Consider the following 230686-nt stretch of genomic DNA (forward strand, 5'->3'; position numbering starts at 1 on the left):
AATTACTGGGAATGTTACTGATGAGAATAAGGTTCCTTTATTCAATGTAACTGTTCAAATTAAAGGGACTAGAAAGGGAGTTCTAACAGATTTCGATGGTAATTATAGTATTAAAGGTCTTATGACTAATGATGTGTTAATTTTTTCTAGTATGGGATTTGAAACACAAAGTATAAAGGTAGGTGACAAAAAAGTGATAAATGTTGTTTTAAAAGAGTCTGATAATGAGTTAGATGAAATAGTTGTAACAGGCAAGAAAATAGTTAATACAGGATATCAAGTTCTTTCAAAGGCAAAATCTATAGGTTCTTTTGAATCTGTAGGAGCCGAATTAATAGAAACTAAATTTCAAACAAATATTTTAGAAAGAATAGAAGGGACTATAAGCGGGTTATCTTTATATCGAGGTACTCCCGTAATTAGAGGGGTTTCCACACTTTATGGAGAAGATTATCCTTTAATTGTTTTAGATGGCGTGATTTATGAAGGCGATTTAGAATCTATTAATCCTAGCGATATAGAGAATGTTTCGGTTTTAAAAGATGCTACAGCGGCTTCGATTTACGGTGTTAGAGCTGCAAATGGAGTTATTGTGGTAACTACTAAGCAAGATGTTGTTGGTAAGCCAAGATTTAGCTATAGATCATCATATCAAATAGAGCCACTACCAAGTCGATCATATCAAAACTTAATGTCATCTGCCGAATTTGTTGATTATCAGTTAGCAATCTGGAATACCATAGCTGCTCATAATACCCCAGAACAAATGTATGATTTAAGAAAAGATATAACGTTAGCTATGGATGAAGTTAATACATTATTGTTTGATAATTTGGGGGGAGGTATTTCAGACGAGTATTTAAATTCTGAGTTAAATAGACTTAGGGGGCAAGATGGATATGATCAAGTTGTAGATGAGTTATTAACTTCAAAATATACACAACAACATAACTTTTCATTAAGAGGTGGAACTGAAGCCCATCGATATGCAGTATCTCTTAATTATACAAGTAATGGTTCTTTTGAAATTGATAGGCCTAGTGAAAGAATAGGGCTTAACGTAAAAAATTATTTTAAATTAAACGATCGGTTTAAGTTTGATCTGTCTATTTTAGGTAGTTATAATTATTCAGATAATTATACGGGTATTACTGGTCTTAATTTAATAGGTTCCTCAAGACTTCCTTATGAAGTGCTTAGAGATGAAGATGGAAATCCAGCGGAGTGGAATCACATTAAGAGTGATTGGGAGATTCAAAGACTTATTGGATCAGGTTTATTAGATCAATCGTATTATCCTTTGAACCAATTGGAGGAAAGTAGAACACAAGTTAAAAGACCTTCTATTGTTATAAATTTCGGAGCAAATATTAAGCTTTCAGAAGCATTGAGTTTAGATTTAAGGGGGCAACAAGAGATTGGTAAAACCCGTAGTACAAGGTATTCTTCAGGAAATTCTTATACTGTTCGTAATATGATAAACGATGCTGCTCAAATAGTAGATGTGGTTGTTGGGGGTGTAACTGATCCTGTTTTAGAGGATCCAATTACTGGTGTCAAAACTGGAGGTGAAATTATTCATAATGTCCCTATTGGAGGTCAAGTTTCAGAATCATTTACAGATAGGAGTTCATATACTTTACGGGCGCAACTTAACTATAATAAGTCATTTAATCAAAAACATGATGTAAGCTTTCTTCTTGGTGGAGAAAGAAGACAAGTAGTTACTGATGGCTATGGATTTACACGTTATGGTTATGATCCTGATAATTTAACTTTTGTTGCTGTAGATGAAGCTAAGATGAGTTTACGGATTACTGATACAGAAGCTGTTCTAAACAATTTTCTTTTACCATCACAAGCTTCTTACACAAATTCAATTGATAGATATGTATCTGTTTACGGAAATGCTTCCTACATGTTTGATGATAAATTAGGACTTAATGTAAGTGCAAGAATAGACGAGTCTAATTTATTTGGTAAAAACCCTAAATATGCATATCGTCCGCTTTGGTCTTTTGGTGCAAACTACATCATAGACACACAACCTGTGTCATGGCTTGATAGATTAAAAATTAGAGCTACCTATGGGATAAGCGGTAATGTTTTTGATAACAGTGGACCAGATGCTTTGGCAACAGCTTCTGATATTCCTAATGATGCGGGAGAAGACTATGCTAGTATAAGTTCTCCGCCAGTTGAAGAGTTGAGATGGGAACAAACTTTTATAACTAATCTAGCTATAGATTATGAGTTGTTTTCTAAGAAATTAAGAGGTACTATTGAACTTTATGATAGAAGTACCAAAGACGCTGTTGCACGTGTAGACGCAGATCCTATTTTAGGTTGGACTAATGTTCCTAAAAATTATGCCTCATTAAACAATAGAGGTATTGAATTAAGTTTTAATACACAATTTATAAATACTCAGGACTTTGGATGGAGTGGTAATTTAATTCTTAATTATAATAGAAATAAAGTTACAGAGTATATTGATGAACAAGGTGTAGATCCATATGATTATCTTTCCGATAATCAATTAAGAGAGGGTCAAGAGTTAAATACACTTTATTCGCTTCGCTATGCTGGCTTAAACGAGAATGGGGCTCCATTACTTTATAAAGCAGATGGTACTATTACAGACAGTTATCTTGAGTTAGAATTGGAAGATTTGATAGATGAAGGAACTTATGATCCTCCATATCATGCAGCATTCACTAATAATATAACGTATAAACAATTTAATCTTTCTTTTCTTTTTATTTATTATGGAGGACATGTTCAGAGAGATGTAGCTGCAGGGCATTATCCATCATATAAATATCCCTGGTCATTAACTCGTAATGTAGATAGGATACATTTAAATTATTGGAAAGAGCCAGGTGATGAGGCGGATATATATACGGCACCAGCAATTAATTGGGATAGCTCAGGCAGTGATGGTCATGTTCCAAGTGATCAAAGAAATATATGGACCTATGCAGATATACATGTTCAAAAGGCAGATTACGTTAAGCTAAGAAATATATCTTTAGCCTATAATGCACCTAAAGCAATCTTAGAAAAAATTAATTTTTCTAATTTGAGATTAACTTTTGATGTTCGTAACCCTTTTCTCTGGACAAATAACAGAAATAATCTAGACCCTGAAGCTTGGTCTGAAGATGGTAGTAGAGGAACTGGGGTTATGCCAACATATACTTTTGCAATTAATTTTAATTTTTAAAAATAATGAAACATATTTATAAAATAGTATTAGCATTACTAATTATTTTAAATTTCTATTCTTGTGATGACTTCTTAGAGGTAAAACCAAAAGGAGAATTTATACCTAGAAATCATGAAGATTTTGTACTTCTATTGAGTGATCCAAGTCTTGTAAATCAGTTCGATATGGGCAATGTTAATCTTTTTACGGATGATTTAGAAAAATCATCTGAGCCATATATGCCAATTGGTCTTAGCTTTTTTAATCTCTCAGATTATGGTGTAAATTATTATTATTTTAACTCTGGACCTACATATCTAGATGATGAAGATGATGCTTTTTTTATAGCATCTTATGAACAAATTTACACCTATGATTATGTGGCAAGCGAGGTAATGGAAGTTACAGATGCATCTGAAGAAGATAAATTAGCGGTTAGAGCAGAAGCCTTATTTGGTAGAGCATACACTTTTTTCAAATTAATAAACCTTTATGCAGTAGCCTACGATTCTGATACAGCTAGTACAGATTATGGTGTGCCTCTAATTTTAGAAAGTAATATTTATGCAGAATATGGTAGGAATACTGTAGAAGAAGTTTATAATCAAATAATTAAGGATTTGTTAGAAGCTAGTACTTATCTTCCCGTAACTGCCTCAAGTAATTTACACCCAACAAAAGCTTCTGGTTATTTACTGTTAGCTAAGGTATATTTATTTATGAGGCAATTTGATAATGCACTTACTTATGCAAATTTAGCTTTAGATAATAAAGAAAATTTTGAATTGCAAGATTTAAAAAATTACAGTGCTGGTTTTGGTACGGAGGATAGAATTACGAACACAAATACTGGATTAGTAATGGAAGATATATATGATATATCAGAAAACATGTATATCAAAATATCGCTTAATAATTTTGAAGGAGAGGCTTTAGCAACAGAAGAGTTAGTAGATGTGTATGAAAAAGATTTACCAACTGGTTCAATAGATAAACGTAGAGATTTGTATTTTGATACTGATTGGTCGGAATATGAACAATTTGATAAAGTTTATCTTTTTGGTAGGACTATTTTTTCTAACTTTGTGAGAAGAAATGCAGGAATGTTGTTACCAGACCTATATCTTATTTTAGCGGAAGCAGAAGCTAGAGTTGGTAGTAAAGATAAAGCCATGGAGTATATAAACTATCTTAGAGATTATAGAATTACCGACAATGTGGCATTAACAGCTGCAACGAATGACGAAGCTTTATTAATGGTTTTAGAAGAAAGAAGAAGAGAGCTTTCTTTTCTTTCTGATTTTAGGTTTGTGGATCTTAAAAGGCTTAATAAAGAACCTCAATTTGCTAAAACAATAACTCATACTATCGAAGGTGTAGATTACACATTACCACCAAACGATTTAAGGTATGTTTTACCTCTTGCTAATACTGTTATAGATTTTAATCCAGATATGCCTCAATATGATAGGTAAATAAAGGATTTTATACTGACTATCACTCTTGGTAAACCCTAGGGTGATAGTTAGTTTTATACCCAATCAAGTTAAGCGCAGATTTTGTCTTTGAAGGCAGAAACTGCATTTTTTATTTTACCACAACCATAACTAAAAAAAAGCAATTCTAACCTCTCCAAAGGAGAGGTTAATTGGAAACCCCGACCCAAGGGTCGGAGAATTTTTAGATTAAACATGAACAACATGAAAAAGACAAAAACTATAACTATAATTCTATTAATAGCATTATTGTTTTCTTGTAATCAAAAAACACCTCAGTACACAATTAATGGAATTTTTAAAGACGGCATAGGGGAGTTACTTATTTTAGAGGATGTTTCAGATAAATATTCAATTAAAACTATAGACTCTATGCGTGTTGATGCTAATGGGAATTTTTCATTTAGCGGGCCTTCATTTGGAGAAATAAAAGAAGTTAGATTATCCATAGCAGGAACTAGATTTAAAGACGAGATACTTATTGAGGATACCATTGTTAATGTAAATATTATACAAAAAGTCATTACAGAAAAATATACGAAGTCTATTTTTAAAGTAGAAAGAAGCAAAGAAGATGCCTTATATGCTAAACTTAAAGCTAATTATAAAGAAAGAAGAAATATATGGGGAGGAAAAACAAACAAGCTAGTAGTAGCGAATAAGAAGGAGGAAATTGGTGATGAAGAGTTGGCAAAAGCATGTGAAAAATTAGACGTAGATTTTATTACCGAGATGTTAGATACGCTATCCAATTATCCAAATAATTATGCAACTGCTTTTTATATAAAAAATTATATGTTAGGCTATGATCCGTTACCATCGGTTGAAGAAGCATTCAGTAATTTGACTGATAATATAAAGAACTCAAAAGAAGCAACACCAATAACATCACGTTTAGAAGTCATAAAAAGATCATTTGTAGGAGGTACCCCTGATGATTTTTCCATTCCTTCATTAGATGGAGGAGAAACTAGTTTGTATCAATACAGAGGTAAAGTATTGTTGATAGATTGTTGGGCAACTTGGTGTGGCCCCTGTATTAAGGAAATGCCACATATAGGAGAAATATACAATGAATTTCATCCTAAAGGTTTAGAAGTTTTAGGAATATCTTATGATAGAAAGGAAACTAAATGGCGTAATTTTTTAAAGAAAAATGAGTATGTTGTTTGGGATCAGGCTTCATCATTAAAAGAATGGAATTGTCCTTCAGCAAAAGTATTCGCAGTAAATACAATACCAGAAACTATTTTAATAGATAAAAATGGGGTAATTGTTGCTAGAGGCCTTAAAGGCGATAAACTTAAAACAAAAATTAAAGAAATACTTGCTGTAGAGTAATTTATACTTTCGAGAAATGTAATTATGATTTTATAAAATTCTTTAGTCCTTGTTTCATCACAATTTTAGTACCCAGTTAATGATATTAAAAAAGAATAAGGAATGCACTTTTTACAAAACAGTTATTTAAAATAAAATTATTACGTCGTGCATGTAGATAATCATAAAATTTTATTTTGAAAAGTCTTTGTTTGGAGAAATAAAGAAAATCTAAGTCACCAGTTTATACATAAGTAAATACAATTAACACATATTTTATTATTCCATCAAATGAAAAAAACAATATTAAGTTTAGCATTAGTTTTAAGTCTAATTGCTTGTAAAAAAGAAACTCCAGTAGACTATGCTTTATTTTCTGCTAAAATTGAAAATTATAAATCTAGACAAATAACTTTAACCAAAGTAGAGTCTCTTAAAAAGAAAATTTTGAGAGATACTAATGGTGTTTTCTTAGATACTATTAAGAATAACGAAGGGCTTTATTTGCTCAAAGCAGGTAAAAACAGTGTTAATATTTATTTGAATAACGGAAATGATATTAATCTTACAGCCGATTCTAAAGATTTTAATAATTCTCTTAAAATTTCAGGGAAAGGTGCGGGAACTACAAATTATCTACTGTTAAAAAATAAAACAAAAATACAGAAAGCAGATGAAGAAGCATTATACGTATTAGAGGAGGGCGAATTTAAAAATAAAGTCAAAAATATAAGCACTTTATTAAATACTGCATTAGACACTATGGAGGGGATAGACCCTGCCTTTAAAGCGTTAGAAAAACGTAAAAACAATTATAACTACTTGTTAGAGTTATCAAAATATGCAACAGGTAAACATCTTTATTGGACTAAAAAGAACGACTATGAGCCATCAGAAGGTTTTTTAGCAGAATTAAAGACCTTAGATGTAAATAATGAAGCAGATTTTATGAGTTTTAATACATATAAACAGCTAGTTACAGCGCACTATATTGATGAAATTAAAGATTTATCTAAAAAAGACTCAATTTCCTTTATGCTTGCAAAGCTTAAAATACATGGAGCTATTCCAAATAAAACCATTAAAAATGAATTGATATTTACTGGAGCTGAATATGGAATGAGGAAAGCAGATGATGTTGAAGCATATTACCAAATATTTATGAAAGCATCAACAAATGCAGAAAACAATGCTAAAATCACTAAAGTTTACAATGAGTTAAAGGTAATAAGTAAAGGACAACCCTCTCCAAAATTCGCAAATTATGAAAAGCATTCAGGAGGTACTTTGTCATTAGACGATCTTAAAGGACAATATGTTTATATAGATGTTTGGGCAACTTGGTGTGTGCCTTGTATTAAAGAAATACCAGATTTAAAGCGTGTTGAAAAAGCGTATCATGGAAAGAATATCGTTTTTTTAAGTATATCCATAGATGAAGCTAAAAATCACGATAAGTGGAAAACCATGGTTAAAAATAAAGATCTAGGAGGAATTCAGGTCATTGCAGATAAAGGAGGGAAATCTCAATTCCTCGAAGACTATTTTATTTCTTCTATTCCACGTTTTATATTATTAGATCCAGAAGGGAAAATAGTATCTAGTAAAGCACCACGCCCTTCAAACCCAGAATTAATAGATTTATTTAATGAGTTAAATATTTAAATGAATACGCTGTGCATTTCTAAATAGCTAATGCATTAAAAAACAAACATTTAACTCATTTAAATAAAACAGAAAAATAACTAAAATGAAAAATACAATATTAAGTTTAGGGTTGCTTTTAGGTTTCATAGGATGTTCAAAAAAAGCCCCTGTCGATTATGCAATATTAACAGGTAAAATTGAAAACCTTGATGCTAAAGAAATAATATTAGTAAAATCAGATCAATCTTTTAAAAAGGAAATTCCTGTAGTAAATGGGGTTTTCTCCGATACAATTAAGGCTAATCCAGGACTTTACTTACTTAGCGTTGGTGAACATACTAGAAAAGTATATTTAGACAACGGGAGTCATGTAAACCTTATAACAGACGCTAAAGATTTTAATAATTCTCTTAAGATTTCTGGTAAAGGTGCAGAGACCTCTAATTATATGCTTTATAAGAATAAAATGATTTCTGAACGGAAAGGAAAAGGCATGGATATTTACACGTTGGAAGAGCCTGACTTTAAAAGTAAATTTAAAGAAATACACCAAACCTTAGATGCTAAATTAGATACTTGTCAAGGCATTTCTTCAGAATTTAAAACTCTAGAAAAGCGTAACCTTAATTACGAATATTTAAATGAATTAGAGCGTTATGCTGGTGGTTATCATAGACAATGGGCTAAAAAAAGAGGTTATAAACCTTCCGAAGACTTTTTAGCAGAATTAGAAGGTGTGGATTTGGATAATGGAGTTGATTTCCAATTCTCTAGTGCCTATAAAGAGATGGTAAACCGTCATTACAACAAACAAATATATGCTTTGGGTAGAGCTGGTACTCTTGAATATGGTCTTCAAGCGGTTACAGTATATGCTACCATTCCCAATCAAACAATTAAGAATGAGCTTATTTTTAAAAAGGCAGAATACGATTTATATCAAACCAAAGATTTTGAAAAATTTTATGAGCTTTTTATAAATGCATCAACAAATGAAGAAAACAATGCTAAAATCACCAAAATTTATAATGAATTTAAAAAACTAAATAAAGGGCAACCTTCTCCTAAATTCACAAATTATGAAAAACATTCAGGTGGCACCATATCTTTAGACGACCTTAAAGGGAAATATATTTATATAGATGTTTGGGCCACTTGGTGTGTACCATGTATTAAAGAAATACCAGATTTAAAGCGTATAGAAAAAGCCTATCATGGTAAAAATATAAGCTTCTTGAGTATTTCTGTAGATAAATCCAAAGACCATGATAAGTGGAAAAAAATGGTGGTAGATAAAGACCTTGGAGGTATCCAAGTAATTGCAGATAATGGCTTTAAATCACAATTCATATCAGATTATATTATTAAATCTATTCCACGTTTTATATTGATAGATCCAAATGGTGCAATCGTTAACCAAAATGCACCAAAACCATCAGATCCTAAATTAATAAATTTATTTAATGAGTTAGGTATTTAAAATAATTTATGAACACTATTTAGAATTTAGCTTTTTAGGAATAGTGTTTGTTACATAATAAAAAGCCATTATAAATAATATTAAACACAATAGGTAATCAATAAAATGAAGCATAGAGCAAATATTTTCGTCATTATAAAAACTAGTATCCTTTTCATTTTTCTTTTTTTAAGTCAAGCGCATCTAAATGCACAGCATAAGAATAAAAAACTAGATGAGTTAGAGAGTCAAATTCAGAAAACATATAAAAAAGTATTAAAAAGTACAGTTGCTATAAATAATAATGCAACAGGTGTTTTAATTTCTGAGGATGGATATATTTTAACCGCAGCACACGTTGTTTTAGGTGTTAGAAAAGAACAGAGCAGTATTACTATGAATGATGGCTCTACATATAACGCTATCCATTTAGGGAAAGATGAAAAAGGAGATTATGCACTTATGAAAATAGTAGAGAAAGGGTCTTGGGAATATCTAGAGTTAGGATCATCTTCAGATTTAGGAAATGATGAAGCATGTTTAATGTTTGGGCATTCTAGTGGCCTTAAATCAGATAGACCAGCTTTGATGCGAATAGGTTTTTATAAGGGAACGAAGGCATTGGGATACTTACAAACAACTTGTATTATGATGCCTGGAGATTCGGGTGGCCCTTTGGTAGATTTAAATGGTAAAGTAATAGGTGTTTGTAGTCATATTGATCGCTCAATGGAAAAAAATTTTTATGCCCCTATTGATCCTGTAAAAGAAAATTGGACAAAGTTAATTAACGGAGAAATGTTTAATGAAAAAGCGCCAAGAGAACCTCAATTTCCTAAAGATAATGAAACTATCTCTGCGTCTAACATAAGTAAACCATTTTCCTTAGAAGGCGGTAAAACAGCTGTAATTAATAGTATTGCCAAATCGGCAAAAAACCTACACAAATCAGTTGTAAAGATAAAAAGTCTTGTAGATAACACCGAGATAGTAACGTACGGAACTATTATAAATTCCAAAGGCTATATTGTAGCGAAAGCCTCAGAGTTAAATAAAGAAGGTCTAAGCTGCGAGCAGTATAATGGAGTAATTAGTCCAGCAACCATAATAGGTATTGATGCTTCTAATGATTTGGCAGTACTTCAAATACAATCGAAAAATTTAGCAGCTATTAATATTCCTAAAAACATAGATACTAGTGTTGGAAAACTAATAGGATCAGCAAGTTTTAATGAAGATATAAAATACTCAGGAGTTATTAGTGCACCCGTAAGACAGATATTACCAGAACCTCCTTCGCATGGTTTTTTAGGAGCATCAGTTACATTTTCAAATAAAATTTTTGTACTTTATGACAATGGAGCCGCAAAGTTAGCAGGGTTAAAAAGAGGAGACATCATTATTAAATTTGATGATACAAAAATTGAAAACAGCAACGATCGTATTTCATTTTTAGAAACAACCCAAGTGAATCAAAAAGTAAAGGTTACCGTTTTAAGAGAAGGAAAAGAAGAAAAAGTACAAGTTACCTTGTTAAAAGAGAACGCAAAAAGAATAAGAAATAGACATATTGCGTATGATATTGATATTAGCGAGCGAAAGCATGATTTTGCACAAGCATTTACTCACGATATGCCAATAGAGGTTTATGAAAGTGGAACACCAGTAGTAGATATTAATGGAGATGTTATAGGGATAAATATAGCTAAAGAAAATAGAACGAGTTCTTTTGCAGTTCCAATAGATGTTGTTTTACAAACAGTAAAGGATATAAAATAATTTAATTAACAGATAGAGATTGTTGCTAGAGATCTTAAAAGCGATGAACTTGAAGCAAAAATTAAAGAACTACTTTCTGTAGAATAATATATAATATAAAAAATATAGCTATCGTTTTATTAATAGTATTATTGTTTTCATCTAACCAAAAACCCCATTAATAGTATAATGGGGTTTTTGAAGATAGAATAAGAAAGCTATTAATTCACATTTCTTACACATCTCACAAAATTATATACATAACGAACATCACCTTGGGGGCCAAAATTATCAGGAAAATCAGCAATGTTACCAGATTTTGGGTCGTTACGCTGTGCTCCTGCTCCATGAACATCCAATAGTGAATTGTTCATGACACCCTGAGCTTTTCCAAAACAGAAATAAACAGCATCGGTATAAGGGTTAGGTCCGTCTTGTAAAGGGGAACTTGTCCAATAATAACCATATTGTCCCGAATTACCATCTGTATCGATAATTGGCGTACATGAAAACAAGGGATCAATGGCAGGTGAAGAAGAGGTTGAAGGACTTCGCGTATAATCAACAATACTTTGTAACTCTTTTGCATTAGGCATTCTCCAGTCACTATAATTTCCAAGCGTAAGTGATTCTGCGTAGTCTAGTGCATTTTCCCAGTCGTATGTACTGCCATTATCAGCCTGTTGCCACATTAACCCTGTTGCATTATCTGTAATTGTTCCATCTCCATTATCTTTAAAGTTATTTTCACCATAAGATTCGTTACCTCTCACCATTCTAAAATACATTGTGTTAGGAGATCCGTCTGCTGGCTTGTATTTAGGATACCCTTTTAATCTACCATCAACAAAATTATAACCAAAAATGGCTTCATCTCCATTCATTATAAGCCCTACATAATGTGTTTTAGACCATGTTTGTCCATCTATTTCTCTTTCGCCTATAGAAGTGTTTCCAATGGGTTGTTCGAAATATGCTGTATCAATGAACATATCTACAGAATCATCACCAAAGCATCGCCCTGTAAAATAAGCTAATGAATAAAGCTCTTTTATTGTAGGTATCCTCCAGTCTGTATATTCACCTAAATTTATAGTTTCTACTAATGCCACAGCGTCATCATATGAAATTTTGTCCCCCATATCTTGTTGCCACATTAACCCTGTTACATTATCGGTTACTGTACCATCACCATTATCAGTATAGGAAGGTTGGTTTCCTGAGTAAGTAGCATCTTGGCCATAAAAAGCATCACCTATGTTTGGTTCTGTAATTATGGCATCATTATTATAAAACTCAGAAACATCTGTATCCACAATAGGATAAGGTAGATTGGTTACAACTTCTTCTTCTTGCACTTCACCATCAGCATCATTTTCACAAGAGAAAATTAAAAAAACAGCAACTAAACTTATTGAAATTTTTATACATTTAAAATCCATAATTTTTTTCTTTTATTTTTTAGGCTAAACACAGTTTAAAGGTCTTCAATAGATGCGTTTAATAAAAGTAGTATCAATGGAATCCATCATTCAATCAATGAAATTCTAATTGAAAAAATTATTGCTTATAAAGTTTTTAAAATCTTCTTGGTAGGTATCACTTACCACTATAAATTCTTTTCTGCTGTAAATGATCCTGTTGCGTTCTACGGTAACAATATGATTAAGGTTTACAATAAAAGAACGGTGAATACGCATGAAGTTTTCTTTAGGTAACACTTCCTCAATGTTTTTAAGTCGAAGCAATGTTTTTACGGGTTCACCATTTACCAAATTCAAACAGACGTATTCCTTTTGCGCTTCAATGTATTTTAGGTCATTAAAATTTATTCGGATATGCTGCTGACCTGATTTGATAAACAAAAAATCATCTTTCTTTTTTACCTCTGTATTAAGAAGTTTATCTTTATTTATAACATCTGCTGCTTTATTTGATGCCGATAAAAAATCTACGTATTCAATAGGTTTTAGTAAATAATCCACGGCATTAACTTTGTATCCTTCTATGGCATATTGGCTATAGGCTGTCGTAAAAATAATTTTAGGAGGATTTTCAAGCGTTTTAGCAAGTTCTATTCCACTTAAGTCGGACATATGAATATCTAGAAATAACAAATCAACGGGGTTTTCTTTCAGGAAGTCATTTATTTCTAATGCGTTTGTAAATTTCCCTTTAAGTTGAAGAAAGGATGTTTGGTCAATATAGGAAACAATCTGCCTAAGCGCCAGAGGTTCATCGTCTACAGCTATACATGTTATCATATTGGAATCTTTATAGTTGAACTAAATACATTTTCATTCTCTGTGCAGGTAAACACGTAGTTATCGTTATAAAGCAATTTAAGTCGCTTTTTAGTATTTTCTATCCCTATTCCAGAGTTTTTAGCTGTTTTAAACTTTGCATGTAAACTATTCTGAATGGTAAATTTGAGCTCGTTTTGATGAATCAATAAATTGATATAAACAAATGATTTATGCTCATAACTTATTCCATATTTAAAGGCATTTTCAAGAATATTTGTGAACAACAATGGTGGAATTAAAATATTGGGTGGGTTTTCGGGCAGCTCCAATTTAATAGTTACCTCTTCGCAAAAACGTAGTTTCATAAGTTCAACATAACTTTTTATGAATTTAATTTCTTTGGTTAACGGTATGGATTTTTCATTAGATTCATACAATAGATGGCGCATTAATATAGACAGTTTTGCAATGGAACGTTTGGCCTCTATAGTATCAAAATCAATTAATGAATGAATATTGTTTAATGTATTCATTAAAAAATGCGGACTCACTTGATTTCTTAAAAAAGCAAGCTCGTTTTTAATATTTTCTTTTTCTACTTCTGCTTTTTGTCGTTGCGTTTGTGCCCATTGTACCGAAAGTTTCATTCCAGTATCAAAACCAACCAATAGAATGGATAATAGAATCAAATTTACATAGGGAGGGTAAGTACCTATATGTGTTTGGCCTCCTGCCCCACCTTGTTGCACAACTGCTTTGTTAGCATCGGGAAATTGAAGTAGCGCCTGCCTATGTTGGGAAACTATTTTTTGGGGTACTAGTTGTTGACGTATTGTAATAGAACCCAACACTGTTAATGCGATGACTATAGTCACAGATACGATGTGAAGAAAATATCTTTTTTTAAATAAAAAAACACGAATTAAAATGAATCTGTTTGCACAAAAAACAATTAATAATGGCAAGTAATCTACCCATACATTAAATACAACATTCCAATGGATAGCAACGCTATTAATCCATTGAAAAAATGGAGGTAAAATAAATAACAGTATCCAAAATAATGAAATAAAAATAGACTCAAAAAACTTTGAACTTTGTTTATTTAAGAATTTTTCATTCATAATTTACATAGCTTTATTAGTCCACGTTTATTACGTGACAGGAAAACTCAATTATGGGAAGTCAGTCTGTAAGACGCATTCAAAATTGTAAGTTGAACCTGCCTTTGCCAGTCCAGAAGTTTAATACCTTTTATTTTTAAACCCAATTAACAGTAAAACAAAAGTGCTATTTCTATTATTAGTATTCAAGTATTATCAATAGAATTTTGGTTTCAGTCAACCAAAACCTGAAAAGTTGTAGTATTTTATCAGATAAAACAAACCACCTCGATGCAAGCATACAAGGTATTCAATAGGACATATTATTAACTATCTTTAGAGAATTAGACTAGGTTTTTTCTCAAGGTTCTTCAGGCACCAAAGAAGCATTTTTAAGATTCTCTTAATTTGTTCTATTACGAAATTGCGTAGCTGTTATTCCCGTATTACGCTTAAAAAACTGATTAAAATTAGCGACTTCATTAAAATTTAATGCATAAGCTATTTCAGCTACAGATTTATCCATTTGGTGTAAAAGTGTTTTTGCATACAACATCTTATAATCAATAATAATTTTCTGCGCACTCTTACCTGTTGCTTTTTTTACACATTCGGTGAGATATATAGGACTTATATTCATCTGCGAAGCATATTCGTTTACAGATAAAAAATGATTATTACCTGAAAGGATTAGCTGTTCAAATTTTGACATCATAGTATCAAACCTGTTGGTGGTAACCATACCTTTATTGTTTTGGGTAGAACGCTTTACCTTATAAAGTAAGATCATAAGTAAAGACCTAACTATCTCAAGATTATGTAACTCTGTACTTCTTGACTCTTGATATAATTCTTGAGCAATACTTAGTATACCCTTAAAATCATTTTCTGATAGTTGATAAAGGGGCATCGTATGAATTTTAAAAAAAGGAAATTCATTTTGGAGTCCATAAGATTGACTTAAACTGGTAAAAATGGAGGCGTTAAAATAAATAATATAACCGTAATCATCATTAGGCGGTACTTCACTATAGTTAATTATTTGAAAAGGGGAAACAATAGCCAAACTGTTTTTCATCTCCTTAAGGGTTTGATTACCAATTTGAATATTGATTGTACTCCGTTGCAAAATAGCTATCTCAAAGAAATCTCGCTTATGAGGTCCCCAAAACTTTTTATCAGGCTCAACAAACGCCATATGTTTAGCTATTCTTCTAATATAAAAACTATTAGAATAATCATTAGCAAATTCCGTACTGTTTAAAAAATAGGTATTTATATCCTTAAATACTTTCATACTATTAATTCTTGAGTAGCATGTCCAAAAATACAAAAACTTAAATAATAATCTTTTTTGCACAAATAGTAATTCAAATTTTTGTTTTTAACCCATATACCTTTGTATTCATAAAAGTGAATAAAATAGTAAATGAATAATCTGGTACATAAATCTCGTAGCATATTTCTTTTCTTAAAATCTAAGAAAGAAGCTGCTTCGCTTCAAATTAGCACCAATACAGAAGGCTATTCTCTTAAAGATGATTCTGTATTAAAACTACTTTTTGCTTTTGTAGGCCCTGCTGTTTTGGGACTTCTAATCAATGCACTTTACAATTTAGTAGATCGCATATTTGTTGGTCAATTTGTTGGTGCAAACGGATTGTCGGCAGTGACCATGGTTTTTCCTGTCACACTTTTTCAGTTTGGATTCATACTACTTTTTGGTAGTGGATCAGGTATTTTAATTGCTAAATATTTGGGTGAAGAAAGAACTGGCAAAGCAGAAGATGCACTTGGTAATGCTATTGCTGGGCTTTTAATAACGATAGTAATTTTTACTACCATGGGCTTATTCTTTTATAAACCTTTATTGGTTGCTTTTGGTGCTCAAGGAACACTTTTAAATTTATCTGTAGAGTATCTTGTAATTATCATTATGGGGTTTCCTCTTAGTTTTTTCCTCGCCTTAGAATTTACATGCCGTGCAGAAGGCAACCCTCGTTTTCCAGCAAAACTCATCCTATTATCATCCATAATCAATGTTTGTTTAGATTATGTGTTCATGAAAATATTTAATATGGGCATAAGTGGAGCTGCACTAGCAACAATAATTGCTCAATCTGTCAATGCCATACTTTTAATACGGTATTACTTAAGTGGTAAAAGCCTCGTGAAAATAGTATGGAAAAAAATCAAACTCAAAAAACATATTATACTACCCATTCTTTCTGTTGGTTTTGCTCCTTTTATTATGGACATTGCTATAAGCTTACAGAACGTATTCGCTAATAGCCTACTGCTTCAATCTGGAGGAACAGATGGAGTTGCAGCAATGGGGATCATTTTCGGGATTAACGTTTTTTTTATGATGACAGCACTTGGTACAGGCGACGGTATACAACCTGTGATAAGTTACAATTTTGGGGCAAAGCGATATGATCGCGCAGTAAAAACTTTGAAATACGCGTTAAAAATGGTATTTTTAATTGCTCTATCTGGAGTTGCGATTCTGGAATTATTCCCCACTTCAATGATTCGTGTTTTTATTGATGACAATGAAAACATCACAACTATCACTAAAATAGCGATACAAATATTCGCCATATCAATTCCTTTTTATATGGTACAAATAGTGATGACACGTTACTTTCAGGCGTTGCAAAAAAACAAAATTGCAACATTTTTGGCGCTACTGCGTCCCGTTTTGTTTGCCCCTATTGCACTCATATTAACTAAAATTTACGGCTTAATCGGTATATGGATAGCCTTTGTTATTAGTGATGGTTTAGCAGCTCTTATCTCATTCTTACTAGTTAAAAAATATTCAATCAAGAAATTAATAACACGCAATACAATTAACAGTAATAAACAATTACATATATGAAAATTAGAACAATTAACTTAGATATCTTGGGTGTTGGACTATTTATTGGTCTACTATCCATTTCTTGTAATACGAATAAAGCTCCTAATAGAATCGAAACTATTGCCGAATATAAGGTGTTAAAACTAGCTCCAGAGACGATAGAACTTTATGATGAATTCCCAGCAACTATTGAAGGCGTTGAGAATATTGAAATTAGACCTAAAATTGAAGGTTTTATAGAAAAAGTCCTAGTTGATGAAGGCGAATATGTAGAAAAGGGGCGTTTGCTCTTTGTATTAAATGCACCGCAGTACGAACAAGAGGTACGCAATACACAAGCTGCCATTAGTAGTGCGAAAGCAGAAGTAAGTTCTGCTCAGCTAGATGTGGAAAAGGCAAAACCCTTGGTAGAAAAAGAAATTATAAGCAGTTTTGAGCTTACCTCGGCGGAAAATACAGTAACAGCTAAAAAAGCAGCATTAGAGCAAGCACAAGCTAATTTGGCAAATGCTAAAACCAATTACAATTATACACGTATTACCGCCCCAGTTTCTGGTTTTATAGGAACACTACCATACAAATTAGGTAGTTTGGTAAGCAGTAGTACTGCAGATCCATTAACAACAGTATCTAATATTAAAAAAGTGTATGCCTATTTTTCTATTAATGAAAAAACGCATCTTGAATTCGCTCGAAAAAACCAAGGCACCAGTTCACAGGAACGTATGAACAACTCGCCCGAAGTTTCCCTTTTATTACCTGACTATACCTTGTTCAATCAAACAGGTAAAATACAGACTATAAGCGGACAGGTAGATGAAGAGACGGGTTCGTTTAATGTTCGTGCTGTTTTTGACAACCCAGATAATTTACTTAGAACTGGTAATAGTGCTACCATACGAATTCCCAGAACTATAGAAAATGCGTTGCAGATACCACAATCTGCTACCTATGAAATTCAAGGACATGTGTATACCTACGTAGTAGATAGTCTATCACAAGCAAAATCTACTAAAATAACAGTAACACCTTCTACTTCGGGTCAAGCATATATTGTAACCAATGGACTAAAAGCAAATGACGAGGTCATTATTGAAGGAGTCAATACACTGTCTAGCGGAAAAGAAATTAAGCCTGTTCCAGTGAATGCTATCGATGTAGAAGCTTTACAAGTTACTACTAAAAATACAACAAGCTCCAATTAACAAGAAACCATAGCGTTATGTTTAAAAAATTCATAAAAAGACCAGTGCTTTCCTCGGTAATTTCTATCATCATTTTGATTTTAGGAGTTATAGGAATCACAACCTTACCGATATCTCAATATCCAGATATTGCGCCACCAACAGTACAAGTTTCTGCTTCTTATGATGGAGCCAATGCGGAAGCCGTACTAAATAGTGTTATCGTTCCTCTTGAAGAAGCCATTAATGGTGTGAACGGAATGACCTATATGACGTCTACTGCCAGTAGTGGGGCTGCAAGTATTACGGTGTATTTTGAATTAGGCACCGACCCTGATATTGCTGCAGTAAATGTTCAAAACAGTGTTTCAAGTGCATCAAATTTATTGCCTTCTGAAGTAACACAATCTGGTGTAACTACAAAAAAGCAACAAAGTAGTAATGTACTTATTATTGGTATTTACAGTGAGAATGATGATTATGATGAAGAATTTATGCAGAATTATGCTAACATCAACATCATTCCTGTACTTAAAAGAATTAATGGAGTAGGAAGTGCAAATACTTTTGGAGCTAGAGATTATAGTATGCGTATTTGGCTAAAAGCCAATGTTATGGCAAATTATGGTTTGGTTCCTTCAGATATAAGTCTTGCACTTGCAGATCAAAACCTTGAAGCCGCACCTGGAGAATTAGGGCTGCAAGGCGATCAGGCATATCAATACACTTTAAAGTATAAAGGAAAATTACAAAACGCTTCTGAGTTTGAAGATATTATTGTAAAAACAACAGAAAGTGGTCGTATTTTACGATTAAAAGATATAGCAAGAGTACAGCTAGGTTCACAATCTTATAGCACTTCTACATTAGTGAATGGATACCCAGGAGTTGGTATTGCAATAGCACAATCTGCTGGTTCTAATGCTCAAGAAGTCGTTGAAAACGCCATAGCAACCTTGGAAGCAGCATCTGTTAATTTCCCAGAGGGAATTAAATATGTAGAAATGCTAAACGCCAATGATTTTTTGGATGCCTCAATTTCCAAAGTGATCTCCACACTTATAGAAGCGTTTCTATTAGTATTTCTCGTGGTTTTTATTTTTCTTCAAGATTGGCGCTCCACTTTAATTCCTGCAATTTCAGTGCCAGTAGCCATTGTAGGAACCTTCTTTTTCTTAAGCTTATTCGGCTTTACCATAAACTTATTAACGCTTTTCGCCTTAATGCTTGCTATTGGGATTGTGGTTGATGATGCCATTGTGGTGGTAGAAGCGGTTCATGCCAAACTGGATTCTGGATACAAATCAACGCGAAAAGCTAGTTTGGATGCCATGAGTGAAATTTCTGGAGCCATCATATCCATTACTTTAGTCATGTCGGCAGTATTTATACCCGTAACATTTATTAGCGGATCTTCGGGCGTATTCTATCAACAATTTGGAATAACACTTGCTATTGCTATTATTTTATCGGCTATAAACGCATTAACGTTAAGTCCTGCATTGTGTGCATTATTGTTAAAACCTCATGATGAAGCTCATACTAAAAAGGGATTTGTACAGCGTTTTTATGTAGCATTTAATACAGGTTTTGAGAAGACAACTTTAAAATATAAAAAATCGATTTCATTCCTTATCCGTAAAAAAGCAATTGCCATTGGTGTACTCTCTGTTTTTATTGGAATGTTCGTTTACCTAATGAATACAACAGCAACTGGTTTTGTACCAGACGAGGATCAAGGTGTTATTATGGCTAATATTAGCCTACCAGCTGCCGCATCTTTAGAAAGAACCGCTGAAGTTGTTGAACAAATACAAGAATTAGTGGAAGATATTCCAGAAGTAAGTGCAGTATTTACATCTACTGGTAGTGGTCTTATAAGTGGTTCTGGGTCTAATTATGCTACGGTTATACTAAAATTGAAAGATTGGGGAGAAAGATCAGGTGATGGACAAGACGCACAATCTATCATCAAACAATTATTTGGTAAAACGGCACAGATTAAAGATGCTAGTATCATCTTTTTTACTCCGCCTACCATATCGGGTTTTGGTATTAGTAATGGATTTCAATTGCAGCTACAAGATCAAAGTGGAGGAACAGTGGATGAACTATATAAAGTGAGTCAAGATTTTGTTTCAGCCCTAAGCAAAAGACCTGAAATACAATATGCCTCCACAACTTTAGATCCAACTTTCCCACAATACGAGGTAGAAGTCGATGTTGCTAAAACCAAACTGGCAGGCTTAGATGTTGAAGGTATTCTAAGTGTTATGCAAGGATATTTAAGTGGTGTGTACGCTTCCAGTTTTAACAAATTTGGAAAGCAGTACCGTGTAATATACCAAGCTGAAGCGAATTTTAGAGCGAATTTGGAAAGTTTAAATGCTATTAAAGTAAAAAACAGCAATGGTATTATGGCTCCTATAACAGAGTTCGTAACGCTTAAAAGAGTTTATGGAGCACAGAGTATAACGCGATTTAATCTATTTACATCAGCTAGTATAAATGGAGCTCCCAATGATGGTTATAGTTCTGGTGATGCTATTAACGCTATTAAAGAAGTTGCCACAGAAACATTACCAACAGGCTATGGTTACGAATACTCGGGCATGACTCGAGAAGAGATTTCAGCAGGTAGCCAAACTGTATATATTTTTATGCTGTGTTTTATTTTTATCTACTTTTTATTAAGTGCACAATATGAAAGCTTCATCCTACCATTTTCTGTTTTATTAGCTGTTCCCGCAGGGCTTTCAGGGGTGTTGATTTTTGCAAATTTATTTGGTATTAGCAATAACATTTATATACAAATCACACTAGTAATGCTCATTGGATTACTCGCCAAAAATGCCATTTTAATTGTAGAGTTTGCTATACAAAGAAGGCGTGAAGGCGAAACCATTGTACAGTCGGCAATAGACGGCGCCATTGCCAGGTTCAGACCTATTTTAATGACTTCATTCGCTTTTATTTTCGGATTATTACCATTGATGATTGCAACAGGTGCTGGCGCTACAGGAAATAGAGCTATTGGTACTGGGGCAATTGGTGGTATGCTCATAGGAACCATCTTGGGAGTCTTAGTTATTCCGGTTCTTTATATCATTTTCCAGACGCTTCAAGAGAAAATAGTGGGCATACCAAATGATGATTGGGGAGAAGATGAAGAATTACCATTGAATAAATAAAAAACTAGATATGAAATATAGAACTTTAAAATATATCATTCCCATTACATTGCCCCTGCTAATGCTGAATTCATGTGGTGTGATAAACAAAAGATATGTAACTCCAGATGCAAAATTTTCTGAGAGTTATAGAGATACTGTAGTGCAGGATACTACTTCTATGGCTACTTTACATTGGAAAGAAATAATTTCTGATAGTATCTTACAGGAATTAATCAAAGAAGGATTGCAAAACAATCTTGATTTGAAGACAGCCTTGGAAAACATAAATCAAGCCCAAGCTAGTTTGGTACAAGCTAAATTATCTTTTTTACCTAGTTTGGAAGGAAGCGCTCAAGTAAGTAAATCAAAAACGTCACAAGCATTATTGAATTCTGGTAGCGTAAATGGTACAAATATAAATACGACTTCATATCTGGGTCAGTTAAGTAGTAGTTGGGAGATTGATGTATGGGGTAAATTGCGCAGTAACAAACGATCTGTTTTAGCATCATTCTTAAAAACGGAAGCAGCAACGAGAGCTGTAGAAACACAACTGATTTCAGATATTGCTGTTGCATACTATAATTTGTTGGCACTTGATGCGCAATTGGAAATTACCAAGGAAACGCTTCAAAATCGAATAGGAGATCAAGAAACTATGAAACTTCTTAAAGAGTCTGCCATAGTAGATGGTGCTGCTGTTGTACAAAGCGAGTCAAGTAGATACGAAATAGAAGCTAGTATACCAGATATTGAATTAAGTATTTTACAAGAAGAGAATGCACTTTCTATTTTGTTAGGTAGGGTTCCTGGTGCTATAGAAAGATCATCGCTAGAGAAACAAACAGCCTATGCCGATTTAAAAATTGGTCTTCCAGCTTCTCTTCTAAGAAACCGGCCAGATATTCAGGAAGCGGAAATGGCTTTTAGAACTGCTTTTGAGGATGTAAATTTGGCAAAAACCTATTTCTATCCGTCACTTACAATTACAGCTAATGGAGGTCTTTCATCTTTATCATTAACCAATTTTTTTGATAATTCTGTATTCTATAATTTAGTTGGTGGTCTCACCCAACCCATTTTTGCAAATGGAGAAAATAAAGCCCGATTAAAAATTAATAAATCATTACAACAACAAGCTTTTTATAATTATAAAGCAACTTGGTTAGATGCTGGCGGAGAAATTTCGAATGCACTTTTCCTTTACAAGAAAGCTAAAGAAAAACAGGAAGCAAGAGCGTATCAAATTTCGGCTTTAGAAAAATCAGTTGAATTTACCGAAACGCTTCTGGAATATTCCTCTACCACCAATTATACTGATGTGCTTACCACTAAGAACAATCTATTATCTGCACAATTGAATGGTGTTAGTGACAAGCAACAGGAATTGCAGGCCGTGGTTCAACTTTACCGTGCTCTTGGAGGAGGATGGTTAAATTAGCTATAGATAAACACATGCCTTGACCAGCTTAGTTAAGGCATATCTAGCTAGAAGAAAACCTATCAATAATATGCTAACCCCAATACAAATGCATCAACAAAATACTTTAAAAACCTAAACGATATAAAGCTAAAAAACCTAAACAATAAAGTTATTGTTCAGGTTTAATTATTTATTTTTAACCCTTTAATAATCTGTATCGATTATTTAGGGCTTGACAATTTAATATGTTACTAAAAAAGTAAGTTATAATGCTTTTACTTTTTTACAATTCTTAACGTTTTAGAACTAGATTGAGTTTTAACCTGTGCAAGGTAAACACCTGTCGCTAAATCACTAATATCGTAATTCTCTTCTGTATTAAATGTTTTTAATAAACGTCCTGTGATATTATATAATTTTACATTTTCAATGTTTTTATTAGAATTTAATTGAAAACTGTTTGTTACAGGGTTAGGATAAGCAGAAATTGTTGCTACTTGAGTGTCAATATCATTTGTAGATAAAAACGAGTCTCCTTTAACTTCGACACTGTAAAATCTAAGACGGGTAACAGAAGCACCATTCGTAAGAAATTCATTAACGGTAATTGTAACATCAGTTTCTGTTGTTGATAAAGGAATAACTGTAGTATAATCAAAATATTTATCAACATTGGCAACATCACCATCAGTTCCTGAATCATCATTAAAAGTAAAAGCGAAATCAGCTTGCCCTGCTACAGAAATCACTCCACTTCCAATACTAGCAGCACCTTTTCTATATCTAAATGTTAAGGTTGCATTTACGTTATTAGCATCTGTTTTTATTTTAAAACTCTCACTAATAGTACTTGGGTTTGTTACTTCCTCACCATAACCAAAAAACTGCCCTCCTTGACTAAAATCAGAACCTGAAAGCGCATAAACCATAGCGGTATTACCAAATGAAAAGGTTTCGCTGTCTGTTGCAGTACCAGTAAAAGTCAATGTGTTTGATTGCGCTGAAGCAATAAAAATTGCTGCTAAAAATGCAAATGTAAAAAGTAATTGGTTTTTCATAATTTAAAAGTTTAGATTTAATAACTATTACAAAATTATCTAAGTTTACTAGTTTGAAATTGCTTAAATCGATCAATGATTTGCTCTTTTCTGTTTTATAACACATAAAACATTTGTTTATAATGATTTATGTTTTTTTTCACTGAGAACCATAACTGTATTTTACCTCTCCCAGAACTGCCTTTTTTGGCAGTTCTGACCTCTCCAAAGGAGAGGTGACATCGGAAACCCCGATGCGGAGCGTCGAGGAATTCTTTAGATTAAAATTACATTTATTTTCTTACAAAACAAGTTATATTTTACTTTTTAACAAAACGAATATTCTTATTTTTATCGTTTTCAAATGTAAGTTTAACAATAAAAACACCACTTTTTAGATTAGATATATCGTATTGGTTTTGGTTTTTAGAAAACGACATAATTTCTTTACCTAGTATATTAAAGACGGTCGCAGATTTTATTTTTTTAGATAAGCTAAATGTATTATTTACGGGGTTAGGGTATAAAGTAATAGTTTCATAAAAACCATCTGAAGTATCATCTAAAGATAATATGGTTTCATCTTTCCAATTATAAATGGTTTCTTTGGTTTCAATATTTACCCAGAGATCTAAATTTTCAAAAGAACGCTCGTATACATAGCCGTTTTTAGTTGGGTCACCTAAAGGTTCTCCTAAAAAGTAATGAAATTCATCTATAAAACTTGTATTCCATAAATCAGAACTAGAACTTGCTGCATTTACACCTGTAGTATAGCTAAAATAAGCATGCTCCTCTACAATTATTAAAAAAACAGCCAAAGGAAATTTTACATGTTCTTTTGCATAGGCTAATAACTCATCATTATCTGTTGGTTCTTCTTCTTCCGTACTATAGCTTGGGTTGGTTTGTAAATTAATCATTTTACCTTTATGTAGTGCTTCTCTCATTAATTGAATAGACAAAGCAATTGCATTGGCGTCTGATTGATTTTTACTTGGAAAATCCCAGCGTTCTAAATAAGAACCATCCATAATTTCCATAAGTGCTCTAACACCACCCGAACGTTCATTTCTTAGCGTGTTTCCAACAAGTAATTTGTTAGACGGTAATTTATCATTTAAATCACTCAACATGCTAACGTAATTATTTATTGGATTTCCGTTTACATCATATAAATCTCCATTGTTATCTGGGTTTATAATTTTATCTACAAAAACACCATCTATAACGTCCAAATTAGCCATATCTACACAAGTATCAATCCACCAATTCCTCATGTCTTCTATATCATGATTGTACCAATAATATAAATCTTTAAAAAGATAAATTTCGCCATTTTCATAAGTGCTCCAATTAGTAGCATTGGTATTATATTCTATATTAGCTTCGTAATTAAAGTAATTTATGTATGTGTTGTAATAAAATAAGGTTGTTAAATTAGGGTTTAAGGCTTTAATTCTAGTTGCTGCATTTTCTATACCATCTTCAATATATTCAAAACCTTGTTGGTTGGCTTTTTCTAACATGACTAATTGATAATTGTTTGCAATACTTGTAACATCATCTTCTGAAAAAGCATTTTTATTTCTTACAGCTACCCACCGTGGAATTTTATTCCATGAGAATTTTGGTAATGTTGTCTTGGGTTCTGTTTGTACTGGATAATCATGGTATAATGAGGGACCTTTCTCAAAGGTAGAATAATCGGTGACATCCCATATAGTGTCATTAGGTCCTTTTATTTCAATATAGAATGTTAATGATGAAATTGCAAAATCACGTGTTATAGTAGTAGGACTCCCCGCCCCTGTTACAGAAAACGAACTATCTGTACTTAAAGGAGAAATACTTTGATTATAATCCATCTCGAAAGACTTTAAATTATTACCAAAACCAAAAATCATAGTATGGTCTCGACCACCGTTTGGCTCAATTAAGTTAACAACAGAAAAGCCTATGCTATGGGTAAAATCTAAGTTAATTCCGTTAACAGTTAAATTTTCAATGTTATAAACTAATGATTCGCCTGCATCAATATCAAAATCCCCAGAAACTCCCCAGGTATTACCAATTAATGTTATGTCTGATTGAGTTCCGTAATCTGTAACAGAAGACATATTGGGTTCTGTGTTGTAATTGTATGTTGCTCCTACGTATCCTTTTATCCTTAAGTTAAATGAAACCTGATCATTAATACCATTATTATCAAAATCATCTCCTATATATGCAATAGAATATACTAAATCGTCACCATTTGAAGATTGAGAACAAGTGATATTACCAGATGAATAATTTTGATTTACAAATCCATTATTAATTGAAATATCTTCATCAACTTGGTCTAAACCTCCTGCATTAGGATTTAATACAACCCATAAATTAGAAGTTTGAGCATAAGAATATTGATTTAAGAGAAACAATAAATTAATAAAAACTAATTTTAAACAACTAAGTAGTTTTTGTTTCATGGTTGGTTGTTTTCAGAAGATGAAGAGTTTAATAAAGATTTATAATATTTTCAATACTATTTTATCATTCAATTTTGAAACGTAAAAAGGTGCTAATAAAATTAGCACCTTAGTAACTAATAATGATTATTTTTTCTTTTTCTTAGCTGCCTCTAAGATCTCTTTACCACGTTTTTCCCCAAAAGCTTTGATTACGCTTTTTGTAAATTCTTTACGGTTTGCTTTTGCTTTTGCTTTAAATGCATCAGGATCACTTTCTTTTAATCCTTTTGGAAAATTAGCACGGTCTTGTAATTTTGCTTTTTGTAATTCAAAATATGTGGCTTTTTCGCTTTCACTTAATTTAATTGTAGTTTCTAATTTTTCGACAGCCTTAGTCGCTCTTTTTTCTATTTTCATTTCTGATTTAGACTGAGCCAAAGCAGATACACTTATTAATAGACCTACAATTACTGTTAATGCACTTTTTTTCATTTTTATTAATTTAAATTATACATTTTTATCTCATATTTAAGGGATAGAGAATTTTAACCACTATACAAATTAACCGTTATTTGAGCTTAAATACTTTCTCATTTTCATCATTGTTTTGCTCTAATTATTCTTTAGGCACTTTTATTACTATTCGCTCATTTAACCGAAAAGAATTCCTCAAAACTTACTACGGGGTTATTCATTCTTTGATACAGAAGATACTTTATCGATGCTATAGCTTGAGAAGATTTAAACTATTAATATTGATAAGATACTAGAAATTTTCTAAACTATTGAAATGTATATACTTGTTATAATTTACTTTATTCTTACGAAGGGTCTAGGCTTGCCCTATGGTCTGTTCTTAGCGATTATTTTTGAGCCTTTAAAATTTATAAATATCATTTAGGCTTCAATATTTGTGGGTACGCCGTAGCTTCTGGTTGGCAGGTTTCACGAATTCACAGGAATTCAGTTTTACTATATTTCGCGAAGCAGACTTCAGTCTGCCAAAACGAACCTATGGACTTCCAGTTCATAATAGTTTAGTTATTTGAAAAGGGCTTTTTTAAAAACTCTGAAGGCGAAACACCATGTAGTTTTTTAAATGAAGTAGAGAAATAAGAACTGGATTCGATACCTATTTGGTACATAACTTGCGCAACATTAAAGCCTTCATTACTTTTTAGAAGCTCGGCGGCACGTTGTAACCTATAATTTCTTAAATATACATTAGGTACTTGACCTGTAAGTTGTTTTAACCTTCTGTAAAAATGCGAAGTACTTAACCCTGAATCTCTAGACAACTCTTCAACTCCAAAAGAGGAGTCGGATAAGTTTTTTTCTATAACTTGAATAATGTTCGCTATGAATGCTTCATCTTTTTTTGATAACTCTAAATTTTTATTCTCCCCCTTAGGAAGCAAGCTATTCTTAGCGAAGTATTCTTTTATTTGTACGTTAGATTCAATTAATTTGTTAATTCGTAATTCTAAATGTTTTAAAGAAAAGGGCTTACTTATATAATCATCTGCTCCATATTCTAAACCTTTTATCAGATTATCATTATCTCCCAAAGCGGTTAATAATAAAACAGGAATATGGCAACTTTCTGGTGCCGATTTTATTTTTTCACAAAGCTCATAGCCATCCATTTCTGGCATCATAACATCGCTTACTATTAAATCGGGTTCTTTTAATTTAATTTTATCAAACGCTTCAACACCATTATTTGCAATAAGAATATTATACTTTACTGAAAGTTCAGCCATCAAGAAATTCTGAATATCTACCTCATTTTCCACAACAAGAACAGTATATTCTTTTTGTTCTTCAGTATCTGATGATAAAGGATTCAATTCATTTACTGTGTGCGATAATGGTACCCAATCTTTAATATATGATTTTTCAGTTAATGAGGCGTTATCTAATAAAGAATCTCCAATCTGTTTAGATGGTATTTTTACAGAAAAACGTGTTTCAATACCAGGCGTGCTTTTGGCCGAAATTTCACCTCCAAGTAAATCAGCAAGTGATTTACAAAAAGATAAGCCTATGCCACCACCACTTATATCTCCGTCTTTACTTCCTAATTGGTAAAAACGTTCAAAAATATTGATTAAATTTTCTTGAGGGATTCCTTTTCCTGTGTCTACAACATCTATATTAATTATTTTTTCATCAGAAATAACAGAGATACCTGCTTCAATACTAATGTTGCCTTGTGCTGGTGTATTTTTAAAAGAATTAGAAAGTAAATTAAAAATAATACGTTCAACTTTTTCAACATCTAATATGATTTCTTCGTTGGGTTCTGTTATTTTATAAAAGAAATTAATATGTTTCTCTAATGCAAAATCTTCAAATGCTTCTGTTGTAGGGTAAATAAAATCTCCTAAAGTGCATTTTGTTAAATTTAAATTAACATGCCCTTGTTCTGCTTGCCTAAAGGTTATTAATTGATCTGCTAAACTTAAAAGCCGTTTAGTGTTCTTTTCAATTATATTTAAATATTTAACGTTTTTGGTATCTGAATTACTTGCTATAATACGTTCTAAAGGGCCAGAAATTAAGGTTAAAGGTGTTCTGAATTCATGAGACAAATTTGTGAAATATCTAAATTTACCTTGGTTGATGGTTTTTATTCTTTCTTTATCCATTTTTTCATAGATAAGCCCCTGTTTTAATCGTTCGTGTTGCACAAAATAAATGACTACTCCTATGCAAATTGATACAATTAAAATAAGAAAAAGTAAATAACTCCACCATGTACTATACCAAGGAGGTAAAATTTCAAGATACAGTTTTTTGTCTGTTGTACTCCAAATACCATCACCATTGGCAGCTTTTATTCTAAATACATAATCACCCGCAGAAAGATTGGTGTAAGTTACTGTAGTTTTTCCAGTTGGTTTTTCTATCCAGTTATCATTAAACCCTTCTAATTTATAAGCTACTTTGTTTTTGGAAGGTTCAGAAGTGTGTTTTACAGCTAAGTTAAAAGAAATAATGTTTTGATTTTGACTTATAGCTATACGCTCAGTTTCTGATATTGACTTTTCAAGTATGGTCTTATTGCTTATCTTTTCATTGATCTTTACAGGCTTATTATCAATTAATAAAGATGTTATCAATATTTCAGGAGGTTGTGTATTTAACTTAATGTTTTCTGGTTTAAATATGGTTACACCGTTTAAGCCTCCAAAATAAAAATAACCTGATTTTCCATTAAAGTAACAATCTTGTCTAAAATTATTTTGAGCCAAACCATCTCTTACATCAAAAACATTTATATTATAATCGTTTATATTAAATTTAACCAACCCCATATCGGTACTTAGCCATAGGTGGGACTTGTCTTCTTGTAAAATACCATAAATGGCGTCGTCTGGTAGAATATCATTTTTCCTGAAATATTCAATTTTAGTAGGCGTGCCTTCTTCGTTTAATGTCATTTTATTTAAACCACCTCCAAAGGTGCCTATCCACAAATGATTGTTTTCTTTATGGAGTGAGAATATATTATCGTAACTTAATTTTACTTCATCAATATTATTGGTGGTATACTGTTGTTTTATTATTAATTTGTTTTGTTGAAAAAAAGCTTTTAGAAGCCCCTTATTTGTTCCAATCCAAAACGAGTTACCATGATCTTTAACTATAGCTTGTATACGACCTCTCTCTAAATTAAAATCTGATTTTACTTGTAAAACTGGAGCGTCACTATTTTTTATTTCTTCCCAAGGATTTTCTACTACTATGATATGATTACCCGCAAAGAGCATCTTTTTATTATCAATTTGAATAATATTACGAAAATGCTCGCTTTCTGTATTTTGAAAAGCAACTTTTTTAAATTTATTATTTAAAGGGTTATATATGGTTAATGTATTATCAGAACCAAACCATATAAAGCCTTTGTCATCCTCATAAATACAACGAATAATATCGTCATTAAGCAATTCTAAGTTCGAATCTAAATCTTCAAACTGTAATTTACGAATGTTCTTATTTTTTATGGTGGTTTTACTTCTAAATAAATGAGAATTAAAACCAGATAACCAAAGGTAACCTCGGCTATCTTCTAATATTGATGTTATTAAATTATCTGATATTGAAGAACTATCATAAGGATTATTTGAATAATTAATAAATGGTTTTTGAGTTAAGTCTAATTTGTTAATACCACCTTGTGCAGTACCAATCCATAATACATTAAAATTGTCTTGATACAAGGTGTTAATTAAGTTACTGCTTATGCTTAATTCGTTTTTTTGATCAAAAGCATAATGCTCAAATGTGTTTTGATCTTGATTATATTTATATAAACCATCACCTTTTGTTCCTATCCATACCATTCCATAATGATCTTCAAAAATAGAAATGATTTTTTGGGGTACAGTTTGTTTTTTTAAATCGTTAAAAGACTCTATTATGTGGAGTCTTTTTTTATCAAAAGTTACTTTATACAATCCATAGTGAGTACCAATCCAAAATATATTATTTATGAGTGAAATTGTAGTTATTGGAATATTTTTAAATTCGTCAAAGCTATAAGGATTTTGAGCTTCATCGTTTAAGGATATACTTTTTAAGCCAGTTAAAGTTCCTAAAATTAATGTCTTTTCATCTTTAAAAAAGAATGAATTAATAGAAGGTCTTTCAGAATCGTTTTTCAATACGTTTTTTGATACTTTAAAAACCCCATTTTCAATATCTGTTAATTTACAGGAATACAAATGATTTCCTCCAGAAAACCAAATTTGCCCTAAAGGCCCAGATTTTATATGGTTTACTACAATTTTTTTTGATAATGGTACTGTATAAAAACGCTCTAGCCATGGAATATAAACATTAACTCCTAAATTTGTGCCAATCCATAATACGCCTTGTTCATCTTTGAAAAGTGAAGAGATAAAGTTGCTAGATAAATTACCATCAGTCTTAGATTGCGTTGTATATGTTTTAAATTCATACCCATCATATCTAATCAATCCGTTGGGAGTACCATACCATAAAAAACCATATCGGTCTTGTTCTATAGCGTTTATAGTATTTTGATTAAATCCTTCTTTATTTGAAAATCGCTTAAAATTTTGAGCATTTAAAAAGAATGAACTAAATAAACCAGAACTTAACAAAATTATGAATAAAGCAAATTTGATATCTTTTAGTCCTTTTATCATAAAGTTGAGAGTTTAATTTTTCTTAGTAAGAATTTAATAAAATAGGTGAAATGAGATTTATTTAACTATATAAAAACGATTCTAATTTTTCGACCATTTTTGCTACGGCAGAAAAAAGGAACACATTGATAAATATCAGTAATAGCAATAACTAAAATTCTTTGATCTCCACTTAGAGACTGTTTAAGTTTTGTTTTTGGAATTAGTTTGAGTGGGTTACATTCTCTTTCAAGACAAAATAAACTAAAGGATAAAATTTAAACAGTTTCTAACTATAAATATAATTGATTAGTATCAACAAAGTTATTAATTTTTTTTAAACTCCCTCCCTTGTTCTACTAAAAGCAACACAAAACTTGATGAAATATATTTTTTTAAATGGCCTTATAATCGTTTGCCTCAAAATCGTTGATGGTATTATAATCGGGCTTCTTTTGTTCATTAAACCATATAAAATGAATGCTCTATAATAGTGCTTGTTCTATTTTTCTAGAAGAATAGTACAGAAATAAGACTGCTTTTTCATCTTATTAATAGTATCTAGTTTCTATTTAATTTACTATTGATTTTTATAACCTTGCATTAATTAAGCAATAGAATGAATAAATAGAGAAAGACAAACATGTGGGATTTCATGAAATTTACAAATAAATAAAGAATCATGAAATTTAAAATTTTGGTATTATTATGTATTATCTTTTTTTCTGTTTCCTGTAAAAAAGACTTATCAATAAAAGAGTCTGCTTTCAGTAAATCCCATGTTACAGGAGATTATATTCTTGATGCACCAGATAATTGGTGGCACTGGGGTATTGCTCCTATTTATGATACTTCTAATAAATTACATGTGTTTATGTCCGCTATTCCAAATGATGGCAGTTGGATAAAAGATAGTAAAATAGTTCACTATACAGCGAAGTCTCCAGAAGGACCTTATACATTTGTTGATACGACTTTTACAAGTAAAACCCATACGTATCATAACCCACAAGTATCTCGAGTAAATAATACTTATGTTCTCGTGTATTTATTGAAAAACAGAGAAACACCAAATATCAATCAAGAAATAGGAATAGCGACATCTAAGTCTTTGGATGGTCCATGGACAGAAAGCCCACACAACCCTATTATCAAAGCATCAGGAAAACAAGGTGATGGTTCAAACATTTTACATGCCTCCAACCCTACTTTCATAAAAGACAAAAACGGAAAATTCAGGATTTATTATAAATCAATAACAGATGCTTATGGTTCTGAAAGACACCGCGAAATTTCTTTAGCATTAAGCGATAATATTGAAGGGCCTTATAAAAATTATGAAAACAATCCTTTAATTAGTTATGCAGATAAAGGTTTGGACATAGAAGACTGTTATGCTTTTCTATACAAAGGCTTTTATTATATGATTGTAGAAGATAGAAAAGGAGTTAAAGATATGCTAGAGGGAAAAAGAAACGATAAGAATAAACCAGGAGGTTGGAGACCTGGACTTATTTATAAATCTGAAGATGGAATATATTGGGGAAAACCAGAAGTTGGTTATAAAACAAATGAACAATATTTTGGAGATAAACTGGCAAGAACAGAGCGCCCACACATTTTATGGAAAAATGGAGAACCCGAATATCTTTTTCTAGCCTGTCATGATGAAGATCCATCAGCAGGTTTTTTTGTTAAAATTGAAGGATGGACTCCAAATTAAGAATAATGAATTTAAAAATGCTAAAAATTAACACGATAAGTTTATTACTGGTTCTGCTTTTGTTTCCTCTTGTTTTAATGACAAAAAAAGCCTAATGTTGTCCATCCAGCTTATTCTATCTATATCGAAAAATTATAATCAGCTTAAAAACATTATTTAAAAATTAATGTTCTAATGTAGAACTTAAAAAGCATAAAAAACTACAATAAACTTTCTAAAAAAATATAATACATTATCGATACTATGCATGTGAAAATATAATGACAAATTAAAGAGCATGCAGATACTAAATGCGGTAAGAAATTGTTAATAAAAACTCATTATGAATAAAATAGCTTTATTACTTATAATACTTGTTGTTATAGGTTGTAATACTTCAAAAAAGGCAAATGTGAATACCCCAGAAAGATCGCCAAATATCATTTTCATTTTAGCAGATGATTTAGGATATGGAGATGTTTCAAGTTATAACGAAAATTCTAAAATAACTACGGTTAATATAGATAAACTAGCTTCAGAAGGTGTTATGTTTACAGATGCGCATACCAGTAGCGCTGTATGTACTCCTACACGATATGGTATATTAACTGGGCGTTACAATTGGCGTTCAACATTAAAAAAAGGCGTGTTAGGTGGCTACTCAAAAGCATTAATTACACCAAATCGTACTACGATAGGTAAATTTCTAAAAAATGAAGGATATCGTACAGCTTACATAGGGAAATGGCACCTTGGTTGGGACTGGACTTTTGTAGACAAAGATTCTATGGATCAAGCTAAATTGAATGCTAAACCTAAAATAGATTATTCCATTCCAGTTAAAAATGGTCCAAATACTCGGGGATTTGATTATAGTTATGGTTTTAATGGATCATTAGACATGGCACCTTATGTATGGGTTGAAAACGCTAAAGCAACTATGGTTCCTACTAAGGTTACGCAAAACACAGGACAAGCTATGTGGAGAAAAGGGCCAACTTCTAACGATTTTGACCACGAGCAAGTATTACCAGATATTACCAAAAAGACAGTGAGTTTTATAAATGGGCATGCTAAAAACAATCAACCGTTTTTTGTTTATATGCCATTACCAGCACCACATACGCCTATATTGCCAACAGAAGAGTTTAAAGGTAAAAGTGGATTAGAAAACCCGTATGGAGACTTTGTGATTATGGTTGATTGGGTTGTAGGTGAAATAATGAAATCATTAGAAGAACAAGGCATTGCAGATAATACCCTATTAATATTTACCAGCGATAATGGCTGCTCTAATCAAGCAGATTATGAACAATTGGCAACCAAAGGACACGACCCCAGTTACATATTTCGTGGGCATAAAGCTGATATTTTTGAAGGCGGTCACCGTGTGCCATATGTAGTGCGTTGGCCTTCTAAGGTAAAACCTAGCAAGTCTAATCAACTAGTTTGTACCACAGATCTTTTCGCTACTGTTGCTGATATGCTTAATGTGCCGCTTAAAAATAATTTTGCTGAAGATAGTTATAGTTTTTTGTCAGCATTAGGCATTAAATCTAGCTTGCCAAAAAGAGAAAGTATTGTTCACCATTCCATCAACGGTTCTTTTGCTTATCGTAAAGGAGATTACAAAGCTATTTTTTGCCCAGGTTCTGGTGGTTGGAGTTTTCCTAGACCAAATGATAAAGCTATTAATAGTTTACCTAAATTTCAATTATATAATTTAGGTAATGATATTGGAGAAGAGCATAATTTACAAGATAAGCAACCTGAATTATTAGAACTATATAGAAAAGAACTTTCACAAATTGTTTCAAACGGTAGAAGTACTGAAGGAGAAAAACAAAAAAATGATGGCCCAGAAATGTGGCCTGAGCTAAGTTGGATGAATGATGAAGAGTAGAGTTCTAATTTTTTCAGTTCATTTATATAACCATTATAACAAAAAATAAAAGCAAACATTAATTATGAAACTAAACAAGTTTAAAAGTAAATTGATTTTAGAAAACGTAAATAAATCAATATGTTATAACTTATTTTTAATTTTACCTCTCATGCTTTTCTCCTGTAAAGAAAAACAAGAGAAAGTAGTAACAGAAAATAAGAAACCAAATATTGTATTTGTTATTACTGACGACCAGGGTTATGGTGATTTAGGGCATACAGGTAATACAATTATTAAAACGCCTGCCATAGATAAATTTGCTGCTGAATCCATAAGCTTAACAAACTACCATGTAGGAACTACCTGTGCGCCAACCAGAGCAGGGCTATTAACAGGAAGAAATTGTAATAGAAATGGCGTTTGGCATACTATTATGGGAGCTTCTATGTTAAACCGAGAAGAAACAACCATAGCTAATGTGTTACAAAGTAATGGCTATAAAACAGGTATGTTTGGCAAATGGCACTTAGGAGATAATAGTCCTTTTAAACCACATCAAAGAGGTTTTGATGAAGCATTTTATCATGGCGGCGGCGGTGTAGGACAAACTCCAGACTATTGGAATAATGATTATTTTGACGATTCTTATTTTAGAAACGGCATTCCAGAGAAAAAAGAAGGCTATTGTACAGATATATGGTTTGATGAAGCTTTAAGCTTTATAGAAGCTAAAAAAGATGACCCTTTCTTTTGTTACTTAAGTTTAAATGCCCCACACGGTCCTTACAACCTTCCAGAAGAATATTATAATTTATATAAAGACGAAACACGTATTCAAGAAACTCAAAAACGTTTTTATGGTATGATCACCAATATTGATGACAATTTTTCAAAGTTGTTGAATAAATTGGAAACTTTAGGAATAGCCGAAAACACAATAGTAATTTTTACTACCGATAACGGTACAGCGCGGGGTTATAAAGTCAATGATAAAACAAATGAGGTCTTTGGATACAACGCTGGCATGCGTGGAACAAAAGGCAGTCATTATGATGGAGGACATAGAGTACCATTTATTATTAGATGGCCTGATGGCGGATTAACAGGAGGCAAAAGTCTTGACGGCTTATTAGCGCATGTAGATTTATTACCAACTTTAACAAAATTTACAGGACAAACGCATACCATAACTAAAACAATGGATGGTACCGATGTTAGTGACTACCTTTTAGGCAAGCGTGAAGCTCCAAAAAGATTTTTAGTGACTGATACACAAAGAGTGCCATGGCCTATAAAAGGAAGAAACAGTTGTGTTATGGAAGATAACTGGCGTTTAAATAATGGAAAAGAGCTTTATAATGTAGCAAATGACCCAGGACAAACAATTAATCTCGCTGATAAACATCCAGAAAAAGTAGTAGAAATGAATGCTTTTTATGAGAGCTGGTGGGAAGACGTTATTAAAGAAACCAAATTTTCTGTTATAGATTTAGGAGTAGACGCTATAGATGTGATTACTTGTCATGATGCGAGAACTATAGATTATTATCCACCATGGAATCAGCAATTAATACGTGTAGGAAAACCTATGGAGCCAGCCCCGTTTACTGTTAATTTTGTTAAGGCTGGAACTTATAAATTTCATTTAAGAAGATGGCCCTCAGAGAGTGGATTGGCTCTTAGTGCTGAGTTGAAAAATGGGAAATCAGCAACTTCGCATACAGAAGAAATTGTTGATGGAAAATCTCTTAAATTTAAAAAGGCCTATTTAAAAGTAGGTGATAAGAATATAGAATCTGATGTAGATAATAGTGCGGAAGCTACTATACTAGAAATGGAAGTTGCTCAAGGAAAAACAGAACTTTTAGCTTATTTTGATATGGAAGATGGCACACCTTGTAATGCTTTTTATATCGATGTTGAAAAAGTAAATTAGGGATTTTAATAAAAACCTGTGTTCGACGTAAGGAAAATGAGGTTGTTTTTATAAAATACTGTTTACAATATATATATATAAAGTAAATTTTTAGATATCTGAAACATATTCAAATCTATTAGTTTCAAGCTAAAAACTAATAAACATACCATCTTCTTCCTTAAATTATCATAAACTAGCTCTTGACACAAAAGAAGGTCTGTCTTTTATGTCAAGAGCTAATTTTCAGTTGTAAAAAGTCTAGCTTAATCTTTTAATAATTTTAACGTTTTTTTACTACCATTCTCATACATCACTTGTAATATGTATAAACCTGTTTCTAGATTTGATATATCTATATTCTTATACTCATTACTAAATTCGTATGTTTTTACTCCATGCAGACTATATAAAACACCTGATTTAACTTCTCTTGAAAGGTTAAAAACATCTTTCACTGGATTCGGATATAAATTAATCCCTTGAGAATTATCTTTTACATTGTCAATTCCTAAAACTTCCGATACATGGAATGTAATTTCATAAACTCTAAACTTTGGAATTAAATTATCAGAATTACTAAGTGCGGTAATAACGTATTCCATTGACTCAGGTACACTTGTAAATGCAACTGGATTATTGAAATCAAATTCTGCATTAGCAGAGGTAGATTCACTTGAGTAATTATAACTTTTAGTCTCATCACCAATAGTAATATTAAAAGATATATCATCATTTACTTGTGACCTCACTCTAAAGGTAATTTTATCACACACAACTGATGCATTATTCATTGATTTCACAAGAAATTTAGCACCGCTACCTAATGCTCTAGATTGTAGATAACTCGTTTTTACTGATGTATCCCCTATTAATTCTAAATAATTATCTGAAGGATTGAAAGCTTGTTCTGGATCAGTATTCAAATGTATCTGAGTAACAGGAATCGTCACAACCTCTTCTGATATAATTAAAAAATTATTCTCATCTATTAACGTAAACACAACGGTAGTAGCGCCTTCTGGAACATTTGCTGTAATAATATTTCCGTTGATGGCAGCTGTAGATTCAAACCATTCATCACCGCTCTCTTCACTTTTTTGATAAAGAAAATATGCTGTATCTATTGCAGCTTGACCTGAATTAGCGGTAACTGTACTTGTTACTGTATTTGTGTCTTGGTCAAAAATTGTGGAAGTTATTGAAGGTACGGCATCTTGGTTCTCCAATGGAGCACCAGAACCTGTATAATTTGGATTCCATTGGGGGTATCTAGCATTATTATCTACCAAAAAAGTTTCTAACTTAGAAATTAATTCATTTTTAATACTTTCAGAAACACTATTTATCACATTTGTAGCCTCTTCTATATCATTATTGCTTCCGTCTATATTATACAACTGATAAAGCTCATAAGAGCCGTCTATATGGTTTTTATATAATTTATACTCATTACTTCTAATAGACGATTGCATTTGGGTATCTTTATTGTGCGGGAAATGCCAAAAAAGATCTGTTCTTTCATTTCCTTCAGTATCTTCAACAATTGTAGATGTCCCTTTTAAAATTGGCGATAAATCAGCTCCAGCTAAAGCATCAGAAACACTCGTATCTACACTTGTATCTGTTAAAGATAAAATTGTAGGAAAAAAATCTAACTGCGAAACAACGTTATCATAATGCCCCACAATAACATCAGGACCAGTAATAACTAAAGGCGTACGAACGCCACCTTCTTGGGCATATTTCTTTCCTTTATTTAAAGGAAAATTATCTGTAATAATTTCACCACTATTGACCTCTGCACCACCATTATCAGACGAAAAGATGATATAGGTTGTTTCAAATAATTTTTTCCCAGGATTTCTTGGGTCGTCAGTTGTTTTTAAATAATCTACAATTTTTCCTAAACTCCAATCTAACGAAGCAACCATAGCTCCATAATAAGGGTTTGTTTGTCCTGGTGTAGTAATAGCCTCATCTATTGTAGGCACAGGGATTCCTAATTTATTACAATAATAAGTCAATAATGCCAAATCTCTAGTTTGTATTGGTGTATGAACCAACCATGTTGCCATATATAAAAAGAAAGGCTCAGATTTATTAGCTTCTAAAAATGTTAATGCATTTTCTGTAACTGCGTCATACGGTCTGCCGTCTGCATCAATTCTATAAGGGTCATCTACAGCATCTGTTGCATAACCAGTAGTTCTATCTCCCATACCAGAAGCAATACCTCTTCCAGTAAACTGAAAATCAAACCCTTGATCAATAGCCTCAGGAAATGTATTATGGTTAGCTGCCATGTGCCATTTACCAACATGACCAGACTTATAACCTTGCGCATCCAGTGCTTCGGCAATGGTAACTTCTTCAACTTGTAATCTTCCAGGAAAAAAAGGGTGAATCAACTTATTCGCATTGTTATTACTATTCACTTTAGGTATCTCTCCTCCAGCAACATGGGTCATTTTAGTTTGCGTAGTATGATGTCCGCTCATCATCGCTGTTCTAGATGGAGCGCAAGTTGGTGCAGGAGAATATGCTTGTGAAAAATTAGCTCCTTCTGCTGCTAAACTTAACATGTTAGGAGTTTCCCAAGGAACAACTGCGCCTTCATCATTCAATTGAGTATCTTGCCACCCCAAATCATCGGCATAAAAAATTATTATATTTGGTTTAACTACATCTTGACCATACGTCTTTGGTAAAAAAAATATACTAAATAAACAAAGCAGGATAATGTTTCTCATCATTAAATTATTTTTAAGCAAAGATAAATTCTATAGAAAGTTAAACTTGTCTGTATTCAACCAAAAAGTTACTTATATCAACTAATAAAGAATTTCTTGAACCAACTATCTTCGAGACAGAGTCATAGAGGTATTTCGCTGGTTTCATACCCAATCAAGTTGCCCATAAGGTTTTGACCTAAAAAGGTCAAAAACCAAAATTCTGTATTTTACCTCTCCCAGAACTGCCTTTTTTGGCAGTTCTGACCTCTCCAAAGGCGAGGCGACATCGGAAACCCCGACGCAGAACCTCGAGAAATTCTTTAGATTAAATAAATGACTTAAATAAGCAATAATAAAGTCTGAATAAGCAACAGTATTACATATAAAAATAGGACTTTAGCTACATTATTAATCTACTTAAATTATAAAATTATGTTAAAATTGAAAATCGCTTTTTTATTTCTGCCCCTCTTTTTCTTTGTAAACAAAATTCAAGCACAGTATCTCTGGTACGAAACAGGAACTGAGAATATTTTATTTACAGGAGAAAGCTCAGGCTCATTAAACAAAAACAAAGTAAATCCAGATATTAATGGAGTAAATACGAATATCAAAAGTTCTAAATTTGTTAGAAATGCTTCAATAAGCAAAGGTTTTACTTATTTTAAATTATACCAACCCATAGAAACTGCTACAACTTATACAGTTTCTTTAAAAGGGTATATAGATGTTACTACGTCAAACTTACCATCAAGCCCTAAACGTCTACGAGTATATTTAAAAAATACGATTACTGGAGATTTAAAATACAAACAAATAAATTTCACCAAAGGTCAAGAATGGGAAGATTTTTCTTTTGTTTTTAACCCTAGTGATTTCACTTCAAGCGGATTAGGAAGTGGCGGTTATAATCAAATGTATATTGGTTATGGAAATGGAATATCTTCAAATTCAAAAACGAGCTATTACATCGATCAAATTTACGGTACAACAAAACAAACACCAATCAATGCTATTGCAGAGTCACTTCAAGGATCTTGGGGAGGTCGTTTGTATGTAAGAGGTGGTGAAGATTTAGATGACTATGTTGATAATAAAGGGTATGATTATGTAGCAGGAGCACAAGAGATAGTAAGTAACTACCCTACTATGGGACATGTAATTACCAATGCTACCAATAATGCAAATGCACAATTATGGACCTTAAGAACAAACCCTAATGTGGATGCGGTAATGGGAGCTGCAAATTCTATTATAGATGAAGAATTTGTACCTAGCTTAGCTAACGAACAAATTATTATTGATGTAATTACTGAATTTAAAAATGCTAATAAAAAAGTAATTTTATATTTAAATGGACAAAGTCCTGGAAATAGAGCCACAGCAGCTGGAGCTGTAGCGTGGAATAATTATGTAGATACTTATTTTTCTGGAGATGGGCATGCCGCATGGATGGATTTATGTGAAGGTTACATAAAACGTTTTAAAGAGCTAGGAGTAGATGGCTACTGGTTAGATTCTTTTGGGACTTACAATGTAAATAAAAGCTTAGGAGCTAATGATGTTCCAAGTACTGATGCTGAAAAAAACGAATTTGTACAAATGATTCGTAATGTAGATCCATCAATTGCCATTACAACTAACTTTGAAAAAGACTTTTTCGAAGATGGAAATGGTAACCGTATAGAGGTTGATACAGATGGGGTTGAAGATAATGACGAAAGTGATTATAGAATTATAAAGATGACAGCCACAGACCCTTGGTCAGACTTCACAGCAGGACATATTACACCTTTAGCACAAGGCGCACCACCTAATTCTTGGGCATATGAAGAATTTACAGTTACAGATATTGAAGCATCACCAATAGCATCTTATGATGATACCAAACAAACGGTAAAGCATTTGTTTTTACCTATAAGAGAAAGATGGTCTAGTGAAAAAACTGATTTAATGTTTGATGGGGAACAGGCATATCGATTTGCAAAGAGAATTACGGATGCAGGAGGGTCTGTCACTTTTTCTAATACAACAGACGATGGTACTATAACGCCAGATGAGATAGCTGTTTTGAACTATGTAGATCAACAATTTGCGGCTAATGCTGCTGCAACACCATATGTTCGTCCTTTAGGAGCTTTTCTTGTTGGTGAAGCGCAAACTTATCCATGGTATGAGAATGAAGATGAAACTATTACAGATTACATCGCTGTAGAAAGTTCATCTGATGGTACAACTACTGAAGATTTTTCTAATCCTTTTAAAACAGGAATTAATACTAGTGATACAGTTACAAAATTTGTAAGAGATGGAGGGACAACAGCTAGAATATACTTTGATTTACCAAATCCAATTACAGACCTTTCATCGCTTAAAATATCTTTGGATGCCTTTATAAATCATGGCAACCCAACTGCTAAAGATTTTAAGATTCGAGTTTTTCTTCTAAATACAACTTTAAATACAAGAATTTATAAGCAAATAAGTTTATCTGCAGCAAAAACTTGGGAGAACTTAGAGTTTGACTTTAGTGCTCATGGCACATATCCCGATGGATATGATCAAATGGCAATAGGATTTGCGAATGGAGATGCTTCTGGAACAACCAAAATCTATTATGTTGATAATGTAAAGGGATCAATCAACCAATTCCTTATTGCGACTACAGCAAAAAAAGAATCTATAAAAAGTACTAACCTTATTTCTATTGGTGAATCCCAGATTGAACAGAACGATTCACCATTAAAAATATATCCAAACCCTGTAACTAATTCTTTTGAAATGTCTAAAGAATTTAAATCTGTATCTATCTATACAATAACAGGTAAAAAAATATTAGAATTTTCTGGAGATCAAAGTAGTTTTGATGTTTCGAATCTTAGTGCTGGATTTTATGTTCTTAAAGCTAATGATAGTAAAGGGAACCCACATATACTTAAGTTTATAAAAAAATAGATTATTTCAAGGACTAATAGTCGAAATTTATTTTATTAGATCTAACCTAAATTAGACGTAAAAATATTTGTTTTTTGTCTAATTTAGGTTATTCACATATAATGAAGTTAATCAAGTTCTGAAACAAGGGTTTTACATTTTGCTCTGAACTTAGTTAAAATAGCCTCATAATTGATATTCCCTACCAAATTATTTTGTTCTTTAGGGTCTTTTAAAACATCAAACAACTCTTCATAAATAGGTGCTTCATTAATAGTTATAGATTGATTAGGAACGTATTTGTTTCTGTCATTTTCTTTACTAAAAGAACGAATGTATTTAAATTGCTTACTACGCACAGCTTCTTGCCTAGGGTAGCCTTGATCTGTAAATAGGTTTTCTAAAAAGATTTCATTTCTCCATTTTATATTCTTTCCTTCAATTAAAGACATTACACTTTTTCCTTGATAAGATTCTGGAACAGCGACACCACACATTTCTAAAATGGTTGCAGGAATATCTTGACCAACTACCAATTCGTTTATCACTTTCCCTTTTGTTTTGTCAGTGAAAAAAGGAGAATAAACTATCATAGGAACATGAACCGATTCATCGTACAAAATAGTTTTCCCTCCCAATCCATGTTCGCCTAAAAACAAGCCATTGTCTGATGTAAACACAATAATGGTATTTTCATCTTCGCCAATGTCTTTTAAAAACGCACGCAAATTCCCAACCATTAAATCTATGGCATGAACAGCGCGAGTCATTTTTAGTTTTTCATTTAATAATTTACCTTTATTTGAGGTCACATAATATTTCATTAAATCTGGCGTGGCATACACATTCTCAGGCAAACTAATATCTTGAGGATATCCATCAGGCAATCCAATTTTATGTTTTACATCGTCGTATCCTGTTTTGTAATACTCTGGATCTGTTGGTTTTGAACCCATACCACCAATACTAGAAGCATGCGGAAGATTTAAATTAATCCAAGCTGAAAAAGGCTTGTTAGGATCTCGCTTCTTAATTTGATTTTTAATAGATGAATCTGCATTTTCGTAGAAATAATCATAGGTATCATCTTGTGTTAAATAAGCTTTAGTAGCCTCCAACATGCCTTCTATTTGTGTTTTGTTTTTAAGGTTGGCAAACTGTTTGTGTTTTTTTGCAGGATAAAATCCTAAATGTCCGTCTCCATAATAACAAAAATCTGTGTTTTCTCTTAAAGGTGTATTCTTTTTGTCTCCAATTTTGGTATGGTGTTTCCCTATAAATGCCGTTGAATATCCCGCTTCTTTTAAAAGTACTTGCCAACTTTTTTTATACGTTTTCTCAGAAATTATATTTTTAGAAATGTAATTAAAACCGATTTTATTTTTTCTTTCCCACTGCGCTGTAAAGATATTTGCTCTACTAGGTCCGCAAATAGGACTTGTAATATATGCGTTGTTAAAAAACGCGCCTTCTTTGGCTAATTGATCAATATTTGGCGTTTGTGTTACAGGATCTCCTGTCATACCCAAAGAATTGAACCTTTGATCATCAGAAAAAATAAAAATTATATTAGGTTTCTTTTCTTGTTTTTGAGTAGAACATGATGTAAAAAAAGCGAGTATAAATATACTGTATAGAATTGTTTTCATAATATGTTAATTAGAGCTGTAATAGGTATGCCCTGGTAATCGTTTTGTTTTTTCACCGAATCCAAATAGGTTTTGTTCTTCTTTTGTTTTTGGTAATTCTATAATTGTTAAGTCTGTTTTCTTTAAAGATTTTGAGGTAATAATAACAGATTCATCTTTCTTTAAATCAATATTATATAATCCATCTTCTTCTTTTATGTCAAGGTATTTTCCGTTGATATAAAATTTTGGCTTTTCAAAATCGACTTGTACGTTACATGTATTTCCTTTTAAACTTTTTATAGATATAAATTCGGTGTTTCCTTTTACTTTTTTAGCACTTACCAAAAATGCGCCTTGTGTTCTTAAATTATGAAATGAAACATCTTCCCACAGTTTTGGACTTGCAGGAAATACATTTATTTTCCCGCCCCAACTTTGTAGCATCATATCATGCAAACTCGTTGCAAATGATAAAGGGCTTTCAATAACTGGATTGATTTTACCTTCCGAATACATAGTTGTTGATGAAATATTTTCGTGTTTGATTAAAAAATCAAGATAATAATACGCCTTTTCCGCATCGCCTAAACTAGCATACATAGAAGATGCCCCTGTAGCTGTATAACCTGTTACGGGCATGGCTTTAATTTTTTTACCACTATTAAATGTAACATCTAACCAATGATCTAGAGACCTGCGCAATAGTTTTTTATCTGCTTCATTTTCTGGTGTAATTACCATTAAAGGGTAAAAAGCCAGTAGATGTGAATAATGACGATGTGGATTAGAAAAAGGAATATCTTTTCCAATTCTAAGTCCGTTTTCATCTATTTGAAAATCAACTAAATTGTCTAGTAAATGTTTCCATTCTTTTAATAAGGGATCATTTAAATTATGTTGCTTATCAATATCTATTAATGTTTGACAACTCCAACGGATTAATGCCAAGGTAAAATTAATATCTTGACCATGTCCTGGTTTATACTCAGGAGACCAACTGTATTTAATATGAATTTTGCCATCATCAGCATCTACAGGATTGTCTTTAATATAATTTAAATAACTATTGACTGTCTTTTTTAAGATAGGGAACAATTTATCTCGCATTCTAATCTCATCCTCATCAAATTTACAATGCAACCAATAATCATGCAACATCCATGTTAACATATCTGGTACTTTCCCTCCATTATATGCTATTAAATCTTGTGGCAACAAAGCTGCTACGGCTGCACTATTCTTCCAATGTTTTGGTACATTTCCTTCTAAGTTTTCAGTGTATTTATCAATGTTATTTGGTAAAGATTCTCCAATAGACATTCTGTTTGCAGTTAAATGTGTCCAATAGATTAATTGCACATTCAAATCACCCCAAACCATTGGCCAAAAGGTTCTATTATACCAAGGTCCCATTAAATCTAAAATAGGGCCATTTCCTCTAGAGGCAGCCCCAAGTTTATACATTTGTATCCAATAGAATGATTCTTTTTCGGCATCGTTAATAGTTAAAAAACTCAAAGGATAATAGTCATGCCACCATGTTTGATGAGAAGAAACAAACCTGTTTTCTTTGATGAGCTTCTCCCCTGTTTTTAAATTCTCAGTAACTATTTCTAATGAATTATGTTCTGGATACGTGTGATGAACACTTGCTATTAATTGTTGTTTTCCTGAAGGGCTCCCTAATATCTTCCAACCTGTTGTTGTTTCTCCCCTATTATCAAATAAAGGTTGATAACAGAAATTATAACCATCTTTTTTGCTAAGCGTTGGTTGTGGTGGCATTTCTAAAGTAGTAGCTCTCATTTTATCCCAAGTACCGCCTTTTGGACCACCCCCACTTTTTAAAACTTCATAAACTGGTGGTATAGGATCTTCGGCATGCCAGGTAATTTCTACTTTTTCGTCTGTTGTATCTGTTTCAAAAAAAATAACATCTTTTGTACTATGCGTAAAACCTTTAATTTTATAGGTTCCTTTAGATGTGGTCACAACACCTGTTAATTCTGCATTCCATAAATCTAAGCGCATATTAACTCCTGTTATTTTTCCTTTTGATTTCAAGTTGAAATAACCAAGTGGTAACCTGCTTCGTTTAATCCAAAGCATTTCTTCAGCTTTTGTTTTCGCTTCTCTATGATCATAATAATCATGCCTTCCTATATAAAGCGATATAACATTACTTTCTGATTCCTCTGCTTGATAAAATAAAAAACCAATATTCCCATTACCTGTATATGGTGCTGTTTGCCATTTGTCTGGAACAATATCCCAAAGCATATCGTGTTTGGATAAAAAGGACTCGTAATCTACTTTAAAATCAATATGTTTTTCTTGTGAAAAAAAAGAAGTCGAAAAGAAAACAAAACAACAAAAAATAAGTGCTTTTATATTATACATAATTATTTAATATTTGATATTGCTGTAGATTTTTTTGATACAAAATAATCTACAGTGGTTTTAATTATTGACTCTCGAGTTGGGTTAATATTTGCCTCTACTTTTCTCCAGTTATGCCCCGCATTTTTTACAATCAAAACTATAACAGGTGCACCAATCTCTTTTGCCTTTTCTTCCATATAATAAGCGTGTTTTACAGGAATAGTGGTGTCTTTATCCCCTTGTATCATTAATAATGGAGCGCTGTCTTTAGTTAGATAGTTAATAGGACTCATTTCTCTATAAAAAGCCAATTGATCTTTTTTGTTAGTATTTGACGGTAAAATTCTAGGTCCAAATCTATCTTTAAATTTTTCTCTATCATCATGATTAAATAAGCTCGTCTTTTCAAAATCACAGGGACCATACCAAGAAACTCCAGCAACCATTTTATAAGTATAATCTTTTAATTTAGGATCTCCTTTTAAGCTTTCTGGTGAGCTTAACAATAACATTTGTGATATTTGACCTCCAGCAGAATCACCAAAAGAGTAAAAACGATTTTTATCAATTCCTAATTCTTTACTGTTTTTAGACAAATAACGCAATCCATCTTTACAATCAATAACACAGTCTCTCATTGCTGTACTTCCTTCTTTTTTCCATAATCTGTAACTAACAGATACTACACAAAACCCTTTCTCTAACAATGCCGTATGTACAACCTTAAAAGAAGCATTGGCAGCTCCATGTCTACTACCTTGTGCCCATCCACCACCATGTGTGTATATGACCACAGGTAATTTTTCATCTTTTTTTCTGTTTTTAGGATAGTAAATGTCTAAATACAAATCTTGCTCTTTAGTTTCTTTATACAAAACGTTTAGTTTTCTTTCTCCTCCAACGTTTAAATAAGGGGGTTCAAACTTAGCGACTAATTCCTCATAAGTAATTTTATCATCTTTATTGATATCATATTTTTTAGCACGTTTCCATTGTTTGCTATCTTCACTTTTTAAAAATACTCCATCGTTATTTCTGTCTAGTGATTTCCATTTCTTTTTTATAAATTCTCCTCTATATAATCCGTTCGATTGGTCATCCGTTGTGTATTGAGAAATTCCTTTAAAACAAATCAACATTATAAATAATAATACTATTGCTTTTAATTGTTTACACATAATTATCTGTTTATATATTCTTTTATAACCTATTTATTATAACCTATGGGCATTTCTGCATCAACCATAATTTGCCATTTTTTTAAATCTTTAGCTAATTCTTGTGCTTTTTCAGTATGGGTTTCAAATAAATTGTGCTCCTCCGCAATATCTTCCTCTAGGTTGTATAAATACTCCTTTTGCGTGTCAAAACCAACAATGTATTTCCATTTTCCTTTACGAATGGCTGCTCCCATAGAAAGTCCTTCTCGTCTGTAATGCGGAAAATGCCAATAAAGCGTTCTTTCTGATGTATCCTTTTTTCCTTGTATTAAAGGCAATATACTTTCTCCTTCCAGTTTTGAATATTTATTTGCATTACCTCCTGCCAATTCAACAAACGTTGGAAAAAAATCAACACTTGTAACAGGTGTATTACAAACACTTCCTGGTTTTACTTTTCCTAGCCAATTTACAATCAAAGGCACTCGTATTCCCCCTTCATTTAAGGTTCCTTTTTTACCTTTTAAAGGAGGATTTCCAAAAAGTCCTCCATTATCAGAATAAAAAATAACGATGGTGTTCTCTAATAATTTTAGTTCTTCTAACTTATCCATCACCTTTCCAACGTTTTCATCTAATTGATCTATCATGGCAAAATATCTATTTCCATCATACTTTTTAATGGTTTCCTCTGGTGCTACCAAAGGTTTATGAACCGTATAAGTCGCTAAGTTCAAGAAGAAAGGTTTTTCTTTGTTTTGTTCTATAAAATTTACAGCTTCGTCTCCCAATCTATCCGTTAAATATTCTCCTTTAAGTCCATCTGTTATGGTTCCATTATTATAAGGAGAAAAATAACGAGCGGGTTGACCATAAGCACAACCTCCAATATTTACATCAAAGCCTTGTTTATCAGGATTAAAATTAGCATCAACAATTCCATCTTTTGTATTTCTGGAACCTCCGCCACCTAAATGCCATTTACCAATATATCCTGTTGTATAACCTTGTGTTTTTAAAGCTTCAGCAACAGTTATTTCTTCTGATGGTAAGTGATCTAAAAAGAAAGCTTCTTTTAACTTTTTGTTTTTGTTCTGTTTTGATGCATATTTCTCCATGCCTATTCCTGGAATATGACAGGTGATTTTTACTGCCGCAGGAGATTTGCCTGTAACAAGACTTCCTCTAGTAGGAGAACATACAGGTGCAGCCGTATAAGCATCTGTAAAAGTCATGCCACTTTTAGTCAACTTGTTAATGTTTGGTGTTTTTATTCCTTTTTTCTGATTCATATACTCCACATCAGAATACCCTAAGTCATCCACAACAATAAAAACGATATTAGGTTTATTTTTGGGTGGTTCCGAATGGATAGAAGCACAGGCAATAAAAAGTAAAACGACAATTAAAATTTTAAAACGGAAAAAGTATTTTATCATTTATATATAAATTCCAGGTATTTTAACTACATGTAATGATTCAAAAATAGGCAACTTAAAGAAAGTATGTTTTCTCATTTCAACCATTAATTTGCTAGTATCAACACTTTATTACCTAAAAAATTACCTAAAAAAAATGCTTCCAAAGATTTGGAAGCATTGAGTTATTATTTCGTTATCTAAGACAGTATTTATACAGTGTCTTAGATTATATAAATATTATTCTACAACAATTTCAAAACGCTGTAAATATGTAAGCCCTATTTTTACTCTAGTCATATTAATCCCCCAATCAGGAATTTTTGTATCTGGATTTCCATTTTCTAAATGTGGGCGATACAAACCAAGCGCCATTGGCGTGTTTTCTAAACTTATCCCCGAGGCAAGCCATAGGGGATACTTCGGCTCCGCTCAGCACAGGTTTTCGCCAGTTTCATTTTGCCTTTATAGAGGCAAAAATCGAGTTTTTTTATTTTGCCTCACCCAGAACTGCCTTTTTTTGCAGTTCTGACCTCTCCAAAGGAGAGGTTAATTGGAAACCCCGACCCAAGGATCGGAGAATTTTTAGATTAAAAATACAAACGCTATTGCCATTCCTATACCCAATTTTGTTTTGTTCATCTTAACAAATATTATTAATTGTTGTTGAATATGCTTTCTATTTCGGAAATTGAAACGCCTAGTGTTTTCTGAGAAATTTTAGATAACGCTTCTGGAGTGCCTTCAAAATGACAAGTGGTTTGAATATGAGTTCCTTGCTCTCCTACTTTTAAATTTAATGCTGGAGAAGATGTTTCTAACTCATAAAAAGGGCCTAATGGTTTTTCACCTGGAGCTGGCACACCATCATTATATGAATTCACGACATCACCTAAATAAGGTTCTTTTTGAATTTCCCATTTTGAGTTTACATAATCTGTAATATTATTGGGTTTGTTATATTTTACAATGGTAAGCGTTTGACTACCTGCATCGTAAGATCCTAAAACATTTTTTGCTCGTTTTGGTGACAGACCGATTTTACTTCTATGTTCTCCATCTCCACTAAAATAAATCACGTCGTCTTTTACAATTAAACGCTCCGCAGGGACTTTCCCAAAATAATCATCATTTACTGGCACACCCAACTCTAACTCTTCACCGGAAATATAAGGAATTACAATAGTCATTTCTGGCGATGGATTGAACATTCCTAAAAGCCAGATAGATAATAAACCTGTTTCTTTTACCCAATCTTTGTCTCCTAAATTTGTTAATGAATTAATGGTTTGATATGCCACAACATTTATTTCGGATGTTGCATCTAAACCAAGTTCTTGTAAGACTTCTTGGGTTTCTAACACTTTAACATCACGCTCAATATTAAAATTAAACCTAAAACCTGAATAGTTTTTTAACGACGCTTTTTTAGAAAAAGTAACTGCACTTTTTGATGACTTTTCTACATCAAAAGATTCCAAGTCTATCAATTTTGGTGTATACCAATTGTCTAAAGTAAACTCACTTCCTTTTTTAAAAAATATGGAATATTGCCCGCCTTCTGGCCCTAACCAAAAACGCTCTTCGCCTCCAAAAACATTAATATGATCAAGGGTGTCTTTAGAGCTAAAAAGTTCTTTATTAATCCAACCGTAGCTTCTACCATCTAACCCCTTGGAACTTGTTGTCATTACTCTTCCTTGTAATGCTGGAGAAATAGCAACTTTAGCATTACCCGAAAAATTAGTTAACTCTATAATTTCTGTATGCTTTTTCATAAAGCTTACATCATCAGCATAAGTGCTATAATCCTTAATAGTATCCATCATTTTATCTGCTTGTTTTTTTTCTGTATTCTTTTTGCAACCAATAGTGATTAGTCCTAAACCAAAAATGGCTACAATTAAAAACTTAATCTGTGTTTTTTTCAAATTTATTTATTATTTTTAGTGATACTTCACTTTGTTACGTTTACAATCTCTATCTAATCTTTTCTTAAAATTTTTATTCTGGCCTTATCCACATACAATGACCTCCTCCCGCTGCCATTTTTGCTTTTACAACGGCTCCTTTTTTAATTTTTTCTGTCCTTATCTGATAAGTTTCTGGACTTTTTATTCCATGAGTTTCTTTTGTGTCCTCGTAATAAGTTACTAAGTACGATTTATTTTCCTCCAAAAAGCTTAATTCTATATCAAGAACTCTTGCGTCTTCGTTCGTAACCGAACCTACAAACCATGTTTCTCCATACCTTCTAGCTGTAGAGATATATGTACTCATTTTACTATCTAAAACTTTACTTTCGTCCCATTTTCCAACGGGCAATTTTTGAATAAACTCAAACAGATCTGCTTTTTTTTCATAAGCTTCTGGAGCATCTGGCAAACATATTACACCACTATAAATAATTAAAGATCTTGCTACTTCTGAAACTACTGTTGAAAAATAAGTGTTTGGCCTCCTGGGCCCCTTTTTTCTCAATCCACTATTAATGCCTTCTAAATCAAAATTTCCATTATTCATATCTAACGGCCCTTGAATGGCATTTATCAACGCCATTTTAATAAAAGTCCTGGGAGTAAACGCCTTTCTAGCATCTTGTTGTGCATGACAATACTCCTTAGTTATAGCATTAGGAAATGTCCTTTCTATTCCCGTAAAAGGAACTGGATTGTCATGAAAATTTACTAGTAAGTGATTCTTTGAACTTTGCTGAATAGCATCACTTGTAAACGATACTTTGGCTCCCATAAAACCGTATTTGATACCACTCATTCCTAACGACTCAAAGTAAGCGTACAAATTCTCATCGCCAAACAAACCTTTTTTCCTATCATAGTACAGCATCAATTTTACTCCTTTTTCCTTTGCGTATGACGATACTTTTTCAAGATCTAATTTTTCTGTTATTTCAAAATGACCTGTTGTAACTTTTGTAAACCAATGATCATCAATTAAAAAGTATTCAATTCCTTTTTCTGCTGCAAAATCAATAAAACGGATGTAACTTTCTGTGTTAATACCGTATGTAAAACCATCAGCTGTTTTATAACCATGAACTCTCCAATCCCAAAGCATCTTTCCAGGTCGAATCCAAGTAGGATCATCTATCTGGGATGGTGTAGCCAAATTAAGAGGTACTGTATTTGTAACTAAATCTCCAATATTTTCATTGATTAATACAACTCGCCATGGTGTTGTTATAGGCTTTCCATTAAGCGTTGCTTTGTTGCTAGACTCAAGTCTCTTTTGAACTCTATTAATATTAAAATTTATTACACCAAACTCGGGTGCGGAATATAAATCTGATTCTAACAACGATAAATGAGACGTTTGAGATTTTTCTACAACGATAGGCATAACAAGTTTTCGTTCCTTTTTTGCTGCAAGCAAATGATTCATAGACAATGGTCCTAACGGTTCATTTTCTTTATTAGGACTATAAAATAGGTCTGAACTGCTCAAATTGTATTCACAATAAAAATCGGCTTCCGTACCTTCTTTGTATTTTTCAATTTTGTATCTAAGCCCAATACCATCTTCATATACACGTACAAATAATTTAGTTTTTGCTCCTTCTAAATCTACATCAAGAACAAGCTCATTATAATGGTTTTTGATTTCACTAAATTGTCCCCAAACTGGTTTCCATGTTTTATTTTCAGAATTTAAAGACGATCTTTTTATTCGACTTTTTGTATTGGGTAATATTGATACTTTGGATGCATTTATAAGTGCTTTTCCATTCTTAAACAGAGCATAGGTTATGTATCCATTCTTATTTGTTATTTCAACTGTCAATTTTCCGTCTGGAGAATTTACTACGAAATTAGAATTGTCTTTAGCACAAGCACTAAAAATTAAAAAAATATTTATAAATAATAAACTGTATTTTACTTTGAAACGTTTTATCGTATCTTTCTTTAACATAAAAATTTTGATCCTAATAAATGAAAAATAAAATGTGCTACTTTGTTTCAAAAATAAGCTACTCTAATAAATTATACTTACTCATTTCAATCATTATGTTGCTAATACTATGGTAATATTGAACTTTTAATTCCACAACCAAAAATTATTATCATGAAATATCACTACTCATTAAGATGCATATAAACAGTGTTTATCAACTCAGTAATACAATAGATAAGGTCAATATCTTTTCTTGTTTACAAATAAACTTTACAGAAAACACAATTTGGAATAAAAGGGAATGGGCTATATACTTTAACCTAGGTACTAAAGCATAAAAAAAGCTCCAATAAAATATTGAAGCTTTTTATAGAAACTATTTCTGTTTAATTTAGAGCAAAAAAGTTATTATAATGTATTACTATTTTTAATAGCAAGTGATAAACTTATTATTTAAATTTTAAACTCGTAAATATAACTTCTATCGTTATTGTATACAATAACCTTATAATTACCCTCTTCTTTTTCATAAAAACTGTATAACCTATCTACAATTCCAGTATTTTTTGTTGTTTCTGAGTATTTTACAGTTTCTGAATAAACAATTAAATCGTCAAAATACAAATCAATTTTCATTGGTTTTTTATCAAAAGAAATTCTAGAAATAATTAAAACATTTTCTTCATTTCTCATTACTGGCTTAAAAACCACGTTTCTAGATTCTTTTTTGAAAATTACTTTATGGTCTTTAACTTCAATAGCCTTTACAATGATTTCATAATCTTTGTTTAATTCTGCCGTATATTTACCATCTTTTAAAGCAGATAAATCGAAGGCATTACTCATATCTCCTTCCTTATAAATTATCTTTGAATGAAGCTGAACTCCGTGCTCATCTTTAATTATTAGTTTATCTCCTCTATTTACATTAGTAAATACTGCTCTTTCTTTTTTGGTAGTTGCAATTCTATTAAAATCTTTGTCATTGTTTGCGTAGTTAAATAATGTTCCTAACATAAATACTACTAATACTAACTTTTTGTTTGTTTTCATAATATAAACTTTTTAAGATTTATACTACAAAGTTATGATAGAAACTTAACTTTAAAAACAACACAATTGACATATTTATATTCTATTTTACCCATTAAATCAAAGTTAACTTAATGTTAAGTTAAAATAACATATATTTAAACTAATAATACACAGGTTTTATTTTATGAACTTATAAAAAGACTTATTTATAAGCTCCTCAGCCTTATCCATTTTTATGTTGCTACTTGGCTTTATTTCTGTTTAAACAATCAGGAAATTATCAATTCTATAATGGACTTTGTATAAAATACGGATTGATCAATATCATACCATATAGAAATATCTTTTGTTAAAGGCTGTATCATTTTATTCATATTTAAAGAGCAATTTAAATTCTGAGAGATTCCAGATAAAGAGCTACACAGTATAAATACAAATGCAATTTTTAATAAAAGCTTATATCTTTTTTCATCAGATTAGTCTTTAATAAACAAAAACATTTTTTCCTTTTGTTGTCTCCATACTTTGATGACATGTTTTCCTTTATTCATAGAATTTAAACTCTTAAGAAAAGTTTGTTCATTTGTTATTTTAATCGTATCAATTTCTAAAACGACATCGTCTACTTTAAATCCCATTTTAGCCAAACCACTATTTTTAGGTACAGATACAAGTAAAGCTCCGTATTTTTGAAACATTCCTGTTGCAGATAATTCTGCTTCAGTTTTTAATGTTTTAATTTTTCCACCCATTATTTTTTTAAATTTTGTATTAACAAAAACATTAGGGCTTTGTTCTTTTGGAAGGAAAATGGATGGCTTCAGAGCCAATTTTTTTAATTTATCAGAAGTAACTCCAAATTTAGTCATGTCGAAGTTTTTAAATCCTAATTTTAGTGCATCTGATTTCTCTGTTACAGAAAAGTCCCCTAATTCAAGGGCATTAAAAAATGCATTTCCATACAAACTTTCGGCATCGTCTTTTGTTTGCTCTTGTACACCATAAGCAGGTACAGTGCTATTAACATTAGGGTTGTGAACAAAATTATAATTTCTACTTCCTCCCCAAAGCGTAGGGTTACTGGCTTTATAAACCGTACTTCCCCATAGAATGTTTCTTTCAAAAACATCATAAGTTGGTTTCGGATAGGGTACATTACAAGTATATCCTTTTGTAAGAATAATGTTGTTGGTAACAATTCTATGGTACCCTTCTCTTGTCTTGATACCTCCAGATAAACACAGATTGTTGTAAATTTTATAGTTGGTTGATCCGTCATCTAAATCAATATCCCAACCATGATCGCATTGCATTCTATTGTTTCTGATTGTTGTTGTTTGGTAAGCATCCCATAAAGGAAGGTTAGGGTATTTATCTAGTTGATGGCTAATCATAGCTTTTCCATTTTCATCTCTTAAATTAGGTCCGGACGGACTACAACGATACCAAAAACGATCTCTACCCCATGAGTTAAATGCACCATGATCGTGGGTTTCTAAAACGGTTTCAAAACAATCATTGTATTCAATAATATGTCCACCCCAAGTTCCATCACAAATATTAATTGCCGCTCTTGGGGTATGACTAATCGTATTATGCCTAACGGTAATTCTAGATGACATAGAGATGTTGATTCCTGAAGCTTGTTTTTCAAAACGACCACAACGCATCATAAGATTTCCTTCTACAAGGCAATCTACTGGATAGTCAATTGATTTTGGGCCTATTACAGTGTCTATTTCATCTAAAGGAGTAGAAAGATGATGAAAATTAAATAGTGGATTACGAACCGCTGCAAAAGAACCTACAAAATTTACATCTGTAGAACCATTGTCTAAAAATAGATTTTCCCTGATGGTGACGTTACGATTATAACTATCCATAAAAACAGCATTACCACCTAATTTTTGAAATGAACAATCTTGAATTATAATATTTTCTGCACCACGAATATGGATGGCTCCTCCACGGTACACACACCAATCACTTCTAAGTAATGGTTCAACAGTTTCTATTAAAGTACGATCTGTACCCGTAAAATGAAGGTTTCTAAACTGAATGTTTTTAACAGGTTTAACTGTCTCATAATTTTTAACGATGGTCTCTTTGAGTCCATTACCACTTTTAAGAATAACCATTTCTTGTACAGGTTTTTTGTAGGTACCATAAACCTGAATAAGATGTTTTATTTGTAGTACTGCTTCAACTTTTACATTTTTCAATTGAATTCCTTTTTTAGGCATGTAATACAACCACCCCTCTTTCGTATTGTGATACCATTCTCCAGTAGTATCTAATTCCTCAAAAACATTCTCTATCATACGATATTCTTTATGAGGAGGGGCAAATCGATTGTTTTGCCAACCACCTTTGTAGATGAGTTTACCCTCTTTATCTTTTCCAGAAACAAAATAATGTTGACTTCCCCAAAGCCCTCTATGCATTCCATTTAGAATGGCTCCTTCTGGATTTTTCCATGCTGCTGCTTTTTCTTGACTCCAAGCATCTGGAGCACATCCTGTAAAAGGAACTGTTCCCGCTTTTTTACCTCTAAAAGAACTATTACTATTGGTAGTTATAAATCCTGAGTTAAAATTTGGGTATCGAGCCATATGCTGTCTTTTGTCATTTACAAACAATTGGTCAATGGCTTTTAAGTTTTTAACATTCGTTCGGTAGATACCGTCTTTATATATTTCCCATTTAGAAGTAATAAGTTGCGCTCCAGTAATGGTCACTTTTTCATTTTTAGCAGCATGGTAAACCACTGGAAATTTTTCACTACCACCATCTTCAATAGAAATGTTTAAAGGAGTCGTTAATCTGTAAGTACCTTGATGAATAATAATGGAACAAGGTTCTTTCCCTATAAGTCCACTAGCTTTTAGTTTATCTATAGCTGTTTGTATATTACGTAATGGTTGTGTTTCTGTTCCTTTGTTTGCATCAGAACCATTGGTGGCTACATGAATATCAATTGCATAAGTTGAGATAGTACATAATAGCATTACGACTAAGCTCTTAGTTCGTTTAAAAATCATATTTTATATAAAAATTGTTTATAATTATTATTGTTTTACATCGTAAAATAGTTTTCACGAAGTACTTAGATACCTATCTTCTTATTTGGAATAATTGTCTTTTTAGAAAAATTAAAATCATTGATTTAGTGACTTGGCCAATTCAATACTTCTCCTTTTTTTAGGTGAATTACTTTGCTTAATGTTTCTCCATCATAAACTCTTAAGCTACTATTTGTTTTGGCTGTTATACTAGCTTTTACTAATTGCATTTCTTTCCACTCTAAATCTACTTCAAGACCACCTCTAGCTCTAAGTCCTATAACGCTACCTTTAGGCCAAGCAGAAGGCAATGCTGGTAATAAATGTAGTATATACGGAGCTTTAGTTAAATCTTTAGAAGGCACAACGGGTAAAAAGTGATTTGGATTTTTTGAATCTGCTTTATAAGCAACATAAGCAGCTTCTTCTATGGTCGAAGCCTTATTGTCTGTACTTCTTAAGTGACTCTGCAATAACATTTCACAAACTCCTGCTGTACCACCAAAGTTTCCATCTATTTGAAAAGGCGGGTGAAAATCAAACAAGTTTTTATAGGCGCGTTGAGACGTTAAATACTCATAAAACTGATGCGATTTATCTCCATTGTGTAATCTTGCCCAGAAACACGTTTTCCAACCAGTACTCCACCCTGTAGATTCATCTCCTCTATGTTTCATCGTTACCAAAGCAGCTTTTGTAATTTCCTTTGTGGTAATAGGTGAAAAATCACGACCAGGATGTAAGGCTATTAAGTGAGAAATGTGTCTATGTTTATTTCTAGGATCATCCCAATCTTCTGGCCACTCTTGTAATTGACCGTGTTGTCCTATCTTTTGAGGACATAATTTAGGTATAATTGATTTCAGTTTTTTTCTAAATTTCTTATCAACGCCTAATTTCTCACCTGCTTCTATACAATCTGTAAACAAATTAAGAACCAATTGTTGATCCCATGAAGCACCATATGTTTGTTTATTGTTTTTACCATGTAGTTTTTTCAAATAAACGTTCTCTGGAGACCAAGTAGGATAAACAACCAAAGTTCCATCCTCCCATGGGGCAAGAAATTCTGTGTAAAATTCAGCCGCTCCCTTTAGTATAGGGTATATTTCTTTAAGATATTCAATGTCTTGATTAAAAGCATAATGCTCAAAAAGATTTTGCGTTAACCATGCACCAGATTGTTGTGTTCTTCTACCATGATCCATTGGGGCAGTAATACCAAATGCATTTGTAATATGACTCACACTCCATCCTTTATCTACTCCATAGGTTTCTCGTGCTGTATGTTTTCCAGATTCTGCTATAATTTTTGAAAGACTAAGGTATGGAGAAAAAGAACCTGGCAAGTTAGCTGTTTCTACCATCCAATAGTTCATGGCTAAATTAATGTCTAAATGATAGTCGCTATTCCACATGGGTTTAAGGTATGGGTTCCATATTCCTTGTAAGTTTGAAGGAACAGGAGCTGTACGAGAACATGCTGTTTGTAAATACCTGGCGTAGTTAAAATATAGGTTCTCTAATTCTAAGCTTCCTCCTTTAGCTAATAATTCATCTGTAGGTAAACCAGATGATTTAGTTTGTAAATCTAATTGACAAGCTTGTTCTAATACACTGTAATCATCAATATGATCTTGTCTTACTTTTGAATAACCATCTGATACTGCTTTGTCAATAGTATTTTTAGTATCGCCCTTATGATCTCTTCCTTTAAAATTAGGGTAAGAAGAAAGATAATCTGTATATCCCGTTAAATAAATATAAACTTCGTTTGTATTAGAAATGTGAAGTGAATTGTCAACAGTTTCAACTTTTCCTTTACCAGCATCTATAGATATCGTTTGCGAAAAATAACTTTTCTCATTGGCCAATGCAACTTCTCCTAAAAGATCAATTTTATTGTCAGCAACATTCAGGTTTTTAACATTGTGAGCTGTAGTAGTATTGATATTAAGATCTAACATGCCGTTTTCAGCAGTGTATTTCATCACAATAACATCATGTGGATGACTACAAAAATACTCTCTGGTATATTTTGTATTTCCTACATTGTAACTTACACTAGCAACGGCATTCTTTAAATTAATCTCTCTGTTGTAGTTTTGAATTTCTTCTGGCTTGTGTCCAGTTTTAATATTTACATTCGTAAAACTAGCATAGTTACCAAGCTTTAGTGGACTTGTTAAATACTTAGTCCCCATACCCTCCATACTTTCTTCACCATTTCCATATTTTCCGGCTCTATAGGCTTCTCTAACTTTTTCAAGGTTTTTTCCACCATCGATTCTGGTTCCAGATTGAGCTACTTCATCCAACCCTCTATTAGACTTTGCCCATAATGTAATTTCGTTTACAACAATTAATTCATTTTCAATTCCTCCAGAAAACATAGCTCCAAGTCTACCATTTCCAATGGGTAAGGCTGTTTGTAGAAAACCACTTTCTTTTTTACCTCTTCTGTTAAGATCATTTTCTGCTGGTGCTTTGTAAAAGAGCCTGTCTTGAGCATTAATATTCGAGATTATTAAAACAAGAAAAAAGAAAAAAACTATTTTATTTAGGTTCTTCATTTTATAGGGGTATTTCAGATAATAGTATATTAAGACTAACTAATTTTCATAAAAAAAATAAAAATACTAGCTACTAGTTATTCGTCAAATTTAAATTAAATCAACCAAGTATATTTTCTCATTTCGACCATACATTTGCTAGTTTTAGTGACAAATACCCCTCAAAATTCCTTCGTTAACAATAATAAAATTTATTTTACTATTAAATATCTTATTAAAATCAGCAAACATATGGTCGAAATGAGATAGGGGCTTTTGTACATTTATTCTATTTTTAATAAAAAAATTAATTTTAATTATTTACCCCATGAAAAACTACATTCTTTCCTTTGTAATATTCTTTACAATACAGTCTTTTAATGCTCAAAATAGTAAGGTCATTGATTTTGAATTTAAAGATATTAGTGGAATTGGAAAAGAGGAAGGGGTTATGAGAAGAGACCCTAGTGATGTTATTAAAATTGATAATTTATACTACGTGTGGTATAGTAAAGGTAAAATAGCAACAGGCTATGACGCTACTATTTGGTATGCCACTTCTAAAGATGGATATGATTGGGAAGAACAAGGAATTGCTTTGGACAAAGGGAAAGAAGGTACTTGGGAAGGCGCAAGCGTTTTTACTCCAAATATTTTAATTGCAAAAAAGAAGTATTACCTTTTTTATACAGGGGTATCAAAACCGTATAAAAAAGGAACCAAAGGATATAGACCAGATTCAAAAATTGGTGTAGCCGTTGCTAAATCTCCTAATGGTCCATGGAAAAGATGTAAAGACAATCCTGTGATTTTTAATGGTAAGAATAAAGAAGATTTTGATAGTCACTTAATAGATGATGCATGTTTAATTACACGTGATGGAAAGTATTATCTATATTACAAAGGGAGACAATTAGGAAAATCTCCTAAATTCACCCAAATGGGAGTAGCTATTGCAGATAAACCCCAAGGTCCATACGTTAAGTATGAAAACAACCCCGTAATTAAAGGAAATCATGAGGTAGTTGTTTATCCTTTAGGAAAAGGCGTTGGAGCCATGATTGGAAAAGTAGGTCCTGAAAACATTGTAAGGAGTTTACAATATTCTGAAGATGGATTTAATTTTTCTAAAACGCATAGTGTAATTACTCCTCCTCATGCTGCAGGATTATACAGACCTGAAGCTTTTACAGATAGCGGTAAAGGAGAACTATTTGAATGGGGAGTACAAATAGGAAAAGGAAAAAAAGGAACTTTACCTTTTATTCAACGTGTTAACAGAGTAGATGTAGAATAACATAAACATTGTTTTTGTTTCAAAAAAAAGACTAAGAATTTAATGTGAATTTTTGGTCTATAGATTTAATTTACCGACTTATCCTTCAAAGTAAAAATCATCTAAACTTTTATTTTTGTTAAAATGAAAAAATTAAAATTAATTGTTTCAGTTGTTTTTCTGGGACTTTGTGTATCTACTTATGCGCAGCAGGCTAATAATAGACCAAATGTGATAGTTATTAATGCTGATGATTTGGGTTACGGAGATTTAAGCTGTTATGGTGCAACAAAAATCCATACGCCTAATATAGATAAACTTGCAAGCGAAGGAAAGCTATTTACAGATGCGCATTCGGCTTCGGCAGTATGTACGCCATCTCGTTATGCTTTGCTAACAGGCCAGTACCCTATAAGAGGAAATGCTGGTAAAGGTGTTTGGGGACCTGCGCCTCCCACATCTGAATTGATAATAGACACAGAACAATTAACTATTGGAGATGTGTTTAAAAATAGTGGTTATGCTACTTCGGTTATAGGGAAATGGCACTTAGGTTTTGGAAAAGGAGAAAATAAATGGGATAAACCTTTGAGTCCAGGTCCTAATGATTTAGGTTTTGATTACTATTATGGAGTGCCTATTGTAAATAGTTCATCACCTTATGTTTATGTTGAAGATGATCATGTTGTAGGAGCGGATCCTAATGATCCTTTAGTTTATGTTGGTAAAGGGAAAGAAGAATTGGTTACGCCAATTACTCCTATTCCTGAAAAAGCATCTCAAAGATCTCCTAATAGATTTAGTGGAGCTAAAGCAGCTCATAAATTGTATAATGATTATACTGTCGGAAAAGTATTGGCAGGAAAAGCTGTTGATTGGATAACTGAAAAAACAACGGCTAAAAACAAAAAACCTTTCTTTATGTATATGGCCACTACACATATACATCATCCTTTTACTCCAGGGAAAAATTTTCAAGGAAAAAGTGATGCAGAGCTTTACGGAGATTTTGTTCAAGAATTAGACTGGATGGTTGGAAAAGTACTGTCAGCTCTAGAAAAACAAGGGGTAGCTGATAATACCTTAGTGATTTTTACAAGTGACAATGGGGCTATGATGAATTCAGGAGGACGTAATGCTGTAAGGGCTGGACATAAAATTAATGGTGATTTGCTAGGTTTTAAGTTTGGAGTTTGGGAAGGTGGACACCGTGTGCCTTTTATTGCCAAATGGCCAGGAAAAATAAAACCGGGTACAGTTTCTGATCAGTTGATTTGTAATGTAGATATGTTGGCAACTTTTATGGCGTTAACAGGTCAGTCTCAAGATAAATTAGAGCATTCAGATAGTGTAAATGTGTTACCTGCTTTAGTGGGGAGCCCGAAAGAGAATATTAGAAAAGAATTATTGTTGGCTCCAAGAAAAGAAAAACATTTGTCTTTAAGGAAAGGAAAATGGATGTATATTCCTGCTAAAGGTAGTGGTGGATTTACAGGTCATAAGCCTAAGCAGCATGCTTGGGGTGGTCCTGCAGCAGTTGCGTTAGTTGGTGGCGTGAATAGTGATATTGAAAATGGAAAAATAAAAGAAGATGCTCCTGTGGCGCAACTTTATAATTTAGAAGAAGATAAATATCAAACTACCAATGTTTACAATGAATTTCCTGAGGTGGTGAAAGAAATGGCAGCTGCATTAGAAGCATATAAACATTAGAATTAATACTGAAATTGTATAGAAGGCACATCTGTAAGATTTTTAAGAAATTAGAAATCTTACAGATGTTTTTTTAAAGTTAAGTGTGTATTGAATTGTCCTGAAATAAGCTGACCTTTTTTTAGGTGTTTAAAAAGGTTAAAAATTTCAGTTTCTTTTCTCCAATTAAAATCTAATGTTTTACAAATACACTCTTCAACTACTACTTTTATATTGTTTTTGTGAGCTTTATTTGAATTAATTTGCAAACGTGACCTCCACTTTATCTAAAATGGGTTTTGACTCATTTTCTGTTGTATCTTTAATTTTAACTTCAAACTGGAAGCCATATCCTTCTGGAAGACTTGAGAGATCTAGCTCTGCTGGTACTTTTCCAATTTGCTTTGCAAAGCCTTCTATATAATCATACTCCTCCTTGACTATTTGCCAATCACTCCATTGGTTAATTGCACCATCGTTGTTAGTATCTACTCCCAAGCGCACTTCTACCGTTTCAACCCATGGCCCAGGACTAATGTAATCGAATTTTGTTTGCGTTAATAGATAAAACTGATCTTCAGCAAACATAATGTCAGGGTCAGGATGTCCTTGACCAATGTTACCACAGAAAGTAAAAGGTTTATTGATATCAGTTGAAGTAAACCAAGCAACACTCATGCTTTTCTTACCATGCCCACCGATAGGATCAAAATCTGCAAATAAATAATACTGTCCTCCAACTGAAATCGATGCCCAATCACCATAAGCATTCTGTTCTGGTTCATGAATTTCGTATTGACCATAAGCACGTGTTTGACCAGCTTTAACTCGATGCTGAGGGACATCTACCTTAGCTGTTTTACCCGGAAATCTATCTGGTGCTTCTTTATACCAGTGCGGATGTACATATTCGGCAAATTTTCCTGTAGGTTTGGTACGTTCATCAACAGGAGGGGCTAACGTTTTAAAATCTCCCATACCATGACTACTAACAGCATGTACCGCTAAAGGCGAATCCCAAGCATGTGTAGATGCGTCAATAGGGGACCAATCTTCTACAATTAAATGAAAATTACCCTCTAAATCTCGAATAACAGCACAATCGGAACCATGAGTAGGGTCATTAAACACCATACCCATATTTTTCCCGGGAATACCATCGGTTAAATCCTCATCAATATAAAGATGAGGGTCTTGGTCGTTTGGAAAATCATAATACAAATATAACTTATCATCAACATATTCTGCTGTGGTTACCCAAGTAGAAAATTTTTCTGATACTGGACCATGGTGTACCCAATGAATCATATCTTTACTTTGCCATGCATGATAACCTCTTAAACTCGGTTTTAAACCTCCTGGTGCATCAAACTGGTTTTTAAAAGGTGTAGTTTTAAGGGGAATATCAAATCCTTCTAGTACTACATCTTCACTTCGAAATTTTTTATCTTTACTCTTTGCGTATCGACCAAACATCCAATAATTTCCATCTCCCAATTGCAAAGCAACTGGTGCATCACCAAGATTGGAAGGCCCAATATTCTTAACGGGGTTCCAGTTTAACCACTCTGGAGATTGCGAAAAGGTAATGGACTTTGCTGAACGCTTATCTGGAAACTGCTTTATAATACTTTTAAAAGTAGCATTCTTACTCGTTGGTACTATTCTTCCTTTGCTAATATTTATATTGGATTGGTTAGCAATATTAACTTCCCAATCGTTCTGAGACGCAATGACCCAAATACTTGATACTGCAACAGACTGTTTTTTTGAAGCACATGAACTGCTAATAAAGCCTATAACCATTGAGGTTAATATATATAATAATTTTTTCATTATTTAGAGTGTTTTGTTTTCCATTTTCTACTTTTTAAAACCTATTATTCAATACTCAAGGTAACTTCAACTTGAAGGTTTTCGTTTGATAATTTCTAACAGCAATTATGTTTATACTTTTACCACTATGAATATTCAATTGTTTTTTGAAATCTGAGATATTTAGCACCTTTTCTTTATTTACAGCTTGTATAGTCCACTCTTCCGCTAAACCTGCTTTAAGCAAAACCTTCCCTTTTTTTTTATCAATAGATTTAATAAAACAGCCAAAATTATAACCTCCTGAGGCATCTATTAAATCAGGATCATCGGCAATGTCAACCATTACGGCACCAAGAATTTCTTCAATAACAGCCTTTTTATCAATTTTACTTTTACCTATACTGTACTTTCCATCGATTAAAGTTTGATACCAACTTGGATATAATACATTTTCTACTTCCGTGAACACTGCTTTTTGCGTATAATCTATCGGATTACCTTGAGCATCAAAGGAGCGTGCTTTAATATTTGTTGATTTAGTTAAAGTTATAGATCCTGAATAAATAGGCGAATGCATTGTTGGTTCCAATCCATCAAGGGTGTAATGCAAGCTACCTCCATCTTTCATTCGAGCATCAGGTTTTAGAGTTACCTGAACTTTTTCAGAAAAATCACCTCCAAATGGTAAAATACGAGTCATTTGGTGCCCAAACTCATTCATCGGAAAATTGACAAAACCTAGCTTGAGTGCTGGGGAATTATCCAATACGCTGTAATCTCCATTTTCAGGGTCTTTAAATAAAGGTCTGGCAATCTTTGAATTTGTATCATAACCTTGTGCCTGCCAAGCTTTCATATCTTTTCTTTTAATAATATTGGGGTTATCTGGGAAATTCACATTCCAATACAAATTATGGTCATAATTGTTACTCCATTTGTAATCTTTTGGTAGACGAATTGGGCGAGCAAATTCTGCAGTGGGCTCTCCTTTTCCAGGAATTGCCCCTGCAACAACAAAGATGTTTTTATAAACCTCATCAAATGATTGTTTAGGCCATACATGCCAACCCAAGGGCACTGCACTTACGGTAATATTATTATAAACTTTTCTATACATACCATCGCGGAGCTTAATGGTTGACCCCAAGTTTAGGTTGTTGTAAATCTCGTAGTTAGAAGAACCATCATCTAAATCTATTGTCCAATTTCCAGCGCTAATCGATTTTCGAAAATTAGCAATCCGATTGTTACGAAGAATCGTCACATCAATCGCATCCAATTTTGTATATTCATTAATGTAGTCTTTTGAAGAGCCACCTCCACCAAGCCATTGTCGCTCGCGACCCCATGAATTAAACGGACCATGTTCCCCTGTTTCACGCACAGTTTCCCAAATGTCACAATACTCAATAATGTGTCCTCCCCAAGTACCATCGTTGATACATATACCTGCACGTGGACAATTGTAAATGGTATTATGTGAAACTTTTATTTTATGGCTCATGGATATATATACTCCTGCTACTTGTTTGCCAAAATCTCCAAAATCATGCATAATATTGTTTTCTACAATACAATTTTTCGGGTAGTCAGGTGATTTTGGACCAGGTTTCAAATCCATATTTTTGCGCATTTCGTTCCAGTCTTTCCCGTCAATTTCACGGTCATCCCAAGTCTGATAAAAACGAACTGACGATGGTGAGCCAACAAAGCAAACCGGACTTTCTCCTATATGTACAAACCGACAGTTTCTAACCGCATTGTTTCGATTGTAAGCACTCATAAATACACCATTCCCGCCCAAGTATTCAAAGTTGCAATCTTCAATGGTGCAATTTTCAGCGCCTTCTAAAAAAATAGCACCTCCTCTATGAATGGCCCAATCACCTCGAGCAAGAGGTTCATACTCTTCCATAAATGTAAGTCTTGACTGAGAGAAGTTGATTCCTTTAATAGAAATGTGCTTCACTGGTTTTTCTGATGTTCCTTTTAGTTGAATTAAATCTTTTAGAATAGGGACTTCGAAAGTTGACAGACTAAGGTTTATTTCTGTCTTAGGATAAAAATACAGTTGACTGGTTTCCTCATCAAGAAACCATTCTCCTGGGGAGTCCAACTCTTCAAAAATATTTTCGATATAAAACAAAGAAGCTTTTTTACCTGCTCCTCCAATTCCAAATCTTCGTTGCAATTGCCATCCCCCTTCATCAAGTGTAATTTTGCTATTCTTATCATCTCTGTCTTTTATTCGATACTGCATATTCCCCCAATTATGACTTTGGAAAGCATGCACAATTCCGATTTCAGGATGTTTCCATTCTTTTTTGCTAAATAACTTAGGGTTATAGGTAAACCATGAGTCATACCTTTTATTAGTCCCTCCAGTTACTTGTTGATACCCCTTTCCTTCCCGCAATGGATTTTGATAATCATAATTAGGAAATCGTGCACGTACTTGTCTTTCTTCGTTTACAAAAAGCTGGTCAAATTGAAGCTTATCAGGAACTTGGGTTACATAAATTCCATTTTTATACTCCTTCCATTTTAAATCATGTAAAAGAATAGAACCTTTAATTTTAACATTTGCTCCAGACAAGGATGAAATCGTAAATGGGTTTTCAGTGGTTCCAGAAAAAGATGCATCTAATAACAGGGTCTCTGAGAGGTAGTAGGTTCCTTCGCTCAACCAAATCATTACAGGTTCTTTACCTATTAAGTTTTTTATTTTAGAAACAGCTCTTTCTACAGTCGCATAAGGCAATTCTTTTGTTCCAGGATTTATATCACTACCATTAGGAGAAACGTACACCTCTTTGGAATAACCAACATAACTTGTAAATAAAAGCATTATACATGACAGAAATAACCCCAATCGAGATACCATCATTGAATTTTCTTTTTTCATTTTATTCTTATTTTTTAATGATTAATTTAACTTGTTTTAATGCTTAACATGAATATCTTCAAAAGGGGGCAATCTTTGATCTGATCCAACGATATTTACATCTCCTAATTCTTTTCTTATACGTTCAGCTTCTAATAGTAATTCTTCTACAATTCCTGGATTTTTTTTAGACACATCTTTTAATTCGCCCATATCGTGATCCAAATCGATCAATAAAGGGTTCTTTAGTGTTTGCATACCTTTACAAGACAATGTCTTTAAAGCTCTTCCATTAAAAGGTTTTCCTATCTGTTTTTTAGACCAATAAGGTTGATCGTCTAAAGTTCGTGGTAAATGTAATTTCCATGGTCCTTTTCTAACAGCTTGTAAATTAATTCCGTTGTAGTAATAAATAAACTCGTGAGGTGTTTCACCTTTTCCTGTTTCTAAGATAGAAGTGATATTTTTTCCATCAATAACTCTGTCTTTTGGGATTTTTGCCCCTGCAATGTTTGCAATGGTAGGGAATAAATCCATTGAAGATAATGACGTATGATTAATACCTGTTGCAAATTTACCTTTCCATTTGATAATGGCAGGAATACGAAAACCACCTTCCATAGTCGTGTATTTCCCTCCGTTTAAAGGACCAGCAGATCCTCCAGCATTACAAATGGCAGGTCCATTATCAGATAAAAATATAACGATCGTGTTTTCGTCGTAACCATTTTCAGAAAGGAAATTCGTGAATTTACCAACATAGTGATCTAGTTCTTGAACATAATCTCCATAAGGTCCTCCTTTAGAAGATTTTTTAAAAGCATTACTTGGTAAAATAGGAGTATGCACAGCGTTGTATGCTAAATATAGAAAAAATGGCTTTTTCTTATTTGACTTTACAAACTCTATAGCTTCATTTGTATAGCTTTCTAAAAGAGTTTCGTAAGTTACTGTTTCGTTTACTACAGTTTTATTCTTATACAGTTTTTTTAATGCTGAAGATTTACTATTCCAGTTGGATTGTAACCCGAAAAATTCATCAAAACCATGATCCATTGGGTGAGAGCCTTTCATAAAACCTAAATGCCATTTCCCAATACACATGGTTGAATATCCCGTTTTTTTAAGTGTGGTTGCTAAGGTGATTTCCTCAAGATCTAAGCCGTAGTTTTCGTGTTTTGGTCCAGTATGACGAGCTACAGGAAATCCGTTTCTTACCGGGTAACGACCTGTCAATAATGCAGCTCTTGATGGACTACATACCGAAGAAGCAACTTGAAAATCAGTAAATTTAGTTCCTTCCTTGGCTAATTTATCGATATATGGCGTATTTACGTCTTGTGCACCATAACAACTTAAATCTCCATACCCCAAGTCATCAGCAAAAAGGATAACTACGTTTGGTTGTTTTTGAGCTTGTGCTTGTGCTTGTGTTCCTATAAAAAAACATAAAAACATACTGATTGTAAAAAAAATAGATACACTACTTTTTAATTTAATGAAAGATCGCATTTTTTATTTTTTTTAATATTTATAAGGTATAATTGTGTCTCTAAAACAGACAAAACCAATTTGTTAATTAATACTTTATTTAGATAATATTTTAGGGTTTTCAACAATTCCTGCTGGCCTAATATTCTTTGCAAGATTTTTTTCAAAATCTGCAATATAACCTCTCATTTCTTTTACTAAGTTGGGATGTTGTTCTATAACATTTATTTTTTCGCCTATATCGTTATTCAAATTATATAATGCAGGGGCTTTTCTACCTTTTATACGTAATTTCCATTTTCCATATCTTACGGCTTCTAACGTATTTTTTTTATGATAAAAGAATACTTTGTGTGGACTTTTATTAGCACCCTGTAAAACAGGCATAATATCTTTGCCATCAATAACCCTATCTTTTGGAAGTGAGGCTCCAGCCAGTTTAGCAAAGGTTGGAAATAAGTCCATAGCGGTCATTACCTCATCATTTACAGATTCTGCAGGAATTTTGTCTGGCCATCTAACCACCGTTGGCATACGCATTCCGCCTTCATAAGTTTGTCCTTTTCTACCTTTTAAAGGTTTTGCGCTACCTACCATAGGACCATTATCTGAAGTAAAAATAACAAAGGTATTATTGTCTATTCCATTTGTTTTTAATGCCTCTAAAATCTCTCCTACAGACCAATCTATTTCTGCAATTGTTTGCGGATATATTTTATCTCTCGTTTTGTAATCTATCCCTTCTTCACCTTTTAAAACATCTATAACGTCTTTAGGTGCTGATCTCATAAATTTAGGCGAAGCTAGTAATGGTCTATGCGGACTCGTGTGAGGAAGATATATGAAAAATGGGTTTTCTTTGTTTTTTTCAATAAACTGTACGGCTCTTTTTGTGATTTTTTGATTTAAATAATCTGGATCTGGGTCTGTTTCAACAACAGTTTCTCCATCCAATACGGGTAGCAATGGAAAATTATGTTTCTTTTGATTTTGATGATAAGGCGCAATGTCATGACTGTATGGAATGCCATAAAATTCATCAAAACCTTGTCTCATAGGTAAAAACTCTAACTGATCTCCCAAATGCCATTTACCAAACATTCCCGTTTTGTAACCAACTTCTTTTAATACTTCGGCTATGGTAATCTCTTCAGGATTTAGTCCTACAGAATCTCCTGCAAGTAATACTCTGCTGGCCATACCTACTCTTTTGGGATAACTCCCTGTCATTAATGCAGCTCTAGAAGGTGTACAAACAGCTGCCGCTACATAAAAACTAGTTAGTTTAGCTCCTTCGGCAGCCATGGCATCAATTTTTGGTGTCTCTACATGGTTTCCTCCAAAACAACTTAAATCTGCATAACCTTGGTCATCTGTAAAAATGATGATAAAATTTGGCTTTTTCTGTTGTGCGCAGCTGGAAAAAAAGGATAGTCCAAAAACTAAACAGATACAAATCTCTAGAATTAAATTTAACCTTTTTGTCAAAACTTATTTGTTTTTATTAATGTTTTCTTTTTTTATAAACTGTATAATCCACAGCATCTAAAGATGTCATTGGATCATTGTTTTTATCCATTTTAGCTTCTAATGAATTAGTCATTTCGTCTAATTTGTCACTATAATCTGGATTATTAGCCAAATCATTAATTTCTAACTCGTCTTCTAAAAGATTAAAAAGCTTTTTCTTCTTAATTTTTGGGTAAACAATTAATTTCCATTGATCTTTTATTAGCATTCTTTGAGTTCCCATATATGCGCCAAAAATGGTTTCATAATTCTTTTTTGTTCTATTTTGCATTAATGGCAATACACTTTTAAACGCTACATAGTCTGGTTTTTTAATAGATGCCAATTCTAATGAAGTGGCCATGGCGTCTTGAATATAAATAGGAGTATCTAATTTTTTATTCGCTTTTATGCCTGGTCCGGAAATTATAAAAGGTGCACGCATAGAATGCTCATACATGTTTTGCTTACCAACCAAACCATGATGCCCAACAGCCAAACCATGATCTGAAGTGAAAATAATATAGGTATTATCTGCTTTACCTGATTTTTCAAGCGCATCTAAAATGCGACCAATTTGAGCATCCATATAAGTAATACTAGCATAATATTCTTGTCTGTGTACTTTTATTGCGTACGGTGTTCTAGGAAATGGAGCTAACTTTTCATCTCTAATTTTTGGGACAGCTTTACCTCCCATATCTGGATATAAGTCTTGATAGTTTTCGGGAAGTTTGATGCTATCTAAAACATATTTATCAACATACTCTTTTGGTGCTTGCCTAGGATCATGTGGGGCATTAAATGCCAAATACATAAAAAATGGGGCTTCATCATTTTTTGCTCTTTCAATATACTCAACACCATCATCTGCCAATACTTCACTCCAATGTTTTCCTCCTTTCCAAAAACCACCATTTTCTTTATCCCAAGGATACCAAGCTATATCTGGATTTTCGCCTTTTATTGGTCTATTGTAGGCTGTTTTTACGGTTTTTGGCATACCTTTTTTTATGTTTTTTACAACATCAAACACTGAATCTACAGGCATTGGCACGTGCCATTTACCTGATATATATGTTGTATAACCTGCTTCAGACATCAATTCTGGCCAAGACAATTGCTCTTTGTTTTTAACTTTAACAACAGCTTTTTGAGCTTGCCATAATGAAGAACCACTTATCATCATAGATCTGCTTGCCACACAAACTGCTCCTGACCAAGCTCCCTGATTATATGCATGGGTAAAAGTTGTACCATTTTTGGTTAACTTATCTAAATTGGGTGTTTCTACAATGGTTTGTCCGTTTTCACCTATGGTTTCAAAAGATTGATCATCTGAAAAAATAAATAGAATATTCGGTTTTTCTGTTTGACCATAGCCAATGATACCTATGACTAACAATACAAGGTTTAGTATATTTTTCATTTTAAATTATTCTTTAAACGCAAAACTTGCCTGAGGCCATTCATTTGTAATAGCATCATTTTTTTGAATTTCTCCAGGTGTGCTTCTACCTTCTCGGATATATTTGATTAATAAATCTTTTAATTCCTTGGTCTTTTCTGGAAATTTATTCGCAACGTTATTTTCTTCTTTGATATCATCCCTTAGGTTGAATAGTATTTCTTCAGGTAAATTTTCTTTATGTGTTTTTGTTTTTCCTGAAGCCATAATGCCTGAGTTTGGTGATACAATTAATTTCCAATCTCCTTTTCTAATGGCAAAAACACCGTACTTGTCGTGATGAATAGTTGCGTTTCTTAAATACGTTCCTTCATTTGTTAATAATGGCAACATGCTAAAACTATCTTCAGCTTCATTAGCTTTAAAATCATAACTTATGATGTCTGCACATGTTGCGATGAAGTCTGTAGTACATATCGTTGCATCTGAAACTGAATTTGGTTTAATTTTCCCTGGCCATTTCACTAAAAAAGGCACACGATGACCACCTTCTAAATAGCTTCCTTTATAACCACTATAAATATAACTTGGGTTATGTTTTTTCTTTTTTAGCGTTTTTAAATCGTTTGTGGTAGCATACCCATTATCACTTGTAAAAACAATCAAAGTATTATCATCTATACCCTGTTCTTTTAAGGTTTCAAAAATAGTACCCATTAAATCATCTATCATGATTACAAAATCGGCATACGGACTCTTTATTTCGCTTTTCCCTTTCCATGGGGCTATTGGTAATACTGGATTATGCGGTGAAGGCAAAGGGATGTACATAAAAAATGGTTGCTCTTTGTTTGCATTTTCATTTATAAATGAAATAGATTTTTTCACAATGGTTGGCAGGACTTGTTCGTGTTTAAAATCGTCTGCAACATCTCCTTTTATCCAGCTACTAAACGGGTATTCTTTTCTATTTCTTTCTGTTTTTTTTGTTGGAACCATAGTTGCCTTATCATTTTCTATATAGACAAATGGTGGCATATTTAAAGATGCTGAAATCATGAATGAATAATCAAAACCCATGTCTAGTGGTCCGAACTTTAAAGATTGGCTGTAATCAATATCCCTGAAACTTAAGCGATCTGATCTTCCTGAATAGTGCTCAAACTCTGGACTATTGTTTTTCATTGACCAGTTTAAGCCTAAATGCCATTTACCTATACTCGCCGTTTTATACCCATTATCTTTTAACATTTGCGCAACGGTTAATCGGCTTTTCTGAATTAAACTTGGTGAGTTTCCCCATGTCACAAATTCTTTTAATGGTGTTCGCCAATTGTAACGTCCTGTTAAAATGCCGTATCGCGTTGGTGTACATACAGCAGATGATGTATGCGCATCTGAAAACTTTATACCTTCTTGTCCCATTTTATCTAAATGAGGTGTTGGTATTTTGCTGTTTTCATTATAAATACTTAAATCACCAATACCTAAATCATCAGCTAGAATGTATATAATGTTCGGCTGTTTTTGTGCATACATGGCATTGCAAACAAAAAGAATCGTTAATACTTTAAAATAGCAATTTTTCATGTTTTTTATTTTTTGAAACTAGCTTCAACTACAAAACCGTTTTTGTTACTTTTTACGCCGTCTAATTTTACTTCAAGACCGTTTTTGGTCTGTTTCCATTCTACTTTTTTATTGCTCCCTAGTACCCTAACTGCTACGATATCGCCTTTTGTTTTATCTAAAGAATGAATTAAAATTTTATTCGCTGCTGCAACAAGTGATATGGCATATACTTTATTGTTCTTTGCAGTAAACCAAAAATCGCTATTAGTAAAACTTCTTTTAAACCCTTTTGAAGCTCTATGGCCTGTGCCATCTAAAAGCGTTTCTTCTTCTCCTTCATTGGCAATAATCCAACGTGAGGTACCATAAATCGCTTCTCCATTAGTAGCAATCCATTCGCCCATTTCTAAAAGTCCTTTTGAACTTGCTTCTGGCACGTGTCCTGTTCCATCAGGCCCTATATTTAATAAATAATTCCCACCTTTTGATATGATATCTACAAAATAATACAACAACTCTTTGGTGCTTTTCCAATCATGATCATACACTTTATATCCCCAAGAATTATTGGTTGTTCCACAGGTTTCCCAATATTTATCTAACTTTTCTTTTGCTGATGGAATTTTATTATCGCCTGCATCTAAATAATCGCCGAACTCCCAACCTACTCTTCTGTTTACCAATATATTTGGGTTTGCATTGTAAACCATTTTGTAAAATTTAAAAGATTGTTCTTCGGTAGTAAATCCTTCACCATCAAACCATATTAAACGCAACTTTGGCAATAAAGCAATTAGCTCTTTAATTTGAGGGTAACTTTTAGATTCGTAATATTCGGCGTGTGTATTCGGACTTGGATCCCATAAATTTTTACCTGAAGGGTGCGTATAAATCCCTAAAGAGTCATTTATTTTTTTAACGTTTGCATAGTTACCATCACCCCCATCGTTCCAATCGTTTCCATGAGAATAATAGACTCCAAAATCCAGTCCTTCATTTAAACAAGCCTGATATAGTTCCTTTACAGCATCTGCTTTATAAGGTGTTGCATCTATCATATCATATTCCGAACTTTCTGAATCAAACAAGGCAAAACCATCGTGATGTTTAGAAGTAATCACTACATATTTCATTCCAGATGCTTTGGCTAATTTGGCAATATTCTGCGCAAAAGATTTATCTGGATTGAAGGTTTTAGCAAGCTTAGCATATTCTTCTCTTGGTATTTGAAAGGCATGCATAAGCCATTCTGCAACTTTGGGTCCTGGATGAGGCGAATCATTTATTTTAGTGCCTTTCCACATACCTCCAGCCTGAGAATATAAACCCCAATGAATAAACATGCCAAATTTTGCTTCTTTAAAACGTTTTAGTGCTTCTTTTTTCTCATCAGATTGATTCATTTTTAACCATTCTTGATGATATTTACCAGAGCTAATGGGATTTTTATAATAAGGTATAATTCTTATGGTTTTAAAATCAGCACCTGTTTTTATTGAAATTGTATGTTTTTCTGTATTTACAAACTTAAATTTTTTGCTTAGTTCTGAAACTGCCTGATTTGAATTGATCTTATAACTTTTGGTCAAAGATTCCTCAAACTCTTGTTCGTTAACTTTTACTTTTACCAAGTTTTCTTCAATCGAAACGCCATTGTTTAAAACTACTTGAAGAACATATTCAACTGAATGTTTTACACTAAAACTCCAAGAAAAAGTATTTTCTTTCTTTAGTGCATCTTTTTTATTTAGTATAATCCAATTATCTGTTTGGTCATATTGTGCTTCATTTAATAAAGGGAACTCAATCCTTTCTTTACAAGAGATTGATATTAAAAAAATAGCGAATACAATAATAGTATATCCTCCTAATTTATTTTTAAACATATACAGTACTATTTAATTTGTTTTTTAATCCTTTTGAGGTTCCCATTCAGGAATGCCTTGCGCTTTTAACTGCTTGCTATACCGTAAATGCAAAGGTTGCTGTTTTACTCTTTTACGGTTTTCATTCACCATATAAGACAATGAGTTTTCCCACCATGTAGTATACGATTCTTGAAATGCTTCAATAACCTTAGGATAATCTACGGCTAGGTTCTTTTTTTCTCCTGGGTCGTTTTCAATATCATACAGCTCTTTGTTGTTTACATACCGCCACTTTTGATTTCTTACTGCTACTTTGTTAAATTTTGCTTCATCAACAAGTCCAGATTTCCATCTACCACAATGCGTAAACAGATTTCTATCTTTCCATTCCGTTTCTTTACTTTCTAATAAAGGCAATAATGAACGCCCTTCTAAAGTTTGCATTTTTTTAGGCAACTCTGCACCTGCCAACTCAATAAAAGTTTTATATAAATCTACATGGGCCGTAAGTTTATCTATATCTTTCCCTTCAGTTAAAACACCTTTCCAATAAAAAAATAAAGGCACGTGATTTCCGCCCTCATTGGGTGAATTTTTCCCTCCTTTTAAGCCCGCATTGTAATGCTTTACTTTTTTACCATTTAAAGTGCCTCTTAAATGCGTTCCTCCATTATCTGTAGTAAAAATAACAAGCGTGTTTTCTAATGCATCCCACTCGTTTAGCTTGCTCATCAATTTTCCAAAGTTGTCATCAATGTTTTCAATCATTCCATACCTCCCTGCAGTACCTTCATCGTAACCTAAATCTAAAAAGCGCTTTTTGTAAGATTCTGGAGCAATTAAAGGGGCGTGTGGTGCATTTAATGACAGATAAGTAAAGAATGGTTTCTTAGTGTTTACCTGATTTTTTGTCCAAGCCAATGCGGCATCGAAAAATATATCGGTACAAAACCCTTTTGTTTTCACAATGGTTTCATTGTGTAACAAAACATTATCAAAATATAAGTTTTCTTCATTTGGTGGAAAGTCTCCTAATTTTACCTGACCAATCCCTCCTGCTCCGTGCATTAATACTTCATTAAAACCTCTGTTTTGAGGTAAATATTCGTCTGCATCTCCTAAATGCCATTTACCAAAAAGACCTGTTTTGTAACCTGCAGACTGCAATGCTTCTGGAAGTGTGTACACATTTAACGCCATTCTTTCACGCTCTAAAATTGTGTGAGTTACTCCCGATTTAAATTCATGAGCTCCACTCATTAATGCAGCCCTTGTTGGAGCGCAAGTAGGACTTACATGATACTCCGTAGAACGTGTCGATTTTTGATAAAAAGCATCAATATTAGGGGTTTTTACTACTTTATTTCCCATGCAAGACAAATCTCCCATACCTTGGTCGTCTGTCATCACAAAAATGATGTTTGGTTTGCTGTCTTTTAGATTATCTAAACTTATTTGTGCTTGTGTCATTTGTAAAAAACACAATGCAGACCACAAACAAAGACCCGTATGAAAAATTTTATTCACGATTTATCTTTAATTGATTTCATGCAATTTTCCCTTAACCAGATACCTATTTTCATCAATTAAGATAAAAATATATTCTTTTGCTTCTTTTGGAATTGTAAACGTGTAACCTAGTTTATTTGCACTCGCTTTTACTGGTACTTCATAATATGTAGATTTCACTTTTCTCACCTTCTTCTTTGCTGTATTTTCATCTGAAATTTTTACAATCGCATAGCTTTCTATAATTTCAGATTTTCCTTTCTCCAATTGAATAGAAGCTTTCCCTGATTTTTTATCAAAAGAATCGCCAACCACAACAGGAAGAGAAGATTCATTTTTAGATTTTAATGGATTTTTATAAGGCAACTTCGCATCGTAATCCTTCAAGTATTTTTCTAATCTTGAGGCTAAATCTTTGACAATTTCTGGCTCTTGTTCAGCAATATTAAACTGTTCTTCTAAATCAGCTCTCTTTCCATCTTTATATAAACGATACAATTCATAGTTACCTGAAATAAAATTCTTGTATAATTTATAATCTCCAGCTCTTATAGCAGACTGTTTTTTCTCATCATCGCCATAAGGGAAATGCCACCATAAATCTTCTCTAGGTTTACCATTACTATACTTAACCTCTTTTTCATTGTTCATTAACACATTAGAAATATCTAATCCATCTAAATCAGAACTATATTTAGCAGGTATTTTGCTATTTGTAAGATTTAAAATTGTTGGAAAAAAGTCTAATTGATTGATTAAAGCATCATGCGTTTTTCCTTTAGAAATATTAGGTCCTGTAACTAGCATTGGCACTCTAATTCCGCCTTCTTCAGAATACTTTTTACCCTTATCTAAAGGTGCATTGTCTGACATGATTTCACGTCCACGCTTTTCTGCTCCGCCATTATCCGAGGAAAAGAAAATGTATGTAGTTTCATATAATTTTTTACCTGGATTTCTTGGATCATCCGTTTTCTTTAGCAAATCTACCACACGCCCTAAACTCCAATCTAAAGTGGTTACCATTGCACCAAAATAAGGATTGGTTTGCCCTCCTGTACGTATTGGAATATCTTCTTTAGGAAACTCTACACCTAATTTATCACAGTAGTATTGTAGTAGTTCTTTGTTTTTTGTGTGAATTGGATAATGTACCATCCAATGTGCCAGATACAAGAAAAAAGGTTCTTCTTTACTGTTTTTGATAAACTCTAATGCATTTTCTGTAACCTCATCCTTTGGATATGAAATCCCTTCAGGAGATTCTTTTGTAAAAGGAAAATACTTCTCTTTACTTAATCTATATTTATCATTTTTTGCATTTGTCGCAAAATAATTCACACGATTTTTTACTCCTTTAGGACCTTGATGTGCGCCTCTAGATTCGTGTGCAAAATCAAAACCTTGATTTGATGAACTCTGAATTTGAAGACTTCCTGCATGCCACTTACCTACATGCCCCGTTTTATAACCATTCATTTTTAGCGCCTCAGCAATGGTAAAATGCTCTGGCATTAATCCGCCAGGTAAAAAAGGATGTGTATAGCTTGAAGATTTTTTAAATTTAGGGATTCCTCCTCCAGATACATTTGTTACGCCTGTTTTTGCAGGATGCAATCCTGATAAAATAGAACATCTGGAAGGTGCACAAGTAGGCGCTGGAGAATACCCGTTTGTAAAATTCACAGCCTCTTGTGCCAATTTTGTAATGTTTGGTGTATCCCAAGCACAAGGGGCATCTAAATCATTTAATTGTATGTCCTGCCAACCCAAATCATCTGCATAAAATATAATAACATTGGGTTTTATTAATTCTCCTTTTTTCTGACTATGTATATAGTTAGAAGAAAATAATGCAAGAAATGCTATGGTTAAAATTGTTCTATTAGTTTTCATCATATTATTTTTAAATATAGATGTGATACTGTTATTTTAATAAAAACAGTATCACAACCAAAGCCCTCTCTTTTAATTTGTTTCGTGAAATTCACTTTTTACCATGAATCTATTTTCATCAATCAAAATAATTCCATACTGTGTTGCTTCATTAGGAACTGTTAAAGTAAATTCTAATTTATCTTTACTAGATTCAACAGGTAAGCTTTCGTACTGCCCTTTTATTTTTCTTGGTTTCCCGTTTTTCTTCTTTTTTGCATTTAAGTTTTGGTAACACACAAGAGCATAAGCTTCTATTACTTTAGATTTTCCCGCTTCCAGTTTTACTGTATATTTTTTAGACTTTTTGTTAAAAGAATCAGAAACTATTGTTGGAATTGTAGTTGCTTTTGCTTTTTCTGAAGCGTCTTTAACTCTTGAAAGATCTTTATAAGGATACTTAGCATTATAATCCTTTAAATACGTTTCTAATCTTGTAGATAAATCTTTAACAATTTCAGGAGCGCTTTTTGCGATATCGTGCTTTTCTTCTAAATCTGCTCTTTCCCCATTTTTATACAAACGGTACAATTCATAGTTCCCTTTAACATGATTTTTATACAATTTGTAATCTCCACGTCTTATTGCTGATTGCATTTGACGGTCTTGATTATGCGGGAAATGCCACCATAAATCTTCTCTTACTTCACCTTTATTGTTTTTAATATCTTCATCATTATTATGTAATACGCCCGAAATATTTAATCCATCTAAGTCTGAACTATATTTAGCAGGTATTTTACTATTGGTAAGACTTAGAATAGTTGGAAAAAAGTCTAGCTGATTCACTAAACCATCATATGTTTTACCTTTTGGAATGTTTGGTCCCGAAATTAGCAAAGGCACTCTAACCCCTCCTTCTTGAGCATATTTTTTTCCTTCGTCTAAAGGAAAATTATCTGTAACAATATCTCCATGTGCTTTTTCTACACCTCCGTTATCAGAAGAGAAAAAGATATAAGTAGTCTCGTATAATTTTTTTCCGGGATTTCTAGGGTCATCCGTTTTCTTTAACAAATCTACCACACGCCCTAAACTCCAGTCTAAAGTAGTTACCATAGAGCCATAAAAAGGGTTTGTTTGTCCGCCAGTCTTAATTGGAATATTTTCTTTTGGAAATTCTATTCCCAGTTTATCGCAATAATATTGTAATAATTCACGGTTTTTAGTGTGAATTGGAGCGTGTACCAACCAGTGCGCTAAATATAAAAAGAAAGGTTCGCTTTTACTTTCATTAATAAACTTCAATGCATTTTCTGTTACATCATCATATGGATAAGAAATTCCTTCTGGAGATTCTTTTGTGAATGGAGGGTATTTTTCATCACTCAAACGATATGCATCATTTTTTTTATGCGTTGCAAATTTTGTTAAACGATTACCTGGATGTTTAGGTCCTTGATGTGCTCCTCTAGATTCGTGAGCAAAATCAAAACCTTGATTTGTTGATTTCTGATGTTTTAAACTTCCAACATGCCACTTACCTACATGGCCTGTTTTATAGCCATTTATTTTTAAAGCTTCTGCAATAGTAAAGCGTTCAGGGTTTATACCTTCTGGAAAAAAGGGTGTTATATAACTTGAACGTCCTAGTGCTTGCGGTAGCTTTCCTCCTGCAACATGTGTAACTCCTGTTTTTGTTGGGTGTAATCCAGTTAACAAAGAACATCTAGAAGGTGCGCAGGTAGGCGCAGGAGAATATCCGTTTGTAAAGTTTAAAGCCTCTTTTGCTAATTTTGAAATATTAGGGGTTTCCCAAGGACTTGGTTCATCTAAATTGTTGATTTCTGTATCCTGCCAACCCAAATCATCTACATAAAAAATGATGATATTTGGCTGAATAGTATTTCCTTTTTTCTGCCCCTGAACTGGAATAGAAAAAAGGGATACTGATAAAAGTATCATTAAAAAAGAGTGTAGTGTTTTCATTTATATAATTGCTTTTTTTATTAAAGTTTTATTTCCAATTTAATTGAGCTGTTTTATTTTTAATATCTAAAACAACATCTAAATGTTCAAAAGATCTGGTATAAACATAACCGTCTTTTTTAGCATCCCCTTTTGGAGCTCCTAATTTTTTCTCATACTGCGGAAATGTTTTCATCCATACAGCAGATCTATTAGTAGCGTATCCATCATGAGGATATACATAGCTATATTTTTCAGCACAAACTAGAAAAATGGCCAACAGATAATCTAAACGCTTTGCAAAATTATCTTTCTTACTCAGTTTCTTTCTTACATCATCAATACCAGTTTCTGCATTTTTTAAGGCTTTACCCAAACCTAGAGACATGGCGATTATATTTCCTTCTCTAGCTGATTTTTGCACAGCTTCAATCCCTTTTGCTAGATAATCTTCATAAGTCATACCAAAGTTTTCATGTTCAAAACCTTCAATATAAGATCCGTCAAAATATTTTAAATAACTTCTACCAACATCTTTAAAATTAGGTCGAACTCTTAAAATATTAGCGAGTAAAATATTATCTTTTCCATACCTCGTATTTAAATCTTTCATCATTGTTAAGTAACCAGCCTCAACTTGTTTTTGTTTCTCATTACCTACTCTATTACCGAAAAACCCTGGAGCTAACACCTTTATATTTGCATCCATAAACACGCCATCTATATATGGACTGCTTGTTATCTCCCCAACATGATCTAACCAATGCGAACGAACGTAATCTTTTGAAATGTCAAAAAAGCCTGTTTTTTTATTTGGCATTACAGCTTTTTCCCCGCTTGAGTTTACCAAATATGCATCAGGATGCTTCTGAAAAAAATATCTATCAGCTTTATATCCAGCCCAGTTAATTACAACGTTTTTATAATACAATATTTTTGTGTCTGGATTTAATTTTTTCACCGCTTTAGCGGCAACAAGAGTTCCATCCTCTGTAGAACCATAAGTCTTACTACCTGTTGTTTTTTCGAAAGTAATTAACGGATGTTTGGCCAAAAACTTAAGTTCTTCCTTTGTAAAGGAAGTGCTTTTACGAAGATGCATATACAAAGGCATAGTATCCCAAGAGAACTCAGGTAAATTGTTTTTTACTTTAGAAGCATCTATTCCTTGTGCTTTACAAGAATTTAAAGTAACTACAAATAGTAATACTAATAAATATCTAAAATTCATTTTACTCAACAAGTGTTTAATCATTATTTTTTCTTTTAATTTCGTTCCTTTACAACTATTCTAAAACAAATAGCAGGCTGATTTAATTTGTTTTCAAAATCATATTTAATCGTTAGTCCTTCTTCATTTTGGTTCCAATTAATTTTTTGCTTACTTCCTAACAGCTCTATCCTCTCTATATTTCTTTGTAATATACCTTCTTTTTTTAAGGTCTTAATTAAAATATCTTCTGTTGGAGGCGCTAAAACAAAAGCATAAAGGTTACCTTCTTTTGCAGTAAAACGAATATCCTTTGCAGAGTAATTTTTTAAATTCTCGCCTGTTCGCTTTGTTACAATTTCTAAAGGCCCTTCTCCATAAATCTTCCATGGGCGTGTTCCGTAGATGCCTTCACCATTAATTTTTATCCAATTACCAAATGACGTTAACATATTGGCTTGAAATTTAGGCAAGCTACCATCTCCTTTAAGTGCTACGTTCATCATTACCACGCCATTTTTACTAATGGCATCCACAGCATTACCTATCAATACAGGAACACTCATTTTTGTTTTGGATTGTTTTCTATAAAACCAACTTCCAGATAAATCTGTTGCCCACATCCAAGGGTGGTTTTGAGACTCCCCAAACATACCTCTTTCTAAATTATAGGTAAATGCTGCTTTATTTTGTTTGGCATTTTTAAAAGAAAGTACCGTTGTTTGTTTACCATTATTTTCTTTTAAATCTTTATTTAAAAAGTCAGAGAACAGTTTTACTCCCAAACCATCACCCATTTTTATTGTTGGATAAGGTGAGTCGTTATTAAACATATCTGGATCGTACTTTTCTATGAGTTCCCAACATCTTTTATACCAATGTTCATTCCAACTTTTCTGACTACTGAATTTTCTATCATCATAATCCATATTAAACAACTCCCATTCTAGGGTGTTTGGTTTTTGATATTTTCTTGCCGTTCTAAAGAAACGAGGCGACCAATATAAATGTGTAGAAACACCAAATTTCAAATTGTATTTAATTGCGGCATCTTTCCATTCTTGAATAACATCCCTCTTAGGCCCCATATCAACCGAATTCCATGAAAAAAAAGAATCATACAAATCAAAATTATCATGATGTGTTGCTACTGGCATAATAAAGTTAGCTCCACAATCCTTAAAAAACTTCACTAATCCTTCTGGATTCCATTTTTCAGCTTTAAAACCTGGAACAAATTTTTCATAACCAAAACCTTCTACCGCTCCATAAGTTTTAACATGCCAATCTACTAATTCTCTATTCATCTTAGCCTGAGCAGCATTATCACGGTCTAAAGGTCCATACATTCTTCTTCCATAATGAGAACCATCATGCGGTCTGTTTTCGTCAATTGAAGAAGGTATTCCCCAATGCATCCACACGCCTATTTTCCCATCTTGAAACCATTCTGGAACTTGATAGTTTTCTGCCATAGACTCCCAGTTAGGATCGATTTCTTTGTATCCAATTAACTTTTCTTTTTTTTGTCCAAAACAAATTATTGTCAAAACAAACAAAAAACTAGTCATAAAGAATTTAAACTTACACATACTAATGGGTTAAATTATGCGATGTAAAATTAGCTTTTAACTACAGAAACTTTTTTCTCTTATTAATCAAAAACATGCTCTAATTAATCAATACAACATATATCTTTATAAAAAAACATATTCAATTCATCATTAAACCCTGAAGAATGGACAGCAAATATAAATCATGGACAAATCTAACCAGCCACACATAAACAACTAAAAAACAGCAATTTAAACTTTAAAAAACTAATAATCATTGCGTATATAAAAGAATTATTTCTACGTAAAATCAATATCTCACCTATCTATCTACATACAAAACAACATTAAATTTTTATAAAAGATGCGCCCCCTTCTTTGTTTGATTGAAATGAGAAAGTATTAAAGCGAAATGAGCAAATCGTTTTCTATTAGTTAACGCATATTTGTATCAACAAAACTAACTAACAAATAAGTCATGAAAAAAAACAATTCTAAAATCTTAACACTATTATTTTTGCTGCAATGCTTTATTGGTTTTGCACAAGAGCAAACAATAACAGGTAAGATTACTGATGAAAACAAGATGCCCTTGCCTGGCGTAAGTGTTATTGTAAAAGGCACTAATAATGGTACAACATCTAATTTTGATGGTGAATATACCATACAATTAAAAAATGACAGCAGTACGTTAGTTTTTTCTTATGTAGGTTATGAGGTAGTAGAGAAAACTACTTCGGGAAAAACCCGCATTAATATCCAAATGAAAGTTGATTCTGAATCTTTAGACGAAATACTACTTGTAGGAATACGTGGTGCACAAAGAAGTGCTGTAAAGCTAAAAAGAGAAGCTAAAAATGTTATTGAGGTTATTACACCAGAAGATGTTGGAAGTTTTTCAGATAGCAATGTAGCAGATGCTTTGCAAAGAGTTCCAAGTGTACAAATAGAAAGGAATGTTGATGATGCAGCTGGGGATAGAGTATCAATTAGAGGTTTGGGACCACAATTTGTTAGAGTTACAATGAATGGACGTGTCCCTATTTCTGGAGGTAATGAAGGAAAATCAGATTTCCGAAAGTTTAACTTAAACGTTATTCCTACCGAAATTATTTCTCGTGCCAAAATTCATATGACATCTCAGGCCAAACATACTTCAACATCTCTTGGAGGAACCGTAGATTTTGAAACAATGAAGCCGTTAGATAAAAAGTACAAAAAAGGGAAAAATTATTTTGGTAGTATAAATGTAAGAACAACTACTGATAGTGAATTCAAAGATATAGAATCAGCTTATAAAAATTCACCTAATTATAGAGTTTCTGCAGCCTTTGGAGGCAAGATAAAAGATAATTTAGGTATTATAGTTTCAGTAATTAATTCTGATGAAGCGTATGCAAAACAATCGGCTGCATTTAGAGGATATCGCTTTGTAGATTTACGAGAAGACACAAATAATGATGGGACTTTTGATGTTGCAGATGGAGACCAACTTTACGAAGATATCTTAACCCCTGCAACTATTAATAATGTTTATATGAACGGTGTTAGAAAACGTCTTGCAGGAGCTACGGCAATTCAATGGAAAGTAAACGATAAATTAGAGTTTATAGCTGATTATGTTCTAACAAAATTAAATAGTGATTCAGATAGACAAATGTTTCAGATAAGTTTAGCTCCTGGGGGTGCTAATGGAATATTAGGCGCTAATAACTTTTTTAGTCCAGGTAGTTTAGACCTTAACGGGAATAATTTGTTACATATTAATGGAGCAGGTTCTCAATTAAACAGAGCTAATATTCAAAATAAAAATCAATTTTATGATAATCATGCTACCAATAATATTGCTGGGTTACGAACAAAGATTAAAGCCTCAGATAGATTAAAAATTGATATAGACATGGCTTATTCTAATCTAAGTTTCTTCCAAAACCTAACTCAAATAACAACAAGATTAGATGGCAGAGATTATGATAAAAACGCTTTTGGTATCGACCTTAGAGGAGAACTCCCCCAATATGGAATCCCAGAAGAGGCTTTTGATTCATCATTATTTACGCTTCGACCTACAGCAAAAAGGCTTATAAACACTAAGGGCGACAATTATGCATCTAAATTAGATTTTGAGTATAAGCTAAGTAAAAACACAGACTTATTTTTTGGTGCTAGAGTAGCAACAACTGAATTTGAGGCTAGAGAAGCTAGCTTAAATTTTAGTGATTATACAGATGAACAAGAAGCATCAGTTTTTGAACTTATAGGAAACAACTTAACTCCAGACGATTTTATGTACGGAGATATTGGTTTATCGCAATGGCTTCATACACCAGGACGAGAAGTTCTAGCCTTAACACCTGAGTATGCAGCCTTGGATGGAGGAAGCGCTTTTGATTTTGACACACCTTTAGAAGATGTAGTGTCTGACGAGGGTAACCTAAACTTAAGTAGAGCAAGATCTTATGGAGCCAAAGAAACATCGTATGCTAACTATATGCAAATTGATACAAAAATTAGAGTATTCAATATTCCTACATACTTAAATTTTGGTGTGAGAGCAATTAGAACAGATAATACATCATGGGGATTTTCGGCAGTAAATCAATTTGATCCTCTTGATGAAGATGATGTTAGAGATGAAGAAGTAGATGGGGCGTTATTCCATAAGGTAAAAAACTCCAGGTGGGATGCATTACCTAGTTTTACTGCCAATTTTAACTTAAAAGATAATATTATATACCGTTGGAGTGTTTCCAGAGGAATTGCAAGACCAGCTTATAGAAATTCAATACCAAGAAATTCTATCCGATATATAAATCCAGATTCTGAAATATTCAATCCCAATTCCCCAGATTATGTGGCTGATTTAGGTTCTAGTACAATAAGAGGAACTATTACAACAGGAAATCCTTTTATAAAACCTTATACTGCTTGGATGTTTGATAACACACTAGGAATATATACTAAGAATGGAGGTTCTTTTACTGGAAGTGTTTTTTATAAAAGACTTGTAGATTATATAGGAAGGGTAACATTAATTAATCAAGCATACCCAGGAGAAGAAGAATTAGGGATAGCATTACCTGCTGGTCAAGAAGATTTATTGTTTGATATCTCTAAGACTACAAATATAACAAATGCTCAACTTTATGGTTTTTCAATAGGATTTAATCAACATTTTACATTTTTACCAGGTTTTGCAAGTGGGTTTGGTTTAAGAGCTAATTACTCTTATGTAGGAAGTAATTTTGACGATGCTTTAGGAGATGCAACCAATGGTCTTCCTGGTTCATCGAAACATAGTTTTAATAGCGTTCTGTATTATCAAAAACATGGTATCTCTTTTAGATTTGCTGTTGCACATAGAAGTAATTATTTAAGTAATTTAGGAGGTATAGGTAATACTCGAGCAGACGAAGCTCATTATACTGAAGGAACTACTAGATTTGGCTTAAACTTGCAATACAAAATCTCAAAAGCATTATCTATAAATGCTGGAGTTAGTGACATTACGGGAGAAGATAACCGAAGATATATTGGGGATGACACCAACAACCTAAACTCTTATTATAGAAATAATCCTAATTGGAAATTTGGTTTGAGATACAAACTTTAATCTAGTAAAGATAGTATTACTTATTCTTAAGAGTCATTAATCAATAAATTTCAAAATGACTCTTAAGAATAAATAATTGACATGATAAAAATATTGACTTTTCAAAAATTTTAAAAATTAGTAATAGTACGCATATGTTCAACAAAAGATGTTTTATTTTTTCCATTTTAGCAATACTTGTTTGTAGTATAAACATACATTCTCAGGCTAAAAAGGAAAAAGGAATGGAAGAAATGTGGGGTGAAACGAAAGTTTCGGTAGACGCTCTAAAAAATGGAAAAGGAAAATTCTTTGATGAGAGTAATTTCGGGATGTTTATCCATTGGGGACTATTTTCCAATCTAGGAGGCGTTTGGAATAATAAAACGTATTACGGTATTGGAGAATGGATTATGAACCCAAGAATGGCTGGTATTCCTGTTGAAGACTATAAACAAATAGCCAAAGATTTTAATCCTACCGAGTTTGACGCTAAAAAAATAGCTCAATTAGCTAAGGATGCTGGAATGAAATATATAATCATAACAAGTAAGCATCATGAAGGTTTTGCTATGTTTGACTCAAAAGTAAGTGATTTTGATATTGTAGATGCTACCCCTTTTGGAAGAGACCCTATGCATGAATTATCAAACGCTTGTCATGAATTAGGTTTAGGCTTTGGATTCTATTATTCACACAATCAAGATTGGACAACCCCTGGAGGTACAAGAGGACCAAAATTAGACAAAAACGGAAAAACAGCTTCTTTTAAAGATTATTTCTACAATAAGTGCAAACCTCAAGTTAAAGAAATTTGTACCAACTATGGCGATATAGATTTTGTTTGGTTTGATACGCCTGGAGATATGAAAAAAAAGTATGTGGTAGAACTAGCAGCTATGGTAAGAGAACTACAACCTAAAGCTATGATGTGTAGCCGTGTTGGATACGGTTTAGGCGATTATGCAAGTGTTGGTGATATGGAGGTGCCTACAAAACGTATACAAGGTTTATGGGAGACTTGTGATACTAATAACGATTCATGGTCTTATGCTTGGTACGATAATAATTTTAAAAGTCCAAAGGTTATAATTTCTCGATTAGTTGAAACCGTTGCAAGAGGTGGGTCTTACTTATTTAATGTCGGCCCAAATAATATGGGAACGGTACCAGAAATTGGAGCAGAATTTTTGAGAGAATCTGGAAAATGGCTGCAAAAATATCCGCAAGTCGTTTACGATGCGGGGCCTTCTCCTTGGGATTATAAGCTACCATGGGGCGATGTTACTACAAAAGAGAACTCCATGTATTTAGCAGTTTCAGAGTGGCCTACCGATGGAAAACTGTATTTACCAGGATTAAAAACAGACATACAATCTGCTAAACTATTGAATCCAGAAGGAAAAAGTAAATCCATTACATTTAAACAAGAAAAAGATAAATGGGTTGTGTTTGATATTCCTTATAGAGCACCAGAGAAATTGATTTCAATTATCGAATTAAAATTCAAAGATGGTAAAACAGTCGTGGTTAACGATGATGAATTAGGTGTTTATCCAAATAGTGAAACTGAATTAATTACAGAATTTGGCGAAGTAACAAACGCGGAACAAAAGAACCTGCGTTGGATGGAAAAATTTGGAGAATGGAAACATGCAAACCAGGTAGGTAATTGGGAAGAAAACAGTTCTGTGAAATGGAACGTTGATGTTCAAAAAGCTGGATATTATTATGCAAATCTTTGTTATGCTGGTACTGGAAGATTGGTTTGGAAAATAGCTACAAATGATGGTGTTACCATTCAAAACCAACAAGCTGCAACCGAGAAATACGTAAGCTACAATATGGGACTCTTAGAATTTAAAAAACCAGGTAAACATACAATTTCTGTATCATTAGTTGAAGGAGACAAAGTGAGTTCAAGTTTAAAATCGTTAATATTGACTCCTATGGATAATTAATAACCCCATGCAAAATCGATCAATCATTTATTATATTCATGTCTTAGTATTTTTAATTTGTTATCAATCTATTGGGCAAACAAATAAAAAGTATCCTAAATTTAGTTGGGATAAAGTGCCTATAGCATTTCATTTTGGAAAAAAAGGTAGTTTAACTAATAGTGAAGCTAAATTTATTACCTCTCATTCAAACTTTATTGTCTTGGAGAAAGGACATGGATTACCTCAATATAAAAACACTGAAACAGGGATTGAGGAAACTGCAAAAAAGTTAAAAAAACTGAATCCCAATATAAAAGTTATTTTCTATTGGAATGCCTTTTTAGATTACCCTATGTATGAAGCTCATAATGTTTATGAAAATCATCCAGAATGGTGGTTAAAAACAAAGGATGATGCATATGACCTAAAAAATGGAAACATCAGACGTTATGACCTTTCTAATCCAGAAGTTCGAAAATGGTGGATAGAAACAGCAAAAAAAGAAATTTTAAATGGCTCAACTGATGGGGTTTTTATGGATGCTTTTATTCAAGTAGCTAGTAAAGCTAATATAAAGCTTTGGGGTCAAGAAAAGTACGATGCTATTCAACAAGGTTTAAAAGATTTAATTAAGGAAACAAGAACAGCATTAGGCAGCGATAAACTTATTGTTTATAATGGTATTCGCTCTATCCCAAATAATAACACAGGAAATAACTTCCCAGACCATACAGATGCCGTAATGATTGAACATTTTGGCATCCTGAAAAGTAACTCTAAAGAAAGTATGTTACAAGATATACAAGAAATGGAGAAAGCTGGAAAAACTGGTAAAATAGTAGTCTTTAAAGGATGGCCTGCTGAATATACTTGGATGGACAAAGATTTTATGGCAAAATCTTTAAAAGAAAAACAAAAGATTTCTAAAGAAAATATAACATTTCCCTTGGCTTCTTTTTTAGCTGGTGCTCAAGAAAATTCATATTTCATATATAATTGGGGATATCGTTTTAAACATGGTGCTACAAATTGGTATCCCGAATTTGATAAACCTTTAGGGAAGCCTTTACATGATATGAAAGTTAATGGTTGGCAATTAACACGAGATTTTGAACATGCTTCTATTTGGGTTGATTTGGAAACTAAAGACGCCAAAATCGATTGGAAACAACCTTAATACAGTAAAAAAATCAAACTAATATTTTAATAAAGAATTTCTTGAAACCAACTATTCTCGGCAGAGCTATAGAAGTATTTCGCTGGTTTCATACCCAATCAAGTTGCCCACAAGGTTTTGACCTAAAAAGGTCAAAAACCAAAATTCTGTATTTTTCCTCTCCCAGAACTGCCAAAAAAGGTAGTTCTGACCTCTCCAAAAGAGACATCGGAAACCCCGACGCAGAGTCGAGCAATTCTTTAGATTTAAGTTAAAGAAATACAAATTCAATAACGAAACCTCTCCTGCAGGAAGTTCATAGTTTCGTTTTGGCAGACTAAAAAGTCTGCTTCGTTAAATATGGTAAAACTGAGTTGGTGTGAATTCGTGAAATTCGTGTCAAAAATTTTTAGAAGCTAAACGCGAAATGCACTAAAATACATCTTTTTAACTCCAAGTTGAGGCTAATAAAAGGTATTAAACTTTTAGAGCAAGCCCTAAACCCAATAATAAATAATAGGAATCGACTCAAGAGTCGAGGTATTAAACTAACTCTGCTTTTTAGTTTTCTAATATGGGTATGAAATTTAGAGTTCCTTTCTTTCTTTTGAGAATAATTTTTTATTTGGTTTTTCAGGTAGCGTTTTTTTCCACTCCTTTATTTTATTTTTTAGATCAGTAACTACAAGAACATTCCCTTCTTTAAGATCGTTTTTCTCATAAGTATCAGTTACAATATCATATAACTCTACATAGCTTAAATCATGATTAGCTACCAACTTCCACCTTTGGTCTACAATAGCATAAGACGCCCAATGATCTGAATTTTCTTTGTTTACAGACCGACTAGCGCCTATTTTCCAAAAAAGAGGTTTTATACGCAACGGATAAGGTTCTCCAAAAAGCGTAGAGACTTGACTAATTCCATCTGGTTTATACGTTTCAGGTAATTTTACACCTGCTATTTCACAAAATGTAGGAAGTAAATCTACTGCAGACATAAGAGACACATTATCAACAACTCCAGCTTTTATTTTCCCAGGCCAACGCGCTATAAACGGTACGCCTATACCGCCTTCAAAAAGAGCTGCCTTATACCCTTTTCTTCCTCCTGTGATGCCTTTGGAACCAGCAATATTGTAACCAACACCAGTCGCTGTATCAAGGTATGTTTTTAGTTCAGTGACTGTAGTAGATCTTGCAGGTCCATTATCTGAACTAAAAATAACTAAGGTATTATCAGTCAAGTTTAAACGATCTAGTGCATCCAAAACCTGCCCAATTCTATCATCAGCATGCGATAAAACAGATGCATAAATATTATCAGCTTCATTTAAATCTGGAAAACGCCATTGGTATTTTGGTACGACATGGTGTGGTGTATGCGGTTCATGAACCCACAGATTAATAAAAAATGGTTTATTTTCCTTATTGCTTTTTTCTATGAAAGCCACTGTGTTATCAGCATCTTTATAGTAAGGCATTTGTTCTCCAGAACAATTAAATGCGCCATAAGTATCATAACCATATCTATCTGGAGTAGGCGAATCTAAAACCATATTGTTAGAAATGTGCCACTTGCCAAAATGAGCCGTATTATAACCATTTTGTTGTAGCAACCTGGGTAATAACGTTATATCATAATCTAACCAATCGGGCATATTTCGTTTAGCATTACTTGATACCCATGCAAAATGCCCATCAATATTATGTCTTGCGGGAAATTGCCCTGTTATTACGCCTACCCTGCTTGGCGAACAAACACCACTCGCAACCGTAAATCTTTGAAAATCGGTGCCTTCTTTTACAAGTCTATCAATATTTGGAGTTTTCACATAAGGATGACCATGTGCACTTAAATCTCCCCACCCCCAATCATCTGCAAAGATGAAAACAATATTAGGTTTTGTTGCTTCAATAGGTTCTGGTTTTTTATCTATTGTTTCACAACTTGAGTTGGTTATCAAACATGCAAAACATAAAACATAAAATTTAAAGACTTTCATAAAAAAATAATATTGAGTTTAGCTGGTATTTTGATCGTAAAAATATTTTATATTTAGTATAATTTATTGCTTAAATAAGTTCTTTTGTTTCTCTTATCTACTTTTTAGTATAATATATTTCCAGCATATTAAAAAACTATACAAAAAGAACTCTTCTCCATAGCCAATTCCGACAGCTGAAGAAAATGTAGAATATTGGCCTCTCGGTATTCCAAAATCAATCACAAGATTTAAAAAATTTACACGCCAAACTTTTTCTGTTACAATAGTATTTTTTTTAGAGGTCTTACAGGATATTAGAATAAAACATCGTTGGGAAACTATAGATCAGGAATTTCTCCCTTTTTTCGGTTGTGATAAATATTTTTCAAATTTATTGAGGACTATCCTTCTTTATTGAGTTTACTCTAACACGTCATTTCATCCACTTAAGATTTTTTTATCGGGTATCGACCTGACAAAACTTATTAACTATTGATAATACGAGAACTATATATAGAACTCATCTTAAATTTTTCTAATTACTATAATTAGCTAAGTACTTATTTAAGACACCCATTACTATTATTAAAAATAAAACACTTATAAAAAAGAGCGGCATCTGGACTATTTTCTTAGAAGAAAAATCATTTATTAATATTCCTTTATTGGGGAATTCTGAAATCACATTGATTATATTTATTGTTTTTCCTTTATCTATGTTTAACTCGACTTTTTCATCTTTTAATTTTTTTATCTGATCGAATAGTTCAATTTCTGATATTTGCTCAATTTTGTTATCTGTCAAATTAATATTGGTAGTTCCTCCTTCTAGTTTTTGAGCTTCTAATATTTTAATCTCTTTGTAAAATGATTGTAAATTCTTGATTTCTCTTTGCAGATCTCTTATCATGGTATCTTTAACTATTATATTATCATCATAAATTTTTTTCTGCAACTTGAAGTATTCATTATTCTGTACAGCAGTAACAATTACTTTTTCACATTGTTTAGCAGCTTCAGGTTTCGTTGCTTCTATTTGGATTTCGTGAAATTCTGCATTAATATCATTAAATTTTTTTAGGTAGTCTTGGTAATCTATTTCCTTTAGTGTTATAGAGTCTAGATTTTCAATAAACTTGCTAAATTGTTTCATTTTTTGTATTTCATCTGAAAATGCAGCTATTTCTATATGCTTTACACTTTTTGCTATCTCTAAAGGAATATTTAACACCTCTGCTAGCTCCTTACTTTCTTGTTGTTTTGCCAGTTGATTATAAAACTCTATGTAACTATACATTTGTTTCACACTATTAAAATTAGGATGAATAACCATAGTGGATTTATATAGCGGTACCGCTATATAATCCATATAGGCGCCAACCCCAATCCCCAAAAAAAGTGCTAATAAAAACTTAAAAAAGTGATCTCTAAAGAACAGAAGAAAAAGTATAAAAAGATGGAATATTGTTTTTAAAATAATAGCGATGCGTTTAAAAAAAACATTTATTGTATTGCCTATAAGTTTGAATAATTGGCCTAAATCGATTTCTTCCGAAGTATTAGTGTTTTCTTTTATATTCATAGTAAATTGTTGAAATATTATATTATTTTTTTATATATACGTTGATGAGATTCTTCACCTTGTTACCATTGATGTTTTTTATAAATACTTAATTTATAATCGATTGTCATTCAGAGAACAGCGAAGAATCTTTATAATTAATCTCTAAAGATTCTTCAGTCGTACCTCCTACCATTGACGTTATTTTTTAAGACGTTGTTTTTCATAACTTTAAAAATATTCGATCATGTGGATTCCTGCCTTCGCAGGAATGACAAAAAAACTACTAACCTGACCATACTCTATAACGTCATTTCCTCCACTTGATATTTTTTTTATCTCAGGTCTCTGAATGACACCCCTATTACGTCATTTCATCCGCTAGTTAAAATTTTTAACACAAATCTCTGAATGACATATTTAAATTTGATTTCACAAATTGCTTCGTTTCTCTGGCAATGACGGTTCTTTTGTTTTTTTAGCAATTCTCCTCTGCCCTTCCTAAATCATTAATTTGATTTTACTACAGAATTTATATAGAGGTTGATATATGGATTCTTCACTGCATTCAAACAGCTTTTCTATTATACAGCATTTTCAAACTATTGACACTCACCTGCCAGATTCTAGGGCATTCTACTCATTGATGATATATTACTTTATTCCGTGCTCACCATGACATAGATAGTACTATTGCTCCATTTTCTTGTAAAAGCGGATTGTTGGTAATGAGTCCTTTTTTATAGCCGTTAGAATCTCCATAAAACTGATCTTTCTGGTCTTCCCTGAAGTCTGTCCATAGTCTTAGACCTATGTGAAATTGGGTTTTAGAATAAAATTTTGACAGTCTCATATCGAAACCTAAAGCTCCACCAACCATAGGAAAGGGGTTTGTTTCTCTCCAAATCAACCCCATCCGAAACCCACTATAGTACCTCACTACATTATTATTAAACAAATTAAAATTAATGCCTATTGTACCTATTAAATCTGTGTAAGCTACCTCAAACCCGTTGTATGTTGAAGCCCCTATAGACGCATAGCCCCAGTGCATAATTTTTTGAATTTCGCCCCCTATCTGGAATCCATTATCGGTAATTGTTGGATCTATAAATACACTTACTTGCGTATAATCTTTATCTATAAATTGAGCATTAGCTATTGTGCTAACTATTACTAATAATAATACTATTCTTTTTTTAAAATTCGTCATCTATCTCTTTTAATCTGATGTCTTCTATTAAGTCTAATCGTTTCATTCCTATCCTTTTTATTTATTACACTCATGTTTATAGCACTAGTAATCTTAGGATTATTAACATTAATACTATTTGTAAGCTTATCATCATTATGAAAAGATAGTCAACACTTTTTTTATTTTTCATATTTTGTTTCTCTGATAGTTGGTTACCTATTATATATTCTTTATAATTCCTATTTTTTTCATTTCTTGAGTTAGGTTCAATTACCGCACAGTAAAACATTATTACCAGTATAATACCTACTAATATTCGTGTTATTTCTATAATCATTTTTTTGAAAATTTTGCTACTAAATTTCTTTTAGAAGCTATTTAAAAGTTTCTAGTTCTTTTTTTGCTCATAATTTAACAACTTACATTTTCAAGTTCATAATCAATTAGGATAGTTGTGATCTTTTCTATTTTTATTAAAAATCCCACGAATTAGATCACTTTATAGAATGCTTATCACAGCAAAAAACAAAACGTTATTTCTTATCTTATTACTTTTTTTATGAAATAAAGGAATAATGCAATTATAGCTCACAACTGTAAACAAGGATAGCATCAGCATCATGATTACTAGAGAGCATAACGTTTTTATTTTTGGTGTTTTTATTTCATTTAATAAAGTATTTCTATCTTTTTTTTCATGGTTATTGTTATCCTCACGTTAACTCACGCTAGCTATACATAAACCTCCAACAATAAGGGTGATTATTATATTTCTGATAATTTTCATATTAAAAAAAAATTAATCTTATTGTTTTTCTGTTTGCATTATGTTTCCTTTTAATTACGCAGACTATACGTACTACCTACTCATTTTTTTTGACTTCTTCTTTTAGACAATTCCAACGAATTGAATTTTTCAGGTTAAACAGCGGCACCGCATCTAAAATGTCGAGTTTGTATTTATTTGCTATTACTGGCCGAAAATTATTTAAGCCTTTTATATGCATCTTATTACCTACCACCTTAAAAATCTTGTCTACATTTATGATTACCGATCTATTAACCCTTAAAAAATTATTTGGTAAAATTTCTAGCATTGACTGTAGTGTTTCTCTTATTAAATGTTTACCGTTACTTAAATAAATGGTGATATAATTACGGTCGCTCTCTAGACATAACACCTCTTTTAAATCGAATTTGATTAATGAATATCCTTCCTTTAAAAAAAAAGTCCCGTTATTATATCTCAATCCATTCTTTCTTTCTGAAGTCATACTCACCATACTATCTTGCGATCCCATCAGAACATTATTATTTTCACTACTACCGATGAGTTTATCAAAATCTACAAAGGGTCTAAAAAACATCCGATATAAATCAATCTCCATTTGGCCCTTTTGAGTTTCGATATTTTGTGAAATATTACTGTAAAAGATTATCTTAAATTTATATTGATGAAATAAATGATAGCATAACATATCGTCTCTAAACATCTCAAAAAAGCAATAATCAATCAGTATAAAATCGTATTCATTATTCTGTTCAGACATCCACAAATCTTCCCAACTAAAAAAGACTTCACGTCTACGCACCCCACTTTTTCTTAAATCGTCCAACAGCGATATACAGTCTGACTTCTTTTTGGTTAAAATTGCTACTCTATCTTTCATTAAAGTTTTTTTTAATACTTACCTCATCATTTTTAATAGCCATTTATACACGTTGCTCTAGCGATATTTTGCCCTACTTCAAAACCAATAAGCGTGTCGCTAGTTAGGGTTTTCGTTTGGCTTTTAACCGAAATACCTCACCCAACTAGATCCTTTATATTAAATCAAGACACGCCATTTTAAGTGAATTGCTATTAATTAATTTGTTTACAAAATTATCTTCATTGTATGTTATAAAACATAGATAATAGTCCATTTATCATGGATAATTTATTCTCTGGTTTTTATTTTAAGACTATTGACCTTTAACTTTATTAAGCACATCTCATCTATAACTCTCTCACCGTAATCGATTTATTTACTAAATGCCAATAACTACTAATCAATCAAACCGAAAATCTAATTTTTAAAATTTAATTATGCTGCTACATTTTTTACTCTATCACTGTTTTTAAATTTTATTTTTTATGTATTGATTTAAGTATTTTTTTAATTGATCATGACTATAATCAGACTTATTAGCCCGAATATAATGGTGCATATTTGTACAAACACCACCAAATACAACAGGGGTAATAATGTTATTTTAACTAGTTTTTCAGAAGCTTTAAAGAAAGCCATTGGTATGTCATTTTTTTTCATATTTGTTTTAGGTAATTATTATATTTTACTCATGAGAAATTTGTACTACTTAATTATTATTACTGTACTATTTGGGTGGTATATAGGCTGCTCTCTAAATGGCCCCAAAAACCTTAATCATTACTTGATTTTATCTTACTTATTTAAACCTACATTTATAAATAAGACAATATTGGAGCAACCTATACTCTCATTACCACCCACCCTAGTTTCTATATATTTGTGTTTATTTGCCTCCATATATTGAGACTGTCTTTATATTTATAAACACGTACATAATTTATAGCTGGTGTTTGTTTATTATTACCTCTATTTTTTTCATAGGCTCCTATGAGTATGATAGTACCATTACCCGACAAGCTTATATTATTAAACCCAGATACATCATACCCTGTTGTTTTACCATCTATATCTGCGCCTTTCTGAATCCAGGTATTAGATCTATTTTGATAAGCACGTACATAACTATATCTTACGCCTTTATCATTGTTCATATATGCTCCTATAGCCACAGTAGAGCCGTCACTAGACAAACTGACATTCCATCCTGAAAAATTACCAACTGATTCACCAACAATAGCATCACCTATTTGTAACCAGTTTCCTGACACATTTTTATATACACTTACATAGCCGGATGATCTTCCTCCTTGATGAGCGCCTATGGCTAGAACAGTCCCATTGTTAGACAAACTCACACTTGCCCCGAAATAATCTTTTGTTGCTTTACCATTTATATTTTGCCCTACCTGAGTCCAGACTCCTGACCTATTTTTATAAACACGTACATGCCCAGATTTTGTACCGTTACCGCTGTTGAGAACAGCACCTATAGCCACAATAGCACCATCACCAGATAAACTCACACTATAACCTGACCAATTTCCCTCTGCTTCGCCATCTATATCTGCACCTACTTGTTTCCAAACTCCCGAATTATTTTTGTAAACACGTACATGCCCCGAATTTTTACCGTTATGACCATGGTTACGCTTAGCTCCTATAGCCACCGTAGTGCCATCATTAGACAAGCTTACACTGTAGCCAAACCAATCTCCTACCTTTTCTCCATTGATATCTGCACCTACTTGACTCCAAACTCCTGAATTATTTTTGTAAACACGTACATGCCCAGATTTTGTACCGTTATCATTAGCATCATGAACTCCTATAGCCAAAGTTTTACTGTCATCAGACCAACTCATGCTATAACTTGACAAATTACTTATTGCCTCGTTGGTATTAACGCTTATTTGAGCTTGACCATAACTAGCTAAACTTAACAGCCCAAAAAGGATTGCTTGTATATTTCTTAATTGTATCAATTTCTTTTTCGGTTATAATTTCAAAGCGAAGATTCATCCTATTTGGCAGCTCTTCTAAAAAAAGTGCTGAAGCATGTTAAAATAGGGACTAAAAAGAGGTTTTATGGGACTTGCTGGAACTGTTTTAACACGTGTATTTAACTTGTTTTGTGTGTTATAAAATTCATTTTGCATTTGAATTAATGAAAAATGAGTGGTTTTGCTGTGGTTTTTAATTTAGCCATGATACTGACTATCCATACATAGATTGCCACAGTCGTTCCTACTTCGCAATGACGTATGCTAGTCGTGTTTATACTTGTATTTATTTATAAAAAATGTTCTATGCATAAGTTATAGATATCCATTCCTAGATCCTTCAATTTGCAACAAATTTGCACTGTAACAAAAATTTAAAAACATGAAAACAGTAATATTATGAAACGTACAAAAAAAGAAACCATTGGATTATTGGTAACCATGAAAGCTAAACCCAGTAAAGAAAAAGAAGTTAAAGATTTTTTACTTAGTGGATTAGCGCTAGTAAGTAACGAACTTCAAACGGTGTCTTGGTTTGCCTTTAGGATAAACGAAAGCTCTTTTGGCATATATGATACTTTTGAAGTAGAAGCAGGTAAACAAGCCCATTTAAAAGGCGACGTTGCAAAAGCTTTATTAGCACATGCTGATAATTTATTGGAAAGCTTTGATGTGAACGTGAGTATTAAACCCGTTAATATCATTGCTTCTCATCATAAACCTGGGACACAAAACAAAGGATTATTGGTTATTATAAACGCTAAAGCAGGTAAATCGCAGATGTAGAAAATTTTCTTCAAGTAGGTAAGCAATTGGTAAGTGATAAACCAGAAACCTTATCGTGGTATGCCATTAAGCTAGATAACACAAAGTACGCTATATTTGATACTTTTGCGGAAGCTACTGGTAGAGATGCACACTTAACAGGAAAAATAGCAGCGGCTCTTTTGGAAAAAGCTCCTGCTATTCTAAAAGATTTTGAAGCCTCAGCTATTCAAAACATAGATATTTTGGCATCAAAATAAAATTAATTAAAGTATGATGGCTCTAGTTTAAATTAGCGTTGTTCTTTGAGTCGCTTATATAGTAAGACCTTTCGAAGGTTGAAACTAAATTAAAGTCACAAGTTTTTAAATTTAGGGCTATTAAAAGTATAAAACTGAATTTATCATAGCACAATTAAACTAGAGCCAGTATGATTAAAAAGACGCTTCTTAATTGATGCTCCTTTTTTGATATACGGATCTATAACTAACTACAAAAGATTAGCTTGTGATTTTTCTAGTTTAGCGAAACCAACTGTTTTTCTATAAATATCTGGTGAAACGCCTACTTTCTTTTTAAAAAATCGGCTAAAATAAAACTCATCTTCATACCCTAAAAACGTGGCTATTTGTTTTACAGGTTTTGAGGTTAAATAAAGCTCTCGCTTTGCAGCAATAATAATTCTATTAGTTATTAAACATGTAAGGGTTAGGTTTAGATATTTTTTAACCATTTTTGCTAAAGTTTTAGAACTTACGCATAACATATCTGCGTATTCTTGTGGTGCGTGTAGCTTGGAATAATTACCTTCAATAGCATCTACTAAATTTTGCAAGACTTCTGATTGTCTATCTGCAAATTTTAGTACGGTATCTTTATCAAATTTCTTTTTCTGTCTCACAGATTCAATAAGAAACACTTTTAAAAAAGCAACTAGCACTTCATGTTGTGCAATAGAATCTTTATCCATTTCCCTTAAAATTTGATCTATGAGATTAAAAAACAATGCTTCTTCTGAGAGTTTAAAATAAGGTAAGCCATGAAAATTACCAAACAGCACGCCTTCTGTTTCAATTTCATTTTGATGGCGGTATGTACAAAAAAAATCGGGATGGAAATTTAATATAAAACCCGAGCACTCCCCTTTTGAGGTTATCATAAAAGGTTGATAAGGGGATAAACAAATCATATGATTTGCTTCGAGCTGATACTCTGAAAAGTCTACTTTTAAATTAAAGCTATTACTGCATAACAGAATAATAGAGTAGTAATTTTTTCGTTGTAAATGATCAAACTGGTTTAGATTATTGAATCGTTCTAATCTAAATGCTAATTCATTATTTTGTTTATTAATAATAATTTGGGCCATGGTTATTTACTTTCTGGGAATTTTAGGTTTTTTTAAGCTGTAATCTACTTTTACTTTAGTTCTTGTTGGGGTGTCTTTTAATTTTCCCATTTCCTGCTAAGTTATTAGAGAGGGTTTTAGAAATTTTAGACGCAGCATTTAAACAATGCTATTTACTCAACGTTAAATATAAGGCAAAATTTCAATAATTGTGTTAAATTCTTACTCTCAAAACTATTTCTAATATGTATTGTAAAACATGGATCATTTTCCATGGATAATTTTTACTAAGTCGTTGTTTTGAGTTTTAATATAGGTGGAAATCTAAAGAGGTAATAATTGATATCGTCAACCTTAAAGTGTCTGCTTCTTAAAAGTGACATGATGACGAGTAAGCTACCTCGATGCAAGCATACAAAGCATTCAATAGGACATGTTTTTTTTAGATCTGAAGCAGCTTCGAGGGATTAAACCTTAACTAACCCTTATTTTTTAAAATTATGCGATTCTCAAGATAGTCTCACATTTCTCCTTATTTAATAAATAGCTGTATTCGATTTTCATCTGAAAGGCTAATAAAACCAAATAAACTTTGAGTTCTTTTTCTTTATCACTCACTCCTATAGAAAATAGAATGTCCATGATTTTTTCGGAAAATATTGACGCTTCCTTTTTGATATCGGCAGTCATAAAATCCTCCCTATTAAGCAATTGTAAATTAAAAGCTCTTCTATAAGCATTGTACAAATTATTAACAGAGAGCTTATTTAAAATTAATCGCTCCATCTCTGTTTGCTCTCTTTTACTATTAAACTGTAATTCCTTAGCTATATCCTCCTTATCTAGACCTTTATATGTTAGACGTAAACAATTTAATTCTTTATCATTGAATAATTTTACTGTATGAGCTTGTATCATTTTAAAGTAATTTTTATTTTTTTTAGTGAACGCGTTATAGAGTTATCAAAATCAAATAAAATATCCTTAGGAAGTTTATATCTAGAAGGTTTGCTTTTAAAATCATTAACTATTTTTGATGCATAATCTAGTGCTATTTCTTTTATGGCTGGATCGATATAATCTCGTTCCTCTAAAATTCCAAGTTCAAATGCTTTTTGAATTAAAACAACCCAATCTTTAGTCTTAAATTTCTTTTTTAAAATCCTTTTTATATAGTCTAAATCTTTCTCTTCCATTTCAAGGAAATTTGAAATGTATTGATCATCATAATTAAGAACAAATAATCTCAAAAAATACCTTTCATTATTTGATAATTCAATACTGCTATTCTCATTTATTAATTCAATTGTGCTACACTCCATATTTTTTTTATCTTAATATTTTACTAATTCCATTATAAAATCAACATCTAACACTTTCACAATCGTAATTTTCTCTTATTATGAATATGCTCTAGCATGTATTTATCTCTTTAAATTTTGGTGTTAATTCTATATAAATCACCTTTACTATTTGTAGGCAATTCCTTTTTACAATTATTACAACTATATTCTTTTACATAAGACCTTACGTCTCGAGATACTTTGTAATCATGTCCAGATATCTTGCAATACATATTTCTCATTTTGTTTGTAACTTGTTTTCTTAAGGAGAGACTGTCAAAATATTTGAACTAAACCATGACTAGTTAAATTCACTAATCCTATAAAGTTATATTTCCTTCATATTTTTTTTAACTTAGGTTTACTAGCGTCAAAGGTTGATTCTTTATATAAATTATTCTAAAAAAAGTGCTAAACCAGATTTAAAGTGGGACGAATTGGTGTGTTTAGAGGATTTTGAAAAAACATTTTCTAGCTATTGGGGCTCTTTTTACCCTTAAAAGATTAAAGTCAATGTAATGTACCAGGTGTTTGGAACGGGTTTATTTGGATTCCTGCTCCTGTCCACAGAAGGGTAGATTCAGGGGAATAATACAGTTATGGAGAAGCTCAATTGGTATATACCTCTAAAATGAAGGTGTTACCGCCTCAAGCATTCGTTCAAGATTATTAAGTTAAGAAGTTTTCAAACACAGTACCTGTTATATACATACCTGTTTTCTTTGTAGAAAGTTGTCCATTTATTTTTCAACTGGTAGGATAAGTGCCTCACCGGTCATTTTGATTGGGCCGATTTGAGTCTCACACTTTACAAACCAATTACCATCGGGCAATTGCTTTACCCCATTAACCCAGAACCTTTGAACCAAATTCTTCTCTTCCTTCACTAATTCTGGTAAACGAATATTAAAATTGGTGGGCCATATTTTAAATCTTTCATCACCCGGAGAATATTCAATGTTTTTGTAATAACAAAAATAAACATAGAGCAGCTTTTGACACTGAATTAATGGCGATAAAAAGATAAGATGGCTAGGACTGTTTATCATATCCGTGTAGTACTCTCGCGAAAACTCAACTTCAATATAGTTTTTAGCGCACCGGTATTCTTTAATAAATAATTTTTCACGAACATTCTTCTCTGGCATAATATTGAATGACAAATCATTAATGCTATCTTCCTTAATGACTTTTTCAAACGTTTCAGGTATTTCTCTCATTATTTTGCCTTTTTATGTTAACCCTATTTTTATAAGGATTAATAATCGTTGTGATTTTTTTTAATTATTTACTCCCCACCCCAATATTACTTTAATCGTGTAAGCCTATACATAGACCATTCTCTATTTTTCATGGACATTTTTTCTGATTAGATCTTTTTTAACAAAAAAAAACCCAAATAGGTACTGCTACTTATTTAGATTCTTATTGTACTAGTAAATTAAAATATACTATTTTTTTATAATTTTTTTAGTTTGAATTTCTCCATCGGTACTTTCTATTTTTAAAATATACATGCCAGAAGGTAAACTGCTCGCATCTAACTGGCTGCTAGTGGTACTACTTACTAATTCTTTTCCTAATGTACTATAAAGTTTGGCGTGTTTTAATTCTACACCAGATGTTGTAATAATATTTAATATATTGGTTACAGGATTAGGGCTTACACTTACAGCATCACTAAACACCTTATTATTAACAGATAAATTGCAATTAGAAACAAAAGCAGAACCTGGAGACCCCTTAAAACATCCACTAAACCAAGCCGATGAATCACTAAGATCTTGCGTATATTGATCTAACTCTAATGTTCGTCCCGTATCATCTTCATTCAATGGCCAAGGGGCATCATCAGAATATTCAACTTCTACTACCAATTCATCATCGGCATTGTATAATCTAATGGCGTCATCGGAGCCCAGTCCAAAATCAAAATCTCCCACCATATTGGTGACAGATGGATAATTTTCAATAAACTGTTCTGTATATCTGGCTACAACTAAATAGCCATCTGGCTGGATTTCAACTTGAGATTCAAAATCATAGCGATGGTCATCATCTGAATCTAAAAAATACCAGCCATCTAAATTTATTGTACTTGACGTTCCATTATATATTTCAAACCAATCTGTTGTCTCAAAATCGTCACCATCTTTATAGTTTATTTCAGTTATAGTCACCTCTGTGAATGGTTCTGAAGACATTTCAAATTCTGCTATAAAACTTACTTCGGCAGATGCCCCTAAATCAACAGTGAAATCACTTTTGGTCTGGTCTGTAATCAAATCATTGGCTTGCCATCTAACAAATTGATAACCAGGGTTTGGAATCGCCTCAATGGTAATTGGGACATCACTAAAATAATCACCATCCCAAGGATAGCTTTCTGGTGATATAGTGCTAATCTTAATGGTTCCATATCCTACAACGTCCAGATTCACCTCAACATCATTATTTAAACTGTAATGATCTCTTAAGTGTTCACGAAGATAAGTTTCTCTGGTGCTAAGCTCATTATTAAAATCTTCATGATTAGACTGGAATTTAGATACATCTCCACCATTCCATCTTTCATAATAAGCTGGAATTTCTGGCCATGCTTCATCAAACATCTCAGTTTCTATTTTATCTAATTCCTCATAAGCATAACTTGTATTCATTAAATCGCACAGGCGATTAATAAAATGATGTTTATAATCATCATTTTGCATCAACATGTACCAGTAACCTGATGCATGCCACTGAGTTCCTAGGTTATTCATATATTCTATTTGGTCAAAGTCAGGACGGGTATCTAATCCATAAGGTGAATTAACGTTGGTTGGCAAAAATGACCATTCTAAATCTATTAAGGCAAATTGCCAACGCATATCTGAACCTACACATCTCCAGGCTTTCATGTTATTTTGTGGCCAATCTTTATTGGTCATCCAAGTTTGAGCTGCCATATAATCGGTGTAATTATCCAGATCGAGAAATTCTCCAACGTCTTCTAAATAAGTAGCACTTGAAGTATCCATTGCTAAAAACTTGTTATAATCCTCAAAAAAGGGCTCTACAGAGCCTTCATTTGCCAAGACTGTTTGTGGTTGATTAAAAGCACTGATGCCTACCAGATCCAATGAATCTGTATCCATGTTATAATTACTTTCTAAATAATCGGCGTTTATTTTTTCTCGTCCCTCATACATACCATAATACTCACCATTAATAAATACAACAATAGGGCGGTATTCTGAGTAGAAATTATTTGTACCTTCTCCCATGCCTCTTACCTGGGCAGCATCCTTGTAAAGTAAATCTAAATATCGATTACTGCCATTTCTCAGGTAAAGTGATGCATAATTATCGCGATTGGGGCGATTGGGGTGAAAACTATATTCTAAATCACCATCTCCATAAATACCGTTTCCTGGTTCTATACGAAAAGACGTCTGAGGTTCATGTCTACTTCCACCGAAGCCTCCATCTACTTGGATGCCTGCTTTTTGCTGAAATGCCAGTGTTCCATCTGGCTCAAAGTACTCGATGTAGCAAGGCTTGTTCCATGACTCCCAGAAATTGGTAAAAATCCCGTCATCATCATCAAATAAGTTACTGTTATCGGTCGTTACAGATAAAACTGGAACCGAAAAAGTTTCATTGATAATATAAGTATTCGTATTTACGGGACTGGGCAATTTATCTACAGTACTAAATGCTCTTGCATTGATAGTTGTTGAGTTTGTTAGTGTTATAGGTGTACCATTGTATAGTGGTGATGTTATAGTAGGTTCAGAACCATCTAATGTATATCTTACTTGGTCAACAGTACTTGATGTACTGGTAATGGATACGTTGAGTGTACTAGTATGGTATCCAGCAGGCATGCTAAACAAAGGCATTTCTTCGTACCCATCCAAATAAGCTGTGGCATTGTTGTTAGTAGTTCCGGGTGTTGCACCTTCAAAAAATGCCAGTCCATCTATGCCATCTTTTTCTCTTCCAACAGAGAAATTTAATGTTTGGATATCTACCGCCATAAAGTCAATCAATTCCTGAGAATCATTATATAAATAAACAATTTCTCCTTCGCTAGAAATCTTAAAATTAGTATGTAATTCTGTATCTCCATCAATACCGACCCATACTGGAGACTCCGAAAAATAAGTATTATCACCATTAAAGGAAAATGAGAGATATGGGGAAAGACTTAAATCTGAGGATATATCTGATATATTATGTACTTCAATAGAGAATACATTTTCGCCCTCTTGTAACGCAGAGGCAAATATATTGGGATCAATTACAAATCCCTCTGGGTTTTCTCCATTCGGCACAACTGCCTCATGAGTATCTGTGGCCGTACTGTTCCAAGTAGGTGTACCTGCTACATTGCTTCTACAAATTTCAATACCGTTAATATAAGCAACAAATCCATCATCATAATCCACATGACATATTCCTGAAACTAATGCATTTAAATTGGTAACTATAAAGTGTTTTCTTACATAAGTAACTAAAGTTCCTGTAGGTAAAATTGTAGTATCATCGTCATCACCATATCCAAACCCTGCCGAACCTGTACTCCAAGACGAAGCATCAAAGGCTAATGTATTCCAATTGGCTGGAACATTCGCATCTGGAATAATATAGCTAAAAATATCTGATGGAAGTATAGCCGATTCCCATTTTGATCCATGCTCTATAGTTCTATCCTTCCCTGAAGCAAATATCAATACATGAGATTTTGGTGCCATCTCTAAATCGGGAAAAACCCACTTGGTAACTTTAGAGTTATTATCTGTAATAGACCAATCTTTAATATTTACGGTATTTTCGCCTGAATTGAATAATTCAATCCAATCTTCATTTTCATTGTCCTCATCAAATATTTGATCTAAATTTTTATTGGATGCTTCATTAATTAGTATTTGAGAATTTCCAAGAAAACCAAGTGATATAAAAAAAGCCAATGCACTGGTTTTAATTTTACTCAAATTAAAAAAACTGGTCAATTTAAGGTTAAATGTCATATGTGTTGTTTTAAGAAACTATTGAATGTAATAGCTTTAAATAGTTTTCTAGATTAATAATTAGTAGAAGTATCGTTTTTTACACAAAAAAAACTAAAAAAAGTGCTTAAAGCTCTCAAAATTGGGACGAGAAAAGGGTTAAGTGTTATTATGACATTAGAAACCTACAAATTTTAATAAAAAATTTCTTGAAACCAACTATCCTCGAGGCAGGCCCGAGGCAGAGCCTCGAGGAATTCTTTTTGATTAAAATTGAAAAGGACTTAATACCATTTCCGACCTAAAATGACCCATTAAAATTTGCTCTTTTTCGCTTATACTTCAACATAAAATGTAGTCGTAACTAAGGCTATGATGACTGCATTTTCTTTTTTGCCTAAACAAAAAATAACTGCTTTTTATTTGAGTCGTTCTAAATCAGAACTGATATAAGAACTGTGTTTTTACCGATAATTTTCAAAAAAACCCAAACCGTGTTTTAGTTTGGGTTTTATAGAAAGCAAGCTTGTTTGTGTTATGAAACAAAAAAACAATTAAAATAACACTAAACAAGTCATTGCTTAACTATTTTTTTTATGGCTATTTGACCTTCTGTATTTTCTATTTTTAAAATATACAATCCGGAAGGTAAGTTGTTAGTATCTATACTGGTACTCGTAGTGCTTAATACTTGTTTACCTATTATAGAATAAACTGATGCGCTTTTTAACTCAAAACCAGCAGGACCATTAATAGTTAATAAACTCCTTACCGGATTAGGGCTTACATTTATAGCGCTACTAAACACCTCATTATCAACAGATAGCGCTGGACATTCTGTAACTTCTGTTCCATTAATGGTCCAGCCTTTAGCAACAAGATTACTTACGGCAGTTGCCGCTGAATCATCATAATCACCAACGTTGAGAATAAAGTTGGTTCCAGTTCCAAATGCTGTATTTCCATTATTTCCCCACCCTATAAGCGTGTTGGTATAGTCTGACTCTTTTCTATATCCTTTATAATAACTATGGATGCATTGGTACTTTTTCGATTCTTTATGATTTCCTCTATCATACGCTTCCAAAAACGGTCTGAGGACAAAAATGATTATATGTTAAGCCTTTCATGTGGCTTATCTAAATATAGGTTCTATTGTTCTATAATAAAAACGTGTGTTGTTTGTTACCAATGGATAGTTTTTAATCATCTCCTTTAGATATAATATAGAGATGATTGTTTTTTTGTTTTTTACCTAAATTTTGAAGAATTAAGGTTGAAGAATTAAAACTTAATTTTAACTATTTTGTCTAAACTATAAAATAAAAAGTGTTGATATGTATTATTACTATTATAATATGATATAAGTTCTAGTAATGTCTTACTATTTTCATCTTCTCCTAAATATCGGGATTTAATAGCATCTGAACTTATGATGTTATCTTCCTCTAATAACGCTTTATGGCATTGGAGTAGTTTACCATACACTTGGTCTAATTTCCTTGCAAAATTTTCTAAACTTATTTGCGACGGAATCCTTTATTTTAATGGTTGCAAATCGCTCTTTTTCGTATCCTTCATTCATATTTAGCATATATATATATATATATATATTGATTTTACTGGGATAAAGAACTTTTTTAGTAAAAAACCCGTTTCTCCCTATTCTTTTAATTTTGCTGTAATTAATTGTGATGTAAGACATGAACGGTTTTATCAGTGCTATGGGTTTGAAAAAATAAATAGTACTGAAAATATATATTTGGATCAAATCTTGAAACCTAAATCTTCAACGTTTAAAATGTTCCGCGCTCTAACTTCTTGAAATCAGATTCTCTTTTAAAAACACAGCTCTTTATATTTAATGTGACAAAACCCATGAGCTACGCTTACCCTTTTTTGTTTTCAATGGCATCAGCATTCCAAGATAATGAATAATCCTCATCTTTGAACAATTCCCCCAATCCTTTGAACTGTTTAAGCCGTAACACTTCATCTGCATCCATACCCAATGCCTCCATAATATTTGCAGAAGTCAACCCTTCGTCGGATAATATTTTTACGACCTCGCTTATTTCCGCAATCTGATGCCGTCCCCGAGCCCTATTATGCCGAATAGTAGCTATTATCCCTTCATAATCGGGTATCTCCAATATAACCACAGGTACTCTACGGTTCAATCTGTCCTTCAACTCCTTACTTCTTTTAATAAGCGTCCAACGGTGGTAACCATCTATCAAGATATAGCCTTGTTCCTTTTCAGCAGAAACCACCAAAGGCAAAGTTATTCCGTGATCGAGCATAGAACGGAGCAACAATCGCTTTTCTGGAGCAGCCATTTTATTGGGATTGTAGGAGTTTGGTGAAATAGCCTTTATGGGTACCCATACCACTTTCGAAACAGGTTCTTTATAACCACGGAACATCTCTAGCACATCGTCTATGAGCCCCTCCTTCTTTGCTTCAGGAATGGCACGGGTTTTACGAAGAAGCTTTAAAATATCTTGCTCTATACTCTTATTCTTATTCATTAAGCTGTCTTTTTTGCATATAAGGTTTCATAGGTTTTTTTAGTTTGGCAAAAGCCCAAACTACGGCACCACCAATCGTTTTTGATGATACACTTACATATTCTTCTCCAAGATGGAAGCTTTCCTTTATTTTCTAATTTTAAGTTCCCCTGATCTGGAACGAGATCTATAGAAAACCCATTATTTCCCCACCATCTAAGAAAAGATTTTATTTTCCCTTCATAATGATTTCTACTGATTTCAGGCATGGATTCCAACAAAATATAAGTGTATTTTTTCCATGTTAGTCCCTCTGGCAAGACCACTTTGATTCGACCAAGAACAGCAGTATTACTGTAGACTGCTCCAAAATTAACGCCATGGACTCGTGCCACAACCTTACTCCATGTTTCTGGCTCTATCTGATGATAATACGCCAAGCTTTGTCGTTGATCATCACCATAGGGCTGGCAAATACGCATTTTGTGAATGGACATGCCACATAAATAAAAATAATCGTAGAGTTTATTGTATTTTAATTTTTCCTTACCGACATAACGCCAGATATCTTCGGTTCGCCAATCATAGATAGGGTAAGAGAATATCAAGTTTTCTGAAGCTTTACTCGCCCAATTTTTTCCACACCAACCATTGGTCGTTACCGAAAAAAAACGGCTTAAACTTTCATCAGACCGAATTCCTAGTAAACAGGTACATAGTTCTCCGTCGGAAAACCAATTGCCCCATTGATACACAAAGTCCTCAAATTCCATCCCAAAGCGAAAAAAAGGATAATACGCAACGTCTGATATGACCTGTGGGTGTTGTGGCATAGGGCGAATCCACACTTCCGATTGTTCTGGATCCCAACAGCGCCAGTGGGGTTGAAAAACACTAACAGAATTCCGAAGATTCAAAGGAAGACAAACCCAATGCAGGTTAATTTTTTCAGAATCAAGGCCAATCGCTTCTATATGCTTTATGGTCGTATCATATTGTCCCTCCAAATCAACAAACAAGACATCTAATGGTAATCGGTTTTCAGATTCGGCTATTTCCAAAGCCAAATGCAACATAACCGTACTATCCTTCCCACCACTAAAGGCCAAATACAACTTTGGAATGGTATTAAAAATATCCAGTATACGGTTTTTAGCGGCGGTATAGACATTCTCCTCTAAATAGTTTTTAGGCATTTTTTAATTTATTAATGTTTAAAAGGATTCTTAAGTTTATTCTGGTATTTGTTGTAAAAAACCATGTAACGATTAAATTTTTGACCTAATGGTCGCAGCAATTACAATACACTATACCTATAGATGCTAGTGTTGAGTTCAACTATGTAGTAACCGTAAATCCAAATCCTGCTACATCTTGACCATAACTGGCAAACCCACTACTCTTAAAAGGAATTAGTAAATTACAATTCTTTTATATATTGCTTTAAGTAAAGTAAAACTATAAATAAAAAACACCCAATAATAAGTGCTTAAGTCTTAAAAAAATGGGATGTAAGATGATATTTTTGGGATATTGAAAACGAAAAGGTTCTGTCGCATTAATTCATTTATAACTTTTTTTAATAAAAAAACCAAATAGGTACTGCTACCCATTTGGATTCTTATTCTACTAGTAAATAAAATATACTATTTTTTATTATTTTTTTAGTTTGAATTTCTCCATCGGTACTTTCTATTTCTAAAATATACATCCCAGAAGGTAAACTGCTCGCATCTAACTGGCTGCTAGTGGTACTTACTAATTCTTTTCCTACTATACTATAAAGTTTGGTGTGTTTTAATTCTACACCAGATGCTGTAATAGTATTTAATATATTGGTTACAGGATTGGAGCTTACACTTATAGTGTTACTAAATACCTCATCATTAATAGATAGAAAGTAATAGTCAGTAAAATCTATTATCCCACCTACCCAATTAGAGGTATCACCAGTATCACCAATTGCTGATAAGGCGAAATTTTGTAATTCACCATGATAATTATTTCTAGAGTAATCAAGCAATGTGGCTTCATATGGATTGGCTTGATTGGCATTACCATGGTTAAAAGGATAATACGCTAATAATTCGTTATAATTATCTTCATTAGCTGTTAGTTTTGTATGCGCTTGAGCTTGAATTTCCTCTTCCCCTTTTGCATAATTCCAAATTCTGAACTCGTCTAAAGCACCTAAAAACCTTTATTTTCCGTCTTCTTTACTGACGAATCTCCAAGCTCCTAAGGTAAGATATGAAGTATTAGGAGATCTGTCAAAACTAAATAAGTTTGCTTGATGTGTACCTTGATTGAATGTAATATTAGTATGGTTTCGATATTTTATTTTGATCAGAACTGGATAATGGAAGGATAGAATAAAACAGTTACTGCACTAGGAGGATATCCTTCAGTCGTCTATAAAACAAATTTTGTAAGTGATCTATTTAGTTATTACTTAGAATTGGGTCGGTTAATTCATCCACAGGCGTAATCTTGGATTGTTTTTTTGAATTAATAAGGTTAAACTTCAATATCACTTCATGATTTCCTCCGCTATAGTCTTTTACTGCTGTTATCGAACTATCATAGGCGTAGCCTGCCCGCACCGAATCTGTTATCTTAAAAAACACCAATCCACTTATAGATTCTTTTAACCTATGGCTAATTCCAAACTCCAATGTATTATTCATATTCAATGTCCCACTTATATCCATCGACAAAGGAACACCACTCACCATTCTGGTTAATACAGAGGGGGTAAAAATCATATCATTCTTTAAAGAAAAATGGTACCCTGCACCTGCATAAAAATGTAATTTATCTGTAGCCTCTGTTGCTATTCCCGATTCTTTTTCATATCGATTGGTTTTTAAAATCGCTGGAGCCGATACATTTACATAAAAATTGTCTCCCCTCAAATAGGCGCCAATCCCTATATTTGGGTTGAATTCGCTTATATTCTCGGTAAAGAGCGGATCGTTCTCAACTCCTGCCCTGGTCAAGTCTACCTGTACTAAAGAACCGCCCAATGCCTTAATCCCTAAAAAAAGATCTAGCGTTTCTGTTACCGGTACTTTATAAGAAAAATCAATAGTAACATCTATTTCTTTTAGTACAAACACACTACTATTAACAATTGAAAAACCCAGTCCAATTTTTTCGTTTATTGGTACACCCGCTGAAAAACTCTGGATTTCGGGCCCGCCTTCTAAACCTGCCCACTGGCTTCTAAAGTTGGATGTGAATTCTGGTGTTTCTCCAACCCCTGCATAGGCAGGGTTAATAACATTCATATTATAATTATACAGGGTATAGGTTACATCTTGTTGTGCACGTACCTGTATGTAGCTCATTGAGATTACGATAAAACAATATAATTTAATTTTTTTCATTTTATTATTTTTTATGAAAGCGGTTTTAACCAAAACCGCTTTCAGATAATGGAATGGATAATTTGTTCTGGAATTATGTGGTATTTTTTATTTGAAAAACACAAAGGATTAATAATTGATATATATCCATCCTCTTTTAGGAGCTATTCCCGATTCGTTTAAATTTATGATATACAGATAGGCCCCAACAGGCAATTTTTTAATGCTATTGCTGGTTTTATTGGAGACCCCATTCCAGTCATTTCGATAACCATTGGCTTCATACACTGGTTCTCCCCATTGGTTGAATACCTGAACGGTATTGCTTGGATAATCCGCTATGTTTTCTACCACCCAAGTATCCCCGATGCCATCTCCGTTAGGGGAGAAACCACCTGGTGCTACAACCTCGGTACCTCTAGCTGTTATCGTAACTATAGCTGTTCCTGTTGCTGGGTCCCCTGCAGTATTGATTACCGTAAGTGTTACGGCTACATTGCCCAGTTCTGAGAAGGTCATAATATCCAAGAACATGCTGTCAATACCGCCACAAGCATCAAAAGAGCCATTGTCTATCTCTTGAGCAGAAATGGTCGCTTGCCCATTGGCATCTAATGCTACGGTAATATCTTGAGTTACCACCGTTGGCCCTACAACATCTTCTACGGTTACCTGGGCTGTTGCCGTATCTGAGTTATTATTTTCGTCTGTAACAGTAAGCGTAATGGTTACAGGCGTGCCCACATCGGCACAGCTAAAATCTGTTCTGTCTAAACTTAAAGTAACATTGTTACAGCCAGCTCCGGAACCATTATCGATATCATCAGCGGTAATAGATGCAAATCCATTAGCATCTAACTCCACAGTAATGTCCTGGGCAACGGCGAAGACCATACAGGCCCCGCCCTCCGTTACATTGACCGTCCACTCCTGTTCGGTGGTGGTGTCCCCCGCGGTCACCGTGTAGTTTACCGTATTGGTAAAGTTCTGGGCAACACCGCTTTCCGGATCGATGCCAGAGCCATCGGGAATGGTGATCGTGGGCACAAGTCCGTCCAGGTCTGTGCCATAGGGCATTATGATATTTATGGTATGGGCAACATAGTCGATCTCCGAATCCATAATCTGCCCGTTAAGGGTGAAGGAAAGGATATCCGTTGGTCTGACCACCGTTACCGTAAGGGCCGCACTGGCCACATTGCCAAGGGCATCTCTCACGTACAGGGTCTCTGTATTGTCCCCCAAATGGTCAAGGGTATACTCCTTGGTCGTTACAATACTTTCGGCTTCAAAAGCTTCAAAACTGTATTCCAGCTCTCCTTCTTCGCTGCAGTTGTCCACGGCGCTATAGTCCAGATCATCCAAGTTGAGCGTGCCCGTGCCCCCTTCCAGGTATACGGTGTGATCGGTCACGGTGAGCTCCGGGGCCAGGTCGTCCCCCAGGGCATCTCCTTCAAACGTCCAACTATAGGTATCAATCAGCACTTGTCTGTGGGCATCCCCCTCACAGTCATATATCAAATTTTCCGCGCCCAGCGTAATGTCCGTGGGGGTATTGCTTGCATCGGCCCATCCTTCCAAGGTGGCCCCATAGTTCGTTGCCGACATCCCGCTCAAGTCCAACATCAACTCCATATTGGTCACCTGGCCTATGTCCCAACTGCCCAGATCTTGGTCAAAGGCTGTGGCATTGTAGAACATGCCGGACATGTCCGTTACATTGCCCATCCTTTCCGCCCAATCGCTCAGATCCTGATTGAAGATCGTACGTATATTATCATTGGGTCCGGCGATATTAAATATTTCAGTGCCACTAACTAGAACTAATGTCGCATTGGCAAACATGCCCTTCATGGTGGTGACCTTGCTGACATCCCAGTTACTGATGTCCCGGTTAAAGGCACTGGCTCCCTGAAACATAAAATACATGCTTTGGACGTTCCCCACGTTCCAATCGCTGATGTCCCCATTAAAGGACGGGGTATTGTGGAACATGAAACGCATTGTTTCCACATTGCCTGTCTTCCACTTGTCCATGTTCTCCCCTGTAAAGAACAACGCATTCTGGAACATGCCCCTCATGTTGGTGACTCTGCCCACATCCCAATCACCAATGTCCGTATTGAACTTAATGGCTCCAGCGAACATAAAAATCATTTGTTTCACTTCGGCCGTCTTTTCCGCCCAGTCGCCGATGCCGCCACCTGTAAAGGCACTCGCACCATCGAACATGGCCCCCATATCGGTAACGTTGCTTACGTCCCAATCGCCGATGTAGTCAGGGTTGAAATTAGTGGCCCCATAAAACATGTGGGACATACTGTTGACATTGCTCATATCCCAGCTGTTGAAATCGGTCTCTGTCCCGGTGAGTGATTGAGCCCTATTGAACATGGAACTCATATCGGTGACATTTGCCAAATTGGGGGCATCCTTGGCCGTTACGTTCATCTTGGAGCACCCTTTAAAGGCATTCGCCATGCTTTCCCATTCTATAAAGCCCCACTGCTCTACGGTACGTATTTTCTCTATGTTTGCATCATTTGCGTTGTTAAAATAAATGGCTGGAAAATCGCCACTAATGGTAACGGTATAGGTGCCTGCACTCTGATAAGTATGGGTGGCGGCGGCATTTTCAGTGGTGCTGTTGCCATCTCCCCAATCTACGGTATAGTTGTAAGTATAACTACCATCAATAGGTATGATAATCTCTAAACCTGTTGTTTCATCAACCTCCCAAGTAGTAATGAAAGAGCCTTGTGGCAGGGTAGTATAATCTTCAGTTTCTACAAAATTAGAAGTTTCACCATCTAACTCAAAACCCACCAATGTACCGTTATGATTATTCCCTGACGCATCCACTACCTGAGTTATTAAGGTGTTATCTCCACCAGCTACACCTTCGTCAAAAGGATAATAAGCCAATAAGTTACCAAAGTTGTTTTCGCTACCATCTAATTTTGAGATCATCTGCCCTCGAATCTCATTTTGAGTTTTTGCATAGTTCCAAACTCTTAACTCATCCATGGCACCTGGAAAATAATGCTGATAGGCGCCACTAAAAATTTTAAATGCACCTATTGTAAAGTAATCGGTCACAAAATCGCTAGTATCTAAACCCTTTACGCTATATGCCTCAACTCCATCAACATATAAAAATATATTATTATCGGTTGAGTCATCACCAGGATATGCTTTCCTAACAAAGGCAACATGATGCCATGTATCATTATTCATGGTCGTGTTCGCTGGAGCATGATGATCTGTCCAACCTTGAACTGGATCCCATTCTGCGTATAGAAGTCGTCCTTTTTCAATATTAAACTCATATGAATATTTATCTGCATCACCAGCCGCATCATTAGCCCAACTTGCTATAGCTAACCTACCACCTAATTCTGGGAATTTCACCCATACCTCTAAGGTAAATTCATTATTTCCATTAGGTAAAGAAAAATGGTCTCCTATTATATAAGAAAAATGGTCTCCTATTATATATGGGACTTGATTAAAATGTAAAGCGTTGTCGTTTTGAGCTACAACAGATATACATACTAAGGCTAAGAGAAGTATGTATAATTTCTTTAAATAGTTCTTTTGTTTCATAGATTTAAAGTGTTTTTATTAAAGTCTAATATCATCAATCAACAACATTAAATCATATATTATAGTTATTTTAAAAATTGTGCTTAACTCTATTAAATGAGGGATGAATTTATAGATGTAAGGGATTTTATTAAACTGGTTCTGGTGGTTGTGAGAGGGAATTCGCCTCATGAGGTGGTGATTATTTGGGCTTGCGTTTCTGTTTTTCTGCAGGTATTTTTTGGGCTACGCGCTAGTGCGGGACGCTCTGTAACCGCACAGAAATGACAAGGAGGAGATTACTATTAGCGGTTCGGGATGGCACTGGGTTACCCGTAGGACCCATAGGCATATGCTTATACCATTTCCAACCTAAAATTACTCATTAAAATTTGCTCTTTTTCGCTTATACTTCAAAATAAAATGTAATCGTAACTAAGGCTATGATGACTGCATTTTCTTTTTTGCCTAAACAAAAAATAGCTGCTTTTTATTGATATCAACTGTAGTTAAAACTATGTACTTTAGTGCATTTTGCTTTTAGTTTCTAAAAATTTTAGACACGAACTAGCCTGCCGGCTGGCAAGTTTCGCGAATTCACACGAATTCAGTTTTACCATATTTCACGAAGTAGACTTTCTGTCTGCCAAAACGAACCTATGGACTTCCAGTCCATAATTTGAGCCATTCTAAATGAGAACTGGTAACAGATGCTTTAAAAAAAATCAATCAATTACAAAATATAATCAATATTGAAAATAAACGTTTTATATGTATATTATTGGAATTATAATGACCTCAAAGTCGGGAGACTTTGCGAAGCGGGGTTTTTATTTTTCCCACATTTATAAAAATAATCTAATTTATAGTTATACTTGATCATCTTTCAAAAGACTATCAAGATTATCATTAAATTGGTTTTTCTGGAAAAAAGTCTTTTATAGAACAATCAAATATTTTGGCAATTTCATTTAGAATGGAAATATTGTATTTTGCTTTTTTTGAAGGGGCTTCAATATGGGCTATATATGAACTGTTTTTACCTAATTTGTTTGATAGTTCCTCTTGAGTAATATTACGAGCTTCCCTCTCTTCTCTAACTTGGAAAATTACATATTTCTCTATTTCTAATAAGTTATCTTTCGACATATACAAATTCAGTCATTTTTTTCAAACTTATCAATGGACTATATACCATTATTTATTTTAATTTTATATATTTGAGCAAGAATTACATTAATAATGTAATTTTGCGATTCTTCAAATCAAAATATTGAAGCATTCGCTTTGAATTTCGTCTTAGAAAACTGGTAATTTTAAAGGAACGAAATGATAAGTAATATGCTCACGTCTATCTATGGGCGTGGGCTCACTTATTGTTCCTCGGTATACCAGTACCTCTAAGGCAGTAAGCTGAGTTCCACGCCTTTTTGTTTCCACTCATTAAGGCCTTAATGGAGTGTTATCTCATTTTTAAGGAAACTTAAACGCTGTAAAATATTATAAAACAAGCATTTATAACTTTAAATAGTTATATGCCATTTTTTATTTAAAGTGGACTTGTGATGAGCAATCACAAGGATAAAGGAAAATCTAAAAAAACCGAATCCATGGAAAAAAACAATGTTAATGATTCTCGCGAAATTTTGATTTTAACGCACAATGCCCTTTCAAATTCCCTTACGCTAATAATTAATCAAACATCCCTTAAAGAAAACGTAAAAAAACATTGTAAACTGGGCTTGAAAATATTTGGAATTCTTTTAGCAGATTTAAAATACCATACGGGTACTCATTTATTAATGGAGAAAGAATTTGATCTATTCTTTGCTCGCTTTCCTGCCAAATACCATAACGAAAAAAGAGACAACAGAAAATGGATTTGTGTTTATACTGTAGCGAAACATATAGAATCTTGTATTAAAGCTAATGCGATTGTAAACACCCCAGAGAATAAACCCGAAAACACCTTAATTTAAAATTATGAGCGAGAAGAAAAAGGAGTTTAATAATAAGAGTTATAAACAGTTTTTCGAGAGTTTATATCCACAATTATGTGTGTTTGGGTACAAGTACCTCAATGATTTGGATACCTCAAAAGACTTCGTTCAGGAGGTTTTTGTTAAAGTATGGGAAGATAACATTGCTTTTAAAAATGAAAACCATGCCATAGGTTTTTTTTATTTAGCTGTTAAAAATAAATGTATCAATTATTTAAAAAGTAAACAGTATAAAGTAACAGAACGTTATGAGCTTACAAATCTGGAAGCTTTTGAAACAGAAGATTCTTATATGCCTGAAGCCGTCGTTATAGAAACCACAGCTGTTATAGATAAAGCCATTAGTAAGCTGCCAGAAAAGGCGGCTCAGGTTATTAGATTGAGTATCGAAGACTATACCAATAATGAGATAGCAGATGAGTTATCTATATCCATCAATACGGTCAAGGATCATAAAAAAGTAGCTTATCGAAAATTAAGAGACTTTCTTGGCTTTTTAAATATGAGTTAAAGTATTATTACCAAACTACCAAAAAACGACTCAAAGATGGATAAGATTGCCTTTTTTATGCATCTTGTGTTTAGTTGAGACCGGAGACCAAAAAAATTCTCAAGCGGATATAACGACGTAATGTCTCCTCGAGCATTATCGAAATATAAAATGTATTTTATATTGAAGATACCTAGCGAAGCTTAACGAAATGCTTTTAAAAACTAAGGTTTATAAGGTCTTCGACTACGCTCAGACTGACATTTTAGTCTTAACTTAATGCCATTGTCCGGCAGGCGGGCGCTCAGTATTAACTAAAGTCGAGAGGTTTTTTAAAAGGTCTCGACTTTAGCTTGTCTTGAACACAGGTCGCTCCAAGGAGACTTATCAAAAAAAACCAAACCAGTGCTTGTTGGGCACCTGTTTGGATTTTTGTTGTAAGAACAATACGGATGTTATACCTATTCTAAGTTTGTTTTAATTTAAAATTGGTATTATTCTTTTATAATTTTTTTGGTTTGAATTTTCCCATCGGTGCTTTCTACTTTTACTATATACATTCCAGTTGGTAAACTACTGGCATCTATTTTGTTATTAAAAGAGCTCAATAATGCTTTCCCTAATAGGTTATAAACTTTGGCTTCTTTTAATTGAAAACCAGATGGTGTTACAATACTTAATGTATTTACCACGGGGTTGGGGCTTATGCGTATGGTTTCATTAAATAATAATTCATTATCAAGACTACTATCAATAACTGTAGCAACATCAACATTTGTTTTAGTTTTGGTAGCTTTTCCTGTGCCACAATTGGTACTAAAACTTGCGGTAGCATCTATATTATTTGCCCAGTTGGCGTTGCTATAAGCCACATTATCCACTTGTATACAGCTTAAATTGGGGTTGTCTGTGCCTATAAAATAATTCAAATTCGTATTATTACCATTGGCTACATTTAAGTATGTTAAATCATTACCATAACAATATAAACTTGTTAAAGCAGTGTTGTTTGATACATCCAAGCTTGTTAGATCATTATTATAACAATATAAAGTTGTTAAAGCTGTATTGGCAGAGACATCTAAACTTGTTAAAGCATTATTGTGACAGTGTAACTGTCTTAAAGCTGTATTGGCAGAGACATCTAAACTTGTTAAAGCATTATTGTGACACAGTAAAAATATTAAAGCTGTATTGGCAGAGACATCTAAACTTGTTAAAGCAGTACTGTAACAATCTAACCTTGTTAAAGCTGTATTAGCAGAGACATCTAAACTTGTTAAAGCATTATTGTTACACAGTAAACTTTTTAAAGCTGTATTTGCAGAGACATCTAAACTTGTTAAAGCATTATTGTAACAAAATAAATATTGTAAATATGTATTAGCAGAGACATCTAAACTTGTTAAAGCATTATTGTGACACAGTAAAAATGTTAAAGCTGTATTTGCAGAGACATCTAAACTTGTTAAAGCATTATTGTCACAATATAACCTTGTTAAAGCTGTATTAGCAGAGACATCTAAACTTGTTAAAGAATTGCCACCGCAACTTAAAAATGTTAAAGCTGTATTGGCAGAGACATCTAAACTTGTTAAAGCATTATCGTAACAATATAAACTTGTTAAAGCTGTATTAGCAGAGACATCTAAACTTGTTAAATTATTGCTATAACACTGTAATTCTTCAAGAGCCAAATTGCTGGCAACCTCTAAGCTGATTAAATTATTGTAATTGCAATATAAACGTGTAATATTAACAAAAGCCTCAATACCTGTTAGATCTGCTATGTTTTTAGATGAAACATCCATTGTTCCTGTAAAAGCGGCCGCTTCATTATAACTTATTTCTGTATCGTTATTGGGGTTTATGGCTGTGTTGGACAGCAAAGCGTTTTTAAAATTGACATCGGGGATGTACACTATAGGAGAACAATCGGTACTAAAACTTGCGGTGGTATCTATATCATTTGCCCAGTTGGCGTTGCTATAGGTAACATCGTCCACTTGTATACAGCTTAAATTAGGGTTGTTTTCTGCGGTAAAAGTTATTAAATTAGTATTATTGCCATTGGCAACGTTTAAACTTGTTAAAGCATTATTGGAACAATATAAACTTGTTAAAGCTGTATTTGCAGAGACATCTAAACTTGTTAAAGCATTATCGTAACATATTAACCTTGTTAAAGCTGTATTGGCAGAGACATCTAAACTTGTTAAATTATTGCTATTACACCGTAATTCTTCAAGAGCCAAATTGTTGGCAACCTCTAAGCTGGTTAAATTATTGTAATTGCAATATAAACGTGTAATATTAACAAAAGCCTCAATACCTGTTAAATCTGCTATGTTATTAAATGAAACATCCATTGTTCCTGTAAAAGCGACCGCTTCATTATAACTTATTTCTGTATCGTTATTGGTGTTTACGGCTGTGTTGGACAGCAAAGCGTTTTTAAAATTGACATCGGGGATGTACACTATAGGAGAACAATCGGTACTAAAACTTGCGGTGGTATCTATATCATTTGCCCAATTGGTGTTGCTATAGGTAACATCGTCCACTTGTATACAGCTTAAATTAGGGTTGTTTTCTGCGGTAAAAGTTATTAAATTAGTATTATTGCCATTGGCAACGTTTAAACTTGTTAAAGCATTATCGTCACAATATAAACCTCTTAAAGCTGTATTGGCAGAGACATCTAAACTTGTTAAAGCATTATCGTCACAATATAACCTTGTTAAAGCTGTATTAGCAGAGACATCTAAACTTGTTAAAGCATTATTGTCACAATATAAAGTTGTTAAAGCTGTATTAGCAGAGACATCTAAACTTGTTAAAGCATTACCGTCACAATATAACCTTGTTAAAGCTGTATTAGCAGAGACATCTAAACTTGTTAAAGCATTATCGTAACAAAATAACCATGTTAAAGCTGTATTAGCAGAGACATCTAAACTTGTTAAAGCATTACCGTCACAATATAAATATATTAAAGCTGTATTAGCAGAGACATCTAAACTTGTTAAAGCATTACCGTCACAATATAAATCTCCTAAATATGTATTAGCAGAGACATCTAAACTTGTTAAAGCATTATCGTAACAATATAACAATGTTAAAGCTGTATTAGCAGAGACATCTAAACTTGTTAAAGCATTATCGTCACAATATAAATATATTAAAGCTGTATTTTCAGATACATCTAAACTTGTTAAAGCATTGTCTCTACAATTTAAACCTGTAATATTAACAAAAGCCTCAATACCTGTTAAATCTGCTATGTTATTAAATGAAACATCCATTGTTCCTGTAAAAGCGGCCGCTTCATTATAACTTATTTCTGTATCGTTATTGGTGTCTACGGCTGTGTTGGACAGCAAAGCGTTTTTAAAATTGACATCGGGGATGTACACTATAGGAGAACAATCGGTACTAAAACTTGCGGTGGTATCTATATCATTTGCCCAATTGGTGTTGCTATAGGTAACATCGTCCACTTGTATACAGCTTAAATTAGGGTTGTTTTCTGCGGTAAAAGTTATTAAATTAGTATTATTGCCATTGGCAACGTTTAAACTTGTTAAAGCATTATCGTCACAATATAAACCTCTTAAAGCTGTATTGGCAGAGACATCTAAACTTGTTAAATTATTGTTACCACAATATAAACTTGTTAAAGCTGTATTAGCAGAGACATCTAAACTTGTTAAAGCATTAGAGTTACAACCTAATTCTGTTAAAGCTGTATTAGCAGAGACATCTAAACTTGTTAAAGCATTAGAGTTACAACCTAATTCTGTTAAAGCTGTATTAGCAGAGACATCTAAACTTGTTAAATCATTACCGTAACACTGTAAACTTATTAAAGCTGTATTAGCAGAGACATCTAAACTTGTTAAATTATTAATCCAACAATCTAAACTTGTTAAAGCTGTATTAGCAGAGACATCTAAACTTGTTAAATCATTACCGTAACACTGTAAACTTATTAAAGCTGTATTAGCAGAGACATCTAAACTTGTTAAAGGATTAATCCAACACTGTAAACTTATTAAAGCTGTATTAGCAGAGACATCTAAACTTGTTAAAGCATTATTGGAACAATATAACCTTGTTAAAGCTGTATTAGCAGAGACATCTAAACTTGTTAAAGGATTATTGGAACAATATAACCTTGTTAAAGCTGTATTAGCAGAGACATCTAAACTTGTTAAAGCATTGTCTCTACAATATAAATGTGTAATATTAACAAAAGCCTCAATACCTGTTAGATCTGCTATGCCTTTACGTGAAACATCCATTGTTCCTGTAAAAGCGGCCGCTTCATTATAACTTATTTCAGTATCGTTATCGGTGTTTATGGTTGTGTTGGACAGCAAAGCGTTTTTAAAATTGACATCGGGAATGTTTACATAATTTGGACCTATAGCTTGTGCATTGGTGTGTGCAGCACTTACTATAAATAGCAAAAATAACAAAGAGGCATTTTTAATGCCTTTTTTTAAGGTTTGCGCTGGAACCGCTCTGGGAGAATAATTTTTTTTCATTCTTTTGTTTTGAAATGGTTAGCTTCTAAAGTGCATTGTTTATATAAATTTTCATAATATAAGTGCTGTAATTGGCTAAATATGGGATGAAAAAAGGGAAAATGGGGATTATAGAAATTGGGTTTAACGATGTGCATTGTTAATGAAGAGCCTATCACAACAGTTCTAGAAGATACTTGATTGCCTAAAGAGCTGTTCCTAAAATGGTTTTCTGGAACGTTTCTGGTTAGGTTATCTCTTATCTGTTTCTTGGCCTTACCTATTATTAGTAAAAATAGATACTCGGAGAAGTTATTATAATACCTAAACTAACAAAGGGTGCTTCTTAATAGAGTTTAGATTTTAAGTTTAGTACTTTATGGTGAAATGTCCAATAATTTTATGCCCATCAATAGTTATTTCATACCAATAATCATCCTCAAAATCACTCTCCTCCTGCTCTGGTTCAAATTGTTGTTCAAAATAAAGAATGCAATATGGTTCATTATTGGTAAAGTCTGACTCTTTTCTATATACTTTATAATAACTATGGATGCATTGGTACTTTTTCGATTCTTTATGATTTCCTCTATCATACGCTTCCAAAAACGGTCTGAGGGCAAAAATGATTATATGTTAAGCCTTTCATGTGGCTTATCTAAATATAGGTTCTATTGTTCTATAATAAAAACGTGTGTTGTTACCAATTGGTTGAATTGTTGAATTGGTTTTAACTAAACCACTCCTATGGACTGGAAGTCCATAGGTTCGTTTTGGCAGACTGAAAGTCTGCTTCGTGAAATATGGTAAAACTGAATTCGTGTGAATTCGTGAAACCTGCCAGCCGGCAGCTACGGTGTACCCACATCTTTTAAAGAAGGTTTCTATTTTATTATTTACTTTTAGTTCACAAATCTTATTTGATAAATAGGAGTTCATGAATCTTCGATTTCTTTGCTCGTCCAAAGAAAAGTAACAAACCTGCCTGCCGGCAGGCAGGAGAAAAGACGCCCCTTCGAAGGAATTTCTTCTCTCGCTGCGCTTAAGAAAAACCAAGAACAAAATTTCGCGCCGCCCCATCACAGCATCCAAGGCTATGCTCCTGGGTTTCGAAATTTTGTTCTTTATTCTTACGAAGGGTCTGGGCTTGCCCTATGGTCTGTTCTTAACGATTATTTTTGAGCCTTTAAAATTCCTACTCCAATATTTGTGGGTACACCGTAGCAGCCGGCAGGCTGGTTCGTGTCTAAAATTTTTAGAAGCTAAAAGCGACATGCAATAAAGTACATAGTTTTAACTCCATTTGAGACCAATAAAAGGGATCTAAAAAATACAGTTTTTTAAAGTATCCGTTTTAAAAGCTATTAACCGAGAACTATTGAAAAGGTACTTAAATACTATCTTTCGTTTATTAATTTTCAATAAAAAAACCCAAACCGTATTTTACACGAGTTTGGGTTTTATAGCAAGCAATAAGTGGTTATTTATTATGAAACAACTTTAATATTTAATTTATAACACTTAAGTATTATTGCTTAACAATTTTTTTAGTAGCTATTAGCCCTTCTATATTTTCAATTTTTAAAACATACAATCCGGTAGATAATTTGCTAGCATTTATTGTTGTACTGGTAGAGGTTAATACTTCTTTACCTAAAATGGTATACAGCGTAGCTTCTTTTAGCTCAAAACCAGCAGGCCCATTAATAGTTAACGTATTAGTTACTGGGTTATTTACACTTATGGAGCTACTAAATACCTCATCAATAGATGCCGTTGCACATGAACCAGCATTCATTATGATAATATCCCAGCCCTTTGCTTCAAGGTCATCTACGGCAGTTTCTGCAGAAGCAGTATAGTCAGAAACATGTAAGTCAAAGTCTGCATCTGGGGTATTATCATTATTTGCCCATCCTATAAGGGTGCTAGTAATGTTAGCACAATCCATGCCTGTATTTGAAAGTGCCTGATCAAGATAAGTAGGTGAAGACATGCTAGCTAAGTTCCAGTTGCTAAGATCTGCATTGAAATTAGAAGCGTCACGAAACATACTCCCAAATTGTTGTACATTGCTCACATTCCAGCTATTAAAGTCGGTATTAGCTCCAGTAAGCCCACTTGCTTCTCGGAACATACCCCACATATGTGTTACATTTAGTAAATTAGGAGCATCTGAAGCATATACATCCAGATTGCTACATCCTTCAAAGGCATCGCCCATCCATGACCATAGTATATTTCCCCACTGCTCTACGGTTTGAATCTTGTTCTGGTTGTCGGCGTCAATATTATTAAAATAAATAGCAGGGAACACACCTGTAATGGTTACAGTATAGGTGTCTGCATTTGTGTAGGTATGGGTAAGCTCAGCATCATTAACATCATTTGTAACAATATCTGATGTACTATTATCGCCCCAGTCTACAGTAAAATCATAATCATAATCACCATTAATAGGTATGGTTATGCTCTCGTTTGCAGTGGTAGTTTGCCAAGTAGTAATAAAAGGGACATCTCCAAAAAGAGACGCTATAACAGGTGCTTCTACCCAGTTAGATGTAGAGCCATCTAAGGCAAAATTAACTAATGTCCCATTATGATTGTTCCCAGAATAATCAATCAATGTGGTTTCTAATGTATTGTCCTCATTGGCAGTACCTTGGTTAAAAGGGTAATACGCTAATAGATTATCTTCGCTACCTGATAATTTTGTTAACATCTGATTTTGAACTTCAGCCTGAGACTTTGCTACGCCCCAAATTCTTAATTCATCTAAGGTAGCTTTACCCTCTTGGTCATAGTCATCGTCTGTTAATGGCCATTTAAGAGCACCTAAGGTAAGAAAAAGGGTCTCAAATTCAGTTGTTTCGCTACTTATTGTGTCACTATGTTCTTGATTTCCATCAATGTAAAACGTTATATTAGTACCATCTTTAACAATAGCCGCATGATGCCATAAGTTATCTCGAGCAATCTCTTTACCACTAAGAATAGCTTTATAACTTGTATCATCCCACTTACTAAATTCTATTCCACTTTCGTTTATAGAAACCTCGTAGGCATAAGCAACAGATGCTTCACCAGACCATGTTAAAAGAGCTGTTCTAGCACTACCACTAGAGTCTTCTTCATCAGTTTTTATCCAAAATTCTATAGTAGCTTGATCTGGCATTGAAAAGTGATCTAGAATCGCATAATCATTTACTCCATCTAAATCTAAAGCATTGTCGTTCTCGGTGTCAACATTAAAATTAATAAAATCGTTTTCGGTAACGCCACTTACAAAGTTAGAGCCATTACCCGTTAGGGCAAAATTATCAGAGAATGTACCATTACCTCCTACTTCGTTAGTTACTTCTGTTAAATTTGTGTTATCGTTACCTGCACTCCCTTCATTAAATTTATAATAAGCCACTAGATTACTATAATTATCTTCATCGCCTGTTAGCTGCTTATTCATTTGGGCATGAATTTGGGCTCTGCTTTTTGCATAATCCCAAATTCTAAGCTCATCTAATGTGGCATTAAGAAAATGTTGAAAACCAATAGGACGTTGCGCTCCTATAGTAAAAAAATCAGTATCTGTAGAAAATACATTATTTTCCCATCTCACAGAACTATTACCATTATTTAAGTAATTTAATATTCCATACCACTGTCCATCCGTATAAATAATATATTTAGAGTAGTTAGTGTCATCTTCATCAATTTTTTTAGTGATGGCAATATGATGCCATTCATCGTTATTAAGTACTGGGTTTTCATAATTATCATCATCGATCTCGTCGGCCACTGTAGAAAAAGCACCGGAATTATAACTCCAAAAATCTCTGCTGTATTCTTGGCTATTATCCCATTCGCCATACACTATCTCACCATAGTCTGCATTGATATCATATGACCTAATACCATTGGTAGACGACGACCAAGTGACTATAGCATTTTTTTGGCTTACAGAAATTTTTGGATGTTCCGTTGTACATTCAAAACAGTACCAATTACCTCCTACAAAATCTTCATCATCGTCAAGGTTATCGGGAGTCCCGTTATCATTAAAAGTACCACCTTGAGGCGTCATATCGGTTTTAAACCAAAATTCTATAGTATATTCATCATAGCCAGGTAGGTTAAAATGCTCGCCTATTACATAGTCATTGCTTCCATCAAAGTTTAATGCGTTACCAAATTGTGCATAAGAAGCTGCGTAAACCATTGAAAGTAAGATTATGCATAATACTCTAAAAAAGTTTTTTTGTTTCATGGATTAAAATTTTTTTGTTAAAAAATCAATATTGTTTATAACAAAAAACATAAACTATTAATCCTTACTAAAAAAAAAGGGATGAGTTAAGCCCAAACTGGGAAGAACTATGTGTTTTTTGGGATTTTGTAATATTTGGTTTGTAATCTTTCTGTCATCCATCCTCTTGTTATAATATAGACAGCATTAAATCTTTAGATTTTTACCTAAATTTTGAATAATTAAGTTTTAAGAAATAAAGAATTTCTTGAAACCAACTATCCTCGAGGCAGTCCCGATAGCTATCGGGATTCGCGGGAATGACAATTTCAACGGAAACCCCGAGGCAGAGCCTCGAGGAATTCTTTTCGATTAAAAGCTATTTAATCCAATTGTAAAATGAAAAGTACTGACATCTATTAAAAATGGAATAAATGCTAAGTGTCGTTTCTCAATTATTACTCACGGTTTCACTTCGCTTTTGCTCAAATCGTTCCAATAAATTATTTAGAGTCTCGATTATTTTGCTCTCCACTACTCTAACATATATTTGTTTAGTGAATAACTTGGTATGACTTAAAAGTTTGGAGACCGCTTCTATAGGTACGCCATTGGACAACATAACCGTAGTCGCAAAAGTATGTCTGGCAACATGAAAGGAAACATTCTTCTGAATTCCGCTTGGTTTTGCAATTTCCTTTAAATAAGTATTGGTTTTTTGATTGGAACTGATGGGTAATATATTTTTGGTAAATTCTATTTCTCTAGCTGTAAGATACTTTTGAAGTTTTCTCCAAGCTATGGGTAGAATCGATATTTTTACAAGCTCATCCGTTTTCTCTCGTTTGGTATAAATCCAATTATTGTTGTCTATACCCTTTACAATATTATCTTTTGTAAGTTCCTTGACATCTACATACGATAGTCCTGTATAACAGGAAAACACAAAATAGTCTTTTATTCGCTGTAGTCGGTCACTTTTAAAATCCGTATTCTCCAATAGCTTATGTTCGAGCTTTAAATCTTGATAGCTTTTAAAAATACTGCTATTTACTTCTTCTAAATAGTTGTTAAGTATTCTAGCTTTTTGGTTAGTGCCTCTGGATCTTCCCTTATGCGCATCCCAATCCGATACGGGAACTTTTCGTTTTAAACTAATGGTTGCTCGTTTACCATTAACCGTAATTCTTACGTAAATCGAGGCTTGATGGTTTTTTGCTCTGGCTAAATCTGCCCAGAACAAAATGCTGAAAGTTGCTGTTGTTTTCATGATTTCGTCGTTTTTCTTAATAATTGTTTTATTACCAGACGAAAGTCAAATCACTTTAAAGATACATTTATTCTACCAACTAATCATTCAATTTTAACAATTCGGTCAACACTTTTATTAAAATGGATTTGTTATCCGATTTGTTGTCTTTTTTAACAGTATTTTTTATGCTCCTTTGATATCGTTAAAAATAAAAAAACCTGTTAATCATACGATTAACAGGTTTTTGATATAGATTGATACTCTATGTTGTCGGGGTGGCAGGCTTAACCACCACTTTATATCACACTATTATTCAGCTATTTATATTGTTTTCTTAAAATATGCACACCTATTTGTACACTAAAACTATAAAAAGAACTTTGAAGATATAATTTGATCTTCTTTGATGTTATAAAGATACAAATTATATGAATATTAATGAAAATAGCATTTTGACTGATTGTCAAAGCCCAGTATTTATGATATTGTAGTTAATTAAACCTATACTCAATCTTGTTTAATATTTCTAATGTTATTTACCACCCTCCTGCTCCATTTTTTTGTATTTACTTATATAAAACACCGCATTATAATACAGTTAAAAATTCTAAAATACCAGAAACACAATATGCTGGTTACGAGTAATTTTTCAAAAAATAAAACCTCGTTTATTTTACAGGTATTATATAAAAGATATATATCCTATGTTTGAGTATATAAAGAACATGTGTTCTTTATACTATTGTTGTAGGCAATTTGAGAGCAACATTTCTGTTGAACAAAAACTTTCATCAGAATTCAAGGGGTTTTCATTAATTATTGCTCAACATATTGCAAATAATTATCATTGAACTTTAATTTGAAATCTATATAAAATGAAAAAAATAATTATCACAGTATTAACCATATCTATTTTAACATCTTGTTCAAAAGACAAATTAACTAAAGAAATGGCATTTGAAGTATTAAATAAAAGATTATAAATATGAATGTTTTGACAAACTCAATAGTTTTAGTAGTAGTTTCAACGGAAATGTCTGGGAAGAATTTGACGATAGATTAATTAATACTGAAAACATAAAAAAACTTGAAAAACTTCAAAATGAAGGATTTGTTCATTCAGTTAGTAATAAAGATAGAAGGCTCACATATAAATTGACGGAAAAAGGAAAGGTTTTTAAAAATAAAAAAAATAGAACTTTCCTACTTGGAAATGCAGAATTATTAGAAATTACAGGAATAGCAGAAAATTCTGAAAAAGGTAGCGCTATAGTAAGATATAAGTATAAATGGTCACCTACACCATTTTATGAATTAAGAAAAGATAATGAATCCTGTAGTGTATTACCAAGTGAAGATGAAGTGGAATTTATAAAATTCGATACTGGTTGGCAAGTTAAAAAATAACTGCCCACAATATCCCGATAGCGCGGACTTATAATCTTACGGGCACGGAAAACATTTCCGCGCCAGCGGGGGGTGTTTTGTAGTATTTTTTGAGTTGTGCAACAGCCACAATGTATAAAAATAATAGCCGAGATAGTCGTAATTTTAAGAGTTGCAGTCCGCTTCAAAGTTTGTATAACTTGACAATATAGATGCCCACAATCGGCTACTATTCTGGCACTAGACGTTAAGGGCAAGGCAAGAAGCGCAGTGCACACAGTTATAGCATAATGACCAAAAATTAATGAATGTCAAAAACAAATATTCCAGAAAAGATAAAGGTACAGCTTTGGACATTGGCTGGAGGTAGATGTGAATATGCTGGTTGTAACAAAGCACTCTGGAGAGACGAGTTGACAATGGCCAAAATGAATAAAGCATATATAGCCCATATTGTTGCGGATAGTGCAGAAGGACCAAGAGGAAATTATCTTCGTTCTCCATTACTTGCAAAATCATTCAGCAATCTTATGCTGATGTGTGATGAACATCATCGATTAATTGATAAGGAAGATGTTCCTGGTCATACTGAAATCCTGCTTATTCAGATGAAAAAAGAACATGAAAAAAGAATTGAACTTTTGACATCTTTAATTCCACAAAACAAGACACATCTTGTTTTTTATGGTTCTAATATTGGCAACCAAGACTCTGCTTTATGTTTTAAATCTTCAGCACAAGCTGTGTTACCAAATAAATTCCCGAATGACAATTATGGTATTGAACTAGGAATAACAAATAGCATTATAAAAGATAAAGAAGATTTATTTTGGTCGCTGGAAACTGAAAATTTAATAAGACAATTCCAAGAAAAGGTTGAACCCATTAAAACTCACAATGAAATTAAATCTTTTTCCCTTTTTGGTTTAGCTCCTCAACCATTGTTAATTAAGTTAGGAACACTTTTTACTGATTTATATGATGTAGATGTTTTTCAAAAACACAGAGAACCTTCTACTTGGAAATGGCAAAGTGAAAATAGTTTCACTGGGTTCAAATTAATTGAACCCGAAAACTATGATGGAATTCCTGTTCTAAATATTTCTTTAAGTGCAACTATTACAAATGACAGAATTGAAAAACTTTATAGTTCTAAAATTAGTATTTGGACAATTACGCACAATAAACCAGATAATGATTTCTTGAAATCTAAAACCATCTTATCTGAGTTTAGAAAAATTTGCAGACAATTTTTTGACATAGCAAAAGCTAAACATGGACAAGATAATGTGCTAAATGTTTTTCCTGCAATGCCAATTGCTGCATCAATTGAATTTGGTCGAATATGGATGCCTAAGGCAGACATGAACTTAATTATTTATGACCAAAATAAGGATAGAGATGGATTTTATAAAACAATCGAAATAAAATAATTACACTATGCTCACAATAGAACAAAAGGAACAATTCAATGAGGTATTAGAAACATTAGGAGGAAATCTTGATATATCAGAAACTCAATTTAATGCCGCTGTTACAAGCTATGAATCTGTTGGAACTTGGCTTTCAAAGGATGACTCAGAATTAGCACCATACAACCCAACAATAAAACCGCAAGGGTCGTTTATACTAGGCACTATTATAAAACCTATATCAGTTGACGATGATTTGGATATTGATTTGGTTTGTGAACTTAGCAAGAAGAATGATTCTTGGACGCAATTTGACCTGAAAAAAATTGTAGGAGACCAGCTTAAAGCTAATAAAAGAATAGATGACTTGTTAGATGAAGAAGGCAGACGATGTTGGACACTAAAATACCGCCAAGAATCAGATAATTTAAAGGAGAAATATCATATGGATATTTTACCTGCTATCACAAGCGAAGGATATAATGTAATCTTGAATGAATCTTATGCAAAAGCTTTTAGTGCAGAAGAAGTCGATAAATTAGGTATTAGTATCACTGATAATAAAAGTGATAACTATTATAGTTCGAATACTCCTGAAGATTGGCATAAAAGTAATCCTTTTGGATATGCTCAATGGTTTTTTGCAAAAGCCTCTTTACAGCAAACTACAAAGCTGTTTTCTCTAAATGAATCAGTAAAGCCTGTACCTACTTTTCAAAAAGAGAGATTTCCTTTGCAGAGGGTTGTTCAAATTTTGAAAAGACATAGAGATATGTTTTACAAAGGTAAAAGCGAAGAAGAAAGAAAGAACAAACCAATTTCAATTATTATAACAACTTTAGCATCTCACGCGTACAGAGGCGAAGTAAACATTATGGATGCACTTGGTAATGTAATTAGTACAATGTATGAGAATATCAAGGACTACAATCCAAATACTGGAGAGAAAGAAAAATGGGTTGAAAATCCTGTTAACAGTTTGGAAAACTTCGCTGATAAATGGAAGGAATTTCCAGAAAGACAAACTCATTTTTATAATTGGTTGAATGAAATAAAAAAAGATCTTAGCAACATAACTTCACAAGCAGAGAGAGGTTTAAGTTTTATTAATGAAGCAATGAACAGACCTTTTGGGGAGGAATTGATGACAAAGACTTTTAGCAATATAAAGAATAAGGGATTACTTTCATCCACGTCTACTTTTTTATCTGCTAATGTTAATAAAAGCATTGATACAGAATTGCCAAAAAAACTTCCCAAAACTAAAAGAGAAGGGTTTCAAAAATGAAATGGTGGGAAGATAAAAAACACATTTTTGCTAGGGAAAAATTGAGACTAAATAGTGAATGGAAATCAAATGATTTTGAATTCTTCATTCAAAAGGAATTACTTTGGCTATCTGGCACTTTATTCCTTCCAGCAAAAGTTGGCGGTTTTATCAACTTTCCATTTGAATTAAAATATCCTCAAAATTATCCTTTTTCAGTTCCTTATATTTATCCAAAAGGTCGGGAAAAGGATTGGGTTGGAAACCATCAATTTATTAGTACTGCTTTTTGCTTAGATATTAGGGACAAAACGTGGAATTCTTCACTATCAGCTGTTGATATTATTAAGAGTCTTGAAAAACTATTATTAGCAGCTTTAGATATGATTGAAAACAAATCAGGTAAACTCGATGTCTATGAAGAAACTGAACCAACAAAATTAGATAATACCAAAAGAACTATCCAATGCATAGTTCCATATCCTTTATCATTTCCTAATGGTTCTAATATTGGGAGTTTTACCTATCACAGTTCAATAGCTGATAATAGGGTAATTATAAGTCCGATATTACCAAAAGAAAAACCAGATAGTGATTATATTAAAAAGGCTTTTGAAAATGAGTACTTAAAAATATGGGGATTCAACCTCTTGTTTTCAAAAAATAAAGGAGTATGGATTAGAGTATCCCTAAATCACCTAAATTCAATTGTGTTTAAAGACAACCTAAATATATTCATTAAGTATTTAAGCAGTGAGAAAATTATATCGGTAGAGGAAATACAAAATCACATAGAGAAGGACAAGGTTAAACAAATTGTTTTTTTTACAAATAATAAAGCCGAATTGTATGCAGAAATCAATTATAAAGAAGGGGAAATTAAATATTTTGGATGCTATAACCCAGATTTAACTAAACTAAACTCAAGGGTACCTGATTCTCAAAAAGCTTCACTAATTAATACAAAAAAGGTAGCTATTATTGGATGCGGTTCTGCAGGGAGTGTTATTGCAGAGGAATTTGTGAAATCAGGTGTTTCAGAGTTGATACTAATTGATGATGAATATTTAACTGTAGAAAATGTAATAAGACATACATGTGGTATAGAAGATATTGGCTTAAAAAAAACTCAAGCTTTAAAGAATAAATTATATCAGATTAACCCTTTCATTAAGATTGATTGTGTCAATACTAACATAATTACTATTCCAAGCCATGTTAGTGAGAAAATAAAGGGCGTTGATATAATTGTAAATGCAACAGCTGATATAGAAGAGGTCATCAATGAGTTTTGTTGGTTATATAAGATACCATCGCTTCATTCTAAAGTATATCCTATGGGTTACGGTGGGGAAATCCTAAGAATTATCCCCGAAATAACTCCCTGTTTTGAATGTATGAATAATAAACTATCTAGGATATTAGAATCACAGGAAGGGTTTAACGATACACCTGACAGTAAGTTTATTAATTATAACGAAACAGAAGAAGGGGAAATACTTCCAACACCTGCACTTAGTATTGATGCTAAATTTATCTCGCTTTTTACTGTTAAAATGGCTCTTGAGATTCTTCTTACTGATACCTTAGAGGTATTTAAATCAAAACCTAACATTATTTTATGGGGGAATGAAAAGAAATGGATTTTCAAAGAAGAATTTGCATGTGTTAAAGTAGATACATCCAAATTCATATCATATTCAAACTGCTTTGTTTGTTTTGGTAACAAGCAAATTGAGTCAGAACTTGGTTTAACTGAACAGGAAGTTTTAAATATCACAAATGATACAATTATAAAGAATGACGAAGATTAAATTTAAAGTTTCTCTTGAAGTTGAGGCTAAAATTGAGAGAGCTCTTAGAAAATCTGGTGATTTTGAAACGGGAGGAATACTAATTGGTAACAAAATCGAAGATAATAGTTTCGAAATAGTGGATGTTTCAGTTTCAAATGAAGATAACAAATACTCCATAGCTTCTTTTATTAGAGGAGTTAAGAAATCTGATATGCTTTTAAGGAAACACTATAAAAGAAAATCAGGTTATTATATTGGAGAATGGCATTCTCATCCCAAATTTAGTCTATCACCAAGTCGTCAAGATATTGCAACTATGTTTGGTATTCTTGCTGATGATAATTATGGAGTCTCGTTTAGCATTCTCATAATTACCAAAATGAATAATGATAAACTAGACTATCAGGGGTATTTTTTTCATGAAAATTTGAATGAAATAATTGTGCTAGAACAAAGCCCAGCCCCTAACAATGTGTCATAAATAATGCGGAAATAGTGGTATGTTTAAACGAATTAATAAACGGCAGTGTAATTTGATAGTTTAGAGCTTCGAAATCCCGCACTACTCATACACGAGTCGTTACCAACATTACGAAATAAAAATGGAATGAGTAAAAGAATAATTAAAGGATTAGATATTGAAGAATGTAGAATTTTGAAACATATAATTATTGTTGCCGATAAAAATTATGGTGAAACAGCTATTGGAAATGTTTTTTATAAAAGAAAACTCTCTACTGATTACAATTTATTGAAACAAAAAAAAGAGGATGACAAATATACAGGCAATAGAATTGAAAAGCTCCTAAAAGAGTATCCGCAACAAGAAAATTATCCGAATGATAGGATTGATGTAATTATATTAGAGGCAATTAAATACAAATATCCTAAGTCTTATTTAAGAAATGATTTAATCATTTTTAATACGGATTTAGAAAAATTAGAAATTTTAAAGAATAAAAACAAAATTAATGGTAAAATTTATTTTACTCCAAATATTACAGATTTATCAAATGTTTTTGCATACGTGGGAAAAACATTTGAATCACCTGAGATAGAAATAAATATATATAGCGATTATCAAAATGAAATAAAAAATGAATATACTTTTTCTTCAAGTTATTTCTTAGATGAAAAACAGATATTGGATGAATTAGAATTAATTGAATTTGAATAAAAAAGTGGCTAACAAAACTTATAATTAATACGGGTTTTGGTACTGAACCCAAAGTTTAGAGCTTAAAACGAAGTCCGCCAAATCTTTTTGATTTGGCTTTATAAAGAAAAAGATAAAACAAAATAAAAAGTTTTGGCTTAGTGCTTAATCGGAAAATCAGTAATTTTAATTCCCGTACTAACCATAGCCGAGACGTTGAACATACAGAAAACGGAACATAATCGAAAATCAATGATATTAGAAGAAGAAATAGAAACACAGATAAGTCTCTTTTTCGATTTGATAAATCATCCTCAAGTTCAAAATTATTATATAAAAGACCTTGAGAATTGGGATGCACTTTGTGCTTCACTTCATATAATTAGTGATCTTCAAAGACCAAAAAAAGAGTATTATTCATTGAAATCAATCAATTATCTTGAAACTATAGGGATAATTCAAACTATTTATATAGAACAAGACTCTGTTAATACCTTAAAGTATGCAATAACTGAACAGAATAATAAAGGATTCTCTTTATCTGAATATAAAAAAATACGGAATATCAGAAATAAAGTTTTTGGACATCCTTCAGAGAAAAGAACAGGAAAAATTAAAACACGTCATTTTTTTGATATAAAGAATAGTGAAAAACAAATTGTCAAACACATTTTTTGGGGAACAGAAGCTGAAATTGAATCTGAAAATTTTACAATCTCTGATTTAATTACTAGTAACTCAAAAATAACTCTCACTTATCTCGAGGAAATCGGAAAGGAGTTAAAACTGAAATTTGAAAAAATAATGGCTAATTATAATATAAAATTTGAATCTCTTTTCAAAAGTGGAACATATATATTTGAAAAACTTCTAACAAAAGAAAATGATAGAATAACTATTGAAACATATCATTCGATTGATGAAGATATTGAAAAAGTAAAACAAGGATTAAAGGAAAGAGATATTTTAGAAGAATACGAACAACAAATTGGGGTTTTAGAGTTTCTAAGCACAAAATTAAAAAACCTTTTTGGTAATCAAACATATAAAAATATTGAATTTTATACTTATGCTTCGGTATTGAGAGATAAGATTACAGAACTCACAAAAGAGTTGAAAGAAGTAGATAAAATATTTTAAATAATAAAGTACAAAAGCCCAACAAAGAACTGAGTTAAAAAAAGTCCATTTTAAACCAATTTTTGGTCATATAGCATTCCTTATTTGAGTTTTCCCTTGTAAAAAACTAATGATAAACATCGACTTAAATATCCAATAAAAAGTCCTTATGTAAAGTGTGTTTACAAAACTAAGCGGAAAAGCAAGAGGGTAACACGCATAGCGATGTTACTATTTTGTATTTAATTTATTTTCAATACCTTATACTTATATAATGAATTTTAATATTTCATTTTTTCGTAAAAAATGCTCTGACCCCAGTAAAATCAAGGAATTTTTTACTAAAAAATGAAATGTGTCATAAAAATTTGATGCGTTTTTCGATATATGCTACCGCACTCGCTTTTGGCTCGCTTGGTTCATTTTTAAAGCAATGGATTCTCCACGCTCAATTCAGAACCAATACAGAAAAACGTTTTAAAATCCAGCCTCTAAATCCATCACTTTAAAAACGGATTCTCTTTATGGAATAAATGACTTTTTAAATTCTGCGACCTTCGGGAGCAAACAAGAATGTGTCCACAGACACACATCTTGATTTCCAATCCAATAGGCATAGAACTCAAATTTTAGATACGTCTTACCTTGAATGATTATTATCTGATTTTGAAATATTTTCTTTTAAGATACTTTTCATTATTTACAGCAAACTTTTTCAATGTTTACTTGTGTTTCGAAGGGATTTACAGTAAACTTTCATCTTTAAACTTATTGAGAAACCAATGAAACCTCTTTGTTTATAAGCCTTTTCCAAGAAAATGAATAACGTAACGTCGCTTTAGCACGTTACCCTCTTGCTATTCATTTCCGCCCGCACACGGTCGAAAACAAATACCTAGCCAAAATATTAGCTTAAAGCATATATTCAGAGTAAAAGTGAAATTTTAAGAAAAAGAAAATACAGATTTTATTAAATGTGCAGTTCTTAAATTATTTAAAATTAGATATTACTCAATACATCAGACATTAAAAATGATTTACTTATTATATCCAGAGTATTTTCCTTTTTTTTGATTTTTTTAGCCCCTCCTCCTCTAGGATACTGCGGAATGATCACAGTTCTTTAACTTGATTTACTTCCCATAGAGCCTTCGTATTACCTTTTTTTGATGCTTGATTTGATTCAATATTCAGGTTTGATAAGACGTATAAAAAAGAGCGAGGCACGAGCCTGATTTATGCCGTAGTTCAAAACTGAATATTGTTGTTTTGCTATCAAAAAAAGGTAATGCGGAGGCTCGAAAAGTGGATTAAAATACTATGTAAAATTTAAAATAAAGGCAAATTAAATAAATATTTAAATCTTATTTTTTCATTCAATTTTTTTCTATGTAAAACAAGTTATCTCGTTTTTAAAAAGTCAAGAAGCTTTCTTAATTTGTGATAGGCTACTTTTTTATGATCTTTGACCGTATTGATAGATATGGATAATTGCTCTGCGATCTCATTATTTGTAAAATCTTTTATACTCAATCTAATAACTTGAGCGGCTTTTTCTGGTAGTCCATTGATGGCGTTTTCTATAACAACGGTGGTTTCTAGAACTACGGCTTCAGACATATAGAATTCTTCAGTGTCATAAGCCTCTAACTTTGCAAGCTCATAACACTCTGTAACCCTATAGGTCTTACTTTTTAAATAATTGAGGCATTTATTTTTTACAGCTTTATAAAAAAATCCAGTAGCATGGGTTTCATTTTTAAAAACGGTTTTAGATTCCCATACTTTAATAAAAACATCCTGAACAACGTCTTTTGAGGTATCTAAATCATTGAGATACTTGTATGCAAACACACAAAGTTGCGGATACAAGCTTTCAAAATAGCTTTTATACTCCCTATGAGTGAAGTCTTTTCTATCCCCGCTCATAATTTTAATTTTTTTTTAGGCTACCAACTAGCATTTACAACCTCATTTGCTTTAGCGCACAACACTAGATTGGTAAAAATCATATCAACAGGAATCAATTCCCTATTGTTAATATAATCCTTAGGAAAAAAGGAAAAGAACCCATCAAATTTTTTATTAAATAAAAGGGACATTCCCGAATTACAAGATAGACCAGTGTATATAATACCTATAACCTTTAAGCCCAATTTGCAATGTACTTTAACTTCATTAGTTAGGTTAGATCTGTTAAGCAACTCGATTAAGAGGGGTTCAGCGACATAATATAGACGAGTCAAGCTATATGGAACAGTTGGAGTTTTAGAATTAGACATGAAATAGATTTTAAGATTTTACCAATAAACATATAACTGCGTACCAAAAGGCAGCAGGAAATAAAATAGTATTCCTATTTTAGATTAAATTATACGTATTTTATAATGATCAATAAAGTTGAAGTTGGCTTGAAAAATGAGATAAATAAATCTCAAAACCTTAATGTATAGACACAAAAAAGCGTGAAACTCAACCTACCTGTTAGGGGTACTGGTATACCTTGCACCGATAAGAGAGCTCACGCCTAGGTCGCGAGCTAATCTACTTATCATCTCAGGTGCAAAATTACCAGTTTTCTAACAGAGAATCAAAGCGACAGCTTCAAATATTTTTAATACGAAGAATCGCAAATATATATAATCAAAAACAAACTTAATAAAAAAAAACTAAACTGGCACTATCGTGACAATGAAAATAAAAAAAATATTTTTCTTTTGTCTTTATGTCAAAGAGTAAAAATAAAAAGAGTCATAAACAAGATGAATCTGGAAAAGTTTTTTTGTTGGATAAATTTGTTTGCAACTATATTACAACTGAATGGCTTTCCGACGGAGCTTCCAATCTCTCTCACAGCAAAAAATACGGTGTACATCGACACATTTTAACCAAAATAAAAAAGGAAGATGGGTATAGAATCCCTTTATCTTCGCTTGCAATAATGTGCTTCTACAAGAAAATAGCTCTATCCGATTTTTTCAAAATGATTGAAAATAAATATGGTTCAAAAATTAATGATGATTTTGTAGTTAATACAAAAAAAGAAGAATAAAACATCTTTTTTATTTAGAACCTGTCACCATTAGTTTAAACTAATGATTTATGTTTTTACAATCCAATAAATCCTGTCTAATCAATCTCTAATATTCTATTGAAAGGAAATTCTATTTGAGTCTTAAAAATTGACCTTTTTGGCTTGCTCTTGAGATTGTTGCTTCTTGCTTTCAAATCGTATAAGTAGATTTTGTATATCCTCACTTATCTTGGTCTCTACTACCCTAGCATAAATTTGGGTTGTTGCGAGTTTGGTATGTCCCAATAGCTTGGATACCGTTTCTATAGGTACGCCATTGGAAAGCATGACGGTTGTTGCAAAGGTATGTCTGGCAACATGAAAAGAAATGTTCTTGTGGATACCACAAGCTTTCGCAATTTCTTTTAAATAAGTATTGGTCTTTTGATTGGAGCTTATGGGTAATACATTATTGGTTGTAAAATCTTTTTCTTGGATAACTTTATACTTTTCAAGTATTGCCCATGCTTTGGGGAGTATTGGTACTTTTACCTGTTCGTCCGTTTTTTCTCGTTTGGTATATATCCAATTATTGCCGTCTATGCCCTTAACAATATTGCTTTCTGTAAGTTCTTTAACATCTACATAGGATAGCCCAGTATAACATGAAAACACAAAACAATCTTTGATTTTTTGTAGGCGGTCGCTTGTAAACTCTGTAGCTTCTAATAGGTGCAATTCTCTTTCTGTTAGGTATTCCCTGTCGTATTTGTTATATTTTAATTGAAATTGGCTAAATGGGTTTTTGTTCATCCATTCTAGTTTAATGGCTAGGTTTACCATTTTTTTAAAGCGCTCTAAATGTTTCATCACGCCATTATTGGATAATATCAATTGCTTTTTAGAATTTTTGTAGGTTCTCAGGTAGTGTTCAAAATCTGTGATGAATCTAAAATTTAATTGTTTCAAGTAAATATCCTTTACTCTTTTTTTCTTTTGTAAAAACTTCTGTAAGTATCTTTCTGTGGTATAATAATTCTTCATCGTTCCTGCTTTGAGAACGTGGATCATATTTCCATTGTGGTAAGTGATTAATTCTTTTAAGGTCTTGCTGTTGTCATCTTCTCCCAAGTATCGGGACTTAATGGCGTCCGAGGATATGATTTTATCTTCTTCTAGGAGCTGTTTATGACATTGGAGCAGTTTGTTATACACCTCATCTAAATAGGCGTTTAAAACTCTTATTTTTTCGGTATTACCCCTACCCTTTGTTTTTGTACTGTCCCATTCATTTTGGGCAATACTTCTTTTTAAACTCATTTCTGCTCGTTTACCTTTTACAGTAATACGAACATAGATAGAAAGCTGATTGGGATTGCTTCTAGATTTTCTTGTAAAGAAAATAACAGCAAAAGTGCTTTTTGTTTTCATAACTCATTGACTTTAGTTAAACAATAATTTGTTAAGCAGAAAGTCAAATCACACCCTAAAGTTCTTTAAAGTTAGCACATTTTTGGTAAACAATTGCACACCTAATTGCACACCTTTTATATGGGTTTAAATGGTATCATTTGATATCAAATAAAATGTGTAAAAACAAAAAACACTGATAATCATACGATTAACAGTGTTTTGTTATTACCTATTACTAGGTTCGTCGGGGTGGCAGGATTCGAACCTGCGACCTCCGCGTCCCAAACGCGGCGCGATAACCGGGCTACGCTACACCCCGAATTGATTATCTAAATTTCTAAAAGAAATTTGCGGAGAGACAGGGATTCGAACCCTGGGTAAGTGTTTCCACCTACGACGATTTAGCAAACCGCTCCTTTCGGCCACTCAGGCACCTCTCCAAATTTTATAAGAACTTTTCAACAAAATTGCGGTTGCAAATGTACTAGATACTTATATATAACGCAACTATTTTATTTACTTTTTTATAATTTTTATTCTGGATATTCAATCCGCAAATGGTAAATATTTGCAAGCTTGTGTTTTAACACCTTTTTTATAGATTCAATCTCTTTAAAAGTAATATTTGCGTTCAAAAATTGCCCCTCTTCAATTTGCTTATTTATTATAGTTTCAACAAAAGCATCAATCTTAGTAGATGTGGGCTCTTTTAAACTCTTAGAAGCCGCTTCAATACTATCACACATCATTAATATAGCAGTTTCCTTACTAAATGGCTTTGGTCCGGGATAACTAAAATCTAACTTATCAACATCTTCAAAATCATTTTTTGCCTGCATATAAAAATAATAAACAACACTAGTACCATGGTGGGTACGTATAAAATCTATAACTCTATCTGGTAAATTATTTTTTCTAGCGATCTCAATACCGTTTATAACATGATTTGTAATGATTCGAGCACTCTCTCTCGATGATAATTCATCGTGTGGATTAATCCCTGTTGATTGGTTTTCTGTGAAATAAGTTGGATTTTTCATTTTTCCAATATCGTGATACAAAGCCCCTACCCTTACTAACATGGCATTAGCACCTATTTCACTTGCCGAAGCCTCAGCAAGGTTTGCTACATTTAGAGAATGATGAAACGTTCCAGGTGATTTATTAGACAATTCTTTAAGCAATTTTGAATTAGTGTCTGATAATTCTAAAAGTGATACGTCTGAAACTAAACCAAAAAGCTTTTCATAAACATATATTAATGGTTGCACAAAAAGAGTTGCCAATCCACTTAAAATAAACCAAATAAATATTTCCCACTTTATAGTTTTCAAACTACCTTCATGAATAACGACAAATGCAAAATATGCTATAATATAAATAAGTGTTATTTGTCCTACCGAAATAAATAAATTAGCTCTTTTATATAATTCTGAAACAGTTAGCATTGTTACAATTCCTGCAATAATTTGAAGAAACATATACTCATAACTATTAGGGACAATAAATCCTATTAATAAGACCGTAAGCACATGTGCAAACAAACCCAATCTAGCATCAAAAAAAGCTTTAAATACCAAAGGCAAAATACAAATTGGAACAACATAAATGTACTTCGAATTATAGTTTACTACCAAGGTTGTAATAAATATTAATAAAGAAATATTAAAGAAAATAAAAGTAACCTTCGTATTATCCTCAAAGACACTTAATCTATACTTTCGTAAGAATAAAAGCAACATTAATAAAGTTAATGCAACCAATAATGTATATGCGAATAGCACCCATATATAATTAGACTCGCTCCAAACTTGCGATTCGTATTCAGACTGTAATGATTTTAATTTTTGATATGTATCCCCTTCAACAACTTCCCCCTTAGAAACTATTAGTGTTTCCTTTGCAATACTCCCTCTGGCATAAGCAATTTTTCCAACTTCCTCTTCTAATACTTTAGCTGTAAACGATTTATCGAATGCTAAGTTGGGCTCTACTAAATCAAAAAACAAAGAAGTAAAATTTGTTTTATATTGAATCAGTCCATACTTGTTTAAAGAATTATCAATTACTTTTGAAACAGCATCTTGTTTAATTAAATGAGAAAAGAATCCATCTTCTTTTTTAACCCTTCCATCAAGTAACACTATGGCCTTATTATCCGAAAAATCATAATCCTCACCTAAAACTCCAAATAAATACAACTCAGAAATAATAGCTTCCCCAGCCTTGTATAACTTTTTAGATACAGTCCTAGAAATAGAATCTGATATTATGTTTTTAAACTGATTTTTATATTCGGACTTTACTTTTACCTCTACAGTATTATCTAAATTAAAATACAGTACAGAATTATTGGTTAACACTTCTTTTTCAGAAGTAATTTCTTCATCTGTTTTTTTTATAGCAAAATCAAAAGGAGCATATAAATTTTCAGATTGCCAAGGCTTTCCTTTTTCAAAATTATATTTAAATTTTCCGCTTTTGGGAAATAAATACACAATTAAAAAAGTGGTAGAAATAAATAACAACCCCTTATAAATTAAGGAGTGATTTCTATATAATTTATTTATAAAATCTTTCATCAAAAAGGTTAATGGTCTCAAATGTAATAAAATTATAACGTTCTTCATTTTTATATGAACTCATATTACCTTTTTGTTGTTAACCGAAAATAAAATAACATATATAAGGTGTGATATTTTTGTGAAACACAGATCTAAACATAAAAAGAGTAACGAAGTTATAGGTAAACTTTAGCTATTTTTAGGAAATAGAAAAAGTCAAGATGTATTTTCTATAAATGAATCATTCATATTTCTACTAAAAATCGTTATTTTCGCAAGTATAAACTAAACATCAAATTAATGAATAAAGAAGTAGTTATTGTATCAGCTGTAAGAACTCCTATAGGTAGTTTTCTAGGTGCTCTATCCACTATTACTGCTCCAAAACTTGGAGCTATTGCTATTAAAGGAGCCTTAAATAAAATAAATTTAGATCCAAAACTAGTTGAAGAAGTTTTAATGGGCAATGTGGTACAAGCTGGAACAGGTCAAGCCCCCGCAAGACAAGCTGCTATTTACGCAGGCATACCCAATACGGTTCCATGTACTACTATAAACAAAGTATGCGCCTCTGGAATGAAAGCTGTTATGCAAGCTGCCCAAACCATCGCTCTTGGCGATGCAGATATTGTTGTTGCTGGTGGTATGGAAAACATGAGTTTGATTCCTCATTATTTACATACTCGAACGGGTACTAAATTTGGACCAGCTTCGTTAATTGATGGAATGCAAAAAGATGGATTAGTAGATGCTTACGACCAAAATGCTATGGGAGTTTGTGCAGATGCATGTGCAACAGAATATAAATTCTCTAGAGAAGAACAAGATGCTTTTGCTATACAGTCTTATAATCGTTCTGCTGCAGCATGGGATGCTGGAAAATTTAACAATGAAGTTGTCCCAGTTGAAGTGCCTCAACGTCGTGGAGAACCAATTATAGTTAGCAAAGATGAAGAATTTACTAATGTGAAAATGGATAAAATTCCACAATTACGTGCAGCATTCACTAAAGAAGGAACAGTAACAGCCGCTAACGCCTCAACTATAAACGATGGTGCTGGCGCAATGATTTTAATGAGTAAAGAAAAAGCTAATGATTTAGGCTTAGTTCCTTTAGCAACTATAAAAGGTTATGCTGATGCCGCTCACGAGCCTGAATGGTTTACAACAGCTCCAGCAAAGGCATTACCTAAAGCTATAAATAAAGCTGGTATCAAACTTAGCGATATAGAATATTTTGAATTTAACGAAGCTTTCTCTGTAGTAGGATTAGCAAATATGAAAATCCTCGGATTGAATGATAGTAATGTAAACGTAAATGGAGGTGCTGTATCATTAGGACATCCATTAGGGTGCTCAGGTGTTAGAATTTTAATCACGTTATTAAACGTTTTAGAACAAAACAACGCTAAAATTGGAGCTGCTGCTATTTGTAATGGAGGCGGTGGTGCTTCTGCAGTTGTAATAGAACGTTAATCTTAAATATTTTTTACTGTTATTAATTTATTATGAAATACTTTTTAAAATTTTTATTCTGCAATCTGGTTTTCTCATTAATAATTGCATAAATAACTAATAGTAATGACTAATAGATAATAACGTTATGCAATACGGAATTTGTAATTTAAGCATTGTTCCTCTTAGAGATGAGCCTGCAGACACTAGTGAACTTGTATCACAAGTAATCTATGGCGAAATTTTTAAAGTCTTAGAACAACGCAAAAACTGGAGTAAAATTCGTTTAGCATTTGATGCTTACGAAGGTTGGGTAGATAACAAACAATATCTCGAAATTACAGAAGAAGTTTACAAATCTTTAAATAAGGAAACTCCGAAACTCTCGGCAGACTTAGTAGAGTTTATAGAGGATAATAACAACCAATTACACCCTATTTTATTAGGCTCTACCTTAAATGGACTGTCCCATTTAAATCATAAGTACGAAGGGCTTTTTTTTGAGGGTAAAAAAGCAAAAAGCAACATTGTTCAAACGGCATTTTCATATTTAAACACGCCATATCTTTGGGGTGGAAAAACACCATTTGGTATCGATTGCTCTGGCTTTACTCAAATGGTTTATAAATTAAACGGTTATAAAATATTAAGAGATGCATCACAGCAAGCAACTCAGGGAGAAGCTTTAAGTTTTATTGAAGAAAGCGAACCTGGCGATTTAGCTTTTTTTGATAATAACGAAGGTGTTATAACCCATGTTGGTATTATAATGAAAGACAACTACGTTATACATGCACATGGAAAAGTTAGGATTGATAGATTAGACCACTCTGGTATTTATAATGTTGACAAAAAAACACATACCCATAAGTTACGTGTCATTAAAAAAGTAATCTAATAAAAAAAGGAGCAAATTAAATTTGCTCCTTTTCATATATATTAAGTAATCGATACTAGTTGCTACCTTCGGCTTCAAGAGTTTCAACCTTTCCTTTCAAATCTTTATACTTATCGGTTTCTCCAAGAATACTATAAATATTCATCAATGTTTTTGCTGCACTAAGACTATTTGGATTAATCTCGAGTGCTTTAGATAAATAAGGTATAGCTTCTCTATAAAGGTTTTGACGTTTCTCTCTCAATTCATCATAACGCTTATTATCAGCTCTAGAAGTTCCTAATCCATTCATTTCTTTAATTATAGATTCTTCTTTATTTAAAACTAAAGCCGCTAAATTTATATAGGCGTTTATATATTTTGGATCTAACTCTATTGCTTTTTCATAATACTGCATAGCTTCTGCAGACTGTTCAGATTCTGATGCTATAACACCTAAATTATATTGCAATTCAGGGTTAGTAGGATCCATTTGCGTTGCTTTCTCTAACAATTTTTTAAACTGCTCTGTATTGCCCATTTTATAATGAACGTTCGCTTCAGATAATATCAAATTAACATCATTAGGACTTTCTGCTCTTGCTTCTTTCATAGCTGCAATTGCTTTTTCATTATCCCCTTTGTTAACATATATAAGCGCAACATTTTTTACAATTTCTGGCTTTTTTGATTCAGAAATACGTTCTATTGGTTTAATATGTGTTTTAGCTTTAACAGAAATATCTCGTAGATCTTTATTAGTAAAACTCTCTTCTTTTTGTGTTTCAACATTAGTTGCTAAATACTGTGTCGAAATACCTGTGTATCCTAATTTTTTAAGCTCTTCATAAAGTGTTAAAGCTCTGTCATACTCATTAACATTAACTGCTGTTGCTGCAGCATAATAAAGAAATACCGTATCTCTTGATACAACTCTATAAGATTTTTCAAAAAATTGAGACGCATTTGAATAATCTTTTTTCTCATAGGCACCATTGCCTTTTAATAATAGATTATTAGCTATATCTTGTTTTAATGTATTAACTTCTGCTGAGTATCCAATTTCAACTTTATTTAAACTTACTAAAGCCTCATCTATTTCCTCTATGGTTCCTTTACCACCAGCATAGAGAGCTTCAGAAGTTAAATAATTAAACTTCGACTTAGCCTTAGCATCCATACTAGACATTAATGCTTCTGCTTGTTTTAAAGCCGTTTTTGCTTCGGCATATTTTGTTCCTTTAATAGCTCTTTCTGCTGTTTTTAACTCTTTTTTTTGTGCGAATGTAAATACACTTACAGAAAGGGCTAAAGCTATGACTAACTGTTTTTTCATTTTATAAAATATTTTAATTAATTTTCAGTATTATTATCTTCTTCTTCATTATTATCAAGAGTTGTGCCACCCTCTAAACCATCAATATCTTCAATATTTTCAGAATCTTCTACCTCGTCTTCATCATGCATGACCTTAGCAACTGCTGCTATGGAATCGTTTCCTTTTAAATTGATTAGTTTAACACCTTGAGTAGCTCTACCCATAACTCGTAAATTTGCTATAACCATACGTATTGCGATACCAGATTTATTAATGATCATTAAATCATCATTATCTGTCACACTTTTAATAGCTACCAAATTTCCTGTTTTCTCAGTAATGGAAATAGTTTTAACGCCTTTCCCGCCTCTATTTGTTATTCTATATACTGGTTCTCCATCTTCTGGATCGTCAATATAGGTACGTTTACCGTAACCGTTTTCTGAAACTACTAGTACAGACTCTTCTTGTGGGTTTTCGATAGTTACCATACCTATAACTTCATCTTTGTCATGGGCTAATCTAATACCTCTAACTCCAGAAGCACCGCGACCCATTGGTCTTGTTTTCGCTTCTTCAAAACGAATCGCTTTTCCAGATTTTAATGCCAACATAACTTGACTGGTACCTGTTGTTAATTTAGCTTCTAAAAGAACATCATCTTCTTTAATAGTAATGGCGTTAATACCATTAGTTCTAGGACGTGAGTACTGTTCTAAAGATGTTTTCTTAACTTGACCATTTTTAGTAGCCATAATAACATAATGACTATTAATATACTCCTCGTTCTTCAAATCCTGAGTACAAATAAAAGCCATCACTTTATCATCCTGCTCAATATTTATCAAGTTTTGAATAGCTCTTCCTTTTGATGTTTTACTACCTTCTGGAATTTCATAAACACGCATCCAGAAACATTTTCCTTTTTGCGTAAAGAATAGCATGTATTGATGATTCGTTCCAACAAATAAATGTTCTAAGAAGTCTTCGTTTCGTGTGGTTGATGCTTTTTGACCTACACCACCTCTATTTTGTGTTTTATACTCTGTAAGTGATGTACGTTTAATATAACCTGCATGCGAAATGGTAATCACCACTTTTTCATCAGGAATCATATCTTCAATACTTAAATCGCCTCCTGCATATTCAATATTCGAACGACGCTCATCTCCATATTTATCTCTAACAACTTCCAATTCTTCCTTAATAATATCCATACGACGTTCTTTCTTGTCTAAGATATCCTTTAAGTCTTCAATGTTTTTCATTATGTCGTCATACTCAGAACGTAATTTGTCTTGCTCTAAACCTGTAAGTTGACGCAAACGCATCTCTACAATGGCTTTAGCCTGTATTTCGGAAAGTTCGAAACGTTTTATTAAACTTTCCCTTGCTTCATCTGCATTCGATGAAGCACGGATAATAGAAATAACTTCATCAATATTATCTGATGCTATAATTAATCCTTCTAATATATGAGCACGTTCTTCAGCTTTACGCAATTCATAAGTAGTACGTCTTACAACAACCTCGTGTCTATGCTCAACAAAATAATGAATCAGTTCTTTTAAGTTTAATAATTCTGGTTTCCCATTTACAAGCGCAATATTATTTACACTAAATGAAGACTGTAATGCTGTGTATTTAAATAATTTATTTAATACAATATTTGGGATAGCATCTCGCTTTAAAACGTATACAATACGCATACCGTTTCTATCAGACTCATCACGAATTGTCGTAATCCCTTCCATTTTTTTCTCATTTATCAAGTCAGCAGTTTTCTTAATCATGTCTGCTTTATTAACTTGATAAGGTATCTCGTCCACTATAATACACTCACGCCCATTAACCTCTTCTATGTTGGTTTTAGCGCGCATCACAATTCTACCTCGACCTGTATGAAATGCTTCTTTTACACCATCATATCCATATATAGTTCCACCTGTTGGAAAATCAGGCGCTTTAACATGTGTAATTAACTCATCGATTTCTATATCATTATTTTCTATATAAGCAATCGTTCCATTAACGACTTCTGTTAAATTGTGTGGTGGCATGTTAGTAGCCATACCAACGGCAATACCAGAGGCACCATTAACTAAAAGTCCGGGAATACGTGTTGGTAAAACAGTTGGTTCTTGTAACGTATCATCAAAGTTTAGTTTATGATCTACAGTTTCCTTTTCAATATCTGCTAACATATCTTCAGATATTTTGCGCATACGTGCTTCTGTATAACGCATTGCTGCAGGACTATCACCATCTATAGAACCAAAGTTTCCTTGACCATCAATAAGCATATAACGTAAACTCCACTCTTGAGCCATACGCACCATAGCATCGTAAACAGACGAATCGCCATGTGGGTGATATTTACCTAAAACTTCTCCAACTATTCTTGCGGATTTTTTATGTGCCGAATTGGCTCTAATACCCAGTTCATGCATACCATAAAGCACACGTCTATGAACTGGCTTTAAACCATCTCTTACATCTGGTAAAGCACGTGACACAATGACCGACATTGAATAATCAATGTATGCCGATTTCATCTCATCTTCAATATTAATAGGGATCAATTTCTCTCCTTCTGCCATAAATAATTTAATTAAGTTTTATGTGTTTTTCAAAACATGCTAATATAACTATTTAGATAGTCATAGTAAGACTGTATAAAGTATTTTTCACGTTTTTTATTAACAATTTCATATTCTTTTTTAGTTAATAAGTATGCTTTAAAAAATTTTGATTTTATAAAGATTTTTTCGTCAATTAGCAACTTACTGACAATTTAAAGGTATAGTTTTTGCCTTTGGTAAAATGTTTTAGTATTTTTAATGCAGATAAGGACACTATTTTATGGATGATAATTTTTCCCCAAGAGTAAAGGATGTAATTGCATACAGCAAAGAAGAAGCATTACGGTTAGGTCATGATTTTATTGGTACCGAACATTTAATGCTTGGACTTTTGCGTGATGGCAACGGCAAAGCCATTAATATATTAAATGCTTTAGATGTAGATTTAAATCATTTAAGACGTAAAGTTGAAATATTAAATCCTGCAAATCCAAATATTACTGTAACTTCAAATCAAAAAAAGAACTTACATCTTACAAGGCAAGCAGAACGTGCTTTAAAAACTACCTTTTTAGAGGCAAAACTATTTCAAAGTACTTCTATTAATACAGCCCATCTATTACTCTGTATTTTAAGAAATGAAAATGATCCTACAACTAAACTTTTAAACAAACTAAGAGTTGACTATGATAATGTTAAAGAACAATTCAAGCTTATGATTACAAACGACAATGATTATATAGAACCAAAATCTGAATTTCAAGATGATGATATGAATGCTGAAGACGATACCACAAAGGACAATATTTTTAACACGCCTACAGGCAAAACGAACAAGAAGTCTAAAACACCTGTTTTAGATAATTTTGGTCGGGATTTAACAGCGATGGCAGAAGAAGGGAAGTTAGACCCTGTAGTTGGTCGCGAAAAGGAGATACAACGTGTCTCACAAGTTTTAAGTAGACGTAAAAAGAACAACCCTCTTTTAATTGGTGAGCCTGGTGTTGGTAAGTCTGCCATAGCCGAAGGTTTAGCCCTTAGAATTGTAAAACGAAAAGTATCAAGGATTCTTTTTAATAAACGTGTTGTAACTTTAGATCTAGCAAGTTTAGTTGCTGGTACAAAATATCGCGGACAATTTGAAGAACGCATGAAAGCGGTTATGAATGAACTTGAAAAGAATGACGATGTCATCCTTTTTATTGACGAAATACATACCATAGTTGGTGCTGGTGGAGCAACAGGAAGTTTAGATGCTTCTAATATGTTTAAACCTGCTTTAGCCCGTGGGGAAATTCAATGTATTGGTGCCACTACTTTAGATGAATACAGACAATATATTGAAAAAGATGGTGCGTTAGAACGTCGTTTTCAGAAAGTGATTGTTGAACCAACGACAGTTGAAGAAACTATCGAAATCCTTAATAATATAAAAGGCAAATACGAAGAACATCATAACGTTGATTATACACAAGAAGCTATTGAAGCTTGTGTTAAATTAACTAATAGATACATGACTGAGCGTTTTTTACCAGACAAAGCCATTGATGCTTTAGATGAGGCAGGCTCTCGGGTACACATAACTAATATAGATGTTCCTAAACAAATTTTAGAGCTCGAAAAGCAACTAGAAGGCATTAAAGAAACTAAAAATGCTGTTGTAAGAAAGCAAAAATATGAAGAAGCAGCTAAACTTAGAGATGACGAAAAACGCATTGAAAAAGAATTGGTTATTGCTCAAGAAAAATGGGAAGAAGATACCAAACAACATAGAGAAGTTGTAACTGAAGATAATGTTGCCGATGTCGTTTCTATGATGACGGGCGTGCCAGTCAATAGAATTGCACAAACAGAAATTAATAAACTTGCCGAACTACCAAACCTTATAAAAGGAAAAGTAATAGGGCAAGACAATGCTGTTGCTAAGGTAGTTAAAGCCATTCAGCGTAATCGTGCCGGACTTAAAGATCCTAATAAACCAATCGGTTCATTTATCTTTTTAGGTCAAACAGGTGTTGGTAAAACGCAATTAGCAAAAGTATTGTCTAGAGAGTTATTTGATAGCGAAGAATCACTTGTTAGAATTGATATGAGTGAGTATATGGAGAAATTTGCTATTTCTAGATTAGTTGGAGCACCTCCAGGTTATGTTGGATACGAAGAAGGTGGTCAATTAACCGAAAAAGTAAGACGTAAACCATATGCTGTTATATTATTGGATGAGATTGAAAAAGCACATCCCGATGTCTTTAACATGCTACTTCAAGTGCTTGATGATGGCTACTTGACCGATAGTTTAGGTAGAAAAATTGATTTTAGAAACACGATCATAATTATGACCTCTAATATTGGTGCCAGAAAACTTAAAGATTTTGGTACAGGTATTGGCTTCGGTACGGCATCACAAAAAGCTCAAGAAGATGCTAATGCTAGAGGCGTTATTGAAAACGCACTAAAAAAATCGTTTGCTCCAGAGTTTTTAAATAGAATTGATGATGTTGTCGTTTTTAATGCTTTAGAAAAAGAAGACATCAACAAAATTATTGATATCGAATTAGAAAAACTTTTAACAAGAATTAAAGGTTTAGGTTATATTTTAAAAATTAGCAATAGCGCTAAAGATTATATTGCCGAAAAAGGGTTCGATAAACAATATGGCGCAAGACCACTAAAGAGAGCTATTCAAAAATATGTTGAAGATGCTTTAGCTGAAGAAATTGTAGCATCACATCTTCAAGAAGGTGACCATATTAATATTGATTTTAATAAGAAAACTAAGGAATTAAGTATTACAATCAAAAAAGCTGAAAGGCCCACAGAATCTTAAAACCCCATAATAATAAAAAGCCAAAAACAAATTCCATATTAAAGTCCTATATTCAAGAAGAATATAGGACTTTTTTTTTGCAAAACTGTAACAAAAGATAACAGCTACCATCTATATTATAACAATTTGTTTTTTTGACGCCAACTAAATTAAATATCGAACAGCTTGTTGAGCTTTGTAAATCTGGAAACCAATCTGCACAATTGGAAATATATAACAGATATTATAAAGCCATGTACAATGCCTCTTTCAGAATTGTAAAAGACAGTTTTGAAGCAGAAGATATTATGCAAGATTCATTTTTAATGGCTTTTACAAAACTAAATAACCTTAAAGAATCAAAAATATTTGGACCATGGTTAAAACGAATTGTTATAAATAATAGTATTTATCATTATAAAAAGAATAACAAAAACAAAGAAGTTCCTTTAGATGATGTTTTATATAAGATAGAAGATAATAATAATGGGATAGATAGCAATTACGAATTTACAAATATAAAGGCGAAGCAAATTTTAAACACTATAAAATCATTAAAAGATACTTATAGAATCGCTTTAACCTTAAACTTAATCGAAGGCTACGATTATGAAGAAATAAGTAATATTTTAAATATTACCAATGCTAATTGCAGAACAACTATTTCCAGAGCCAAGGAAAGTTTAAGAACAAAATTACATACGGTTTATGAATAAGGACACGATAGAGCAACTATTTAAAAAATATGAAACTGATTTCGATATAGAAAATCCAGAATCTAATCATACAGAGCGTTTTTTAGACAAATTAAACAAACAAAGCGAGCTACAACTAATTAAAGTTGATAAACAAAGGCGTCGTTTATGGAAACCATTAATTGGTGTAGCCGCTTCTGTAATATTATTAATAACCCTTTTTATAGGGTCACAACAAGATCCCAGTTATAGTGAGTTAGCCAGTGTATCGCCTAAAATGGCAGAAACAGAAGACTTTTTCACACTAACAATAGCTGAAGAATTAAGTAAAATTAAGAGCGAAGATTCGCCTGAAGCTCAGACGCTAATTCAGGATACCATAGAGCGTATAAATGCATTAGAAGAAAACTATAAATCTTTAAAAATAGATTTAACCGAAAGTGGCGATGACAGCAGGGTTATCTATGCTATGATTTCCAACTTTCAAAACAGGATAGACATATTACAAAATGCTTTAGAGCAAATTGAAAACATAAAAAAATTAAATAATCAATCACGTGAAATAATATCTAACATCAATATTTAATGATACGAAAATCATTAATTAAGACATTACATATGTCAATTAAAAAACAATTAAAATCGATCATATGAAACGAGCACTACAATTTAAAATATTAATATTATTTTTAATATTACCGCTATTTTCTACTGCCTCGTCAACAGAAACAAAAGGCAAATACACAAAAAAGAAGACCATTAATAAAGAATACTCTGTAACATCAAACGCTATGCTAAGTGTAGATAATAGCTATGGAAATATCGATATTATAACTTGGAATGAGAACAGAGTCGTTTTTGAAATTACTGTCACAACCACTGGTAATGATGAAGAAAAAGTTCAAGAAAAACTAGACGATATAACAGTTATTTTTGAAGCATCTTCTAATAATATTTCTGCACAAACAAGATTTGGAGAGAGAAAATCAAGTTCTTGGTGGAGTTGGAAAAACAACAATAAAGTTAGTATGAAAATTAACTACATTGTTAAAATCCCTTTCACAAGTAATATAAACCTAAATAACGATTACGGCAGTATTAACATAGACAAACTTGAAGGTCAAGCAAAAATAAATTGCGATTATGGTAAAATTACCACTAAAGAATTAATGGCAGATAACAATGTAATAACCTTCGATTATACAAAAAACTGTTATTTTGAATATATAAAAAGCGGTAAAATAAATGCAGATTATAGTGGTTTCACTGTATCAAAAACAAACAAATTAGATATTAATGCAGACTATACAAATTCTAAAATTGAAATAGCCGAAAACGTTAATTATAATTGTGATTATGGTAAAATAAAAATTGGTAAAGCAAATAATATTACTGGAAATGGTGATTATTTAACAACTATTATTGGCGATGTTTATAAAAATATAATTCTTAAAGCAGACTATGGGTCTATAAAAATAAATAGAATGACTGAAAATGCTGAAAACGTAGATATAAAATCTGATTATGTTGGTATAAAAATAGGCTACGCACCAGCATATAATTTCAATTTTAATATCAATTTAAAATATGGATCATTAAATGGCGACGAATTAGAATTCACAAAGAAAATAAAAAAATCTGGAGACAAACTTTATGTAGGTTATTATGGTAATAAAACATCAGGTAACTCCATTAATATTGAATCCGATTACGGCAGCATATCTCTTTATAAAAATTAATTCATCAATAATAAATCATTAAACACATGAAACAATCAATCAAAAAACAAACAGTCTTAATAATAGCTACGTTACTTTTAACAGCTACATCCTATGCACAAAGGGGAAAATCTATAAAAGGAAATGGAAACATAACAACAATAACCCGAACAACTTCTGAATATGATGGGATAAAATGTGCTGGTTCTTTCGATTATATTCTGGTAGCAGGCAACGAAGGGAAAATAACTCTTGAAGGGGAATCTAATCTTTTAGAGTATATAATTACCGAAGTTAAAGGAGATCATTTAATTGTAAAAACAAAAAAAGGTGCAAAAATAAACTCTGGTAGAAATAAGGCAATTAAAATAACAATCCCTTTTAAAGATATCTCTAAGGTTTCGTTAGCTGGTTCTGGTGATTTATGGAATGAAGACCTAATAACTGCAACTAATTTAAATGTTTCTTTGGCTGGTTCTGGAGATGTTATTCTCGACATTAAAGCATCATCTACAAAAGCATCCATAGCAGGTTCTGGTGATCTTACTCTAAAAGGCGACACTAATAATCTAGAAGCCAAAGTAGCAGGTTCTGGTGATTTTCACGGATTCGATTTACAAGCAAATAATACAGAGGTTTCTGTTGCTGGATCTGGTGATGCAAAAGTTGTTAGCAACAAAAATTTAAAAGCAAGAGTAGCTGGATCTGGCGATATTGTTTACAAAGGAGACCCTATAGTAGACACCAAAGTGGCAGGTTCTGGGAGTATTTCTATTAATTAATTTATTTCATCAATCATAAAAAAAGGCTATCTAAAAAGTGATGAATTTTGTCATCAGAATGACACTTTTTAGACAGTCTCTTTTAGTTTGCATTTAAAAAAAACTTATTTATTTAAAATATCGCTCTTAGGAACTCTAAATAGTAGTATTAAACCGATTATAAAGAATGTAGCTAAGAATAAAATTGAATAGCGCATACTTCCAGTAACTTCTGCTACAAATCCATACATAAACATCCCTATAACAATTCCTATTTTCTCAGAAACGTCATAAAAACTAAAATAAGAAGCTGAATCCTCTGTCTTTTCTGGTACCAACTTACTATAAGTCGATCTAGATAGAGATTGAATCCCCCCCATAACTAAACCAACACACCCTGCTGTTATATAAAACTGCAATGGGGTTTGTATAAAAAACGCATAAGCGCAAATAACTATCCAAAAAGAAATAATTAAAATTAAAGTTTTTATATTACCTATTTTGCCAGATAATTTGGCTGTATAATTAGCACCAAAAACGGCAACCAATTGAATTAACAAAATGCTAACAATTAAACCAGTTGTTGAATCTTGTTCTCCCCAATTTAATTCCTCAACCGCAAAATATGTAGCAGCTAACATAATCGTTTGTACCGCCATACTATAAACAAAAAAAGCACTCAAATAACGACTTAAAATTTTATTTGTTTTCAGGGCTTTCCAAATTTTCAGTAATTCATTATAGCCATGAACTATTACAGATTTTGTTATTTTATGCCCTTCATGTGTTCCTGTTGGCAAATGCTTAAATGTATATTGCGCAAAACTAATCCACCAAATACCAACCATAATAAATGATATTCTTGTTGGTGCACCTGCATCATCAAATCCAAACCAATCATATTTAAGTATCATAACTAAATTAACTACAAGCAGAACAACACTTCCAATATATCCAAGAGAAAATCCTTTTGCACTAACTTTGTCTTGTTGCTCAGGAAAAGCGATATCTGGCAGATAAGAATTATAAAAAACGAGGCTTCCCCAAAAACCAATTAAAGCAAGTATATAACATAATAAGCCAACAAATAAATTATCTAACGTAAACCAATACAAACCTATACAAGATAAAGCTCCCAGATAACAGAAAAATTTCATAAAATTTTCCTTATTACCTACATAATCAGAAATTCCAGATAATATTGGAGATATTATTGAAACGATTAAAAAACTCAATGCTGTTACATAACTAATAAGAGAATCGTTATTAAATTCGTATCCTAAAAACGTTACTGTATCACTTATTTTATTACCATCTGCATCTTTAACAATAGTAAGCGCACCGTAAAAAATAGGAAATATTGCCGATGAAATAACTAATGGATAAACCGAGTTCGCCCAATCATAAAACGCCCAGGCGTTTAAGAGCTTTTTACTTCCTTTTTCTAATAAAGCCATAATAAAAAAGCTGCCCTTTTATGAGCAGCCCACTAAAATAATTAAATATTTTTATTTTCACGTTAAGAAATCAGTAATAACAAATAGTAAAAACCAACTAAACGATTACTAACTAATTAAGGCAAAACTATTTTCTAAACGAAGTAACACCAAATTTTTTAGCCTCCTCTTTAGCCGTTGGTGCTAATGCAGCAAGGTTAGCAATACGAGAATCGTTTGATGGGTGCGTACTTAAAATTTCTGGCGGTGCTTCCCCTCCACTATTAGCTTTCATACGTTTCCATAATTCGGATGCTTCATCTGGATTATAACCAGCAATTGCCATTAAATATAACCCTATTTTATCTGCTTCAGTTTCATGACTTCTACTAAAAGGTAGCATCACACCTACTTGTGTTCCAACACCATAATATTGGTTAAATGCATTTCTTGATTTTTCGTCTTTAATGGCAACATTTCCTGCCACAGCTAAACCTTGTTGTATGTATGCGGCACTCATACGTTGTTGACCATGATTTGCTAATGCATGCGCTACTTCATGTCCCATAATAGCAGCAACTCCAGTTTCCCCATTAGCTATTGGCAAAATACCTGTGTAAAAAACGATTTTACCTCCTGGCATACACCAAGCATTTACCGTTTTATCGTCAACTAAATTATATTCCCATTTATAATCGTTTAAATACCCCTGATTTCCATTAGCATTTAACCATTTTTCCGCAGCCACTGCAATACGCTGCCCTACTCTAGTTATCATAGCAGCATCCTTTGTTCCAGTAACAACTTTATTCTCTGTTAAAAACTGATCATATTGCGCAAAAGCCGTTGGGAATAATTGAGAATTTGGCACTAAAGCTATAGTCTGTTTGCCTGTAAATGGATTCGTTGCACATGATAATATGAACACTATCATGCCAAATACCAAAAGGAATCTTTTTAATTTCATTGAATAGGGTTTATAATTTTTTATAAAAATACAAAATTTGTATCTTAATACTTTAGACACCAAATGTTTTTATTTGGTCACATTATTATAGAATAAAATATTCAATCAGAAATGTCATGTCCCATTAATAAATACGACATATTCTAATAAAAACTCAAACAATATGAAAAAGCTAATCCTATTATGTTTAACAATTGTGTTATTTAATTGTAACAGTAATGCCCAAAAAACAGAAAAAAAAGTCTATAAAGTTACCAAAACTGATAAAGAATGGAGAACGCAGTTATCTGAAAAAGCCTATTATGTTTTAAGAGAAGCAGGAACTGAGCGCCCATTTTCAAGCCCTCTAAATAAAAACTACAAAGAAGGTGTTTATATCTGTGCAGCGTGTAATACGCCTTTATTTAAAAGTGAACACAAATTTGATTCAGGTAGCGGCTGGCCAAGTTTTGATCAGGAAATTAAAGGAAATGTCGCTTTTGGCTCCGATAACAAATTAGGATATTCACGTGATGAAGAACATTGTGCGACATGTGGCGGACATTTGGGACATGTTTTTAATGATGGGCCAAGAGACACTACTGGAAAACGTCATTGTATTAATGGAATAGCTTTGAAGTTTGTTCCTAAGGAATAAATCTTAAAAAAATAAAATTTCTAATTCCAACTCAATCGCATTAAAGAATTAGAATTTGTTATTTAAAAATTGATATTTTATATTTAAGGTATGCAAACTTCCTATTTGACTAGTATCATTAAACAATTTGAATATTATAAAAGTTTAGGAGATAACACTTTTAAACAACTTAGCTTTGAAGAGCTCCAAAAAGAATTCGCAGAAGATTCTAATTCAATTTCTATCATTGTAAAGCATATTGTCGGTAATATGCTAAGTAGATGGACTAACTTTTTAATTGAAGATGGAGAAAAAGAATGGAGGCATCGCGATTTAGAATTTGACGACACTTATACTTCAAAAGACGATCTCATTAAAAATTGGAATAAAGGTTGGAAATGTTTATTTGATGCTATCACACCATTATCTGAAATCGATTTAGAACACATTATTTACATTCGAAACCAAGGCCATACAGTTACCGAAGCTATAAATAGACAATTGGCTCATTACTCCTATCATATTGGACAAATTGTTTTTCTAGGAAAACTGGTAAAAGGTAAAAACTGGCAATCTTTATCAATTCCAAAAGGAAATTCTTCAAAATATAATGCTGAAAAATTTAGTAAAGAAAAAGGACAGCGTCATTTTACAGATGATTTGTAGTTGATACTAACTAGTCTCAATTGATAAACTATGAAAAAGTAAGACTACTCAGCAATCAAAATCAAAAACATAGACTTATTTACTCTTAACATAAAAATAAAACACAACACACAATAACCCCAAAAACAAAAGTAGTATTATTACATCGCAACTTTGCGACTTAGCGGCTTCGCGAGACACATACAAAAAACATAGTTTTCAATTAAGACGCCATATTAACCAGAATCAAAAACACTGACTAATTTATAATTAACTAAAAACTCAGCAACCAATAACCCTAAAAAATAACAATAACATTATTACATCACAACTTTGCGACTTAGCGAGCCACATAAAAAAACATAGTTTTCAATTAAGGCACCAATCATAACAAAGAATCAAGATCACTCAACAACCAAAATCAAAAACACAGACTAATTTATAGTTAACAAGAAACTCAACAACCAATAACCCTAAAAAATAACAATAACATTATTACATCTCAACTTTGCGACTTAGCGGCTTCGCGAGCCACATAAAAAAAACATAGTTTTCAATTAAGACGCCATATCAACCAGAATCAAAAACATAAACTAATTTATAATTAACTAAAAACTCAGCAACCAATAACCCTAAAAAATAAAAGTAACATTACTACTTTGCGACTTAGCGGCTTAAACAAGCCCCAAAAATCATCATTTCAAAGTCCTCTTAAAAGGCCTTATAATCAAACGAGCTTCCCTATCAAACCTCACATAATTATACACCCAATTTATAAAAACAACCATCCTGTTTCTAAAACCTATTAGAAAAAACAAGTGGACAAACATCCAAACATACCAGGCAAAAGCCCCTTGAAACTTGAATCGCTTTAAATCGACCACCGCTTTATTTCTACCAATGGTTGCCATAACCCCTTTATCCTTATAAGAAAAGGGAATCATTGGTTGTTCTTCAATCAATCGTAAAATATTATCCCCTAATTGATCCCCCTGTTGAATAGCAGGCTGTGCCATCATTGGTAAACCATTAGGGCATACATCACTTACCATACAAGCAACATCTCCTATAGCAAAAACATGATTAAACCCTTTTACCTGATTAAATTCATTTACTAAAAGCCTATTCCCTCTGGTCACAAATTTTTCGGCATCTAAGCCTTTTATAGTAGCTCCTTTTACACCAGCTGCCCAAACTAAAGTAGCCGTTTCAAATGTTAAATCCGTATTCGTTATTACTGTCTTTCCATCATAATTCGTTACCCTAACCTTCTTCCAAATATGAACCCCTAATTTCTCTAAAAAGTCTTCAGCTTTTTTTGATGCATTGGCACTCATCCCCTTTAAGATACAATCACTGGATTGCACCACATGAATTTGAGCCAATCGTGTATCCAAATCAGGATAATCCTTCGGCAAGATACCTTTCTTTATTTCTGCTAAAGCACCTGCTAACTCCACTCCTGTTGGACCTCCTCCAACAATTACAAAATTCATAAGAGCATTCCGTTCATTCAGATCAGATGTAAGCAAAGCATCTTCAAAATTCTCCAAAATCAAACTCCTCAAATTAAGAGACTGAGGTATCGTTTTCATGGACATACTATACTTTTCTATAGCTTTATTTCCAAAATAATTAGTTTTAGAGCCAGAAGCGACTACTACATAATCAAACTTAAGTTCACCTATATTAGTAATAACTTTGTTTTTAACTGTATCAATTTCTTCAACATCAGCCAATCTAAAATGAAAATTAGGAAAGTTTTTTAATATTTTTCTAATAGGGTAAGCAATAGAATCTGGTTCCAATCCACCAGTTGATACTTGATATAATAATGGTTGGAATGTGTGGTAGTTATTCTTGTCTAATAAAACAACCTGAAGGTCTTGTTTTGATAATTTTTTAGCCAAAGCAACTCCTGCAAAACCACCACCTATTATAACAATTCGAGGAAAACTTGTTTTTGGTATGTTCATATATAAATACTTGCAATACAAAGGTAATACTAATTTAACTTTGAAATATCACGAAAATAAATTGAATCATTTTTAGATATAATTTAAGATATAACTATAATTCCTGTTTCTTTTTTTGACAAAACTAGAGCCAAACAGAAACGGGTTAGAGTACGCTTTTCAAGGCCAAATTAGCATAATATAAAGATGTAAATTTAAAGCCTTCTAAATTCTTTATTCAAATTCGATTTCGTAAATTTGTTCCCTAAAATTTAACAGATGAGTAAATACGATATTATTGTTCTTGGAAGTGGTCCTGGCGGTTATGTTACAGCCATTAGAGCATCACAATTGGGTTTTAAAACCGCTATTGTTGAAAAAGAAAACCTTGGTGGTGTATGCTTAAATTGGGGATGTATCCCAACTAAAGCCTTATTAAAATCTGCTCAAGTGTTTGAATATCTTAAGCATGCAGGAGATTATGGACTATCAGTTAAAGATTTCGACAAAGATTTTGATGCTGTAGTTAAACGTAGTCGTGGTGTTGCAGATGGCATGAGTAAAGGTGTTCAGTTTTTAATGAAGAAAAACAAAATTGACGTTATTAATGGGTTTGGAAAACTTAAACCTGGTAAAAAGATAGATGTTGATGGTACAGAATATAGCGCTGATAACATCATTATAGCAACAGGAGCTCGATCTCGCGAATTACCAAATTTACCTCAAGATGGTAAAAAAGTAATCGGTTACAGAGAAGCTATGACTTTACCTGAACAACCAAAGAAAATGATTGTGGTTGGTTCTGGTGCTATTGGCGTTGAGTTTGCATATTTTTATAATTCTATGGGAACGGAAGTAACTATTGTTGAATACTTACCTAATGTAGTTCCTGTTGAAGACGAAGATGTTTCTAAACAACTAGAACGTTCTTTTAAGAAAAGTGGTATAAAAATTATGACTTCTGCCGAAGTTACCTCTGTTGATACTTCTGGAAAAGGAGTAAAAGCAACTGTAAAAACTAAAAAAGGAGAAGAAATTCTTGAAGCAGATGTTATTTTATCTGCCGTAGGTATAAAAACAAATATTGAAAATATAGGATTAGAAGATGTTGGTATCGTAGTAGATAGAGACAAAGTTATAGTTAACGATTTTTACCAAACTAATATTCCTGGTTATTATGCCATTGGTGATGTTACTCCTGGTCAGGCTTTAGCACATGTCGCTTCTGCGGAAGGCATATTATGTGTTGAAAAATTAGCAGGACACCATGTTGAAGCTTTAGATTATGGAAACATTCCTGGCTGTACATATTGTTCTCCAGAAATTGCTAGTGTAGGTATAACCGAAAAACAAGCCAAAGAAAAAGGCTTAGATATTAAAGTTGGTAAATTCCCATTCTCTGCCTCTGGTAAAGCTAGTGCAGGTGGTAATAAAGAGGGCTTTGTAAAAGTAATTTTTGATGCTAAATATGGTGAGTGGTTAGGCTGCCATATGGTTGGTGCTGGTGTAACCGATATGATTGCCGAAGCTGTTTTAGGAAGAAAGCTAGAAACGACTGGTCATGAAGTATTAAAAGCCGTACATCCTCACCCAACAATGAGTGAAGCTGTTATGGAAGCTGTTGCTGATGCTTATGATGAAGTGATACATCTTTAATCTTTAGATAAGAGATTAAAGAACATAGATATTATATTAGACAAAAAAAGTTCCGAGAAATCGGAACTTTTTTATTTATAGCATTGCCTTATTTGAATACTAATGGTATTATTTATAAAAGAGAAGGAAGTGAATAAATAGTTTGTAATCTAAACATGAAACAAATCTCAATTGAATCGCTTTTTTGTTTTAAAATTTAAACCGTGTCCCAAATTTATAAATCATATTATTACCTACCGAATAATTAACCGAAGGATCTTTTTTTGTTAATCTAAGATTTACACCACCATAAATAGATAAATCATCTGTTATATCATATTGAAAACCAAAAGTTGAAAATAATGACGTAGCATTTGTCTCTATAAATCCATTCTTCCTTAATACACCAATTTTAGGGCCAAATAAAACACTAAATTTATTACTTATAAAATATTTAGCCAATAAGGGAAATTCTGTAACAGTGTAGCTATTAATAAGATCATTAGTACTTCTTCCCTCCTTTCCTATTCTAAAAAACAAATCCTCATTTATCTTAAATTCAGAAAAATAATTAGAATAAAATATTGGAGTATCATTTATTTCAATTTCATCTGTAATAAGAAAAGAATCCGTTTTTCTTTCCTCTTGAGATAAAACCGTTTTAGAAACTATAAAGAAGAAAACAACAGCAAGTAGTTCATTTTTCATGATTAATTATTTGACGATCAATTACAAATCTATGTTTAAAGATTAAGTAATTATCATAATCAAGTCATAAAATTAGCTAGGCTATTTGTTAAATATTTCTAATGAAAAATTTAAAGAAAACTCTGAATTGCCAATTCATAACTCTGCAACCCAAAACCAAGAATAACACCTCTGGCATTCGGAGAAATATATGATTGATGGCGAAACTCTTCTCTATTAAACGTATTCGAAATATGTACCTCTACTACTGGGGTTTCAATGGCTTTAACTGCATCACCAATACCTACAGAAGTATGTGTATAAGCGGCAGCGTTTAAAATAATGCCATCATAATTAAAACCAACCTCATGCAATTTATCTATAAGTTTCCCCTCTATATTAGATTGAAAATAATCAATCTCTATACCAGTATATTTTTGTTTAATTTCTTCTAAAAATTCAGTAAATGATAAACTTCCATAAATGTTAGGTTCTCTTTTACCTAGTAAGTTTAGATTCGGGCCGTTAATTATTATCAATTTCTTCATGAAGTAAAAGTATTAAAAAATTGATCATAAAAAAACCGAAGCTTATCACTTCGATTCTTCCTAATACCTCGTTAAAATAGAATCTATACTAAAGTCCTGCTCCTAATGAAGCGTATTTAATACTTCTAAGTTTGTAACCTCCAATAGCTGCGCTCACTATACCAGAGGTATGCTCTCCTAAAACTGCTAAAGGATTAACTTTAATGACATTCTTCTCTTGAGCAAATTATAGGTTAATCTTATTGAAATCTATACCCTAAGCCAACAAAAAGACCATTTAATTTTCTAGTAATTCCATCAGGTGCATCTTCAATTAAATTAGCTAAACCAAAATTAAATCTGGTTTCTACAAATAATCCATCTATATTTCTATTAATATAAATATCATAAGCAACACCTACTTCTATACCATAATTAAAAGACTCAAATCCATCATTAACATCAAGCAAAAAACCAAAACTGGGGCCAGCAAGTACATTAAATGACTCAAACACTTCATATTTAACCATTAGTGGGATACTTATTTGATTTAAATCTTCTACAGCAACATACAGTAGCTCTGGCCGAAAAGTAAAAGCATCAAAAACGCTTATCTCTGCAAAACCTCCTAGATAAAATCCCGTGTCGTTATTTGTTATGCTAAATACGCCATTTTTAACTTTTAATGATGAGAAATCTACACCTGCTTTTGCGCCATATTTAATTTCTTGGGCATTTAGGTTTAATAATCCTAATACTGTGATAACAGTGCACAATAATATTTTTTTCATAATAGATTTGGTTAATTGATTTTTTATCGGATTAAATTTAACCCAGATATCTTTAATAAAAGATAACTCTTAAAATAGTATTAAATTTTATTTTTCTGAATAATTTTTAGATTTATAGTATAAAAAAACCGAAGCATAAACTTCGGTTTTTTGGATATTTAATATTTTGGTTTAGAAATACAAAGCAAATCCAACATTAAATTGAAATACACCTTCATCTGTATATTGATCATTTAAAGATAAATTATACCTTAGACCTGGTTCGATAGAAACGTTATCACCAATAAACCAAGCATAACCAGCACCTAAACCTAACCACATTGGGGTCTCATTACCAATTTTTACTGCATCTCCAGAAGCCCCTGTCAAATCTACAGTTACTGGAATCATGCTATTAACATAGTATTTTGCTCCTAAACGATAAGAAAATGAACTTTCTGAATCACCAACATCTGGATTATCACCTCCAAAGCCTAAACCCAACTTAAGAGCCAAATCATCCATGATGAAATAACCTCCATCTAATCCAACATTATAAGCAGAAGATCCATCTGAAGAAACAAAATTAATACCAGTTGAACCTAGCATAGCATTTCCCGTATTAGCTTCAATTAATATTTTACCTTTAGATGTTTGCTCACCTTGAGCATTAACGCTTGATAATCCGAACACTGCAATCGCAGCACACAATAATAATTTTCTCATAATAAAAAATTGTTTTTAGTTTTTGATTTGGACAAACCTAAAGCGAAGATTTTTAATAACCAAAAATAAAAACACTTTTACTTTACGTTTTATCGAAAAAATACGTTTTTAATCGATTAAAAACACTTTTAGTCGGAAAAACACAACAAATAAGAGTAAGATATTTAAAATTTTTCAACAAAAATTGCAATATCATTATTGAAAATTTATACTATTTTTACACCACATGAAATGGCAACACGCACTTAAAGATTACCAATTATACTTAAAAATTGAACGGGGTTTATCCGAAAACTCTATTGAAAATTACTCGCGCGACGTTAAAAAGTTAATGAGTTATTTAGAGAATCATAATATAAATGAAAACCCAAACACAATCACTACAGAAATCGTTCAAGGGTTTATATATGAAGTTGCCAAAAAAGTAAACGCTCGTTCGCAATCGCGTTTAATCTCTGGTTTACGCAGTTTTTTCGGTTATTTAATCTTTGAAGATTACAGAACCTCTAATCCGCTGGAACTTATTGAGTCTCCCAAAATTGGTAGAAAGTTACCAGATACACTAAGCGAAGAAGAGATTGATACTATTATAAATGCCATAGATTTAAGTAAACCAGAAGGTGAACGTAATCGTGCTATGCTAGAAACACTTTATGGATGCGGATTGCGAGTTAGTGAACTCATTAATCTTAAAATTTCTGATTTGTTTTTTGATGAAGGTTTTATAAAAGTTACTGGCAAAGGCAATAAACAACGATTTGTTCCTATTATAAATGTTACTCAAAAATATATTAACATCTATAGAAAAGAAATTCGAAATCATTTAAATATCCAAGCAGGTTTCGAGGACACACTCTTTTTAAACAGAAGAGGGAAACAACTTACAAGAGCTATGGTCTTTACTATCATTAAACAGTTAGCAGAAAAGATCGGGCTCAAAAAAAATATCTCTCCACATACTTTTAGGCATTCGTTTGCGACTCATTTATTAGAAAACGATGCAGATCTTAGATCCATACAGTTAATGCTTGGTCATGAAAGTATAACAACTACCGAAATTTATGTGCACTTAGACAAAAGTCATTTAACAAAAGTGGTAGAAAAGTATCATCCTAGGAAATAGAAGGGATCAAGTACAAAAGTTGTGTGTGTCTGTTTCAATATTAGATTAAAACTAAAATTTAAAACTGTACTCGAAAATATGAACCGAACTCGTTCCTCACTTTTTTCAAAAGGGAGGATAATTTCGATAAAATCGAAATTTAGGAGGGTTTCATCTAAAAAGCTTCTGTTTCCAAACATCATTGAATGAGTTAACCATCAGGTATTCAGCAAACTCGTTAGATACCTCTATTTGATGATTTACTTTTCTTTGCCCGTCCAAAGAAAAGTAACAAAAGAAAAGACGCCCCTTCGATAGGAATTTCTTCTTTCGCTTTGCTTAAGAAGAACCAAGCCCAAAAATTTGCGTCGCCCCACCGCTCTAACCAATGCAATGCTCCTGGTTTTCAAATTTTTGTACTCTATTCTTACGAAGGGTCTGGGCTTGCCCTGCAGTCTGTTCTTAACGATTGTTTTTGAGTATTTAACCTCATAAGCAACAAGTAAAAAGTATGAAATATGTCGTATTTTTACTCTTTAAATCAAGTCTAAACACAACTTTTGAGCATGGTTCAATAGAAGTTGGAAGTTGGAAGTTGGAAGTTGGAAGTTGGAAGTTGGAAGTTGGAAGTTAACAAAATTAAAAAATCCAGTATATATAATACTGGATTTTTAATCTTTATAATGTGTACTATAATGAGATTCCTGCATTCGCAGGAATTTTATTTTGCAATATTAACTGCTCGTGTTTCTCTAATTACAGTTACTTTAACTTGACCTGGATAAGTCATATCCGTCTGTACCTTTTGAGAGATATTAAACGATAAGTCTGCTGCTTTTTGATCGTCTACTTTTTCGCTTTCAACAATAACTCTTAGTTCTCTACCTGCTTGAATAGCATAAGCTTTCTTAACGCCTGTAAATCCAAAAGCAATATCTTCTAAATCTTTTAAACGTTGAATATAACTATCTAGAACTTGGCGACGTGCTCCTGGACGTGCTCCCGAAATAGCATCACAAACCTGTACAATTGGCGCTAATAACGATTTCATTTCAATTTCATCGTGGTGCGCTCCAATAGCATTACAAACCTCCTTCTTTTCACCAAACTTTTCAGCCCATTGCATCCCAAGAATAGCGTGTGGTGTTTCCATGTCTGCTTCTGCATCTGGCACTTTACCTATATCATGTAATAAACCTGCACGTTTTGCAAGTTTTGAGTTAAGTCCTAATTCTGCAGCCATAACACCACAAAGTTTTGCAACTTCACGTGAATGCTGTAACAAGTTTTGACCGTAAGATGAACGATACTTCATACGCCCTACCATCTTTATAAGCTCTGGGTTTAAATTATGTATTCCAAGATCGATTACTGTACGTTTTCCAACTTCAATAATTTCTTGTTCAATTTGTTTTTGTGTTTTCTTTACAATCTCTTCAATTCGCGCTGGATGAATTCTACCATCGGTCACTAATTTATGTAAAGACAAGCGTGCAATTTCTCTTCTTACAGAATCAAAACAAGACAATATAATAGCTTCTGGTGTATCATCTACAATAATCTCAACACCTGTTGCTGCCTCTATAGCTCGGATATTACGACCTTCTCTACCAATAATTCGCCCTTTAACATCGTCCGATTCTATATTAAATACAGACACACAATTATCAACAGCTTCCTCTGTTCCTATGCGTTGTATCGTATTTATAATAACCTTTTTAGCTTCTTGCTCTGCTGTTAGTTTAGCTTCTTCTAAAGAACTTTGAATATATGCCATAGCATCATTCTTAGCTTCTCCTTTTAAAGACTCTACCAATTGTTCTTTAGCTTCTTCAGCAGAAAGACTAGAAATAACCTCTAATTGTTGTACTTGATTTTTATGAAGCTTATCTATTTCCTCTTGTCTTTTATCAAGAACATCAAGTCTATGATTATAATCTTTTACTTTACTTTCTAAACTTTCATTAAGTTTTTTTCCTTTTGAAAGTTCACTTGATATTTGTGATTCTTTATCACGTGTACGTTTCTCGGCCTCTGCCATTTTCTTATCTCTTGATAAGATTACTTTTTCATGTTCTGACTTGAGTTCTATAAATTTTTCTTTAGCTTGAAGAATTTTATCTTTTTTAAGCCTTTCGCCTTCACTTTTAGCTTCTTTAAGTATTAAATTGGCATTTTTCTTTGCTCCACTTACAAGTTTAGAAGCATTATTCTTTTCAATCCTCTTTGTTATAATAAAACCTACAATAAGGCCTAAAACAACGCCTCCTACTGCAAATATAATTGGGTTATCCATTGTATTGAGTTAGTTAGTATATATAAAAAAGCCTACACTAGTATAAAGTTTTGTATAAACTCCTTAAAAACAAGTTTAGGGCTAACAAGCTGATCAAGGGTCTACTCGAGATACTGAAATAAATTCAGCACTAGTAGCATGCTTTTACAACTTAAACTCACCCTTTTTAAAGAATTAACGTTGAGTTTATCAAAAAAAATAACCAATGTAGGCAGTAACTTTTATTTTAAAGAACGTTAAGAGACCAAATAAGAATGTAATAAATCATTAAGTGCATTTAGCTTTTCTTCTACATGCTCATTTACATTCTCTTTATCAATAGACTTCTGCTCTTCTTGAGAAGCAAACTGTAAGGCACACATGGCTAATACATCTTGTTTATCTCTAACAGAATAACTTTGCTCAAATTGTTTTATCAAGGTCTCAATATTCTTAGCTGCTTTACGTAATCCTTCTTCTTGATTTGCTTCAATCGTTAAAGGATATACTCTGTTAGCTATAGATAGCTTTATTTTAAGCTTTTCTGACATTGAATTTATGTTGTACTAATCTGAAAGTTGAGCAATACAATGATCTATTTCTCGTATTAGCACATTTATTTTAAGCTTAGTTTCTCTTTTATTATCGTCACCACCAAGTATTGTATTTGCGATTTTTAAAGCTTCATACTTTTCTTCCCAATTGGCAATATGCCTTTTTTGGTCTTCAATTTCTTTTTTTGAAATCTCTAATTCTTCGTTTAATTTAGAATTAGCAAGTTTCAAAAGCTCTAATTTGTGTAATACTTTACTAATTTTGTTTTCTAAAGAATCTACAATATCTTCAATATTACTCATTTACAAATTTCAATACTTATAACACAAAGTTAACACACCTGCTTATAAATTACAATTGTTTTAGCATAAAATTTCAAAATCAATAAATATAGCACATAATCAAATCAATAAATTTTATTATGGTTCGATTATTGATTTATTCTTTGCATATCCATTTCAAATTAATATTTTAGCCATAATACTTTTTTATGCGATTTACATTACCTCTTTTTTTTATATTCTCATTTTTTCTAAGTGCACAAAATAATTATCCTCAAGATTATTTTAGCAATCCTTTAGAGGTTCCTCTAATATTGTCTGGTACATTTGCCGAATTACGTCCTAACCATTTTCATTCTGGTTTAGATATAAAAACCCAACAACGTACTGGTTTAAAAGTAAAAGCTTCAGCTGGTGGCTTTGTAAGTCGAATAAAGATATCTCATTATGGTTATGGAAAAGCCTTATACATCACGCACCCTAATGGTTATACAACGGTTTATGCGCATTTACAGAAATTTTCTCCAGAGATTGAGGCTTATATAAAAAAACATCAATATGAAAAAGAATCGTATGTGCTTGAGTTATTTCCCAGTGCAGAAATTTTACCAATAACAAAAGATAGTATTATTGGTTATAGTGGAAATACAGGAGGTTCTGGAGGACCGCATTTACATTTTGAAATTCGCAATAAAGAAGAACACCCTATTAATCCTATGCTTTTTGGTATTAATATAAAAGACTCTACAAACCCTATAATAAAATCCATTTACGCATATCCTTTAGATGAAAATTCGTCTGTAAATAAAGCTTATACAAAACAAAAACTACGTTTAATTCCTTTAAAAAATGGTGATTATACCATAAAAAATATTGAAGCTTACGGGACTATTGGTTTTGGTATTGAAACTATTGACAGACAGGATTTAGGAGGAAACTCCAATGGGGTTTATAATATTCAAACGTTTCTGAATGGTAGGAGAAACTTTGAAATAGATTTTAGAAAATTTTCGTTTGATGAGACGAAACACATCAACCAACTTATTGATTACGAACATTACACTGAGACAAAGAAGCGTATTCAAAAATTATTTACAAAAAAGAAGCTCTTAAGTTTATATAAATCTATAACAAATAACGGCTATGTATCCATACAAGATAGTACATATTCGGTTTATAAAATTAGAGTTGCCGACTATAAAAACAATGAAGCATGGGTGACAATAAATATAAAAGGCTCTAAAAACAGTATTTCCAAGCCCCAAAAACAACAAACGACTCCCTATCACATAAAAGCCAACAAAACAACTAATCTAAAAGAAGGAAACGTTTCTGTAGATTTTTATAAGGACACATTTTACGACGATTTTTACATTGATTTTGAAGTAAAAAACGACACGCTTTCTTTGCATAAAAATAGCATCGCAGCTAAGAAAAAATTTAATATAACCTACGATGTAAGTGCTTACACTAATGAAGATAAAAGCAAGTTATACATAGCTCGTTTGTTGGGGCGTAAAAAATACCCTGTTTATACATCTACTAAAAGAAAAGGGAACCTTTTAATAGCAAGCACAAAAATTCTAGGCACTTTTGCTCTGGCAACAGATACTTTAAAGCCCACAATTTCTCCTATTAATTTTAAAAAAGGACAATGGTTAAGTAAATATCGTTACCTAAAAATTAAAATTGATGATGAGTTTTCTGGAATTTCTAAATATAGAGCGACAGTAAACGGTAAATGGATCTTAATGGAGTATGATTATAAAACAAAAACACTTACCCACGATTTTAACGATAGTATAGTTACCGACACAAAAAATAATATAAAGGTAATAGTTACCGATAATGTAGGAAATAATTCTACTTTTGAATCGTTATTTTACCGAAAATAAACTTATTACTCTTTTGAAAGCAAAACTATTTATAACTTCTTTTTTATTTTTTCTTATAGTCACTATTAGTTATTCGCAAACTGCAACAATTAAAGGGGTTATATTAGATGAGAATAATCAACCCGTTGAAAAAGTAACTATTAAAACTGGAACTAGTGGAACCACAACAAACTCAAACGGCTTTTATCTCTTTGAAATTAAATCCAACCAAGATATTACTGTTGAATTCACACACCTTTCACATAAAAAAGTGGTTAGCATATTTAATCTAAAAAATGGAGAAGAATACGAATTCAATCCTGTAATGAGTACCTCTGTTGAGCAAATAGCTACCGTAGTTGTAACAAACAACAGACGCAAAGAAGTTGAAGGTATTATAACCTTAAAACCAGAAGCTATTAGAAAAATCCCTGGTGCCAATGCTGGAGTAGAAAATTTATTATTAACACTTCCAGGAGTAAGTAATAACAATGAATTAAGTACACAATACTCGGTACGCGGTGGTAATTACGACGAAAACCTAGTATATGTTAATGATATTGAAGTATATCGTCCCTTTTTAGTGCGTTCTGGACAACAAGAAGGTTTAAGCTTTGTGAATACCAATTTAGTACAAAACGTCGATTTTTCTGCTGGAGGATTTCAAGCAAAATATGGAGACAAACTATCTTCTGTATTAGATATAACATACAAAACACCATATCAATTTGAAATAAATGCAGATTTAAGCCTATTAGGAGGAAGCCTTTCTGTTGAAACGATAAGTAAAGATTCAAAATTTACTGGAATTGCAGGTATTCGTTATCGCGATAATAGCCTGTTAGTTGATGCCAAAGAAACCGAAACTAATTTCAATCCTACGTTTGCAGACGCTCAAGCATATTTTACTTATAAGTTTACAAATAAATTTCATTTAAGCTTCTTAGGAAACGCCTCTATAAACAAGTACAATTATGAACCACAAACAAGACAAACTAATTTTGGTACGTTAAGTGATCCCATTGCATTGTTAGTATTTTATGAGGGACAAGAAAAAGATCGTTACCAAACCTATTTTGGAGCTTTTAAAGGAACTTATTTTGCAAATAAAGATGTAACACTTAAACTAATTGCATCGACCTATCATACCACAGAAGAAGAACACTTTGATATTTTAGCACAATACAGATTAGGAGAAGTCAACACAAATATTGGTGATGAAGACTTAGGTGAAGTTGAATTTAGCGAAGGTATTGGTAGTCAACTTAACCATGGCAGGAACGATTTAGATGCTCTAATAACCAATATAGAACATAAAGGTAATTTTAATATTGATGCTAATAGAATTGAATGGTCTGTAAAATATACCAATGAAGATATTCGTGATCGTTTAATTGAATGGGAAGTTATTGATTCTGCAGGCTTTTCTATTAGACCACCCAGATCGACCCCTATAAACGAACAACCCTATACTCCATACAATGGTTCTTTAGAAGCTTTTCAAAATGTAAGAGCCACTAATAACACGCAAATAAACAGGTTACAAGCTTATGTACAATGGAGCAAACGAGCTTCACTAGGCACAAGCGATGTTTGGTATAATGTTGGGGTTAGAGCACATAATTGGCGTGTTAAAGGTGATGGACTTTCATCATCAAGTCAAACAGTATTTAGTCCCCGAGCGCAATTTACTATAAAACCTGATTGGGAAAAAGACATGCTTTTTAGAGTTGCTACTGGTTTATATTATCAACCTCCTTTTTATAGAGAACTTCGTGACGCTAATGGTGCTGTACAGTCCAATGTAAAAGCACAAAAATCATTTCATTTAGTATTAGGTAACGACTATAGCTTTAAAATGTGGAATAGACCTTTTAAGCTAACTACTGAGGCTTATTACAAAAACCTGACAGATGTAAACCCATATACTTTAGAAAATGTACGTATACGTTATAGCGCAAGTAATAATGCAAAAGCTTATGCCTATGGATTAGATATGCGACTAAATGGCGAGTTTGTTCCAGGAACCGAATCGTGGTTTAGTTTTGGGTATTTAAAAACCGAAGAAAATATAGATAATCGAGGTTATATAGCCAGACCGACAGACCAACGTTTAAAATTTGCTGCGTTATTTCAAGATTATGTACCAAATGTACCAAACATGAAAATGTATTTAAATTTGGTTTACAACACAGGTTTACCAGGGGGCTCTCCTAGTTATGCAGACCCTTACGAATACCAAAACAGGTTACCAGCATACAAACGTGCCGACTTAGGTTTACAATTTGTACTTGTTGATGGAAAAAAACAATTTAGTCGTGGTTGGAAAAAAGCTTTTAAAGAGCTTTCTTTTGGGTTTGAAATATATAATATGTTTGATGCTCAAAATTCTATAACAAACACTTGGGTAAGAAACGCATATGATAAAGTTCAATATGCAGTCCCTAATTATTTAACACCAAGAGTTTTTAATGTAAAAACGACTATGAAATTTTAAAAAGCGATACCTAATAAACTTCAAATGTATCATCAATTATTTTGAAATTTATAAGGATTTTAGCACCTCAATTGTCCGGTTGAGCGCAGTCGAAACCTCTTTATTTGTTAGTTGGTTTTTACAAATTATTCAATAAACTCTTTTAAAACATCAATAACATAGTCCACTTCCTCCTTAGTATTGTATATACTAAACGAAAAACGAATGGAAGGTTTCTGTAAATCGGCATCACTTAAAATTTCAGTCAAGACATGAGAATTTTGAGAACTACCACTCTGGCAAGCACTTCCTTTAGAACATGCTATCCCTTTTAAATCTAATTGAAATAATAACATAGCGCCTTTTTTAGGTGAGATTGGCAAACAAACATTTACCAATGTATAAGTACTCTTATTTAAATCACCAGAATTACCATTAAAAGCTACTTTAGGGATCTCATTTACAATCCTATTAATAAAATAACGTTTCAACTCCTTAACATAATCAGCTTCTTTATTTAAATTGTCGCACGCACTTTTTAATGCTTTTTCTATACCCGATATATTATGAACACTTTCTGTACCCGCTCTAAGTCCACGCTCCTGCTCACCTCCAAAAATTACTGGTTGCAACCCCGAATTTTTCCGAATAAAAGCAAATCCGACACCTTTTGGTCCATGAAATTTATGAGCACTTGCTACCATAAAGTCAATTGGAATCTCTTGCAAATCCATTTTATAATGCCCTATAGATTGTACAGCATCACTATGAAATAATGTCTTATTAACTTGACATAAATTAGAGACACGTTGCATATCTAATATATTCCCTATTTCGTTATTTACATGCATCAAACTTACAAGTGTTTTATTTTCAGTTTGCAACAACGTTTCTAAATGTAAATAATCTATATCTCCATTAGTTTCAAGATTAACATAACTAACCAATATACCATACTCCTGTTTTAGTTGTTCAATAGTATGCAAAACGGCATGATGCTCTATTTTTGAAGTAATAATATGCTTAATTCCTAAATCTCTAACAGCACTTCTCAATATTAAGTTATCGGCCTCTGTTCCGCCAGATGTAAATACAATTTCTCCTGCAGATACATTTAAATACTGTGCTATGGTTTTTCTCGATTGTTCTATTAATGACTTAGAAGATCTTCCAAAACTATGCGACGATGAGGCATTTCCATAATTATTTCTCATAACATCTATAATAGAAGTCATCACCTCATCCCTCATTTGAGTAGTCGCAGCATTATCGAAATAGACATTCTTCATATAAAAAAACATTTTATTAATTCAATATAAAAGTCGAATAAAAGGTATTAAACCTAGACCCACTGAATACTGAAACAAGTTCAACACAGAAAGCGGGATTAGCCTGCCACAACAAAGGCGTGGTTCAACTTACAATTTTGCATGCGTCTTGCAGGCTTCTCAAAATTGAGTTTTCCTGGCACGCAATAAGCATGGACTAATAAAACTTTTAAGGCTCAAAAATACTTGAAATAAAATTATTATCAATATACTACGTTATAAATAACAATTCTATTATTTTTGCTTTAAAACCCAAACTCAATGCGTCAGTTATTTTTAGTTCTAATATCTTTAAGTTTATTAAATATATACTCTTGTGATGATGGTGATATCATTACTGTTGAATTAGATTTTGAGGAAACATTTGAAGCTTGTGAGGGCGTAACAGGTCTCATATTTTACAAAACTAAAGACGACCCGTCAGAATCTTTATCTTTAAAAATCACTGGACTTACTCTTGATGACATCTTAGAAGTTGATGAGGAGACAAAAATTTATGAAGAAGATATTGATATAAGTGCCACGAACCCGTTTAATTATAGAACTTATAGCAATACTACAATATCTGATAAATTATTATTCTGTAATGACGTTCCTCTTTCTGATGTAACGATTACACAAGATATAGAAAGTACCAGTGGTACTGCTAAAATTAAAACGACCTTAACAGAAGATGATGATGATGGTGTTCCTGCCGAATTAGAAGACATAAATGGCAATGGTGATTTAGAAGATGATGACACCGATGAAGATGGTATACCCGATTATCTGGATGTTGACGATGATGGCGATAATGTTTTAACTAAAGATGAAAATCCAGACCCAAATAATGATGGCGATATAAGTGATGCACAAAATAGTGATTTTGATCATGAACTTGCAACTAATAGTGAGGTCATTCCAGATTACTTAGACAAAGATGATGATGGCGATGGTGTTCCTACCCGTGATGAAGAAAATAAGACTCAAGACCAAATCCCTACTAACGATAAAAGTAGTACGTGTATGGTAGATGGAAAAGAAGAAGATTGTCCTGATTATTTAAATCCAGCCGTATCTACTAGCGTACCAGCAACAAAATACAGAGAGGGTATTCATACTGTTCTTCAAACATATACAGTAACACTTACGATTTCTAATTTTGATTTAACACTAATTTCATTAGATGTATTTGATTTTGGAATCTTAGAAGATTCTAAATTAACAACAACTGCAACAAGAACACCCGAATTCAAGCCTTATTAATCAGGCACTACATTCTGGTAAATATATACTTCGGTAGCTCCTACCCCATATTTCTGGTAGTTAGCATCGTAAAATTTCACATTATTATAACGTCCAAACAAATATTCTAATTCCATTTTTAAAACGCCTTCTCCAACACCGTGGATAAACACTATTTTTGGAATACGTTTTCTTATAGCAAAATCTAATTGACGCTTAGCAGTATCTAATTGCAAAGTCAATAAATCGTGCTTACTTAGCCCTCTTGAGGATTTAATTAATTTATTAATATGCAAATCGACCTCCAGGGTTGGCTCATACCTATCTTTTGCTCTCGTTTTAATCTGTTTTCTTTTTGAAGATTGCTCTTTTTCTGAAACAATAGCATCCATTGTTTTTTCTGAAAACAATGCTTTTGTAAACGTATTACTACTATTATTTACAACAAGTTCATCGCTTTGAAAATCCAATAAAAACCCATCTGTAGTTTCAACAGAAATCATATTCCCTGAAATTTGTTTTATAACTCCAGATAAATCCTCATCTATAACTAAAACAAAGTCACCTAATTTAAAAGACATAATTTATCCGTTTTCAGAATCATCAATATCTTCAACATCTTCTCTATCATGCTTACTAGGTACGCCTCTAGATACTCTATAAACCCCAACCATAAGTATAATAATACCTAGAATTAAGATATATTCATTTTGTTTCATTTCAGATTTTGCATATATGGCAACAATAGCACCTAAAACGATTAATACATAATTAAAATACTTCATTAGTAATATATCTTTTATGGCTGCAAATTACGTTAAATATTAGATTTTAATAAGCATTTCAACGAGATTTATTAAACACCATTTTCCGTTGAAAGACATTTTATAACGATGAAATAGTGTTTTTTGTGAAAAAAATTTATATTTGTTATCCCAAATAACATAATAACCTACTTAAGCGATGTTTAGAAGATATACCTTTTTTCTACTATTAATAAGCAATCTCTCTTTTTCACAATTATCGGTAAATAATGATGCTTATATTTTTATAAGTGATGAAATTGTTTTTGTTGAAGATGATATTAATCTAAACGACGCAAATAGCAGTATTTATTTGCGTAGCGATGCTCAAGTTATTCAAGGCAGTGGTGTTACTGGGAATTCTGGTATTGGTGAATTAAGTGTTTTCCAAGAAGGTGATGTAGACCAATACGAATATAATTTTTGGTGTTCCCCTATTGGTAGTAAAACTAACAATTCTGTAAACAATCCTTTTGGAATTACTTTTCTTAATGATGAAACGGGTCTTATAACCTCAACACCTGCTATTATTGGTGGCTGGGATAGTCATGATGGTATTTCTAGCCCATTAACTATTTCTAGTCGGTGGATCGTCAAACTTGTTGTAGGCAACGACTTTTCAAATTGGGTATATGTAACAAGTACTACCAACATAAACCCTGGAGAAGGTTTCACTATGAAAGGAACTGCTGGATCTAGTAGTGCACAACGTTACGATTTTAGGGGAAAACCTAACAATGGCACTATAAGTGTTAGCGTTTTAGATAATCAGTATACATTAGTTGGCAACCCATATCCTTCTGCTTTAGATGCTTTAGAATATATACATGATTCAAATAATAAAACAGTAATAACAGGTACTTTACATTATTGGGAACAAAATCGTGATGTAAATTCCCACACTTTAAGAGACTATCAAGGAGGCTATGCTACTTATACGATTAGTATTTTTGGTGTTCCCACGTATGTACCAGCAGCATTTAGCACCTATAATAATGATGGAAGTATTAATGGTACTGGAAGTGCTAACACAAGCACAAAACAAGCTAGACGATATATACCTGTAGGACAAGGTTTTATGGTAGAAGGCACTTCATCTATTGGTTCTCCAGTTGTTCAAGCTAAAAATAGCCATAGAGTATACATTAAGGAAACTAATGTTGATAGTGAGTTTTTTAAAAATTCGAATACAAAAAAGGAAACTTCGGAATACGTAAATGGGTTTTCGAAAGTCCCAAGTGATCACAAACGGTTTAGATTGAATATTGATTTTAATGATACCTATACAAGACAATTGGCCCAAACATTTCATAGCTCTGCAACCAAAGGGTTTGATTACGGAATGGAATGTAAGAGTTTTGGTTTAGCTACTGATGCACATTGGGTAGTTAACGGAGACACTTTTGTCGCAGAGGCATTACCTTTTGATATGGATTTAAGCATTCCCTTAGTTATAAATATAACAAACCAATCTCAAGTTAGAATTAGAATTACTGACATTCAAAATTTTGAGAGCGATCAACCTATTTATGTACATGATACAGAAAATGACACGTATGTTGATTTAAGAACTCAAGATTTTAATGTTAACCTTGATACAAACAATTATACAGACCGATTTAAAATTGTTTTTAGTAATAATAATAATAATAATAATACTAGTTTAAGCACTAACGATATTAGCTTAGACGATTTAAGAATATTCCAAAATAATAACATTTCTGAACTAAAAATTTTAAATCCGAATGCTCTAAATATAAAAGCTATTAGCTTAATAGATGTCTCTGGTAAAGAAATTGAAAACAGAAGGATTAATATTTCAAAAGATGCACACACCTTATCCACAAAATCGCTTAGCGATGGTGTATATATTGTCAAAATAAGTCTAGACAATAATCAAGTGTTTAACAAAAAAATTATAATTGCTAATAAAAAGTAAAGCAGCTCTTAACTGATTGTTGGATTGTTTCATATACTTCTATCTTAATCCTTTTTCATATATTTAAAATTATTTTTAAATATTTTATAATTGTATGGAAAACAAACCACCAAGACCCAGTAGTTATTTAGCCCTTGCCATTATAAGCACTATTTTATGCTGCTTACCCACAGGAATAGTTAGTATTATCTATGCTACTAAAGTGAATAGTACTTATGAAGACGGAAAATATGATGAAGCAAATAAAGCATCAAAAAATGCAAAAATCTGGGGTTTAGCTTCCATTGGAATTGCTCTTTTTGGCTGGATAATTTATATCCTCATTTTCGGAATAGCGTTTTTAGGTGCTATTGGAAGTGCACAATAAAATAAAGATTTTTGTTATTATATTAATTATAATAGCATCCGTCTTTACCTCATATTTATATTATAACTACGATCCTTCGGAATATAACATTTTTCCCAAATGCCCTGTTTATTCTTTAACTGGAATATATTGCCCTGGTTGTGGGAGCCAAAGGGCAGTACATCAATTTTTTAATTATTCTATTAGTATTTGTTTTATTATATGATGCTTCAATTAAACTACTTAAAATAATTTTAAAAAAACCTCTAAAAAACCTTTTGCACGCCCCGAAAATGACTTACACAATATTAATTGTTGTGATTTTATTTTGGGTATTAAGAAACATCAATTTATATCCTTTTACTATTTTAGCACCATAAAATTACTGATTTACTATATATGCAAGCTTTAGATGACTATATGTTACCTTGTTTAAATAAAAAACTTTTAGGGGTAGAATGTATGGGTTGTGGTTTACAAAGGTCTATTGCTTTAATCTTTAAAGGAGAATTTGTTGAAGCTTTTTATATGTATCCTGCAGTTTACAGCCTGATCATCCTCTTTTTATGTATAGGGATAAATATTTTCTTTAAATTTAAACACTCTAATAAAATTATTGGAGCACTGGCTATAATTACAGTGACTACAATTATAATAAGTTATATCATTAAATTAATTAATTAAAATTCACACATGGAACAACAAAAACTAGACCCAACACTTGTTTACGTATTAGCGATTTTAGGATTTTTATGCTGCTGTATTGGCGGTTTAGGATTCATTCTTGCTGGTATTGCATTTATAATAGCAAATAGTAAGTTAAATGCCGCTAAGCTTAACCCAGAAAACTATGATCCGAATAGTATTAAATCTATGAATACAGCTAAAATTGTAGCTTTGGTTATACTTATAATAAACCTTTTGTATTTTATAATGGTACTATACAGTATATATACTACAGGTTGGGATGAGCTTATGGAACAGTCTCAAGAAGCGATGGAGCAATGGCAACAAAATCAATAACATCATTTCTTTAAAATAAAAAAAGGTCTAAAAAGTATCATTTTGATTACTTTACTTTTTAGACCTCTTTTATTTAGAGCTAATGCTTACTTCTCAAATTGTTTAAGTGTCTTTATAATGATACTAACACAATCTAGTAATTGTTCTTCGTTCATCACTAAAGGCGGAGCAAAACGTATAATATTACCGTGGGTAGGTTTTGCTAATAATCCATTATCCCTTAATGCCAGACAAATATTCCAAGCTGTGTCACTATCCTCATCATCATTTATGAGAATCGCATTAAGCAAGCCCTTTCCTCTAACTAAGTTAGCGATATTACTTGTCTCAATATATTTATTTAATTCGTTTCTAAACAAATCACCTAATAGCTCGGCATTTTTAGCTAATCCCTCATCTCTTACAACTTCAAGAGCTGCTATCGCTACAGCTGCTGCAACGGGGTTTCCTCCAAAAGTACTCCCGTGATTACCTGGTTTAATAACATTCATAATAGCATCATTAGCTAAAACAGCAGATACAGGATAAACACCGCCACTTATAGCTTTACCCAGAATTAAAATATCTGGTGATACATCCTCATGATCTACAGCCAATAGTTTCCCAGTTCTAGCAATACCTGTTTGTACTTCATCAGCAATAAACAATACGTTATAGTGTTCACAAAGTGATTTTGCTTTACTTAAATAACCTTCACTAGGCACATAAACCCCTGCTTCTCCTTGTATAGGTTCTACTAAAAAACCAGCAACATTAGGATTATTTTGTAAAGCAGACTCTAATGCATTAAGATTATCATATTCAATTTTAATAAACCCATTAGTAAACGGTCCAAAGTTTTGACGTGCAACAGGATCGTTAGAAAATGAGATGATCGTTGTGGTACGTCCATGAAAATTGTTTTCGCATACTATAATTTCTGCTTTATTCTCATCAATCCCCTTTACCTCGTAAGCCCATTTTCTACATAACTTTAAAGCCGTCTCTACAGCTTCTGCTCCCGTATTCATTGGTAATAACTTATCAAAACCAAAAAACTCGCAAGCAAACTTCTCATATTTACCGAGTATATCATTATAAAATGCTCTCGAAGTTAATGTTAATGTTTGTGCTTGTTGCATCATAGCATTAACAATTTTTGGGTGACAATGTCCTTGGTTAACAGCAGAATATGCAGAAAGAAAATCATAATATTGTTTTCCATCTACATCCCATACATACACACCTTCTCCTTTGCTTAATACAACAGGTAAAGGATGGTAATTATGAGCGCCATACTTGTTTTCTAATTCAATTAATTGTTGTGATGTTTGTTGTCCTAAAATTGCCATTTTAAAAGTAAAATTTAAAAATAAAAAATATGCAATTCCTTCTGTACCTTTATTCTTTCGAAGAAAACGAAAATTCAGCGTGAGAGAGAAATCATCCCCAGATAGAGGCGCAAGTTAGCAAATATAAACTGTTTGTCAAAAAAACTTATTCAGACGTTCTTCCCGAGAGTGATGACACTTGTAGTTCTAAACGTTTTAACTCCCTCATTATCGTGTTTTTATCCATTTGCATCCATGCAAATACTTTTAAAATACTAATTCCAATTAAAAGGGAAATGCCTCCAAAACCCCACTTAATAAGACTTTGAACATCATCCGTTTCTAAAAACTGTACAACACAATAAATAAATAATCCTAAGAAAATTAAATTCATAATACTCATTAGTGTAATCATCCAACCATTTTTCCCCTTAAATAAACCTATAACCATGCTAAACACATTTTGTTCATCTAATTCATCGTAAAACTTTGCCTCTTCTTCAGTTAAGGTTTCTTTAATTAATTTGTCTATGTCTTCCATATTAGTTTCCATAATTCTTATTTTTTAATATTGATTTTAATTTTTCTCTGGCATGATACAGCCTTGATTTTGCAGTTCCTACCGATATATTAAAAATATTACTTATCTCTTTTAAAGAATAGTCTTCTACATAAAACAACTTAATAACCATTTGTTGATTTTCAGGAAGCTTCTTTATAGTTTGTAAAAGTTCATTTTTTAATTGTTCATTATCATCCGTTTCTTCTATAATATCTTGTTCATATTTATAGCTCTCAAGCACACTTCTTTTTCTGTTTTTTGCCTTAATAGCATCTAAAGACTTTGTATAAACGATGCGCATTCCCCAACTCCCAAAACTTTCAGGGTGCTTCAAATCACATATTTTGTCTATAATAATTTTCCAACTATCTTGAGTAATATCCTTTGCAGCATCTGCATCTTCCAAAATATAAAACGCTTTTTTACAAAACAATTTATGCCATCGTTTTACTAAAAACACCAGGGCTTTCTTGTTACCAGATTGATACTTTAAAACTAGTTGTTTGTCAATTTTTCGTTGTTCACTATCCATTCTTACTAGGCAACTTATACTTTAAAGACTTAAAAAAACTAAAAAGGTTCATTTTATTTTCCATCAAAATGAAAATCTATTAAAGTTAATGGAAATAAAACCATATTTATTTGTTGCTATTATTATTTTTGCAGCATGTCTAGAAGAAAAGCAAAAAAACAAGTTTTTGAGCAAGTTGAAGTTATTGATGCAGGAGCTAAAGGTAAGACCATAGCCAAAGCACCAGATGGGAAGGTGATCTTTCTATCAAATGCCGTTCCTGGTGATGTTATTGATGTACAAACTTTTAAAAAACGTAAAGCCTACTATGAAGGTAAAGCCATTGCCTTTCATAAATTATCAGATAAAAGAACAAATCCTGAATGTGACCATTTTGGAACTTGTGGTGGCTGTAAATGGCAAGACATGGCTTACGAGCATCAATTGTTTTACAAACAAAAAGAAGTCACTAATAATTTAACACGTATAGGACATATTGAACTTCCTGAAGTCACTCCTATTCTAGCTGCTTCAAACCAATATTTTTACAGAAATAAAATGGAATTTTCTTTTAGTGATAGTCGTTGGCTAACAATAGAAGAAGTACAATCCGATGAAGATTTAGGCGATAGAAATGCCTTAGGCTTTCATATTCCAGGAATGTGGGATAAAATTCTAGATCTAAAAAAATGTTATTTGCAAGCAGATCCATCTAACGCTATTAGAAATGCCGTTAAACAATTTGCAATTGAAAACGAATTAGAATTCTTTAACACACGTAATCAAACTGGTTTGCTAAGAACTATGATGGTTCGTACATCTAGTACGGGCGATATTATGATTATGCTTCAGTTTTTTAAAGAAGACAAAACAAAACGTGAATTATTGCTAGATTTTATTGCTGACACATTTCCGCAGATAACCTCATTACAGTATGTTATTAATGGAAAAGCAAACGATACCATTTACGATCAAGACGTTATTTGCTATAAAGGTGCAGATCATATTTTTGAAGAAATGGAAGGCTTAAAATTTAAGATTAATGCCAAGTCATTTTATCAAACAAATTCAGATCAAGCTTTTGAGTTATACAAAATCACAAGAAATTTCGCGGAACTAACAGGAAATGAACTAGTTTACGATTTATATACAGGCACAGGAACCATTGCTCAATTCGTTGCTAAAAAAGCGAGTAAAGTTATTGGTGTAGAATCTGTTCCAGATGCTATAATTGCTGCTAAAGAAAATGCACAATTAAATAATATAAATAACGTTGAATTCTATGTTGGAGATATGAAACAGGTTTTTAATGATGCTTTTATAGAAACACACGGGCAGCCAGATGTTATTATAACCGATCCGCCACGTGATGGCATGCATAAAGATGTAGTACAACAAATATTAAACATCGCCCCTAAAAAGGTGGTTTATGTAAGTTGTAATAGTGCGACGCAGGCTAGAGATTTAGAATTAATGGATGCCCTATATAAAGTTACAAAAACGCAAGCAGTAGATATGTTTCCGCAAACGTTTCATGTTGAAAATGTTGTACTTTTGGAACGTCGATAGTTGCATACATTAAAAAACTAAAAGTCCATTCTTAGCTAACCTATACACAGCCTAGTCGAAGTAAAAAATCTATTAAAATAAAAAATGAAGTATTTAAAAATTTTAGTAATACCACTCCTTTTCATCGTTATTTTAATGATTAGTTGTGAACGCGATGATATCTGCCCCGATAGCACCCCTACGACGCCAAGATTAATTATTAGTGCCTATAATGAATCAAGTCCAGATAACACAAAATTTATTGATAATTTACTAATTTTTGGTGTAGGAAACGAGAATTCTCTTAGTGTTACTGTAGAAGATATAGATATAAACTACGATGGAACTGGTAATATACTTGACATTTATTTACCATTAAAAACAGATGATGATACGACTCAGTATATTCTTCACAAAGATTATCTTTATGATGATAATGACACTCCTGATGATACAAGTGATGATATCGAAACAAGCAACGCAGATACAATAACCATAAACTATAGTCGTGAACAAGTTTATGTATCTCGTGCTTGTGGCTATAAAACTATTTTTAATGATGTAACCTTTACTATTGAGACAGATGACGACAACTGGATCAAATCAAGAATATCTGTAAATAATAACCAACCTGTAGAAGATGAAACAGAAACACACTATAACATATTTCATTAGTATCGTATTTATGTTACTTTTTTGTGTGTCTGTAAACGCACAAAACGATAGTATTATTAGTACACCTAACGACTCTTTAAAAGTAAAACTAAAGTATGGGCTTCGATTAGGTGGCGATCTGGGTAAATTAATTCGTTCGTTTGCTGACGAGGACTATACTGGATTTGAAATTTCGGGAGATTTTAGGCTTAAAAAACATTTATATGTCGCTGGTGAAATTGGTATAGAAGAAAAAAACACTATTAATGAGTCTTTAGACAATACTACTGATGCCCCTACATTAGACATCACAACTAAAGGGTCTTATATTAAAGGAGGTGTAGATTATAATATGTACATAAACTGGTTAGATATGGATAACATGGTCTATTCTGGTTTTCGTATAGGAGCGAGTTCTTTTAGTCATGATCTAAATAGTTTTAGAGTTTATAGTATTAATCAATATTGGACATCTCAATTTTCTTCAACTGAGAAACAAGAATTTAATGGCTTAACTGCTTTTTGGGCAGAATTAATTTTAGGCATCAAGGTAGAATTATTAAATAATTTATATCTGGGTCTAAATGCTCAATTTAAAATATTAGCGAGTGAGACTGTCCCAAATGGTTTTGAAAATGTTTATATCCCAGGGTTTAACAAAACCTACGATACTAGTAGTATTGGTGTAGGATATAGTTATACGTTGTCGTATCGTATCCCCCTTTATAAAAGGAGCAAATAATCTGTTTTGTTAACGACTCAACTTAGGAGACCAATACAATAAACTTAGATGTTAATAATAGATTAATTATAGAAAAACATTTAAATTCTTTAATTTACAATAAACAAATTCTTGCTGTATTCTATCTTGAACGAAGACCAAAGGCAGGAATAAGTTACTTCATATATTTCCCCTTCTTACTCCCTTCATACATCACATATTTAACCAAACGAGCTTCCAGCTTCGCATTAAATAAGTGTATTTTACGAGAAGGGCGTAACCCCACATGCTTAAGCGCATCAAGGTTAGAGGTAATAAACCAGGCATCAGTACCTGGGTAATTTTGTTTTAGAGTATCACCAATATGACTATAAAATGCTTCCATATCTATGTCTAAACGTTCACCATACGGTGGATTAAATACCATATGCAATTTCTCCTCACCGCCTTTTTGGGTTTTAAAAAAATCTTCGTGTTTAACCTCTATAAAGTCTTCTAATTGCGCATTTTTTACGTTGTCTTTGGTTTTAGAAACCGCACTTGGTGCTTTATCGTACCCAATTATTTTATAATGAAAATCCCTCGTTTTTTTAAGAAGAGATTCTTCTATCTTTTCAAATAAATCAACATCCCAATCTTGCCAGCGCTCAAACGCAAATTCTTTACGCATTAAATTGGGCGGAATGTTACAAGCTATCATCGCTGCTTCTATAAGCATGGTACCACTACCACACATAGGATCCATAAAATCGGTTTGTCCATCCCAACCCGACAACATAATCAATCCTGCAGCTAGTACTTCGTTAATAGGTGCAATATTAGTAGCGGTTTTATAACCTCGTTTATGTAAAGAATCTCCCGAAGAATCTAAAGATATAGTACATCGACGTCTATCTATATGTACATTAATTTTTAAATCGGGAAATTTTAAATCAACATTAGGTCGTTGCCCTGTAGTATCTCTAAACTTATCTACTATAGCATCCTTTGTTTTTTGAGCGATATATAAGGAGTGTGAAAACAAATCGGAATGAATCGTTGCATCGACAGCCAAAGTCCCCGTGGGTTTTAAATACTTTCCCCACTCCATAGCATAAATCTTATTGTATAAATCTTTTTCGCTGCTTACAGTAAATGAATGGATAGGTCTTAAAATTTTAATAGCAGTACGTAACCCTAAATTAGATTTGTACATAAACCCTTTATCTCCAGAAAAACTAACATTTCGAATGCCTTTTTTTACATCTCGTGCTCCCAGTTGTATAAGCTCATTCTCTAATAATTCTTCGAAACCAAATAAAGTTTTGGCTACCATTTTGAAATTTTCTTCCATTTTTTCCTACTACTTACTAGATACACTTTAATAGCTTGCAAAAATAGCGTAATTTTGTGTTAAATTAATGTTAATACGAAATTAGATTAAGGGGACAATATATCCTTTTTATACCGAAATTGCTTTACTATCAATAAGATTCTGAGTGGAATTCGTAATAAAAAAGATATAGACGAAAAATTATATTCATGTATTTAATATTATAAAGTATTAAACCTTGAATAATAAACTCATCTTGTGTTGCAAAACAATACGAGACAACCACCAAAAAAGAATATGATAACAGATACTACAAAATGGTTTACTTCTTGGTTTGACACGCCATTTTACCATATTTTATATAAAAACAGGGATGATAGCGAAGCGCATGAATTCATGGATACCCTTACCAATTATTTAAACATTCCTGAGCTCGGAACTGTTTTAGATTTGGCTTGCGGAAAAGGGAGACATGCCCTTTATTTAAATACTTTAGGATACCATGTAACAGGTGTGGATCTAAGCGAAAATAGTATTAAACACGCTAAACAGTTTGAAAACGATACATTACATTTCGAGGTTCATGACATGTGTAAACCTTACAATACCCAATTTGATGCGGTTTTTAATTTGTTTACTAGTTTTGGCTATTTTGATAAAGAGGAAGATAACCTGAACACCATTAAAGCAATAAAAGCTAATTTAAATGACTTTGGTTTTGGGGTCATCGATTTTATGAATAGCGAATTTATAATCGATAATTTAGTACCCACAGAACTAAAAACAGTCGATGGCATTGATTTCAATTTAAAACGCTGTATAGAAGATGGTTATATTGTAAAAGATATTTCATTTTCTGTAAATGGGGAAGATTATAATTTTCAAGAACGAGTAAGAGCATTTACTCTTAATGATTTTGAAAAATTATTTAAAAAAGCTAATGTACATTTGTTAGATGTGTTTGGAGATTATAAATTGCGTAAGTTTAATGCAAAAACATCCGAACGTTTAGTAATGATCTTTAAATAGCCATTCCATTCCCGTTAAAAACATTTTTTGAGTATTTAAAATACATGAATAATTATCTTTTACCTTTTTACGCTGTTATTTTAGGAGTGCTTATAGCCAGCATTACCAGAGCAAAAAAATCTTTGAACACCAAGCTCCTACTCTCTTTTAGTGGTGCTTTTCTATTAGCCTTAACACTTTTTGAGCTATTACCCGAGGTTTACAATCATTTGGATACCAAACTTACTGGACTTTATATTATGTGCGGTATTTTACTTCAAATTATTTTAGAACTATTCTCTAAAGGTGCAGAACACGGACACGTACATGTGCACAAGAACGAAACAGCTTTCCCTTGGTTACTATTTATTAGTTTATGCATTCATAGTTTTTTAGAAGGTTTTGCTATACACGAACATAACGATATGGTTTATGGTGTATTAATTCACAAAATACCAATAGCAACTTTAATTAGCATGTTTCTATTTCAGTCCAATTACGGTAAAATACAGATTAGTATCTTTTTACTCATTTTTGCTTGTATGACGCCTTTCGGAACTATTATTTCTCATACTTCTGAAACAGCTACTAGTTTTGCACATATTATTAACGCCATCGTTATTGGTATCTTTTTTCATATTTCTACTACCATTCTATTTGAAAGTGGCGATGGTCATAAATTCAATTTATCTAAATTTATTGCCATTATCTTAGGTGTTGGCATTGCTTATATGATATAATTTATTATCCTTGATGAGGGAGCAAGAATCTTATAAAATGACACCGTATCATTATAAAGAGGATCCTTGCTTTTGTTTATCTTGAGTAAAGAACGAAAGGTAGAAATAATAAAATAACGTTTTATATGTTTTCTAAAGAAGAATCGCGACAATTACGACAAGAATTTTGGACCAGTTTTGGAAAATCGTTTCCTCGAAAATGGACTTTATACGATACCAAATTAAAAGGTCTTAGCTTTAAGTTTCATTTTGATAATAAAAGCGCTTTGGTAGCTTTAGATTTAGAAGACGATCTTGAAAACCGCATTAAATATTGGGAAAAACTCCAAGCTTTAAAATCTATTCTCTTAGATGACTTTTTACCTGATGCTATTTTTAATGAAGCATATTTTTTAGATAATGAAAAAGAGATTTCCAGAATCTATGTGCCTTTGGAACAAAAAGTATCTATTCATAATAAAAACACATGGCGCGATGTTATGGAATTTTTCAATAAAAACATGAGCTTATTTGAAGCTTTTTTTGAAGACTATAAAGATGTGATCGAAGGATAATCAAACCGTTTTCACCATTTGATAATCATCCATTACAAACCCATTACCAATATCTGCAATCAAAGCCCCCGTATTAATAAATCCTAGTTTTTCATAAGCTTTAATAGCGTTTATGTTATTTATATTTACAGTAAGCCTAATACTTTTTAATTGATAACTTTTCGCTTTTTCTTCAACAAACATCATGACCATTTTACCAATCTTTTTACCTCTGTATGAGCTTAAAACATAAATTTTACTTAAAAATAAAGATGCCGCTTCCTTCTTTATTGAAATGTAACCAACAGCTACTTCTTCATAAGTAATTAAAAAATATTCAAATCCATTCGTTACCTGTTCTTCAATTGCGATTGCAGATTGAAACTTATCGAGCATGTAATCTACCTGGGACTTCCCTACTATCGGGATATAATGCTCCCGCCAAATAATATCTGCCAATTTTGCTATTTGCGAATAATATGCTTTGGTATTAACAGCCGTAATATCTACCATATAAAAACTTTAAATAATTGTTCAAATTAAGTGATAAAAGCTGAACTAACGGCAAGCTAACAGGCTTTAAAAGGACCGTTCGTCGAAAAATATAACCTTTTATCTATATTTATACATGTAATTAAAGTCTAACATCTAAAAAATAACGTAACTAAAAAATAAAAAGACAAACTCCAAATATGAAAAAACACTTACTTTTCTTTTTTCTATGTGTTCCTAGTTACTTTTTTTCTCAAGAGTATTCAGATTATTTGGGTGCAGGACATAGTAACGGAATCACTGTAACTTCCAGCAACGAACAAAGTCGTACCAATTGGAGAGAAACTGCCAGTGCAGCAAATACTGTTAACGGTAATGGCTTAGATGCACGTTTATTAGAAACATCCAGATTCTTAGCACAAGCAACTTTTGGAACTAATTTAGATTATATTAAATCGGTAGCAAAAAACTCATTTGAAGACTGGATTGATAATCAGTTTGATATTAGTAGCCCATCAATGGGACAAATGACTGATGACACTTACAATCAAGCTCTTGTTATTTTTATTGCTAATGGTGGAAACCATAAAGAATACAGTGGTCCTAATTCAACTCATTTTAATTACGCATGGTGGCAATCTAATATCGGGAATAACGATTTATTAAGACAAAGAATAGCTTTAGCATTGAGTGAAATATTTGTAATCTCATGGGATTCAAACTTGAGTGATTATGGTGTAGGCTTAGGAGATTATTATGATGTTTTAAAAGATAATGCCTTTGGGAATTTCAGAGATCTTTTGCTAGATATTAGCTTACATCCAATGATGGGGGGCTATCTAAGTCATTACAACAATCCGAAAAGTGATCCTGAAGAAAACGTTCATCCTGATGAGAATTTTGCAAGAGAAATTATGCAGTTATTCACTATTGGACTATATGAACTTAATCAAGATGGCAGCTATGAGCTAGATATAAATGGCGATAGAATTCCAACTTATGATAATGATGATATAAAAGAATTTGCTAAGATATTTACAGGACTTGGAACTTCAGAAGTTGAGAAAAACGAATATGATATTGTTCCAGATTTTGGAGTTGGTATTAATTTTGCCAGAAAAAATATTCCTATGGTTATGTATGATGAGTGGCATGAACCTGGAGAGAAAAAATTATTAAATGGTAAAATAGTTCCTGCTGGGCAATCTGGAATGAAAGATATTGAAGATGCCATAGATAACTTACTTAATCATAAAAATACAGGGCCTTTTATTTCTTTACGCTTAATACAACAATTAGTAAAATCCAATCCTTCACCAGCTTACGTATCAAGAATTAGCAATGTTTTCAACAATTACAAAGGAGTTCGAGGTGATATGAAAGCTGTCGTTAAAGCCATTTTATTAGATGAAGAAGCAAGGAGTTGTAGTTGGGTTAGCGATCCTAGTAGTGGTAAATTGATCGCTCCTATGATCCGATATTTTAATACCACCCGACAATTAGATCTAGATAATGACAATGGTTTATACTGGAATTCTGGTCGGGATTTTTTTAGATCTACTGGTCAATTGCCTTTAGGATCTCCAAGTGTTTTTAACTTTTATTTACCAGAATATGTCCCTAATTCTGAGTTTGCAGATTTAAATTTAAAAGGTCCAGAATTTGAAATACATACTTCTGCCGCAAGTTTGGCTTATATAAACGAAGTAAACTCTTGGACTAATACACCCCGTAACTCCATGCTACAAACTCATAATTTGGATCTTAAAAGTACGCCTTTAAATTTTGAGAAATTAAAGTATTATGCACAGGACGGGGAAGTCTTGGTAAATATGCTAGATAAACTATTTACACGCGGACAACTTTCTGGTGAAACAAAACAAATAATAGTTGACGCCATTGAGGCAATGGAAGGAAGTAATCAAAATATCGATTACATGCATAACCGAGTAAGGTTGGGACTGTTTTTAATTTTAACAAGCCCAGATTATGTTATACTAAAATAGCACAAATGACTAAACATAAAAACAATATATCGAGACGAAAATTTTTAGGACAATCATGTGCTGCACTTGGTTATACAACCATGTTCTCATCTTTAATTAACTTAAAAGCCATGGCTGCAACTGCTATGAATAATTCGCCTACTATTTCAGTCGCTGGCGATTATAAAGCTTTGGTTTGTTTGGCACTAGGTGGCGGTAACGATTCTTTTAACATGCTTATTCCAAGAGGAAATAATGAGTATAGTGAGTATGCCACGACCCGATCAAACTTGGCCATACCTCAAAATCAGATCTTACCAATCAATCCAAATACATCAGATGGAAGAACTTTTGGTCTCCACCCATCCATGCCAAATATGCAACAATTATTCGAGGCTAATAACTTGGCATTTCTTTCTAATGTAGGAACACTCATAGAACCTTCAACAAAGTCAGATATTAAAAATGATGTTGTTAAAACTCCTTTAGGTTTGTTTTCTCATTCAGATCAAACTCAACAATGGCAAACAGGGAGACCTCATGAAAGGACTAATATAGGCTGGGGTGGTCGGGTTGCGGATTTGATTCAATCAATGAATTCCAATGAGAACATATCGATGAATGTGTCATTAGGAGGAAGCAATACGTTTCAAAGAGGGAATCAAGTTATACCATATGCTATTAGAACCAGCGGAAGTATTGGAATCGATGGTTATGGGCGAGAAGATATTTATAATGACTTAAGGAATCAGGCTTTAAATTCTATGTTAGAGCGAGATTATCAGGATATTTTTAAAAACACTTATAAAAATACTATAAAAACCTCTAATGATTCTGGTTTACAATTTCAGGAAGCTGTAGATGGGGTTCCAGAATTCAGCACCATAATGCCAGAAGAAAACAATTTGGCAGAGAAATTAAGAATGGTTGCAAAAACAATTGCAAGCAGAGACCTTTTAGGCTTTTCCAGACAAACATTTTTTGTTGATGCCAACGGTTGGGATCATCATGATGAACTACTAATAAATCAAGCAAGCAGGTTAGCAGAGGTAGATGCTGCTTTAAAATATTTTAATGATGTAATGGCTGAGCTAAACATCAGCGATTGTGTAACATTATTTAGTACATCAGATTTTGGACGAACATTAACGTCTAATGGAAATGGTACAGATCACGCCTGGGGAGGTAATGCCTTTATGATGGGTGGTGCTGTACAAGGGAAAGAAATATATGGAGAGTATCCTGTTCTGGCTTTAGACAGTGATGTTGATCTTCGAAATGGTGTTATGATACCATCAACTCCCGCAGATCTTTATATGGCAGAACTGGCATTGTGGTTTGGGGTATCTCCTTCAGACCTCACTACTATTTTCCCAAATCTATCTAATTTTTACGATACTAACGCTACTACGCCTCCTATTGGCTTTATGGACATGTCATGATGAAAAAACAACATATATACATACTACTTATTCTCATATTTATTACGTCAACAATAAATGCGCAATGCTACCCTGATAGACATAGTACAAGCTGGATTGATAGCTGGATATCTTGCGATATATCACAAAATCCTAATTCGGCTTACGGCTTAACGCATTGGATTATGTATGATCTCGGATATGAGTATGAATTAAAAGAATCTAAATTCTGGAACGCTAACGAGCCAAAAAATCTTAATTATGGTATCAATGATTATAATTTAGATTATTCTTTAGATGCCGTAACATGGACTAATTTAGGTACTTTTAAAATGGATCAAGCATCAGGTTTATCTACTTATGAAGGTGGTGAAGGTCCCGATTTTGATGCTACAAAAGCAAGGTATGTACTCATTACTCCTATATCTAATTATGGAGGGGATTGCTATGGCTTAAGTGAAATAAAAATTAATATAACAGATCCTTTCGATATTGTTGAGGAAAATAATGGATTTAATGCCTTAGTTTACCCTAACCCTTTTCTAAATAATATTAATCTTAGAATTGTAACGCTTGATGAAACTAGCTCCATAAACTATACTTTATACGATATGTTAGGAAGGGCTATTACTTCTAATAGTGTTGCTTTTACCGAAAACACAGAAATTTACGAATTACCAATAAATGCCAACACACTTTCTGCTGGTATCTATATTCTGAATGTTGAACAGAATAATAAAACACGGTCTTTTAAAATTATAAAGAGGGAATAATTGTCTTTTGTAATAACTTATCATTATCTGTTTAGCACGGATTCTTCTTGTTTTTTTTTAATGATATGATGTATAGGGAACTTTGTTTGGTTTTTAGTACTGCTTTATAAATATTAGTTTAGTATGGTGCTCTCGTGAATATTGTGAATGAGTTTTTTTCTTGGGGTTATTGGAAGAGGGAGATTAGGGCTTTGGCATACTACCCCCTCACTAAGACGCTAAGCCGCAAAGAAATGCTGGTACTATTTTATAATATTATAGAAACTCTATTAGTTAGTTTTTTTGGAATCATACTTACTTATAAATTGATAGGTTATAATGTTTCAGGTTATATATACAAGTCTTTTTTCTTGGGTGTATTAGAGGAATGTTTTGGTGTAGGTCTCGCAAAGACGCAAAGACGCAAAGAAACACTAGTAGTATTCATATTCAATAATTCATAGGGACTCTATATCACTTTTTTAGAATCATTCTTATAATTATAGGTTACAATGCTTCAGGTTAACTATTACAAGTCTTTTTTTTAGGTCTATTGGTGGAGCGGTCTTATCTCTTATATCCTATCTCTTAATTACTTAACTCGGATTCTATTTCAACTAAATCACATAAAAAAAGATCATAAAAAAATGAAATACGGCACCTGCTAAAACAAATAAATGCCAAATAACATGATTGAATGGTATTTTTTTGATAGCATAAAAAATAATCCCGACGGTATAAGCTAATCCGCCTCCAAACAGGCATAGTATACCATCATGTTCCATCCTATTGGATAAATTTGAAAAATCAAATACTATAAGCCACCCCATTACCAAATAAAGTAGTGTGGAAAAAATCTCAAAGCGTCCTGTAAAAAATAATTTTAAAATAGTACCAAACGCTGCTATTCCCCAAACGACAAAAAAAAGTGTCCACCCCAAACTCTCATGCAACGTAATTAATAAAACAGGTGTATAAGTCCCTGCTATAAGCAAATAAATACTAATGTGATCTATAATTCTGAAATAGTGTTTTTGCTTCTCTCCTTTTACTGCATGATACCACGTAGATGCAGTAAATAATACAATAATTGAAATACCGTAAACGATAACACTAAAAAGGCTCCAACTCGTTTTTTGGTTGTCAAAAATAATAAGAAGTATCAATGCTACTATACCAAACAATACACCAATAGCGTGTGTGATTGTATTTAGTTTCTCTTCAAAAGGCGTTTGGGTATGCATAATGCATTAGTTTAAGGCGATTTTGTATCTAGCCATTTATCGGTTAGATCATAAAAATCAAACTTAACAGCAGATTTTTGACTTTCTAAATAACCATTTTGAAAATTACGTTGTAAAATATCTTCAATTAAATAATCTTCTTTGACATTTATTGGGTCAAATTCTCGCTTTAATGAAATATCGAACATATTTGCGGTGGTATTATACCAAAATGCACGCCAACCACTCCGCAATTGTTTTATCAAATCGAATGCTGTTGTCCCTGTCTGCCTGTGAATTAATTTAACCAATATTTGTCCCTCTGTACGACTAAGTTTTTTTAATTCTTCAGAAAACTCTCCTTCTATATATTTTTGAATTCGTTTAGTATAACGTTTCTTTTCGCGATTCCTTTTAAGCATCGACAACTGTTGATTCATAGAATCTAAACGTTCTGCTGCTAATTTTGCATAAGGATATACCTTTCTTGTTTTTCTTCTAAGAATTAGATATTTAATGCGCTCTTTTTTATTAGCAAACTTAAGCTTGTGCAAAAGCATCACTTCTTCTAAATCTATAGTTGTTCGTGGAATGGAATCGCCTTCAATAATAATATACTCAACTGCAATAGAATCCTGTATAATATCATTCTCCTGAGCAAAGAGCAGACCAGAAAAAATCAAGAATATATATCTAAAACAATTCATCACTAAAATGTTGGAGCATTAATTCTCCAAAATTACTAATTTACACTGTCTAAAACATTTTTTTCCTATTTATATTATTATTTTAGTGCAAAACTTTTTAGAAATGACGAAGAAGAGCATTCTTAACAAAAAGTCTATGGACTTTTTAGAAAAATATTTAAATAATGCCTCACCAACGGGTTATGAATGGACTGGGCAAAAATTATGGATGGATTACCTAAAACCATATGTTGATGAGTTTATAACTGATACTTATGGCACAGCGGTAGGCGTTATAAATCCTAAAGCAAAATACAAAGTTGTTATTGAAGGTCATGCCGATGAGATCTCATGGTATGTAAATTATATTTCAGACAACGGATTGATCTATGTGATTAGAAATGGTGGTAGTGATCATCAAATAGCACCAAGTAAAATAGTTAATGTGCACACCAAAAAAGGTATTGTAAAAGGTGTTTTTGGATGGCCAGCTATACATACGCGCAATAAAGCCAAAGAAGAAGCACCAAAACCAGACAATATCACTATTGATGTTGGTGCAAAAGATAAAGAAGAAGTTGAAAAAATGGGAATTCATGTAGGATGTGTTATTACCTACCCAGATGAGTTTCATATTTTAAATGGAGACAAATTTGTGTGTCGCGCTTTAGATAATCGCATGGGTGGTTTTATGATAGCCGAAGTTGCTCGCTTGCTTAAAGAGAATAAAAAGGAACTTCCTTTCGGACTTTATATCACAAACTCAGTACAAGAAGAGATTGGATTACGTGGTGCAGAAATGATCTCACACACGATAAAACCAAATGTGGCTATTGTTACCGATGTGACTCATGACACAACGACACCAATGATAGAAAGAAAAAAAGAAGGCCATTTAGAAATTGGTAAAGGCCCTGTAGTGGCTTATGCGCCTGCTGTACAACAAAAATTACGTGATCGAATTACAGAAACTGCCGAAGATAAAAAGATTCCTTTTCAACGATCTGCGCTGTCTCGTGCAACTGGAACCGACACAGATGCTTTTGCTTATAGTAATGGAGGTGTCGCTTCTGCTTTAATTTCACTACCGCTTCGTTATATGCACACCACTGTAGAAATGGTACATAAAGATGATGTAGAAAATGTAATAAAACTTATTTACGAAACACTGCTTAGTATAAAAGATGGTGAAACGTTTAGTTATTTTGAATAATTTGAATAAAAAGGTATTAAACTTTAGGGGCAAGCCCAGAGCCCAATAATTAGACATCGACTTAAGGGTCGAGGTATGAAACTTAGATCCCGCTAAATACTGAAAACAAGTTCAGCAGGAAGCGGGATTAGCTTGTCATAATAAAGGCTTGTTTCAACTTACAATTTTGAATGCATCTAACAGGCGTCTCTAAATAGAGTTTTCCTGCCATGCATTAAGCGTAGGCTAATATATAGTTAACATGACATTAAACAATCAAAAACATTTATTTGATATACCAGAGGAAATAACTTATTTAAATATTGCGAGTCAATCGCCTTCTTTTAAAGCTATTCACGAAGCTGGGTTAAATGGCTTGCTACAAAAAAGGCATCCCTATACTATATCTACATCAGATTATTTTGAGCCTGTAAAAGTGCTCAAAAAGTTATTCGCTAAACTAATTGATATAGAAGACTATAATCGCGTAGCTACTATACCTTCAGCTTCTTATGGCATTGCTACGGTAGCTAATAATATAAGATTAAAACCTGGTGACGAAATACTAGTTATAGCCGAACAATTTCCTAGTAATATTTACTCATGGCAAAAACTGGCAGAAAAGGATCATGCTGTATTAAAAACGGTTAGTCCTCCAAAGTCAAATACAGACCGTACTAAACTTTGGAACGAAAACATTTTAAATGCCATTAATACTAAAACGGCAGTAATAGCGATGGGAAATATCCATTGGTCAAATGGTTCATTATTCGATTTAAAATCTATTAGAGAAAAATCAAAAGCACATAATGCGCTTTTAATTATTGATGGTTCTCAATCTATAGGTGCTTTACCGTTTTCGATTAAAGAGATTCAGCCAGATGCTCTTATTTGTGCTGGTTATAAATGGCTTTTTGGTCCATACGGTACTGCCTATGCCTATTTTGGATCTTATTTTGATAATGGAATTCCTATTGAGGAAAGTTTGTATAATAGACTGAATAGTGAAAATTTTTCTGGTTTAACCAATTATGAATCAAGATACAAACCTTTAGCAAATAGATATTGTGTTGGTGAAAGTGGAAATTTTATTTATGTCAAAATGCAAATTGAAGCTTTAAAACAAGTTTTAGAATGGGGTCCAAAAAACATTCAAGACTATTGTAAAATAATAACTTCTGAAGCTGTTTTAGAATTAGAAAACCTTGGTTGTCGTATTGAAGATCCTAAATATCGAACACATCATCTCTTCGGAATTGAATTGCCTGACCAATTAAATATTAATTTTCTAAAAGACGTATTAGAAAAAGAAAAAATATTTGTGTCTATAAGAGGTAAATACATCAGACTTTCATGCCATCTTTTTAATACTAAAAAAGACTTTGAAAAATTTATAGCATGTCTTTCTTCTGTCTTAAAAAAACATTAAATATGGACGAATTTATAGATGTTGTAGATGCTAACGGAAACCCAACAGGGAAATCTGAATTAAAGTCACTTGTTCATCAAAAAGGTCTTTATCACAATACAGCGCATATTTGGTTTTACACTAAAAGTGGTGACATCTTAATATCGCAACGTTCAGCAAAAAAAACGATTTGTCCTTTGCTATGGGATGTATCTGTTGCTGGCCATGTAGATACAGGAGAAACCATAAAACAAGCCGCTGTAAGAGAAACCAAAGAAGAAATTGGGATATCCATTTCTGAAAATGATTTGCAAAATATTGGCGTTTATAAATGTTTACAAACGTATGAAAACGGTATTATTGATAACGAATTCCATAATACGTTTATTTGTGAACTAAAAGTTACAATTTCTGAATTAACACCTCAAGAGGAAGAAGTCGAAGCACTTAAATTAGTCTCTTTTACAAGTTTTGAATCACTCATTAAAACTATTGGAAACAATGATAATCACTTTATACCATCTAACAAATCTTATTATGAAGACGTATTACAAAAAATCGTAGAAATCATCAACTAAAACCTTATCCCCCTTTTCTAAAATGAATTTACTACTTATTGCCATAGCTCCTATTTTTATAGTTATTCTATTTATCTATTTTAAAGATAAATATGAAAAAGAACCCAAACGACTTCTTTTATATAATTTCCTTTTAGGTGCTGTAGTAAGCATCGTAATTACAACTATCTTATATTATGTATTTGATATTGTTTTACCACTACCAGATCAAACAAGTGTTTTTCAACAATTTATTAAAGCCTTTTTTGTTGTTGGCTTAACCGAAGAGTTTAGCAAATACATTATTGTTCGTTATTATGCCCAAAGAAATAAAGCATTTAACGAACCTTTTGACGGTATTGTTTATGCGGTTATGGTTTCTATGGGTTTTGCAGCCATAGAAAATATTTTCTATGTGTTAGAAGGCGGTTACGAAACAGCCATTTTAAGAGCCTTTACTGCGATTCCTGCACATGCTACATTTGGAGTTCTAATGGGGTTTTATATGGGTAAAGCAAAATTTTCAAAGCATAAGGTTGGCTTAAACCTTTTGGGATTACTAGCAGCTATTATATTCCATGGGGCTTACGACTTTTTCTTGTTTATAAATTTTATTCCAGGTATATGGGTAGGTGCCTTTATATCACTTTTTATAGGGATTTTTCTCTCTGCAAAAGCCATTAAACAACATCAAAAAAATTCAAATTTTAATGTTTGATAAATGAGGTCTAAAAAGTGTTATTCCGAATGCTATGAAGCATCTCTAAAATTTTAATGTTTTATTTTTAAGATTCTTCAACTCCGACAATTATCGGAATGTTCTAAATGACACTAACCCTTTGCAAACATAGGAAGACAAAGTTCATCACTTTTTAGACAGTCTCATTCCAAAATATAATATATCTTCATAAATTAGATTAGATCTTTTTATAAGTTTATACTACCCGATAACTATACTTAATTGTATAAATTAATTAGTATATAAAATTCTTATATTTACTACTAATTAATTCAAAAAACACTGATGAGCAAGACTTTCAAAACTTTCGTAAATAATGTTTTCGATTTTGAAATTAAAGATAAGGATATTTTAAATCTTGATGCTCTACAAATTTCAGAATCAAAATTTCATATTCTTGAACAAAACAAATCGTATAAAGCTGAGATTACAAAAGCAGATTTTAATAAAAAATCATACGAAGTAAAGGTTAACAACAATACATACGATATAAGTATTCTAGATAATTTAGATACATTAATAAAAGACATGGGCTTTACTATCGGAACTACAAAACATGTAGATTCTATTAAAGCACCAATGCCTGGATTAATTCTAGAAATTAATGTTAATGTGGGTGAGGAAGTAAAAGAAGATACTTCCCTTTTAATTCTTGAAGCCATGAAAATGGAAAATATCATCACATCTCCAAGAGATGGCATTATTAAATCTATTTCTGTAAGTATGGGAGATGCCGTTGATAAAAACCAACTACTTATTGAGTTCGACGCATAAGACGTATTTATTTATAAAATCTGGTTTCAAAAATTATTAAAGCATATTTTTTACACACAATTATATGAAACCTTGTATGTGTATTTATAGTTTATTTTATTTATTATGAAAAAAATACTAGTAGCAAATAGAGGAGAAATAGCCATAAGAGTTATGAAAACTGCCCAAAAAATGGGCATAAAAACGGTTGCCGTATACTCTACTGCCGATAGAAATGCACCACATGTAAAATTTGCAAATGAAGCTGTATGCATTGGCGAACCGCCATCTAATCAATCTTATCTTAGAGGTGATAAAATTATTGAGGTAGCCAAACAACTTCATGTAGAAGGAATACACCCTGGGTATGGTTTTTTAAGTGAAAATGCTGATTTTGCTGAATTATGCGAACAAAATAACATTATTTTTATTGGTCCGAGATCTAAGGCTATTAAAATTATGGGTAGTAAATTAGCTGCCAAAGAAGCTGTTAAAGAATATAATATCCCTATGGTTCCTGGAATCGATGAAGCGATTACAGATGTTCCCAAAGCGAAAGCTATTGCTAAAAACATAGGGTTTCCTATACTTATTAAAGCATCGGCTGGCGGTGGTGGCAAAGGAATGCGGGTTGTAGAAAAAGAAAGTGATTTAGAATCTCAGATGAATCGAGCTATTAGCGAAGCCACTTCTGCTTTTGGTGACGGTTCTGTTTTTATCGAAAAGTACGTTACATCTCCACGCCATATAGAAATTCAAATAATGGCAGATAGCCACGGTAATATATTACATTTTTTTGAGCGTGAATGTAGCATTCAACGACGTCATCAAAAAGTAGTTGAAGAAGCCCCATCATCTGTTTTATCTTCAGAATTAAGAAATGAAATGGGAGAAGCAGCTATTAAAGTTGCTCGATCTTGTGATTATATAGGAGCTGGAACTATTGAGTTTTTATTAGATGCAGATCACAACTTCTATTTCTTAGAAATGAATACCAGATTACAAGTAGAACATCCTGTTTCAGAATTAATTTCTGGGGTCGATTTGGTAGAACTTCAAATACTTGTAGCACGTGGTGAAGCCCTACCTCTAAAACAAGAGGATTTAAAAATTAATGGACATGCCTTAGAACTACGTGTTTATGCAGAAGATCCTTTAAATGATTTTTTACCAAGTGTTGGACATTTAGATGCTTATAAACTTCCAACAGGTGATGGTATTCGTGTTGATAATGGTTTTGAAGCAGGTATGGATATCCCGATTTATTATGATCCCATGCTTTCAAAATTGATCACTTATGGAAAAACAAGGGATGAAGCAATCTTACTTATGATTAAAGCTATTGATAATTATCATGTTGAAGGTGTACAAACAACGCTTCCTTTTGGTAAATATGTTTGTGAACATGACGCATTCCGTTCTGGAAATTTTGACACACATTTTGTTAAAAATTATTATTCCCCTGAAGCCTTAAAAGAACAAACAGAACAAGAAGCGAAAATAGCGGCCTTAATTGCAGTAAAACAGTATATAGAAGACCAAAAACTATTAAGAATACCTAAATAAAAAGTTTGCAGTTAGCTTAATTGAAAAGCAGGTTAAAATTCAAAATTAATAAAACTTCGCATTTTTGCGACTTAGCTAAAAGAAAGACATGAACTCAAAAGAAGACAAAATAAAGAAACTAAACGAACTCGAAGCTTTAGCACATTTAGGAGGCGGACAAAAACGCATTGATAAACAACACAAAAAAAAGAAACTCACTGCTAGAGAACGTGTTGATTATTTAATGGATGAAGGTTCTTTTGAAGAAATCGGCGCACTAGTAACTCACAGAACGACCGATTTTGGTATGGAAAATGAGATTTATTTTGGCGATGGTGTTATTACAGGTTATGGCACCGTAAATGGACGATTAATTTACGTGTATGCACAAGATTTTACAGTTTTTGGAGGTGCTTTATCTGAAACCCATGCCGAAAAAATATGCAAAATCATGGATTTAGCAGTTAAAGTCGGAGCACCAATTATTGGATTAAACGATTCAGGTGGCGCACGTATACAAGAAGGTGTTCGGTCTCTTGGTGGCTACGCAGATATATTTTATAGAAATGTGCAAAGCTCTGGAGTGATCCCTCAAATTTCTGCTATTATGGGTCCCTGCGCTGGTGGTGCTGTCTACTCCCCTGCTATGACCGATTTTACTATCATGGTAGAAAATACAAGTTACATGTTTGTAACAGGTCCCAATGTTGTAAAAACGGTTACTAATGAAGAAGTCACCAGCGAAGAATTAGGTGGTGCCTATACACATGCTTCAAAGTCTGGTGTTGCTCATAAAACGTCGACAAATGACATTGCGTGCTTAGAAGATATAAAAACGCTATTGAGTTACTTACCTCAAAACAACACAGAAACACCAAAAAAAATGGATTTTGAGTTGAAAGATGAAGTAAGAACTGTTTTATCAGATATTGTACCAGATAACCCCAATAAACCTTATGATATGCATGATGTTATTGCTGGGATTATTGATAAGGATTCTTTTTATGAAATCCATAAAGATTATGCTGAAAATATTATTGTAGGTTTTGCCAGACTTGGTGGGCGCAACATCGGAATAGTAACCAACCAACCTCTTTTTTTAGCTGGAGTTCTAGATGTGAATAGCTCAAAAAAAGCAGCACGTTTTACACGATTCTGTGATTGTTTTAATATTCCTCTTCTTGTATTAGTTGATGTACCTGGTTTTTTACCAGGAACCGATCAGGAATGGAATGGCATTATTGTTCATGGTGCAAAATTATTATATGCCCTAAGTGAAGCTACTGTACCTCGGGTAACTCTTATTACAAGAAAAGCTTATGGTGGTGCTTACGATGTTATGAATTCTAAACATATTGGAGCTGATTTAAATTATGCATGGCCAGGAGCAGAAATTGCTGTTATGGGTGCCAAAGGAGCTAGTGAAATTATTTTTAAACGAGACATTGCTGCTTCAGATAATCCTGCAGAAAAATTAGCAGAAAAAGAAGCCGAATATGCCGATAAATTTGCTAATCCTTACAAAGCTGCAAGGCGTGGCTTTATAGATGAAGTTATTTTGCCTAAAAATACACGAAGAAAGCTTATTAAAGCTTTCTCTATGTTAGAAGACAAGGAAATAGATACTCCCAAAAGAAAACATGGAAATATTCCTTTATAATTAGAAAAGGGTGTCATTTTGTTCAGATGGTCGCGTCATTCAGAGGAATGAGATAAAAAAAATTATCAAGCGTATATAATGACGTAATAGGAGTGTCATTCAGAAGGAGGTACGACTGAAGAATCTTTAGAGATTAATAATAAAGATTCTTCGCTGCGCTCTGAATGACAAGTGGTTGATAATTAGCTGTTTATAAAATACGTCAATAGTAGCAAAGCGAAGAATCTTATTTAACTAAAAATCAAAACTTTATAAGTAAAGATTTTTTTTGAATACAATTAATAAATAAATTCTGGTTATTTTAATTAGGAAATAGACTCTTATCTAATCCTGGAACAATACGTAACGCATTTTTATAGTAGACTTTTTTTAACACTTCATCTGGTAAATCCATACCATACATAGGCCAAAATGCATGATATTTTTTATGATACGGAAAGTATTCATCATCACTTTCTAAAACTCTAAAATAAGTCGGAAATTCTTTGGGCTTCCAACTATCTTTTCCAAACAGTATACGGTCTTGGTATTTTATAAAGAATTTTTTAGCAAATCGAGGTTGCCTACCCAATTCTGCAATTATTGCAGCAATCCCCACGTTCATATTTGGTATTTCGTCTAATAACGCTCCCAATTTCCCTAAATTATTAGCATACCATCCCATATGAGCATTAATGAATACAGTCTTAGGATGATTTTTAAACATACTATGCTGTTCCCCTATAATTTGTTCCCATGGTGCTGGATTGGTAGCACTTCGTTTTCTACGTGGATGCGTTTTTAGTTCTAACCAACGTTCATTATCGCCATCAAAATCATCCCAAAAAGATTTTGGATCTGCTGCATGAATAAGAACGGGTATCCCCAACTCGCCACATTTAGCCCAAATAGGATTTAGCCGAGCATCATTAATAGCAACTCTTTCTCCATGAACATCTTTATCTCTTAACCCTAAGCCTTTATAAACTTTTAAGCCACGAGCTCCATTTTTAACATCAAGTTCTAATTGATTTACTGTTTTTTCTATCCATCCTTTTTTTCCAACATTGCCATTAAAATTAATATTTGCAAATACGACAAAACGATTTGGGTAATGTGCTTTAATATTTTGAACAGATTTTTTTAAATCGTCTCCCGTTCTTCCACTTAAATTAACCATAATCCTCATGTTTAAGGTATCCATAGCATTAATTACAGGAGTTAAATCTTGATTAGGCATTTTATATTGGTGACCATGTACATCAATAAAAGGAAATTTTGCACGCTTTATAATGCTCCCAGGAACCACCAATGTGGATTTAGGGTTATAATCTTCGAATGAGATATCTTGTGCTATTATATAGCTTGAAAAGAAAAAAGTAAATAAAATAAAGACGTGTTTTTTTGTATTCATATAGCTATCTATGGTTTAATGCTGCTATAAAAATAGATATCTTACTTTATTCAAGCTAACACTTTATGAAGGGTTTAACTAAAAAACGCGTCCGTAATAATCTAAATCGACAATCACACCTTTTGTCGTTTTGTAATCCTTTTTTATAGTGCCTTCAAATATGAATCCATTTTTCTTAGCAACTACTATACTTCCAACATTATTGCTATTTGCTCGGCATAATAATTTCTTAAATTGATATACTTCAGAGAGATATTCTATAGTTAAGTCTAAAGATTTTGAAATAACACCTTGACCCTCATATTTGGCATCGATAAAATAACCTATTTCAGCTTTTGGAATATTCCAATCCATGTTAAAAACATGGATTAAACCAATAAAAGCGTTGGTGTTTAAATCACTTATTATAAAAGGAAAATAGCTTTTATCCAAAACCTTCTGTTCAATTTCACGGCAATAGATTATCGTGTCATGAAGCGTTTTAGTTTTTGATACTGTTCCTGAAAAAAAATCCTCTAATCGTTTTCTATTACTGTCTATCAGGTTAAACAGTTTTTCACTCTCAACGACATTTAAAGGTGTTATTTTAAAATTTTTATATGTAATATTCATAGACACAAATTAATTATACTACGACTTCGCTTTTATAGTTTGAGCACGATACATAAATGATTCTTGCCAACGTTCAAAACGTTTATCAAAAACTGTTGAAAAAATTAAGTATTGGCATTTACCTATACTCTCTGGTGTTCTTGTTACTTCGGCAAAATGGCTTCCTCTAAACAAGAACTCAGCATCATCAACTATACACATTTGTAACTTATTTAAGTTAATACCATTTAAGTAAAATATTTTGTTTAATCGTTTTGGTGTAGCAATAACGATGTCTGTTCCAATATATATATCATCACGTTGTGTTTCGATATCATGTTCTTCGTAAGCACAATAAACTCTTAAATCGGTGCCTCTTTTAAAGGCATTGAATTCTAACTTTAATTCTAAAGCAGCTTGTTTATCCTTTACAAAAATTAAAGCACGAGGTGCATCTTCAAATGCTGCTTTTAACTTCTGAACCACGCTAATTATCATACTGGTTGTTTTCCCAGAATCTTTAGGTGCAATTGCAAATAAGCTAGCGCCACCTTTTATTTTCGATAAGATTTGCTTTTGAAATGCTAAGGGCTCATCAAAACCTTTATGCGTCACGGTATCTTTTAAAGGCGGAATGAGTTTTTTAAATGGCATAGATTTTTTATTAATGTGGAAACAAAGATAGTATTATACCAGTTGCGACTTCAGTTTACTGGTATAAAATGACTTTTTCTTTTACGGTAAGCTCAAAGAGTAATAAATACGCTCAACAAAACTATAAAAACAAAAAGGCACCCAAATGAGCACCTTTTTTAGCTGTTAATTTATTTGGTAATAGATTAAAACTCTAAATTTGACACTAAATCAAATTCATCATAAATAGCTTTATCTTTTAAGTTCTCGAAAAAATTAGCTGATTTATACTCAATACCAAATTTTGTTCTATCAATTTTTAAAGAAGCTGTCGCCTTATTACCTTCAATCGAAATAGAAAAAGTAACAGGGTTTGTTTTTCCTTTTATTGTTAAATCTCCTGTAACAGTATAAGCGTTCTTACCATTAGCTTTAACACTAACAAGTACTAGTTTTGCTGTTGGGTGTGCAGCTACACCAAAGAAATCATCAGATTTTAAATGACCATCCAATTTCCCTTTGTAATCGCCGTCTAAATCGGTAGTGTTTATAGTTGTCATGTCTATAACAAACTCTCCTCCTGTTAATTTATCTGCTTCAAAATTTAAAAACCCCGATTGTATTGCAATGGTTCCTTCGTGAGATCCAGTTACTTTATAACCTTTCCAAGTCACTTTACTCTTATCTGCTTTTATTACTTTTTTATCTTTATCTATCGTCGTAAAAGAAAATGTAACCAATGCTATTATAGATAATGCTACTAAATTTTTAATTGTGTTTTTCATCTTGTTATTTTTAATTGTTCTTGTTATAATTTATGATCCGTAATAAAATTTTTCTCTAATTATTTTCCCGTCTTTCCAATCTTGAACAGCTACCTGCGTGTAGTTTTTAACACCCCAATCTTTATGTGTGTAATCAAAATGCCATTCTACCATCGTTGTACTTTCTCCAACAGTAACTTTTAAAGGTTTTGCGCCTCTAAATTCGGTAATAGAAGCAAAAAAAGCTTCTTCTCGTTTTCTGTTTATTTCTTTACCTACAAATTCGGGATTATCATTTTCTTGCATAACCACCTCGTCATGATAAAATTCATCAAAAGCTTCTAATGCGTTACCTTGAAGAATCATATCATTTATTCTACTAATTTTTTCAATTAATGCATTCATAATTCACTATTTTAATTATTATGATACAAATGTCTAAAATACCATTTTAGATAAAAATAATGTAGATTATATAATAACGTTAATCTAGTTTAATATTTTATTGTTCGAATATAAGTTCACTCTTTATCTTACTTAAAAATTCTTTCGTAATTCCTAAATACGAAGCAATCATGTATTGCGGAATGCGTTGTTCTATTTTAGGATACTGATTTCTAAAATAAATAAATCTATCTTTTGCTGAAAGGCTAAAACTTCTAACAATACGCTTTTGAGAAGCAACAAATGCTTTTTCTATAATTTGTCTAAAAAAACGTTCTAATTTTGGAATCGCTTCATATAAATCTTCAATAATATCATAAGAAAACATAATGAGCTCTGTATTTTCCAAACATTGTACATTAAAATCGGCAGGAGTTTGGGTTATAAAACTTCCAATATCTGAAGTCCACCAATCTTCAATAGAAAACATAACGATATGTTCTTGTCCTTCTTCATCTATATAAAACGTTTTTGTGCAACCAGATAATACAAAGCATTCGTATTTACAAACATCGCCTTGCTGAACAATAAACTGACCTTTTAAATATTTTCTGTAAGTTACTTTAGATAAAAGTATCTCCGCTTCAATTTCTGTTAAAGAAACATAGTTATTAATATAATTTAAAAGTGCTTGTCCTTTTTCTTTAATCATATTACACCTTTATTAAACGTCTATGATAATTTATTTGCCTTAAATGATAAGACAAATGAGTTGTTTAATGAACCAGAAAATATTCAGTAGCCATAGGTTCTTAAAAAACATCTATTGGATATTTTTTGTAAACCTTCCATAACATGATAACAACCAATTATTTGATTGTTATCATGTTCGAAAAAAAGAATCTATCTTATTTAATTTTTTCTTTCTAATTTACAGAAATAAGACTAATATCAAAAATAAGAACAGCTCCCCCAGGAATACCTCTTATGCCATCATTACCATAACCCAAGTGAGACGGTACTAAAAGCTTACCACTCCCTCCTTCTTTAAAATAGGTAAAACCTTCTCTCCAACCTGCAATAAATCTATCTAAATCATATGTAAGAGAATCACTTTCGTCAAAAACACTTCCATTAGTAAAGTACCCTTTATATGCTACTGTAACATTAGAAGTTATAGTAGGCTGCTCTCCCGTTCCTTCTTCATCAATCACATAATAAAGTCCTGATACACTTTTCGTTGCATCCAAATTATTTTCAGCAATATAATCTGTGATTTCTTCATCATTTAAAGTAACATAATCTGGCACTTCATCTTTGCTACAAGAAACAAAAAGAGATAGTACTAAGGCAAGCATAACGCATTTCATAATTTATTTTTTTGTTGTAAATATATGAAACACATCTACGTTCTAAATAAAAAAAATCATAAAATTATGAATATCCTAACACTAAAACTTAATCTTAATAATTTATATGAACTACTTTTGCTTAATGCAAAAATCAAATAATAAATTCCAATTCGAATTTGTCGCATTAATGGCATCACTGATGTCTATTGTTGCTTTATCTATAGACGCATTATTACCTGCACTTCCAAAAATTGGAAATTATTTAGGTACGACGCATCCAAATGACAACCAATTACTAATTACCATGATTTTTTTAGGGTTGGGTGTTGGTCAACTTATCTTTGGTCCATTATCTGATAGCTTTGGTAGAAAACCTATTGTATATATAGGATTTACAGTATTTATAATTGCTAGTATTATTTGTGTGACCACCGAAAGCTTTGAAATGATGATTATTGGAAGGACGCTTCAAGGCATTGGATTATCGTCTCCAAGAACTTTAAGCATTGCTATTGTAAGAGATTCGTATAGTGGTGATTATATGGCCAAAATATTATCTATTGTAGTTATGGTTTTTATTTTAGTTCCTGTAATCGCTCCTACACTAGGGCTGTTCTTACTAAATTTTTATAATTGGGAATCTATATTTTACGTAAATTTAATATATGGCCTTTTAGTGATGATTTGGTTTTGGAAGCGACAACCCGAAACGTTACAAAAGGAAAAGCGTATAAAATTCTCATCGCATCAATTTATTAATGGCGCTAAGGAGTTTATCAAATATAAAGACGCTATTGCTTTTACACTTATTTCGGGGTTTATAACGGGGTCGTTTATGGTCTATTTAAGTACCTCGCAACAAATTTTTCAAGAGCAATATAACCTAGCAGACATGTTTCCTTATATTTTTGCAAGTTTGGCTATATCTATTGGATTGGCCACCTATTTAAATAGTGTGTTTGTTGTAAAATATGGTATGTGGCGTATTGCATACACGGCAACGGTAGCTTATGCTATTATATCTATTTTGTATATCGTTTTATTTTGGTCGGGAGAAAACCCAAGTATTGGAATCTTAATAAGCTTTTTTGCTTTACAATTCTTTGCTGTTGGTTTTGTTTTTGGAAACCTAAGAGCCTTGGCCATGCAACCACTGGGGCATATTGCTGGTATAGGGGCAGCTATTAATGGTTTTGTTTCTACAGTTATGGCGGTTCCAATAGCTAATTATATTGGTAGTTTTGTTAATGAGTCTGTATTACCGCTGTTTATTGGTTTTTCGGTTTTTGGTGTATTGTCTGTTTTTACTTTTATTCTTTTAAAAAAGAAAAAGAGCGTGTTGGCCATTTAATTTATTGTAAACCTGTGTTCGATGTAAGTAATGATCTTTTATAATGTTGATGTACCAAATAGAATGCCCTAAATAGTAGACTACCCTCGGCATATCCTTATTTTGCTGGTTTCATACCCAATCAAGTCGCCCACAAGGTTTTAACCTAAAAAGGTCAAAAAACAAAATTCTGTATTTAGACTCCTGTGAAAACGAATGACAATTTCAATGGAAATACCAAGGCAGATTCTAGGAGAATTCTTTTCAATTAAATCTTAGCTTGATACGTGTATAAATCATAATATCTACCATTTAAAGCAATCAACTCATCATGTGTACCGCGTTCTACTATATGACCTGCTTCAATAACTAGAATTTGATCTGCTTTTCTAATGGTACTTAATCGGTGTGCTATAACAATAGTCGTTCTGTTTTTAATTAATTCACCTAAACTTTTTTGTATTAAAGCTTCACTTTCGGTATCTAAACTAGAAGTAGCTTCATCTAAAATAATAATTTTTGGATCTGCTAAAATAGCACGTGCAATGGCCAACCGTTGTCGCTGTCCTCCAGATAACTTCACGCCTCGTTCCCCTATTAAAGTATCCAACCCTGCTTCAAAACGATCTGTAAATTCATTTACATAAGCAGCTTTAACAGCCTCTTGTAATTCCGTCGCTGTGGCATCTGGTCTTGGAAACATGATATTTTCTTTAATAGTGCCTTCAAATAAAAATTCATCTTGTAAAACAACTCCCAAATATTGACGATAGGTATTTAGTTTTACTTTTGATAAATCTTGATTATCTATAGTTACTTTACCTGATTTCGGGCTTAAAAACGTAGCAGATAAACCTGCAATAGTAGATTTACCCGAACCTGAACTACCAACTAATGCGGTAGTTGATCCTGCTGAAGCTTTAAAATTAATATGATGCAATACCTCTTTACCTGCTTCATAAGAAAATGATACATCATCAAAAGCAATGGCCCCTTTAATAGTATTTAATTCAATGGTTCTTTCTTTATCGTCTTCTTCCGCAGTCATATTCATGAGTTCCTCAGTTCTATCTAAACCTGCCAAAGCTTCTGTTAACTGACTTCCAATATTACTCATCTGTATTATAGGTGCAATCATAAACCCTAAAATAAGTGTGAAGAATAAAAACTCTCCTGTAGTCATATCCCCTTGTATCATATAATACCCGCCAATTCCCATAATACCTGTTGTTGCAACCCCAATTAAAAAGGTTGAAGAACTCGTCATAAAAGCAGTAGCAGTTAAACTCTTTTTTACATTCTGAAATAGTTTATCAACCCCTTTTTCAAAAATTTTATTTTCCTGTGCTTCGGCATTAAAGGCTTTAATAACACGAACACCTGCTAAAGTTTCGGTTAAGCGTCCTTTTACTTCTGCACTTATTTCCCCTCGATTTCTAAAAATTGGACGAATATATTTAAAAGCTCTAAGTGCAATGTATCCGAATATGGAAAGTGGGACAAACACAAAAAGCGTCATCCATGGGTTTAGTTTTATTAAAATGATCATAGACACAATCGCTGTAAAGGTACCTCCTACTAATTGTACTAATCCTGTGCCAATAAGGTTTCTCACACCTTCAACATCATTCATAATACGAGATACTAAAGCACCCGATTTAGTATTATCAAAAAAACTAATGGGTAATGAAAGCACTTTTTTCTGTACTTGAGCTCGTAACTCACTAATTAAATATTGCGCCTGTACACTTAGTATACGTGCGAGTAAAAACGATGTAACCGATTGTATTAAAATAGCACCTAAAACAATACCTATTAAATTATATAACAACCCTACATCTTTACTAGGTACTACATCATCTAACAACACTTTACTTTGCCAGGGCAAAATTAAACCAGACAAACTCCTAATAACTATTAAAATTAAACCAATAAATACTAGATTACGCCGTGGCCATATAATCGTTTTAAAAGCTTGCGTTATGGTTACTTTACTTTTCGTCTTTGCTTTTGGATTATTTTTGAAATGTTGCATTGCAATAATTTTAACCAATAGGATTGATTGCTAAATTAATCTTTGTCGCGATTAAAAACATCTGATCCAAAAAAATTAAATGTGTTTTTTAATAAAAAATACTCAATAAACTAATAATCAACACTTTACAAATAACAGCCTTTATTTTTTTATTTATACACACAAATTACTCATTATCAATATTTAACACATATAAGTAACGTTAAATAGTAAAAAAACGAAACCTAATTAAGATAAATTTGTTATCTTAACAGTCTCTCAAAACCTTCAAAGATCAAAACTAGAAAACTATTTATAAACACTTTCTGTTTAGCTAAAAAATTAGCATACAAAGTAATCATTTTACGGTCTAAATATGGTACACAAATGCTGCTCCAAACTCTATTGGTAGTGCACTATTCTTGTATCGTTTCTTCTAATAGAGACAATGATTGTGTTGAGTTTATTCTTAAAAGTAATCATGATAGGTACGGATAAGGCTAGAAAACAAGTATGAATACTCCAGGAGAATTCTAAAAATAACACCTCTCAGGTTGAACAAAAACTAAATAAAGTTCAAGTGTTATTACAAATATTTAATTGCTATTAAAAACATTAAAACTAAAATTATGGGACTATTTAACTTTTTATTTGGAAAAAAGAAAATAACCTTAGACGAGCTTAAAGTAAAGAACCAAGATTATATTTCTAAAAACCCTAAACCTAAAAATGAAGAAAATGCACTTATGAGACAAGCTTCAAGGATGCTTACTAGTGAAAATTTTAACGAATCTATTGAGCTTTATAAAAAACTTGCTGAAAATTATCCCCAAAAAAAGGGCTTGTATTTAAGTCAAATTGGAGCAGCATTTTACTTCCTGAACGATTTTGATAAAGCGATTGAATATTATTTAAAAGCAAAAAATGAAGGTGTCGATTCATATATGATAGATAATAATATTTGGGAAACTTGTAAAGCTATTTATTATAGTACTAATGATGACAAAACGATTGAAAGATATCTTGAATATTACCCTCATGGTAATTATGCAAAAAAAGCAAAAAAGATACTATCTAAAAAGCAAAAAAAGTGGGGTGTGTTTTTCAACCACAAAATGCAAAGAGTTTGAGCATCCAGAAATTCAATTTACTATAAACCTATCATATAACTAACTATTTGAAGAAACTGAAATCCTATTTCATAAATCATTCCAAAAATTGAAAGAAATTCAATACACTGTTTTATGTGCTAAAAAATACTTAAAATTCACTTTCAAAACGATGCAGTAGTCTGCTTAATTTATTACTTTTATTGGCTTAAATAAATCATTAAAAAGATAATATAAAAGATGAAAATTATAGGCATTGGTAAAAATTACGTAAGTGATAAAGCAGAAATTGAAACACTTAAAAACGGTGCTCAATTAATATTCACAAAACCAGAAAGCACATTAGTTACTAACAATAAAGATGTTGTATTCCCATCAATTACTAACGAATTAGTTTACGAAGTCGAATTAGTTGCTAAAATTGGTAAAACTGGGAAAGATATTACTATAGCAGATGCTGCTTCTTATATCTCTGAAATTGCTGTTGGAATAGACTATACTGCTAAAGATGTACTTAATGCCAGTAGGGCAAATAAAGGACCATGGGCCTTGGCTAAAGGTTTCGACGGTGCATCACCAATATCTAGTTTTAAGCCTATTTCTAATTTTCCAGAACTTAATAATATTAATTTTGATTTAGTTATAAATGGCGAACAAAAACAAGTTGGTAATACCGATTTTATGATTTATAATTTTAGTGAGATTATTAGCTTTGTTTCTAGCTTTATGACCTTAGTTCCAGGAGACTTAATTTTTACAGGAACACCTGCTTTAGGTGCTGGTCAAACTTTTAAAGGGGATCATTTGCAAGCATCTATCGAAGGTGAATTATTGCTAGATTTTAAAATGATCTAATAAAAGATATTAAATCTAGCCCCCACTAAATACAAAACAAGTTCAACAGAGGAAGTTGGATTAGCCTACCACGCCATAAGTGTGGACTAATAAACTATAAATACAAAAAATAGAGATGTTTCATGAAAAATTCTATAGCAGAACGTGTTGGTGATTTTTTAAAAGGCTATCCGCCTTTTAATATGCTCTCCTATAAAACCCTGTTACGAATTGCTACAGAGGTTACCATAACCTATTTAGAAAAAGGGGACACTCTATTTAAAAAGAACGACGCCTGTCATGACAATTTTTATATTGTACGAGACGGCGCCATAAATTTGTATTACAGTCATGACGATGTTAAGAACATTATGAATATTCATGATACTGGTGATGTTTTTGGGTTGCGTCCACTCATAACTAAAGAACCTTATAAGCTTACCGCTACTGCCAACGAAGAATCTATTGTTTACGCGATACCCATTACCGTTTTTCAATCGGCAACAGATAAAAGTAACAAAATTCAGAAATATTTAATTACTGCATTTGCGTCCAATGCTTTCGATTCTTATACAGCAGAAGAAACGGGTCGGATTTTTGTTGATTATTTACCTAACACTTCTCAAGAGATCGTAAATTTTCAAACGGCTAATTATACAAAGTCTCCTATTACTTGCTCTGTGGAATCGTCTTTAAAAGAGGCTGCAAAAAAAATGAGCGATCATAAAATTGGTTGTATAGTGGTAATTGATGATGCAAAAAAACCAGTAGGTATTATTACCAATAGTGATATTAAAAATAAGATAGCCACCGGTTTATTCCCTATTGAAACCTCAGTAACTAATATTATGACTTCGCCTGTAATGACGAGTAAAAAGGGATTAACTATAGCAGATGGCCAATTGCAAATGATTAAACACAGTATTGGACATTTATGTATAACTAAAGATGGCACAGTTAATTCTAAACTTATTGGAGTTTTAACCCATCATGATGTTTTGGTTACTTTAGGTAACAATCCTACAGTGATACTTAAAGAGATAAAACGAGCAAAACGGACTAAAAAATTACGGGCAGCCAGACTTAAAGGAAGCGTTTTATTAAGAAGTTATATAGAACAAAACATACCTATATCTCACATTACAAATGTGATTTCTCAAATTAATGATGCTGTTACGATTCGTGCTATCGAATTGGCTCTTAAAAAAATGCCTACAGCACCTCCAGTACCTTTTTCTTGGTTGGCATTGGGGAGTCAAGGACGTAATGAGCAGTTACTTTTTACCGATCAGGATAATGCTTTAGTATTTGAAGATGTCCCAGAAAATCAATATGCAGAAACTCAATCCTATTTTTTAGGACTCTCAAAATTAGTTACCATCACTTTAAATAAAATTGGGTTTGAACATTGTAAAGCCGACATGATGGCAAACAATCCCGAATGGTGTAAATCTTTAACAGAATGGAAAACTCAATTCAAAAATTGGATTTTAAAACCCGATGAAAAAGCTGTTTTATTGTCTTCTATATTTTTTGATTATAACCACGTTTACGGAAATAAAGAATTAGTTAAAGATCTTACAGATACTATTTATACCACTTTAGAAAAAACAGATTTATTTTATAAATTTTTAGGTCGTGATGCTATTAAAAGCCCTTCGCCTCTTGGTTTTTTCAGACAATTTTTAGTAGAACAAAACGGTGATAAAAAGGAGCTTTTTAATATTAAAAGCAGAGCATTAATGCCGCTTATTGACGCAGCCAGGATTCTTATTTTAATCAAGCGAATAAGAGATGTTAATAATACTTCTGAACGTTTTGAAAAATTAGCAGAACTAGAGCCTAACAATAAAGAGTTATACCAGTCGTGCTCTTATGCTTTTAAAGCGCTATCTAAATTTAAAACCAAACAAGGTTTATTACATGATAATTCTGGTAAACTTATCGATCTGGAAACCTTAACTAAAGAAGAAAAGTTAAAACTAAGACGTTGCTTTAAGCCTATCCAAGCGATTCAAGAAATTCTAAAAATTAGATTTGATTTAAAAAACTTTATCTAAATGATTCTTAAATGGTTCCATAAAAAGAAAAAAGAATATCCAGACTTTTGGGTTGATTATATTGATCATTTTAAAACTCCCAATAAGAATCCCATTGAAGCCACTCGCTTTATTGCTTTTGATACCGAAACTACTGGTTTCGACAAAAAAAAAGATAGAATCCTATCTATTGGTGCAGTCTCTTTTATTGGTAAATCTATTCAAGTTAATCATAGTTTAGAACTTTATTTAGAGCAAGAGGTTTTCAATCCTGAAACCGTTAAGATTCATGGATTAATGCGAAAGGGGTCTTTAGAAAAAGTAACCGAACTTGAAGCCATTAAACTATTTTTAGCCTACATAAAAAATGCTATTTTAATAGCCCATCATGCTAATTTTGATAAAGTTATGGTGAATGAAATGCTATTAAGACATGGACTTGGTAAACTAAAAAACAAATTTATTGATACGGGTCATTTGTTTAATAAATCGAAACATATTATTTATCGTGAGAGTTTAAAAACACATTACACATTAGACGATTTATGTAAAGAACTTAATGTACCTAAGGTAGATAGACATACTGCCAATGGCGATGCTCTAATAACGGCTATTATATTTCTAAAAATTCTATCACGATTAGATATACAAAAAAAACTGCAATGGAAATATTTACTTAATGAAGAAATAATTTAAGCTTCTTCATTAAGTAAACACTTCAAACTATACTATAATACGTTATCCATAATATCTTGAACAACTTCTGGATTTAAAAGTGTACTGGTATCTCCTAAATTGCTAGTATCTTTACAGGCTATCTTTCTTAATATACGTCGCATAATCTTCCCAGATCGTGTCTTTGGTAAACCTTGTGTGAACTGTATTTTATCTAACTTAGCTATCGGACCTATATGCTCAGTAATAATTTGATTGATCTCTTTACGTAAATTGCTTTGGTCTCTACTTTCACCAGTATCTTTTAATATTACATAACCATACAAAGCATTTCCTTTCACATCATGCGGAAAACCTACTATGGCAGATTCTACTACTGCAGGGTGCTCATTTATAGCATCTTCTATAGGTGCTGTACCTAAATTATGTCCTGAAACTATAATCACATCATCTACCCTTCCTGTGATTCTATAATACCCAACTTCGTCTCTTAACGCGCCATCTCCAGTAAAGTATTTGTTTTCATAAGCAGAAAAATAGGTGTCTTTATAACGCTGATGATTCCCCCAAATGGTTCTAGCCATAGAAGGCCATGGGAATTTAACACACAGTCTTCCATCTACTTGATTTCCTTTTAACTCTTGCCCATTTTCATCCATTAAAGCAGGTTGAATTCCTATAAAAGGTAATGTGGCATAAGTTGGTTTAGTAGGAGTAACAAACGGAATAGGGCTTATCATTATTCCACCAGTTTCAGTTTGCCACCAAGTATCCACTATCGGACTATTCTTTTTCCCTATATTATCATTGTACCAATGCCATGCCTCTTCATTTATGGGTTCCCCTACAGAACCTAAAACTTTTAATGATGATAAATCGTATTTCTCTATTAGATCTACCCCTTGCTTAGCAAGTGCACGTATAGCTGTTGGTGCTGTATAAAACTGATTTACTTTATGTTTTTCTACAATCTCCCAAAAACGACCAAAGTCTGGATAGCTTGGTACGCCTTCAAATAGTACTGTTGTAGCACCGTTTGCTAATGGACCATAAACGATATAACTGTGTCCTGTAATCCAACCAATATCTGCAGTACACCAATATACATCATTTTCTCTGTATTGAAATACATTCTTAAAGGTATAGGCAGTATACACCATATAACCTCCTGTGGTGTGTACCATTCCTTTGGGTTGCCCTGTAGATCCAGAGGTATATAATATAAATAACGGATCTTCAGCGTCCATAATTTCAGCGTCACAGGCTGTTGAAGCTTCGTCTAAAAGAGGTTGCAACCATTTGTCACGCCCTGCCTTCATTTCTATTTCTGAATGAATACGTTTAGCGACTAATACAGTTTCAATTCCTGGGCTACTTAATAAGGCTTCATCTACGATACTTTTTAAGTCTATAGTTTTAGCGCCTCTATAAGAACCATCGCTGGTTATTACTATTTTACAATCGCTATCATTAATTCTTTTAGATAAGGCTGTGGATGAAAACCCTGCGAATACTACAGAATGTATCGCTCCTATTCTAGCACATGCTAATACAGCTATAGCTAATTCAGGAATCATCGGTAAATACACACATACACGATCTCCTTTTTTAATTCCCTGACCTTTTAATACGTTCGCAAATTTATTGACACGTTCGTATAATTGGTTATAGGTTATATGTTCTGCTGGATCTTTTGGATCATTAGGTTCAAATAATATAGCGGTTTTATCACCACGAGTCGCTAAATGCCTATCAATACAGTTTTCCGTAATGTTTAATTGGGCACCTTCAAACCATTTAATTTCAGGTTTATTAAAATCCCAACTCAATACATTATCCCATTTTTTTTGCCACTGAAAATGCTCTTCTGCAACTTCTTCCCAAAAATTTTCAGGTTCTCTTATAGATTTTCTATAAACTTGATAGTACTCTTCTAAATGTTTTATGTGATAATTACTCATTTAATTTTAGTGTTTTTTTTGTAAAAGTAGAAAAAATAAGTAATAATTAGTTAATTACTCTTAAAATGTGCTCGAGCACTATTATTTTTATTTTAATGTAATAAGCTGAAATTTTCTACAAATTAATGTGTTGCCGCCCCTGCTCCGCTCGGTATTCTAATCTTCTCAACAATCTCTTGTACATCTTTGGGAGTTTCAGGTGTAAATTTCATAATCACAATAGAGACAACAAAATTTATAATCATGGCTACGGTGCCAAATCCTTCGGGTGAAATTCCAAACCACCAATCGGCTTTTGTGCCGCCGCCAAACCAACCAAACTTAAATTTGGTCATATAGAAAAGCATTAATAAAATTCCGATTACCATACCAGCAATGGCGCCTTCTTTATTCATTTTCTTATAAAAAATCCCTAAAATAATAGCTGGAAAAAACGAGGCTGCCGCTAAACCAAAAGCTAAAGCTACTGTTGCAGCAACAAAGCCTGGTGGATTAATACCAAAATAACCTGCAATGCAAACTGCTACAACTGCAGATAAACGTGCTGCAATTAATTCTCCCTTTTCAGAAATTTTTGGGTTTATCATTTTTTTTATTAAATCGTGAGAAACCGAAGCAGAAATCACTAATAATAATCCTGCTGCTGTTGAAAGAGCTGCTGCTAATGCTCCTGCAGCTACTAAAGCAATAATCCAGTCTGGTAATTTAGCTATTTCTGGGTTTGCTAAAACCATAATATCTTTGTCTACAAACAATTCATTTTTAGACTCATCTGCAACATATTGAATGAGCCCATCATTATTTTTATCTGTAAACTTAATTAATTCTGTAGTTTCCCATTTTTTAAACCATTCGGGGACATTAGCGTAAGGTTTATTTGAAACGGTTTCAATCATATTTGTTCTTGCAAACACCGCCACTGCTGGCGCTGTGGTATACAAGATAACGATTAAGAGCAAAGCTATACCTGCAGATTTTCTGGCATCTCTAACCCGTTTTACTGTAAAAAACCGAACAATAACATGTGGTAATCCTGCTGTTCCAACCATTAAAGCTAATGTTATTGCAAAAATATCAATTGTAGATTTTGAGCCTTCGGTATATTCATTAAAACCTAAATCGGTGCTTAATCCATCTAATTTATCTAATAAATAGGTTCCAGAACCATCGGCTAATTGACTACCAAAACCTAATTGTGGTATTGGATTCCCTGTCATTTGAATGGATATAAAAATTGCAGGTACCATAAACGCAAAAATAAGGACACAATACTGAGCAACTTGGGTATAGGTAATACCTTTCATACCTCCTAAAACGGCATAAAATAATACAATTATCATCCCTATAATAACACCTGTGTTAATGTCTACTTCTAAAAAACGAGAAAACACTAATCCTACACCTCTCATTTGACCAGCTACATATGTAAACGATACTATAAGTGCACAAATAACACCTACTAAACGTGCTGTGTTAGAATAGTAACGGTCTCCAATAAAATCGGGAACCGTAAATTTTCCAAATTTTCTTAAATAGGGCGCTAGTAATAATGCTAAAAGCACGTAACCTCCTGTCCACCCCATTAAATATACGGCTCCATCATAGCCATCAAAAGAAATGATCCCTGCCATGGAAATAAATGACGCAGCACTCATCCAATCGGCTGCGGTAGCCATGCCATTTGCTAATGGAGAAACACCGCCTCCTGCAACATAAAACTCTTTTGTAGACCCAGCTCGAGCCCAAATAGCAATACCTATATATAATGTAAATGTAATACCTACTAAAACGTATGTCCAATTTTGAACTCCAAACCCTTCAACCAACAAACTATGCATCATAACCGTATTTCTTATCAAGTTTATTCATTAAACGAACGTACACAAATATTAAAATAACAAACACATACATAGAACCTTGTTGTGCAAACCAGAAGCCTAGTTTAAAACCTCCTATTCTAATGGTATTTAACTCGTCTTTAAACAGAATTCCTGCGGCAAATGAAACCATAAACCATATAGCTAATAGAATTAAAACATATCTAATGTTTTCTTTCCAATATGCTTTTGCATTCGATTTTTCTGACATATATTTGAAATTTAAAAAATTTAACGCGTGAAGATATAAATTGATAATTTAAAAACTTATTGTTTTCAAAAATACTTTTTCTTTAATTTTTTAACATAAATAATATGGATATGTATTTTTCTACAAAATCAATCACAATCAAAATATTTAAATCAACTTGGTGGATAACATAATAATATTTTTGATTTTATTTTCGATTTAAATGTAACTTCCTCAATCGCTGCCGATAAGAAAATTTCATTTCCTTATTTATAGTCATATTCTTTTCCTTTGCAAATAATAACGCCTTCTCCAAAATAAATAACTGCGCATATTTATTTTTTAAATTTTATATAAATTTTAAATGCTTTAATAACCTTAGGCGCCAAAATAAGCGTCGCTATCATTGTGGGAATAGCCATTAAAGCAAAAACACCATCAATTAAGTTCAACATCATACTAAATGGTGTTGTAGCTGCTAAAATGATACTCAAAATATAGATATAATTATAATAGTGCTTGTTATCTGCACCTATTAAAAACGACATACATTTTGTACCATAGTAAGCGTATGAAAACAATGAGGATATGCTAAAAACTAATACACAAATCATTAGTAAATAGGAACCATAAACTGGCATAGTACTACTAAAAGCAGATGCCGTTAAACTCACGCCATTATCCGTTGTTGTTTCCCAAACACCTGTTACCAAAATAGCTAAAGCAGTTAGTGTACAAACTATTAGCGTATCTATTGCAGGGCCCAACATAGCTACCAAACCTTCTCGTACGGGTTCGTTTGTTTTTGCAGCACCATGTGCCATAGGAGCTGTACCAATACCTGCTTCATTTGAAAATGCACCTCGACGGATCCCTAATAAAATCAATGCGCCCAGAACACCTCCCAAAAACGGATCGCCACTATAATTTTTTGCCGCAAATGCATCAGTGAAAATCATATAGAAGTATTTAGGGACTAACTCATAATTCGAAATTAAAATAATAAGTATCAAAACAAAATACAATAATACCATAGATGGTACCATTTTAGAAGCCGCATTACTAATACGTTTTAACCCTCCCAGAATAATTACCGAGGTTAATGACACTAAAACAAAAGCAATAATTAAATTAGAACTTAAACCAACGGCAACACCATTGGGGATTAATATAATATCGTTTATTGCTTGTGTTAATTGATTAACATTAACGACTGGTAAAGCCCCAATCATCCCGAAAAAACTAAACATAATAGCCAAAGGTTTCCACGACTTCCCCAAACCTTCCATAATAAAATACATAGGACCACCTTGTAATTCACCATGACTATCTTTTCCGCGGTACATCACTGCTAAAGTGGATGTAAAAAACTTGGTAGACATCCCCACAACAGCACTTACCCACATCCAAAACATAGCGCCAGGACCGCCAACAGAAATAGCAACAGCCACACCAGCTATATTCCCCATGCCTATGGTAGATGATAAAGCGGTTGTTAAGGCTTTAAAATGACTTATTTGCCCAGGATCGTTAGGATCATCATACTTACCACGTAATACCTGAATAGCATGACCTAAATATCGAAATGGCAAAAATTTTGATAAAATTAAAAGATATAATCCGCCACCAATAAGCAAAATAACCAATGGTAGCCCCCAGGCATAATTCGAAAAAGCCTTAATTAATTCATCCATTTAGAAGTTTTCGTTGTAATTATTTTATAAATATATCGATTTCAATTTATCCCCGTTTAAATAATTAAAAGTATATTTAGGCACAACCAATTTCAACCACTCTTGCAACCAAACCGTTTGTATTTTATCGATGCTGTTAGAGCATTTGCCATCTTAATGATGCTCCAAGGGCATTTTATCGACACGTTAATAGACCCCATTTTTAGAGACCCCAACAATATAATTTATAATATATGGTCTTATTTTAGGGGTATTACTGCCCCTGTTTTTTTTACCATTTCTGGGTTGGTTTTCGCCTACCTCCTATTACGTGCGCATGCCAAAGGTGATGATCAACCACGAATAAAAAAAGGATTTTTCAGAGGTCTATTACTTATTGGCATTGGCTACAGTTTACGTATTAATTTAGTGAGTTGGTTTTGTGGCTATTTTAGTTCTTATTTTTTTGTGATTGATGTATTACAATGCATCGGCTTTTCACTTATTATTTTGGTTAGTTTACACATTTTATTTAAACATTTTAGCTATCTATTTTCTATTATTCTATTTTCAATAGGATGTTTATGTTTTGTTGCCGAACCTTTATATAGAGATTTAATTATAGATAATTTACCGCTTCCCATTGCTAATTATATGACCAAGGCTAATGGTTCTATCTTTACAATTTTACCTTGGTTTGGGTATTCTGCTTTCGGCGCTTTTATCTCTACAGTATTTTTTAGGCATGCCCACCGCAATCGTTTTAAACCATATACCATTATGACTTTTTTCGTAACTGGATATTTACTTATATACCATTCCACATGGACATTGTTAGAACTACACTATATTACAGATATTGAGCTATTAAAACAAAGTGCCAATTATAATTATCTGTTTATACGTCTGGGTAATGTGCTAATACTTTTTGGTCTCTTTTATGCTTTGGAACGTTTTTTAAAACAATCCATAATTGCAAGAATAGGAGAAAAAACCTTATCTATTTATGTAATCCATTTTATAATACTTTTTGGAAGTTATACAAGTTACGGATTGAAACGATTTTTAAAGCTATCTTTAAATCCTACTGAAGCTATTTTTGGTGCCATACTATTTGTTTTAGTAGTTTGCTTTATATCATTTCATTATGCAAAAACCAATACATTTGTATATAATATGGTCCGTAGATTAATAAACCGATTTAAAAATTAATATTTATGGCTTATGACGAATATTTAGCCGATAGAATTCGGCGGCAATTAAAAGAAAAAAAAACGCATTTTACCGAACTAAAAATGATGGGTGGTTTATGTTTTAAAGTAGACAACAAAATGCTTTGTGGCATCCATATTGATAAAAAATATGGCGATAGCTTATTAATGGCGCGCATAGGCGAATCTGTTTATAAAACAGAACTCGAAAAATCACAGTGTTTACCCATGGATTTCACTGGACGCCCCATGAGAGGTTATATTTTTGTAACACCAGAAGGGTTTGATACCGAAGATGATTTATCGTATTGGTTAGACCTATGTATTAATTTTAACCCATTAGCTAAAGCCAGCAAACCCAAAAAAAAGAAAGCTAAATAGTTCTTTTTCGACAAAAGCACTTTTAATACTATGTTATAAAATAATTTATGCGATCTTATTTTAATATTTTAATTATTGCCTTATTCCTCGCCATTGGAACAAAAAGCACGAGTCAGAATATAAAACATCCTAAATATGAAGCTGCTATATTTGAAGCACACCGTATTATAGATTCTCTACAACAAAAACAACATATTCCAGGAATAGATATAGCAATTTCCATTAACGGAACTATGATATGGTCTGAAGGCTTCGGGTTTGCAGATTTAGAACACCTGACTCCTGTAAAATCTGGAACAACCCTTTTTAGAATTGGTAGTGTATCAAAACCATTAACAGCCTTAGCTTTAGGGAAGCTAATGGAAGCTGACAAATTAAATTTAGATGCAACCATTCAAACCTATGTGCCTTATTTTCCAGAAAAGAAACACCCTATAACTGTTAGGCAAATTGCTGGACATATAGCTGGTATTAGACATTATAGAAATAAAGAATACCTTTTGGCTAAAAAATATAATACGGTTAAATCTGGTTTAACCATTTTTGAAAATGATTCTTTACTGTTTGCTCCTGGAGACCGTTTCTCCTATTCATCGTATGGCTTTAATTTGTTAAGTGCTGCTGTAGAAGGAGCTAGTGGTAATTCTTTTTTAGATTTTATGCAGCAAGAGGTGTATTCAAAATTAGATATGACCGCTACTTTTGCTGATAAGAATGAAAGCATAATATTGAACCGAAGCTCCTTTTATCAAATTGATTCTTTAAATAAAATCCAAAATGCCACTTATGTAGACAACAGCTATAAATGGGCTGGTGGCGGTTTTATCTCCACCACACACGATCTTATAAAATTTGGAAATGCTATGATTGAAGCGCAATTCCTTTCTAAAAAAACGATTAAAGAACTAACGACTTCACAAAAATTAACAAACGGAAAAAAGACAGGATATGGTATAGGTTGGGGTATTATTAAAAAGAAAAAACTAAAAGGTTTCGGACATAATGGTGGCTCTGTAGGTGGTATCACAAAATTTGATATTTACCCAAAAGAACAGCTTGTTGTTGTCGCCTTATCTAATTCTTCTAATGTTGATTATGGGGATGTTATTGATAGAATTGTAACTCTTTTTATAAAAACCAACTAAGTTTTTATTGCCTCCTTTTCCTCTTGTATTATTGTTCATATTTTTTAGTCTCAACTATATTTAAAAGGATATTATTTAGCGCATGTCATTTTTCTGTTTTTAAAAAATTTTAACACGAACCAGTCTGTTGGCTGGCAGGTTTCACGAATTCAGAATACGCCAATAGCTTAAAAATTATACTTCAAATCCCGAAAACGAAATAGTTAATAACTTTAAAATCAATATGACCAAAACCTAACTTTTGTTAGGTTTTAAAATGATACGATATATAATTTTGTATTACATAATGACCAAACACTTATATTATGAATACGAAAATCACCTTACTATTGAGTATGGTTTTAATAGTTAGCTTATCTTGTAATAATTCTAAAAAGAATGCACACGAAAATTCTAAAGAGCACGAACATCACTGGAGTTATTCTGGGGAAACATCACCAGAACATTGGATAGAAATTGAGAAGAATTCTAATTGTGATGGTAAACACCAATCACCAATTAATATTATTCATAAAAATGTAGACTCTGTAAAAATTCAGGAAGACCTAAAAATACAATACACGCCAGTAACGCTTATAAGTGAAGTTAAAAATAACGGACACTCCATACAATTTGATTTTGAAGCAGGCGATTCTATAAACTACAAAAACGAAACATATTATTTAAAACAAATACATTTTCATGAACCCTCAGAGCATAAAATAAATGGGGTTATCTACCCTATTGAAATGCATTTGGTACATGTTAGCAAAGCTGGAAAAGTTACCGTTTTAGGGCTTTTAGGTGAAGAGGGCGATGACAGTCAATTATTCGAGTTCTTTGAAAGCTTTTTACCAATTGAGGAAGGTGCAGTAAAAGACATTCATCAAAAAATTGATCTCTCAAGTTTGTTTTTAGAAGCCAAGCACTATTACTCTTATGGAGGCTCGTTAACTACACCTCCTTGTACTGAACAGGTGAATTGGATTGTATTTAAAGAACCTATTATTTTATCGGTTGAAGAAGTTTTGAAACTTAAAAATAATATGCCGATTAATAATTATCGTAATGAGCAACCTTTAAACGAACGGGTTGTTACGTATCATTTTTAGTATAAATAATTAAAAACTTCTAATATTTATAGATTAAATTTATAAATTGTAAACTCAATTCTTTACACCGCCCATATCCCAAAATATAAGCAATAGAAGTTTTTAAATAACTATGAACAAACCACTACTAAAACTAATTACAGTATTATTTCTAGGAGCTTTCACCCACAACCTTTACTCTCAAGAAAGAACTAGTATCAATTTAAAACAAGGATGGGAATTTCGTCATGCAGATGAGAAATTAGCCTATCAAATCGATTTTGATGATTCAAAATGGGAATCTGTCACAATTCCTCACGATTGGGCTATTTATGGTCCTTTTGACCAAGAAATTGATAAACAAATCGTCCAAATAAAACAAAATAATGAAAAAGTAGCTACCGAAAAAACGGGGCGAACAGGCGCATTACCCTTTACAGGTGTAGGCTGGTACCGAAATACATTTACATTACCTAAGCACACCCCGAACAAACAAGTATTACTCACCTTTGATGGTGCCATGAGCAACGCCAAAGTATATATTAATGGTCAGCTGGTTGGAACGAGAAATTACGGATACAGCTATTTTTATTTCGATATTTCAAGTTTTATTAATCACGAAAAAGAAAATGTGCTTGCCGTTCGCTTAGAAAACAAACCATTTTCTTCGCGGTGGTATCCTGGTGCAGGTTTATACCGTAAAGTGCAACTTATTATAAAAGAAAAAATCAGCTTTCAACACTGGGGACATTATGTTACAACGCCCTTTATTACAGACTCACTAACAAGAGTTAACATCAAATCTAAAGTAAAAGGAAAAAACCTTCGTATCGAAACTCAAATTATGGATGCCGAAGACCAACTAGTAGGTTCCAATACAGAAACTACTTTATATGGTGACGCATTTATTCAAAATATAGCTGTTCAAAATCCTAATTTATGGAGTCCCGAAACACCCTATCTATATACTGCTAAACTCAAGCTTTATGAGGGGGATACTTTAAAAGATGTAGAAACCATTCGATTTGGTATACGAAACATTGAATATTCCAGAGAAAAGGGCTTTGTTATCAACGGAAATACAACCAAATTTAAAGGCGTTTGTCTACACCACGATTTAGGTCCTTTAGGAACAGCCGTTAATAAATCTGCATTAAAACGGCAACTTACTATTTTAAAAGATATGGGTTGCAATGCCATTCGCTCGGCACATAACATGCCTTCTTTAGAACAATTAGAACTCTGTGATGAAATGGGGTTTTTCTTTGTAGCCGAAAGTTTTGATGAGTGGAAAAAACCCAAAGTAAAAAATGGGTACAACCTCCTTTTTGATGAATGGGCAGAAAAAGATGTTGTTAATTTGGTGCAAGCTACCCAAAATCACCCCTGTATCGTTATGTGGAGTGCTGGTAATGAAGTTCCTGACCAATGGGGAACAGCAGGTGTTAAAAGAGCAAAATGGCTGCAAGATATTTTTCATCGTGAAGACCCAACAAGACCCGTTACAGTAGGTATGAATCAAGTAAAAGCGGTTATGAAGTCTGGTTTTGGAGCTGTTTTAGATATCCCAGGACTGAATTATAAGGTTCACCTTTACGAAGAAGCCTATGAAAAATTTCCACAAGGGCTTATTCTCGGTTCAGAAACAGCCTCTACCGTAAGCTCAAGAGGCGTCTATAAATTCCCTGTAAAACCTGCGACTATGAAGCATTATGACGATCTGCAGTCTTCTTCGTATGATTTAGAGTATTGTAGTTGGTCTAACTTACCCGAAGATGATTTTGTACTGCAAGATGATAAACCATGGGTTATCGGTGAATTTGTTTGGACAGGTTTTGATTATCTAGGAGAACCCACGCCATACGATACATTCTGGCCCTCTCGAAGCTCATACTTTGGGATATCAGATTTAGCAGGATTACCAAAAGACAGATATTATTTGTATCGCAGTAAATGGAATAAAAAAGATGAGACCCTGCATATCCTACCTCATTGGAACTGGGAAGGTCGCGAAGGAGAAACAACCCCTGTTTTCGTTTATACCAATTATAATAGTGCTGAATTATTTATTAATGGAAAAAGTCAGGGTGTACGCACTAAAAACACCACCACAAAACAAGATCGATACCGCCTACGGTGGATGGACGTAAAGTACGAACCCGGAAAAGTAAAAGTAATTGCCTTTGATGATAACGGAAAGTCCGTCGCTGAAAAAGTATTGTTTACAGCTGGAAAACCACATCATATTGAATTAAAAGCCGATAGAACTGTTTTAAAAGCAAATGGTGAGGATATCAGCTTTGTTACCGCAACTATAGTAGACAAAAACGGAAATCCAGCTCCTCTAGCCGATAATCGTTTAAATTTTAAAGTAACTGGAAAAGGTACTTTTAGAGCGGTATGTAATGGCGATGCCACATCTTTAGAAATGTTTCATCACCCTACAATGAAAGCTTTTAATGGGAAATTGGTGGTATTGGTACAATCAGGATTTAAAGCTGGTGAGATTGAATTGAAGGTTAGTGGTAGTGGTTTGAAAAGTTCTGAGTATGTTTTGAAGGTTGTGAATCCATAACTATTTGAATATTTAAAAATTTATGTATTACTACAAGACGTTTAAATAATAAAGTAAAAGGTATTAAATCTCAGGGCTAGCCCTGAATCCAATAATAAGAATCAATAATGTACCTAAGAGTAAAAAACAAAATTAAAAAGGAAGTTAATACTTTATTATCATACATTTTTAAGAATAAAATATCTATTTCAACGAATGAAAATAATATTAGAAACCTTTCAACAAATGACTCTTACTCTTTTTCAAAGAAAAACTTCACCTATATCGGAGCGCAGCCATATTGGATGGCATTTAAAAATATTAAATTAAGAAATCTGTTTGTCAAAGAATTAAAAGATGTTGAAGTTATTGACCACGGTGTTATAGTAAATAGTGAAGGTTATATTGAACTTGAATCTACAATATTTCAGAAAGAATATCTAAATAAACTTAATTGCAATCATTGGGTATATCTACGCAAACTATTTTATTTTAATCACATTGAAAAGGCTATTGTATTATCAAATTATTTAGAACAAAATTATTATCATTGGATCTTAGAATGTGTTAGTAGGTTAGTGATAATAAAAACAGAAGAGCTAAATAAATACAAAATAGTTATTGATTCAAAATCTCCAAAATTTGTTATTGATTCATTAATAAA

Annotated in this window: 169 protein-coding genes, 2 tRNA genes and 1 other RNA gene (2 of these 172 running past the window's edge); 78 read left to right on the forward strand and 94 right to left on the reverse strand. The window is 32.6% G+C overall.

Annotated features, from left to right (window positions below):
* From Q4Q40_RS06295 to Q4Q40_RS06320, 6 genes are all read left to right on the forward strand, one after another.
* Nucleotides 1-3226, forward strand: partial view of a SusC/RagA family TonB-linked outer membrane protein gene (locus tag Q4Q40_RS06295; protein ID WP_303300936.1) — the 3' portion only. Its footprint begins 329 nt before the window's first position; only the last 3226 of its 3555 coding nucleotides appear in the window; the start codon falls outside the window, past its left edge; the stop codon is at nt 3224-3226.
* Nucleotides 3227-3231: 5 nt separating this feature from the next.
* Nucleotides 3232-4683 (forward strand): RagB/SusD family nutrient uptake outer membrane protein, encoded by a 1452-nt coding sequence (locus tag Q4Q40_RS06300; protein ID WP_303300937.1) that lies wholly within the window; start codon nt 3232-3234, stop codon nt 4681-4683.
* A 225-nt stretch (nt 4684-4908) separates the two neighbouring features.
* Nucleotides 4909-6045, forward strand: a complete 1137-nt coding sequence (locus Q4Q40_RS06305; RefSeq protein ID WP_303300938.1) for a TlpA family protein disulfide reductase — start codon at nt 4909-4911, stop codon at nt 6043-6045.
* A 270-nt stretch (nt 6046-6315) separates the two neighbouring features.
* Entirely contained in the window at nt 6316-7689 is a 1374-nt protein-coding gene (locus Q4Q40_RS06310) for a TlpA family protein disulfide reductase (RefSeq protein ID WP_303300939.1), read from the forward strand.
* Between the two features lie 85 nt (nt 7690-7774).
* Nucleotides 7775-9151 (forward strand): redoxin domain-containing protein, encoded by a 1377-nt coding sequence (locus tag Q4Q40_RS06315; protein ID WP_303300940.1) that lies wholly within the window; start codon nt 7775-7777, stop codon nt 9149-9151.
* Nucleotides 9152-9256: 105 nt separating this feature from the next.
* Nucleotides 9257-10909, forward strand: a complete 1653-nt coding sequence (locus Q4Q40_RS06320; protein ID WP_303300941.1) for a S1C family serine protease — start codon at nt 9257-9259, stop codon at nt 10907-10909.
* A 200-nt stretch (nt 10910-11109) separates the two neighbouring features.
* On the opposite strand, the gene Q4Q40_RS06325 is transcribed toward Q4Q40_RS06320, so the two are convergent.
* The 4 genes from Q4Q40_RS06325 to Q4Q40_RS06340 form a co-directional block, all read right to left on the reverse strand.
* Nucleotides 11110-12330: an Lcl C-terminal domain-containing protein gene (locus tag Q4Q40_RS06325; protein WP_303300942.1), complete on the reverse strand. Its 1221-nt coding sequence runs from the start codon at nt 12328-12330 to the stop codon at nt 11110-11112.
* A 105-nt stretch (nt 12331-12435) separates the two neighbouring features.
* A complete protein-coding gene (locus Q4Q40_RS06330; protein ID WP_303300943.1) occupies nt 12436-13152 on the reverse strand; it encodes a LytR/AlgR family response regulator transcription factor in 717 nt (238 codons plus the stop codon).
* Entirely contained in the window at nt 13149-14258 is a 1110-nt protein-coding gene (locus tag Q4Q40_RS06335; protein WP_303300944.1) for a sensor histidine kinase, read from the reverse strand. Before Q4Q40_RS06335 ends, Q4Q40_RS06330 begins: the two co-directional genes overlap by 4 nt.
* 382 nt (nt 14259-14640) lie before the next feature.
* Nucleotides 14641-15534 (reverse strand): AraC family transcriptional regulator, encoded by an 894-nt coding sequence (locus Q4Q40_RS06340; RefSeq protein ID WP_303300945.1) that lies wholly within the window; start codon nt 15532-15534, stop codon nt 14641-14643.
* Nucleotides 15535-15666: 132 nt separating this feature from the next.
* On the opposite strand from Q4Q40_RS06340, the gene Q4Q40_RS06345 reads away from it, so the two are divergent.
* The 4 genes from Q4Q40_RS06345 to Q4Q40_RS06360 are packed head-to-tail and all read left to right on the forward strand — an operon-like array spanning nt 15667 to nt 22901.
* On the forward strand, nt 15667-17121 hold the full coding sequence (locus Q4Q40_RS06345) for an MATE family efflux transporter (RefSeq protein ID WP_303300946.1): 1455 nt from the start codon (nt 15667-15669) through the stop codon (nt 17119-17121).
* Complete coding sequence (locus Q4Q40_RS06350; RefSeq protein ID WP_303300947.1) at nt 17118-18308, forward strand: efflux RND transporter periplasmic adaptor subunit; 1191 nt, start codon at nt 17118-17120, stop codon at nt 18306-18308. Before Q4Q40_RS06345 ends, Q4Q40_RS06350 begins: the two co-directional genes overlap by 4 nt.
* A 17-nt stretch (nt 18309-18325) precedes the next feature.
* Nucleotides 18326-21478, forward strand: coding sequence for an efflux RND transporter permease subunit (locus Q4Q40_RS06355; RefSeq protein ID WP_303300948.1), 3153 nt, complete (start codon nt 18326-18328; stop codon nt 21476-21478).
* 10 nt (nt 21479-21488) lie between these two features.
* Entirely contained in the window at nt 21489-22901 is a 1413-nt protein-coding gene (locus Q4Q40_RS06360; protein ID WP_303300949.1) for an efflux transporter outer membrane subunit, read from the forward strand.
* 257 nt (nt 22902-23158) lie between these two features.
* On the opposite strand, the gene Q4Q40_RS06365 is transcribed toward Q4Q40_RS06360, so the two are convergent.
* The 4 genes from Q4Q40_RS06365 to Q4Q40_RS06380 form a co-directional block, all read right to left on the reverse strand.
* Nucleotides 23159-23941 (reverse strand): T9SS type A sorting domain-containing protein, encoded by a 783-nt coding sequence (locus Q4Q40_RS06365; protein WP_303300950.1) that lies wholly within the window; start codon nt 23939-23941, stop codon nt 23159-23161.
* 299 nt (nt 23942-24240) lie between these two features.
* Nucleotides 24241-26391 (reverse strand): putative glycoside hydrolase, encoded by a 2151-nt coding sequence (locus Q4Q40_RS06370; RefSeq protein WP_303300951.1) that lies wholly within the window; start codon nt 26389-26391, stop codon nt 24241-24243.
* Nucleotides 26392-26517: 126 nt separating this feature from the next.
* A complete protein-coding gene (locus Q4Q40_RS06375; protein WP_303300952.1) occupies nt 26518-26865 on the reverse strand; it encodes a hypothetical protein in 348 nt (115 codons plus the stop codon).
* Between the two features lie 545 nt (nt 26866-27410).
* A complete protein-coding gene (locus Q4Q40_RS06380; RefSeq protein WP_303300953.1) occupies nt 27411-31550 on the reverse strand; it encodes a hybrid sensor histidine kinase/response regulator transcription factor in 4140 nt (1379 codons plus the stop codon).
* 661 nt (nt 31551-32211) lie between these two features.
* On the opposite strand from Q4Q40_RS06380, the gene Q4Q40_RS06385 reads away from it, so the two are divergent.
* The 3 genes from Q4Q40_RS06385 to Q4Q40_RS06395 all read left to right on the forward strand — a co-directional run bounded on the left by Q4Q40_RS06385 (nt 32212) and on the right by Q4Q40_RS06395 (nt 37052).
* Nucleotides 32212-33252, forward strand: coding sequence for a glycoside hydrolase family protein (locus Q4Q40_RS06385; protein WP_303300954.1), 1041 nt, complete (start codon nt 32212-32214; stop codon nt 33250-33252).
* 322 nt (nt 33253-33574) lie between these two features.
* Nucleotides 33575-35134, forward strand: coding sequence for a sulfatase family protein (locus Q4Q40_RS06390; protein WP_303300955.1), 1560 nt, complete (start codon nt 33575-33577; stop codon nt 35132-35134).
* A gap of 64 nt (nt 35135-35198) precedes the next feature.
* Nucleotides 35199-37052, forward strand: a complete 1854-nt coding sequence (locus Q4Q40_RS06395) for an arylsulfatase (protein WP_303300956.1) — start codon at nt 35199-35201, stop codon at nt 37050-37052.
* Nucleotides 37053-37297: 245 nt separating this feature from the next.
* Here the strand turns inward: Q4Q40_RS06395 and Q4Q40_RS06400 are convergent, their stop codons facing one another.
* The gene (locus Q4Q40_RS06400) at nt 37298-39787 is read right to left on the reverse strand and encodes a sulfatase-like hydrolase/transferase (RefSeq protein WP_303300957.1); all 2490 of its coding nucleotides are present in this window, start codon (nt 39785-39787) and stop codon (nt 37298-37300) included.
* A 411-nt stretch (nt 39788-40198) separates the two neighbouring features.
* Here Q4Q40_RS06400 and Q4Q40_RS06405 point away from each other — a divergent pair, with 411 nt between their 5' ends.
* The gene (locus Q4Q40_RS06405) at nt 40199-42721 is read left to right on the forward strand and encodes a T9SS type A sorting domain-containing protein (protein WP_303300958.1); all 2523 of its coding nucleotides are present in this window, start codon (nt 40199-40201) and stop codon (nt 42719-42721) included.
* 107 nt (nt 42722-42828) lie between these two features.
* On the opposite strand, the gene Q4Q40_RS06410 is transcribed toward Q4Q40_RS06405, so the two are convergent.
* The 10 genes from Q4Q40_RS06410 to Q4Q40_RS06455 all read right to left on the reverse strand — a co-directional run bounded on the left by Q4Q40_RS06410 (nt 42829) and on the right by Q4Q40_RS06455 (nt 59873).
* Nucleotides 42829-44349, reverse strand: coding sequence for a sulfatase-like hydrolase/transferase (locus tag Q4Q40_RS06410; protein ID WP_303300959.1), 1521 nt, complete (start codon nt 44347-44349; stop codon nt 42829-42831).
* A gap of 6 nt (nt 44350-44355) precedes the next feature.
* Nucleotides 44356-46731 (reverse strand): glycosyl hydrolase family 95 catalytic domain-containing protein, encoded by a 2376-nt coding sequence (locus Q4Q40_RS06415; protein WP_303300960.1) that lies wholly within the window; start codon nt 46729-46731, stop codon nt 44356-44358.
* 2 nt (nt 46732-46733) lie between these two features.
* A complete protein-coding gene (locus tag Q4Q40_RS06420) occupies nt 46734-47891 on the reverse strand; it encodes an alpha/beta hydrolase (RefSeq protein WP_303300961.1) in 1158 nt (385 codons plus the stop codon).
* A 29-nt stretch (nt 47892-47920) separates the two neighbouring features.
* On the reverse strand, nt 47921-49312 hold the full coding sequence (locus Q4Q40_RS06425) for a sulfatase (protein WP_303300962.1): 1392 nt from the start codon (nt 49310-49312) through the stop codon (nt 47921-47923).
* 219 nt (nt 49313-49531) lie between these two features.
* Nucleotides 49532-49666, reverse strand: coding sequence for a hypothetical protein (locus Q4Q40_RS06430; protein WP_303300963.1), 135 nt, complete (start codon nt 49664-49666; stop codon nt 49532-49534).
* Between the two features lie 281 nt (nt 49667-49947).
* Entirely contained in the window at nt 49948-51222 is a 1275-nt protein-coding gene (locus tag Q4Q40_RS06435; protein ID WP_303300964.1) for a DUF6786 family protein, read from the reverse strand.
* 73 nt (nt 51223-51295) lie between these two features.
* A complete protein-coding gene (locus Q4Q40_RS06440; RefSeq protein ID WP_303300965.1) occupies nt 51296-53221 on the reverse strand; it encodes a glycoside hydrolase family 97 protein in 1926 nt (641 codons plus the stop codon).
* Between the two features lie 435 nt (nt 53222-53656).
* Entirely contained in the window at nt 53657-54256 is a 600-nt protein-coding gene (locus tag Q4Q40_RS06445; RefSeq protein WP_303300966.1) for a hypothetical protein, read from the reverse strand.
* A gap of 458 nt (nt 54257-54714) precedes the next feature.
* A complete protein-coding gene (locus Q4Q40_RS06450) occupies nt 54715-57279 on the reverse strand; it encodes a PDZ domain-containing protein (RefSeq protein ID WP_303300967.1) in 2565 nt (854 codons plus the stop codon).
* Nucleotides 57280-57404: 125 nt separating this feature from the next.
* Complete coding sequence (locus tag Q4Q40_RS06455) at nt 57405-59873, reverse strand: glycoside hydrolase family 95 protein (RefSeq protein WP_303300968.1); 2469 nt, start codon at nt 59871-59873, stop codon at nt 57405-57407.
* A 307-nt stretch (nt 59874-60180) separates the two neighbouring features.
* On the opposite strand from Q4Q40_RS06455, the gene Q4Q40_RS06460 reads away from it, so the two are divergent.
* Together Q4Q40_RS06460 and Q4Q40_RS06465 are read left to right on the forward strand one after the other, a co-directional pair.
* Nucleotides 60181-61149, forward strand: a complete 969-nt coding sequence (locus Q4Q40_RS06460) for a family 43 glycosylhydrolase (protein WP_303300969.1) — start codon at nt 60181-60183, stop codon at nt 61147-61149.
* Nucleotides 61150-61272: 123 nt separating this feature from the next.
* On the forward strand, nt 61273-62841 hold the full coding sequence (locus Q4Q40_RS06465) for a sulfatase family protein (RefSeq protein ID WP_303300970.1): 1569 nt from the start codon (nt 61273-61275) through the stop codon (nt 62839-62841).
* 237 nt (nt 62842-63078) lie between these two features.
* Here the strand turns inward: Q4Q40_RS06465 and Q4Q40_RS06470 are convergent, their stop codons facing one another.
* The 12 genes from Q4Q40_RS06470 to Q4Q40_RS06525 all read right to left on the reverse strand — a co-directional run bounded on the left by Q4Q40_RS06470 (nt 63079) and on the right by Q4Q40_RS06525 (nt 83524).
* Entirely contained in the window at nt 63079-64656 is a 1578-nt protein-coding gene (locus Q4Q40_RS06470) for a glycoside hydrolase family protein (RefSeq protein ID WP_303300971.1), read from the reverse strand.
* A 55-nt stretch (nt 64657-64711) separates the two neighbouring features.
* The gene (locus Q4Q40_RS06475) at nt 64712-67543 is read right to left on the reverse strand and encodes a chitobiase/beta-hexosaminidase C-terminal domain-containing protein (RefSeq protein ID WP_303300972.1); all 2832 of its coding nucleotides are present in this window, start codon (nt 67541-67543) and stop codon (nt 64712-64714) included.
* A 36-nt stretch (nt 67544-67579) separates the two neighbouring features.
* Complete coding sequence (locus Q4Q40_RS06480; RefSeq protein ID WP_303300973.1) at nt 67580-69034, reverse strand: sulfatase family protein; 1455 nt, start codon at nt 69032-69034, stop codon at nt 67580-67582.
* A 75-nt stretch (nt 69035-69109) separates the two neighbouring features.
* Nucleotides 69110-70501, reverse strand: coding sequence for a sulfatase family protein (locus Q4Q40_RS06485; protein ID WP_303300974.1), 1392 nt, complete (start codon nt 70499-70501; stop codon nt 69110-69112).
* Between the two features lie 16 nt (nt 70502-70517).
* Complete coding sequence (locus Q4Q40_RS06490; RefSeq protein WP_303300975.1) at nt 70518-71951, reverse strand: sulfatase family protein; 1434 nt, start codon at nt 71949-71951, stop codon at nt 70518-70520.
* A gap of 6 nt (nt 71952-71957) precedes the next feature.
* Complete coding sequence (locus tag Q4Q40_RS06495) at nt 71958-73520, reverse strand: sulfatase family protein (protein ID WP_303300976.1); 1563 nt, start codon at nt 73518-73520, stop codon at nt 71958-71960.
* 5 nt (nt 73521-73525) lie between these two features.
* The gene (locus tag Q4Q40_RS06500; RefSeq protein WP_303300977.1) at nt 73526-75388 is read right to left on the reverse strand and encodes an alpha-L-fucosidase; all 1863 of its coding nucleotides are present in this window, start codon (nt 75386-75388) and stop codon (nt 73526-73528) included.
* Between the two features lie 24 nt (nt 75389-75412).
* A complete protein-coding gene (locus Q4Q40_RS06505) occupies nt 75413-76840 on the reverse strand; it encodes an arylsulfatase (RefSeq protein WP_303300978.1) in 1428 nt (475 codons plus the stop codon).
* Between the two features lie 66 nt (nt 76841-76906).
* Nucleotides 76907-78775: a sulfatase gene (locus Q4Q40_RS06510; RefSeq protein ID WP_303300979.1), complete on the reverse strand. Its 1869-nt coding sequence runs from the start codon at nt 78773-78775 to the stop codon at nt 76907-76909.
* Between the two features lie 72 nt (nt 78776-78847).
* On the reverse strand, nt 78848-80743 hold the full coding sequence (locus Q4Q40_RS06515; RefSeq protein ID WP_303300980.1) for a sulfatase: 1896 nt from the start codon (nt 80741-80743) through the stop codon (nt 78848-78850).
* A gap of 28 nt (nt 80744-80771) precedes the next feature.
* A complete protein-coding gene (locus Q4Q40_RS06520; protein WP_303300981.1) occupies nt 80772-81977 on the reverse strand; it encodes a putative glycoside hydrolase in 1206 nt (401 codons plus the stop codon).
* 11 nt (nt 81978-81988) lie between these two features.
* Nucleotides 81989-83524 (reverse strand): alpha-L-fucosidase, encoded by a 1536-nt coding sequence (locus Q4Q40_RS06525; RefSeq protein WP_303300982.1) that lies wholly within the window; start codon nt 83522-83524, stop codon nt 81989-81991.
* 439 nt (nt 83525-83963) lie between these two features.
* Here Q4Q40_RS06525 and Q4Q40_RS06530 point away from each other — a divergent pair, with 439 nt between their 5' ends.
* The 3 genes from Q4Q40_RS06530 (at nt 83964) to Q4Q40_RS06540 (ending at nt 90197) form a co-directional block, all read left to right on the forward strand.
* Nucleotides 83964-87098: a TonB-dependent receptor gene (locus tag Q4Q40_RS06530; protein WP_303300983.1), complete on the forward strand. Its 3135-nt coding sequence runs from the start codon at nt 83964-83966 to the stop codon at nt 87096-87098.
* A 224-nt stretch (nt 87099-87322) separates the two neighbouring features.
* Nucleotides 87323-89038, forward strand: a complete 1716-nt coding sequence (locus tag Q4Q40_RS06535) for an alpha-L-fucosidase (protein WP_303300984.1) — start codon at nt 87323-87325, stop codon at nt 89036-89038.
* 7 nt (nt 89039-89045) lie between these two features.
* Nucleotides 89046-90197, forward strand: coding sequence for a putative glycoside hydrolase (locus Q4Q40_RS06540; RefSeq protein WP_303300985.1), 1152 nt, complete (start codon nt 89046-89048; stop codon nt 90195-90197).
* A 566-nt stretch (nt 90198-90763) separates the two neighbouring features.
* Here the strand turns inward: Q4Q40_RS06540 and Q4Q40_RS06545 are convergent.
* The 5 genes from Q4Q40_RS06545 to Q4Q40_RS06565 form a co-directional block, all read right to left on the reverse strand.
* Nucleotides 90764-92182 carry a sulfatase family protein gene (locus Q4Q40_RS06545; RefSeq protein WP_303300986.1) on the reverse strand — a complete coding sequence of 473 codons (1419 nt, stop codon included), beginning with the start codon at nt 92180-92182 and terminating at the stop codon, nt 90764-90766.
* Nucleotides 92183-92699: 517 nt separating this feature from the next.
* On the reverse strand, nt 92700-93746 hold the full coding sequence (locus Q4Q40_RS06550; protein ID WP_303300987.1) for a hypothetical protein: 1047 nt from the start codon (nt 93744-93746) through the stop codon (nt 92700-92702).
* 649 nt (nt 93747-94395) lie between these two features.
* Complete coding sequence (locus Q4Q40_RS06555) at nt 94396-94938, reverse strand: hypothetical protein (RefSeq protein ID WP_303300988.1); 543 nt, start codon at nt 94936-94938, stop codon at nt 94396-94398.
* A gap of 845 nt (nt 94939-95783) precedes the next feature.
* Nucleotides 95784-96590, reverse strand: a complete 807-nt coding sequence (locus Q4Q40_RS06560; protein ID WP_303300989.1) for a LytR/AlgR family response regulator transcription factor — start codon at nt 96588-96590, stop codon at nt 95784-95786.
* A gap of 854 nt (nt 96591-97444) precedes the next feature.
* The gene (locus Q4Q40_RS06565) at nt 97445-98557 is read right to left on the reverse strand and encodes a WD40 repeat domain-containing protein (RefSeq protein WP_303300990.1); all 1113 of its coding nucleotides are present in this window, start codon (nt 98555-98557) and stop codon (nt 97445-97447) included.
* A 417-nt stretch (nt 98558-98974) separates the two neighbouring features.
* Here Q4Q40_RS06565 and Q4Q40_RS06570 point away from each other — a divergent pair, with 417 nt between their 5' ends.
* Complete coding sequence (locus Q4Q40_RS06570; protein WP_303300991.1) at nt 98975-99361, forward strand: antibiotic biosynthesis monooxygenase; 387 nt, start codon at nt 98975-98977, stop codon at nt 99359-99361.
* Nucleotides 99362-99387: 26 nt separating this feature from the next.
* A complete protein-coding gene (locus tag Q4Q40_RS06575) occupies nt 99388-99600 on the forward strand; it encodes an antibiotic biosynthesis monooxygenase (protein WP_303300992.1) in 213 nt (70 codons plus the stop codon).
* A 230-nt stretch (nt 99601-99830) separates the two neighbouring features.
* On the opposite strand, the gene Q4Q40_RS06580 is transcribed toward Q4Q40_RS06575, so the two are convergent.
* The 13 genes from Q4Q40_RS06580 to Q4Q40_RS06635 form a co-directional block, all read right to left on the reverse strand.
* Nucleotides 99831-100709, reverse strand: coding sequence for a helix-turn-helix domain-containing protein (locus tag Q4Q40_RS06580; RefSeq protein WP_303300993.1), 879 nt, complete (start codon nt 100707-100709; stop codon nt 99831-99833).
* 477 nt (nt 100710-101186) lie between these two features.
* A complete protein-coding gene (locus Q4Q40_RS06585) occupies nt 101187-101606 on the reverse strand; it encodes a hypothetical protein (RefSeq protein WP_303300994.1) in 420 nt (139 codons plus the stop codon).
* Nucleotides 101603-102010 (reverse strand): hypothetical protein, encoded by a 408-nt coding sequence (locus tag Q4Q40_RS06590; protein WP_303300995.1) that lies wholly within the window; start codon nt 102008-102010, stop codon nt 101603-101605. Before Q4Q40_RS06590 ends, Q4Q40_RS06585 begins: the two co-directional genes overlap by 4 nt.
* A gap of 110 nt (nt 102011-102120) precedes the next feature.
* Nucleotides 102121-102273, reverse strand: a complete 153-nt coding sequence (locus Q4Q40_RS24240) for a DUF1660 family phage protein (RefSeq protein ID WP_496559853.1) — start codon at nt 102271-102273, stop codon at nt 102121-102123.
* A 498-nt stretch (nt 102274-102771) separates the two neighbouring features.
* Nucleotides 102772-103251 (reverse strand): hypothetical protein, encoded by a 480-nt coding sequence (locus Q4Q40_RS06595; RefSeq protein ID WP_303300996.1) that lies wholly within the window; start codon nt 103249-103251, stop codon nt 102772-102774.
* Nucleotides 103252-103482: 231 nt separating this feature from the next.
* The gene (locus tag Q4Q40_RS06600; RefSeq protein ID WP_303300997.1) at nt 103483-107046 is read right to left on the reverse strand and encodes a lamin tail domain-containing protein; all 3564 of its coding nucleotides are present in this window, start codon (nt 107044-107046) and stop codon (nt 103483-103485) included.
* Nucleotides 107047-107599: 553 nt separating this feature from the next.
* Nucleotides 107600-108112 carry a T9SS type A sorting domain-containing protein gene (locus Q4Q40_RS06605; RefSeq protein WP_303300998.1) on the reverse strand — a complete coding sequence of 171 codons (513 nt, stop codon included), beginning with the start codon at nt 108110-108112 and terminating at the stop codon, nt 107600-107602.
* An 802-nt stretch (nt 108113-108914) separates the two neighbouring features.
* Complete coding sequence (locus Q4Q40_RS06610; RefSeq protein ID WP_303300999.1) at nt 108915-109556, reverse strand: ParB N-terminal domain-containing protein; 642 nt, start codon at nt 109554-109556, stop codon at nt 108915-108917.
* Nucleotides 109556-110731 (reverse strand): DUF3440 domain-containing protein, encoded by a 1176-nt coding sequence (locus Q4Q40_RS06615; RefSeq protein ID WP_303301000.1) that lies wholly within the window; start codon nt 110729-110731, stop codon nt 109556-109558. Before Q4Q40_RS06615 ends, Q4Q40_RS06610 begins: the two co-directional genes overlap by 1 nt.
* Nucleotides 110732-111156: 425 nt before the next feature.
* On the reverse strand, nt 111157-111558 hold the full coding sequence (locus tag Q4Q40_RS06620; RefSeq protein ID WP_303301001.1) for a T9SS type A sorting domain-containing protein: 402 nt from the start codon (nt 111556-111558) through the stop codon (nt 111157-111159).
* Nucleotides 111559-111976: 418 nt separating this feature from the next.
* The gene (locus tag Q4Q40_RS06625; RefSeq protein WP_303301002.1) at nt 111977-112924 is read right to left on the reverse strand and encodes a PorP/SprF family type IX secretion system membrane protein; all 948 of its coding nucleotides are present in this window, start codon (nt 112922-112924) and stop codon (nt 111977-111979) included.
* Nucleotides 112925-113032: 108 nt separating this feature from the next.
* Complete coding sequence (locus tag Q4Q40_RS06630; protein ID WP_303301003.1) at nt 113033-116509, reverse strand: BspA family leucine-rich repeat surface protein; 3477 nt, start codon at nt 116507-116509, stop codon at nt 113033-113035.
* A gap of 888 nt (nt 116510-117397) precedes the next feature.
* Nucleotides 117398-117637, reverse strand: coding sequence for a helix-turn-helix domain-containing protein (locus tag Q4Q40_RS06635; RefSeq protein ID WP_303279311.1), 240 nt, complete (start codon nt 117635-117637; stop codon nt 117398-117400).
* A gap of 416 nt (nt 117638-118053) precedes the next feature.
* Here Q4Q40_RS06635 and Q4Q40_RS06640 point away from each other — a divergent pair, with 416 nt between their 5' ends.
* Complete coding sequence (locus Q4Q40_RS06640; protein ID WP_303279309.1) at nt 118054-118467, forward strand: hypothetical protein; 414 nt, start codon at nt 118054-118056, stop codon at nt 118465-118467.
* Nucleotides 118468-118471: 4 nt separating this feature from the next.
* Nucleotides 118472-118999, forward strand: coding sequence for a sigma-70 family RNA polymerase sigma factor (locus Q4Q40_RS06645; RefSeq protein ID WP_303301004.1), 528 nt, complete (start codon nt 118472-118474; stop codon nt 118997-118999).
* A gap of 473 nt (nt 119000-119472) precedes the next feature.
* On the opposite strand, the gene Q4Q40_RS06650 is transcribed toward Q4Q40_RS06645, so the two are convergent.
* From Q4Q40_RS06650 to Q4Q40_RS06665, 4 genes are all read right to left on the reverse strand, one after another.
* Nucleotides 119473-123528, reverse strand: a complete 4056-nt coding sequence (locus Q4Q40_RS06650; RefSeq protein WP_303301005.1) for a T9SS type A sorting domain-containing protein — start codon at nt 123526-123528, stop codon at nt 119473-119475.
* A gap of 348 nt (nt 123529-123876) precedes the next feature.
* Nucleotides 123877-124113, reverse strand: coding sequence for a T9SS type B sorting domain-containing protein (locus Q4Q40_RS06655; RefSeq protein WP_303301006.1), 237 nt, complete (start codon nt 124111-124113; stop codon nt 123877-123879).
* Between the two features lie 922 nt (nt 124114-125035).
* Nucleotides 125036-127771 carry a LamG-like jellyroll fold domain-containing protein gene (locus Q4Q40_RS06660; RefSeq protein ID WP_303301007.1) on the reverse strand — a complete coding sequence of 912 codons (2736 nt, stop codon included), beginning with the start codon at nt 127769-127771 and terminating at the stop codon, nt 125036-125038.
* Nucleotides 127772-128201: 430 nt separating this feature from the next.
* A complete protein-coding gene (locus tag Q4Q40_RS06665; protein WP_303301008.1) occupies nt 128202-129020 on the reverse strand; it encodes a site-specific integrase in 819 nt (272 codons plus the stop codon).
* Nucleotides 129021-130157: 1137 nt separating this feature from the next.
* On the opposite strand from Q4Q40_RS06665, the gene Q4Q40_RS06670 reads away from it, so the two are divergent.
* The 7 genes from Q4Q40_RS06670 to Q4Q40_RS06700 all read left to right on the forward strand — a co-directional run bounded on the left by Q4Q40_RS06670 (nt 130158) and on the right by Q4Q40_RS06700 (nt 137159).
* Nucleotides 130158-130409 carry a hypothetical protein gene (locus Q4Q40_RS06670; protein WP_303301009.1) on the forward strand — a complete coding sequence of 84 codons (252 nt, stop codon included), beginning with the start codon at nt 130158-130160 and terminating at the stop codon, nt 130407-130409.
* A gap of 287 nt (nt 130410-130696) precedes the next feature.
* Complete coding sequence (locus tag Q4Q40_RS06675) at nt 130697-131821, forward strand: SAVED domain-containing protein (RefSeq protein WP_303301010.1); 1125 nt, start codon at nt 130697-130699, stop codon at nt 131819-131821.
* Nucleotides 131822-131828: 7 nt separating this feature from the next.
* The gene (locus Q4Q40_RS06680; RefSeq protein WP_303301011.1) at nt 131829-133088 is read left to right on the forward strand and encodes a cyclic GMP-AMP synthase DncV-like nucleotidyltransferase; all 1260 of its coding nucleotides are present in this window, start codon (nt 131829-131831) and stop codon (nt 133086-133088) included.
* Nucleotides 133085-134881: a ThiF family adenylyltransferase gene (locus tag Q4Q40_RS06685; protein WP_303301012.1), complete on the forward strand. Its 1797-nt coding sequence runs from the start codon at nt 133085-133087 to the stop codon at nt 134879-134881. The genes Q4Q40_RS06680 and Q4Q40_RS06685 overlap by 4 nt, the downstream gene beginning before the upstream one ends.
* Nucleotides 134868-135344 (forward strand): Mov34/MPN/PAD-1 family protein, encoded by a 477-nt coding sequence (locus Q4Q40_RS06690; RefSeq protein ID WP_303301013.1) that lies wholly within the window; start codon nt 134868-134870, stop codon nt 135342-135344. The genes Q4Q40_RS06685 and Q4Q40_RS06690 overlap by 14 nt, the downstream gene beginning before the upstream one ends.
* Before the next feature lie 126 nt (nt 135345-135470).
* On the forward strand, nt 135471-136040 hold the full coding sequence (locus Q4Q40_RS06695) for a hypothetical protein (RefSeq protein WP_303301014.1): 570 nt from the start codon (nt 135471-135473) through the stop codon (nt 136038-136040).
* Nucleotides 136041-136271: 231 nt separating this feature from the next.
* Complete coding sequence (locus tag Q4Q40_RS06700) at nt 136272-137159, forward strand: hypothetical protein (protein ID WP_303301015.1); 888 nt, start codon at nt 136272-136274, stop codon at nt 137157-137159.
* A 1380-nt stretch (nt 137160-138539) separates the two neighbouring features.
* Here the strand turns inward: Q4Q40_RS06700 and Q4Q40_RS06705 are convergent.
* Together Q4Q40_RS06705 and Q4Q40_RS06710 are read right to left on the reverse strand one after the other, a co-directional pair.
* The gene (locus Q4Q40_RS06705) at nt 138540-139067 is read right to left on the reverse strand and encodes an RNA polymerase sigma-70 factor (protein ID WP_303301016.1); all 528 of its coding nucleotides are present in this window, start codon (nt 139065-139067) and stop codon (nt 138540-138542) included.
* A gap of 20 nt (nt 139068-139087) precedes the next feature.
* Complete coding sequence (locus Q4Q40_RS06710; protein ID WP_303301017.1) at nt 139088-139420, reverse strand: hypothetical protein; 333 nt, start codon at nt 139418-139420, stop codon at nt 139088-139090.
* A gap of 443 nt (nt 139421-139863) precedes the next feature.
* Here Q4Q40_RS06710 and Q4Q40_RS06715 point away from each other — a divergent pair, with 443 nt between their 5' ends.
* Entirely contained in the window at nt 139864-140190 is a 327-nt protein-coding gene (locus Q4Q40_RS06715) for a hypothetical protein (RefSeq protein WP_169669119.1), read from the forward strand.
* Nucleotides 140191-140313: 123 nt separating this feature from the next.
* Here the strand turns inward: Q4Q40_RS06715 and Q4Q40_RS06720 are convergent, their stop codons facing one another.
* From Q4Q40_RS06720 to Q4Q40_RS06735, 4 genes are all read right to left on the reverse strand, one after another.
* Entirely contained in the window at nt 140314-141582 is a 1269-nt protein-coding gene (locus tag Q4Q40_RS06720) for a site-specific integrase (RefSeq protein ID WP_303301018.1), read from the reverse strand.
* Between the two features lie 226 nt (nt 141583-141808).
* A tRNA-Pro gene (locus Q4Q40_RS06725) sits at nt 141809-141883 on the reverse strand.
* A gap of 32 nt (nt 141884-141915) precedes the next feature.
* Nucleotides 141916-142004: transfer RNA gene (locus Q4Q40_RS06730), tRNA-Ser, on the reverse strand.
* A gap of 93 nt (nt 142005-142097) precedes the next feature.
* The gene (locus Q4Q40_RS06735; RefSeq protein WP_303301428.1) at nt 142098-144146 is read right to left on the reverse strand and encodes an HD family phosphohydrolase; all 2049 of its coding nucleotides are present in this window, start codon (nt 144144-144146) and stop codon (nt 142098-142100) included.
* 282 nt (nt 144147-144428) lie between these two features.
* Between Q4Q40_RS06735 and Q4Q40_RS06740 the strand changes: the two genes are divergently transcribed.
* Nucleotides 144429-145604, forward strand: coding sequence for an acetyl-CoA C-acyltransferase (locus Q4Q40_RS06740; protein ID WP_303301019.1), 1176 nt, complete (start codon nt 144429-144431; stop codon nt 145602-145604).
* Nucleotides 145605-145731: 127 nt separating this feature from the next.
* The gene (locus tag Q4Q40_RS06745) at nt 145732-146481 is read left to right on the forward strand and encodes a C40 family peptidase (RefSeq protein WP_303301020.1); all 750 of its coding nucleotides are present in this window, start codon (nt 145732-145734) and stop codon (nt 146479-146481) included.
* Between the two features lie 55 nt (nt 146482-146536).
* On the opposite strand, the gene Q4Q40_RS06750 is transcribed toward Q4Q40_RS06745, so the two are convergent.
* On the reverse strand, nt 146537-147796 hold the full coding sequence (locus tag Q4Q40_RS06750) for a tetratricopeptide repeat protein (RefSeq protein WP_303301021.1): 1260 nt from the start codon (nt 147794-147796) through the stop codon (nt 146537-146539).
* Between the two features lie 17 nt (nt 147797-147813).
* Nucleotides 147814-150378 (reverse strand): DNA gyrase subunit A, encoded by a 2565-nt coding sequence (gene gyrA / locus Q4Q40_RS06755; RefSeq protein WP_303301022.1) that lies wholly within the window; start codon nt 150376-150378, stop codon nt 147814-147816.
* Nucleotides 150379-150640: 262 nt separating this feature from the next.
* Between gyrA and Q4Q40_RS06760 the strand changes: the two genes are divergently transcribed.
* The 5 genes from Q4Q40_RS06760 to Q4Q40_RS06780 all read left to right on the forward strand — a co-directional run bounded on the left by Q4Q40_RS06760 (nt 150641) and on the right by Q4Q40_RS06780 (nt 156361).
* Nucleotides 150641-153187, forward strand: coding sequence for an ATP-dependent Clp protease ATP-binding subunit (locus tag Q4Q40_RS06760; protein ID WP_303301023.1), 2547 nt, complete (start codon nt 150641-150643; stop codon nt 153185-153187).
* A 134-nt stretch (nt 153188-153321) separates the two neighbouring features.
* Nucleotides 153322-153882 carry an RNA polymerase sigma factor gene (locus Q4Q40_RS06765; RefSeq protein WP_303301024.1) on the forward strand — a complete coding sequence of 187 codons (561 nt, stop codon included), beginning with the start codon at nt 153322-153324 and terminating at the stop codon, nt 153880-153882.
* On the forward strand, nt 153875-154447 hold the full coding sequence (locus Q4Q40_RS06770; protein ID WP_303301025.1) for a hypothetical protein: 573 nt from the start codon (nt 153875-153877) through the stop codon (nt 154445-154447). The genes Q4Q40_RS06765 and Q4Q40_RS06770 overlap by 8 nt, the downstream gene beginning before the upstream one ends.
* 64 nt (nt 154448-154511) lie before the next feature.
* Nucleotides 154512-155600, forward strand: a complete 1089-nt coding sequence (locus tag Q4Q40_RS06775; RefSeq protein ID WP_303301026.1) for a hypothetical protein — start codon at nt 154512-154514, stop codon at nt 155598-155600.
* Between the two features lie 26 nt (nt 155601-155626).
* Nucleotides 155627-156361, forward strand: a complete 735-nt coding sequence (locus Q4Q40_RS06780; RefSeq protein WP_303301027.1) for a head GIN domain-containing protein — start codon at nt 155627-155629, stop codon at nt 156359-156361.
* A 104-nt stretch (nt 156362-156465) separates the two neighbouring features.
* Here the strand turns inward: Q4Q40_RS06780 and Q4Q40_RS06785 are convergent, their stop codons facing one another.
* Nucleotides 156466-157797, reverse strand: coding sequence for an MFS transporter (locus Q4Q40_RS06785; protein WP_303301028.1), 1332 nt, complete (start codon nt 157795-157797; stop codon nt 156466-156468).
* A gap of 127 nt (nt 157798-157924) precedes the next feature.
* On the reverse strand, nt 157925-158743 hold the full coding sequence (locus Q4Q40_RS06790) for a M48 family metallopeptidase (RefSeq protein ID WP_303301029.1): 819 nt from the start codon (nt 158741-158743) through the stop codon (nt 157925-157927).
* A 163-nt stretch (nt 158744-158906) separates the two neighbouring features.
* Between Q4Q40_RS06790 and msrB the strand changes: the two genes are divergently transcribed.
* The gene (msrB, locus tag Q4Q40_RS06795; RefSeq protein ID WP_303301030.1) at nt 158907-159380 is read left to right on the forward strand and encodes a peptide-methionine (R)-S-oxide reductase MsrB; all 474 of its coding nucleotides are present in this window, start codon (nt 158907-158909) and stop codon (nt 159378-159380) included.
* Between the two features lie 90 nt (nt 159381-159470).
* Nucleotides 159471-160025, forward strand: coding sequence for a DUF1572 family protein (locus Q4Q40_RS06800; RefSeq protein WP_303301031.1), 555 nt, complete (start codon nt 159471-159473; stop codon nt 160023-160025).
* 674 nt (nt 160026-160699) lie between these two features.
* Here Q4Q40_RS06800 and Q4Q40_RS06805 read toward each other — a convergent pair.
* A complete protein-coding gene (locus Q4Q40_RS06805) occupies nt 160700-161980 on the reverse strand; it encodes an NAD(P)/FAD-dependent oxidoreductase (protein WP_303301032.1) in 1281 nt (426 codons plus the stop codon).
* Nucleotides 161981-162238: 258 nt separating this feature from the next.
* Here Q4Q40_RS06805 and lpdA point away from each other — a divergent pair, with 258 nt between their 5' ends.
* On the forward strand, nt 162239-163615 hold the full coding sequence (gene lpdA / locus Q4Q40_RS06810; protein ID WP_303301033.1) for a dihydrolipoyl dehydrogenase: 1377 nt from the start codon (nt 162239-162241) through the stop codon (nt 163613-163615).
* Between the two features lie 189 nt (nt 163616-163804).
* Here the strand turns inward: lpdA and Q4Q40_RS06815 are convergent, their stop codons facing one another.
* The 4 genes from Q4Q40_RS06815 to Q4Q40_RS06830 all read right to left on the reverse strand — a co-directional run bounded on the left by Q4Q40_RS06815 (nt 163805) and on the right by Q4Q40_RS06830 (nt 166304).
* The gene (locus Q4Q40_RS06815) at nt 163805-164302 is read right to left on the reverse strand and encodes a hypothetical protein (RefSeq protein ID WP_303301034.1); all 498 of its coding nucleotides are present in this window, start codon (nt 164300-164302) and stop codon (nt 163805-163807) included.
* Between the two features lie 110 nt (nt 164303-164412).
* A complete protein-coding gene (gene aroQ, locus Q4Q40_RS06820) occupies nt 164413-164829 on the reverse strand; it encodes a type II 3-dehydroquinate dehydratase (protein ID WP_303301035.1) in 417 nt (138 codons plus the stop codon).
* A 239-nt stretch (nt 164830-165068) separates the two neighbouring features.
* On the reverse strand, nt 165069-165599 hold the full coding sequence (locus Q4Q40_RS06825) for an outer membrane beta-barrel protein (RefSeq protein WP_303301036.1): 531 nt from the start codon (nt 165597-165599) through the stop codon (nt 165069-165071).
* Nucleotides 165600-165770: 171 nt separating this feature from the next.
* Complete coding sequence (locus Q4Q40_RS06830) at nt 165771-166304, reverse strand: hypothetical protein (protein WP_303301037.1); 534 nt, start codon at nt 166302-166304, stop codon at nt 165771-165773.
* A gap of 226 nt (nt 166305-166530) precedes the next feature.
* On the opposite strand from Q4Q40_RS06830, the gene xerD reads away from it, so the two are divergent.
* Nucleotides 166531-167427 (forward strand): site-specific tyrosine recombinase XerD, encoded by an 897-nt coding sequence (gene xerD, locus Q4Q40_RS06835; RefSeq protein WP_303301038.1) that lies wholly within the window; start codon nt 166531-166533, stop codon nt 167425-167427.
* A 490-nt stretch (nt 167428-167917) separates the two neighbouring features.
* Nucleotides 167918-168040 (forward strand): hypothetical protein, encoded by a 123-nt coding sequence (locus Q4Q40_RS06840; protein WP_303301039.1) that lies wholly within the window; start codon nt 167918-167920, stop codon nt 168038-168040.
* A gap of 87 nt (nt 168041-168127) precedes the next feature.
* Here the strand turns inward: Q4Q40_RS06840 and rny are convergent, their stop codons facing one another.
* The 4 genes from rny to Q4Q40_RS06860 form a co-directional block, all read right to left on the reverse strand.
* Nucleotides 168128-169702 carry a ribonuclease Y gene (gene rny / locus Q4Q40_RS06845; protein ID WP_303301040.1) on the reverse strand — a complete coding sequence of 525 codons (1575 nt, stop codon included), beginning with the start codon at nt 169700-169702 and terminating at the stop codon, nt 168128-168130.
* A 56-nt stretch (nt 169703-169758) separates the two neighbouring features.
* Nucleotides 169759-169888, reverse strand: a non-coding RNA gene (gene ssrS, locus Q4Q40_RS06850) — 6S RNA.
* A 50-nt stretch (nt 169889-169938) separates the two neighbouring features.
* On the reverse strand, nt 169939-170232 hold the full coding sequence (locus Q4Q40_RS06855) for a cell division protein ZapA (protein WP_303301041.1): 294 nt from the start codon (nt 170230-170232) through the stop codon (nt 169939-169941).
* Between the two features lie 15 nt (nt 170233-170247).
* Nucleotides 170248-170538, reverse strand: coding sequence for a coiled-coil domain-containing protein (locus Q4Q40_RS06860; protein WP_303301042.1), 291 nt, complete (start codon nt 170536-170538; stop codon nt 170248-170250).
* A gap of 188 nt (nt 170539-170726) precedes the next feature.
* On the opposite strand from Q4Q40_RS06860, the gene Q4Q40_RS06865 reads away from it, so the two are divergent.
* On the forward strand, nt 170727-172412 hold the full coding sequence (locus Q4Q40_RS06865; protein WP_303301043.1) for a M23 family metallopeptidase: 1686 nt from the start codon (nt 170727-170729) through the stop codon (nt 172410-172412).
* 13 nt (nt 172413-172425) lie between these two features.
* A complete protein-coding gene (locus Q4Q40_RS06870; RefSeq protein WP_303301044.1) occupies nt 172426-174888 on the forward strand; it encodes a TonB-dependent receptor plug domain-containing protein in 2463 nt (820 codons plus the stop codon).
* Nucleotides 174889-175013: 125 nt separating this feature from the next.
* On the opposite strand, the gene Q4Q40_RS06875 is transcribed toward Q4Q40_RS06870, so the two are convergent.
* Nucleotides 175014-176156, reverse strand: a complete 1143-nt coding sequence (locus Q4Q40_RS06875) for a cysteine desulfurase family protein (RefSeq protein ID WP_303301045.1) — start codon at nt 176154-176156, stop codon at nt 175014-175016.
* 300 nt (nt 176157-176456) lie between these two features.
* Between Q4Q40_RS06875 and Q4Q40_RS06880 the strand changes: the two genes are divergently transcribed.
* On the forward strand, nt 176457-177440 hold the full coding sequence (locus tag Q4Q40_RS06880) for a hypothetical protein (protein WP_303301046.1): 984 nt from the start codon (nt 176457-176459) through the stop codon (nt 177438-177440).
* Here Q4Q40_RS06880 and Q4Q40_RS06885 read toward each other — a convergent pair.
* Entirely contained in the window at nt 177437-178000 is a 564-nt protein-coding gene (locus Q4Q40_RS06885) for a DUF8465 domain-containing protein (protein WP_303301047.1), read from the reverse strand. The two genes, Q4Q40_RS06880 and Q4Q40_RS06885, sit on opposite strands and share 4 nt — an antisense overlap.
* 3 nt (nt 178001-178003) lie before the next feature.
* The gene (locus Q4Q40_RS06890; RefSeq protein WP_303301048.1) at nt 178004-178204 is read right to left on the reverse strand and encodes a hypothetical protein; all 201 of its coding nucleotides are present in this window, start codon (nt 178202-178204) and stop codon (nt 178004-178006) included.
* Between the two features lie 178 nt (nt 178205-178382).
* Here Q4Q40_RS06890 and Q4Q40_RS06895 point away from each other — a divergent pair, with 178 nt between their 5' ends.
* The 5 genes from Q4Q40_RS06895 (at nt 178383) to Q4Q40_RS06910 (ending at nt 181530) form a co-directional block, all read left to right on the forward strand.
* Nucleotides 178383-180161 (forward strand): T9SS type A sorting domain-containing protein, encoded by a 1779-nt coding sequence (locus Q4Q40_RS06895; RefSeq protein ID WP_303301049.1) that lies wholly within the window; start codon nt 178383-178385, stop codon nt 180159-180161.
* A 94-nt stretch (nt 180162-180255) separates the two neighbouring features.
* Nucleotides 180256-180528 carry a CD225/dispanin family protein gene (locus Q4Q40_RS06900; protein WP_303301050.1) on the forward strand — a complete coding sequence of 91 codons (273 nt, stop codon included), beginning with the start codon at nt 180256-180258 and terminating at the stop codon, nt 180526-180528.
* Nucleotides 180518-180733, forward strand: a complete 216-nt coding sequence (locus Q4Q40_RS24045) for a DUF2752 domain-containing protein (protein WP_367892778.1) — start codon at nt 180518-180520, stop codon at nt 180731-180733. Before Q4Q40_RS06900 ends, Q4Q40_RS24045 begins: the two co-directional genes overlap by 11 nt.
* Before the next feature lie 173 nt (nt 180734-180906).
* Nucleotides 180907-181191: a DUF2752 domain-containing protein gene (locus Q4Q40_RS06905; protein ID WP_303301051.1), complete on the forward strand. Its 285-nt coding sequence runs from the start codon at nt 180907-180909 to the stop codon at nt 181189-181191.
* A gap of 9 nt (nt 181192-181200) precedes the next feature.
* Entirely contained in the window at nt 181201-181530 is a 330-nt protein-coding gene (locus Q4Q40_RS06910; RefSeq protein WP_303301052.1) for a CCC motif membrane protein, read from the forward strand.
* An 86-nt stretch (nt 181531-181616) separates the two neighbouring features.
* Here the strand turns inward: Q4Q40_RS06910 and rocD are convergent, their stop codons facing one another.
* The 3 genes from rocD to Q4Q40_RS06925 all read right to left on the reverse strand — a co-directional run bounded on the left by rocD (nt 181617) and on the right by Q4Q40_RS06925 (nt 183934).
* Entirely contained in the window at nt 181617-182861 is a 1245-nt protein-coding gene (rocD, locus tag Q4Q40_RS06915) for an ornithine--oxo-acid transaminase (RefSeq protein WP_303301053.1), read from the reverse strand.
* A 145-nt stretch (nt 182862-183006) separates the two neighbouring features.
* Nucleotides 183007-183393 (reverse strand): DUF6768 family protein, encoded by a 387-nt coding sequence (locus tag Q4Q40_RS06920; protein WP_303301054.1) that lies wholly within the window; start codon nt 183391-183393, stop codon nt 183007-183009.
* Nucleotides 183383-183934 carry an RNA polymerase sigma factor gene (locus Q4Q40_RS06925; RefSeq protein ID WP_303301055.1) on the reverse strand — a complete coding sequence of 184 codons (552 nt, stop codon included), beginning with the start codon at nt 183932-183934 and terminating at the stop codon, nt 183383-183385. Before Q4Q40_RS06925 ends, Q4Q40_RS06920 begins: the two co-directional genes overlap by 11 nt.
* Before the next feature lie 135 nt (nt 183935-184069).
* Between Q4Q40_RS06925 and rlmD the strand changes: the two genes are divergently transcribed.
* From rlmD to Q4Q40_RS06940, 3 genes are all read left to right on the forward strand, one after another.
* On the forward strand, nt 184070-185482 hold the full coding sequence (gene rlmD / locus Q4Q40_RS06930; protein WP_303301056.1) for a 23S rRNA (uracil(1939)-C(5))-methyltransferase RlmD: 1413 nt from the start codon (nt 184070-184072) through the stop codon (nt 185480-185482).
* Between the two features lie 84 nt (nt 185483-185566).
* The gene (locus tag Q4Q40_RS06935) at nt 185567-186136 is read left to right on the forward strand and encodes a DUF6452 family protein (RefSeq protein WP_303301057.1); all 570 of its coding nucleotides are present in this window, start codon (nt 185567-185569) and stop codon (nt 186134-186136) included.
* Nucleotides 186102-186857 (forward strand): DUF6048 family protein, encoded by a 756-nt coding sequence (locus Q4Q40_RS06940; protein ID WP_303301058.1) that lies wholly within the window; start codon nt 186102-186104, stop codon nt 186855-186857. Before Q4Q40_RS06935 ends, Q4Q40_RS06940 begins: the two co-directional genes overlap by 35 nt.
* Before the next feature lie 154 nt (nt 186858-187011).
* On the opposite strand, the gene Q4Q40_RS06945 is transcribed toward Q4Q40_RS06940, so the two are convergent.
* Nucleotides 187012-188169 (reverse strand): THUMP domain-containing class I SAM-dependent RNA methyltransferase, encoded by a 1158-nt coding sequence (locus Q4Q40_RS06945; protein ID WP_303301059.1) that lies wholly within the window; start codon nt 188167-188169, stop codon nt 187012-187014.
* Between the two features lie 276 nt (nt 188170-188445).
* Here Q4Q40_RS06945 and Q4Q40_RS06950 point away from each other — a divergent pair, with 276 nt between their 5' ends.
* The 3 genes from Q4Q40_RS06950 to Q4Q40_RS06960 all read left to right on the forward strand — a co-directional run bounded on the left by Q4Q40_RS06950 (nt 188446) and on the right by Q4Q40_RS06960 (nt 190450).
* Nucleotides 188446-189177, forward strand: coding sequence for a class I SAM-dependent methyltransferase (locus Q4Q40_RS06950; RefSeq protein WP_303301060.1), 732 nt, complete (start codon nt 188446-188448; stop codon nt 189175-189177).
* Between the two features lie 44 nt (nt 189178-189221).
* On the forward strand, nt 189222-189896 hold the full coding sequence (locus Q4Q40_RS06955; protein WP_303301061.1) for a ZIP family metal transporter: 675 nt from the start codon (nt 189222-189224) through the stop codon (nt 189894-189896).
* A 125-nt stretch (nt 189897-190021) separates the two neighbouring features.
* Complete coding sequence (locus Q4Q40_RS06960) at nt 190022-190450, forward strand: DUF4268 domain-containing protein (RefSeq protein ID WP_303301062.1); 429 nt, start codon at nt 190022-190024, stop codon at nt 190448-190450.
* On the opposite strand, the gene Q4Q40_RS06965 is transcribed toward Q4Q40_RS06960, so the two are convergent.
* Nucleotides 190451-190942: a GNAT family N-acetyltransferase gene (locus Q4Q40_RS06965; RefSeq protein WP_303301063.1), complete on the reverse strand. Its 492-nt coding sequence runs from the start codon at nt 190940-190942 to the stop codon at nt 190451-190453.
* A 179-nt stretch (nt 190943-191121) separates the two neighbouring features.
* Between Q4Q40_RS06965 and Q4Q40_RS06970 the strand changes: the two genes are divergently transcribed.
* From Q4Q40_RS06970 to Q4Q40_RS06980, 3 genes are read left to right on the forward strand one after another with little or no spacing between them, the layout of a single operon-like run.
* The gene (locus tag Q4Q40_RS06970; protein WP_303301064.1) at nt 191122-192927 is read left to right on the forward strand and encodes a DUF1800 domain-containing protein; all 1806 of its coding nucleotides are present in this window, start codon (nt 191122-191124) and stop codon (nt 192925-192927) included.
* Between the two features lie 5 nt (nt 192928-192932).
* A complete protein-coding gene (locus tag Q4Q40_RS06975; protein ID WP_303301065.1) occupies nt 192933-194348 on the forward strand; it encodes a DUF1501 domain-containing protein in 1416 nt (471 codons plus the stop codon).
* Nucleotides 194345-195100 carry a T9SS type A sorting domain-containing protein gene (locus Q4Q40_RS06980; RefSeq protein ID WP_303301066.1) on the forward strand — a complete coding sequence of 252 codons (756 nt, stop codon included), beginning with the start codon at nt 194345-194347 and terminating at the stop codon, nt 195098-195100. Before Q4Q40_RS06975 ends, Q4Q40_RS06980 begins: the two co-directional genes overlap by 4 nt.
* A 596-nt stretch (nt 195101-195696) precedes the next feature.
* Here the strand turns inward: Q4Q40_RS06980 and trhA are convergent.
* Both trhA and Q4Q40_RS06990 read right to left on the reverse strand, forming a co-directional pair.
* Nucleotides 195697-196323: a PAQR family membrane homeostasis protein TrhA gene (trhA, locus tag Q4Q40_RS06985; protein ID WP_303301067.1), complete on the reverse strand. Its 627-nt coding sequence runs from the start codon at nt 196321-196323 to the stop codon at nt 195697-195699.
* Nucleotides 196324-196334: 11 nt separating this feature from the next.
* Nucleotides 196335-197009 carry a DUF4294 domain-containing protein gene (locus Q4Q40_RS06990; protein WP_303301068.1) on the reverse strand — a complete coding sequence of 225 codons (675 nt, stop codon included), beginning with the start codon at nt 197007-197009 and terminating at the stop codon, nt 196335-196337.
* Between the two features lie 103 nt (nt 197010-197112).
* On the opposite strand from Q4Q40_RS06990, the gene Q4Q40_RS06995 reads away from it, so the two are divergent.
* The 7 genes from Q4Q40_RS06995 (at nt 197113) to Q4Q40_RS07025 (ending at nt 204842) form a co-directional block, all read left to right on the forward strand.
* Nucleotides 197113-198201: a M42 family metallopeptidase gene (locus Q4Q40_RS06995; RefSeq protein WP_303301069.1), complete on the forward strand. Its 1089-nt coding sequence runs from the start codon at nt 197113-197115 to the stop codon at nt 198199-198201.
* A 241-nt stretch (nt 198202-198442) separates the two neighbouring features.
* Complete coding sequence (locus tag Q4Q40_RS07000; RefSeq protein WP_303301070.1) at nt 198443-199609, forward strand: aminotransferase class V-fold PLP-dependent enzyme; 1167 nt, start codon at nt 198443-198445, stop codon at nt 199607-199609.
* Between the two features lie 2 nt (nt 199610-199611).
* Entirely contained in the window at nt 199612-200166 is a 555-nt protein-coding gene (locus tag Q4Q40_RS07005; RefSeq protein WP_303301071.1) for an NUDIX hydrolase, read from the forward strand.
* 22 nt (nt 200167-200188) lie between these two features.
* Nucleotides 200189-200863 (forward strand): PrsW family intramembrane metalloprotease, encoded by a 675-nt coding sequence (locus Q4Q40_RS07010; protein ID WP_303301072.1) that lies wholly within the window; start codon nt 200189-200191, stop codon nt 200861-200863.
* A gap of 306 nt (nt 200864-201169) precedes the next feature.
* Nucleotides 201170-201658, forward strand: a complete 489-nt coding sequence (locus Q4Q40_RS07015; RefSeq protein WP_303301073.1) for an acyl-CoA carboxylase biotin carboxyl carrier protein subunit — start codon at nt 201170-201172, stop codon at nt 201656-201658.
* A 105-nt stretch (nt 201659-201763) separates the two neighbouring features.
* Entirely contained in the window at nt 201764-203203 is a 1440-nt protein-coding gene (locus Q4Q40_RS07020; protein ID WP_303301074.1) for an acetyl-CoA carboxylase biotin carboxylase subunit, read from the forward strand.
* Nucleotides 203204-203291: 88 nt separating this feature from the next.
* Nucleotides 203292-204842 carry an acyl-CoA carboxylase subunit beta gene (locus Q4Q40_RS07025; RefSeq protein WP_303301075.1) on the forward strand — a complete coding sequence of 517 codons (1551 nt, stop codon included), beginning with the start codon at nt 203292-203294 and terminating at the stop codon, nt 204840-204842.
* 301 nt (nt 204843-205143) lie between these two features.
* On the opposite strand, the gene Q4Q40_RS07030 is transcribed toward Q4Q40_RS07025, so the two are convergent.
* From Q4Q40_RS07030 to Q4Q40_RS07060, 7 genes are all read right to left on the reverse strand, one after another.
* On the reverse strand, nt 205144-206235 hold the full coding sequence (locus Q4Q40_RS07030; protein WP_303301076.1) for an amidohydrolase family protein: 1092 nt from the start codon (nt 206233-206235) through the stop codon (nt 205144-205146).
* A gap of 78 nt (nt 206236-206313) precedes the next feature.
* Nucleotides 206314-206847 (reverse strand): GNAT family N-acetyltransferase, encoded by a 534-nt coding sequence (locus Q4Q40_RS07035; RefSeq protein ID WP_303301077.1) that lies wholly within the window; start codon nt 206845-206847, stop codon nt 206314-206316.
* An 18-nt stretch (nt 206848-206865) separates the two neighbouring features.
* Nucleotides 206866-207480, reverse strand: coding sequence for a DEAD/DEAH box helicase (locus Q4Q40_RS07040; protein WP_303301078.1), 615 nt, complete (start codon nt 207478-207480; stop codon nt 206866-206868).
* Between the two features lie 185 nt (nt 207481-207665).
* Nucleotides 207666-208244, reverse strand: a complete 579-nt coding sequence (locus tag Q4Q40_RS07045) for a YceI family protein (RefSeq protein WP_303301079.1) — start codon at nt 208242-208244, stop codon at nt 207666-207668.
* A 30-nt stretch (nt 208245-208274) separates the two neighbouring features.
* Nucleotides 208275-208628: a nuclear transport factor 2 family protein gene (locus Q4Q40_RS07050; RefSeq protein WP_303301080.1), complete on the reverse strand. Its 354-nt coding sequence runs from the start codon at nt 208626-208628 to the stop codon at nt 208275-208277.
* Between the two features lie 97 nt (nt 208629-208725).
* Entirely contained in the window at nt 208726-209319 is a 594-nt protein-coding gene (locus Q4Q40_RS07055; protein WP_303301081.1) for a Crp/Fnr family transcriptional regulator, read from the reverse strand.
* A gap of 214 nt (nt 209320-209533) precedes the next feature.
* The gene (locus Q4Q40_RS07060) at nt 209534-209977 is read right to left on the reverse strand and encodes an FKBP-type peptidyl-prolyl cis-trans isomerase (protein WP_303301082.1); all 444 of its coding nucleotides are present in this window, start codon (nt 209975-209977) and stop codon (nt 209534-209536) included.
* Between the two features lie 124 nt (nt 209978-210101).
* Here Q4Q40_RS07060 and Q4Q40_RS07065 point away from each other — a divergent pair, with 124 nt between their 5' ends.
* Nucleotides 210102-211310 carry a multidrug effflux MFS transporter gene (locus tag Q4Q40_RS07065; protein WP_303301083.1) on the forward strand — a complete coding sequence of 403 codons (1209 nt, stop codon included), beginning with the start codon at nt 210102-210104 and terminating at the stop codon, nt 211308-211310.
* 247 nt (nt 211311-211557) lie between these two features.
* On the opposite strand, the gene Q4Q40_RS07070 is transcribed toward Q4Q40_RS07065, so the two are convergent.
* Nucleotides 211558-213324, reverse strand: coding sequence for an ABC transporter ATP-binding protein (locus tag Q4Q40_RS07070; RefSeq protein ID WP_303301084.1), 1767 nt, complete (start codon nt 213322-213324; stop codon nt 211558-211560).
* Between the two features lie 608 nt (nt 213325-213932).
* Between Q4Q40_RS07070 and Q4Q40_RS07075 the strand changes: the two genes are divergently transcribed.
* The 4 genes from Q4Q40_RS07075 to Q4Q40_RS07090 all read left to right on the forward strand — a co-directional run bounded on the left by Q4Q40_RS07075 (nt 213933) and on the right by Q4Q40_RS07090 (nt 217981).
* Nucleotides 213933-214433, forward strand: coding sequence for a tetratricopeptide repeat protein (locus tag Q4Q40_RS07075; RefSeq protein WP_303301085.1), 501 nt, complete (start codon nt 213933-213935; stop codon nt 214431-214433).
* Between the two features lie 219 nt (nt 214434-214652).
* Nucleotides 214653-215267, forward strand: a complete 615-nt coding sequence (locus Q4Q40_RS07080; protein WP_303301086.1) for a fumarylacetoacetate hydrolase family protein — start codon at nt 214653-214655, stop codon at nt 215265-215267.
* A 122-nt stretch (nt 215268-215389) separates the two neighbouring features.
* Complete coding sequence (locus tag Q4Q40_RS07085) at nt 215390-217306, forward strand: DUF294 nucleotidyltransferase-like domain-containing protein (protein WP_303301087.1); 1917 nt, start codon at nt 215390-215392, stop codon at nt 217304-217306.
* Nucleotides 217307-217981 carry a 3'-5' exonuclease gene (locus tag Q4Q40_RS07090; RefSeq protein ID WP_303301088.1) on the forward strand — a complete coding sequence of 225 codons (675 nt, stop codon included), beginning with the start codon at nt 217307-217309 and terminating at the stop codon, nt 217979-217981. It abuts the gene before it with no gap.
* Nucleotides 217982-218013: 32 nt separating this feature from the next.
* On the opposite strand, the gene acs is transcribed toward Q4Q40_RS07090, so the two are convergent.
* The 4 genes from acs to Q4Q40_RS07110 form a co-directional block, all read right to left on the reverse strand.
* The gene (gene acs, locus Q4Q40_RS07095) at nt 218014-219921 is read right to left on the reverse strand and encodes an acetate--CoA ligase (protein ID WP_303301089.1); all 1908 of its coding nucleotides are present in this window, start codon (nt 219919-219921) and stop codon (nt 218014-218016) included.
* A gap of 122 nt (nt 219922-220043) precedes the next feature.
* Entirely contained in the window at nt 220044-221762 is a 1719-nt protein-coding gene (locus Q4Q40_RS07100) for a sodium:solute symporter family protein (protein WP_303301090.1), read from the reverse strand.
* Nucleotides 221752-222009, reverse strand: coding sequence for a DUF4212 domain-containing protein (locus tag Q4Q40_RS07105; RefSeq protein ID WP_303301091.1), 258 nt, complete (start codon nt 222007-222009; stop codon nt 221752-221754). Before Q4Q40_RS07105 ends, Q4Q40_RS07100 begins: the two co-directional genes overlap by 11 nt.
* Nucleotides 222010-222323: 314 nt before the next feature.
* On the reverse strand, nt 222324-223682 hold the full coding sequence (locus tag Q4Q40_RS07110) for an alanine/glycine:cation symporter family protein (RefSeq protein WP_303301092.1): 1359 nt from the start codon (nt 223680-223682) through the stop codon (nt 222324-222326).
* Between the two features lie 102 nt (nt 223683-223784).
* Here Q4Q40_RS07110 and Q4Q40_RS07115 point away from each other — a divergent pair, with 102 nt between their 5' ends.
* The 6 genes from Q4Q40_RS07115 to Q4Q40_RS07140 form a co-directional block, all read left to right on the forward strand.
* Nucleotides 223785-224873, forward strand: a complete 1089-nt coding sequence (locus tag Q4Q40_RS07115; protein ID WP_303301093.1) for a heparan-alpha-glucosaminide N-acetyltransferase domain-containing protein — start codon at nt 223785-223787, stop codon at nt 224871-224873.
* Between the two features lie 5 nt (nt 224874-224878).
* Nucleotides 224879-225253, forward strand: a complete 375-nt coding sequence (locus tag Q4Q40_RS07120) for a TfoX/Sxy family protein (protein ID WP_303301094.1) — start codon at nt 224879-224881, stop codon at nt 225251-225253.
* Between the two features lie 47 nt (nt 225254-225300).
* A complete protein-coding gene (locus Q4Q40_RS07125) occupies nt 225301-226398 on the forward strand; it encodes a serine hydrolase domain-containing protein (RefSeq protein ID WP_303301095.1) in 1098 nt (365 codons plus the stop codon).
* A 305-nt stretch (nt 226399-226703) separates the two neighbouring features.
* On the forward strand, nt 226704-227489 hold the full coding sequence (locus tag Q4Q40_RS07130; protein ID WP_303301096.1) for a carbonic anhydrase: 786 nt from the start codon (nt 226704-226706) through the stop codon (nt 227487-227489).
* Nucleotides 227490-227601: 112 nt separating this feature from the next.
* Nucleotides 227602-230043 carry a glycoside hydrolase family 2 TIM barrel-domain containing protein gene (locus tag Q4Q40_RS07135; protein WP_303301097.1) on the forward strand — a complete coding sequence of 814 codons (2442 nt, stop codon included), beginning with the start codon at nt 227602-227604 and terminating at the stop codon, nt 230041-230043.
* A gap of 284 nt (nt 230044-230327) precedes the next feature.
* On the forward strand, nt 230328-230686 hold the beginning of the coding sequence (locus Q4Q40_RS07140; protein WP_303301098.1) for a glycosyltransferase family 61 protein. It continues 592 nt past the right edge of the window; 359 of the gene's 951 nt are visible here — the first part of the coding sequence; its start codon is at nt 230328-230330; the stop codon falls past the right edge of the window.

This window comes from Flavivirga jejuensis (assembly GCF_030540765.1).
Classification (GTDB): Bacteria; Bacteroidota; Bacteroidia; order Flavobacteriales; family Flavobacteriaceae; genus Flavivirga; species Flavivirga jejuensis.

Bases quoted from the DNA above. Each gene is read 5' to 3' on its own strand.
- Q4Q40_RS07075 (WP_303301085.1), top strand. From the start codon at position 213,933: ATGGGACTATTTAACTTTTTATTTGGAAAAAAGAAAATAACCTTAGAC.
- Q4Q40_RS06925 (WP_303301055.1), bottom strand. From the start codon at position 183,934: ATGGATAGTGAACAACGAAAAATTGACAAACAACTAGTTTTAAAGTAT.
- Q4Q40_RS06910 (WP_303301052.1), top strand. From the start codon at position 181,201: ATGGAACAACAAAAACTAGACCCAACACTTGTTTACGTATTAGCGATT.
- Q4Q40_RS06535 (WP_303300984.1), top strand. From the start codon at position 87,323: ATGGAAGAAATGTGGGGTGAAACGAAAGTTTCGGTAGACGCTCTAAAA.
- Q4Q40_RS06330 (WP_303300943.1), bottom strand. From the start codon at position 13,152: ATGATAACATGTATAGCTGTAGACGATGAACCTCTGGCGCTTAGGCAG.
- Q4Q40_RS06300 (WP_303300937.1), top strand. From the start codon at position 3,232: ATGAAACATATTTATAAAATAGTATTAGCATTACTAATTATTTTAAAT.
- Q4Q40_RS06560 (WP_303300989.1), bottom strand. From the start codon at position 96,590: ATGAAAGATAGAGTAGCAATTTTAACCAAAAAGAAGTCAGACTGTATA.
- lpdA (WP_303301033.1), top strand. From the start codon at position 162,239: ATGAGTAAATACGATATTATTGTTCTTGGAAGTGGTCCTGGCGGTTAT.
- Q4Q40_RS07040 (WP_303301078.1), bottom strand. From the start codon at position 207,480: ATGCCATTTAAAAAACTCATTCCGCCTTTAAAAGATACCGTGACGCAT.
- Q4Q40_RS06770 (WP_303301025.1), top strand. From the start codon at position 153,875: ATGAATAAGGACACGATAGAGCAACTATTTAAAAAATATGAAACTGAT.
- Q4Q40_RS06425 (WP_303300962.1), bottom strand. From the start codon at position 49,312: ATGATAAAATACTTTTTCCGTTTTAAAATTTTAATTGTCGTTTTACTT.
- Q4Q40_RS06900 (WP_303301050.1), top strand. From the start codon at position 180,256: ATGGAAAACAAACCACCAAGACCCAGTAGTTATTTAGCCCTTGCCATT.
- Q4Q40_RS07020 (WP_303301074.1), top strand. From the start codon at position 201,764: ATGAAAAAAATACTAGTAGCAAATAGAGGAGAAATAGCCATAAGAGTT.
- Q4Q40_RS06800 (WP_303301031.1), top strand. From the start codon at position 159,471: ATGCAAACTTCCTATTTGACTAGTATCATTAAACAATTTGAATATTAT.
- Q4Q40_RS06785 (WP_303301028.1), bottom strand. From the start codon at position 157,797: ATGGCTTTATTAGAAAAAGGAAGTAAAAAGCTCTTAAACGCCTGGGCG.
- Q4Q40_RS06380 (WP_303300953.1), bottom strand. From the start codon at position 31,550: ATGATAAAAGGACTAAAAGATATCAAATTTGCTTTATTCATAATTTTG.
- Q4Q40_RS06340 (WP_303300945.1), bottom strand. From the start codon at position 15,534: ATGAAAGTATTTAAGGATATAAATACCTATTTTTTAAACAGTACGGAA.
- Q4Q40_RS06355 (WP_303300948.1), top strand. From the start codon at position 18,326: ATGTTTAAAAAATTCATAAAAAGACCAGTGCTTTCCTCGGTAATTTCT.
- Q4Q40_RS06480 (WP_303300973.1), bottom strand. From the start codon at position 69,034: ATGCGATCTTTCATTAAATTAAAAAGTAGTGTATCTATTTTTTTTACA.
- Q4Q40_RS06580 (WP_303300993.1), bottom strand. From the start codon at position 100,709: ATGGCCCAAATTATTATTAATAAACAAAATAATGAATTAGCATTTAGA.
- Q4Q40_RS06370 (WP_303300951.1), bottom strand. From the start codon at position 26,391: ATGAAACAAAAACTACTTAGTTGTTTAAAATTAGTTTTTATTAATTTA.
- Q4Q40_RS06990 (WP_303301068.1), bottom strand. From the start codon at position 197,009: ATGAATTGTTTTAGATATATATTCTTGATTTTTTCTGGTCTGCTCTTT.
- Q4Q40_RS06955 (WP_303301061.1), top strand. From the start codon at position 189,222: ATGAATAATTATCTTTTACCTTTTTACGCTGTTATTTTAGGAGTGCTT.
- Q4Q40_RS06615 (WP_303301000.1), bottom strand. From the start codon at position 110,731: ATGCCTAAAAACTATTTAGAGGAGAATGTCTATACCGCCGCTAAAAAC.
- Q4Q40_RS06545 (WP_303300986.1), bottom strand. From the start codon at position 92,182: ATGAAAGTCTTTAAATTTTATGTTTTATGTTTTGCATGTTTGATAACC.
- Q4Q40_RS06505 (WP_303300978.1), bottom strand. From the start codon at position 76,840: ATGACACAAGCACAAATAAGTTTAGATAATCTAAAAGACAGCAAACCA.
- Q4Q40_RS07010 (WP_303301072.1), top strand. From the start codon at position 200,189: ATGAATTTACTACTTATTGCCATAGCTCCTATTTTTATAGTTATTCTA.
- Q4Q40_RS07055 (WP_303301081.1), bottom strand. From the start codon at position 209,319: ATGATTAAAGAAAAAGGACAAGCACTTTTAAATTATATTAATAACTAT.
- Q4Q40_RS06630 (WP_303301003.1), bottom strand. From the start codon at position 116,509: ATGAAACAAAAGAACTATTTAAAGAAATTATACATACTTCTCTTAGCC.
- Q4Q40_RS06460 (WP_303300969.1), top strand. From the start codon at position 60,181: ATGAAAAACTACATTCTTTCCTTTGTAATATTCTTTACAATACAGTCT.
- Q4Q40_RS06980 (WP_303301066.1), top strand. From the start codon at position 194,345: ATGATGAAAAAACAACATATATACATACTACTTATTCTCATATTTATT.
- Q4Q40_RS06305 (WP_303300938.1), top strand. From the start codon at position 4,909: ATGAAAAAGACAAAAACTATAACTATAATTCTATTAATAGCATTATTG.
- Q4Q40_RS06875 (WP_303301045.1), bottom strand. From the start codon at position 176,156: ATGAAGAATGTCTATTTCGATAATGCTGCGACTACTCAAATGAGGGAT.
- Q4Q40_RS06475 (WP_303300972.1), bottom strand. From the start codon at position 67,543: ATGAAAAAAGAAAATTCAATGATGGTATCTCGATTGGGGTTATTTCTG.
- Q4Q40_RS06995 (WP_303301069.1), top strand. From the start codon at position 197,113: ATGACGAAGAAGAGCATTCTTAACAAAAAGTCTATGGACTTTTTAGAA.
- Q4Q40_RS06735 (WP_303301428.1), bottom strand. From the start codon at position 144,146: ATGAAAGATTTTATAAATAAATTATATAGAAATCACTCCTTAATTTAT.
- Q4Q40_RS07045 (WP_303301079.1), bottom strand. From the start codon at position 208,244: ATGAAAAACACAATTAAAAATTTAGTAGCATTATCTATAATAGCATTG.
- Q4Q40_RS06625 (WP_303301002.1), bottom strand. From the start codon at position 112,924: ATGAAAAAAATTAAATTATATTGTTTTATCGTAATCTCAATGAGCTAC.
- Q4Q40_RS07090 (WP_303301088.1), top strand. From the start codon at position 217,307: ATGATTCTTAAATGGTTCCATAAAAAGAAAAAAGAATATCCAGACTTT.
- xerD (WP_303301038.1), top strand. From the start codon at position 166,531: ATGAAATGGCAACACGCACTTAAAGATTACCAATTATACTTAAAAATT.
- Q4Q40_RS06365 (WP_303300950.1), bottom strand. From the start codon at position 23,941: ATGAAAAACCAATTACTTTTTACATTTGCATTTTTAGCAGCAATTTTT.
- Q4Q40_RS06495 (WP_303300976.1), bottom strand. From the start codon at position 73,520: ATGAAAAATTGCTATTTTAAAGTATTAACGATTCTTTTTGTTTGCAAT.
- Q4Q40_RS06880 (WP_303301046.1), top strand. From the start codon at position 176,457: ATGCGTCAGTTATTTTTAGTTCTAATATCTTTAAGTTTATTAAATATA.
- Q4Q40_RS06950 (WP_303301060.1), top strand. From the start codon at position 188,446: ATGATAACAGATACTACAAAATGGTTTACTTCTTGGTTTGACACGCCA.
- Q4Q40_RS06650 (WP_303301005.1), bottom strand. From the start codon at position 123,528: ATGAAAAAAAATTATTCTCCCAGAGCGGTTCCAGCGCAAACCTTAAAA.
- Q4Q40_RS07135 (WP_303301097.1), top strand. From the start codon at position 227,602: ATGAACAAACCACTACTAAAACTAATTACAGTATTATTTCTAGGAGCT.
- Q4Q40_RS06395 (WP_303300956.1), top strand. From the start codon at position 35,199: ATGAAACTAAACAAGTTTAAAAGTAAATTGATTTTAGAAAACGTAAAT.
- Q4Q40_RS06805 (WP_303301032.1), bottom strand. From the start codon at position 161,980: ATGAACATACCAAAAACAAGTTTTCCTCGAATTGTTATAATAGGTGGT.
- Q4Q40_RS06895 (WP_303301049.1), top strand. From the start codon at position 178,383: ATGTTTAGAAGATATACCTTTTTTCTACTATTAATAAGCAATCTCTCT.
- trhA (WP_303301067.1), bottom strand. From the start codon at position 196,323: ATGCATACCCAAACGCCTTTTGAAGAGAAACTAAATACAATCACACAC.
- Q4Q40_RS06350 (WP_303300947.1), top strand. From the start codon at position 17,118: ATGAAAATTAGAACAATTAACTTAGATATCTTGGGTGTTGGACTATTT.
- Q4Q40_RS06375 (WP_303300952.1), bottom strand. From the start codon at position 26,865: ATGAAAAAAAGTGCATTAACAGTAATTGTAGGTCTATTAATAAGTGTA.
- Q4Q40_RS06555 (WP_303300988.1), bottom strand. From the start codon at position 94,938: ATGACGAATTTTAAAAAAAGAATAGTATTATTATTAGTAATAGTTAGC.
- Q4Q40_RS07125 (WP_303301095.1), top strand. From the start codon at position 225,301: ATGCGATCTTATTTTAATATTTTAATTATTGCCTTATTCCTCGCCATT.
- Q4Q40_RS06525 (WP_303300982.1), bottom strand. From the start codon at position 83,524: ATGTGTAAGTTTAAATTCTTTATGACTAGTTTTTTGTTTGTTTTGACA.
- Q4Q40_RS06675 (WP_303301010.1), top strand. From the start codon at position 130,697: ATGTCAAAAACAAATATTCCAGAAAAGATAAAGGTACAGCTTTGGACA.
- Q4Q40_RS06405 (WP_303300958.1), top strand. From the start codon at position 40,199: ATGTTAAAATTGAAAATCGCTTTTTTATTTCTGCCCCTCTTTTTCTTT.
- Q4Q40_RS06530 (WP_303300983.1), top strand. From the start codon at position 83,964: ATGAAAAAAAACAATTCTAAAATCTTAACACTATTATTTTTGCTGCAA.
- Q4Q40_RS06760 (WP_303301023.1), top strand. From the start codon at position 150,641: ATGGATGATAATTTTTCCCCAAGAGTAAAGGATGTAATTGCATACAGC.
- rocD (WP_303301053.1), bottom strand. From the start codon at position 182,861: ATGGCAATTTTAGGACAACAAACATCACAACAATTAATTGAATTAGAA.
- aroQ (WP_303301035.1), bottom strand. From the start codon at position 164,829: ATGAAGAAATTGATAATAATTAACGGCCCGAATCTAAACTTACTAGGT.
- gyrA (WP_303301022.1), bottom strand. From the start codon at position 150,378: ATGGCAGAAGGAGAGAAATTGATCCCTATTAATATTGAAGATGAGATG.
- Q4Q40_RS06705 (WP_303301016.1), bottom strand. From the start codon at position 139,067: ATGAGCGGGGATAGAAAAGACTTCACTCATAGGGAGTATAAAAGCTAT.
- Q4Q40_RS06750 (WP_303301021.1), bottom strand. From the start codon at position 147,796: ATGAAAAAACAGTTAGTCATAGCTTTAGCCCTTTCTGTAAGTGTATTT.
- Q4Q40_RS06960 (WP_303301062.1), top strand. From the start codon at position 190,022: ATGTTTTCTAAAGAAGAATCGCGACAATTACGACAAGAATTTTGGACC.
- Q4Q40_RS06320 (WP_303300941.1), top strand. From the start codon at position 9,257: ATGAAGCATAGAGCAAATATTTTCGTCATTATAAAAACTAGTATCCTT.
- Q4Q40_RS06335 (WP_303300944.1), bottom strand. From the start codon at position 14,258: ATGAATGAAAAATTCTTAAATAAACAAAGTTCAAAGTTTTTTGAGTCT.
- Q4Q40_RS06710 (WP_303301017.1), bottom strand. From the start codon at position 139,420: ATGTCTAATTCTAAAACTCCAACTGTTCCATATAGCTTGACTCGTCTA.
- Q4Q40_RS06830 (WP_303301037.1), bottom strand. From the start codon at position 166,304: ATGAGAAAATTATTATTGTGTGCTGCGATTGCAGTGTTCGGATTATCA.
- Q4Q40_RS07000 (WP_303301070.1), top strand. From the start codon at position 198,443: ATGACATTAAACAATCAAAAACATTTATTTGATATACCAGAGGAAATA.
- rny (WP_303301040.1), bottom strand. From the start codon at position 169,702: ATGGATAACCCAATTATATTTGCAGTAGGAGGCGTTGTTTTAGGCCTT.
- Q4Q40_RS07110 (WP_303301092.1), bottom strand. From the start codon at position 223,682: ATGGATGAATTAATTAAGGCTTTTTCGAATTATGCCTGGGGGCTACCA.
- Q4Q40_RS07105 (WP_303301091.1), bottom strand. From the start codon at position 222,009: ATGTCAGAAAAATCGAATGCAAAAGCATATTGGAAAGAAAACATTAGA.
- Q4Q40_RS07035 (WP_303301077.1), bottom strand. From the start codon at position 206,847: ATGAATATTACATATAAAAATTTTAAAATAACACCTTTAAATGTCGTT.
- Q4Q40_RS06430 (WP_303300963.1), bottom strand. From the start codon at position 49,666: ATGGCGCTTGGTTTGTATCGCCCACATTTAGAAAATGGAAATCCAGAT.
- Q4Q40_RS06840 (WP_303301039.1), top strand. From the start codon at position 167,918: ATGAAATATGTCGTATTTTTACTCTTTAAATCAAGTCTAAACACAACT.
- Q4Q40_RS06645 (WP_303301004.1), top strand. From the start codon at position 118,472: ATGAGCGAGAAGAAAAAGGAGTTTAATAATAAGAGTTATAAACAGTTT.
- Q4Q40_RS06745 (WP_303301020.1), top strand. From the start codon at position 145,732: ATGCAATACGGAATTTGTAATTTAAGCATTGTTCCTCTTAGAGATGAG.
- Q4Q40_RS06520 (WP_303300981.1), bottom strand. From the start codon at position 81,977: ATGATTAAACACTTGTTGAGTAAAATGAATTTTAGATATTTATTAGTA.
- Q4Q40_RS07085 (WP_303301087.1), top strand. From the start codon at position 215,390: ATGAAAAATTCTATAGCAGAACGTGTTGGTGATTTTTTAAAAGGCTAT.
- Q4Q40_RS24240 (WP_496559853.1), bottom strand. From the start codon at position 102,273: ATGAGAAATATGTATTGCAAGATATCTGGACATGATTACAAAGTATCT.
- Q4Q40_RS06890 (WP_303301048.1), bottom strand. From the start codon at position 178,204: ATGAAGTATTTTAATTATGTATTAATCGTTTTAGGTGCTATTGTTGCC.
- msrB (WP_303301030.1), top strand. From the start codon at position 158,907: ATGAAAAAGCTAATCCTATTATGTTTAACAATTGTGTTATTTAATTGT.
- Q4Q40_RS06585 (WP_303300994.1), bottom strand. From the start codon at position 101,606: ATGATACAAGCTCATACAGTAAAATTATTCAATGATAAAGAATTAAAT.
- Q4Q40_RS06640 (WP_303279309.1), top strand. From the start codon at position 118,054: ATGAGCAATCACAAGGATAAAGGAAAATCTAAAAAAACCGAATCCATG.
- Q4Q40_RS06420 (WP_303300961.1), bottom strand. From the start codon at position 47,891: ATGTGTAAACAATTAAAAGCAATAGTATTATTATTTATAATGTTGATT.
- Q4Q40_RS06490 (WP_303300975.1), bottom strand. From the start codon at position 71,951: ATGAAAAATATACTAAACCTTGTATTGTTAGTCATAGGTATCATTGGC.
- Q4Q40_RS06510 (WP_303300979.1), bottom strand. From the start codon at position 78,775: ATGAAAACTAATAGAACAATTTTAACCATAGCATTTCTTGCATTATTT.
- Q4Q40_RS06500 (WP_303300977.1), bottom strand. From the start codon at position 75,388: ATGTTTAAAAATAAATTAGGAGGATATACTATTATTGTATTCGCTATT.
- Q4Q40_RS06440 (WP_303300965.1), bottom strand. From the start codon at position 53,221: ATGTTAAAGAAAGATACGATAAAACGTTTCAAAGTAAAATACAGTTTA.
- Q4Q40_RS06415 (WP_303300960.1), bottom strand. From the start codon at position 46,731: ATGTATAATATAAAAGCACTTATTTTTTGTTGTTTTGTTTTCTTTTCG.
- Q4Q40_RS06610 (WP_303300999.1), bottom strand. From the start codon at position 109,556: ATGAATAAGAATAAGAGTATAGAGCAAGATATTTTAAAGCTTCTTCGT.
- Q4Q40_RS06920 (WP_303301054.1), bottom strand. From the start codon at position 183,393: ATGGAAACTAATATGGAAGACATAGACAAATTAATTAAAGAAACCTTA.
- Q4Q40_RS06325 (WP_303300942.1), bottom strand. From the start codon at position 12,330: ATGGATTTTAAATGTATAAAAATTTCAATAAGTTTAGTTGCTGTTTTT.
- Q4Q40_RS06975 (WP_303301065.1), top strand. From the start codon at position 192,933: ATGACTAAACATAAAAACAATATATCGAGACGAAAATTTTTAGGACAA.
- Q4Q40_RS06540 (WP_303300985.1), top strand. From the start codon at position 89,046: ATGCAAAATCGATCAATCATTTATTATATTCATGTCTTAGTATTTTTA.
- Q4Q40_RS06590 (WP_303300995.1), bottom strand. From the start codon at position 102,010: ATGGAGTGTAGCACAATTGAATTAATAAATGAGAATAGCAGTATTGAA.
- Q4Q40_RS06385 (WP_303300954.1), top strand. From the start codon at position 32,212: ATGAAATTTAAAATTTTGGTATTATTATGTATTATCTTTTTTTCTGTT.
- Q4Q40_RS07065 (WP_303301083.1), top strand. From the start codon at position 210,102: ATGCAAAAATCAAATAATAAATTCCAATTCGAATTTGTCGCATTAATG.
- Q4Q40_RS06775 (WP_303301026.1), top strand. From the start codon at position 154,512: ATGAAACGAGCACTACAATTTAAAATATTAATATTATTTTTAATATTA.
- Q4Q40_RS06550 (WP_303300987.1), bottom strand. From the start codon at position 93,746: ATGAATATAAAAGAAAACACTAATACTTCGGAAGAAATCGATTTAGGC.
- Q4Q40_RS06855 (WP_303301041.1), bottom strand. From the start codon at position 170,232: ATGTCAGAAAAGCTTAAAATAAAGCTATCTATAGCTAACAGAGTATAT.
- Q4Q40_RS06690 (WP_303301013.1), top strand. From the start codon at position 134,868: ATGACGAAGATTAAATTTAAAGTTTCTCTTGAAGTTGAGGCTAAAATT.
- Q4Q40_RS06450 (WP_303300967.1), bottom strand. From the start codon at position 57,279: ATGATTTTTAAACGAACTAAGAGCTTAGTCGTAATGCTATTATGTACT.
- Q4Q40_RS06720 (WP_303301018.1), bottom strand. From the start codon at position 141,582: ATGAAAACAAAAAGCACTTTTGCTGTTATTTTCTTTACAAGAAAATCT.
- Q4Q40_RS06390 (WP_303300955.1), top strand. From the start codon at position 33,575: ATGAATAAAATAGCTTTATTACTTATAATACTTGTTGTTATAGGTTGT.
- Q4Q40_RS06595 (WP_303300996.1), bottom strand. From the start codon at position 103,251: ATGAGAGAAATACCTGAAACGTTTGAAAAAGTCATTAAGGAAGATAGC.
- Q4Q40_RS07025 (WP_303301075.1), top strand. From the start codon at position 203,292: ATGAACTCAAAAGAAGACAAAATAAAGAAACTAAACGAACTCGAAGCT.
- Q4Q40_RS06635 (WP_303279311.1), bottom strand. From the start codon at position 117,637: ATGTCGAAAGATAACTTATTAGAAATAGAGAAATATGTAATTTTCCAA.
- Q4Q40_RS06685 (WP_303301012.1), top strand. From the start codon at position 133,085: ATGAAATGGTGGGAAGATAAAAAACACATTTTTGCTAGGGAAAAATTG.
- Q4Q40_RS06885 (WP_303301047.1), bottom strand. From the start codon at position 178,000: ATGTCTTTTAAATTAGGTGACTTTGTTTTAGTTATAGATGAGGATTTA.
- Q4Q40_RS06970 (WP_303301064.1), top strand. From the start codon at position 191,122: ATGAAAAAACACTTACTTTTCTTTTTTCTATGTGTTCCTAGTTACTTT.
- Q4Q40_RS06740 (WP_303301019.1), top strand. From the start codon at position 144,429: ATGAATAAAGAAGTAGTTATTGTATCAGCTGTAAGAACTCCTATAGGT.
- Q4Q40_RS07060 (WP_303301082.1), bottom strand. From the start codon at position 209,977: ATGAAATGCGTTATGCTTGCCTTAGTACTATCTCTTTTTGTTTCTTGT.
- Q4Q40_RS07005 (WP_303301071.1), top strand. From the start codon at position 199,612: ATGGACGAATTTATAGATGTTGTAGATGCTAACGGAAACCCAACAGGG.
- Q4Q40_RS06680 (WP_303301011.1), top strand. From the start codon at position 131,829: ATGCTCACAATAGAACAAAAGGAACAATTCAATGAGGTATTAGAAACA.
- Q4Q40_RS06865 (WP_303301043.1), top strand. From the start codon at position 170,727: ATGCGATTTACATTACCTCTTTTTTTTATATTCTCATTTTTTCTAAGT.
- Q4Q40_RS06715 (WP_169669119.1), top strand. From the start codon at position 139,864: ATGTCAAAGAGTAAAAATAAAAAGAGTCATAAACAAGATGAATCTGGA.
- Q4Q40_RS06860 (WP_303301042.1), bottom strand. From the start codon at position 170,538: ATGAGTAATATTGAAGATATTGTAGATTCTTTAGAAAACAAAATTAGT.
- acs (WP_303301089.1), bottom strand. From the start codon at position 219,921: ATGAGTAATTATCACATAAAACATTTAGAAGAGTACTATCAAGTTTAT.
- Q4Q40_RS07100 (WP_303301090.1), bottom strand. From the start codon at position 221,762: ATGATGCATAGTTTGTTGGTTGAAGGGTTTGGAGTTCAAAATTGGACA.
- Q4Q40_RS07030 (WP_303301076.1), bottom strand. From the start codon at position 206,235: ATGAATACAAAAAAACACGTCTTTATTTTATTTACTTTTTTCTTTTCA.
- Q4Q40_RS06600 (WP_303300997.1), bottom strand. From the start codon at position 107,046: ATGACATTTAACCTTAAATTGACCAGTTTTTTTAATTTGAGTAAAATT.
- rlmD (WP_303301056.1), top strand. From the start codon at position 184,070: ATGTCTAGAAGAAAAGCAAAAAAACAAGTTTTTGAGCAAGTTGAAGTT.
- Q4Q40_RS06315 (WP_303300940.1), top strand. From the start codon at position 7,775: ATGAAAAATACAATATTAAGTTTAGGGTTGCTTTTAGGTTTCATAGGA.
- Q4Q40_RS06345 (WP_303300946.1), top strand. From the start codon at position 15,667: ATGAATAATCTGGTACATAAATCTCGTAGCATATTTCTTTTCTTAAAA.
- Q4Q40_RS06465 (WP_303300970.1), top strand. From the start codon at position 61,273: ATGAAAAAATTAAAATTAATTGTTTCAGTTGTTTTTCTGGGACTTTGT.
- Q4Q40_RS07120 (WP_303301094.1), top strand. From the start codon at position 224,879: ATGGCTTATGACGAATATTTAGCCGATAGAATTCGGCGGCAATTAAAA.
- Q4Q40_RS06790 (WP_303301029.1), bottom strand. From the start codon at position 158,743: ATGAAATTAAAAAGATTCCTTTTGGTATTTGGCATGATAGTGTTCATA.
- Q4Q40_RS06945 (WP_303301059.1), bottom strand. From the start codon at position 188,169: ATGGAAGAAAATTTCAAAATGGTAGCCAAAACTTTATTTGGTTTCGAA.
- Q4Q40_RS06515 (WP_303300980.1), bottom strand. From the start codon at position 80,743: ATGAAAACACTACACTCTTTTTTAATGATACTTTTATCAGTATCCCTT.
- Q4Q40_RS06940 (WP_303301058.1), top strand. From the start codon at position 186,102: ATGAAACAGAAACACACTATAACATATTTCATTAGTATCGTATTTATG.
- Q4Q40_RS06470 (WP_303300971.1), bottom strand. From the start codon at position 64,656: ATGAAAAAATTATTATATATATTAACCTCAATGGTTATAGGCTTTATT.
- Q4Q40_RS06410 (WP_303300959.1), bottom strand. From the start codon at position 44,349: ATGAAAACAATTCTATACAGTATATTTATACTCGCTTTTTTTACATCA.
- Q4Q40_RS06455 (WP_303300968.1), bottom strand. From the start codon at position 59,873: ATGAAGAACCTAAATAAAATAGTTTTTTTCTTTTTTCTTGTTTTAATA.
- Q4Q40_RS06445 (WP_303300966.1), bottom strand. From the start codon at position 54,256: ATGAAAACAAACAAAAAGTTAGTATTAGTAGTATTTATGTTAGGAACA.
- Q4Q40_RS06665 (WP_303301008.1), bottom strand. From the start codon at position 129,020: ATGAAAACAACAGCAACTTTCAGCATTTTGTTCTGGGCAGATTTAGCC.
- Q4Q40_RS07080 (WP_303301086.1), top strand. From the start codon at position 214,653: ATGAAAATTATAGGCATTGGTAAAAATTACGTAAGTGATAAAGCAGAA.
- Q4Q40_RS06700 (WP_303301015.1), top strand. From the start codon at position 136,272: ATGATATTAGAAGAAGAAATAGAAACACAGATAAGTCTCTTTTTCGAT.
- Q4Q40_RS07070 (WP_303301084.1), bottom strand. From the start codon at position 213,324: ATGCAACATTTCAAAAATAATCCAAAAGCAAAGACGAAAAGTAAAGTA.
- Q4Q40_RS06815 (WP_303301034.1), bottom strand. From the start codon at position 164,302: ATGAAAAATGAACTACTTGCTGTTGTTTTCTTCTTTATAGTTTCTAAA.
- Q4Q40_RS06360 (WP_303300949.1), top strand. From the start codon at position 21,489: ATGAAATATAGAACTTTAAAATATATCATTCCCATTACATTGCCCCTG.
- Q4Q40_RS07015 (WP_303301073.1), top strand. From the start codon at position 201,170: ATGAGCAAGACTTTCAAAACTTTCGTAAATAATGTTTTCGATTTTGAA.
- Q4Q40_RS06400 (WP_303300957.1), bottom strand. From the start codon at position 39,787: ATGATGAGAAACATTATCCTGCTTTGTTTATTTAGTATATTTTTTTTA.
- Q4Q40_RS07050 (WP_303301080.1), bottom strand. From the start codon at position 208,628: ATGAATGCATTAATTGAAAAAATTAGTAGAATAAATGATATGATTCTT.
- Q4Q40_RS06965 (WP_303301063.1), bottom strand. From the start codon at position 190,942: ATGGTAGATATTACGGCTGTTAATACCAAAGCATATTATTCGCAAATA.
- Q4Q40_RS06660 (WP_303301007.1), bottom strand. From the start codon at position 127,771: ATGAAACAAAAAAACTTTTTTAGAGTATTATGCATAATCTTACTTTCA.
- Q4Q40_RS07130 (WP_303301096.1), top strand. From the start codon at position 226,704: ATGAATACGAAAATCACCTTACTATTGAGTATGGTTTTAATAGTTAGC.
- Q4Q40_RS06905 (WP_303301051.1), top strand. From the start codon at position 180,907: ATGCAAGCTTTAGATGACTATATGTTACCTTGTTTAAATAAAAAACTT.
- Q4Q40_RS06570 (WP_303300991.1), top strand. From the start codon at position 98,975: ATGAAACGTACAAAAAAAGAAACCATTGGATTATTGGTAACCATGAAA.
- Q4Q40_RS06780 (WP_303301027.1), top strand. From the start codon at position 155,627: ATGAAACAATCAATCAAAAAACAAACAGTCTTAATAATAGCTACGTTA.
- Q4Q40_RS06695 (WP_303301014.1), top strand. From the start codon at position 135,471: ATGAGTAAAAGAATAATTAAAGGATTAGATATTGAAGAATGTAGAATT.
- Q4Q40_RS06825 (WP_303301036.1), bottom strand. From the start codon at position 165,599: ATGAAAAAAATATTATTGTGCACTGTTATCACAGTATTAGGATTATTA.
- Q4Q40_RS06310 (WP_303300939.1), top strand. From the start codon at position 6,316: ATGAAAAAAACAATATTAAGTTTAGCATTAGTTTTAAGTCTAATTGCT.
- Q4Q40_RS06935 (WP_303301057.1), top strand. From the start codon at position 185,567: ATGAAGTATTTAAAAATTTTAGTAATACCACTCCTTTTCATCGTTATT.